The 223,238-nt window shown below is 64.0% G+C and carries 218 protein-coding genes and 2 pseudogenes (2 of these 220 only partly in view); 112 read left to right on the top strand and 108 right to left on the bottom strand.

Annotated elements, in window-relative coordinates:
- A protein-coding gene (locus BRA471DRAFT_RS18245; RefSeq protein ID WP_007609769.1) for a DUF3971 domain-containing protein crosses the window boundary here: on the bottom strand, positions 1-1,558 show its 5' portion. 2,240 nt of this gene lie to the left of the window's left edge; only the first 1,558 of its 3,798 coding nucleotides appear in the window; the start codon lies at positions 1,556-1,558; its stop codon lies off the left edge, out of view.
- A gap of 204 nt (positions 1,559-1,762) precedes the next feature.
- Here BRA471DRAFT_RS18245 and BRA471DRAFT_RS18240 point away from each other — a divergent pair, with 204 nt between their 5' ends.
- The 3 genes from BRA471DRAFT_RS18240 (at position 1,763) to BRA471DRAFT_RS18230 (ending at position 4,509) form a co-directional block, all read left to right on the top strand.
- Positions 1,763-2,455 carry a peroxiredoxin gene (locus BRA471DRAFT_RS18240; protein ID WP_007609768.1) on the top strand — a complete coding sequence of 231 codons (693 nt, stop codon included), beginning with the start codon at positions 1,763-1,765 and terminating at the stop codon, positions 2,453-2,455.
- Between the two features lie 110 nt (positions 2,456-2,565).
- On the top strand, positions 2,566-3,924 hold the full coding sequence (locus BRA471DRAFT_RS18235) for a M23 family metallopeptidase (RefSeq protein ID WP_007609767.1): 1,359 nt from the start codon (positions 2,566-2,568) through the stop codon (positions 3,922-3,924).
- Positions 3,925-4,023: 99 nt separating this feature from the next.
- Entirely contained in the window at positions 4,024-4,509 is a 486-nt protein-coding gene (locus BRA471DRAFT_RS18230; RefSeq protein ID WP_007609766.1) for a low affinity iron permease family protein, read from the top strand.
- Positions 4,510-4,613: 104 nt separating this feature from the next.
- Here BRA471DRAFT_RS18230 and BRA471DRAFT_RS18225 read toward each other — a convergent pair whose 3' ends face one another.
- The 7 genes from BRA471DRAFT_RS18225 to BRA471DRAFT_RS40085 form a co-directional block, all read right to left on the bottom strand.
- Positions 4,614-5,849: an ABC transporter substrate-binding protein gene (locus BRA471DRAFT_RS18225; RefSeq protein ID WP_007609763.1), complete on the bottom strand. Its 1,236-nt coding sequence runs from the start codon at positions 5,847-5,849 to the stop codon at positions 4,614-4,616.
- Positions 5,850-5,957: 108 nt separating this feature from the next.
- Positions 5,958-6,869, bottom strand: coding sequence for a DMT family transporter (locus BRA471DRAFT_RS18220; RefSeq protein WP_007609762.1), 912 nt, complete (start codon positions 6,867-6,869; stop codon positions 5,958-5,960).
- Positions 6,870-7,007: 138 nt separating this feature from the next.
- Positions 7,008-7,889 carry an NAD(P)-dependent oxidoreductase gene (locus tag BRA471DRAFT_RS18215; RefSeq protein ID WP_007609761.1) on the bottom strand — a complete coding sequence of 294 codons (882 nt, stop codon included), beginning with the start codon at positions 7,887-7,889 and terminating at the stop codon, positions 7,008-7,010.
- A protein-coding gene (gene prfB, locus BRA471DRAFT_RS18210) for a peptide chain release factor 2 (protein ID WP_007609760.1) occupies positions 7,889-9,020 on the bottom strand; the annotation gives its coding sequence in 2 pieces (ribosomal slippage) (positions 7,889-8,950 and positions 8,952-9,020; 1,131 coding nt in all). The genes BRA471DRAFT_RS18215 and prfB overlap by 1 nt, the downstream gene beginning before the upstream one ends.
- A gap of 111 nt (positions 9,021-9,131) precedes the next feature.
- Positions 9,132-11,633, bottom strand: a complete 2,502-nt coding sequence (locus BRA471DRAFT_RS18205; RefSeq protein ID WP_007609759.1) for a penicillin-binding protein 1A — start codon at positions 11,631-11,633, stop codon at positions 9,132-9,134.
- Positions 11,634-11,906: 273 nt separating this feature from the next.
- Positions 11,907-13,199 carry an N-acetylmuramoyl-L-alanine amidase gene (locus BRA471DRAFT_RS18200; RefSeq protein ID WP_007609758.1) on the bottom strand — a complete coding sequence of 431 codons (1,293 nt, stop codon included), beginning with the start codon at positions 13,197-13,199 and terminating at the stop codon, positions 11,907-11,909.
- 615 nt (positions 13,200-13,814) lie between these two features.
- Entirely contained in the window at positions 13,815-14,750 is a 936-nt protein-coding gene (locus tag BRA471DRAFT_RS40085; protein WP_283848209.1) for a hypothetical protein, read from the bottom strand.
- On the opposite strand from BRA471DRAFT_RS40085, the gene BRA471DRAFT_RS18195 reads away from it, so the two are divergent.
- The gene (locus tag BRA471DRAFT_RS18195; RefSeq protein WP_283848208.1) at positions 14,736-16,982 is read left to right on the top strand and encodes a ribonuclease E/G; all 2,247 of its coding nucleotides are present in this window, start codon (positions 14,736-14,738) and stop codon (positions 16,980-16,982) included. The two genes, BRA471DRAFT_RS40085 and BRA471DRAFT_RS18195, sit on opposite strands and share 15 nt — an antisense overlap.
- Positions 16,983-17,046: 64 nt before the next feature.
- Positions 17,047-18,279 carry an FAD-binding oxidoreductase gene (locus BRA471DRAFT_RS18190; protein ID WP_007609747.1) on the top strand — a complete coding sequence of 411 codons (1,233 nt, stop codon included), beginning with the start codon at positions 17,047-17,049 and terminating at the stop codon, positions 18,277-18,279.
- 63 nt (positions 18,280-18,342) lie between these two features.
- Here the strand turns inward: BRA471DRAFT_RS18190 and BRA471DRAFT_RS18185 are convergent, their stop codons facing one another.
- Entirely contained in the window at positions 18,343-19,179 is an 837-nt protein-coding gene (locus BRA471DRAFT_RS18185; RefSeq protein ID WP_007609746.1) for a helix-turn-helix transcriptional regulator, read from the bottom strand.
- Positions 19,180-19,268: 89 nt separating this feature from the next.
- On the opposite strand from BRA471DRAFT_RS18185, the gene BRA471DRAFT_RS18180 reads away from it, so the two are divergent.
- Positions 19,269-20,147 (top strand): SDR family oxidoreductase, encoded by an 879-nt coding sequence (locus BRA471DRAFT_RS18180; protein ID WP_007609745.1) that lies wholly within the window; start codon positions 19,269-19,271, stop codon positions 20,145-20,147.
- A 35-nt stretch (positions 20,148-20,182) separates the two neighbouring features.
- Here BRA471DRAFT_RS18180 and dctA read toward each other — a convergent pair whose 3' ends face one another.
- From dctA to BRA471DRAFT_RS18165, 3 genes are all read right to left on the bottom strand, one after another.
- Positions 20,183-21,517 (bottom strand): C4-dicarboxylate transporter DctA, encoded by a 1,335-nt coding sequence (dctA, locus tag BRA471DRAFT_RS18175; RefSeq protein ID WP_007609744.1) that lies wholly within the window; start codon positions 21,515-21,517, stop codon positions 20,183-20,185.
- A gap of 83 nt (positions 21,518-21,600) precedes the next feature.
- Positions 21,601-22,155 (bottom strand): biotin transporter BioY, encoded by a 555-nt coding sequence (locus BRA471DRAFT_RS18170; RefSeq protein WP_007609743.1) that lies wholly within the window; start codon positions 22,153-22,155, stop codon positions 21,601-21,603.
- A gap of 87 nt (positions 22,156-22,242) precedes the next feature.
- Positions 22,243-23,430 carry a pyridoxal phosphate-dependent aminotransferase gene (locus BRA471DRAFT_RS18165; RefSeq protein ID WP_007609742.1) on the bottom strand — a complete coding sequence of 396 codons (1,188 nt, stop codon included), beginning with the start codon at positions 23,428-23,430 and terminating at the stop codon, positions 22,243-22,245.
- Between the two features lie 220 nt (positions 23,431-23,650).
- Here BRA471DRAFT_RS18165 and BRA471DRAFT_RS18160 point away from each other — a divergent pair, with 220 nt between their 5' ends.
- From BRA471DRAFT_RS18160 to aat, 10 genes are all read left to right on the top strand, one after another.
- The gene (locus tag BRA471DRAFT_RS18160) at positions 23,651-25,051 is read left to right on the top strand and encodes a M48 family metalloprotease (protein ID WP_007609741.1); all 1,401 of its coding nucleotides are present in this window, start codon (positions 23,651-23,653) and stop codon (positions 25,049-25,051) included.
- Positions 25,052-25,177: 126 nt separating this feature from the next.
- Positions 25,178-25,945, top strand: coding sequence for a DsbA family protein (locus BRA471DRAFT_RS18155; RefSeq protein ID WP_007609740.1), 768 nt, complete (start codon positions 25,178-25,180; stop codon positions 25,943-25,945).
- 209 nt (positions 25,946-26,154) lie between these two features.
- Complete coding sequence (locus BRA471DRAFT_RS18150) at positions 26,155-27,003, top strand: DUF1236 domain-containing protein (RefSeq protein ID WP_007609739.1); 849 nt, start codon at positions 26,155-26,157, stop codon at positions 27,001-27,003.
- 260 nt (positions 27,004-27,263) lie between these two features.
- Positions 27,264-27,731 carry a type II 3-dehydroquinate dehydratase gene (gene aroQ, locus BRA471DRAFT_RS18145; RefSeq protein WP_007609738.1) on the top strand — a complete coding sequence of 156 codons (468 nt, stop codon included), beginning with the start codon at positions 27,264-27,266 and terminating at the stop codon, positions 27,729-27,731.
- Positions 27,732-27,768: 37 nt separating this feature from the next.
- Complete coding sequence (gene accB, locus BRA471DRAFT_RS18140) at positions 27,769-28,257, top strand: acetyl-CoA carboxylase biotin carboxyl carrier protein (protein ID WP_007609736.1); 489 nt, start codon at positions 27,769-27,771, stop codon at positions 28,255-28,257.
- A 60-nt stretch (positions 28,258-28,317) separates the two neighbouring features.
- Positions 28,318-29,676 (top strand): acetyl-CoA carboxylase biotin carboxylase subunit, encoded by a 1,359-nt coding sequence (accC, locus tag BRA471DRAFT_RS18135; protein ID WP_007609734.1) that lies wholly within the window; start codon positions 28,318-28,320, stop codon positions 29,674-29,676.
- Between the two features lie 105 nt (positions 29,677-29,781).
- Complete coding sequence (locus tag BRA471DRAFT_RS18130) at positions 29,782-31,299, top strand: CHASE3 domain-containing protein (RefSeq protein WP_007609732.1); 1,518 nt, start codon at positions 29,782-29,784, stop codon at positions 31,297-31,299.
- Positions 31,296-31,736 carry a response regulator gene (locus tag BRA471DRAFT_RS18125; RefSeq protein WP_007609730.1) on the top strand — a complete coding sequence of 147 codons (441 nt, stop codon included), beginning with the start codon at positions 31,296-31,298 and terminating at the stop codon, positions 31,734-31,736. The genes BRA471DRAFT_RS18130 and BRA471DRAFT_RS18125 overlap by 4 nt, the downstream gene beginning before the upstream one ends.
- Positions 31,733-32,836, top strand: coding sequence for a sensor histidine kinase (locus tag BRA471DRAFT_RS18120; protein WP_007609729.1), 1,104 nt, complete (start codon positions 31,733-31,735; stop codon positions 32,834-32,836). Before BRA471DRAFT_RS18125 ends, BRA471DRAFT_RS18120 begins: the two co-directional genes overlap by 4 nt.
- A gap of 49 nt (positions 32,837-32,885) precedes the next feature.
- On the top strand, positions 32,886-33,566 hold the full coding sequence (gene aat / locus BRA471DRAFT_RS18115) for a leucyl/phenylalanyl-tRNA--protein transferase (RefSeq protein WP_035974067.1): 681 nt from the start codon (positions 32,886-32,888) through the stop codon (positions 33,564-33,566).
- 35 nt (positions 33,567-33,601) lie between these two features.
- Here aat and BRA471DRAFT_RS18110 read toward each other — a convergent pair whose 3' ends face one another.
- The gene (locus BRA471DRAFT_RS18110) at positions 33,602-34,633 is read right to left on the bottom strand and encodes a DUF2155 domain-containing protein (protein ID WP_007609727.1); all 1,032 of its coding nucleotides are present in this window, start codon (positions 34,631-34,633) and stop codon (positions 33,602-33,604) included.
- Positions 34,634-34,882: 249 nt separating this feature from the next.
- Between BRA471DRAFT_RS18110 and BRA471DRAFT_RS18105 the strand changes: the two are divergent.
- A pseudogene (locus BRA471DRAFT_RS18105) lies at positions 34,883-35,020 on the top strand (alpha/beta hydrolase); the annotation flags it as partial.
- Positions 35,021-35,033: 13 nt separating this feature from the next.
- Positions 35,034-36,050 (top strand): hypothetical protein, encoded by a 1,017-nt coding sequence (locus BRA471DRAFT_RS18100; protein WP_007609725.1) that lies wholly within the window; start codon positions 35,034-35,036, stop codon positions 36,048-36,050.
- A 93-nt stretch (positions 36,051-36,143) separates the two neighbouring features.
- Here the strand turns inward: BRA471DRAFT_RS18100 and BRA471DRAFT_RS38915 are convergent, their stop codons facing one another.
- Both BRA471DRAFT_RS38915 and BRA471DRAFT_RS18095 read right to left on the bottom strand, forming a co-directional pair.
- On the bottom strand, positions 36,144-36,320 hold the full coding sequence (locus BRA471DRAFT_RS38915; RefSeq protein ID WP_007609723.1) for a hypothetical protein: 177 nt from the start codon (positions 36,318-36,320) through the stop codon (positions 36,144-36,146).
- A gap of 129 nt (positions 36,321-36,449) precedes the next feature.
- Positions 36,450-37,391 carry a GlxA family transcriptional regulator gene (locus BRA471DRAFT_RS18095; protein WP_007609721.1) on the bottom strand — a complete coding sequence of 314 codons (942 nt, stop codon included), beginning with the start codon at positions 37,389-37,391 and terminating at the stop codon, positions 36,450-36,452.
- Between the two features lie 91 nt (positions 37,392-37,482).
- Between BRA471DRAFT_RS18095 and BRA471DRAFT_RS18090 the strand changes: the two genes are divergently transcribed.
- Positions 37,483-38,169 carry a DJ-1/PfpI family protein gene (locus tag BRA471DRAFT_RS18090; protein ID WP_007609716.1) on the top strand — a complete coding sequence of 229 codons (687 nt, stop codon included), beginning with the start codon at positions 37,483-37,485 and terminating at the stop codon, positions 38,167-38,169.
- Positions 38,170-38,666: 497 nt separating this feature from the next.
- On the opposite strand, the gene BRA471DRAFT_RS18085 is transcribed toward BRA471DRAFT_RS18090, so the two are convergent.
- Positions 38,667-39,074, bottom strand: a complete 408-nt coding sequence (locus BRA471DRAFT_RS18085; protein WP_007609711.1) for an NADH:ubiquinone oxidoreductase subunit NDUFA12 — start codon at positions 39,072-39,074, stop codon at positions 38,667-38,669.
- Between the two features lie 246 nt (positions 39,075-39,320).
- On the opposite strand from BRA471DRAFT_RS18085, the gene BRA471DRAFT_RS18080 reads away from it, so the two are divergent.
- The 3 genes from BRA471DRAFT_RS18080 to BRA471DRAFT_RS18070 all read left to right on the top strand — a co-directional run bounded on the left by BRA471DRAFT_RS18080 (position 39,321) and on the right by BRA471DRAFT_RS18070 (position 42,865).
- A complete protein-coding gene (locus tag BRA471DRAFT_RS18080) occupies positions 39,321-39,953 on the top strand; it encodes a BA14K family protein (RefSeq protein ID WP_007609709.1) in 633 nt (210 codons plus the stop codon).
- 240 nt (positions 39,954-40,193) lie between these two features.
- Complete coding sequence (locus BRA471DRAFT_RS18075; RefSeq protein ID WP_007609707.1) at positions 40,194-40,616, top strand: response regulator; 423 nt, start codon at positions 40,194-40,196, stop codon at positions 40,614-40,616.
- A complete protein-coding gene (locus tag BRA471DRAFT_RS18070; RefSeq protein ID WP_007609701.1) occupies positions 40,613-42,865 on the top strand; it encodes a CHASE3 domain-containing protein in 2,253 nt (750 codons plus the stop codon). Before BRA471DRAFT_RS18075 ends, BRA471DRAFT_RS18070 begins: the two co-directional genes overlap by 4 nt.
- 108 nt (positions 42,866-42,973) lie before the next feature.
- Here BRA471DRAFT_RS18070 and BRA471DRAFT_RS36925 read toward each other — a convergent pair whose 3' ends face one another.
- The 3 genes from BRA471DRAFT_RS36925 to BRA471DRAFT_RS18060 form a co-directional block, all read right to left on the bottom strand.
- Positions 42,974-43,270: a putative quinol monooxygenase gene (locus BRA471DRAFT_RS36925; protein ID WP_007609699.1), complete on the bottom strand. Its 297-nt coding sequence runs from the start codon at positions 43,268-43,270 to the stop codon at positions 42,974-42,976.
- A 67-nt stretch (positions 43,271-43,337) separates the two neighbouring features.
- Entirely contained in the window at positions 43,338-44,006 is a 669-nt protein-coding gene (locus tag BRA471DRAFT_RS18065) for a type 1 glutamine amidotransferase domain-containing protein (RefSeq protein ID WP_007609697.1), read from the bottom strand.
- 160 nt (positions 44,007-44,166) lie between these two features.
- Positions 44,167-44,925 carry an alpha/beta hydrolase gene (locus tag BRA471DRAFT_RS18060; protein WP_007609695.1) on the bottom strand — a complete coding sequence of 253 codons (759 nt, stop codon included), beginning with the start codon at positions 44,923-44,925 and terminating at the stop codon, positions 44,167-44,169.
- Between the two features lie 238 nt (positions 44,926-45,163).
- Here BRA471DRAFT_RS18060 and BRA471DRAFT_RS18055 point away from each other — a divergent pair, with 238 nt between their 5' ends.
- Entirely contained in the window at positions 45,164-48,043 is a 2,880-nt protein-coding gene (locus BRA471DRAFT_RS18055; protein WP_007609690.1) for a winged helix-turn-helix domain-containing protein, read from the top strand.
- 36 nt (positions 48,044-48,079) lie between these two features.
- On the opposite strand, the gene BRA471DRAFT_RS18050 is transcribed toward BRA471DRAFT_RS18055, so the two are convergent.
- Entirely contained in the window at positions 48,080-48,976 is an 897-nt protein-coding gene (locus BRA471DRAFT_RS18050) for a DMT family transporter (RefSeq protein ID WP_007609688.1), read from the bottom strand.
- A gap of 502 nt (positions 48,977-49,478) precedes the next feature.
- On the opposite strand from BRA471DRAFT_RS18050, the gene BRA471DRAFT_RS36920 reads away from it, so the two are divergent.
- The 6 genes from BRA471DRAFT_RS36920 (at position 49,479) to BRA471DRAFT_RS18025 (ending at position 58,470) form a co-directional block, all read left to right on the top strand.
- Positions 49,479-49,697 carry a hypothetical protein gene (locus BRA471DRAFT_RS36920; protein WP_007609686.1) on the top strand — a complete coding sequence of 73 codons (219 nt, stop codon included), beginning with the start codon at positions 49,479-49,481 and terminating at the stop codon, positions 49,695-49,697.
- A 39-nt stretch (positions 49,698-49,736) separates the two neighbouring features.
- Positions 49,737-53,501: a vitamin B12-dependent ribonucleotide reductase gene (locus BRA471DRAFT_RS18045; protein WP_007609684.1), complete on the top strand. Its 3,765-nt coding sequence runs from the start codon at positions 49,737-49,739 to the stop codon at positions 53,499-53,501.
- 247 nt (positions 53,502-53,748) lie between these two features.
- On the top strand, positions 53,749-54,936 hold the full coding sequence (locus BRA471DRAFT_RS18040) for an SAVED domain-containing protein (protein WP_007609683.1): 1,188 nt from the start codon (positions 53,749-53,751) through the stop codon (positions 54,934-54,936).
- 12 nt (positions 54,937-54,948) lie between these two features.
- Positions 54,949-56,151, top strand: a complete 1,203-nt coding sequence (locus BRA471DRAFT_RS18035; protein ID WP_007609681.1) for a nucleotidyltransferase — start codon at positions 54,949-54,951, stop codon at positions 56,149-56,151.
- A complete protein-coding gene (locus BRA471DRAFT_RS35800; protein WP_007609680.1) occupies positions 56,144-57,946 on the top strand; it encodes a ThiF family adenylyltransferase in 1,803 nt (600 codons plus the stop codon). The genes BRA471DRAFT_RS18035 and BRA471DRAFT_RS35800 overlap by 8 nt, the downstream gene beginning before the upstream one ends.
- Positions 57,946-58,470, top strand: coding sequence for a Mov34/MPN/PAD-1 family protein (locus BRA471DRAFT_RS18025; RefSeq protein WP_007609677.1), 525 nt, complete (start codon positions 57,946-57,948; stop codon positions 58,468-58,470). Before BRA471DRAFT_RS35800 ends, BRA471DRAFT_RS18025 begins: the two co-directional genes overlap by 1 nt.
- Before the next feature lie 15 nt (positions 58,471-58,485).
- Here BRA471DRAFT_RS18025 and BRA471DRAFT_RS18020 read toward each other — a convergent pair whose 3' ends face one another.
- The 4 genes from BRA471DRAFT_RS18020 to BRA471DRAFT_RS18005 are packed head-to-tail and all read right to left on the bottom strand — an operon-like array spanning position 58,486 to position 68,376.
- On the bottom strand, positions 58,486-61,248 hold the full coding sequence (locus BRA471DRAFT_RS18020) for a helicase-related protein (protein WP_007609676.1): 2,763 nt from the start codon (positions 61,246-61,248) through the stop codon (positions 58,486-58,488).
- A 3-nt stretch (positions 61,249-61,251) separates the two neighbouring features.
- The gene (locus BRA471DRAFT_RS18015) at positions 61,252-64,227 is read right to left on the bottom strand and encodes an anti-phage-associated DUF1156 domain-containing protein (protein ID WP_007609675.1); all 2,976 of its coding nucleotides are present in this window, start codon (positions 64,225-64,227) and stop codon (positions 61,252-61,254) included.
- A gap of 9 nt (positions 64,228-64,236) precedes the next feature.
- A complete protein-coding gene (locus BRA471DRAFT_RS18010) occupies positions 64,237-64,887 on the bottom strand; it encodes a DUF3780 domain-containing protein (RefSeq protein ID WP_007609672.1) in 651 nt (216 codons plus the stop codon).
- Between the two features lie 36 nt (positions 64,888-64,923).
- On the bottom strand, positions 64,924-68,376 hold the full coding sequence (locus tag BRA471DRAFT_RS18005; RefSeq protein ID WP_231170937.1) for a DUF499 domain-containing protein: 3,453 nt from the start codon (positions 68,374-68,376) through the stop codon (positions 64,924-64,926).
- A 300-nt stretch (positions 68,377-68,676) separates the two neighbouring features.
- Between BRA471DRAFT_RS18005 and BRA471DRAFT_RS17995 the strand changes: the two genes are divergently transcribed.
- The 9 genes from BRA471DRAFT_RS17995 to BRA471DRAFT_RS17960 all read left to right on the top strand — a co-directional run bounded on the left by BRA471DRAFT_RS17995 (position 68,677) and on the right by BRA471DRAFT_RS17960 (position 77,971).
- A complete protein-coding gene (locus BRA471DRAFT_RS17995) occupies positions 68,677-69,498 on the top strand; it encodes a metallophosphoesterase (protein ID WP_035974064.1) in 822 nt (273 codons plus the stop codon).
- A 79-nt stretch (positions 69,499-69,577) separates the two neighbouring features.
- Positions 69,578-70,171: a hypothetical protein gene (locus BRA471DRAFT_RS17990; RefSeq protein WP_007609662.1), complete on the top strand. Its 594-nt coding sequence runs from the start codon at positions 69,578-69,580 to the stop codon at positions 70,169-70,171.
- Positions 70,168-70,947 carry a hypothetical protein gene (locus BRA471DRAFT_RS17985; RefSeq protein WP_007609661.1) on the top strand — a complete coding sequence of 260 codons (780 nt, stop codon included), beginning with the start codon at positions 70,168-70,170 and terminating at the stop codon, positions 70,945-70,947. The genes BRA471DRAFT_RS17990 and BRA471DRAFT_RS17985 overlap by 4 nt, the downstream gene beginning before the upstream one ends.
- The gene (locus tag BRA471DRAFT_RS17980) at positions 70,935-71,201 is read left to right on the top strand and encodes a hypothetical protein (protein WP_007609660.1); all 267 of its coding nucleotides are present in this window, start codon (positions 70,935-70,937) and stop codon (positions 71,199-71,201) included. The genes BRA471DRAFT_RS17985 and BRA471DRAFT_RS17980 overlap by 13 nt, the downstream gene beginning before the upstream one ends.
- A 620-nt stretch (positions 71,202-71,821) precedes the next feature.
- The gene (locus BRA471DRAFT_RS17975) at positions 71,822-72,550 is read left to right on the top strand and encodes a hypothetical protein (RefSeq protein WP_007609655.1); all 729 of its coding nucleotides are present in this window, start codon (positions 71,822-71,824) and stop codon (positions 72,548-72,550) included.
- 6 nt (positions 72,551-72,556) lie between these two features.
- Positions 72,557-72,787 (top strand): hypothetical protein, encoded by a 231-nt coding sequence (locus BRA471DRAFT_RS38355; protein WP_007609653.1) that lies wholly within the window; start codon positions 72,557-72,559, stop codon positions 72,785-72,787.
- 5 nt (positions 72,788-72,792) lie between these two features.
- A complete protein-coding gene (locus BRA471DRAFT_RS17970) occupies positions 72,793-75,048 on the top strand; it encodes a hypothetical protein (protein WP_007609652.1) in 2,256 nt (751 codons plus the stop codon).
- The gene (locus BRA471DRAFT_RS17965) at positions 75,045-76,118 is read left to right on the top strand and encodes a TniB family NTP-binding protein (RefSeq protein WP_007609650.1); all 1,074 of its coding nucleotides are present in this window, start codon (positions 75,045-75,047) and stop codon (positions 76,116-76,118) included. Before BRA471DRAFT_RS17970 ends, BRA471DRAFT_RS17965 begins: the two co-directional genes overlap by 4 nt.
- Positions 76,115-77,971 (top strand): TniQ family protein, encoded by a 1,857-nt coding sequence (locus BRA471DRAFT_RS17960; RefSeq protein ID WP_007609640.1) that lies wholly within the window; start codon positions 76,115-76,117, stop codon positions 77,969-77,971. The genes BRA471DRAFT_RS17965 and BRA471DRAFT_RS17960 overlap by 4 nt, the downstream gene beginning before the upstream one ends.
- Before the next feature lie 7 nt (positions 77,972-77,978).
- On the opposite strand, the gene BRA471DRAFT_RS17955 is transcribed toward BRA471DRAFT_RS17960, so the two are convergent.
- Both BRA471DRAFT_RS17955 and BRA471DRAFT_RS17950 read right to left on the bottom strand, forming a co-directional pair.
- Positions 77,979-79,145 carry a hypothetical protein gene (locus BRA471DRAFT_RS17955; RefSeq protein ID WP_157234078.1) on the bottom strand — a complete coding sequence of 389 codons (1,167 nt, stop codon included), beginning with the start codon at positions 79,143-79,145 and terminating at the stop codon, positions 77,979-77,981.
- Between the two features lie 49 nt (positions 79,146-79,194).
- A complete protein-coding gene (locus BRA471DRAFT_RS17950; RefSeq protein WP_157234077.1) occupies positions 79,195-79,716 on the bottom strand; it encodes a hypothetical protein in 522 nt (173 codons plus the stop codon).
- A gap of 413 nt (positions 79,717-80,129) precedes the next feature.
- Between BRA471DRAFT_RS17950 and BRA471DRAFT_RS17945 the strand changes: the two genes are divergently transcribed.
- The 7 genes from BRA471DRAFT_RS17945 (at position 80,130) to BRA471DRAFT_RS17915 (ending at position 88,453) form a co-directional block, all read left to right on the top strand.
- Complete coding sequence (locus BRA471DRAFT_RS17945) at positions 80,130-80,945, top strand: neutral zinc metallopeptidase (protein ID WP_371258326.1); 816 nt, start codon at positions 80,130-80,132, stop codon at positions 80,943-80,945.
- A 22-nt stretch (positions 80,946-80,967) separates the two neighbouring features.
- The gene (locus BRA471DRAFT_RS17940) at positions 80,968-81,675 is read left to right on the top strand and encodes a tetratricopeptide repeat protein (protein ID WP_007609636.1); all 708 of its coding nucleotides are present in this window, start codon (positions 80,968-80,970) and stop codon (positions 81,673-81,675) included.
- 78 nt (positions 81,676-81,753) lie between these two features.
- Complete coding sequence (locus tag BRA471DRAFT_RS35795) at positions 81,754-82,608, top strand: HNH endonuclease (RefSeq protein ID WP_050992632.1); 855 nt, start codon at positions 81,754-81,756, stop codon at positions 82,606-82,608.
- Between the two features lie 239 nt (positions 82,609-82,847).
- Positions 82,848-84,431 (top strand): hypothetical protein, encoded by a 1,584-nt coding sequence (locus BRA471DRAFT_RS35790; RefSeq protein WP_050992631.1) that lies wholly within the window; start codon positions 82,848-82,850, stop codon positions 84,429-84,431.
- A 24-nt stretch (positions 84,432-84,455) separates the two neighbouring features.
- The gene (locus BRA471DRAFT_RS17925; protein WP_007609630.1) at positions 84,456-85,478 is read left to right on the top strand and encodes a tetratricopeptide repeat protein; all 1,023 of its coding nucleotides are present in this window, start codon (positions 84,456-84,458) and stop codon (positions 85,476-85,478) included.
- A 586-nt stretch (positions 85,479-86,064) separates the two neighbouring features.
- A complete protein-coding gene (locus tag BRA471DRAFT_RS35785; RefSeq protein WP_050992628.1) occupies positions 86,065-87,639 on the top strand; it encodes a CHAT domain-containing protein in 1,575 nt (524 codons plus the stop codon).
- 298 nt (positions 87,640-87,937) lie between these two features.
- Complete coding sequence (locus BRA471DRAFT_RS17915; protein ID WP_007609618.1) at positions 87,938-88,453, top strand: ParB N-terminal domain-containing protein; 516 nt, start codon at positions 87,938-87,940, stop codon at positions 88,451-88,453.
- Between the two features lie 119 nt (positions 88,454-88,572).
- Here BRA471DRAFT_RS17915 and BRA471DRAFT_RS17910 read toward each other — a convergent pair whose 3' ends face one another.
- Together BRA471DRAFT_RS17910 and BRA471DRAFT_RS17905 are read right to left on the bottom strand one after the other, a co-directional pair.
- A complete protein-coding gene (locus tag BRA471DRAFT_RS17910) occupies positions 88,573-88,869 on the bottom strand; it encodes an HdeA/HdeB family chaperone (RefSeq protein ID WP_231170936.1) in 297 nt (98 codons plus the stop codon).
- Between the two features lie 124 nt (positions 88,870-88,993).
- Positions 88,994-89,353 carry a c-type cytochrome gene (locus BRA471DRAFT_RS17905; RefSeq protein ID WP_007609616.1) on the bottom strand — a complete coding sequence of 120 codons (360 nt, stop codon included), beginning with the start codon at positions 89,351-89,353 and terminating at the stop codon, positions 88,994-88,996.
- 271 nt (positions 89,354-89,624) lie between these two features.
- Between BRA471DRAFT_RS17905 and BRA471DRAFT_RS17900 the strand changes: the two genes are divergently transcribed.
- Positions 89,625-90,698, top strand: a complete 1,074-nt coding sequence (locus tag BRA471DRAFT_RS17900) for a hypothetical protein (RefSeq protein ID WP_007609615.1) — start codon at positions 89,625-89,627, stop codon at positions 90,696-90,698.
- A 54-nt stretch (positions 90,699-90,752) separates the two neighbouring features.
- Here BRA471DRAFT_RS17900 and BRA471DRAFT_RS39775 read toward each other — a convergent pair whose 3' ends face one another.
- From BRA471DRAFT_RS39775 to BRA471DRAFT_RS17870, 6 genes are all read right to left on the bottom strand, one after another.
- The gene (locus BRA471DRAFT_RS39775; protein ID WP_007609614.1) at positions 90,753-90,971 is read right to left on the bottom strand and encodes a hypothetical protein; all 219 of its coding nucleotides are present in this window, start codon (positions 90,969-90,971) and stop codon (positions 90,753-90,755) included.
- The gene (locus BRA471DRAFT_RS17890; RefSeq protein WP_035974060.1) at positions 90,965-91,183 is read right to left on the bottom strand and encodes a hypothetical protein; all 219 of its coding nucleotides are present in this window, start codon (positions 91,181-91,183) and stop codon (positions 90,965-90,967) included. The genes BRA471DRAFT_RS39775 and BRA471DRAFT_RS17890 overlap by 7 nt, the downstream gene beginning before the upstream one ends.
- A gap of 312 nt (positions 91,184-91,495) precedes the next feature.
- On the bottom strand, positions 91,496-92,503 hold the full coding sequence (locus BRA471DRAFT_RS17885; protein ID WP_007609612.1) for an acyl-CoA desaturase: 1,008 nt from the start codon (positions 92,501-92,503) through the stop codon (positions 91,496-91,498).
- Positions 92,504-92,739: 236 nt separating this feature from the next.
- Complete coding sequence (locus tag BRA471DRAFT_RS17880) at positions 92,740-93,015, bottom strand: hypothetical protein (RefSeq protein WP_035974058.1); 276 nt, start codon at positions 93,013-93,015, stop codon at positions 92,740-92,742.
- Between the two features lie 250 nt (positions 93,016-93,265).
- Positions 93,266-93,928, bottom strand: a complete 663-nt coding sequence (locus BRA471DRAFT_RS17875) for a hypothetical protein (protein ID WP_007609610.1) — start codon at positions 93,926-93,928, stop codon at positions 93,266-93,268.
- A gap of 303 nt (positions 93,929-94,231) precedes the next feature.
- Positions 94,232-94,768 carry a helix-turn-helix domain-containing protein gene (locus tag BRA471DRAFT_RS17870; protein WP_007609609.1) on the bottom strand — a complete coding sequence of 179 codons (537 nt, stop codon included), beginning with the start codon at positions 94,766-94,768 and terminating at the stop codon, positions 94,232-94,234.
- A 200-nt stretch (positions 94,769-94,968) separates the two neighbouring features.
- Between BRA471DRAFT_RS17870 and BRA471DRAFT_RS17865 the strand changes: the two genes are divergently transcribed.
- On the top strand, positions 94,969-95,319 hold the full coding sequence (locus tag BRA471DRAFT_RS17865) for a zinc ribbon domain-containing protein YjdM (RefSeq protein WP_007609608.1): 351 nt from the start codon (positions 94,969-94,971) through the stop codon (positions 95,317-95,319).
- Between the two features lie 158 nt (positions 95,320-95,477).
- Entirely contained in the window at positions 95,478-95,663 is a 186-nt protein-coding gene (locus BRA471DRAFT_RS17860) for a hypothetical protein (RefSeq protein ID WP_007609607.1), read from the top strand.
- A gap of 22 nt (positions 95,664-95,685) precedes the next feature.
- Here BRA471DRAFT_RS17860 and BRA471DRAFT_RS17855 read toward each other — a convergent pair whose 3' ends face one another.
- The 5 genes from BRA471DRAFT_RS17855 to BRA471DRAFT_RS17840 all read right to left on the bottom strand — a co-directional run bounded on the left by BRA471DRAFT_RS17855 (position 95,686) and on the right by BRA471DRAFT_RS17840 (position 97,914).
- Positions 95,686-96,606, bottom strand: coding sequence for a DMT family transporter (locus BRA471DRAFT_RS17855; protein WP_007609606.1), 921 nt, complete (start codon positions 96,604-96,606; stop codon positions 95,686-95,688).
- Positions 96,607-96,662: 56 nt separating this feature from the next.
- Positions 96,663-96,809 (bottom strand): hypothetical protein, encoded by a 147-nt coding sequence (locus BRA471DRAFT_RS38910; protein WP_007591703.1) that lies wholly within the window; start codon positions 96,807-96,809, stop codon positions 96,663-96,665.
- Between the two features lie 244 nt (positions 96,810-97,053).
- Positions 97,054-97,308, bottom strand: a complete 255-nt coding sequence (locus BRA471DRAFT_RS17850; protein WP_007609605.1) for a hypothetical protein — start codon at positions 97,306-97,308, stop codon at positions 97,054-97,056.
- A gap of 171 nt (positions 97,309-97,479) precedes the next feature.
- Entirely contained in the window at positions 97,480-97,683 is a 204-nt protein-coding gene (locus BRA471DRAFT_RS17845; protein WP_007609604.1) for a hypothetical protein, read from the bottom strand.
- A 60-nt stretch (positions 97,684-97,743) separates the two neighbouring features.
- Entirely contained in the window at positions 97,744-97,914 is a 171-nt protein-coding gene (locus tag BRA471DRAFT_RS17840; protein WP_007609602.1) for a Flp family type IVb pilin, read from the bottom strand.
- 329 nt (positions 97,915-98,243) lie between these two features.
- On the opposite strand from BRA471DRAFT_RS17840, the gene BRA471DRAFT_RS17835 reads away from it, so the two are divergent.
- Complete coding sequence (locus BRA471DRAFT_RS17835; protein WP_007609600.1) at positions 98,244-99,554, top strand: hypothetical protein; 1,311 nt, start codon at positions 98,244-98,246, stop codon at positions 99,552-99,554.
- A 3-nt stretch (positions 99,555-99,557) separates the two neighbouring features.
- Here BRA471DRAFT_RS17835 and pdxY read toward each other — a convergent pair whose 3' ends face one another.
- From pdxY to BRA471DRAFT_RS17820, 3 genes are all read right to left on the bottom strand, one after another.
- Positions 99,558-100,370 (bottom strand): pyridoxal kinase, encoded by an 813-nt coding sequence (pdxY, locus tag BRA471DRAFT_RS17830; RefSeq protein ID WP_007609599.1) that lies wholly within the window; start codon positions 100,368-100,370, stop codon positions 99,558-99,560.
- 48 nt (positions 100,371-100,418) lie between these two features.
- On the bottom strand, positions 100,419-101,060 hold the full coding sequence (locus BRA471DRAFT_RS17825; protein WP_007609597.1) for an FMN-binding negative transcriptional regulator: 642 nt from the start codon (positions 101,058-101,060) through the stop codon (positions 100,419-100,421).
- A 101-nt stretch (positions 101,061-101,161) separates the two neighbouring features.
- Complete coding sequence (locus BRA471DRAFT_RS17820) at positions 101,162-101,794, bottom strand: TetR family transcriptional regulator (protein WP_007609596.1); 633 nt, start codon at positions 101,792-101,794, stop codon at positions 101,162-101,164.
- A gap of 97 nt (positions 101,795-101,891) precedes the next feature.
- Here BRA471DRAFT_RS17820 and BRA471DRAFT_RS17815 point away from each other — a divergent pair, with 97 nt between their 5' ends.
- Entirely contained in the window at positions 101,892-102,557 is a 666-nt protein-coding gene (locus BRA471DRAFT_RS17815; RefSeq protein ID WP_007609595.1) for an O-methyltransferase, read from the top strand.
- Positions 102,558-102,736: 179 nt separating this feature from the next.
- Positions 102,737-103,081 (top strand): multidrug efflux SMR transporter, encoded by a 345-nt coding sequence (locus BRA471DRAFT_RS17810; protein WP_007609593.1) that lies wholly within the window; start codon positions 102,737-102,739, stop codon positions 103,079-103,081.
- Positions 103,082-103,133: 52 nt separating this feature from the next.
- Here the strand turns inward: BRA471DRAFT_RS17810 and BRA471DRAFT_RS17805 are convergent, their stop codons facing one another.
- Both BRA471DRAFT_RS17805 and BRA471DRAFT_RS17800 read right to left on the bottom strand, forming a co-directional pair.
- Positions 103,134-103,463: a hypothetical protein gene (locus tag BRA471DRAFT_RS17805; RefSeq protein WP_035974056.1), complete on the bottom strand. Its 330-nt coding sequence runs from the start codon at positions 103,461-103,463 to the stop codon at positions 103,134-103,136.
- A gap of 85 nt (positions 103,464-103,548) precedes the next feature.
- Positions 103,549-103,755: a hypothetical protein gene (locus BRA471DRAFT_RS17800; RefSeq protein WP_007609590.1), complete on the bottom strand. Its 207-nt coding sequence runs from the start codon at positions 103,753-103,755 to the stop codon at positions 103,549-103,551.
- A gap of 111 nt (positions 103,756-103,866) precedes the next feature.
- Between BRA471DRAFT_RS17800 and BRA471DRAFT_RS17795 the strand changes: the two genes are divergently transcribed.
- Positions 103,867-104,142, top strand: a complete 276-nt coding sequence (locus BRA471DRAFT_RS17795; protein ID WP_007609588.1) for a DUF3551 domain-containing protein — start codon at positions 103,867-103,869, stop codon at positions 104,140-104,142.
- A gap of 19 nt (positions 104,143-104,161) precedes the next feature.
- Here the strand turns inward: BRA471DRAFT_RS17795 and BRA471DRAFT_RS17790 are convergent, their stop codons facing one another.
- The 3 genes from BRA471DRAFT_RS17790 to BRA471DRAFT_RS17780 all read right to left on the bottom strand — a co-directional run bounded on the left by BRA471DRAFT_RS17790 (position 104,162) and on the right by BRA471DRAFT_RS17780 (position 107,693).
- Positions 104,162-104,389, bottom strand: a complete 228-nt coding sequence (locus tag BRA471DRAFT_RS17790; protein ID WP_231170934.1) for a hypothetical protein — start codon at positions 104,387-104,389, stop codon at positions 104,162-104,164.
- A gap of 225 nt (positions 104,390-104,614) precedes the next feature.
- Entirely contained in the window at positions 104,615-105,616 is a 1,002-nt protein-coding gene (locus BRA471DRAFT_RS17785) for an SH3 domain-containing protein (RefSeq protein ID WP_007609586.1), read from the bottom strand.
- Positions 105,617-105,770: 154 nt separating this feature from the next.
- The gene (locus tag BRA471DRAFT_RS17780) at positions 105,771-107,693 is read right to left on the bottom strand and encodes an FAD-binding monooxygenase (protein ID WP_007609585.1); all 1,923 of its coding nucleotides are present in this window, start codon (positions 107,691-107,693) and stop codon (positions 105,771-105,773) included.
- 103 nt (positions 107,694-107,796) lie between these two features.
- Between BRA471DRAFT_RS17780 and BRA471DRAFT_RS17775 the strand changes: the two genes are divergently transcribed.
- Both BRA471DRAFT_RS17775 and BRA471DRAFT_RS17770 read left to right on the top strand, forming a co-directional pair.
- Positions 107,797-108,261, top strand: coding sequence for a MarR family winged helix-turn-helix transcriptional regulator (locus BRA471DRAFT_RS17775; protein WP_007609583.1), 465 nt, complete (start codon positions 107,797-107,799; stop codon positions 108,259-108,261).
- Positions 108,262-108,441: 180 nt separating this feature from the next.
- Positions 108,442-108,867, top strand: a complete 426-nt coding sequence (locus BRA471DRAFT_RS17770; RefSeq protein WP_007609582.1) for a hypothetical protein — start codon at positions 108,442-108,444, stop codon at positions 108,865-108,867.
- 7 nt (positions 108,868-108,874) lie between these two features.
- Here BRA471DRAFT_RS17770 and BRA471DRAFT_RS17765 read toward each other — a convergent pair whose 3' ends face one another.
- Positions 108,875-109,492, bottom strand: a complete 618-nt coding sequence (locus BRA471DRAFT_RS17765) for a L,D-transpeptidase (protein WP_050992626.1) — start codon at positions 109,490-109,492, stop codon at positions 108,875-108,877.
- Positions 109,493-109,847: 355 nt separating this feature from the next.
- Here BRA471DRAFT_RS17765 and BRA471DRAFT_RS17760 point away from each other — a divergent pair, with 355 nt between their 5' ends.
- The 4 genes from BRA471DRAFT_RS17760 (at position 109,848) to BRA471DRAFT_RS17745 (ending at position 112,306) form a co-directional block, all read left to right on the top strand.
- Positions 109,848-110,855 carry a hypothetical protein gene (locus BRA471DRAFT_RS17760; protein WP_007609565.1) on the top strand — a complete coding sequence of 336 codons (1,008 nt, stop codon included), beginning with the start codon at positions 109,848-109,850 and terminating at the stop codon, positions 110,853-110,855.
- 377 nt (positions 110,856-111,232) lie between these two features.
- A complete protein-coding gene (locus tag BRA471DRAFT_RS17755; RefSeq protein ID WP_007591727.1) occupies positions 111,233-111,463 on the top strand; it encodes a hypothetical protein in 231 nt (76 codons plus the stop codon).
- 92 nt (positions 111,464-111,555) lie between these two features.
- The gene (locus BRA471DRAFT_RS17750) at positions 111,556-111,945 is read left to right on the top strand and encodes a hypothetical protein (protein ID WP_035974054.1); all 390 of its coding nucleotides are present in this window, start codon (positions 111,556-111,558) and stop codon (positions 111,943-111,945) included.
- Positions 111,946-112,054: 109 nt separating this feature from the next.
- Positions 112,055-112,306 carry a hypothetical protein gene (locus BRA471DRAFT_RS17745; RefSeq protein ID WP_007609563.1) on the top strand — a complete coding sequence of 84 codons (252 nt, stop codon included), beginning with the start codon at positions 112,055-112,057 and terminating at the stop codon, positions 112,304-112,306.
- Positions 112,307-112,319: 13 nt separating this feature from the next.
- Here the strand turns inward: BRA471DRAFT_RS17745 and BRA471DRAFT_RS17740 are convergent, their stop codons facing one another.
- The 5 genes from BRA471DRAFT_RS17740 to BRA471DRAFT_RS17720 all read right to left on the bottom strand — a co-directional run bounded on the left by BRA471DRAFT_RS17740 (position 112,320) and on the right by BRA471DRAFT_RS17720 (position 115,786).
- Positions 112,320-112,505 (bottom strand): hypothetical protein, encoded by a 186-nt coding sequence (locus BRA471DRAFT_RS17740; protein WP_007609561.1) that lies wholly within the window; start codon positions 112,503-112,505, stop codon positions 112,320-112,322.
- Between the two features lie 176 nt (positions 112,506-112,681).
- A complete protein-coding gene (gene minE, locus BRA471DRAFT_RS17735; protein ID WP_007609560.1) occupies positions 112,682-112,963 on the bottom strand; it encodes a cell division topological specificity factor MinE in 282 nt (93 codons plus the stop codon).
- Positions 112,960-113,775, bottom strand: coding sequence for a septum site-determining protein MinD (gene minD, locus BRA471DRAFT_RS17730; protein WP_007591740.1), 816 nt, complete (start codon positions 113,773-113,775; stop codon positions 112,960-112,962). Before minD ends, minE begins: the two co-directional genes overlap by 4 nt.
- 19 nt (positions 113,776-113,794) lie before the next feature.
- Positions 113,795-114,493 (bottom strand): septum site-determining protein MinC, encoded by a 699-nt coding sequence (minC, locus tag BRA471DRAFT_RS17725; protein WP_007609557.1) that lies wholly within the window; start codon positions 114,491-114,493, stop codon positions 113,795-113,797.
- Between the two features lie 276 nt (positions 114,494-114,769).
- On the bottom strand, positions 114,770-115,786 hold the full coding sequence (locus tag BRA471DRAFT_RS17720) for an ABC transporter substrate-binding protein (RefSeq protein WP_007609555.1): 1,017 nt from the start codon (positions 115,784-115,786) through the stop codon (positions 114,770-114,772).
- Between the two features lie 101 nt (positions 115,787-115,887).
- Between BRA471DRAFT_RS17720 and BRA471DRAFT_RS17715 the strand changes: the two genes are divergently transcribed.
- From BRA471DRAFT_RS17715 to BRA471DRAFT_RS17690, 6 genes are all read left to right on the top strand, one after another.
- Positions 115,888-116,535, top strand: coding sequence for a TetR/AcrR family transcriptional regulator (locus tag BRA471DRAFT_RS17715; protein WP_007609554.1), 648 nt, complete (start codon positions 115,888-115,890; stop codon positions 116,533-116,535).
- An 84-nt stretch (positions 116,536-116,619) separates the two neighbouring features.
- Positions 116,620-117,390, top strand: a complete 771-nt coding sequence (locus BRA471DRAFT_RS17710; RefSeq protein ID WP_007609553.1) for an ABC transporter permease — start codon at positions 116,620-116,622, stop codon at positions 117,388-117,390.
- Positions 117,391-117,420: 30 nt separating this feature from the next.
- A complete protein-coding gene (locus BRA471DRAFT_RS17705) occupies positions 117,421-118,458 on the top strand; it encodes an NAD(P)-dependent oxidoreductase (RefSeq protein ID WP_007609552.1) in 1,038 nt (345 codons plus the stop codon).
- Positions 118,445-119,266 carry a GNAT family N-acetyltransferase gene (locus BRA471DRAFT_RS17700; protein ID WP_007609551.1) on the top strand — a complete coding sequence of 274 codons (822 nt, stop codon included), beginning with the start codon at positions 118,445-118,447 and terminating at the stop codon, positions 119,264-119,266. Before BRA471DRAFT_RS17705 ends, BRA471DRAFT_RS17700 begins: the two co-directional genes overlap by 14 nt.
- 6 nt (positions 119,267-119,272) lie before the next feature.
- Positions 119,273-120,328 (top strand): dihydrodipicolinate synthase family protein, encoded by a 1,056-nt coding sequence (locus BRA471DRAFT_RS17695; RefSeq protein ID WP_007609549.1) that lies wholly within the window; start codon positions 119,273-119,275, stop codon positions 120,326-120,328.
- A complete protein-coding gene (locus BRA471DRAFT_RS17690; protein ID WP_035974051.1) occupies positions 120,316-121,098 on the top strand; it encodes an ABC transporter ATP-binding protein in 783 nt (260 codons plus the stop codon). The genes BRA471DRAFT_RS17695 and BRA471DRAFT_RS17690 overlap by 13 nt, the downstream gene beginning before the upstream one ends.
- Before the next feature lie 140 nt (positions 121,099-121,238).
- Here BRA471DRAFT_RS17690 and BRA471DRAFT_RS17685 read toward each other — a convergent pair whose 3' ends face one another.
- The 3 genes from BRA471DRAFT_RS17685 to BRA471DRAFT_RS17675 all read right to left on the bottom strand — a co-directional run bounded on the left by BRA471DRAFT_RS17685 (position 121,239) and on the right by BRA471DRAFT_RS17675 (position 123,779).
- Positions 121,239-122,330, bottom strand: coding sequence for a TRAP transporter substrate-binding protein (locus tag BRA471DRAFT_RS17685; protein ID WP_007609547.1), 1,092 nt, complete (start codon positions 122,328-122,330; stop codon positions 121,239-121,241).
- A gap of 145 nt (positions 122,331-122,475) precedes the next feature.
- Complete coding sequence (locus tag BRA471DRAFT_RS17680; RefSeq protein ID WP_007609546.1) at positions 122,476-122,733, bottom strand: hypothetical protein; 258 nt, start codon at positions 122,731-122,733, stop codon at positions 122,476-122,478.
- Between the two features lie 95 nt (positions 122,734-122,828).
- Complete coding sequence (locus BRA471DRAFT_RS17675) at positions 122,829-123,779, bottom strand: DUF2778 domain-containing protein (protein WP_007609545.1); 951 nt, start codon at positions 123,777-123,779, stop codon at positions 122,829-122,831.
- Between the two features lie 212 nt (positions 123,780-123,991).
- On the opposite strand from BRA471DRAFT_RS17675, the gene BRA471DRAFT_RS17670 reads away from it, so the two are divergent.
- Both BRA471DRAFT_RS17670 and BRA471DRAFT_RS17665 read left to right on the top strand, forming a co-directional pair.
- On the top strand, positions 123,992-124,432 hold the full coding sequence (locus tag BRA471DRAFT_RS17670) for a DUF1810 domain-containing protein (protein ID WP_007609543.1): 441 nt from the start codon (positions 123,992-123,994) through the stop codon (positions 124,430-124,432).
- Between the two features lie 87 nt (positions 124,433-124,519).
- On the top strand, positions 124,520-126,601 hold the full coding sequence (locus BRA471DRAFT_RS17665; protein ID WP_007609541.1) for a methyl-accepting chemotaxis protein: 2,082 nt from the start codon (positions 124,520-124,522) through the stop codon (positions 126,599-126,601).
- A 103-nt stretch (positions 126,602-126,704) separates the two neighbouring features.
- Here BRA471DRAFT_RS17665 and BRA471DRAFT_RS17660 read toward each other — a convergent pair whose 3' ends face one another.
- Positions 126,705-127,295, bottom strand: coding sequence for an NADPH-dependent FMN reductase (locus BRA471DRAFT_RS17660; protein ID WP_007609540.1), 591 nt, complete (start codon positions 127,293-127,295; stop codon positions 126,705-126,707).
- Positions 127,296-127,345: 50 nt separating this feature from the next.
- Positions 127,346-128,293, bottom strand: a complete 948-nt coding sequence (locus BRA471DRAFT_RS17655) for an AraC family transcriptional regulator (RefSeq protein WP_007609538.1) — start codon at positions 128,291-128,293, stop codon at positions 127,346-127,348.
- Between the two features lie 302 nt (positions 128,294-128,595).
- On the opposite strand from BRA471DRAFT_RS17655, the gene BRA471DRAFT_RS17650 reads away from it, so the two are divergent.
- Genes BRA471DRAFT_RS17650 through BRA471DRAFT_RS17640 form a run of 3 tightly spaced genes read left to right on the top strand, consistent with a single transcriptional unit; the run spans position 128,596 to position 131,183 of the window.
- Positions 128,596-129,702 (top strand): DUF2336 domain-containing protein, encoded by a 1,107-nt coding sequence (locus tag BRA471DRAFT_RS17650; RefSeq protein ID WP_007609536.1) that lies wholly within the window; start codon positions 128,596-128,598, stop codon positions 129,700-129,702.
- On the top strand, positions 129,699-130,013 hold the full coding sequence (locus BRA471DRAFT_RS17645; RefSeq protein WP_007609534.1) for a PilZ domain-containing protein: 315 nt from the start codon (positions 129,699-129,701) through the stop codon (positions 130,011-130,013). The genes BRA471DRAFT_RS17650 and BRA471DRAFT_RS17645 overlap by 4 nt, the downstream gene beginning before the upstream one ends.
- Positions 130,014-130,064: 51 nt before the next feature.
- Positions 130,065-131,183 carry an HD-GYP domain-containing protein gene (locus BRA471DRAFT_RS17640; protein ID WP_007609531.1) on the top strand — a complete coding sequence of 373 codons (1,119 nt, stop codon included), beginning with the start codon at positions 130,065-130,067 and terminating at the stop codon, positions 131,181-131,183.
- 362 nt (positions 131,184-131,545) lie between these two features.
- On the opposite strand, the gene BRA471DRAFT_RS17630 is transcribed toward BRA471DRAFT_RS17640, so the two are convergent.
- Positions 131,546-132,223, bottom strand: a complete 678-nt coding sequence (locus tag BRA471DRAFT_RS17630) for a nitroreductase (protein ID WP_027517616.1) — start codon at positions 132,221-132,223, stop codon at positions 131,546-131,548.
- Positions 132,224-132,366: 143 nt separating this feature from the next.
- Here BRA471DRAFT_RS17630 and BRA471DRAFT_RS17625 point away from each other — a divergent pair, with 143 nt between their 5' ends.
- Positions 132,367-133,329, top strand: coding sequence for an alpha/beta hydrolase (locus BRA471DRAFT_RS17625; protein ID WP_035974970.1), 963 nt, complete (start codon positions 132,367-132,369; stop codon positions 133,327-133,329).
- A 4-nt stretch (positions 133,330-133,333) separates the two neighbouring features.
- Here the strand turns inward: BRA471DRAFT_RS17625 and BRA471DRAFT_RS17620 are convergent, their stop codons facing one another.
- Positions 133,334-133,801, bottom strand: a complete 468-nt coding sequence (locus tag BRA471DRAFT_RS17620; protein WP_007609526.1) for a cupin domain-containing protein — start codon at positions 133,799-133,801, stop codon at positions 133,334-133,336.
- A 206-nt stretch (positions 133,802-134,007) separates the two neighbouring features.
- Here BRA471DRAFT_RS17620 and BRA471DRAFT_RS17615 point away from each other — a divergent pair, with 206 nt between their 5' ends.
- Both BRA471DRAFT_RS17615 and BRA471DRAFT_RS17610 read left to right on the top strand, forming a co-directional pair.
- A complete protein-coding gene (locus BRA471DRAFT_RS17615; protein ID WP_007609525.1) occupies positions 134,008-134,256 on the top strand; it encodes a hypothetical protein in 249 nt (82 codons plus the stop codon).
- 223 nt (positions 134,257-134,479) lie between these two features.
- On the top strand, positions 134,480-135,571 hold the full coding sequence (locus BRA471DRAFT_RS17610) for a type II asparaginase (RefSeq protein ID WP_007609524.1): 1,092 nt from the start codon (positions 134,480-134,482) through the stop codon (positions 135,569-135,571).
- A 131-nt stretch (positions 135,572-135,702) separates the two neighbouring features.
- Here BRA471DRAFT_RS17610 and BRA471DRAFT_RS17605 read toward each other — a convergent pair whose 3' ends face one another.
- The 3 genes from BRA471DRAFT_RS17605 to BRA471DRAFT_RS17595 all read right to left on the bottom strand — a co-directional run bounded on the left by BRA471DRAFT_RS17605 (position 135,703) and on the right by BRA471DRAFT_RS17595 (position 140,002).
- Positions 135,703-136,578, bottom strand: coding sequence for an MBL fold metallo-hydrolase (locus tag BRA471DRAFT_RS17605; protein WP_007609523.1), 876 nt, complete (start codon positions 136,576-136,578; stop codon positions 135,703-135,705).
- A 71-nt stretch (positions 136,579-136,649) separates the two neighbouring features.
- Positions 136,650-138,272, bottom strand: a complete 1,623-nt coding sequence (locus BRA471DRAFT_RS17600) for an ABC-F family ATP-binding cassette domain-containing protein (protein WP_007609520.1) — start codon at positions 138,270-138,272, stop codon at positions 136,650-136,652.
- Positions 138,273-138,394: 122 nt separating this feature from the next.
- Entirely contained in the window at positions 138,395-140,002 is a 1,608-nt protein-coding gene (locus BRA471DRAFT_RS17595) for a multicopper oxidase family protein (protein ID WP_007609519.1), read from the bottom strand.
- A 234-nt stretch (positions 140,003-140,236) separates the two neighbouring features.
- On the opposite strand from BRA471DRAFT_RS17595, the gene BRA471DRAFT_RS17590 reads away from it, so the two are divergent.
- The 3 genes from BRA471DRAFT_RS17590 to BRA471DRAFT_RS17580 are packed head-to-tail and all read left to right on the top strand — an operon-like array spanning position 140,237 to position 144,155.
- Entirely contained in the window at positions 140,237-143,008 is a 2,772-nt protein-coding gene (locus BRA471DRAFT_RS17590; RefSeq protein ID WP_007609517.1) for a xanthine dehydrogenase family protein molybdopterin-binding subunit, read from the top strand.
- Positions 143,005-143,529 carry a (2Fe-2S)-binding protein gene (locus BRA471DRAFT_RS17585; RefSeq protein ID WP_007609515.1) on the top strand — a complete coding sequence of 175 codons (525 nt, stop codon included), beginning with the start codon at positions 143,005-143,007 and terminating at the stop codon, positions 143,527-143,529. The genes BRA471DRAFT_RS17590 and BRA471DRAFT_RS17585 overlap by 4 nt, the downstream gene beginning before the upstream one ends.
- A gap of 8 nt (positions 143,530-143,537) precedes the next feature.
- Entirely contained in the window at positions 143,538-144,155 is a 618-nt protein-coding gene (locus tag BRA471DRAFT_RS17580) for a hypothetical protein (RefSeq protein ID WP_007609510.1), read from the top strand.
- Between the two features lie 138 nt (positions 144,156-144,293).
- Here BRA471DRAFT_RS17580 and mhpD read toward each other — a convergent pair whose 3' ends face one another.
- From mhpD to BRA471DRAFT_RS17555, 5 genes are read right to left on the bottom strand one after another with little or no spacing between them, the layout of a single operon-like run.
- Complete coding sequence (gene mhpD, locus BRA471DRAFT_RS17575; protein WP_007609508.1) at positions 144,294-145,076, bottom strand: 2-keto-4-pentenoate hydratase; 783 nt, start codon at positions 145,074-145,076, stop codon at positions 144,294-144,296.
- Between the two features lie 11 nt (positions 145,077-145,087).
- Complete coding sequence (locus tag BRA471DRAFT_RS17570; protein ID WP_007609506.1) at positions 145,088-145,969, bottom strand: alpha/beta fold hydrolase; 882 nt, start codon at positions 145,967-145,969, stop codon at positions 145,088-145,090.
- A gap of 24 nt (positions 145,970-145,993) precedes the next feature.
- Positions 145,994-147,805, bottom strand: a complete 1,812-nt coding sequence (locus BRA471DRAFT_RS17565) for an FAD-dependent monooxygenase (RefSeq protein WP_007609505.1) — start codon at positions 147,803-147,805, stop codon at positions 145,994-145,996.
- A gap of 45 nt (positions 147,806-147,850) precedes the next feature.
- Positions 147,851-148,801 carry a 3-carboxyethylcatechol 2,3-dioxygenase gene (locus BRA471DRAFT_RS17560; protein WP_007609504.1) on the bottom strand — a complete coding sequence of 317 codons (951 nt, stop codon included), beginning with the start codon at positions 148,799-148,801 and terminating at the stop codon, positions 147,851-147,853.
- Positions 148,802-148,848: 47 nt separating this feature from the next.
- A complete protein-coding gene (locus BRA471DRAFT_RS17555; protein ID WP_007609503.1) occupies positions 148,849-150,066 on the bottom strand; it encodes an ABC transporter substrate-binding protein in 1,218 nt (405 codons plus the stop codon).
- A 114-nt stretch (positions 150,067-150,180) separates the two neighbouring features.
- Here BRA471DRAFT_RS17555 and BRA471DRAFT_RS17550 point away from each other — a divergent pair, with 114 nt between their 5' ends.
- Positions 150,181-150,966, top strand: a complete 786-nt coding sequence (locus tag BRA471DRAFT_RS17550; protein WP_007609502.1) for an IclR family transcriptional regulator C-terminal domain-containing protein — start codon at positions 150,181-150,183, stop codon at positions 150,964-150,966.
- Positions 150,967-151,142: 176 nt separating this feature from the next.
- Here BRA471DRAFT_RS17550 and BRA471DRAFT_RS17545 read toward each other — a convergent pair.
- Together BRA471DRAFT_RS17545 and BRA471DRAFT_RS17540 are read right to left on the bottom strand one after the other, a co-directional pair.
- Positions 151,143-151,334: pseudogene (locus BRA471DRAFT_RS17545) on the bottom strand (GrlR family regulatory protein); the annotation flags it as partial.
- Between the two features lie 160 nt (positions 151,335-151,494).
- Complete coding sequence (locus BRA471DRAFT_RS17540) at positions 151,495-152,268, bottom strand: hypothetical protein (RefSeq protein WP_007609501.1); 774 nt, start codon at positions 152,266-152,268, stop codon at positions 151,495-151,497.
- 284 nt (positions 152,269-152,552) lie between these two features.
- Here BRA471DRAFT_RS17540 and BRA471DRAFT_RS17535 point away from each other — a divergent pair, with 284 nt between their 5' ends.
- Positions 152,553-153,485, top strand: coding sequence for a hypothetical protein (locus tag BRA471DRAFT_RS17535; RefSeq protein ID WP_007609500.1), 933 nt, complete (start codon positions 152,553-152,555; stop codon positions 153,483-153,485).
- A 23-nt stretch (positions 153,486-153,508) separates the two neighbouring features.
- On the opposite strand, the gene BRA471DRAFT_RS17530 is transcribed toward BRA471DRAFT_RS17535, so the two are convergent.
- The 3 genes from BRA471DRAFT_RS17530 to BRA471DRAFT_RS17525 all read right to left on the bottom strand — a co-directional run bounded on the left by BRA471DRAFT_RS17530 (position 153,509) and on the right by BRA471DRAFT_RS17525 (position 155,170).
- Entirely contained in the window at positions 153,509-154,213 is a 705-nt protein-coding gene (locus BRA471DRAFT_RS17530; protein ID WP_007609499.1) for a GrlR family regulatory protein, read from the bottom strand.
- A 282-nt stretch (positions 154,214-154,495) separates the two neighbouring features.
- A complete protein-coding gene (locus BRA471DRAFT_RS37495) occupies positions 154,496-154,645 on the bottom strand; it encodes a hypothetical protein (protein WP_007609497.1) in 150 nt (49 codons plus the stop codon).
- A gap of 57 nt (positions 154,646-154,702) precedes the next feature.
- On the bottom strand, positions 154,703-155,170 hold the full coding sequence (locus tag BRA471DRAFT_RS17525) for a hypothetical protein (RefSeq protein WP_007609482.1): 468 nt from the start codon (positions 155,168-155,170) through the stop codon (positions 154,703-154,705).
- 44 nt (positions 155,171-155,214) lie between these two features.
- Here BRA471DRAFT_RS17525 and BRA471DRAFT_RS39990 point away from each other — a divergent pair, with 44 nt between their 5' ends.
- Positions 155,215-155,343, top strand: coding sequence for a hypothetical protein (locus BRA471DRAFT_RS39990; RefSeq protein ID WP_007609481.1), 129 nt, complete (start codon positions 155,215-155,217; stop codon positions 155,341-155,343).
- An 82-nt stretch (positions 155,344-155,425) separates the two neighbouring features.
- Here the strand turns inward: BRA471DRAFT_RS39990 and BRA471DRAFT_RS17520 are convergent, their stop codons facing one another.
- From BRA471DRAFT_RS17520 to BRA471DRAFT_RS17505, 4 genes are all read right to left on the bottom strand, one after another.
- Positions 155,426-156,247 (bottom strand): tetratricopeptide repeat protein, encoded by an 822-nt coding sequence (locus tag BRA471DRAFT_RS17520; RefSeq protein ID WP_007609480.1) that lies wholly within the window; start codon positions 156,245-156,247, stop codon positions 155,426-155,428.
- Between the two features lie 32 nt (positions 156,248-156,279).
- A complete protein-coding gene (locus tag BRA471DRAFT_RS17515) occupies positions 156,280-156,963 on the bottom strand; it encodes a substrate-binding domain-containing protein (RefSeq protein ID WP_007609479.1) in 684 nt (227 codons plus the stop codon).
- Positions 156,964-156,981: 18 nt separating this feature from the next.
- Positions 156,982-157,683, bottom strand: a complete 702-nt coding sequence (locus BRA471DRAFT_RS17510) for a GrlR family regulatory protein (RefSeq protein WP_007609478.1) — start codon at positions 157,681-157,683, stop codon at positions 156,982-156,984.
- 195 nt (positions 157,684-157,878) lie between these two features.
- A complete protein-coding gene (locus BRA471DRAFT_RS17505; RefSeq protein ID WP_007609477.1) occupies positions 157,879-158,913 on the bottom strand; it encodes a glutamine synthetase beta-grasp domain-containing protein in 1,035 nt (344 codons plus the stop codon).
- A gap of 431 nt (positions 158,914-159,344) precedes the next feature.
- Here BRA471DRAFT_RS17505 and BRA471DRAFT_RS40370 point away from each other — a divergent pair, with 431 nt between their 5' ends.
- Positions 159,345-159,674: a DUF2735 domain-containing protein gene (locus BRA471DRAFT_RS40370; RefSeq protein ID WP_371258285.1), complete on the top strand. Its 330-nt coding sequence runs from the start codon at positions 159,345-159,347 to the stop codon at positions 159,672-159,674.
- Between the two features lie 114 nt (positions 159,675-159,788).
- Here the strand turns inward: BRA471DRAFT_RS40370 and BRA471DRAFT_RS17495 are convergent, their stop codons facing one another.
- Positions 159,789-160,100, bottom strand: a complete 312-nt coding sequence (locus BRA471DRAFT_RS17495; RefSeq protein ID WP_007609472.1) for an MliC family protein — start codon at positions 160,098-160,100, stop codon at positions 159,789-159,791.
- A 71-nt stretch (positions 160,101-160,171) separates the two neighbouring features.
- Between BRA471DRAFT_RS17495 and BRA471DRAFT_RS17490 the strand changes: the two genes are divergently transcribed.
- Complete coding sequence (locus BRA471DRAFT_RS17490) at positions 160,172-160,960, top strand: tyrosine-protein phosphatase (RefSeq protein ID WP_007609471.1); 789 nt, start codon at positions 160,172-160,174, stop codon at positions 160,958-160,960.
- Here the strand turns inward: BRA471DRAFT_RS17490 and BRA471DRAFT_RS17485 are convergent.
- A complete protein-coding gene (locus tag BRA471DRAFT_RS17485; RefSeq protein ID WP_007609470.1) occupies positions 160,950-161,693 on the bottom strand; it encodes an SGNH/GDSL hydrolase family protein in 744 nt (247 codons plus the stop codon). The two genes, BRA471DRAFT_RS17490 and BRA471DRAFT_RS17485, sit on opposite strands and share 11 nt — an antisense overlap.
- 117 nt (positions 161,694-161,810) lie before the next feature.
- Here BRA471DRAFT_RS17485 and BRA471DRAFT_RS17480 point away from each other — a divergent pair, with 117 nt between their 5' ends.
- On the top strand, positions 161,811-162,491 hold the full coding sequence (locus tag BRA471DRAFT_RS17480) for an SDR family oxidoreductase (RefSeq protein WP_007609464.1): 681 nt from the start codon (positions 161,811-161,813) through the stop codon (positions 162,489-162,491).
- Here the strand turns inward: BRA471DRAFT_RS17480 and BRA471DRAFT_RS17475 are convergent, their stop codons facing one another.
- A complete protein-coding gene (locus BRA471DRAFT_RS17475; RefSeq protein WP_007609463.1) occupies positions 162,492-162,839 on the bottom strand; it encodes a GrlR family regulatory protein in 348 nt (115 codons plus the stop codon). It abuts the gene before it with no gap.
- Positions 162,840-162,975: 136 nt separating this feature from the next.
- Here BRA471DRAFT_RS17475 and BRA471DRAFT_RS17470 point away from each other — a divergent pair, with 136 nt between their 5' ends.
- Together BRA471DRAFT_RS17470 and BRA471DRAFT_RS17465 are read left to right on the top strand one after the other, a co-directional pair.
- Positions 162,976-163,662, top strand: coding sequence for a DUF2161 domain-containing phosphodiesterase (locus tag BRA471DRAFT_RS17470; RefSeq protein ID WP_007609462.1), 687 nt, complete (start codon positions 162,976-162,978; stop codon positions 163,660-163,662).
- Positions 163,663-163,757: 95 nt separating this feature from the next.
- Positions 163,758-164,063, top strand: a complete 306-nt coding sequence (locus BRA471DRAFT_RS17465) for a hypothetical protein (protein ID WP_007591844.1) — start codon at positions 163,758-163,760, stop codon at positions 164,061-164,063.
- A 79-nt stretch (positions 164,064-164,142) separates the two neighbouring features.
- Here BRA471DRAFT_RS17465 and BRA471DRAFT_RS17460 read toward each other — a convergent pair whose 3' ends face one another.
- From BRA471DRAFT_RS17460 to BRA471DRAFT_RS17430, 7 genes are all read right to left on the bottom strand, one after another.
- Positions 164,143-164,772 (bottom strand): GNAT family N-acetyltransferase, encoded by a 630-nt coding sequence (locus tag BRA471DRAFT_RS17460; RefSeq protein ID WP_007609461.1) that lies wholly within the window; start codon positions 164,770-164,772, stop codon positions 164,143-164,145.
- 150 nt (positions 164,773-164,922) lie between these two features.
- A complete protein-coding gene (locus BRA471DRAFT_RS17455) occupies positions 164,923-165,324 on the bottom strand; it encodes a PaaI family thioesterase (protein WP_007609457.1) in 402 nt (133 codons plus the stop codon).
- Positions 165,325-165,495: 171 nt separating this feature from the next.
- Positions 165,496-166,698, bottom strand: coding sequence for a kynureninase (kynU, locus tag BRA471DRAFT_RS17450; protein ID WP_007609455.1), 1,203 nt, complete (start codon positions 166,696-166,698; stop codon positions 165,496-165,498).
- An 8-nt stretch (positions 166,699-166,706) separates the two neighbouring features.
- On the bottom strand, positions 166,707-167,546 hold the full coding sequence (kynA, locus tag BRA471DRAFT_RS17445; RefSeq protein ID WP_007609454.1) for a tryptophan 2,3-dioxygenase: 840 nt from the start codon (positions 167,544-167,546) through the stop codon (positions 166,707-166,709).
- Between the two features lie 32 nt (positions 167,547-167,578).
- Complete coding sequence (locus BRA471DRAFT_RS17440) at positions 167,579-168,388, bottom strand: alpha/beta hydrolase (RefSeq protein ID WP_007609453.1); 810 nt, start codon at positions 168,386-168,388, stop codon at positions 167,579-167,581.
- A gap of 252 nt (positions 168,389-168,640) precedes the next feature.
- Positions 168,641-169,918: an ArgE/DapE family deacylase gene (locus tag BRA471DRAFT_RS17435; protein WP_007609452.1), complete on the bottom strand. Its 1,278-nt coding sequence runs from the start codon at positions 169,916-169,918 to the stop codon at positions 168,641-168,643.
- 54 nt (positions 169,919-169,972) lie between these two features.
- Positions 169,973-170,698: a pyridoxamine 5'-phosphate oxidase family protein gene (locus BRA471DRAFT_RS17430; protein WP_007609451.1), complete on the bottom strand. Its 726-nt coding sequence runs from the start codon at positions 170,696-170,698 to the stop codon at positions 169,973-169,975.
- 73 nt (positions 170,699-170,771) lie between these two features.
- On the opposite strand from BRA471DRAFT_RS17430, the gene BRA471DRAFT_RS17425 reads away from it, so the two are divergent.
- A complete protein-coding gene (locus tag BRA471DRAFT_RS17425) occupies positions 170,772-172,259 on the top strand; it encodes a PLP-dependent aminotransferase family protein (protein ID WP_007609448.1) in 1,488 nt (495 codons plus the stop codon).
- 51 nt (positions 172,260-172,310) lie between these two features.
- Positions 172,311-172,559, top strand: a complete 249-nt coding sequence (locus BRA471DRAFT_RS17420) for a DUF6719 family protein (protein WP_007609447.1) — start codon at positions 172,311-172,313, stop codon at positions 172,557-172,559.
- A 3-nt stretch (positions 172,560-172,562) separates the two neighbouring features.
- Here the strand turns inward: BRA471DRAFT_RS17420 and BRA471DRAFT_RS17415 are convergent, their stop codons facing one another.
- Together BRA471DRAFT_RS17415 and BRA471DRAFT_RS38905 are read right to left on the bottom strand one after the other, a co-directional pair.
- A complete protein-coding gene (locus BRA471DRAFT_RS17415; protein ID WP_007609442.1) occupies positions 172,563-172,925 on the bottom strand; it encodes a hypothetical protein in 363 nt (120 codons plus the stop codon).
- Between the two features lie 35 nt (positions 172,926-172,960).
- Positions 172,961-173,125, bottom strand: a complete 165-nt coding sequence (locus tag BRA471DRAFT_RS38905; protein ID WP_007609440.1) for a hypothetical protein — start codon at positions 173,123-173,125, stop codon at positions 172,961-172,963.
- 418 nt (positions 173,126-173,543) lie between these two features.
- Here BRA471DRAFT_RS38905 and BRA471DRAFT_RS17410 point away from each other — a divergent pair, with 418 nt between their 5' ends.
- The gene (locus tag BRA471DRAFT_RS17410; protein ID WP_007609438.1) at positions 173,544-173,753 is read left to right on the top strand and encodes a hypothetical protein; all 210 of its coding nucleotides are present in this window, start codon (positions 173,544-173,546) and stop codon (positions 173,751-173,753) included.
- 33 nt (positions 173,754-173,786) lie between these two features.
- Here the strand turns inward: BRA471DRAFT_RS17410 and BRA471DRAFT_RS17405 are convergent, their stop codons facing one another.
- Complete coding sequence (locus BRA471DRAFT_RS17405; protein WP_007609437.1) at positions 173,787-174,335, bottom strand: CreA family protein; 549 nt, start codon at positions 174,333-174,335, stop codon at positions 173,787-173,789.
- 208 nt (positions 174,336-174,543) lie between these two features.
- On the opposite strand from BRA471DRAFT_RS17405, the gene BRA471DRAFT_RS17400 reads away from it, so the two are divergent.
- The 4 genes from BRA471DRAFT_RS17400 to BRA471DRAFT_RS17385 all read left to right on the top strand — a co-directional run bounded on the left by BRA471DRAFT_RS17400 (position 174,544) and on the right by BRA471DRAFT_RS17385 (position 178,609).
- Positions 174,544-176,187, top strand: a complete 1,644-nt coding sequence (locus BRA471DRAFT_RS17400; RefSeq protein ID WP_007609435.1) for a L,D-transpeptidase family protein — start codon at positions 174,544-174,546, stop codon at positions 176,185-176,187.
- Positions 176,188-176,279: 92 nt separating this feature from the next.
- Complete coding sequence (locus BRA471DRAFT_RS17395) at positions 176,280-176,849, top strand: glutathione peroxidase (protein ID WP_007609429.1); 570 nt, start codon at positions 176,280-176,282, stop codon at positions 176,847-176,849.
- Between the two features lie 165 nt (positions 176,850-177,014).
- On the top strand, positions 177,015-178,040 hold the full coding sequence (locus tag BRA471DRAFT_RS17390) for a polysaccharide deacetylase family protein (RefSeq protein WP_007609428.1): 1,026 nt from the start codon (positions 177,015-177,017) through the stop codon (positions 178,038-178,040).
- Positions 178,041-178,048: 8 nt separating this feature from the next.
- Complete coding sequence (locus tag BRA471DRAFT_RS17385; RefSeq protein ID WP_007609427.1) at positions 178,049-178,609, top strand: hypothetical protein; 561 nt, start codon at positions 178,049-178,051, stop codon at positions 178,607-178,609.
- Between the two features lie 4 nt (positions 178,610-178,613).
- On the opposite strand, the gene BRA471DRAFT_RS17380 is transcribed toward BRA471DRAFT_RS17385, so the two are convergent.
- Together BRA471DRAFT_RS17380 and BRA471DRAFT_RS17375 are read right to left on the bottom strand one after the other, a co-directional pair.
- The gene (locus BRA471DRAFT_RS17380) at positions 178,614-179,066 is read right to left on the bottom strand and encodes a DoxX family protein (protein WP_007609426.1); all 453 of its coding nucleotides are present in this window, start codon (positions 179,064-179,066) and stop codon (positions 178,614-178,616) included.
- A 312-nt stretch (positions 179,067-179,378) separates the two neighbouring features.
- Positions 179,379-181,688 (bottom strand): NADP-dependent malic enzyme, encoded by a 2,310-nt coding sequence (locus BRA471DRAFT_RS17375; RefSeq protein ID WP_007609425.1) that lies wholly within the window; start codon positions 181,686-181,688, stop codon positions 179,379-179,381.
- Positions 181,689-181,933: 245 nt separating this feature from the next.
- Between BRA471DRAFT_RS17375 and BRA471DRAFT_RS40365 the strand changes: the two genes are divergently transcribed.
- Positions 181,934-182,290, top strand: a complete 357-nt coding sequence (locus BRA471DRAFT_RS40365; protein WP_007609423.1) for a hypothetical protein — start codon at positions 181,934-181,936, stop codon at positions 182,288-182,290.
- Positions 182,291-182,319: 29 nt separating this feature from the next.
- A complete protein-coding gene (locus BRA471DRAFT_RS17370) occupies positions 182,320-183,897 on the top strand; it encodes a hypothetical protein (protein WP_007609421.1) in 1,578 nt (525 codons plus the stop codon).
- A 139-nt stretch (positions 183,898-184,036) separates the two neighbouring features.
- Here the strand turns inward: BRA471DRAFT_RS17370 and aspS are convergent, their stop codons facing one another.
- On the bottom strand, positions 184,037-185,809 hold the full coding sequence (gene aspS, locus BRA471DRAFT_RS17365; RefSeq protein ID WP_007609416.1) for an aspartate--tRNA ligase: 1,773 nt from the start codon (positions 185,807-185,809) through the stop codon (positions 184,037-184,039).
- Between the two features lie 195 nt (positions 185,810-186,004).
- On the opposite strand from aspS, the gene BRA471DRAFT_RS17360 reads away from it, so the two are divergent.
- The 6 genes from BRA471DRAFT_RS17360 (at position 186,005) to rnd (ending at position 193,431) form a co-directional block, all read left to right on the top strand.
- On the top strand, positions 186,005-187,480 hold the full coding sequence (locus tag BRA471DRAFT_RS17360) for a YdiU family protein (RefSeq protein ID WP_007609413.1): 1,476 nt from the start codon (positions 186,005-186,007) through the stop codon (positions 187,478-187,480).
- A gap of 375 nt (positions 187,481-187,855) precedes the next feature.
- The gene (locus tag BRA471DRAFT_RS17355) at positions 187,856-188,707 is read left to right on the top strand and encodes a phosphodiesterase (RefSeq protein ID WP_007609412.1); all 852 of its coding nucleotides are present in this window, start codon (positions 187,856-187,858) and stop codon (positions 188,705-188,707) included.
- A gap of 1 nt (position 188,708) precedes the next feature.
- On the top strand, positions 188,709-189,659 hold the full coding sequence (locus tag BRA471DRAFT_RS17350; protein WP_035974046.1) for a carbohydrate ABC transporter permease: 951 nt from the start codon (positions 188,709-188,711) through the stop codon (positions 189,657-189,659).
- Positions 189,656-190,525, top strand: a complete 870-nt coding sequence (locus BRA471DRAFT_RS17345; RefSeq protein ID WP_007609409.1) for a carbohydrate ABC transporter permease — start codon at positions 189,656-189,658, stop codon at positions 190,523-190,525. The genes BRA471DRAFT_RS17350 and BRA471DRAFT_RS17345 overlap by 4 nt, the downstream gene beginning before the upstream one ends.
- An 11-nt stretch (positions 190,526-190,536) precedes the next feature.
- A complete protein-coding gene (locus tag BRA471DRAFT_RS17340; protein ID WP_007609407.1) occupies positions 190,537-191,868 on the top strand; it encodes an ABC transporter substrate-binding protein in 1,332 nt (443 codons plus the stop codon).
- A gap of 411 nt (positions 191,869-192,279) precedes the next feature.
- Positions 192,280-193,431, top strand: coding sequence for a ribonuclease D (gene rnd / locus BRA471DRAFT_RS17335; protein WP_007609405.1), 1,152 nt, complete (start codon positions 192,280-192,282; stop codon positions 193,429-193,431).
- 134 nt (positions 193,432-193,565) lie between these two features.
- Here rnd and BRA471DRAFT_RS17330 read toward each other — a convergent pair whose 3' ends face one another.
- From BRA471DRAFT_RS17330 to BRA471DRAFT_RS17315, 5 genes are all read right to left on the bottom strand, one after another.
- The gene (locus BRA471DRAFT_RS17330) at positions 193,566-194,948 is read right to left on the bottom strand and encodes an aspartate aminotransferase family protein (protein ID WP_007609403.1); all 1,383 of its coding nucleotides are present in this window, start codon (positions 194,946-194,948) and stop codon (positions 193,566-193,568) included.
- A 158-nt stretch (positions 194,949-195,106) separates the two neighbouring features.
- A complete protein-coding gene (locus BRA471DRAFT_RS38900) occupies positions 195,107-195,277 on the bottom strand; it encodes a hypothetical protein (RefSeq protein ID WP_007609402.1) in 171 nt (56 codons plus the stop codon).
- Between the two features lie 30 nt (positions 195,278-195,307).
- Positions 195,308-195,871 (bottom strand): isochorismatase family protein, encoded by a 564-nt coding sequence (locus BRA471DRAFT_RS17325; protein ID WP_007609401.1) that lies wholly within the window; start codon positions 195,869-195,871, stop codon positions 195,308-195,310.
- Between the two features lie 25 nt (positions 195,872-195,896).
- On the bottom strand, positions 195,897-196,517 hold the full coding sequence (locus BRA471DRAFT_RS17320) for a GNAT family N-acetyltransferase (protein WP_007591919.1): 621 nt from the start codon (positions 196,515-196,517) through the stop codon (positions 195,897-195,899).
- Complete coding sequence (locus tag BRA471DRAFT_RS17315; RefSeq protein ID WP_007609400.1) at positions 196,504-197,121, bottom strand: hypothetical protein; 618 nt, start codon at positions 197,119-197,121, stop codon at positions 196,504-196,506. Before BRA471DRAFT_RS17315 ends, BRA471DRAFT_RS17320 begins: the two co-directional genes overlap by 14 nt.
- 71 nt (positions 197,122-197,192) lie before the next feature.
- Between BRA471DRAFT_RS17315 and BRA471DRAFT_RS17310 the strand changes: the two genes are divergently transcribed.
- The gene (locus BRA471DRAFT_RS17310; protein WP_007609399.1) at positions 197,193-198,233 is read left to right on the top strand and encodes a LysR family transcriptional regulator; all 1,041 of its coding nucleotides are present in this window, start codon (positions 197,193-197,195) and stop codon (positions 198,231-198,233) included.
- Between the two features lie 79 nt (positions 198,234-198,312).
- On the opposite strand, the gene BRA471DRAFT_RS17305 is transcribed toward BRA471DRAFT_RS17310, so the two are convergent.
- Positions 198,313-199,461, bottom strand: a complete 1,149-nt coding sequence (locus tag BRA471DRAFT_RS17305) for an autotransporter outer membrane beta-barrel domain-containing protein (protein WP_007609398.1) — start codon at positions 199,459-199,461, stop codon at positions 198,313-198,315.
- A 378-nt stretch (positions 199,462-199,839) separates the two neighbouring features.
- Between BRA471DRAFT_RS17305 and BRA471DRAFT_RS17300 the strand changes: the two genes are divergently transcribed.
- Positions 199,840-200,046, top strand: coding sequence for a cold-shock protein (locus BRA471DRAFT_RS17300; protein ID WP_007591938.1), 207 nt, complete (start codon positions 199,840-199,842; stop codon positions 200,044-200,046).
- 96 nt (positions 200,047-200,142) lie between these two features.
- On the opposite strand, the gene purN is transcribed toward BRA471DRAFT_RS17300, so the two are convergent.
- Both purN and purM read right to left on the bottom strand, forming a co-directional pair.
- Positions 200,143-200,796, bottom strand: a complete 654-nt coding sequence (gene purN / locus BRA471DRAFT_RS17295) for a phosphoribosylglycinamide formyltransferase (RefSeq protein ID WP_007609395.1) — start codon at positions 200,794-200,796, stop codon at positions 200,143-200,145.
- Between the two features lie 14 nt (positions 200,797-200,810).
- A complete protein-coding gene (gene purM, locus BRA471DRAFT_RS17290) occupies positions 200,811-201,884 on the bottom strand; it encodes a phosphoribosylformylglycinamidine cyclo-ligase (RefSeq protein WP_007609393.1) in 1,074 nt (357 codons plus the stop codon).
- 155 nt (positions 201,885-202,039) lie between these two features.
- Between purM and BRA471DRAFT_RS17285 the strand changes: the two genes are divergently transcribed.
- From BRA471DRAFT_RS17285 to ppx, 4 genes are all read left to right on the top strand, one after another.
- A complete protein-coding gene (locus BRA471DRAFT_RS17285; protein WP_026233129.1) occupies positions 202,040-202,582 on the top strand; it encodes a CDP-alcohol phosphatidyltransferase family protein in 543 nt (180 codons plus the stop codon).
- A gap of 93 nt (positions 202,583-202,675) precedes the next feature.
- The gene (locus tag BRA471DRAFT_RS17280; RefSeq protein ID WP_007609388.1) at positions 202,676-203,353 is read left to right on the top strand and encodes a DnaA ATPase domain-containing protein; all 678 of its coding nucleotides are present in this window, start codon (positions 202,676-202,678) and stop codon (positions 203,351-203,353) included.
- A gap of 128 nt (positions 203,354-203,481) precedes the next feature.
- Positions 203,482-205,674: an RNA degradosome polyphosphate kinase gene (locus tag BRA471DRAFT_RS17275; RefSeq protein WP_007609387.1), complete on the top strand. Its 2,193-nt coding sequence runs from the start codon at positions 203,482-203,484 to the stop codon at positions 205,672-205,674.
- Positions 205,675-205,689: 15 nt separating this feature from the next.
- Positions 205,690-207,192 carry an exopolyphosphatase gene (gene ppx, locus BRA471DRAFT_RS17270; RefSeq protein WP_007609385.1) on the top strand — a complete coding sequence of 501 codons (1,503 nt, stop codon included), beginning with the start codon at positions 205,690-205,692 and terminating at the stop codon, positions 207,190-207,192.
- An 85-nt stretch (positions 207,193-207,277) separates the two neighbouring features.
- Here the strand turns inward: ppx and BRA471DRAFT_RS17265 are convergent, their stop codons facing one another.
- The 3 genes from BRA471DRAFT_RS17265 to BRA471DRAFT_RS17255 are packed head-to-tail and all read right to left on the bottom strand — an operon-like array spanning position 207,278 to position 209,663.
- A complete protein-coding gene (locus BRA471DRAFT_RS17265) occupies positions 207,278-208,714 on the bottom strand; it encodes a sensor histidine kinase (RefSeq protein ID WP_007609383.1) in 1,437 nt (478 codons plus the stop codon).
- Positions 208,711-209,376 (bottom strand): response regulator transcription factor, encoded by a 666-nt coding sequence (locus BRA471DRAFT_RS17260; RefSeq protein ID WP_007609381.1) that lies wholly within the window; start codon positions 209,374-209,376, stop codon positions 208,711-208,713. The genes BRA471DRAFT_RS17265 and BRA471DRAFT_RS17260 overlap by 4 nt, the downstream gene beginning before the upstream one ends.
- Positions 209,376-209,663: a PepSY domain-containing protein gene (locus BRA471DRAFT_RS17255; protein ID WP_007609379.1), complete on the bottom strand. Its 288-nt coding sequence runs from the start codon at positions 209,661-209,663 to the stop codon at positions 209,376-209,378. The genes BRA471DRAFT_RS17260 and BRA471DRAFT_RS17255 overlap by 1 nt, the downstream gene beginning before the upstream one ends.
- A 275-nt stretch (positions 209,664-209,938) precedes the next feature.
- On the opposite strand from BRA471DRAFT_RS17255, the gene BRA471DRAFT_RS17250 reads away from it, so the two are divergent.
- The 5 genes from BRA471DRAFT_RS17250 to BRA471DRAFT_RS17230 all read left to right on the top strand — a co-directional run bounded on the left by BRA471DRAFT_RS17250 (position 209,939) and on the right by BRA471DRAFT_RS17230 (position 215,534).
- Positions 209,939-210,214 (top strand): PepSY domain-containing protein, encoded by a 276-nt coding sequence (locus tag BRA471DRAFT_RS17250; protein ID WP_007609377.1) that lies wholly within the window; start codon positions 209,939-209,941, stop codon positions 210,212-210,214.
- An 11-nt stretch (positions 210,215-210,225) separates the two neighbouring features.
- Positions 210,226-210,789 (top strand): cytochrome b/b6 domain-containing protein, encoded by a 564-nt coding sequence (locus tag BRA471DRAFT_RS17245; RefSeq protein WP_007609372.1) that lies wholly within the window; start codon positions 210,226-210,228, stop codon positions 210,787-210,789.
- 330 nt (positions 210,790-211,119) lie between these two features.
- The gene (locus BRA471DRAFT_RS17240; RefSeq protein WP_231171156.1) at positions 211,120-212,154 is read left to right on the top strand and encodes an efflux RND transporter periplasmic adaptor subunit; all 1,035 of its coding nucleotides are present in this window, start codon (positions 211,120-211,122) and stop codon (positions 212,152-212,154) included.
- Positions 212,155-215,223, top strand: coding sequence for an efflux RND transporter permease subunit (locus BRA471DRAFT_RS17235; protein ID WP_007609369.1), 3,069 nt, complete (start codon positions 212,155-212,157; stop codon positions 215,221-215,223).
- The gene (locus BRA471DRAFT_RS17230) at positions 215,223-215,534 is read left to right on the top strand and encodes a DUF3240 family protein (RefSeq protein WP_007609368.1); all 312 of its coding nucleotides are present in this window, start codon (positions 215,223-215,225) and stop codon (positions 215,532-215,534) included. Before BRA471DRAFT_RS17235 ends, BRA471DRAFT_RS17230 begins: the two co-directional genes overlap by 1 nt.
- Before the next feature lie 6 nt (positions 215,535-215,540).
- On the opposite strand, the gene BRA471DRAFT_RS17225 is transcribed toward BRA471DRAFT_RS17230, so the two are convergent.
- Both BRA471DRAFT_RS17225 and ndk read right to left on the bottom strand, forming a co-directional pair.
- A complete protein-coding gene (locus tag BRA471DRAFT_RS17225; RefSeq protein WP_007609366.1) occupies positions 215,541-216,401 on the bottom strand; it encodes a TerC family protein in 861 nt (286 codons plus the stop codon).
- Between the two features lie 44 nt (positions 216,402-216,445).
- Positions 216,446-216,868, bottom strand: coding sequence for a nucleoside-diphosphate kinase (gene ndk / locus BRA471DRAFT_RS17220; protein ID WP_007591953.1), 423 nt, complete (start codon positions 216,866-216,868; stop codon positions 216,446-216,448).
- A 310-nt stretch (positions 216,869-217,178) separates the two neighbouring features.
- Here ndk and BRA471DRAFT_RS17215 point away from each other — a divergent pair, with 310 nt between their 5' ends.
- The 3 genes from BRA471DRAFT_RS17215 to BRA471DRAFT_RS17210 all read left to right on the top strand — a co-directional run bounded on the left by BRA471DRAFT_RS17215 (position 217,179) and on the right by BRA471DRAFT_RS17210 (position 219,781).
- Positions 217,179-217,424: a hypothetical protein gene (locus BRA471DRAFT_RS17215; protein ID WP_007609363.1), complete on the top strand. Its 246-nt coding sequence runs from the start codon at positions 217,179-217,181 to the stop codon at positions 217,422-217,424.
- Positions 217,425-217,673: 249 nt separating this feature from the next.
- Entirely contained in the window at positions 217,674-217,847 is a 174-nt protein-coding gene (locus BRA471DRAFT_RS38895) for a hypothetical protein (protein ID WP_007609361.1), read from the top strand.
- Positions 217,848-217,918: 71 nt separating this feature from the next.
- Complete coding sequence (locus BRA471DRAFT_RS17210) at positions 217,919-219,781, top strand: ABC-F family ATP-binding cassette domain-containing protein (protein WP_007609359.1); 1,863 nt, start codon at positions 217,919-217,921, stop codon at positions 219,779-219,781.
- 154 nt (positions 219,782-219,935) lie between these two features.
- Here the strand turns inward: BRA471DRAFT_RS17210 and BRA471DRAFT_RS17205 are convergent, their stop codons facing one another.
- Both BRA471DRAFT_RS17205 and BRA471DRAFT_RS17200 read right to left on the bottom strand, forming a co-directional pair.
- Positions 219,936-221,390, bottom strand: coding sequence for an HlyD family type I secretion periplasmic adaptor subunit (locus tag BRA471DRAFT_RS17205; RefSeq protein ID WP_007609357.1), 1,455 nt, complete (start codon positions 221,388-221,390; stop codon positions 219,936-219,938).
- Positions 221,377-223,238, bottom strand: the 3' portion of a protein-coding gene (locus tag BRA471DRAFT_RS17200; protein WP_007609356.1) for a type I secretion system permease/ATPase. Its footprint extends 271 nt past the window's final position; 1,862 of the gene's 2,133 nt are visible here — the last part of the coding sequence; its start codon lies off the right edge, out of view; it ends in the stop codon at positions 221,377-221,379. The genes BRA471DRAFT_RS17205 and BRA471DRAFT_RS17200 overlap by 14 nt, the downstream gene beginning before the upstream one ends.

Genomic DNA, 223,238 nt, shown 5'->3' with positions numbered 1-223,238 from the left:
AGCGGAAGCCGATCGCAATACGGTTGAAGACCAGCGGCGGCTCGTTGTCGATGCCGCCGAGCAGGATCGAACCGCCGCTGAAACCGAGCTGCCAGTCGTTGACGGTGCCGTTGGGCGGCTCGACGTGAGCCAGAAGCGTCAGACGGTTCGCGCCCGAGAGGACCTTGAACGGAGCGACCAGCACCCGCCGATTGGCGTCCCACTCGACATTGATCTCGGCCGAGTCGATCGCCATCGGATAGTCGGGCGTATCGGTATCGATGATGTTGCCGGCACCGACCGCGATCTTGCCGCGAAAAAAGGTCGGCACGCCGTCGCGGCCGAGTTCGCCCTTGAGCTCGCCGGTCAGCGGCAGGTCGGCGGTGTAGGTGAGGTCCTTGACCCGCAGCGCCAGCAGGATGTTGGCGGTCGAGACCTTGTCGGCGCGGATATCGACCGAGCGCACGCCGTTCTCGGTGGGGCCGATCGTGGCACGCAGCGACCACGGACGCGCGCCCTCCTCGCCGAGGCTGAGCGCGACGCCGCCACGGCTCGGACGGCGCAGGCTGAGCGTGATGTTCTCAAACGTCCATTTGCTGCCGCGCTGCTGGTCATCGACGATCAGATTGCCGTTCTTCAGGCCGATCTCGTTGAGGTTCTGGCCGTCGAGGCCGGTCATGCTCAGACTGTCGAGCCAGTCGAGGCCCTGAAGAATGCCGGTCGGGGCCGTGGCCTGGGTCGCGGCTTGCGATGCATCGGGAGTCGCAGGCTCGGTGGCGAATGGCGGCGGTGGTACACCGTTGCGCGGGAAAGTGGGCGGCAGCCCCGCGTCCTTCTTGGAGGCGACACCGGTTGCAAGCGGCTTGGCGGTGTCACCAGCCGACACCGTGACCGTGCCGTCAGGCGCGATCCGGATCGCGAGCTCGGCATCGACGAGGTTGAGGCTCTCGGCGCGCAGATGCCCCATCAGCAGGCCTGCACCCGACAGCTTCACCTCGGCCTTCGGTGCGGTGGCGACAATGACGTGATCGTGGTCGCGCACGACGATATCGCGGATGCGCACGGCGATCCGGATCCGCCCGGCCCGCTCGATCTGCGTGCCGCCGACCTCCACGGTGTTGCCGTGACCGATATTGTCCTCGATCGCGGCCGCGAGCCACGGCGTCGCAATGTCGAGATTGATGGGCCCGGCGCCGAGCCGCCACCACAGCGAGCCGAAACAGCCGACGAAGATGACGATCAGGGCACCGATGACCACGGCCACGCGCTTCAGCCAGCGACCGCCGCCCAACCAGCGGCGCAACGGACCAAACCCGTCAGCGAAGCGATGGAAGCCCGAATTGGAACGCGACAACAGCCGGCGCGCACGATAGCCCGCCGCCGCTTCCTGATCCGGATCCCAATCGGCGTCGTCCCATTGCTGTTGCTCTGGTTGGCTGCCGCGCCGATCCGAATCCCGATTGTAATCCTGGGGCGACGTATTCCTTGCCATTGCCTCTCGATACAGGCGCCCGTCGTGGGATTGAGCGCCGCCGGGGCCGCAGCCGTCGACGGGAAGCGAAGCTTCCCGCGCCGGCATTGCCGCCATACCTCGAATATTCCTTCTGTTCGTCATGTCGCCCCGGGAGCGCGTTCAACGAGCAGTGGGGTGGTGCGTGGAATTCCTTGTAACCAGACTCCGGCGTCGTCAGACTCGCCCTGCCGAGGGCACGATTCCGGCATAGCGGAAAAGGGCTGCAATACCGCTTTGGTTGACCCGCCGAAAGCGACGAAAGGAAGGCGTATGTCCAAGAAATCCCGAAAGAAATCGTCCAAAACGCCCTCCGGCAGTCCGACGGCTAAAAAGACGCCCGTGAAAACGCGGGCAGCGACTCAAACCAAGCCCGCGAAAACACAGCGGACACCGGCGAGCAAATCAACTGGGACCATAGCAAAGACAGCATCGCATAAGGCCGCATCGAAACGGTTAAATTCTTCCAAATCGGCATCCGCGCCCGAAACGGCGGCGAAGGCCGGCTTGGCCGAGGGGAAGAAGGCTCCCGCCTTCCGCCTGCCCCGCGACGGTGGCGGTGTCGTCGCGCTGTCGGATTATACCGGCCAGAAGCTGGTCCTGTTCTTCTACCCCCGCGCCGACACGCCGGGCTGCACCAGGGAGGCCATCGACTTTACGCGGCTGACCGGCGCCTTCGCCTCGGCCGGCACCGCCGTGCTCGGTATCTCCGCCGATCCGGTCAAGGCTCAGGATAAATTCCGGGACAAGCACGGTCTCGGCGTGCCCCTCATCTCGGACGAGACGCACGCGATGCTGGAGGCCTACGGCGCCTGGGGCGAAAAGTCCATGTATGGCAAGAGCTTCCTGGGAGTTCTTCGTACCACGATGCTGCTTGGCGCCGACGGCAGGATCGCCCGGATCTGGCGCAATGTCCGGGTCGACGGCCACGCCGACGAGGTGCTGGAAGCCGCAAGGAGCCTTTAACCAATCATTTAAATTCAAGCGGTTCCGTTTCCGGAAAATTAACCATGACTGGCCCAGATTGCCGCGGCAATTAGGCCGTACGGACTCATCCGACCGGCGCGGGAGTGCCGATGTTGAAAAGTTCTGCCCAATTCTCGCAGTACCCCCAACATCACCCCCACGACCACGGTCGAGCCTTTCATCGCCGTGCTGCCGCGGTGGCAACCGCGCTCCCCCTTCCGGACACCGACGACGCCTACACCATCGTGCATCACGGCAAGCAGGTTCGCCTGGGGCCTGTGGTGTTCTGGATCGTGGTCGGCACGGTCGTGCTGCTGGGGCTCTGGTCGGCCGCAACCGCCACCTATTTCGCCTTCCGCGACGACGTCCTCACCCGGCTGATCGCCCGGCAGGCCGAGATGCAATACGCCTATGAGGACCGCATCGCCGAGCTGCGCGCCAAGGTCGACCGCACCACCAGTCGGCAGCTGCTCGACCAGGAGCAGTTCGACCAGAAGCTCGACCAGATCATGAAGCGCCAGACGGCGCTGGAGTCCCGGGCCACGGCGCTCGGGTCCATGCCGGACGTGACCGGATCGATTCCCCGTTCCAGCCCGCAGCGTGGCGATGCCAGCCAGACGACGCAGGGCACACCAAAGCCCTCGCCGATCAGCGACACCGTGATCTTCGTGGCGCCCCCGGATCGCGAAGCGCGGCTCGAATCGCGCGCGCCGACCCTCGCAGCTCCGCCCGTCAATCAATTCGCCAAGAACCAGGGATTCGACAACGTCGTCGTTCGGCTCACGACCTCGCTCGACCAGGTCGAGCGCCGCCAGATGGCGGCACTCAACGCCGTCGAGGAAGGCATGGATTCGCGCATGCGCCGGATGCGCGGCGTCGTCAGCGATCTCGGCCTGAACCTCGCAAGTCTCGAAGCCGCCGTGCCGCGCACGGCGATGGGCGGGCCTTTCGTACCCGTAAAACTCACCGCCAGTTCGGGGCCGTTCGAGAAGCAGCTCTATCGCATCAACAGCACCCGCGCCGAGATGGACCGGCTCAATCGCACGCTCGCACTCGTGCCCTATCGCAAGCCCGTCATCGGCGAGGTCGAGTTCACCTCCGGCTTCGGCGTGCGCAGCGATCCATTCCTTGGCCGGCCCGCGATGCACACCGGGCTCGACTTCCGCGCCGCAAGCGGCGATCCCGTTCGCGTCACCGCCAACGGCAAGGTCGTCTCGGCCGGCTGGTCGGGCGGCTACGGCCGCATGATCGAGGTCGATCACGGCAATGGTCTTGCGACCCGCTATGGCCATCTCTCCGAGATCAACGTCAGGGTCGGCGAGATCGTGAAGATCGGCCAGGTCGTCGGTCTCGTCGGGTCGACAGGCCGTTCCACCGGCCCGCATCTGCACTATGAAACCCGCATCGACGGAGAAGCGGTCGATCCGCAGAAGTTTTTGCGCGCCGGCGTGCGGCTCAGCGCGGGCTAGGCTCGTTGAGAGCGCCCTCGCTTAGTCCGGGTTTACACGGCGGAACTTCGGAGTTCCCTTCGCGTTAGGTCGTTAGGTCCTCAATGGCGCGATCTTCTGATGCAAAAGACCCACGCGAAATCTCGTCCGGCCAAGGGCAAAGCGGACCAGCCACGTGACAGCGCGGCTCAACTCTTCAGCGATATTGCCAACCGAACATCTCAAGCTGCCGGGCGCGCGCTGACATTCATGATTGCCGCGGGCATCGTCCTGGTTTGGGCGGTCACCGGTCCCGTCTTCCATTACTCCGACACATGGCAGTTGGTGATCAACACTGGCACCACAATCGTAACGTTCCTGATGGTCTTCCTGATTCAGAATTCCCAGAATCGCGACAGCGCGGCCATTCAGGTGAAGCTCGACGAACTGATCCGGGTGAGCGCGGTGCAAAATTCCTTCGTGGGAATTGAGCATTTGACCGACGACGAGCTCGACGAGATCCGTACCAAATGTGAGCTTCGCGCCAAGGCCGAAAAGGTCGGAGAAGAGACGGTCAAGAATACCGGCAAGAAGGCGAAACGCGCCGCCGATCTGGTCACCGAATAAGCTGGGGAAACACCGGAAAACGACGAGGCGCAGCTTCGTTCGGAATCGCACTGCTTCGGCAGGCTCTACTCGCCAGCGCCTCCCTTGTGATCAGCCAGCCTTGACTACTGGCCGCGCTCGTGGCCGACCTCACCGGTGATGACGTCGCCGAACAGCTCCCAGGCCTGCCCGTTGAAGCGCATCAGCTGCATCTGCTCGATCGGGAAGTAATCGTCGGCCGAGGTGTTGACCATGATGCCCGGCAGCATCAGGTCGGTGTGGAAATCCTTCAGGTTCGTGGCCTGCTTCATCACGTTGTCACGTGTAAGGTTGTCGCCGCACTGCTTCAGCACCTGCGCCATCGCCTCCGCCTGGACGTAGCCGTAGACATTGTTGGAATTGGCCTTGTCGCCGTCAGGGTAATATTTGTCCATGAACTCGCGCCATTTGATCACCGCAGGATCCTTGTCCCAGGTCGGATCGGTCGGGTCCTTCAGATAGACGGTCGAGATGATGTCCTTGGAATAGTCGAGCCCGGCCGGCTTGAGCACCGAGGCGACCGAGGTCGCCGTGTTGGCGAGGAAGAATTTTGGCTTCCAGCCGAGCTCGCCGACTTTCCGGATCGCCTGTGCCGAGCCTTTCGGCGCGGCCCATGAGAAGAAGATGTCGGCGCCGGAATCGTGAAGCGCAACGATCTGCGAGTCGATCGAGGGATCGCTGACCTCATAGGATTTGTCGGCGATGATCATGCCGGCCTTGTCGCCGAGCCCGTCCTTAAGGCCCTTGAACTGGTCCTTGCCGGCGTCGTCGTTCTGCCAGAAAACCGCGATCTTGCTGTTCGGAAACTTGTCACGGATATATTTCGCGTAGATCCGCCCCTCGCTCTGGTAGTTCGGCTGGAAACCCATGGTCCATGGGAAATTCTTGGGGTCGCCGAACTTGGTGCCGCCGGAGGCGACGAAGAGCTGCGGCACCTTCTTGGCGTTCATGTATTTCATGATCGCGGAGTTCGAGGGGGTGCCGAGCGGCTGGAAGATCAGCAACACCTCGTCGCTCTCCACCAGCTTGCGCGCCTGCTCGATCGCCTTCGGCGGCGAATAGGCGTCGTCATAGCTGATGAAATTGATCTTGCGCCCGTTGATCCCGCCCTGGTCGTTGATCATCTTGAAGAACGCGGCCTCGGTCTTGCCGATCACGCCATAGGACGATGCCGGCCCGCTATAGGGCATGATATTGCCGAGCTTGATTTCGGTATCGGTGGCGCCGGGATCGTATTTTTTCTGCGCCAGGGCCGGTGTCGTGACAAGCACGCCGGCAGCAAGAATGGCGAGGGCAGCAAGGTTATTGCGACGACCCGGCATCGTTCTCTCCCCTGTGTTTTATAGTCTTGTTTTGCCGCGAGTGTCGCAAGCGGACCTGCCGCTGGCAAGCGCCGCGATTTTCCGTGAGGTGAAACGGCGGCTCTGGAGTCAAACGACCCGCCGCAGCAGGTTCAGAGCGCGCCCATCGATCACCAGCAAAGCGCTGCCGATCACGATCGCGCCCGCGATCTCGCGCATGGAGATCGGCTCGCCCAGCACCAGCCATCCCAGAAGAACGGCGGTGACGGGAATGAGCAGCGTCACCAGCATCACATTGGTCGCCCCCGAGCGCCGCAGGATCTGGAAGAAGACGATATAGGCGAGCGCCGTCGACAGGCCGGCAAGGCCAAGCACCGCGAGCCAAATCGTCACACCCGGCATCGGCAGACGCCACGGCTGCTCCATCGCGCCGGCGACGATCGCCATCATCACCGTCGAAGCCATCAGTTGAAACGCGGCCGTCCCCAGCGGGGCTGCGTCCTTCAACAGCCGCCGCGCCGCTAGCGCCGCAAAGCCATAGCTGAGGGCGCCCCCGAGGCAGAGCAGGATGCCAAGCCCCTGCCCTGCCCGTGTTTCAAGGCCCCATCCGCGCAGGATGATCACGCCGGCAAGCCCCAGTGCCACGCCGGCGACGCGCCGCAGCTGCAAGGCCTCTTCGCCCGCCGCCGCCATCACGATCACCGTGAACAGCGGCGTGGTGGCATTCAGGATCGACGCCAGCCCGCTTGGAATGAAAGTCTGGCCGATCACGATCAGCGAGAACGGGATGACGTTGTTGAGGAGCCCAATCGCGATGAACGGCTTCCAGCCGGCGATGCCCTTGGGAAAGCCAATGCCCTGGATACGGAGCAGCGGCAGTAGAATGGCCGCGCCAAGTGCAACGCGCAGAAGCACCAGTGTGAGCGGCGGCAATTCCCGCAGCGCCGCGCCGTTGAAAAAGAACGAGCCGCCCCAGAGGACCGAGAGCACAGCGAGCAGCGACCAGTCTCGCGCGTCGATCCGGTTGTGATTCGGGGGCATGGCGTCTCATGTCGCTAGGCGAGACAGCCGCCTAGGACGATGCAGCGAACAGCGCCACCCGATTTCCGATGACGCGCCGGTTTACAAGACCGACGTGCGAACGAGGCAAACGAGGCTGCCCCATGTCGACGTGATCCGCTAGGACGGCTTCTTCGGCCGCGACACCAACTCGATCATCTTACCTTCGTCGTCGTCAGGCATCGCGGCCTTGGCCTGCGCGTAGGCCTCCACCGCGGCGCGCGCGACCAGCGGCTTGTCGGCCAGCAGGCTCTCGGCGAGCTTTACCGCGTAGGCGGCATCCTTGTGCCGCAGCGCCGCCGTGAACGTCGCGCCGGAAAAATCGCGGGCGACCATGCGCTTGGAGTGGCGTTGCACCTGCGGGCTCGCGGCAACGCCAGCCTGGATCGAGTCCAGCACGAGGTTCATGTCGAGCCCGGCCTGCTCGGCAATGGCAAGCCCCTCGGCGAGGCCGGCGATCTGGATCGCGCCCATCAGATTGTTGATCAGCTTGTAGACCGTGCCGGCGCCGACCGCGCCGAAATGGCGGATGGTCGAGCCGATCGGTGTCAGATAGGGCCGCGCGCGTTCGAGATCGGCGGCATCGGCACCAACGAGCAGCGTCAGCTTTCCGCTGGCGGCAGCATCCGGCAATCCCGTCACGGGGCAATCGATATAGATCAGCCCGCGCGCGTTCATTTCGCGGCCCATCTCGCGCGCATGATCATAGGAGACGGTGGAGCATTCGATCGCGATGGTGCCGGCCTTCGCCGTCTTGGCCGCGCCCTTAGGCCCGAGCCAGACCGCACGCGAGGCCTCGTCATCGGCGACCATGGTCACAACGGCGTCGGCGTCGATCGCCGCGTCCTCAGGCGAGGTCGCCCACTGCGCGCCGCGCGCGATCAGGTCTTCCGCCTTGGCCTTGCTGCGATTCCAAAGCGTCACCGTGAAGCCGGCATCGAGATAGCGCCCGGCCATGCCATGGCCCATCCGCCCAAGCCCGATGAAGGCGATGCGGGGCATCAGTCGACGTCCTCGATGTCGGCGCCGGGAGTGCCGAAGGCGCGCTGCGCCAGGGTCGCGGCCATGAAGTCGTCGAGATCACCGCCGAGCACGCCTGATGTGTCGGAGGTCTGCACACCCGTGCGCAGATCCTTCACCATCTGGTAGGGCTGCAGCACGTAGGAGCGGATCTGGTGGCCCCAGCCGATGTCGGTCTTGGCGGCCTGGTCGGCGGCGGCTTTCTCTTCGCGCCGCTTCAGCTCGATCTGGTAAAGCCGCGCGCGCAGCATGTCCCAGGCCTGCGCCTTGTTCTTGTGCTGCGAGCGGCCGGCCTGGCAGACCACGGCGACGCCGGTCGGGATATGCGTCAGCCGTACCGCGGACTCGGTCTTGTTGACGTGCTGGCCGCCGGCGCCACCGGAGCGCATGGTATCGACGCGGACGTCGGATTCCTTGATGTCGATCTTGATGGTGTCGTCAATGACGGGAAACACGGCAACCGACGAGAACGAGGTGTGCCGCCGCGCGTTGGAATCGAACGGCGAGATCCGCACCAGGCGGTGCACGCCCGCCTCGGTCTTGAGCCAGCCATAGGCATTGTGACCGGAGACCTGGATGGTCGCGGACTTGATGCCGGCCTCTTCGCCCTCGGACTCTTCCAGCATCTCGACCTTGAAGCCGTGGGTTTCGGCCCAGCGCGAGTACATGCGGAGCAGCATCTGCGCCCAGTCCTGGCTCTCGGTGCCACCGGCGCCGGCATGCACTTCGAGATAGGAATCGAAACTATCGGCCTCGCCAGACAGCAGCGCCTCGAGCTCGCGCCGGGCGACTTCCTTCTTGAGGGTCTTCAGCGCGGCTTCGGCTTCCTTGACGACGCCCTCATCGCCCTCGGCTTCGCCGAGCTCGATCATGCCGATGTCGTCTTCGAGCTCCTGCTCGACCTTGCCGATGCCGGAGAGCGCATCCTCGAGCGAGGTGCGCTCCTGCATCAATTTCTGGGCTTTCTGGGGATCGTTCCAGAGGTTGGGATCTTCTGCGAGCTTGTTCAGCTCAGCGAGGCGCGCCGTCGATTTCTCGACGTCAAAGATGCCTCCTCAGCAGCCCGACAGACTGCTTGATCTCTTCTACCAACCGTTCGATTTCGGCGCGCATGGGATTCTCTGGTCTCGCGGAATTGTTCCGCGTCTCATGACAACGGGATGTAGCGGCGGCAGCTGCAAAGCGCAACCGCCGCGGCGACGAACGTCTGTCTTGTCCTAAGCCCTAGTACAGCCCGCCGGTGCCCGGCCGCATGAAGAAACCGGAATCCGGCTGCTGCTGCTGTGACGCCGGCATCCGGCCGTCGGCATCGGCAACGCCGATGACCGAATAATTATCCGGCGGCGCCGTGCCCGGCTTGAAGGCTTCCAGGATGGTTCCGCCGGTCTCGCCCGGACCGGCGCGCATGCCGGTCTTGGCGACGACCCGCACCAGCTTGATGCCGGCCGGCACCTTGAACGGGACCGCGGGCTTGTCGGCGAGCGCGAGCTGGAGGAAGTCGCGCGCGATGGGAGCTGCGAGATGGCCGCCGGTCGCGGCGTTACCCTTGCCGAGCGGACGCGGCTTGTCGTAGCCCATATAGATGGCGACGGCGACGTCGGGCGAGAAGCCGACGAACCAGGCGTCCTTGGCCTCATTGGTGGTGCCGGTCTTGCCGGCGATCGGCTTGCCGACCTGCTTGACCACGGTGGCAGTACCGGCCTGGACCACACCTTCCATCAGCTCGGTGATCTGATAGGCGGTCATGGAATCCAGCACCTGCTCGCGGCGGTCGATCAGCTGCGGCTCGTTCTGGTTCTTCCAGCCGCCCGGCGCGTCGCAGCCACGGCATTCGCGCTGGTCGTGCTTGAAGATGGTGTGGCCGTAGCGATCCTGGATGCGGTCGATCAGGGTCGGCTTCACCCGGCGACCGCCATTGGCGAGCATCGAATAGGCCGTGACCATGCGCATCGCCGTGGTCTCGCCGGCGCCGAGCGCGTAGGAGAGATAGTTCGGCAGTTCGTCATAGACGCCGAAGCGGCGGGCATATTCGCCGATCAGGGGCATGCCGATGTCCTGGGCGAGGCGCACCGTTACCGTGTTGAGCGACTGCCGCAGCGCGTTGCGCAGCGTCACCGGGCCCTGGAATTTGCCCGAGGAGAAGTTTTCAGGCCGCCACACGCCGGCGCCCTGGCCCTGGTCGATTTCGATGGGGGCGTCGAGCACGACAGTCGAGGGCGTATAGCCGTTGTCGAGCGCGGCCGAATAGACGATCGGCTTGAACGACGAACCGGGCTGTCGATAGGCCTGCGTGGCGCGGTTGAACTGGCTCTGGTCGAACGAGAAGCCGCCGACCATTGCCAGCACGCGACCGGTCCAGGGGTCCATCACCACCATCGCGCCGGACACTTCGGGGATCTGGCGCAGCCGGTACTGGCCTTCGACAGGCTGGGCGTCCTTGTAGAGCGGATCGGCGTAGATCACGTCGCCGGGCTGGAGCACTTGCGACACCGCGCTCGCCGCCCTGCCCTTCGTGGCGCCGGAGGCCGACTTTGCCCATTTGATGCCGTCGAGCGTGATGAGGCCGGTCTCGCGCTGCTTGCTCACCGCGCCGCCGAGCTCGCGGCTCGGCTGGAAGCCGATGCGCGCCGACTGGTCGCTGGTCTCCAGCACCACGGCCATGCGCCACGGCGAGATATCGGACAGAGACTTGATCTCGGCGAGCTTCACGCCCCAATCGCCCGAAATGTCGAGCTTGCTGATGGCGCCCCGATAGCCCTGCTGCTCGTCATAGTTCACGAGACCGGCGACCATGGTCTTGCGCGCCATGACTTGGATCTTCGGATCGAGCGTGGTGCGGACCGAGAGGCCGCCCTCGTACAGCTTCTTCTCGCCATAGCGCTCGAAGATGTCGCGGCGCACTTCCTCGGCGAAATATTCGCCGGCGAATGTGTGGGCGCCGTTGGAACGGCTGGTAACGACCAGCGGCTCCTTGCGCGCCTTGTCGGCGTCGGCCTGCTTGACCCAGCCGTTCTCGAGCAGACGGTCGATCACGTAGTTGCGGCGCTCGATGGCGCGGTCGCGGTTGCGGACCGGATGCAGCGTCGCGGGCATCTTCGGCAGCGCCGCGAGATAGGACGCTTCCGCCACCGTCAGCTCGTTCACCGACTTGTCGAAATAAACCAGCGACGCGGCTGCGATGCCGTAGGCGCCGAGGCCCAGATAGATTTCATTCAGATACAGCTCGAGGATCTTGTCCTTCGAGTAGGTCTTCTCGATCCGCATGGCCAGCAAGGCTTCCTTGATCTTGCGGGCGAAGGAGACCTCGTTGGTCAGAAGGAAGTTCTTGGCGACCTGCTGGGTGATCGTGGAAGCGCCCTGCGGACGACGGTTGGAGCCGTAGTTCTGGATGTAGACCACGCCGGCGCGCGCCATGCCGGTGTAGTCGATGCCGCCATGCTCGTAGAAATTCTTGTCCTCGGCGGCGAGGAAGGCATTGATCACGAGTTTCGGCACCGCCTGGATCGGCAGGTAAAGCCGCCGCTCCTTGGCGTATTCGCCGAGCAGCGAGCCGTCGGTCGCGTGCACGCGGGTCATCACCGGCGGCTCGTAATCCTGAAGCTGAGAGTAGTCCGGCAAGTCCTTGGAGAAATGCCAGATCAGGCCTGCGACGGCACCGACCCCGACAAGGAACAACACCGTTCCCGCGGCGAACAGGAAGCCCATGAACCGCACCAGCAAGCGCATTATCTGTTTATCCGTTCAAACTCTGGATCAGCCCAAAGATCAGCCCAAGACCGGCTTAAGATCAGCCCTCGGCACCCGAAACAGGCACCAAACCATCGCGAATTCACCGGCCTTACTCAATACTATCAGTGCCGGACTCAAGACGCTTGCCGAGCGGGATTCTCGCCGATTCCGGAACCCCCTGCGGCGTTTTTATAAAGCGCCCGCTGTGGCCAAACTAGGGCTTTTGCGGCGGGACGGAAAATCACTCTCAATTCGAGGACCCCCCGGTCGTCAATTTGACGATCCGGCCGTGGCCATCCGCTTGGCCAAAAACCCGTCGATCGCCTGGGCCATCGAGCCCACGGCGCGCGACCGCCATCCCTCGGAGACCAGATGCTCGAGATCGCCCTTGTTGGAGACATAGCCGATCTCGACCAGGACCGACGGCACGTCGGGCGCCTTCAGCACCCGGAAGCCGGCCGACTTCAGGGGATGCTTGTGCATCCGCACCGTCGACTTCATTTCGCCCATCAACAGGCGGGCAAAACGACTTGAAAAGGTGCGGGTTTCCCGCTGGGTGAGATCGATCAGGATGTCGGCGACATCGGTCGGCTCCTCCGCGAGGTTGAAGCCGGCGATGGCGTCCGCCCGGTTTTCCGCATCCGCCAGCCGCTGCGCCTCGGCGTCGGAGGCCTTGTCGGACAGCGTGTAGATGGTCGCGCCCTGCGCATCGCCCTCGGCGCGCGGCAGCGCGTCGGCATGGATAGAGACGAACAACGCCGCCTTGAGGCTGCGGGCGACTTTGACCCGGTCGTTGAGCGGGATGAAGGTGTCGTCGTCCCGTGTCATCACCACGCGATATTTGCCGGTCTTTTCCAGCCGTTCGCGCAACGCAAGACCAAAGGCCAGCACCAGATTCTTCTCGCTCTCGCCGCTCGACTGCGTGCCATTGTCGATGCCGCCATGGCCGGGATCGATGACGACCACCGCGCGGCTATCGGCCTTCTGCCCGGCTTCAGGATGTGCAGATGTGGGAACCGTCACGGGCGGCGGATCGGCAATTGCCGGCCGCAGCTCAGGACGGTTTTCCGGAGCCAGCGACGGCACGAAGGCGGTGCGCTCGACCTCCTCCATTTCGAGCACCAGCCGCGCGGGCTGACCGTTGGCAGCCTCCACCACGTAGGAATTGGCGATCTTGGCCGGGCCCGTCAGGTCGAACACGATTCGGGAGCCGCCGGGCATCACCAGCCCATAGCGGAAGGCCTTGACCAGTCCGCGTCCGCCGGACCCGGTGCCGGCGGGAAGTTGAAAATTGACCTGGGGAACGTCGACCACCACCCGATACGGGTCGGCCAGGGTGACGGCGCGGAAGCTAACGGTCTGATCGATGTCGAGGACAAAGCGCGTTTGCTTGCCGTCACCGGCCAGCCGGGCGGCCGAGGCCGTTGGGAAATTCGCTGATGCAACAGCGGGTTGAGACTGACTTTCCGCGGCCTTCAGGCGCGAGGAATCAGCACACGGCAATGCCGCCGCGCAGAGCAGCACGCATCCCAGCAAGATCCTTTGATTTGCGCGGCTCGCCACCGATTCCGTGCCTCCGAGCAGCCTCTTTAACGCAATAGAACCACAGGGTTAAACGATCCTTAATGACAGACACGCGAAACTCGCTGACTGTGACCGCCGTGCGACGCTCCTTGCACGGATGGCCCAATCCACGTATGTACGGAATGCTGACGGCCGATATTTCCGGTTGTGTCGCATTCAGCCTCCCGGTGCAGCGCCGGAACTCTCAAGGTTTGGGATTCCAGCGTTTTTCCGTTCCCCTCTAGGTCCAGCGCGGTGCGCGGCAGCGAGGTGGAGCGGGGGCAAGCCCCGGCGGCGGAACGGTCCCCGGTTACCACCATGTTTCCGGGACGGTTCTGAGAGCGGCGCAACCCGTTACCCGGTCCCTTAATCCCAAGGGAGCGGTTCGTAATACCCAAGGCGAGCGCGCTCGCGCCATGCCTGGCCAACAGCAACTGATTGAGGGGCGGCCCCGCCGCCCAATGTTTCATACGGGCCGACGCTTGATGCGCCAGACTGTGCCGACCAATTCTGAAGGACCATTCGCGACGCTGCGGAGTGAAAATTCCGCGCGCCACTTTGGTCCTCCGGCTTCCGGTTCGGCAAGGCGCGAGAGACGGCGTTTCGGCCTTCCCCTCACCCCCGAATCAGGTGGACCGTCGCGTCACCCGGCAGCGCTGATGGCGCCCACGGTGAATCGCGCCCGCCGCCGCCAAGAGTTAAGACATGCCCAACAAGATGTTGATCGATGCCACCCACCCGGAAGAGACCCGGGTCGTCGTGGTCCGCGGCAATCGCGTCGAAGAGTTTGATTTCGAGACCGCGCAACGCAAGCAACTGCGCGGGAATATCTACCTCGCCAAGGTCACAAGGGTCGAACCCTCGCTCCAGGCCGCTTTCGTCGAATATGGCGGCAACCGCCACGGCTTCCTCGCCTTCAGCGAAATCCATCCCGACTATTACCAGATCCCGGTTGCCGACCGGCAGGCGCTGATCGAAGCCGAAGAGCAGGCCCATCGCGAGGCCGAGGAAGAGAGCGAGAACCGTTCCCAGGGCCGCCGCCGCTCCCGCCACCGCAATTCCCGCCGCCGCAGCCATGGCGAGCGCGTCCGCAGCGACGTCGTCGAAGGCACGGATCCCGCGGCCCGACAGGTCCAGGGCGAGGCCCTGCCCGAGGGCGCTTCGCACGAGGGCGAGCACCTGCACGCCGGCGCAGAGCATCACGGCGAGCACGAAGGCCACGATCATCACGATCACGGCCACGAAGCACATGACCACCAAGGACATGATCACGACGATCATCATGCCCATGGTGACGATCATCACTCCCATGATCATCACGACGACGAACATCATGGCGAGCACGATCATCACGACCATGAACATGCCGACGAGACACCGGCGCCTGTCGCAGCGATCGGCGCCGAGCCCGCGGTCGCCACCGAGGCCGTCGCCGAGCCGGAGGAGTTTGCCTCCGACGCACACGCCCACGATCTTGCCGAGGCCGTGACATCGGCCGTCGAACCTGCCGACGCCGTGTACGCCCCCGGCGAGAGTGTGCAGGCTCCGCATCACGACTCCGATGCGACGGCCGAGGATGATGACGAAGACGAGGACGACGAGGAAGCCGAAGAGGACGTCGTTGAATCCGTCGGTGGCGACGATGTGCTGGAGGAAGTGCCGGAGCGCACCTTCCGTCCCCGCCGCCAATACAAGATCCAGGAAGTCATCAAGCGCCGCCAGGTGATGCTGGTGCAGGTCGTCAAGGAAGAGCGCGGCAACAAGGGCGCGGCGCTGACGACCTACCTCTCGCTCGCCGGCCGCTACGCCGTCTTGATGCCGAACACCGCTCGCGGCGGCGGCATCAGTCGCAAGATCACGAGCGCGCAGGACCGTTCGCGCCTGAAGGAAGTCGTGCAGGATCTCGACGTGCCCGAGGGCATGGGGATCATTCTGCGCACCGCGGGTGCCGCCCGCACCAAGCCCGAGATCAAGCGCGATTTCGAGTACCTGATCCGGATGTGGGAGACGGTGCGCGACATGACGCTGAAGTCGCAGGCCCCGACCCTGGTCTACGAGGAAGGCTCGCTGATCAAGCGCTCGCTGCGCGACCTCTACAACAAGGAGATCGACGAGATCTCAGTTGCCGGTGAATCCGGCTACCGCGAAGCGCGCGACTTCATGAAGATGCTGATGCCCGCCAATGTGAGCGCGGTGAAGCAGTATCGCGACGGCCAGCCGCTGTTCTCGCGCATGGGCGTGGAAAGCCAGCTGGATGCGATGTTCTCGCCGACCGTGCAGTTGCGGTCCGGCGGCTACATCGTGATCAACCAGACCGAAGCGCTGGTCTCGATCGACGTCAACTCCGGACGTTCGACGCGCGAGCATCATATCGAGGACACCGCGCTCAAGACCAATCTCGAGGCCTCCGAGGAGGTCGCGCGTCAGCTTCGATTGCGCGACCTCGCCGGCCTGATCGTCATCGACTTCATCGACATGGACGAGAAGCGCAACAACCGCGCGGTCGAACGCAAGCTGTCCGATTGCCTCCGGCAGGACCGCGCGCGGATCCAGGTCGGACGCATCTCGCATTTCGGCCTGCTCGAGATGTCACGCCAGCGCATCCGCGCCAGCGTGCTGGAGTCCTCGACCGATCCCTGCACGCATTGCGGCGGCACCGGCCATGTGCGCTCGGTGTCCTCGGTTGCGCTCCAATTGCTGCGCGGCCTCGAAGAGATCCTGATGAAGGGCGCGACCCACAACCTCGTGGTCCGCACCCGCACCGACGTCGCGCTCTATGTGCTGAACCACAAGCGCGGCCATCTGCGCGACCTCGAGAACGGTTTCAAGGTCACGTTGTCGGTTATCGCCGACCCGAGCGTCAATGGGCCTCAGGCCTATCTCATCGACCGCGGCGAGCAGGTGCATACGCTGGAAGCCGCCAAGGCTCTGCTGGCGGCGCAGGCGGCCGCGAGCCCGCCGCCCCTGGTCGAAGAGGCCTATGACGACGAGGAGTTCGATCCGGAGACCGAATCCGAGGTTGAGACCGAGGAGACTGAAGGTCTCGTCGAGGAGCAGGCCGCAGGCGACGCCGCTACCGAGCAAGACAGCCAGCGCCGCAAGCGTCGCCGTCGTCGCCGCGGTCGCGGTGGCCCGCGCGACGAGGAGACGCGCGAGGATGGCGCTCCCGCCCTTGCCGAGACGGCCATGGCGGCCGGTGAAGGCGAAGAGGATGCCGAGGCCGAGCCGGAAGGCGAGGAAGGCGAGGAACAGGCAGCCCGTGGCGAGCAGCAGGGCAGCGCCGATCGCCGTCGCCGGCGTGGTCGCCGTGGTGGCCGCCGCCGTCGCGGTCCTGGCGAGGAAGGTCTCGCCGGCTCCATCGGCGACGAGCTCGCGGCCAGTGCGCCGTCGGAAGCGACCGATGCAGTCGCCGATTTCGATGGTTTTAGCGGCGAGGCTGCGCCCTCGATCGCGCAGGCCGAGCACACGTCAGAACCTCAGGTCACCCAGCCTGAGCCGCGCGCCGAAGCACGGATTGAGGCAGTGGCCAGGCCTGAGCCGGCTCCTGCTGCCGCGGACGAAGAGCACGCCGACGACAAGGCCGCACGACGCCGTTCGACGGTTCGCGAAAAGGTGAGCTTTCTGTCGAGCAGCCAGAGTGAACCGGCACCGGTTATACAGGCGGCCGAGCCGGTTGCCCCGCCCACACCCGCTCCGGAGCCCGCGCCCGCAGCGGCAAGCGAAACCTCGGCCGCACCGCGTCGCGCCGGCTGGTGGTCGCGCCGCTTCGGCGGCGGCGAATAGAGCAACGAGATAGTTGAAACCGCCCGGCCAAGCCGGGCGGTTTTGATTTGGCGAGGTCAGTTCAATGCAAAGCGTGATCGTCCTCGGCGGCGGCATGATCGGCGTTAGCGCGGCTCTGCACCTGCAGCAGCGCGGCTGGTCCGTCACGCTGATCGACCGCAGGGAGCCCGGCCGCGAGACCAGCTACGGCAATGCCGGGATGATCCAGGCGGAAGCGGTGCGCCCTTATCCGATGCCGCGCGACCTCGCCACGCTCCTGAAGATCGCGGCCGGCCGCACCAACGACGTGCGTTACAGCCTGTCGTCGCTTCATCTCCATATCGAGCCCCTGCTCCGCTATTGGTGGCATTCGGCGCCGAAGCGGCATCGCGAGGCGATCGACGCCTGGGCGCGGCTGATCGCCTACGCGACGGCGGAGCACGACATCCTCATTCGCGAAGCCCACGCCGACAATCTCATCCGCCGCGCGGGATACCGACACCTGCATCGCGACACAGCGTCGTTCGATCTCGCCGTCAAGGCGGCGGAAGAAGACCAGCGCGAATTCGGCGTGAGGTTTCGCGCGCTCTCGGGCGCCGAGCTCGCCAAGGCCGAACCTGTCCTGCGCGACGATTTGCCCGGCGCGATCCATTGGCTCGACACCTGGACCGTGTCCGATCCCGGCGCGCTGGTCACGGCCTATGCCGATCTGTTCGAGCGCCTCGGCGGCGCCATCGTGCTCGGTGATGCCCAAAGCCTGCAGCAGACCGCCACCGGCTGGTCGGTCAAGACAGACCATGGGCGCGTCGACGCCGCGCACGCCGTCGTGACGCTCGGACCGTGGTCGCCCGATCTCCTGCTCAAATTCGGCTATCGCATCCCGCTGGTGCGCAAGCGTGGCTACCACATGCATTACAGCGGCGGCGCCTCGCTTGATCTGCCGCTGGTCGACAAGGCCGGCGGCTACGCCATGGGTCCGATGGCCAAAGGCATTCGCATCACCACCGGCGCGGAGCTGACCGGACCGGATGCGCTCGCGACGCCCGTGCAGCTCGCCAGCGCCGAAGCCTCCGCGCGCGAGCTGATCGACCTCGGCAAGCGGGTCGAGCCCGACCCATGGTTCGGCACCCGCCCCTGCACACCCGACATGCTGCCGGTGCTCGGCCCTGCCCCACGCCATCCCGGCCTCTGGATGAACTTCGGCCACGGCCACCAGGGCTTTACGCTGGGGCCCGCGACCGGACGCCTGCTCGCCGAGATAATGAGCGGCGAAACGCCCGCGATCGATCCGACGCCATACCGGCCGGAGCGGTTCTAGCTTCGGCTTTGGCAGCGAGCGCTCCGCCAGATGCGCCTTAGACGCGCGAGCGCGCAAATTCCGTCAGTCAGCGCGCTCGGCGAGAAGTGTCCCGATGCGTTCGGCGTCTTCGGGAGTCGCGGGGTTGTAGACGATCATGCTGAGATCGGAGCGTCCCTCGACATTGAAGCTCGAATATTCGAACGACATCGTGCCGTGAACAGGGTGCCGCAGCCGCTTGGTGCCGTCGCCGTGGTGACGTACGTCATTGTCGCACCAGAGCGCGGCGAATTCCGAGCTGGTCCGGCACAGCTCGTCGACAAAATCGGCGACATGCGAGACCGCGCCGGCCCGCGCGGCGTCCGCCCGGAACGCCGCGACCACGAAGCGCGCCACGCTGTCCCAATCGTATTGCGCGGCGCGCACGCGCGGATCGCAGAAGATGAAGCGCAGAATGTTGCGCTGTCCCGGTGGGATCGCGCCGTAGTCGGTCAGCACGGCGCTTGCGGCACGATTCCAGGCGACGACGTCCCAGGTCACGGTCCGCACCAGCGCCGGGCTGAACGCGAACGCATCGAGCACGCGCTGCAGCCGCGGCGAGACGCCTTCGCTCGCCTGGTAGCGCACCTCGGGTGGGCGGCCGAGTCCGATCAGGAACAAATGCTCACGCTCGACATCGGTCAGCATCAGCGCTCGCGCGATGCGGTCGAGCACATCGGGCGACGGTGCGCCGCCGCGGCCCTGCTCGAGCCAAGTGTACCAGGTCGGGCTGATATTGGCGCGCTGCGCCACCTCCTCGCGGCGGAGTCCCGGCGTACGCCTGCGGCTACCCGCGAAGCCGAACGCGGCGGCGTCGAGCCGGGTGCGGCGGTCCTTGAGGTAGGCCCCGAGCAGGTTTTCGGCTGAAGCGGTCTCGCTCATCCTGTTAGCTATTATACCCCGATAATGTCACTACTTTACCCGGATAATCCTAGCGCGGATGGTCGTCTCCACCAACCCTGGAGATACTGATGCGTGTTTTCGTCACTGGCGCCACCGGCTTCGTCGGCTCCGCCGTCGTCCGCGATCTGATCGCCGCCGGCCACCGGGTCACGGGCCTCGCCCGCTCCGACGCGGGAGCCGCCGCGCTCGCCGCGATGGGCGCCGATGTCCACCGCGGGTCGCTAGAGGACCACGCGTCCTTGCGCAGCGGCGCCGCTGCAACGGATGGCGTCCTGCACCTCGGCTTCAACCACGATTTCTCGAAATTCGCCGACAATTGCGAGCTCGACCGCCGCGCGATCCTGGCGATCGGCGAGGAACTCAAGGGCTCCGGTCGCCCTCTCATCGTCACCTCCGGCGTCGCGCTGCTTGCGCCCGGCCGCCTCGCCACCGAGGATGATGTGTCGGCGCAGCGCTTTCCGCGCGTGTCGGAAGCGACCGCGCTGTCGCTGGCCGGCCTCCGCGCCGCCGTTGTGCGTCTTCCGCCCTCCACGCATGGCGAGGGCGACCACGGCTTCGTCCCGATTCTGATCAACCTCGCGCGCCAGAAAGGCGTATCGGCCTATGTCGGCGATGGCAGCAACCGCTGGCCCGCCGCGCACCGCTTCGACGCCGCGCGCGTCTACCGGCTGGCGCTGGAGCAAGGCGCAACCGCGAAGCACTATCACGCGATCGCCGAGGAAGGTGTGCCGTTCAAGGCGATTGCGGAAGTGATCGGCCGGCGGCTCGGCGTGCCCGTGGTGTCCCAATCGCCCGAGGAAGCGACCGCGCATTTCGGCTGGTTCGCACAGTTCGCGGCCGCCGACGTTCCGACCTCGAGCGCGAAGACGCGTGCTGCTCTCGGCTGGTCGCCGCAAGAAAAAGGGCTGATCGAGGATCTCGACCAGCCCTGCTATTTCAAGATCTGACGGCGCGGCTGGCGCCGTCGGTGACAGCTTGCAGATCAGTCCGTCGTGAGCGCCGTTTCCATGTCGGTCGGATCGATCTGCTTGGCGAGGTTGGCGTTGAGCTTGTCGCGATCGAGTTCGCCCTCCCACCAGGCGACGATCACGCAGGCAACGCCGTTGCCGCATAGGTTGGTCAGCGCGCGGCACTCGCTCATGAACTTGTCGATGCCGAGCACGATCGCCATGCCCGGCACGAGGCGCGGATCGACCACGGCGAGCGTCGCCGCCAGCGTGATGAAGCCCGCGCCCGTGATGCCGGAGGCGCCCTTCGAGGTCAACATCGCCACCACCAGGATGGTGAGCTGCTGGCCGAAGGAGAGATCGAAGCCCAGCGCCTGCGCAATGAACAGCGTCGCCAGTGTCATGTAGATGTTGGTGCCGTCGAGATTGAACGAATAGCCCGTGGGCACCACGAGGCCGACCACCGATTTGGAGCAGCCGAGGCGCTCGAGCTTTTCCATCAAGGACGGCAACGCGCTTTCCGAGGACGAGGTGCCGAGCACGATCAGCAGCTCATCCTTGATGTAGGCGAGGAACTTGAAGATGGAGAAGCCGGCGACGCGCGCGATGATTCCGAGCACGACGAACACGAACAGCGCCGCGGTCAGGTAGAATGTCGCGATCAGGCCGATCAGGTTGAGGATCGCCCCGGTGCCGAACTTGCCGATGGTGTAGGCCATCGCGCCGAAGGCGCCGATCGGGGCTGCGCGCATCACGATGGAGATGACGCCGAACACCGCATGCGCGGCGTCGTCGATGAAGCTGCGGATGGTGTGGCCGCGCTCGCCGAGCCCCATGATGGCGAAGCCGAACAGCACCGAGAACAGCAGCACCTGCAGGATCTCGCCTTGCGCGAAGGCGCCGACGACGGTGTCCGGAATGATGTGCAGCACGAAGTCGACCGACTTCTGGCCTTCGGCCTGCTTGGCGTAGTTGGCGACGGCCTGCGCGTTGGCGGCGGCGCCGCCGAAGCCCGCACCCGGCTTCACCAGATTGCCGATGATAAGTCCGATCACCAGCGCGAAGGTCGAGACGATCTCGAAATAGACCAGCGCCTTGACGCCGATGCGGCCGACCTTCTTGGCGTCCTGGATGTGGGCAATGCCCGAAACCACCGTGCAGAAGATGATCGGCGCGATCACCATCTTGATCAGCTTGATGAAGCCGTCGCCGAGTGCCTTGATCCACTCGTTGGTGGCGACTGACGGCCAGAGCCAGCCGACGATGGCGCCGAGCACGATCGCGATCAGCACCTGGATATAAAGTACCTTGTACCACGGCTTGGCGGCGGGCGGCGCGACCGGCGCCCCCACCATCGTTGTCGTCGTCATTGTTTCACTCCCCCTCAAAACGCCAGGCCAGCCAAGATCAACTTGGCCGGCCCTGTCAATCGGAACTGCTCGATGTTGCGCCTTTACCCGCGATCGATCACCCGGCGTATCGCCGGCATCAACGTCGCGCCCAGCGCGTTCTTGACCAGCGACGCCGCAACGAACGGCATCAGGCCGACCTGCCACGCCTTTGCGGCGCCAAGGCCGAGGCCGAAGGCCAGCCAGCCAAAGCCCGCGGCCAGAATGAGGATGTGGCCGACGGCCATGGCCGCAAACAGCAGCATGACGCTGCGATCCCAGCCGCGCTCGGCGAGCCAGCCGGTGACGAAGGCGGCGCCGATGAAGCCGAACAGATAGCCCGCGGTCGGGCCAACCAGCGGTGCGATTCCACCAACAGGACCGGCGAACACCGGCAGGCCCATCGCGCCCTCGGCGAGGTAGGCGATCATGGTTGCGCTGCCAAGCCGCCAGCCATAGGCGGCGCCAATCATCAGCACGACGAGAGTCTGCAATGTCATGGGCACGTAAGGCAGCGGCAGGTTCACCTTGGCTGACAGCGCCATCAAGGCGGTGCCGAGCGCAATCAGCACGACAGCGCGCAAGGCGCCGACGGTTTCACCCGGCCGGACTGGCCACATCAATGCGGCGAGAGGAGAATGCGTGGCGGTAGACGGGACGGAACGGTCAGACAAATTGCACTCCAGAAGGCTGTCGAAAACTGGCGGCTATTTAAGCCAGTGAGCGATCCGGTCAACTGCTTCCCGCATTTCAGCAGCCGAACGCGCATAAGAGAGCCGTATGAATGAACGACCATGGATCGGATCGAAGTCGAGGCCCGGCGTGACCGCGACCTGGGCCTGTTCGAGCATCTGCTTCGCGAACTCGAAACTGTCGGAGGTGAAATCCGAGACGTCCGCATAGAGATAGAATGCGCCGTCGGCCGGCAGAAACCTGGTCAGGCCGGCCTTGGGCAATCCCTCGATCAGGATGCGCCGGTTTTCCTGATAGCCGTGCTTGATCTCCTCCATCTCGGCCGCGCCGTCGAAGGCCGCTTCGGCCGCGATCTGCGACAGCGACGGCACCGAGATCGACAGGTTCTGCTGCAGCCGCTCGATCGGCCGCACCAGAATCTCGGGCACGACCATCCAGCCGACGCGCCAGCCCGTCATGCAGAAATACTTCGAGAACGAGTTGATCACGAGCGCGTGCTCCGACAGCGCCGCAGCCGTCACCGCGGGAAACGCGTAGTCGAGCCCGTGATAGATCTCGTCCGAGATGAAACGGATACCTGCGTCTTCCGCCGCAGCGATCAGGCCGGCGAGCGCCTGGCGGGACATCATCGTCCCGGTCGGATTGGCGGGGCTGCCGACCAGCACGCCCTTCAGCGGCGCCTTGCGATGCGCGGCCAGCAGCGCCTCGCCGGTCAGCGCATGGCGCGTCTCGTTCGTGGTCTCGATCAGGACCGGCTCGCAGCCCAGCGCGGTGAGGATATGACGGTACGGCGGATAGCCGGGCACTGTCACGGCAACGCGGTCGCCCGGCTCGAACATCGCGAGGAAGGCCAGAATGAACCCGCCGGAGGAGCCGGTGGTCACCACGACCCGCTCGGAGCTGACGTCACAGCCATAGGCATCGCGATAATGCCGCGCGATGCGCGCGCGCAAGGAGGGGATGCCGAGCGCTGAGGTATAATCGATCCGCCCTGCCTCGAGCGCCGCATGGGCGGCCGCAATCGCGGTCTTCGGCGCGCCGGCGGCGGGCTGGCCAACCTCCATGTGGATGACATGGCCCCCGGCGGCCTCGATTCGGGCCGCCGCGGCCATGACGTCCATCACCATGAACGGGGGAACATCGCTGCGGCGGGAGGGCGCGAGCCACTGCCCCAACCGGTTCCTCAAGGTCGCATCCTGCATCGATTTCTGCTATTTCGCTGGCGGGCCGATCCGTCCGACCCGGAGAAACGGGGTGCTTGCGCCCCAGACTGGCCGCATTGTACGGCTCATAAGGGGTACGGCTCAAAGGGGCATATCGCGTATCCGGTCCGCCGCCAATCGCCAAAACCAATCACCAAACTGCTTCACCAAGAATGCTTGAACAAGCCTGCCGACAAGACCGTTTGACCCAGACCGTTTGATGTTGTTCCAGATCGCATTGCGCAAGAAGGCCACCGCCCTCACCTCCCTCGTCGCGGCGGCTGCGATCGCGCTGACGCCGTTCTCCGCCGCGAACGCGCAGGCCAAGGGGCCGCCGATCTTGCGCGACACCGAGACCGAGCAGCTGCTGCGCGAATACACGCGCCCGATCCTGCGCGTCGCCGGTCTGGAGAAGCAGAACATCCAGATGGTGATCATCAACGAGAGCTCGTTCAATGCCTTCGTCGCCGACGGCCGCCGCATCTTCGTCAATTACGGCGCGATCCTCCAGTCGGAGACGCCGAACCAGATCATCGGCGTGCTCGCGCACGAGACCGGACATCTGGCTGGCGGCCATCTGTCCAAGCTGCGCGAGCAGCTCGCCAATGCCCAGACCCAGATGATCATCGCCATGCTGCTCGGCGCCGGCGCGATTGCCGCAGGCAGCGCCCGTGGCGGCAATTCCGGCAACAACGGTCTCGCCAATGCCGGCGCGGCCGCGATGGCCGGTCCCCAGGAGATGATCCGCCGGTCGCTGTTGTCCTATCAGCGCCAGCAGGAAGAGAATGCCGACCGCGCCGGCGTGAAATTCCTGACCGCGACCCAGCAGTCGCCGAAGGGCATGTACGAGACCTTCAAGCGCTTCACCAGCGAGAGCCTGTTCGCGGCACGCGGCGCCGATCCCTATCTCCAGTCGCACCCGATGCCCGCCGAGCGCGTCGCTTCACTGCAGGAGTTCGCCAGCGCCAGCCCTTATTGGGACAAGAAGGACGATCCCGCGCTCCAGCTCCGCCACGACATGGTGCGCGCCAAGATCTCCGCCTTCATGGAACGGCCAGAGACGGTGTACCGCCGCTACCCCCTGACCAACGACAGCCTGCCGGCGCGCTACGCCCGCGCCATCAGCACCTATCTGCATGGCGATTTGCGCAGCGCGCTCACCCAGATCGACGCGCTGATCCAGATCCAACCCAACAATGCGTATTTTTACGAGGTACGCGGGCAGGCCCTGCTGGAGGGCGGCAAGCCGGCCGAGGCAATCCCTGCCCTGCGCAAGGCTGTCGCACTTTCGAACAACGCGCCCCTCATCGAGATGTTACTTGGGCAGGCTCTGGTTGGGTCCGATAATAAGGCCTACACGGATGACGCCGTTCGGATTCTCCGGGCCGCCGTGGCACGGGAACCGGAGGCTGTGCTCGGCTACATGCAGCTCGCGATGGCGTATGGCCGGAAGGGCGACTATGCCGAGGCGGATCTGGCGTCGGCACAGGCCGCTTACCTGCGCGGCGACAACAAGACCGCCCGCGAGCTTGCGACGCGCGCGAAAACCCGTTTCGCCGTCGGCACGCCCGGATGGGTCAAGGCCGACGACATCGTGGCGTCGAAACCGCCGCGCAACTGACAAGACCAAGACGACCTTACACCACGACGCCTTACGAAACGACGCCTTACGAAACGACGTCACGACACCGAGCTTAAGTCCGCCGGGACGTTTTCCGAAACCTGCTTTGGATAAGAGGATTTGCCTATGCCTTCGCTGCGCCTGCTTGCTCCCGCGCTGTTTGCGCTCGCCATGTTCGGCGCAGCCGCGCCCGCGTCGGCCGACAGCTTCTCCGATGCCCAGCGCACGGACATCGAGGCGATCGTCAGGAACTATCTCGTCACCCATCCAGAGGTGCTCGAGGAAGCGATGGCCGAGCTCACCAAGCGCCAGGCTGCGGCCGAGACCCAGAAGCACGAGGCCAGCGTCGCGCAGAATTCCGACGCGATCTTCAACTCGCCGCGCCAGGTCGTGCTCGGCAACAAGGACGGCGACGTCACCTTCGTCGAGTTCTTCGACTACAATTGCGGCTACTGCAAGCGCGCGATGGACGACATGCTCACCCTCATGAAGGCCGATCCGAAGCTGAAGGTGGTGCTGAAGGAGTTTCCGGTGCTGAGCCAGGGCTCGGTCGAAGCAGCCCAGGTCGCGGTCGCGGTGCGGATGCAGGATCCCTCCGGCAAGAAGTACCTCGACTTCCACCAGAAGCTGCTCGGCGGTCGTGGCGCGGCCGACAAGGCGCGCGCGCTTCAGGCGGCCAAGGAAGCCGGCCTCGACGTCGCGAAGATCGAAAAGGACATCGGCAGCGCCGAGGTACGCAGCACCATCGAGGAGAACTTCAAGCTCGCCGAAGCAATGGGCATGAACGGCACGCCGAGCTACGTGATCGGCAAGCAGATCGTTGTCGGCGCCGTCGGCGTCGATAGCCTGAAGGAAAAGATCGCTGTGGCCCGCTGCGGCAAGGCGACTTGCTAACAAGGCGATCCGCTGATTAGGTCTACAACTCACGCATGCAAAAGGCCGGCTGAAAAGCCGGTCTTTTCATTGCGCCGAAATCTGGCGCGCGCGTTCATCTGGCGTTCAACAAACAAAAGCCTCGGAACCACCAAAGTTCCGGAACTACTCAAATCTCCTTTCGTTGTCGGCGCGGGCAATGACGCAAATGAACACGTGAGGAGAATTCCATGTCTAACCGCTTTATGATCTCGGTTGCTACACTCGCGCTCGTCGCGGGCACCGGTCTGGCGAACGCACAGGGCACCATGAACCGCGACAGCGGTGGCGGCGCCGGTGGTGCGCAGATGCAGCATTCGCAGCCTTCCGGCGGCGCCGCCGAACGCGGCGGCTCGATGGGTAAGGAATCCGCCCATGAGAAGGGCACCGTCGGTCAGGCTGGCGGCTCCAGCAGCATGAAGTCCGGCGGAGCAGCCGAGGAGAAGTCGTCGGGCGGGATGGACAAGTCCGGCGCGATGAACAAGAACGCGACCGACGAGAAGGCCGGCGCGGCGAAGGGTGAGCACGCCCAGGGCGCGCAGGATAAGTCCGCTCAAGACAAGTCCATGCATGACAAGTCAGCGCAGGACAAGGCAGCGCAGGACAAGTCGAAGAGCACGATGGACAAGTCCCAGACGGACAAGTCCAAGAGCACGGAGACTGACACCAAGAGCGGCAACATGAACGCCCAGACCAAGGGCGCAGACAGCCAGACCAAGGGTGCGGACAACAAGGCCGCCGATACCAAGTCTCAGACCACGACCGGCACGGCCTCCGCGACCGCTTCTGCACCGCCGCCCGAGAAGCGGACCGAGATCACATCCGCGATCAAGTCGACCAAGATCGAGGAAACGACCAACGTCAACTTCAACATCTCGGTCGGCACGACAATCCCGGCCAGCGTTCATTTCCATCCGCTTCCCCCGCGGATCGTCGAGATTTATCCGGAATGGCGCGGCTATGATGTGATCTTGGTGCACGGGCGGTATGTCATCGTTCGTCCGCAGACGCGCGAGATCGTGTACATTATCGAAGGCTAAGTCGCTTCGCTGAAGCTCCAAATGAGCCCTTGCCGAGAGATCGGCAGGGGCTTTTGGGTTACCGGGCGGCGTCTTCCCGCACACGCCGGCCGGCAGCCATGCTTCGGACTGGTTAACAAGCGATTTCCGTAGCTTGCGCACAGGTTTTTGCACCTGGGATGAGCTATCTGAAGCCACCTGGGAGGTCCTTCAAGGCTTCCCCTCACGCGCTTTGTTACCTATAACCCCCGCCACGCCGAAGCACCTCTTGCGGGATTGGAATGGCCGAACCAGCAACCGACACGATCCTTGTCCTGAACGGGCCGAACCTCAACATGTTGGGGACGCGCGAGCCCGAGAAGTACGGGCATGCGTCGCTGCCCGACGTCGAGGCGCTGTGCCGGGAAACGGCGGCCACGTTCGGCCTCAAGGCCGACTGCCGGCAGTCCAACCGCGAAGGCGAATTGATCGACTTCATCCACGAGGCACATGCCCGCAAGATGAAGGGCATCATCATCAATGCCGGCGGCTATTCGCACACGTCGATCGCGCTGCACGACGCGCTGCTCGCGGTGCAGATCCCGACGGTCGAAGTGCACGTCACCAACATTCACGCCCGCGAGAATTTCCGGCATCACTCCTACACCGCGCGCGCGGCCTTCGCCTCGCTCTGCGGTTTCGGCATCGAGGGCTACCGCCTCGCCATCCAGGGCCTTGCCGCCAAGCTCGGCATCAAGCCCAAAGCCTGACGCTCCCCCTTCACACAGAACATTCGGATCAAACAACATGGCGCGCCAGCCAGACGACAAAGCAGCCGCAAAGTTTTCCAGCGAGGACTCCGCCCTCGTCCGTGAGCTTGCCTTGCTGCTCGATGAGACCAGCCTCACCGAGATCGAGATCGAGCGTGCCGGCCTGCGCCTGCGCGTCGCCCGCAACATCAGCGTCGCCGCGACCATGCCGATGCAAATGGCGGCCGCCCCCGCCGCCCTCCCCGCGGCCGCAGCCGCCTCCGCGCCTGCCGCTGCCGACCTGTCGAAGCATCCCGGCGCCGTGACCTCGCCGATGGTCGGCACCGCCTATTGGGCGCCAGAGCCCGGCGCCAAGCCGTTCATCGAGGTCGGCAGCAAGGTCTCGGTCGGCCAGACGCTGCTGATCATCGAAGCCATGAAGACCATGAACCAGATCCCCTCGCCGCGCGCCGGCACGGTGACGCAGATCGTGATCGAGGACGGCCAGCCGGTCGAGTACGGCGAGCCGCTCGTGATCATTGAGTGACGATCGAGGGTGGTCTCATCGCCCTCGCCGCTTTCCGCGCGTCAGTCCAATAAGGACACCATGTTCGACAAGATCCTCATAGCCAATCGCGGCGAGATCGCCCTTCGCATCCTCAGGGCCTGCAAGGAACTCGGGATCGCGACCGTCGCCGTGCACTCCACCGCCGACGCCGATGCCATGCATGTGCGCCTGTCGGACGAGAGCGTGTGCATCGGGCCGCCGGCGTCCAAGGACAGCTATCTCAACGTCCCCGCGCTGCTCGCGGCCTGCGAGATCACCGGCGCCGATGCCGTGCATCCCGGCTACGGCTTCCTGTCGGAGAACGCGCGCTTTGCCGAAATCCTCGCCGAGCATAATCTGCATTTCATCGGCCCGAAGGCCGAGCACATCCGCCTGATGGGCGACAAGATCGAGGCCAAAAGGACGGCCAAGAAGCTCGGCATTCCCGTGGTGCCCGGCTCCGACGGAGGGGTCGGCCCCAACGACGACGCAATGGCGATCGCCAGGAAGATCGGCTTCCCCGTGCTGGTCAAGGCCGCGGCGGGCGGCGGCGGCCGCGGCATGAAGGTGGCCGAGAGCGAGGCCGATCTTCAGGTCGCGCTGTCAACGGCCGCCAACGAGGCCAAATCCGCCTTCGGCGATGCCTCCGTCTACCTCGAAAAATATCTGCAGAAGCCGCGCCACATCGAGATCCAGATCCTCGGCGACGGCCGCGGCGGCGCGATTCATCTTGGCGAACGCGACTGCTCGCTGCAGCGGCGCCACCAGAAAGTCTGGGAGGAAGGCCCCTCGCCCGTGCTGACTGCGGCGGCCCGCGCCAAGATCGGCGAGACCTGCGCCAAGGCGATGCGCGAGATGAAATATCTCGGCGTCGGCACGATCGAGTTCCTGTTCGAGGACGGCGAGTTCTACTTCATCGAGATGAACACGCGCATCCAGGTCGAGCATCCCGTCACTGAGAGCATCACCGACATCGACCTCGTGCTGGAGCAGATCCGCATCGCCGCCGGCGGCGACCTGCCGGCGCGGCAGGAAGAGGTCCAGGTCATCGGCCACGCAATCGAGTGCCGCATCAACGCCGAGAATCCGCAGACCTTCCGTCCTTCGCCCGGCCGCATCACTCAATATCACCCTCCCGGGGGGCTCGGTGTGCGGATCGATTCCGCCGTGTATCAGGGCTACACGATCCCGCCTTATTACGACTCGCTGGTCGGCAAGCTGATCGTGCACGGCAAGACCCGCGGCGAGTGCCTGATGCGGCTGCGCCGGGCGCTGGACGAGATGGTGGTCGAGGGCATCGAGACCACCCTGCCGCTGTTCCGCGCTCTGGTGCGCGAAGACGACATCATCAACGGCGACTACCACATCCACTGGCTGGAACAATATCTCGCCGGCAAGGCGGAACCCGCCCCGAAGTAGCCGTCCCTCCGCATGGAACCCTTTGGCCCTAATCGCGTTTAGGACGTGGGGACAGTTCCGAGGGGGCGTTTTGAAGTCCGGCAAGCCTGATCGAGCGAGACCGTCGTGACCGCTGACGCGCAGCGACGGCGTACGTTTTGGCAGATCCTGCTGTTCGCAGCGGGACTGCTGGTGCTGACCGTGATCAGCGCCGGCTCCGTCTACCTCGTCAACAAGGCGAGAGACGACAGCAAATGGGTGGTTCACACCATCGAGGCGGAGAACCAGATCAACGCCCTCCTGCTGGAAATCCGCCGAGCCGAGAGCACCGCCCGGGGCTACCTCCTGACACAGGGCGAGGATTTCAAGGTCGACCATGACAAGGCCGTGGCGGCCGTCGTCCCGGCTCTCGACAAGCTCACGCGCCTGACCGGCGACAATCCGGCGCAACGCGAGAACATCGAGAAGCTGAGCGCGGCGATCGAGACCCGTCTCGGCCAGTTCGCGCAGGAGATGGATTTCCTCCGGCGGGGTGAGCCGGAGAACGCCGCAGCGCTGGTCCGCGAGGTTGTCTCCACGGACGCGACAGCCGCAATCGCCAAAGTCGCGACCGAGATGATCCAGGAAGAAGAACGGCTGTTCCGGCTCCGAACGGTCAATTCGGACCGCAGCCAGACCCTGGCCGCGTCGATGACCGGCATCGGCTCGGGCCTCGTCGTGCTGCTGGCGCTGATCTCGATCTGGCTGGTGCGGCGCTCGGCCCGCGCCCGTGACGATGCCGAGGCCCGCCTGCGCGATGCCAATGTCAATCTGGAGGCCGTGGTCGACGAACGCACGGCCGATCTGCGCGAAGCCAATAACGAGATCCAGCGCTTTGCCTATATCGTCAGCCACGATCTGCGCTCGCCACTCGTCAACATCATGGGCTTCACCAGCGAACTCGAAGAGCTCGGCGGCGACATTTTCCGCCGTATAGGCGGCCTTACCCACGTCCCGGCCGACGGGCCGCCGCTGCCGGACGGCGAGATCGCGCTCGAAGGTGCCGACAAGCAGCTCTCAGCGGATTTTTCCGAAGCGCTGGGCTTCATCAAGTCGTCGATCGCCAAGATGGACCGCCTGATCTCGGCGATCCTCAATCTCACCCGCGAGGGCCGGCGCGAGTTCCAGCCCGAAAAGATCGACACCGCCGAGCTGATCGAAGCGATCGTATCGACGCTGGCGCATCAGGCCGCCGAGGCGCAGGCGGAGATCCATGTCGCCCCCCTGCCCAATCTCGTCAGCGACCGCCTGGCGCTGGAGCAGATCTTCTCCAATCTGATCGACAACGCCATCAAATATCTCAAGCCCGGCGTCCCCGGCGAGATCAGAATCCGCGGGCGCACCAAGCTCGGCTACGCTATCTTCGAGATCAGCGATAACGGCCGCGGCATCGACCCCAAGGACCACCAGCGGATATTCGACCTGTTTCGCCGCGCCGGAACCCAGGACAAGCCCGGTCAGGGCATCGGTCTTGCGCATGTGCGTGCACTTGTGCGTCGCCTCGGCGGCACCATGTCGGTATCATCGGAACTGAATACGGGCAGTACCTTCACCATCACGCTGCCCATCACCTGGAACGCCAGCAACCGGAACGCGGATCAATGACTCAACCCGTCAGCATCATCATGATCGAGGACGACGAAGGACACGCGCGGCTGATCGAGCGGAACATCCGAAGGTCCGGCGTCAACAACGAGATCATCTCCTTTGCCAACGGCACGGACGCGATGAAACACCTGTTCGGACCCGACGGCAGCGGTCTCGTGCAGAAGGGCAATGCCCTCCTGATCCTGCTCGATCTCAACCTGCCCGACATGACCGGGATCGACATTCTGAAGCAGATCAAGGAGAACAAATATTTGAAGGCCTCGCCCGTGGTGGTGTTGACCACCACCGACGATTCCCAGGAAATCAAGCGCTGCTACGAGCTCGGCTGCAACGTCTACATCACCAAGCCCGTGAACTACGAGAATTTCGCCAATGCCATCCGGCAGCTCGGCTTGTTCTTCTCGGTCATCCAGGTTCCGCCCGCCGCCCCATGAACCAGCGCATGCCCACACTGCTCTACATCGACGACGACGGGGCGCTGGCGCGCCTGGTCGATCGCGGCCTGACACGGCGCGGCTACAAGGTCGTCCACGCCGTGAGCGGCGAGGAAGGCCTCGAGCACATCCGCCGCGCGGGCACGACCGGCGGCATCGACGTGGTCGCGCTCGACCAGTACATGCCCGGCCTCGACGGGCTGGAGACGCTGGAGCAGATCATGGCGATCCCGGGCGCGCCGCCGGTGGTGTTCGTCACGGCGTCGCAGGATTCCAGCATTGCGGTGACGGCGCTGAAGGCTGGCGCGGCCGATTATCTCGTCAAGGACGTCAAGGGCGACTTCATCCCCCTGCTTCACGTCGCGGCCGAGGGCGCGCTGCGCCAGGCCGAATTGCAGAAGGCGCGCGAGGAAGCCGAAGCCGAGATCCATGCCTCGCGCGATCGCTACGCTGCGCTTGCAGCCGAACGCGAGCTGCTGCTGCGCGAAGTCAACCACCGCGTCGGCAACTCGCTCCAGATCATCGCTTCCCTGCTGCACCTGCAGGCCAGCTCCGCCGCGCAGGACGAGGTCAAGGCTGCGTTGACCAATGCGATGGGCCGCGTCGCCGCGGTCGCGCAGGTGCACCGCCGCCTCTACACCTCGCAGGACCTGAAGAGCGTGGTCCTGAACCAGTATCTGGACTCGCTGCTCGAGGATCTCAGGCGCTCGGCCGAGGGCAACCGGATGTCGCGCCTGACGCTGAAGGCCGAACCGATCGAGATCGATCCAGACCGTGCGGTCGCCGTCGGCATCATCGTCAACGAACTGGTGATGAACGCGGTGAAATACGCCTATCCCGACGGCGCCGGCCCGATCCATGTCGAGCTGACCTCGCATGGCGACGATCTCCTGCTGTCGATCAGCGACGACGGCGTCGGCGACAACGTCAAGGCCGATCCGCGCTCCACCGGCATGGGCCAGCGCATCGTCGCAGCCATGGCCACCAAGCTCGACGCTTCGGTCGAGCGCGATCCCACCCATTCCGGAACCCGAATCATGTTGAGGTTCCGCCGTGTACCGGCAGCCGATAACAAGCCGGCTGCTGCCGCAGCGAACTGACCGCACCGCCCATCGCAACCGCATTGCGATCCTGCTAATGTGGCGAGCCATGACTTCGCGCGACTCTGCCCCGTCTGAAATCACGCCGGCCGTTCTGCTGCGCGCCTATGCCTGCGGCATCTTTCCGATGGCCGAAAGCGCCGATGATCCGACCCTGTTCTGGGTCGAGCCGGAGTTGCGCGGCGTCATCCCACTCGACGGATTTCGCGTGGCCTCGCGGCTGGCGCGCACCGTGCGCTCGGATTCATTCCGCGTCACCGTCAATACCGCCTTCAAATCCACGATCGCCGGCTGCGCCGCGCCGCAGGCCGGGCGCGAGGACACCTGGATCAACAAGCGCATCCGCGACCTCTATGGCGGGCTGTACGAGCTCGGCCATTGCCACAGCGTCGAGGCCTGGCAGGGCGAGGACCTCGTCGGCGGCCTTTACGGCGTCAGCCTGGGCCGGGCCTTTTTCGGCGAGAGCATGTTCCACACCGCGCGTGATGCCTCCAAGGTCGCGCTGGTGCATCTGGTCGCGCGGCTCATCCATGGCGGCTTCGAGCTGCTCGACACCCAATACGTCACCGAGCACCTGAAAAGTTTTGGCGCGGCCGAGATTTCGCGGCGGCGCTACACGGCGCTGCTCGACAAGGCGCTCGCGGGCGAACCCGGGGATTTCCTGAGGCTCTCCGCCGGCGAAGCGATCCCGGGCGCACGCGCCCTCGAGATCATCGCCGCGCGGCGATAGTCAGGGATATTACCGGCCGAACCCGGGGGAGTGGCCTAGCGGCCAAACCCGGGGATACCGAACAGACCCGGTCGCTGCTCGGGCGGCGGAGGTGCCGGCTGCTGCTGCTGGATCGGCGGCAAGGGCTGCGGCGGACGCTGCTGCACCTGCTTGGGCGCGGCCTTCTTCTGCGCTGGCGGCGGCGGTGGCGTCGCCGGCTTGGTGCCGGGATCCGGTGCCGCGGTCGCGATCGTTTGCTGCGGCTCTTTGCAGTCGGTGAGCCAGATATCGTAGATCGGGTGCTCGACGCCGTGCAGGCCCGGACTTGCCGCGTACATCCAGCCGGAGAAGATGCGCTTCACCTCACCCTGCAAGGTGATCTCGTCCACCTCGACGAAGGCGTCGGTGTTGGCGGCCTCGGTCGCGGGCCGCGTGTAGCAGGCGTCGGTCTTGACGCGCAGCGCCCCGAACTGCACGGTCTCGCCGATCTCCTCGTCGAAATTGATGATGCGACCGGTGATCTTGTCGAGGCCGGAGAAGGTCGCCTTCTTGTTCACGATCTTCTGGGCCGGCGGCTCGGTGACGACCTCGTCGCCGGGCTGAAGGCTCGCCGGCGTCTGCGGGACTGCGCCGCCCGGCCCGCCCTTCTGCTGTGGCTGGCGCTGACCGGGCGCGCCCGGGGCCCCTTGCGGATTGGACGGAGCGACCGCGACGGGCGGCGGCTGGTTTGGCGGAGCGGCGCTCGAACCGGGCGGCGGCGCCAGAGGCTGGCTCTCGACCGGCCCCGGCATCACATTGCCCTGCCGGCCCGGCGGGGGCGCCATCGGGCGCGACGGCAGCACACGGCCTTGCGGCGGCAGCTCCGGCACTTCTTCATCGTCGTCGGGGATCTGCGGCTGGGGCTGGCCACGCGGAATGTTGCCGGGCGGCCGCAGCGGCGGCGGATCGGAGAAGATCGTGCCGATCTGCGCCTGCGCCGGCGTTGCAGCCGTCAGTGCGGTGGCGGCCAGAAGCGCCGCAAGGCCTGTCAGGGTAAATGTTCGAAACATCTCGCGCGGCTTCAACAGCGAATCGGGCTTGCTGGACATTCTACAGGGGATACCGCCGCTCGCAGGCCATCCGGTTAACACGGCGAATACGGCGGGGGAAGGGCGGCATCCCTGCCCTTCCCGCCCCGGTCTGGCCAGATCGGCCCCCGGATGGGATAGTCGAGCACCTTTCCCGGCGGCTGAGGCGGCGCCGACCCAAAACGAACTCCAACCATAACTAAAAGACCCAGAGGTCGCTCCCCCATGCCCGTCGTGCTCGATCCCGATGCCGCCGCCGTCTGCAAGGCCGTCCAGCAGGCCGGCGCGCCCGTGGTTACCAAGCATGATCCCGGCCAGTTCCACGGCTTCTTCACGATCGGAAAATTGCTGCGAGAGGCCAATGTCGCCGTGAGCGAGATCGGCGCGTGGCTGAAAGGACTGGGCTGAAACGCCAATCCCGATGCCGCCGGTTCTTCAAAGCATATTCGCCCTCCCCCTGCGCGGGCTGACATGGCTTGGCGGCCAGGGCACCCGCGCGGTGGCCGCCGTCGTGTTCATCGCGCTCGCGGTGCCGCCGCTCGGGGCGTTGCTGCGCCCCTACGTCACCGAGGCGATCTTCGTTCTGCTCTGCATCTCCTTCATGCGGGTCGACCTCGCCGCGCTCTCAGGCCATCTGCGTCGGCCGGCGCTGGTCGCGACCGCGACCGTCTGGACCATGATCGGCGTGCCTGTGATCGTCGGGCTGGTCGTCCACGCCAGCGGGCTCACGGCGCACGCGCCCGACCTTGCCCTGGCATTGATGCTGCAGAGCATAGCGTCTCCGATGATGGCCGCGCCGGCGCTCGCCGCGCTGATGGGCCTCGATGCCACGCTGGTGCTGGTCACGCTGGTGAGCGCGACCGCGCTGGTGCCGTTCACGGCGTCGCTGTTCGCGAGCCTGTTCCTCGATGGCATGCTCAGCATTTCGCCGCCGGCGCTGGGGCTGAAGCTGCTCGGCATCCTCGCCGCATCGCTGCTGGCCGCGACCGTGCTCCGACAAGTCTGCGGCGCGGCCGCGATCCAGCGCCACAGACAGCCGATCGACGGCTTCAACATCGTCATTCTGCTGGTCTTCGCGACCGCGATCATGGGCGACGTCGCGAGCGATCTCGTCGCCCGGCCAGTCTCCACCCTCGGCTTCGCAGCGCTCGCCTTCGCGATCTATTTCACCCTGCTCGCCGTCACCACGCTGCTGTTCCGCCGCATCGGCTATGAGCGCGCGCTGGCGCTCGGGCTGATGGTGTCACAGCGCAATCTGGGACTGATGCTCGCCGCGACCGCCGGCGCGCTGCCGCCCACCACCTGGCTCTATTTCGCGATGACGCAGTTTCCCATTCACCTGGCGCCTTACATGCTGATGCCGATCGCGCGGCGCTTGACGGCGCGCGCGCAGGCCTCGGGCGCCGCGGCAACCGGCGGCAAGGCCGCATCGGGCTGAACCAATCCGCAAGTCTTGACACGCAAGTCTTGCCAACACGCAAGTCTTGTTCGCTCTGCCAACGCGAGACCGCTGGTGACCGAGCGAATGTCGTCACGCGGCGCGCCAATGTCCCTTGTGAATATCGAACTTCACAGCGCCTTCGTCACGCATCTTCAACAGGAGCGACTGGCAGTCGTCCTGATTCTTGATGTTCACGCGCTTCATGACCTCGAAAATTTTCAGAGGTTTTTCGCGAAGGGCAATCAGAATCTTTTCTCGATCAGTCATTGGGGTTCCTTGCATCGGTATCGGCGACGGCACGTGTTGCACACATCGTCTACAACGGGTGAAGCAAGGCCGCGCACTATGCAAGTCTGTTCACCCGCTAAATCGGCCTCTCCAATTGATCAATTCTCCCTACCCGGCCCTTGCCGCGCGCCGCAGCGCCTGCGGCGGCTGGCCGAAGGCGCGGATGAAGGCGCGCCGCATCCGCTCGGGATCGCCGAAGCCGGTCGTCTCCGCAACGAGCTCGATCGCCTCGCGCGAGGACTGCACGCGCTCGCGCGCAACCTCGATGCGCAAGCGCTCGATGGCCTTCGAGGGCGTCGTGCCGGTCTCGGCGGCAAAGGCGCGGGCAAAATGCCGCGCGCTCATGCCGGCGCGATCGGCGAGATTTTCCACCGTCAAGCGGGCGTCGAGGTTTTCGCGCGCCCAGGACAACAGCGCGCCGAAGCGGCCGTTCGGCGTCTTCAATTCCAGAAGTGACGAGAACTGCGACTGGCCGCCGCTGCGGCGATGATACAGCACGAGCTGCCGCGCCGTGTCCTGCGCGATCTGCTCGCCGTGATCCTCCGTCACCATCGCGAGCGCAAGGTCGATGCCCGCCGTGATGCCTGCCGACGTCCACACATTGCCATCGCGGGTGAAAATCTGGTCCGGCTCGAACTTCACCTTGGGATAGCGCGCGACGAAATCCCGCGTGCGTCCCCAATGCGTGGTGGCGCGACGCCCGTCGAGCAGACCCGCTTCGGCCAGCACATAGGCGCCCGAGCAGACGCTCGCGACCCGCACGCCCCGCCGCGCCAGCCGCTGCACGAAGGCGCGCGTGACCTCGCAACGCGCGGCGTCCGTCACGCCCGCGCCACCCGCCACGACCAGCGTCGTGATCGCATTCGCCGACTTGAAGTCGCGCGCCATCATCTCCACGCCGGACGAGCTGCGCACGGGCCCCGCGTTCACCGCCAGCACGCGGATCCCGGTCGTCGTCTTGCCCGTGCAGCGCGCCGCGATCTCGAACACGGAGATCGGGCCGGCCGCATCGAGCAACTGGAAGTCCGGGAAGATCAGGATGCCGATCATGGTCATGTCCGAAAGCGAGGGAAATACGCCATTTTGGACAGAATGGCATCATGACAGGCTGCGTCCGTCAAGCTCATAATTGGAGGCTCTCATGTCGTCCCCGCTCCAGATCGGTCTCTTGGTGTTTCCGCGCGTCACCCAGCTCGACTTTACGGGTCCCTTGCAGGTGTTCTCCTCCGTACCCGGCGCAAAGCTGCATTTGATCTGGAAACGGATCGAGCCGGTTCCGAGCGATTCCGTGCTGACGCTGACGCCGACGACGACCTTCGCCGACTGCCCGCAGCTCGACGTGATCTGCGTGCCCGGCGGCGGCGGCACCAACGACCTGCTCAATGACGAGGAGGTGCTCGGTTTCCTGCGCCGCCAGGCCGAGGGCGCCAAATACGTCACCTCGGTCTGCACGGGATCGCTGGCGCTCGGCGCCGCCGGCCTCTTGAAGGGCTACCGCGCCGCCACGCATTGGAGCGCGATGGAGATGCTCGCTCAGTTCGGCGCGACGCCGACCAAGACGCGCGTCTGCGTCGACCGCAACCGCATCACCGGCGGCGGCGTCACCGCCGGAATCGATTTCGCGCTGACCCTGGTGTCGATCATGGTCGATCGCACCACCGCGGAGGTGATCCAGCTTCAGCTCGAATACAATCCGGCCCCGCCATTCAATGCAGGCTCGCCCGATGCCGCGCCGGCGGAAGTGCTGGCGTTGCTCAGGGAGCGCGGCGCAGCGAACCAGGCTCGCCGCCTCGAAGCAGTGAAGCGCGCAGCCGAGCGGATGACCTAGTCTCCACTCTCGTGTCCCGGACGCGCTGCGGCGCGCAGCGATGCTGCGCAGAGCCGAGACCCAGGAAGCCACACGGGTGCTGATGCATGGGCCCCGGCTCTGCAGCGCATCACTCCGTGCTGCGCAGCGTCCGGGGCACGCGACATCCCGTTGTCCCTCTACGAAAGAAAAAGGCCGCCCGGTTTCCCGAGCGGCCTTTCCTGTCTTACGGCGGCTGCACATTTCATCGGGCGATTTCGGAGCTTCCAGACCGGGGGCCTATCTCCCGATCGAGTCCTGGTCGGCGACCGCTGCATTTCGGGACAGTCGCGAACTGTTGCCCGAACCGAACGCGATGGTCTCCCATCTCCGTAAGATGCGACCATTGAGCCGCATCCCCCGCGTGGCCGCAACCAGCGCGCAGGACTCATCCCCGCTGTTCCCGTTGTCCACAGTAGGGCGAGGCGGATGCGGGTGCATCCACTCCCACGACAAGGATTGAGACGGGGATCGGAAGCCTAGCCGGGGGTCCAGGGCTGATAGTCGCCAGTCGCCTTCGGCCGCTTGCCGCTGGCGAGCGTCGAGCCTGAGGGACGGTAGGCGTTCGCCGTGCCCGTGAGATTGGGCTGGTGCGGCTTTTCCCACTCGCGCGGCTGGTAGTTGTCCTGCGTCGGCGGCACGTCGACGGTGTGGTGCATCCAGCCGTGCCAGGACGGCGGGATACGGCTGGCCTCGGCATAGCCGTTATAGACCACCCAGCGGCGCTCGAAGCCGAGCGTCGGGTCGATCACCCCGCCACGGGTGCGATAATAGAGGTTGCCCTGCTCGTCCTGGCCGACCAGCTCGCCATAGCGCTTGGTCCAGAGTTGGGTGCCAAACGTCTGGCCATTCCACCAGGTGAAGAACTTCAGGAAGAATTGTTTCATGCGGCAAGGGCCCTGCTTCGTCGGGTCGTGATGCCATCCGGACGGCGAAATGTCCAGTTCGGCGCGGGCGGCGGTGCCCTGCTGCAGATGCGGTCTCCCGGCACGGAACGCTGCCGCAAATCGGACGCGATCCGTTCATGCCGGATACAGCGTGGCCATGAAAGCTTGTCCTCGCACGCAAACCGCCGTGATCCCAGGAACTACGGCCCTTTCATGGGGTTTGCTTCCGGGAAAAGGAGTTTGATCATGAAAAGTCTGAGAGTGTTGAGCGCGGCTGCGGCCGTGGCACTGGTTCTCCCGTTGGCGACGCCGAGCTTCGCGCAAGGTCCCGGACATGGCGGTGGCGGGGGTGGTGGGCATTTCGGCGGAGGTGGCGGTGCCCACTTCGGCGGCGGCGGTGCTCACATCGGTGGCGGCGGTGGCGCTCACTTCGGTGGCGGCGGCGCTCACTTTGGCGGTGGCGGCGCACGCATGGGCGGCGGCGGTAACTTCGCAGCAGGTGCAGTCGCGCGTCCCAGCGGCGGAGCATCCTTCAACGGCGGCGGCGGACGAAGCTTCGCAGCAGCCGGGGGTCACCACTGGAATGGCGGCGGCGGTCATTGGCACGGCGGCGGCTGGCGCCATCACGGTGGCGGCTTCTGGCCCGGTGTCGCGGCGGGTGCTGCGATCGGCGGCCTCGGCTCATACGCCTATTACGGCGGCGGCTACTATGACGACCCATACTACTACGGCGACAGCTATTACGATGAGCCGTCAGTGGCCGTGGTCCCCGATACCGGCGGCGACTCCACGGCGTACTGCGCGCAGCGCTTCAAGTCCTACGATCCGGCGTCCGGCACCTATCTCGGCTATGACGGCCAGCGTCATCCCTGCCCGTAGTACGACCTGCAACACTTGAAGAAGAAGGCGTCGCAGCGATGCGGCGCCTTTTTCATTCAGGCACCTCACCCTGTTTCGCTCGCCTCGTATTCGTCATCGGCGATGCCGCGCGCAACCGATGCGAGTGGACCTCTATTCACCGCACCGTGCATATCTACCCTTATCCAATCCCAAATTGACCCGACGCGCGATTCACCTGTATCAACTTGGCTGTGGGGACTTCGATGACTGGGAAGTGTCATGCCGCGCATTCTCGTGGTTGATGACGATCCGATGGTCGGCGCGACCATCGAGGTCCTCCTCCAACGTCAGGGCTTCGACGTCACGTTGACTGACGGCGGAGAAACGGGTTTGGCTGCGCTCGAAACACAGAATTTCGACGTGATGCTGGTCGACATCTTCATGCCGCACATGCGCGGCTTCGAATCCATTCGCATCTTTCACGAGCGCGCGCCGGCGGTTCCGCTGATCGCGATGTCCGGCTACGCCTTCGCGTCGTCCGCCTCGCCCTCCCCCGACTTCCTCCGGATGGCGCTGGAACTCGGCGCCACCCGCTGCCTGCGCAAGCCGTTCACGCCGGACGCGCTGCTGACCACGATCCGGGAATGCATCGCCGCGCCGGGCGATGGCTCGCAGCCGAAGGACAAGAAAGAAGCCCCTTGATCCCAACGCAGCGCGTCATTCTCGGTGCTGGACTTGCCATCCTCCTGATCATCACCGCAGCCTCGATCGGCCTCGACGTCAAGTCACGGTCCGACGCGGCCTGGGTCAATCATACCGTCCAGGTGCTCAAGAAGATCTCCGACCTGCGCGTGCTGATACGCAGTGCCGAGAGCGCCGCTCGCGGCTACGAGATCTATCGCAACCCGAGCTTCAGCGAAGAATTCCAGGCGGTGCACGCCCGGATCGCACCGGCACTCGCCGACCTCAAGCGCAGCGTGCGTGACACTCCCGAACATGTCGCGCTGCTCGAGGGCACCGAGCCGCTGGCGCTGCGCCGGATCGAGATCGCCGCCGAAGTGATGCGCCTGCGCGCCGGAAACGATCAGGCCGGCATTGCCGCGGTCCAGGGCAAGGGCGAGGGCCGTGGCCTGATGGACACGGTGATGGGCAATTTCGATCATTTGAGCGCAGAGGAAGAACGATTGCTCGCGGCGCGCTCCCAGGATTCGCGCCGCACCGGCATCGTGCTGCTCGGGATCGACGTCGCCGGCGCGCTGGTGATCCTGCTGCTGGTCGTGATGATGATGCGCGAGAGCCGGCGCAGCGAGGGCGCACTCAAGAGCACGCTGTTGGAGACCACGGCCGCCAATCAGCAGCTCGAGGCCGCGGTGGCCGAGCGCACCGAGCATCTGGTCAACGCGCATGACGAGCTGCGCCTGTCGGTCAACGTGCTCCAGAGCACCTTTCACAGCATGGCGGAGGCGGTGTTGGTCATCGATGCCGAGGGCAACGTCCTTCTGTCCAATCCGGCCGCGGAGCGCATGCTGCTGCACCGGACCGGCATGAACCTGCGCAATCTGCGCGCGATGTCCAGCGTGCTTCACGGCGACGGCGTCACCCCGCTCAAGCCCGACGAGCTGCCGTCGGCACGCGTGCTGCGCGGCGAGCCGTTCGAGAACATGGAGATGATCGTCCGCCCGCACAGCGGCAATCCTTCCCGCCATCTCATGATCAGCGGCCGGCCGATGCTGGACGGGCAAGGCAACGTCTCCGGCGCGGTGCTGGTCTATCACGACGCGACCACCTCGCGCGAGACCGAGCGGCAATTGTACCAGTCGCAGAAGCTGGATGCGATCGGCAAGCTCACCGGCGGCGTCGCGCACGACTTCAACAACATGCTGACCGTGATCTCCGGCAATACCGAGACGCTGGTGGCAAGCCTGAAGCAGCAGCCCGACCTCCAGCGCGTGGCGCGCCTGATCGACGAGGCCGCCGAACGCTGCGCCGAGCTGATCCAGCATCTGCTCGCCTTCGCGCGCAGGCAACCGCTCCAGCCGCGCAACGTCGAGATCAACGCCGCGGTCGCGGACATCGCGAAACTCCTGCGCCCCACCCTCGGCGAGCAGATCGAGATCGAGACCGTGCTCGAACAGGGGCAGATGACCGCGCACATCGATCCGTCCCGCCTCACCAATGCCCTGCTCAACATGGCCATCAACGCCCGCGACGCCATGCCGAACGGCGGCAAGCTGCTGCTCGAGGCCCACCGCGTCGTGCTCGACCAGGCCTATGCGCAAAACAATCCCGACGTGCGGCCCGGCCCTTACGTGATGCTCGCCGTCAGCGACACCGGCACCGGTATGCCGGCCGAGGTGCAGCAGCAGGCGTTCGAGCCGTTCTTCACCACCAAGGAGGTCGGCAAGGGAAGCGGCCTCGGCCTCTCCATGGTCTACGGCTTCGTCAAGCAGTCCGGCGGCCACATCAAGATCTACAGTGAGGAAGGCCACGGCACCACGATCAAGCTCTATCTGCCCCCGGGCGAAGGCATGGCCGAAGTGGCTCCCACCACGACGCCGCCGGCGGAAGGCGGGGCCGAGACCATTTTCGTGGTCGAGGATGATCCGCTGGTGCGCAACTTCGTCACCGTGCAGCTCCAGAGCCTCGGCTACCAGACCGTCGCCGCGCCCGACAGCAAGGCCGCGCTGGAGCTGATCCGGGCCGGCCAGCCGTTCGATCTGCTGTTCACCGACGTCGTCATCCCCGGCGGCATGAGCGGGCGCGAGCTCGCCGACAAGGTGGCGACGATCCGCCCCGGCCTTAAGGTGCTCTACACCTCCGGCTATACCGACAACGCCATCGTCCACCACGGCAAGCTCGATGACGGCGTCATGCTCCTGACAAAACCCTACCGCCGCAACCAGCTCGCCGAGATGATCAGGAAGGCGCTGGGAGGCGGGGTGGCCGGTTAGTGTTTCTGGCTCGCGCGCCTTGGTCGAAGTCCCACCTGGAAACGTCGGTGTGGTAAACGCGCACGGCCATTACGAATGGCGATTGGGCCATTCGCGGCGTGATCCCCATCATCCAACATCCACGGCTTTCGCGATGACTGCCGTACGTTCCGCCAGTTCGGGAACCTTGGCCAAATAGGCCTGATAGTGCTGCGAGGTTCGGTGCGCTTCGACCGCCGCGGCGTCCCGGTAAAGCTCATCAAGGACGTAACGATGATCGTCCGAACTGTCGCGCCAGACGTCCCAGCGCAGATTGCCAGGTTCGGCCCTGCAATGCGGCGCCAGACCAACAAGCAGTTCTCTAAGCTCAACGCTCTTGCCCGGGTGAGCAACTAAAATGGCAGTAATCTTCGACGGCATTGTCATCGACTAGGCCTTTTCAGGGTGACTGCGGCGTTCAGGTCAGCCAGGCGATGGCTCGGCTGCCTGTTCTTTATTTTCTGAGTGCCGCCAGCAACTCCTTGGCCATGGGCCCGGCCGAGGCGGGATTCTGGCCAGTGATGAGGCGTCCGTCAACGACGACGTGAGGCTGCCAGTTTGCTGCGGACGTATACTCGGCACCCTCTGCCCGCAAGGCATCTTCAAGTTCGTAAGGAACGTCTTCGCGCGCGTAGTCGTACTCTTCCTTCTTCGAGAACGATGTGAGCTTCTTGCCCTGCACGAACGGCTTGCCATCGCCCAGGTCTACCCCGAGCAGCGCGCACGGACCGTGACAAACGGCAGTTACAAACTTCCCAGTGCTCCAGGCGCGCACGACTGCATTCTGAACAACGGGGTTACGCTGAATGTCGACCATCGGTCCAAGACCGCCTGGCACGAAGATGGCTTCGTAATCGGCAGCATCCACCTCAGCTAGTTTACGACTGCGATTCAAGCGGCGAAAGGCCTTGCTCTCGAGAAAAGCCTTCTGCGCAGGATCCTTCTCGTCGTAGGCATCATATGGCGTCCATCCGCCCCTTAGAGAGGCGAACTCAACGGCAATGCCTGCCTTGTCCAGCACATCGAACGGATGCGCGACCTCGGCGAAAAAGAAGCCCGTCTTACGATTTTTCGGACCGATCGCGGCTGCGTTGCTGACGATAACCAGGACGTGCTGAGTCATGATATTCTCCTTGAGTCTTGCGAAGGCACTAAGCCCAAATGTCGTCCTATTGCCGCCAACCCGGCGCTGGGCAGCTGGGGCTCCCGCACCGTAGAGCGGGCCGCTGAAGAAAGGACAACAAGCCTATTCAAACCGGCCCTTGTTTAGAGTGACGGTGATATCAATCTGCTTCTCCGGCCGCGCTTTCGACGAAGGCTGCAACTTCCCGCGGGTGGGAGAGCATCGCGGCATGGCTGCTCGACAGCTCGGTAATTTTTGCTTTTGTTCGCGAAGACATAAAGCGCTGTGTGCTAGGCGGAATCATGTGATCTTGCGTTGTCAGCATGTAGTGTACGGGTTTGTCTTTCCATGCTGCGCCAACGATCTTGTGTTCGACAGCTTTGAGTCCCCACGGAACTTGTGCTGCGGCCATGAAGGCGGTGATGGACGGATCGACATCCTGCGCAAACGCACTCGGAAACTTCGCCGGATCAACCAGAATAAATCCGCCGCTCGGCGGCAACAATGGTGCTCCAGCCTCGCCCGGAGTAGGACGCGTCGCGAGCTCGTAGACGGATTCTCCGACGTCTGGCGCGAAAGCGGCAATATAGACGAGCTTGCGAACCTTAGGATCGCTTCCGGCCTCGGTGATGACGGCGCCGCCATACGAGTGGCCTACCAAAATGACCGGCTTTCCCGCCTTGCGTATGACCTCCCGCGTTGTCTCGACATCACCGTCGAGCGTTGCAGTCGAGTTCTGGACGACCAAAACCTCATAACCGTCGCGGGTGAGAATGTCGTAGACAGCCTTCCAGCCCGAGCCGTCAACGAAGGCGCCGTGTACGAGAACGATCGAGACGGGCTTGCTTGCGGGCGTCTGCGCGAACGAAGGAAGGGTGGCCGCCATGGAGAGGAGTGCTCCCAGGATCAGGTGTTTCATTGCGATACCTTTCGGACGGACGAAACTTCGATCCGGCGACTATAGTCCGGTGAGCGGTGCGGGTCGGTTAAATCAGGTAAATCTGTCGTTCGCGGCAGGGCCCGAGCGAAGCTGAAGGAACGCTTCCGATCCTGCGACAAAATGCTGGCTGCGATCGTGCTTTTTCAAAATCGCGGTGTTCAGCAGCCTTGCGACGCATGATATTCCAGCGGATTGTCGCGTCGTTTGGCAGTGAAGAATGCGGGCTACCACGGAGACATTGCAGACAGGCCGGCGTCGAGAGGAACTCACGTTTTCCTTTGGGCCATTCCAACTCGTTCCGCGCCGCCAGCTTCTTCTTTTCGATGGCCACCCGGTCAAAATGGGCGGCCGCGCCTTTGAGCTGTTACAGCTGCTGGTGCAGCGTCGCGGCGAACTCGTCAGCAAGAATGAGCTGATGGAGGCCGCTTGGCCCGGCACCTTCCTCCACGACAGCAATCTCAAGGTCAATATGTGGAGCTTGAGGCGCTCGCTGGGCGACACGCAGGTTGAACCCGTCTACATCGCAACGGTGGCGCGGCGGGGTTACAAGTTCATTGCGGATGTGCAAGCCAGCATCGGCGAGATCGGGGACGAACTTGCGCATGCGGAGCCGGCCAGCTTGTCGAGGCCGCCCGTGGTGCGAGGCATCGTTGGTCGCGAAGCCGAAATCGCCGATACTGCCCAGGCGTTGATCGGAAATAGGCATGTCACGCTGACAGGCGCGGGCGGCATCGGCAAGACGACGGTCGCCATTGCAGCAGCACAGGTCTTCGCACCCCACTGCCGTGATGGCGTGTGCTTCGTCGATCTCGCGACAATTGCTGATCCCATGCTCTTTGGCGCTGCGCTGGTAACGGCCTTGGGGGTCAGGGGCAATCCGGACAACAACATGACTGCCGTCCTCGATTATCTGAGGTCGCGCCAAATGCTGGTGGTTCTGGACAATTGCGAACATGTGTTGCCTGCCGCCATCATGTTTGCCGGCCGGTTCATGACCGACACATCGTCTTCCAGGCTGCTGGCCACCAGCCGCGAGCCGCTCGGCACCCCCGCTGAGCATCTGATGCGGCTCGGTTCGCTTGGCTCGCCCAGGCCCGGCTCCGCCCTTACAATCGATCAGGCCATCAAATTCCCCGGGGTGCAGCTGTTTGTCCGCGCCGCCGCAGAGTGGTCGGACTATCAGTTCGTCGATGACGACTGCGAAGCGGTCGCCCGGATATGCCACGCGCTCGACGGCCTTCCTCTGGCCATTGAATTGGCGGCAGCCCAGCTCGGCAGGTTCACGCCTCGCCAACTGGTGACGCTTCTCGATCAAAACCTGGGTTTTCGCGCCCCCGGTATCGACGGCGCGACGCCGCGTCATGAAACCCTGATGGCGACGATCGACTGGAGCTTCAAGCTCCTGTCACAGAGGGAAGCCAGACTGTTCGGCTTGCTGTCGGTGTTCAGTGGCGCGTTCGACGCCGAGGATGCCGTTTTTGTCGCGGAGGCTGCGGGGCTCACGCCGGTCGACGTCGTCACCGGCCTCGGCGGCCTGGTGACCAAATCGCTGTTGAACGCGCAAGTGCAAGGAGCCAGCCTTCGCTATCGGCTGCTGGACAGCACACGGCATTATGCAGCGGAGCGCCGGCTGGCTGATGCTGCTTCCCGCCATGCTCTGCACCGTCACGCGCAGCGGGTGCTCGCTCTGTTCGAACAGTCCGAGGAGGAGTGGAACTGGCGCGAACCCGCCGATTGGACGCACCGCTACCTTGCTCGCATCGCGGACTTGAGGGCAGCTTTGTCATGGGCGTTTGGCGAGGAAGGGGACCCTGCCCTCGCGATCAGGCTGGCGGTGGCCGGCATCACCTTGTGGTCGGAGACGTCGATTCTTTCGGAGGCGCAGGCACGGTTGGAGACCGCGCTCAGCTTGGCCAAGTCCATTGCTTGTGACGATCTGCTCCGTGCAAAGCTCGCCTGTGCGCTGGGATGGAGTCTGTTCTACGCGCGCAAGCTCTCGAACGAGAATGCGCTTGCATGGCTCGATGCTATTGTCTTCGCAAGGCGTGCCGGGGATGTCGAGTATCAGCAACGTGCATTGGTGGGGTTTGCTTTTTACCTGCTGCAGATCGGTCAAATCCCGCGTGCGATTACCCATCTTGAAGAAGCAACGGCGCTGGCCGATCGGGACCGTGATCTGACGGCGACGTCCGAAGCCGATCGCGCTTGGGCATGGGCTCACGCCTTCGCCGGCGAATTGGGCAAGAGCCGCCTGGTTCTCGATCGCCTCGCGGCGACCTATTCGCTGGCCGAAAGCCGTTCGCGGAAGGATGCGAACGAGGTTTATCGTTTCATCACCGTTCGTTTCAATCTGCCTTTCGTGGCCTGGATGCAGGGGCAAGCCGAATATGCGGCGAAGCTGGCCAACGATGCCGTCGAAGCTGCGGATCGCGGCGGTCACTGGGTGTCGCAGTCGAATGCGCTAGGCCTCGCCGCGCTTCCGATCTCACTTGAAAACGGGAATTTGGCGGCGCTCGAGCACTACACGGAGCGGCTGCGTCGCAATCTGGATCGGGAGCGCATCTCGCGCTGGATTCCGGTCGAACGCTATTTCTCGGCCTGCCTGCGCGATTTGCGCGGAGATCTTGCGGCAGTGGAGGACATCCGTGCGGCGATCGAGGAGCTGATCGATTGTCGCTTCCTGATGCGGATCGGCAGCTATCTCGCCGTCCTCAGCCGCGCTTATCTGCGACAAGGGCGGATCGCAGAGGCGCGAAAGGCGATCACAAGGGCTATTCACCATCAGGAAGATCAGGGAGAGCGCTGGTGTCGTTCGGAGCTTCAGCGGGTCGAGGCGTCCGTACTCCTTTCCGAAGGTGAGCCGCGTCTTGCCGAAAGCCTGTTACAGCAGGCACTGGCTGAGGCGCGCGCGATAGGGGCGAAGACCTTTGAGCTGCGCGTAGCCACCGATCTTGCAGCGCGCTGGATTGCGGCCGGGCGCCGGCCGAAGGCCGTCCGATTGCTCACTCCGATCTACGAGCAGTTCAGTGAAGGGTTCGAAACTCACGATCTGCTCGCCGCCGCGTGCCTGTTGGAGCGCGCACGAGCGTCCGCTTAGGACATTAGGCGGCCAGCCCCTTCATGACTACACGTGCTACCGCGTCGCCAGCACCACCGCCGCCAGCGTGAAGATCAGCGCGGCGATCTGCCCCGCTCCCAGCGGCTCGTGCAGCGCGATCGCGGACGCCACGACGCCGATGACCGGCACCGCCATGGTGCCGATCGCGGCGACGGAGGCCGGCAGGCGCGCAAGGGCAGCGAACCAGCTGACATAGGCGATGCAGAACTGCACCACGGTGGAATAGACCAGCAGCCACCAGCCGACCGGCGTCACCCGCTCCAGATGCGTGGTCTCGACGGCGAGGCCGATGATCGTGATGGGCAGGCAGCCGATCCCGATCTGCCAGGCCGCGGCCGTGATCGGCGGCAGGCGGATCGGGTACTTCTTCGAAAACACCGTGCCGAGCGCGAAGCCGAGCGCGCCGCACAGCGCCATGACGATGCCCGGCAGCTTGTCCGCGGTCGCGGCAAAGCCGTTGCCGCCCATGATCGAGGCGAGGCCAGCAAAGGCCATCACCAGCGCGATGGTGCGCAACAAGGTCGGCCGCTCGCCGAGCACCGGCCAGGCGATCAGCGAGGCCCAGACCGGCATGGTGTAGGCGATCAGCGCCGCTTCGCTGGCCGGCAGCCACAGCAGCGCCAGGCCCATCAGCACCATCCAGCCGGTGACGTTGAGGAGCGCGGCGGTCACGAGCCGCGGCCAGATCTCGCGCGGGACCCTGAGGCTGTCAGCGCGGATCAGCGCCAGCGCGGCCAGCAGCACCGCACCGAGCACGCCGGTCACCCCGCGCAAGGTCAGCGGCGGCAGCTCGGAGAGCAGGAATTTCGTCACCGGCCAGTTGAAGCCCCAGCCCACCGAGGTGATGGCGAGGAACATCAGGCCGGCCGGGGCGATGCGCGGTCGCAGCACCGGGCGAGTCGAATCAAGCATGTGGGTAGTCCGGCAAAATCTGACCGAGCTTGGCGCGGATTCGCGCCTCCCACCACCACCCCGGCGGGCATGCCTGCCCTTACCTACCGTAGCCCTACGTGAGTCCCCCGGAGGCAAGCCCGCGATCCAAAAATATACCTGCCCTGTGAACAGCGGGGTGAAGCCTCAGCGGGACCACAAGATGCAAATTTTTTCGGTTGGGAATCCCTGAGGACTCACTGATACTTGGCTCAACAACAGGCGCGGGCCTGCCCCCTGTTATCCCCCACAATCCACCATATTTAGTATTTGATTCAGGAACTCGCACTAGTTCTTGACGGGCGCAATGGAGAGTCCTAGTTTTCGATCCGTTCGGCGCGAGTGTGTTTGCGTCCCGCCGGCACTCCCCCAAAGGGTCTGCAAAACAGCACTCCGCCAAGCCAGACAAAGGCAGCGGGATATGGGCTTGTCTGCCCGGCGAGCGGACTTTTCGGGCGCCTGAACGGGCTGGAAACAGGCCCGGATGGCAATGGTTGAAGACGTGACGTTGTGGGGCGTTGAACGCATGTCGGGCTCATCCCTTTGGGGCGGATGGGTCTGGACGTGCCGGCGGGTGATCGGTGCGCGCATCGAACAATCGCGTCGGGAGAAAATGGGCCGGGTCTACCGGCTGAACTGCGATGCCAAGGGGCCCGACCGCCCTCAAGCACCGCGAAATGAAATGATGACCCGGCACGCCTGAACGGAGGCGGTCCGGTCAAAGATAGGACGGGGCAAGACCATGCGGATTGAGCGGCGCCACACCACTTCGGGACAGTCACCTTACGCCGGCATCGAGTTCCGGCTGACCACGTCGGAGATCAGGAATCCCGACGGCTCGGTCGTGTTCAAGCTCGACAATGTCGAGGTCCCGACCGCGTGGTCGCAGGTCGCCTCCGACGTCCTGGCCCAGAAGTACTTCCGCAAGGCCGGCGTTGCCGCGCGCCTGAAGAAGGTCGAGGAAGAATCCGTCCCCTCCTTCCTGTGGCGCTCCGTGCCCGACACCGAGGCGCTCGCCCTCCTGCCCGAGAAAGAGCGCTATGTCAGCGAGCTCTCGGCCAAGCAGGTGTTCGACCGTCTCGCCGGCTGCTGGACCTATTGGGGCTGGAAGGGCAAGTACTTCTCCTCCGACGAGGACGCCCAGACCTTCTACGACGAGCTCCGCTACATGCTGACCATGCAGATGGTCGCGCCGAACTCGCCGCAATGGTTCAACACCGGTCTGCACTGGGCCTACGGCATCGACGGCCCCGGCCAGGGCCATTATTACGTCGACCCCTTCACCGGCAAGCTGACCCGCTCGAAATCCTCCTACGAGCATCCGCAGCCGCACGCCTGCTTCATCCAGGGCGTCGGTGACGACCTCGTCAACGAGGGCGGCATCATGGACCTCTGGGTCCGCGAAGCCCGCCTGTTCAAATACGGCTCCGGCACCGGCTCCAACTTCTCGCGCCTGCGCGGCGAAGGCGAACGCCTCTCCGGCGGCGGCCGCTCGTCCGGCCTGATGAGCTTCCTCAAGATCGGCGACCGCGCCGCGGGCGCGATCAAGTCGGGCGGCACCACGCGCCGCGCCGCCAAGATGGTCGTCGTCGACGTCGATCACCCCGACATCGAGACCTATATCGACTGGAAGGTGAAGGAGGAGCAGAAGGTCGCGGCTCTCGTCACGGGATCCAAGATCAACCAGAAGCACCTCAAGGCGGTGCTCAAGGCCTGCGTCAATTGCGAGGGCTCGGGCGACGATTGCTTCGACCCGGAAAAGAACCCTGCGCTCCGCCGCGAAATCAAGCTGGCCCGTCGCTCGCTGGTGCCTGACAACTACATCAAGCGCGTCATCCAATTTGCAAAACAGGGCTACAAGGACATCCAGTTCGACGTCTACGACACCGACTGGGATTCGGAAGCCTACCTCACGGTTTCGGGGCAGAACTCCAACAACTCCGTCTCGCTCAAGGACGACTTCCTGCGCGCGGTCGAGACCGACGGCGACTGGAATCTGGTGGGACGCACCACCAAGAAGATCACCAAGACCCTGAAGGCGCGCGACCTCTGGGAAAAAATCGGTTACGCCGCCTGGGCGTCGGCCGACCCGGGCCTGCACTTCAACACCACCATGAACGACTGGCACACCTGCAAGGCGTCCGGCGACATCCGCGCCTCCAATCCGTGCTCGGAATACATGTTCCTGGACGACACGGCGTGCAACCTCGCCTCCGCCAATCTGCTGACGTTCTACGACATCCCCTCCAAGCGTTTCGACGTCGAGGGTTACGAGCATCTCTGCCGGCTCTGGACCATCGTGCTCGAAATCTCGGTGATGATGGCGCAGTTCCCGTCGAAGTCGATCGCCGAGCTCTCCTACGAGTTCCGCACGCTCGGCCTCGGCTACGCCAATATCGGCGGCCTCCTGATGACCATGGGTCTGTCTTATGACTCGAAGGAAGGCCGCGCCATCGCCGGCGCGCTGACCGCGATCATGACGGGCATCACCTACAAGACCTCGGCCGAGATGGCGGCCGAGCTCGGCACCTTCCCCGGCTACAAGAAGAACGCCGCGCACATGCTGCGCGTGATCCGCAACCACCGCCGCGCCGCCCACGGCCAGTCCAACGGCTACGAGGCGCTCAGCGTCAACCCCGTGCCGATGGACCTGGTGTCGTGCCCGCAAGGAGACCTCGTGACGCATGCGCAAGCGGCATGGGATGCGGCGCTCGAGCTCGGCGAGAAGCACGGCTATCGCAACGCCCAGACCACGGTGATCGCGCCGACCGGCACGATCGGCCTCGTCATGGATTGCGACACCACCGGCATCGAGCCTGACTTCGCGCTGGTGAAATTCAAGAAGCTCGCCGGCGGCGGCTACTTCAAGATCATCAACCGCGCGGTCCCCGCAGCCCTTCGGGCGCTCGGCTATCGCGAGAGCGAGATCGCGGAGATCGAGGCCTACGCCGTCGGCCACGGCTCGCTCTCCAACGCGCCCGGCATCAACGCCTCGACGCTGAAGGCCAAGGGCTTCACGGATGAAGCCATCGCCAAGGTCGAGAAGGCGCTGCCGACCGCCTTCGACATCAAGTTCGCCTTCAACAAATGGACCTTCGGCGAAGACTTCATCCGCGACCAGCTCGGCATCGGCGCCGAGGCGATCGCGGCCCCCGGCTTCGACCTGCTCCAGGCCGTGGGCTTCACCAAGCGCGAGATCGAGGCGGCCAACGTCCACATCTGCGGCGCGATGACGGTGGAAGGTGCCCCGCACCTCAAGGCCGAGCACTATCCGGTGTTCGACTGCGCCAACCCTTGCGGCAAGGTCGGCAAGCGCTATCTCTCGGTCGAGAGCCACATCCGCATGATGTCGGCCGCTCAGCCCTTCATCTCGGGCGCGATCTCCAAGACCATCAACATGCCGAACGACGCCACCGTGGAGGACTGCAAGTCCGCCTACATGCTGTCGTGGAAGCTGGCGCTCAAGGCCAACGCGCTCTACCGCGACGGCTCCAAGCTCAGCCAGCCGCTCAACTCGCAGCTCATCGCCGACGACGAGGACGAGGACGATGCGATCGAGCATCTCTACGACAAGCCGATGGCGGCGCGCACCGCCCAGGTCTCGGAAAAGATCGTCGAGAAGCTGGTCGAGCGCATCATCGTGATGCGCGAGCGCGAGAAGATGCCGGATCGCCGCAAGGGTTACACCCAGAAGGCGGTCGTCGGCGGACATAAGGTCTATTTGCGCACCGGCGAGTATGACGACGGCCGCATCGGCGAGATCTTCATCGACATGCACAAGGAAGGCGCGGCCCTTCGCTCCTTCATCAACAACTTCGCCATCGCGGTGTCGCTGGGTCTCCAGTACGGCGTGCCGCTCGACGAATATGTCGACGCCTTCACCTTCACCCGCTTCGAGCCGGCGGGCCCCGTGCAGGGCAACGACAGCATCAAATACGCGACCTCGATCCTCGACTACGTCTTCCGCGAGCTGGCGGTGAGCTATCTCAGCCGCTTCGACCTCGCCCATGTCGATCCCAGCGAGACCGGGTTCGACGTGCTCGGCAAGGGCGTCGAGGAAGGCAAGGAGCCGGGCGATCACAGCCACGGCGCGTCCAAGCTGGTGTCGCGCGGCCTCACCCGCTCCCGCACCGACAACCTCGTGGTGATGCGCGGCGGCTCGACCGCAGTCGCGCAAGGCAACGACAGCGCGCCATCAGGCGGCAGCAAGGTCACCTCGCTCGCCTCCCACGGCGCAGGCCGTGCCGGCGACGTCCTGGAAGGCGCGGTCGCGCTGAAGCAGGAAGTGGCCCACGACCTCTCGCCCACCGAGAAGCTCGAGGCCCTGCAATGGAGCAAGGCCGGCAGCGCGCAAGTCGCGGTGCCCAGCAAGGCCGAGCGCCGCGCGGAAGCGAAAGCCAAGGGCTACGAAGGCGAGATGTGCAGCGAGTGCGGCAACTTCACGCTGGTGCGGAATGGCACGTGTATGAAGTGCGATACGTGCGGCTCGACGACGGGGTGTTCGTGAGGGGCGATAGTTCGCAATGATTGTTGTTGAGCCGGAGTCCGAGCAGGGCATCTACCAAGGGCGGCCCGAAGGGCCGCTGCGGCCACGGGGAAAACGTGTCCCCTGAATAAGTGTCCCTAGGCGGGTAGCTGCCCGTTCTGCCCGGCGCCGATGGCGCCGGCGACATCAGATAAGACTTCGCGGCGAGCTTCGTCTTCGCCGCGAAGTGGCGCGACGAACGAATCATGAATCCTTGAAAAAAGTACGTATGAGTTTGGTTGCAGACATCCCGGAGACTGAGGCCGCGCCCGCAGCGAGGCCGAAGCGCAAGCAGATTCCCACCAAGATCCAGAACATCTTGTGGGGTCGCGCCGCTGGCCGCTGTCAGTACAGGGGCTGCAACCATTCCCTCGTCGGCGACCAGATCTCCGGCGCCGCGAATGCGAACAAGGCCTACATCGGGCACATCGTCGCCGATTCGGCCGACGGGCCTCGCGGAGATCCGGTTCGGTCTCCCAAACTGGCGCATGACGTCGACAACCTCATGCTGGTCTGCGACACCCACCACCGCGTATTCGACCGCGAAATGGTCGCAGAGCACCCGGAGGAAGTGCTCGTCGCGATGAAGCGGCGCCACGAAGAGCGCATCCGGATCGTCACCGGCATCGACGAAGACTTCGGCAGCCACGTCATCCGCTACGCCGCCAAGATCGGTGCCAACGAGTCGCCCGTCGAGAAGGGTGCGGTCAAGTGGTCCCTGCTCCCCGACCGCTATCCGCTCGACGACGGTTGGATCGACCTCGACCTCGTCACGCTCGAACTCCGTGACGAGGATCCGGCCTACTGGCCGACCCACGTCAAGAACCTGCAGACCGTATTCAACGAGAAGGTCCGCGGCAGGATGGAGCGCCAGGAAATCAAGCGTCTCGCCGTGTTCGGGCTCGCGCCGATCCCGCTGCTGTTCGAGCTCGGCCGCCTAATCTCCGACATCGCCACCGCCGAGGTCCGCCAGTTGTTACGGGATCCAAAGGGCTGGAAGTGGGACAGGTCGACGGCACCGATGCAATGCGTGTTGGCTCGTCCGGGGCGGATCGGGGGTCCCGTCGCTCTCAAGTTGGAGATCAGCGCTCCCATCGCCGACGAACGGGTCACGAAAGTTCTCGGTGCCGACGTCTCCGTCTGGTCGATCGCCGCCGCCGACCCGCACAACGACATCGTGCGGCGCCCCGATGACGTCGCGGCGTTCGCCAAGCTGTTCCGGCGGACACTCGATGACATCAAGCTCGCCCACGGCGAGGACGCCACGGTGCACGTGTTTCCCGCCGTGCCGGTCTCGATCGCCATAGAGGCAGGTCGGTCATGGCAGCCGAAGGCCCACCCCTCACTCTCGATCTACGACCAGAACCAGAAGTTGGGCGGGTTTGCTCTCACCCATCGCCTCGAACACGCCCGCTGATTGGAGCTCAAAATGAACGTCCAGACGCGTTTCCCCACCACCGACGAAGCCGCAAAAACTCTCGAAGCCCTCGCTGAGGAGCTTGAGATTCCGCAATATCGATACGAACAAGCCGAGACAAGTTACCGCTCCCTCGGTGATTGGCTCAACCGGTCTGTGTCGAGCATCCGCCAGTTCGATCCGCAGGTGCATGTCCAGGGATCGTTCGGGCTCGGGACGGCGATTCCGCCGATCAGCGATGACGAGCACTACGACGTGGACGCCGTCTGCGAATTTCGTAACCTGACCAAGGGCCAGATCAGCCAGGCGGAGCTGAAGCGTCGGCTTGGCCAGGAAATCCGGTCTTATGCCGCCAGCCAGAGCATGAAGAATCCGGTCGAGGAACGCCGCCGCTGTTGGACGCTGGTGTACGCGGATGGCGCGCAGTTCCACATGGACGTCACGCCGGGCATTCCGAATGCCGCCGACCAGCGGTCACGCTTGGAGAGAATTGGTCTCGATGCGGCTTTCGCCGGCACCGCGATCGCCATCACAGACGTCGATCATCCCACCTATAGGATGATCTCGCAGGACTGGCCGCGGTCTAACCCGAGGGGATATCTGGACTGGTTCCGTTCCTGCATGGCAAAGGGGCGCGAACAGGGCCGGAGTGTCGCTTTGGACAGCACCGAGCCCATGCCCGACTACAAGTTACGGACACCCCTGCAGCGCGCGGTAATGATTCTCAAGCGCCACCGTGACATCGCTTTCGCCGACCGTTTCGACGAGCGGCCGATCTCCGTAATCCTGACTACTCTGGCCGCCCACGCCTATGGCGGCGAGCGGAAGATCGCGGACGCACTATTCTCCATTCTCCGCGGGATGGACCGCTACATCGTGCAGCGGGGTGGTGGTGAGGTCCTGATCGCCAATCCGAGCGACCGGTCGGAGAACTTCGCCGACAAATGGAGCAAGTGCCCGGAGCGCAAGGCCGCCTTTTACCAGTGGCTCGCTCAGGCTCGGAAGGACTTCGAGTACGTAGCCGTGTTGTCCAACGAGCAGTTGATCGCCGAGCATCTGGCGAAGGGTGTCGGTCTCGGCATGGCCGATCGCGCGAAGAAGCGTGCCACACGTGGTCCCGGGGCGCCCACGATCCTGACCGGTGGACTGGTTCGCAACGAGGCGCAGGCCCGGAGCTCCGCCGTCCAGCTGCACGGGGATCGGCGGAATGCCTGAGGGCCTCAAAGCTCTCCCCGACCGGTTCAACTCGGCCCTCAATGAGGTCGAGGCCCGGTGGTGGGCGTGCGGCGAGCGAGCCGAGAGGCTGTCGGCAGCGCAGTTGTCGACGTATCGCGGCCACGGTGCTGTAGCCGGTTGGCGACATCATATCGAATTTCCTGATCGAGTACGTCGGCTCGACGTGTTGGTTACCGCTGGCTTTCCTTTCGTGCCCGCCCGCGTCGCACTCGTCGATCGGCCCGGCTTTCTGACCTGGCCTCACGTCGAGAGGGACGGTCTGTTGTGCGTGCTGCCGAGCCACGCGACGGTTAGCGTAGATGACCCCTTCGGAGCTGTCGTGGGGTTGCTCAACATGGCGCGCGAGATGATTGGCAGGTTTGGCGAGGTCGGTGCTGTGGAGGCCGAGTTCAGAGCGGAATTCCTGTCCTACTGGTCGAACTCCGCGGAAAACTTGGATCCGCCCCTACTGTCCGTGCTCGACCCCGCGCCGCCGTCGAGGGTGATCAAGGTCTGGGAGGGCCGCAAGCGGATCGTCATCGGCGACCAGGCTGGTCAGCTCGATGCTTGGCTGGCAAATCTCGACCCGGCCATGTCCTCCTTTGAGCGCCGCCTGCATGATGGCATCTTCGTTTGGCTCGACGAAGTGCCGCTTCCCTCCGAGTATCCTCGGACCGCAAAGGATATCTATGCGCTCGTCGCCGAGCATGGCCTCTCGGACGATCTCGACAGGCTGGCGTGCGCGGGGCGCGACCGGATCTTCGTCGCCCTCGGTGCAGCAACTGAAAACGGACCAGCGATCGTTGCCTCCGTGGTCAAGCGGCCGCGGATATCCCGGAATAGCGATCCGATTACTCGGGGCTTCCGACCTTCCCGGATGCCGGCGCAAATTCTCAACGCGCGCCTGTTCGGGGCGGCCCTGGTTGGCAAGGCTCTCGTCGATCGCGCCGATGGGTCATGGATCCACGGACGCGGCCATGACGAGCGTTTCGCCAAGCTGCGGAACGCGACGGTTGCCGTCTTAGGCTGCGGCTCCGTCGGGGCGCCCGTCGCCGTCAACCTAGCCCGCGCCGGCGTCGGAAAGCTGATCCTGGTCGATCAGCAGAAGATCGAGGCGGCAAACATCGGGCGGCACCCGCTCGGCGTCAGATCAATCAATGGGCGCAAGGCCGTCGAACTCGCGCAACGCATCCGGACCGACCTTCCTCACATGCAAGTTGAGGCGCATTTTGCAGCTGTGCAGCGGCTGCTGCTGGAGAACGACGGGCTGCTCGGCGGCGTCGACCTGATAGTTTCGGCTTTGGGTGATTGGCCCAGCGAGTCGATGCTCGACGAATGGCACGTCGTTGGTGGCATGAAGTTCCCGGTCGTCTACGGCTGGACCGAGCCGCACGCGGTCGCCGGACATGCGGTTATCGTGTCTTCGGCCACGACGGGCCGGCTCCGCGACGGGGTGAATTCGACTGGTGAACCCTATTTGATGGCGGCGGAATGGGACCAGGAACCCCGCATGTATGAGCCGGCTTGCGGCGCTGCGTTCACGCCGTATGGCCCCGTAGAGCTCGGCTCCGTGATCACTCTCATTGGAAAAGCGGCGTTGGATTGCCTCCTTGGTGGGATCGGCGATGCCCGCGGTACTCACCGCATCTGGCTTGGAGACGGTGAGCAGCTCGCGGCTGCAGGCGGGCGTTGGAGCCCTGCAATTCAGCAGATTGCTCCGCATGCGCTTGAGGGCAACACGGTCGTGAAGCGCAAATGGGGGCAGCCTCTCGAAGCAGCGGTCCGCGCAGCGTGATGGAGTTCGAGATCGGTGCTTCCGGGCAGTCGCTGCGGCTGGATGCTTCCGTGATCCGACATTTCGACCGTAACCGCCAAATGCGACCATGGCACCGGGAAGCCGGTGGACTCCTGTTCGCACGCTTCGATCTTCCGCTCATCGACGTCGTCGAGGCTACGGGCCCCCGCCGGGGCGACCGGAGGGGCCGATACTCCTATTCGCCCGATATCCAGGCCGAGCGACTGGAAATCGAGGAGAGATTCCGACGTGACCTGCATTTTGTTGGCTGCTGGCATACCCACCCCGAACACCGCGCGTCGCCGTCGCAGGTCGACATCAGGAACACGGCCGAGTGCGTGCGACGCTCCAATCATGGTCTCGGGGGGTTTGTCATGATCATCGTCGGTCGAGTTTCGATCCGCGACGGCCTGTTCGTGTCCGTGTGTGACGGCGAAGCAGTTCACCGGTTGGCTGCGTCAAAAGTTGCCGGCCCTTATCCGCCCGCTGGCGCGCCCCTCGTCTGTCCTGCACGACTGAGGTGAATGACCACTTTTTTGCTACCGCCATCCCTGACGCATGTGCGCTTCGATGTCGTGAGCCGAGAGCACCTTTTCCGTGAACTCCCAGTCGAGGCCGGCGTCGTCGGCCACGTCGTTCCAGTAGCGCTTCTCCATCGGAGAGCTGATCGTCTCGACCCGTTGCGGGAAATAGCGGACGGCTTCACGGTCCTTGAGAACGGCCTCCACCCAGGCGTCTTCGAATGAATCGGGCAATTGGCCCAGCACGGCGAAGATATCGCCCAACCGTTCCGACAGAACGGAATACACGTCGTCCTCGACCGTGCCGGCGTAGCGCATGTTCACGACATGGATGACGTCCCGCAACTGGCCGATGCGCTGGATGCGCCCCTTTCGCTGCTCGATGCGGGACGGATTCCATGGCATGTCGACGTTCATCTGGCTCCCGAGCCGCTGCAGATTGAGCCCCTCGCAAGCGGCGTCGGTGGCGACCAGCAGCCGAATATCGTCGTTCTTGACCTTCTCCTTGATGAGCTCGCGCTCCGCGTAGATGCGCTGCCCCGCCTGGTAGACGAACGAGTTGCCGTGGCCGGCATAGAGGCCGATCGGCTCCTTCGGGAACTCGGCTGCTAAGGAGGTCGCCACCCATTCTGCCGTGTCGAAATACTGACTGAAGATGATGGAACCATGCGTCTCCAACCAACGCATGTTCCGGAGGTAGTGTAGGATTACGGACAGCTTGGGGTCCTGCTCCGCCCCGTGCTTGACGATCTCAAGATTTCTCTGAACTTCCTCCAGAACCGCCCTTTCCGCCGACGTCAGGGGGATCTTGGCGCGGTCCTCCTTGAAGAGGTCGTCGGTGGTGTCGCCATCCAAGGAAGACGGTTCGCCCGATCGCAGAAGCGCGGCCGCGGTGTTCAAGCCCGCCTGCACGGACGACCCGATGCGCCTCAACAAAATCGTCTTCATGAAACCGGCCCGCGGCCGCGCGCTGGCGTAGAGCTCACAAAACTCCAACGCCTTCGTATAGGCCTGCTCGAAGGCAAAGCCCATCGAGAGCCCCTGCCCGGAGAAAAGCTCGCTGGGAAGCTCGTCCTTGTGGGACGGATGGACCTCGACAGCGATCGCCTTGAGCAACCCGCGCTGTTCCAGCATCCGGCGCGAGCGCCGGACGACCCGACGAAATATCGGATTGGCGCGTTCGACCAGGCTCTGGAAGCTGCGACCAATTGTGCTCCGCAGGCTGGGCGGCAACACCTCAAAGCGCGGTCCCCTGACCTCGCCGGGCGCCAGCCGACGGGCAGTCCGGATCTCGCGGAATACGCCCCCCTCCCCCGCAGGTGGCAGCGGATTTTTCAGAAGCTCCCATTGGGCGTCGGGCTCGGTCGGCCATGGCCGGCGCCCAGTGAGGTACTCAATGGATTCCGGCTTAGCCCAAGGGGAAGGGCTGAGACCAAGCACATGGGCCGCGCCCTGCGCGATCATGCTGACCAGATCCCACAGCTCGACTGCCTGAAGTTGAATGGGAGTGGCGGTGCCGACGATGACATTGTCCGCTGCAGCCGCCATGTGGCGCATGAAAGTCATGAGGGCATTGTAGCTCTCCGCATCCAGGCTTTCGCCTCGACGATTGGCTCTGGCCTTATGTCCTTCGTCCAGGATCAGCACGCCGAACGATTTTTTGGACAGTATTCCGCGCTCACCTTCCTCGTCGCCGTTGATGATCAGACCAGTCGAGACGATGCCGATGCGCATTGGACAGCGGTCCACTTGATCGCGATCGCCCTTGATCGTCAGCGGGAATCCCTTCGGATCAATCCATTGTTTGTCGCTGGACGACCATACGGCGGACGGGACGCCGAGCATGTCCATGATCTCGTCCTGCCACTGCCAGGTCAGCGTCGCCGGCGCCAAGATCAGGACAGGCTTGCTCGACAAGATGGAGAGGACGATGGCCGCCGCAGCCATGGACAGCGTTTTGCCGAGCCCCACGTCGTCTGCGATGATGAAGCGGGCCTTACCGTAGATCTTCCAATCGTCGACGCAGGTCTGTACGAACCGCTTCTGCCAAGCGCGGAGTATCTGGCCGCCTTTGTAGACCGGTCGGTCGGCCAAGATGGCGGCCGGCGGCACCAGACCGGTCTCGGCCTCGCGGGCCTCCTCGATGGAACGATATTCGGAACGCTTCGCGATCGCCCCGACATGTTTGATCACGGCATCGGGAAGATCGATTGCATTAGGGTGGTTCCAGAAATACTCGAACTCGTCTCGAACCCATTCGGTCGCTTCCGGATCCTCGTCCTCCCAGAGAATTTCGTAGGAGTCCCGGAGCCCCGACACGCTGTCGTTCATGCTGCCGACGAAGGCGGTCGTGGTGCCGTCGGCGAAGTAGACGACGCCGGCCTTCCCATGCACGAAGACCGACCCACCCCGCGGCAGGATCCGGACCTTCAGCCGTCCGGAAGCCAAAAGATCGTGGAGCTTTTCGTAACGATCTCGCTTCAGATGAGCATCGACAGAGTCCTCGGTGCCCTGCCACAGCGAGACCAAGGTCTTGGCGACGGCGTCGTTGCCTTCCTTGGCGGCCTTGGCCACCTTCGCCGCTGCCACGTCGGCCGGGTCAAGTTCGCCGTTGCAGACGACCCTGATCTCATCGAGCGCGGCCAGTTCCTCGCCGACCACGTCAAGGAGGGAGGACCTGAAATAACCGGCGATGCGGTCGTACCGCTTCGCCCGCTTGAGGCGCTCCGAAAGGACCTCATGTAGCGGCGTGCGACGGGAAGAGAATCGCTGCACCGCCATCGGTCAGAGCCTGTCGACGCGAAGAGCTTCTGCGACCAGATTGGCTGCCGCGCTCTCGTCTGGCCGGGTCCGAACGGTCTTGGCCGAGAGATAGCTGGCCATGTCGGCGAGGGTGAGCCGCGCCGTCCAATAGTCTTGGCCAAACTCGGTCTTCAGGAAGGAAAGGCCGATCTTGGGGTCGTCCTTCTGCATCGTCTTGAACACGGCGAAAAGAACCCGGCGCAGAGGGGTTTCTCCGAACCCTCCGGGCTCCATGTGCTTGCCCTCAAGTCGGCCGGCGCCGGCGAGAGAAGCTTTGTTTGCTTGGGTAGCTCCCATCAATTGCTGATAGGACGATAGCGCGAACGTCTTCGCGAAGTTCTCGAAATCTGCGAACTTGCTGATGCCCTTGTGCTCCATGTCGAGCATCCGGACGTAGAAACGAGACGCCGAGTCCAGGTCTCGCCAAAGCGAAGGCTGGAAACCTTCCGGCACCAACATGTTGTTCGCCACCGAGGCGGCGTACTCGATGAGATCCCTGATGACGGTCTTCTCGCCCTTGGCGAGCTTCCGGAACACATCCGATCCGACATCCTGCTTGTCGATCGTCTCATAGGAGGTGATGACCCGCAGCGCCGCGGCGTAGGCGGCCAGTTGGAGGTCGCCGTCGGTATAGAGACGTTCGGCACGCCATTCTTCATCGATGGCATTGAGCGACCGAAGCTGGGCCTTCACCTCGTCTTCGATCTCACCCTCGATGTCCATCCGGCGGCCATTGTGCTTTTCCAGTCGCTTTCTCACCACCAGAAGAATCGTGCCTTGGACGTAATTACCCTTCTTAGTGGAGCTCTCGGTCTCCGTGATCACGTTCCAGGCGGCCGTGACGCGGAGGCCGGCGGCCCACATGATCGCGGCGAGATCCGCCCATACCCCAGCATCCTGGTGGGTGAACATGACCACCTGGATCCCGTTGTCGGGCATGTGCGCCGCCATCGCCTTGTAGGCGCCGACCATGTCGGTTCTGAACTTCTCGTCGACCCCTTTGATCGCGAGTTCGCGGCGCGAGTCCCAGATAAAATCTGGGAAGACTTTCCGGCCAAGCTTCCTCGCCCAGGCGATGAAGAACTCCGTGATTTCATGGTAGTTCACCGCGTCCGCGTAAGGCGGATCGGTGACGTAGATGTCACTTTCGGTATCGATCGCGCTCGCTTCGCGGGTCGATACCCGCCCGGTCCCTGGAAGACCAATCGACGGAAACGCCTTCTTCATGCTGGGCAGGAGGCCCACCGAAGCCCTGCAACCGAAATTATAGAACGTATTTAGGGCCTGGTTATAGAAGACGTGGTTTACGACGTCCGAGAAGCCGCCGGCGGCGTTCTCCGGCTTCTTGCGCGTCAACCATTGGGTCAATCTGGACATGTAGTTGAGAGTGCGACAAAAGCCGATCAAGAGAGAGCCCTTGACGAAAGGATCCTTGATCGCTGCAATCTCCTCGAGAGCCAGCGCTCCGAAAAGCAAATGCCGCGGCAGGAACAGGTGATGCCAGTGCGTCCATCCGCGCGTGCGGATCGGTTCGTCCGTCTTCTCGCCGGGGGCGATGACTTGGTCGGGCACAAGCCCGCGCTTCTGCCAATCGGCCAGCGACTCCTGCACGATTCGGGTCACCTTGGCTTCCGACGCCAGGTCTCGCTTCGTGGGGGCAGCGTAGAAGGTTGAAGCCGCGTCCAGGTCGTCGTCACCTTCGGCCTCGGTCGCGCCATCGCGCATCCACTGAATGCAGTAGAGTCGTTCTCCGAAGACGTCGTCCTTGCGCGGAACAACGTCCTCGCGATTCCACTTGCGCAGAAGGTTCACGTTCTCGCCGGCGTCCCCCTTGCGGTCGCCTCGGATAACGGAAAGCGCGACCCCTTCCCGATCGGGGTTAGCGGGGTGAACGACCCGCTCGTCGATCAGCGTTCCGGCCTTCTCGGCGGCCTCGAGCTGCTTGTCGGTGGCGCCGGTGACGATCTCGATGTCGTATGTCTTCTTTTCAGGCCGCGGCACCAACTTCGCGATGGTCCGCAGGTTCTTCGAAATAACCCAAGACGGCGCCAGCGGCACGCGATACTTAGTCTTCGGGCAGGTCACTTCGACGCAATAAAGGTACGCCTTCGCCCGGCGACCGCTCGCGTCAGTTTCGACCCCGAGCTCGTCAAGCTTAGCTTCGATAGCCTCGACGACTTTCTGCTGGGCGTCGGCCAACAAGAGACGTGCGGCCTCGCCTCCGCCGATGATGTTGAACGCTCCCCAGTTCAACATGCAAGCGATCGGATTGAGATCGGTCGCGACCGCATCGCAGCCGATCCGCGCGGCTTCGAAAGGAATGGACCCGCCGCCCGCAAACAAATCGGCGACGCGCGGCGAATGACCGAAACGCATGACCCCGAGCTGCTGGACCAACTCCGGCAGGCTGTTGGAGGTGGTCCCGAGATGGGCGTTGACCTCCTCCCAGATGCCCCCGTGGAGATCTTCCTCGCATTCGTCGGGGCGAAGACTCAGCGCGAGGCGTTGGCTGAACGGCAACCCGGAAAACCACTCACGGATGAGAGACTGGCGATCTTCCTTCGAAAGATCGCCCCTCCACGAAGGCTTTGAACCTTCGGCGACCAGTTCGGCGTACCGCGGCCAGGTCGGGTCGATGTTCGCTGGCTTGATTGCCTTCATGCGCTTGGCGATGCTGCGATCATCCATCCCCATGAGAAGCAGGAACACACGGAGATCCTGAAGCGGCTTGTCGGTCGCCGGCAAGAGGCAGCCAAGAATGGACGCCCGCACCAGCAGCAGCGGCTTCCTGCCCTTCCAATAGGAGCCGAGCGACGTCAGAATCTGGCCGTGGATCGCCTTGCGTTCCTTGTGGACCTCGGCCGACACTCTGTTCACCGGAAACTGTCGCTCGATGAACGCCGGCGCCTGCGCCAAGCTCTTCGATACGACATCGGCAGCTTTCGTGTGCATGTTCATAGGCATCCCTTACGCGAACGCTTCCCGACTGCGCAGGCCGATGGCCCGCAACGCATCGAACTCCATCCGAGCCCGGCTCGACGTCGGCTTCTCCTTGTGGCCCTCGTTCTTCCGCGCCGGGAGTCGGCCCCGTCCCATCACGACGCCCAAATTGAAGGAGTCCTTGTTGGTGCCGAAGCAAAGCGCGCTGCGGAGCGCGTCGCGCCATCCGAGCCCGACCTGATGGGCCAGGCCGGTAGATGCCGCGGTCATGGTGTAGAGCCACCAGCGCTCCTCCGGCTTCAGACCGAGCCAATTGCGGACGGCGACGGCCACACGCTCTTCCGTGATGTCGGGATGTTCGACCGCCCACGCCAGCACGAGAAGCTCCTTCCCGAGAAGCCTCTGCACGCCGTTGTTGGCAACCGACCACCGGCCGGCCTTCTTCCGCTCGGACTTTAGCCGCCGGTTGAACTCTGTTCGCAGCTCGTCCGAAATCATATCCCACTTGGATTTCGCGATTTCAGCGCGAAGCACGACCTCAGGTTCGAGCACCGCGACAGTGGCGGGCGGCCGTTCACCGAAGACCTCGAAGATCATCACGCTACCGTTCACGGTTCGCGGGATCTGGACGAGGTAGCAGTGCTCCAGATAGTGGTCTTCGCAATCGAAGCCCGACATGGAAATCTCCTTATACGCTTGACGCTTCGCCTGGTCCTAGACGTCGGGCCCTTGCGACCAATTCGCCTTCTCGAAGTCGATGGCGAACTTGTCGGCGAAGTTTTTGAAGTCACGCCCGGTCCCGAAACGGATCGAGTTGATCTGCAAGGTCACGGTCGGATCGAGCGTGCCCGCCTTGCCGGCAAGGGTCCTCACCAAGGTCTCGATGGTCTCCGAATCCAGCGCGATGGTGTCGCCGAAGGTGGCGGCCAAGAAGTCGTGTTCGGAGCCCCCCATCACCTCGATCCTGCCGCCTTTGACCAGGGAGCCGGTCGCCGCCTTGATGGCTTCGATGATTTCGTAGGCCTGGGGCGTGGACTTGGACTCGACCACGTAGTTGACGAACACGGGGAGACCGTCCTGCAACTCCGGCTTCGCCGGAACCGGTTCGCCTCCCCCGCCGCCACGACGGGGCCGCTGCACCACGATGGAGATCTCCTGACCATACCGGCCATCGACGTTGCCGATGACGCGGACCATCTCGGTCCCAGGGGGCACCTTCGTCTCGGTCGTGATTTCAGCACCCTCGCGGGCCGGACTTCCATCGAACGTCGCGAGCACCACGGCCGACCGAGGCATCACGGAGACCGACAGCTTCATCCCCGACGAGGAAGAGTTGAGCGTCGGCTTGACGTCGATCGGCGCATACCACGGGTATGCAGGACCTGTCGCCGCCTTCCCGGTAGAATCGACCGCCATGAACCAGACCGTCGCGGCCGCCGTCTCATACTGCCGGCCGGAAACCTTCTCCGATCGAGCAGGATCCGGCACGCCGGTCTCAGAGACGTAGATCGTATCGGCATCTTCGGACGACAGGCTCAGAATGTACGTGCCGCGGACGTGCGCGTCGCCAGCGGGCTCCACGCGCGCCGTAACCGACGTGACCCGCTCGAAGGTCTTGTAGACGAGCCCGCCGTGCTCTCGCCAGAGCTTGCGGGCGACACTCGTCTTGATCAGGTGGTCGAGCCCGCCGGGAGGCAGCCAGTACCAGCTGGTCCGGGCGCCGGCCTTGCGTTTGAGGTCGGCGACCGGGACCGCGTCGGCGTCGAACAGATCGTCTTCCGCGTAAGATCGAAGCGTGTCGAACTTCTTATCGATCTCAGCGGAGGAGATGAACTTCCCCCGCTCGGCGAGCACGGTCATGATCTGCTGCTCGCCGTCGTAGTTGTTGTCCTTGAACTCCATCTTTAGGTCCGCGGCGCGGTGCCCCTTGCCGACAGGGAAGACCACGGTCTTAAAGGAGTCCCGGACGGCCGATGTGAACTGGTTGGCCGCCCGCGAAACGATGGTCTCGACCTCCCTGAACTGAGTGGAATCCTTGCCGGTCCGTTGAAGAACGGCCTTCTCCACGATCGAGATGGCTTTCATCTGTCGGGCGGCGGCGCGCAACGTGCCAACCGCATTGTGGTCCACCGACAGCACCAGAATCTGGTTCGGCCTCTCGCAGTGATTTGTCCACCAGTCGACGAACGCCGGCGGAAGGTCGTGGGAGGGCCGCTCGAGAATGACGAGACGGATCTTGTCATCCGGCGTGGTGATCTCATCCAAGGACGGCAGGATCGCCATATCGGAGTCGTAGAGCTGCCCCGTCTTGGCGGCGAAGACCACCTTCATCTTTTCGCGAAGTTCGGCGTCTACCACCTCCTCGGCGAGGCTGCGGGCCGTGTCCGTGATCTCGGCGGTCACGTTCGCGGTCTGGCCGAAGTAGATGCGTTCATCAGTGCCGCGGAACAAATACCAGCACTGGCCGGCCAACTCGCCGATCGCCTTCTTGATCTCCGAGACCTTGAGCAGCGGGTCGACGAGATTTTCGACGATTTCGTTCTCGCGGAGCCCCCTGAGCGGCTCCTTGGCCAGCGACAGCGACGACATCAGGATCAGCTTGGCGACGGCCTGGGTCGTCGATGCGGGCGGCTCGATATTCGCGTCAATGCGCTCCGCGAGGGCGTTGCCCTGGTCGGCGACGTCCTTGGCGATGGCGTTGGAGAAATGCGGGTTGATCTTCCGGACCTCTTCGAGCGTCCCGATGTCGTTGAGGTCGAGGTGCTGCAGGCCGATGAGGAAGGTGTTCTCGCTCGACTCCATCGCGTTCCGTGCGGCCAGGCGAAGGATGCGGATCAGCGCACGGGTCTGCTGATATCCGGGATTCTCCTTGAAGCGAGCGACGATGTCCCGGATCGACGGATGGAACGGATAGGTCTCCCGCACGCGAGAGATGAAGGTCTCCGGCACCGAGGCGATGGAATCGATCTTCTTGGCCGAGTTCAGGACATCGACGTAAGACTGCGCGAGGTCTTCTACGACATCGTTCGAGGGCAGCTGGTCGAACAGCTTCTTCCGGATGATCTGGAAAACCTCGCCGGAATTCTGCTGGACGGGCGTGATGGCCGTAGCGAACTTGTCGTACTGCTTGGTGAGGTCGTCGATCAGGGTCCTGAGCTTGCCGGACCCCTGGGCATAGATGTCGTCCTTCAGGTTCGTGACCACGACGCACGCCTTGGGGAGCTTGGGGAGGGCGTTGAAGAGCCGCTCCAAGCCGCCGATGGTGAGGTCGGCGAGCGTGGATTCACCTACGGTGCGGCCGGCGGCCATCTGCAGGTAGCTGGGGAGCTCGTCCAGGAGGATCAGCACCGGCTCGTCACCGATCGTGGCGATCCAGTCGTCGATGCCCGGCGCGTCTGCGCCGTTCTGCCAGAAACGGGACATCTTGTCGGCGCGGCCAAGCTGCTCGGCAATGTGACCCCACAAGAAGTGGCGCGGATTCTGGTGTCCGTTGAAGACGACGACTTTGGCGGACCCGAACTTGGCCGTCTCGGCCAACTTTGGGTCGATGCGCTGACGGAGTGCTTCGTCGCGGGCGAGAAGACCCATAGTGATCAGGCTGTGCGTCTTGCCGCCGCCCATCGACTGAGAGAGGTAAAACGCGCCGGTGTCGGACTTGCCGCTCAGGCGCGCGAAGCCGGTCTGCAGCAGGCGCTTGAGACCTTCGGTAAAATGGTTTCGGCGGAAGAACTCGCCAGCGTCCAACTTCTTGGGATCATTCAGATCCTCGAGATTGGCGATCTGGTCGACGAGGTCGTCGCGCTTAACGAGCGCGCTCACCTTGCATGCTTGACGTACGTTCAGAACCGACATGTTACTCGCCCCCGAGCCCCTTACTTTTTCGTCGCGCGATACCGATCGAGCCACTCCTTGGCGGCCGTTTCCAGGACCTGGGACGCGTTTTTGTCCAGCTCCGCGGCCGCTACCTTGATGGCTCGGATCACGTCGGGGTCCATGGACGACAGAAACTGCTTTTTGGTGCCGTCCACCGGCTTTCGCCCCGGCTTTCCGGCTGCCTTTTTGTCCGCCATCACCCTGCCCGTGCGTTGTGCGCTCCCGCAAACCGTCCCATGGGTTGCTGGTCGCAGCAAGAGTCGGAGACCGGCTGCCTGCCTTTTTCCCCGTCAATCGGCGGCTTTTTATCGATCTCAAAACGGAACATCCCTCTGAAATACCGGCAATTTCGCCGGACCGGAAGCCGTAATATATAGACCTATATGGAATAGACTGAATTGGTCTATTGACTCGACTGGTTAATGTTCCTACTTTGTTCCTTTCTAACCGTCGTGTAGTCGAGGTCGGTGATGTTGGGCGGCGTTGGCAATTGGAGGGTCGAGTTCAGGGAGCGCCACCGCGACCTTCTCCGGCGGTCCGCCGACGTCGAGGGCGCGGCCCATGGCTCGCCCTGTGGCACCGAGGAGTAGCGCCGTGCGTCTCTGGCCTATCTCCGATGTCCATCTTGAATCCACGCGCGGCTGGGACCTACCACCCCCAGCCGAGCGTCCGCACTTCGACGCCATGGTCGTCGCCGGCGACTTGATTCCTAGGATGGAGCGCGGGGTCGCCTGGCTGCTGGCGCGGGTGCCGGACCGGCCTGTCATCTACTTGGCCGGCAACCACGAAGCCTATGGCACCGACATCGACCGCACGATCGAGAAGGCCAAAGCGGCGGCCGCCGGCACGAACGTGCACGTGCTGGAAAACGAGACCGTCCAGATCGGCGACGTGACCTTCGCGTGCTGCACGCTCTGGACCGACTTCGGAATTAATGGCGACGCGCATCGCGCGATGATGGTCGCCGGCGAGCGCATGAACGACTTCAAGAAGATCCGGATGTCGGCATACCAGCGGCGCTTCCTGCCGCACCACGCCCTCACCCGGCACTTCAAATCGGTGGCTTTCCTGAAGGACGTGATGCGCCAGCCCCGCGACGGCAAACTGGTGATCGTCACTCACCATGCGCCGATCCCCGAGATGACCGATGAGCCCGGTGGATCGGGCAACGATCCCACGCTCGACCCCGCCTACCGCAGCGACCTCCGGCGACTGATGGTCGCGGCGCCGGACGACGGGCGCGGCGCACTGCTTCCCGCAGACCTCTGGCTCCATGGCCACACGCACGAGTCCTTCGACGCTGTCGTGGGCGAGACCCGTGTGGTGAGCAACGCCAAGGGCTACGGCCCGTGGCCCGGCGAGCAGCGCAGCTGGGAAAACCAGAGCTTCAACGAGCGCCTCATCATCGAGATCTGAAAGGGACGGCCATGGACACCGACAGCCAGAAGCACACCGAGAGCCTGCCCGTTCCTCCCACGACCTCGGATGCTTCATCATGTTCCGCCCCCGCCCCCACAGCGGCCACCCCCACCTCTTCTCGTCCGCCAAGACCGCGGCCCCGATCCCTGCGCGACACCCTGCGCTCCGCGAGGCTCTCGTCCAGGCGTCGCTCGATCCGGCGGTCCGCTCGATCCTTTACGTTGCGTCGGCGCCTGCTGGGGCCGCGCAAGTAGCAGAAATAGACGCCGTCGTCGTGCAGCACGATGGCGGCCGCTTCCATCTCGACGTGGTGCCGGCGCGCCGCGTCCGTGACCTCGACCACGAAGGGCTGGTCCAGATCGCGCTGCGCGAACTCGGCTTGCAGCAGCTGGTCGTGACGGCGGCGGACCTGAAGGCGGAGCCCCGCTACTCCAATTGCCGGCTCGTCTGGTCGCAGAAGAACCTACCCGTTCCCGTCCCGCTCAGGATGCGCATCCTGAAAGCCCTCGCCGACGAGGGACCGATTGAGCTCGGTCGGCTGCTCGAGACGATCCGCAGCGACCGCGATCCGTCGACGGCCGTGATGTCGCTCGCCTGCAGCGACCTCCTCGAAATCGACCTCGCGTCCGGACCGCTCGGTCCATCCACCATGATGAGATCCCGCACATGAAAAAGCCCACAGGCCGCCGGCCCTCCGGCACCGTCATCCGTATGACTCCGAAACGACGTGACGACGGCGCAACGCGGTCGGGCGCGGTCCTGATCGACCGCGTCTACGACCGCAGACTTGGCCGGTTCGAGGACGAGGAGGACGATTCTCAGATCGAGGGGAACTTCTACCTTGACGGCGAAGAAGCGGATCCACCCGGAGGCGACCGCCCTGACGCGATCACCGCAGTGGTCGGAGCGGTCTTCGAGGCAGCCACGACGCCCGACCTGCGGCGCCGCCTCCGCCATAGCCAGGCGATCTGCGCCATCCTCCACGTGCCGACCACCGCTTGGGTCATGCCAGTCTCGCTGTACTTCCGGAGCACCTTCGGTGAGCGCTGGCTGCAGCAGACCAGGCATGGTCCCAATCCCGGCGAACGAGGGTTCTCGACCAGCTCCGCCTCCGTCTCGCTCGCCTTATCGGGCGGCCAATCGGTCGTGGGCATCGCCGCCGACCTCGGCCTGCTTCCGCGATCAATGATCGGCGCCGCAGACATGACGATCCGGCTCGCGGTCCCGAACGGCGCCGTGCTGAAGACCGCGATCGGCCGGTTCGCGAAGCGGAAGGTCGCGAACGTCGACGATTTCATCGCCGCCGATCTCGACCTTCCCGACCTGGTCGCGGCGTTCCGACCCGGCGCTGGCCCCGCTCGAATCCTGCAGCGGCTCACCGCGGCGGCCGCGGCGTTGCGGGTTCTTGACGACCTAAACCAGGAGGCGACGCCATGCTCGTCGTGACGATCGAGATCTTCCCAGGTGGCTTCGAGACCTCGCGTCGGACCATCGCGACTCTGCGTATCGCCAACGAAAGCTATCTCGACGACATCTCGAACTACCGTGTCGTCGCCATGCAGTCCGCCAACCCGGTGACCGGCCAGCCGCCCGGCATCGCCGAGTTCCGGGTGATGGGGCACGACCGTCGGCAGGCCGTCTGGGCACTCCTGCAGCGCGCCTGCGAGGACGCCATCACGGCCGATTGGGTCGATCTCTAGGGCGGCTTGGAGAATTATGTGGCTGGAGCGTCCGGAACGCGGAACCGAGGAGTGCCAAACCCTCTGGGAGCAATCCTTGGGATCGAGCGTGCGTCGACGGCGGTTTCTCACGGTCTTGTGAGCGCAGCTGGACGCAAGGACTCATTCGTAGCGGAATTAGCACGGCGTCGTCTCGCCGAGCCACGCCGCCAGGGCTCCCGCAAGGATTCGAAGCACGGCGCATCCACAGACTATTGCGAGAGCGGAGTCCTTGGTCCCCGAAGTCGCAAGATTCTTTGCGCTGGACCGAGACGATCGCGCGGAGTCACGCTGAGCGAAACCGACACCAAAGGAGGTAAGCGCCAACTACGCTCTCACCCGCTCCACAACGAAAAGGCAGCCCGGTCTGAACCCGAGCTGCCCTGTCGTGGAGGAGCCGAGGAGGAAACTTCGAAGGGCGAGCCCCAAGAAGAAACCGCCGACCAGACGCCACCAACGGAACACCGGAGAGCTGATCAGCTCTGTCCGGAATTGGCAAGCGCGCCTCGTCGGCGGTCCTCCTCAAATTTCCGTAACGCCCCACCCGACGCCAGAACATCCGTTCGGGCGAACGGCGGAACTTTGCCCGGAGGAACCCCGCGATGTCGAGCTTGATGACCCTGGAAGACTATCTGATGCCCGACCCCAACCTGCGGCCACCGCGGCCGTGCCCCGCTTTCATTCCCGATCCCCTGCCGAGCCTCGCCAGTCGCGAAATGTCGCTGCACTCGGCCATCAGCGTCCATGGCTACCTGCCGATCGACGGACGCAAGGTCTGGTACGAGTCGATCCTGGAGCGGTGTTGCGCTCTGCTCGCCAGGCTGCGGCCCGACGTGACCGAGATAGTCGAGCAGCTGCCGCCGGTGACCTACGTCGACGATGAAGGTGTTCGTCGCACTCACATCTTCGATTACAGATTCACCACGACCGGCATCGGTCGCGTGCTGATGGCGGTGAAGCCGAGCGCTCTCGTCGTCAAAAGCGGCATCGACCGCGTCGTCGAACTCGTCCGCGAGCAAATCCCGCCGTCGGTCGCAGATGGCGTCGGTCTGTTCACCGAGCAGAAGCTCGCCGCCGTCGACCTCTTCAACGCCGAAGTGGTCAACCTGGCGACCCGCGATCCGTGGCCAGAAGACGACGCGGTCCTCGAGAAGGTCCTCCGCAAGCTCAAGGGCGAGACCACGATCGGCGACCTCGCGGAAAAAACCAAGCTCGGTGGCTACGGCTTCGACGCGGTGGTCCGCGCAATCGATGCCCGCAAGCTCCGCCTGGTCGAGTACGCGAAGCTCGACTTCGACGCGGTCGTCGCCCGCCCGGCCAAGAAGGGGTGATGCATCATGGCCCGTCGCGCTCGCCCATTTCAGTTGAGGCCGCCGCGCCCTTACCAAGCGGTGCCATGGCATGTGGACAAGGACGCCCATGTGTCCATTGCCGGCGTCCTGTGCAGGTATATCCGCAGCGATAAGGACGGCTATATTTTCCAATCGATCGCCGCTCCGACCCTCCATTTCGCCCTGACCCTCAAAGAGCACGAGGCGTTGGCTGCCCGGCTGGCCAAAAAGGACTGATTCCTTTGGCCCGCCGCGCTCACGCATTCCTGCCCAAAAGACCGCGCCGCCGTGAGGCGGTGCGGTGGCATACGGACGAGTCGGACAAGGCCTCGATCGCCGGCGTCGTGTGCAAATGCGTCCGAAATGACAAGGATGGATACGTCTTTCAATCGATCGCCGACCCGACGGTCCATTTCGCTTTCACGACCGAAGAATACGACGCGCTTCTCAACCGGCAGGACTTCGACTTCGAGCCCGCCGGGCTGAGCTTGGAAAAGGCCGAGGCGAAGCTCAAGGCGGGCGTGTCCTCGATCAATGAGCTCGCAGCGCGGGAGCAGCTCATCCTCACCCTGCGCGACATCGCCATCGATAAATTTCACGAGATGAAGAAGCAAGGCCTGACTTCGAGCACGCGCTCGGAAATGGAGAAGGCCATCCCCGACATCCAGTCCTACGTCGATAAGGAAGCCCGCAAGCTCGCTAAAGACGGCAATTACATAGGCATCACGATCCCGGGCGCCCGGCAGTTCGAGCGTTGGATTCTGAAGCGCAGGAAATTCGGGCAGCTTGGACTCGCCTCCCGCAGACACCGGTGCGGCAACCGCACGCAACGGTACAACGGCGAGGAATACGCCCTGGTGATGAAGCACGTCTACCGCTTCCTCACTCCGGAACGGCCGACCCACGAGCTGCTGTACGGCGATCTCAAGGCGGAGATCGTCGATGTCAACAAGGAACGCCGAGAGAAGGGCCTCAAGCTCCTACGCCTCCCGGACGAAGACTATTTTCGCGCGCGGATCAAGGAGCTCGCTCCCTTCGACGTCGAAGCGGGGCGCCACACCGTCGAAGAAGCCCAGCGCAGCTTCCATCCCTCTCAGGGCGGCATTCCCGGCCTCTTCCGTCCCTTTCAGCGCATCGAGGTCGATCATTGGGAAGTGCATCTGCACACGCTGCTCAAGGACGCGCAATTATGGAACGCGATCAGCCCGGAATTGCAGGCCGAGGCCGATCGCACCCGTTGCCACCTGTCCGTTGCGATCTGCTGCGTGACCAAGGTCATTCCCGGCGTCGTGCTGTCGCTCGGCCCCGACTCCACCAGCATCCTCTCCATGCTCCGCATGTGCATGGCCGACAAGACGCCGCTTGCGCAATCCATCGGGTGCGAGACGCCGTACGAATACCGCGGTAACCTGTTCGAGCTCGCCGGCGACGAAGGCACCGCGATACTCAACGCCCGCACGAAGGGGGTCTGCGATTTCTTCGGCATCGAGTATCAGTGCCCGCAGATCGACACGCCGCAGCAGCGCGCCACGATAGAACGTCTGTTTCAAACTATCGAAATCCGCTCCCTGCTGCGCTTTTCGGGGCGGGCCTTCGGCGATCCCAAGGTTCGCGGAAAGTACGAAGCCGCGGCGCGCGCATGCGTGACCGTGAACGAACTCGCGGCCTTGCTGCTGCGCTTCATCGTCGACGAATACCACAACACCCCTCACGCCGGGCTCGACGGCGAAACGCCACGCTACTGCTGGAAACGCCTCACCAAGACCGTGGCGCCGAGGAGCGTGCCCGGAAAGGCCACCCTCCGGATCGGATTCGGCCAGCCCTACACCGTCATTCTGCAGCCTGCCGGCATCGAGATCTTCGGCAACTGGTACACCTCGCGCGATGTCCAGAGGATTTATCGCGAATTTCCGCAACGCGAATACGTCGTCATCGTCGACGGCGAAGATCTCGGTGGCGTGTCTCTACGAGTCGAAGCTGGCATGGTCGATGCAAAGCCTGGATTGCTGCCCGTGATAGGCCCGGACTGCATGAACGGTGTCAGCGCCACCGTTTGGGACATGGCTTTGCAGTCGTTGCGCCGAGAAACCAAGCACATCGAGGAGATTACCCAGCCAATTCGCAACCGCGCCATCGCTTTCGCGCGGATGGCAGATGAGGAAAGTCGCAAGCGGCTCGGTATTCGCTACCGCCTCAAGACGCCTGAGGAACTCGAGGCGTTGCGCAAATCGATCGGTCCCGCGGTCCGGTTCGCCGCCGATCAGAACCCGCAGCCAGCGGGCCCAGTCGACATGTTCGGCGACGTCCTTCCCGTCGGCACCAAGGCGTCGCCACGCGGCCGAGGTGCCTTGCCGCCTCCGGCTGAAGCACCGCTCAGGCCTGCACGCAAGGCCGGCAAGGTGAAGCCGACCCGCGTGAAGCCGCCGAAGGCGCAGCCTGCGCCCTCTCTTCGCCCGCGAAAACCCCCGCGCGCATGGAAACCCAAGGAGCGAAAATGACGATCTACGACGAAAACCCCGATCCCGCCGCCTACCTCCGCGAGATGCTCGACCCCGCCGAGCGCAAGCGCGTCAACAAGATCGAGCAGGTCAAGACCGCCTACATGACGTCCGATCGCGACGACGATCTCGCGCGGCTGTTGAAGCGGCTGACGACCAACGCCGTCATCCGGCGCGATCCGACCAAGCCGCACGGCGCCGGCAACCGCGTCGAAGGCAAGGGTATCTGCATCGTGGCTCCCTCCGGTGCGGGCAAGTCCACGCTGCTCGAAGAGGCTTTTCGCAGCCATCCCGCCTTCCCGAACTTCCGGATGCCCGACAAGTGGTGCCCGCTGGTCGGCATCACGGCGCCGTCGCCTTCGACGCTCGGCCAGGTCGGCATCCGCCTGCTCGAAGTCATGGGCTTCCCGCTCGATCGCGACCTGAAGGAGAACCAGGCGTGGTCCAGGCTCAGGACGCAGATGAAGATCAACAACGTACTGTTCATCTGGCTCGACGACCTCAACAACGTGCTGACCATGTCGAGCGAGGAAGAGATCCAGAAGGTGCGCGACACCCTCAAGGATCTCATGAACAACCCCGACTGGCCGGTGCAGCTGATCGTGTCCGGCATCCCGGATTTGTTGCCGTTCTTCCGCGCCGACAAGCAACTCCGCCGGCGCTTCCGCTACCTCTTCCTCGGCAAGCTCGCGCCGGCCGAGCACGCCGCGTTCCTGCAGTCCTCGATCGAGCACTATTGCGAGCTCGCCGAAATCAAGCTCGACGTGCTTCCCGAAGAGGATCTCGTCGGCAGGCTGCTCCATGCGGGCGCCCTCGAGATGGGGGTGTGCCTCGAGATCGCGGTCGACGCCGTCACCGAGTCCCTGGAGCGCAATTCGCGCAAGCTCCAGCGGATCGATTTCGCCAACATCTTCGCCGACCGCCACACGCTGTCGGACGACCAGAATCCCTTCCTCGCCCCCGGCTGGCATCTGATCGACACCACCCGCCTCTACGCCAAGGACGAGGAGAAGATCGACGACACCATCACGCCGCTCGGCGCCAAGAAGAAGAAGGGACGCGGGAAGTGAGGCGGCTCCGTCATACGCTTCCGCTCGGCGCCGGCGAGACGCCGGCGTCCTTTGCCTCCAGGCTCGCCGCCCTAAACGGGCTGTCCGGCCGCCAGTTCTGCCTGGACATGGGTACGACCTTCCAGAAGGTCGTCGACGGCGAGCCGCAGGCGCTCGGCATCGTGGCCGCGAAGAGCGGCGCGGCCCCCGCCGCCCTGACGGAGAATGCCTTCGTCAAGACGGCCGAACGACGCTACATGCACCACAACGAGGAGCTCACGCGCGACAACCTGCGCCGCGCCACCGTCGTCGTTTGCCCGAAGTGCCTGGCGGAGGACGTCGCCGCCGGCCCGAGGTCGCGCCCGCAGATTGCAGCCTATCAGCGGGCCCGCTGGCAGATCGCGGCCATGAAGACCTGCGCGATCCACCTCGCGCCGCTGGCGGTCGTCGACAAGGACATGACCCCCAGCACCCTGCACGACTGGTCGCAACACGTCGGAAAGATCCTGCCCGACCTCCCGAGCCTGGTCGCCGAGGCCGATACCCGCCCGCTCACCGCCTTTGAGACCTATATCTTCAACCGCACGAACGGCGTGGCGGCCGGCGCCGGGCTGATCGACACCTTCCCGCTGCATGTCGCCATCACGGCCTGCGAGCTGTTCGGGGCCGTCGCCGCGTTCGGGCGCATGCCGAACCTGAAGACCCTCACCGAGGCGGAATGGCGCCAGGCCGGCGCCGCCGGTTTCGACATCATCGCCAACGGCAAGCCAGGCGTCGAAGCCTTCCTCGCAGGGCTGCAGGCTTCCTATCCCTACACGCGCGCCGGCACCGAGGGGCCGCAGGCCATCTTCGGCCGCATCTACCAGGTCCTTGAATTCGGCCGCGAGGACCGCGCCTACGACCCGCTGCGCGACCTGGTCGGCAACTTCATCCTGGGAAATTTCCCAGTGGGGGCCGGTGACCTGGTCTTCGGCAAGCCCATCGAGACCCGCCGGCTGCATTCGATCCGGACCCTGTCCATGGAGACCGGCCTCCACCCCAAGCGCCTCCGCAAGCTGCTCTCGTCGGCAGAAATGCTGCCCTCGAACGCCGATGAGCTCGCGGACGGAAACTGCCTCTTCGACGCCGAGAAGGCCGTTTCCCTGGCCCAGTCCGCGGCCGCGGCGACCCTCTCCGTCCGCGATGCCGGCACCTACCTCAACGCCCCGCGCGTCCAGCGGGACATGCTCTACCGGTCCGGCATCATCGTCCCCCGCTTCAAGGCCACCGACCACGGTGCCGCCGACCAGTTCGCGCCCGAGGACCTGGACGCCTTCATGGCCCGCCTGCTCGACGGCGCCGTGCCCGTCGTGGTCGCCGGGCCCACCCAGGCGAACGTCCCTACCGCCGCCAGGCTGGCCTGCTGCGGCTCGGTCGACGTCGTCCGGGCCGTCCTCGACCGCCGCCTGACCCGGAAGGCCCGGCTCGCCAGTGAGCGCGGCTACATGGCCCTTCTTGTCGACGTGGAGGAGGTCCGGGCCCTGGTCCGCGGCGCCGACCTCGGCGGCCTCACCAGCCAGGCGCTGGCAGACAGGCTGCGCGTCGCCGACAAGGTCACCCGCAAGCTGATCGCCGGCGGCCACCTGCGCACCGCCACCGCCATCAATCCCGTCAACCGCTGCCCGGTCGCAATCGTGCCGACCGAGGACGTCGAACGGTTCGAGGCCGAGTTCATCACCCTGTTCGCCCTCGCCCGCCAGCAGGGCCGCCATCACATGGCGGTTAAGAAGGAGCTTCTGGCCGCCGGCGTGAAGCCCGCCCTGGATCCCGAGAAGGTTGGGGCGTCGTTCTACCGTCGGCGAGCCCTCGCCAGCGCCTTCCCTCGATGGGTTTGACCGGAAGCTAGGAAGGAAGCCATCCTGCGCTCGCGGTTGGGTCCTGCGTCGGTCGAATTCCTGAGTTGTGATACTCCAAGATGATGGGTCTCACGAATTCCCAAACGCCATCCAAGGCGTCCACTATGAACCGACGGAAGTCTGCCGCCCTTTGTCGGTCACCTTCGGGAAGTTTTGCGTCCAGCAGACCCAAATTAGCGACACGGTCCGGATACGGCGGATGATGAGATCTTGGCGGAGGATCGTCCTGACCGGTTTCCAGAACTGCCCTTACACGTCGAATTAGGTCGAGGCTCCCAAGGATGAGCACGCCGCCAGCCCCCGACACCGCGTAAAAATTCTGCTCATCCTCCCTGATGCCGATCGCCATCGAACAGCCACGGCCGAAAAGATCGGCGGCGTCTTCATCCTGAAACGCGTCCGTCGCGGAATCCTCGGTCGTCGTGACTCGACCATGCCTCAGGGAGTGGTGGCCGTATTCGTGGCCGATCGCGAAGAGCTCTATGGCGCGCAGAAGAATCCCTCGGATTGTACTCTGCGCCTCATTCAGTGGGATAACAGGGGTTTGCGGCTGAACGCCGGTAGCGGCGAAGGACGCCAAAGCCTCGCTCCAATCGAGCACGAGATCGCGGTTTCGCCCCAAGATACCGCGAAGGGCGGCAATATCTCGCCTGACTTGAACTACGTTCCCGTCGTCTTGGCAGTAAGGAATGGTGCGCGCGAGCAGCCTGGCGATGCCGTTACAGAACGACAAAAAGTGTACGCTCACCTCGACTATGCTCGCTTCGGTTTCGAGAACAGGTCGCTGGCCGATCCCGAGCCCGAGCATCGCATCTGAGCCGTAGACCACCCCCGCGTGGGTCGGCAGCCCGTGCTCTACGCACACCTCCTCGATCTCACGAATGACGCGTTCAATAGTCATTCGTACATTGACGTCATCGAATTCCGATCCGGCGGAAGTTGCCATGAGGGTCTGTCTGTAGGTCTCGAGAATATGCTCCTCATCTTCTCGATGTGGACCCGCCCCCCTAATCAGCCTAAGCAGGGTGTCCTTGTTCTCATCCATCCACTTGATTTGCTCATCCGTGGTCATTGGCTTGTAGCCTATGACCCTCGATGCAGCTTGACGTTGGCGACGGTAGTCTTCTGCGGCTTCTTTATCGTCTGAGGTCAAGGGATGAGCTCCGGTCTCTGAGGGTCGCTTTCACCGCCACTTTCGTATGTCAGTCGACCACTGTGGGCTCGGTGTAGTACGGATGGTCCTCCTCCAATGCTCCGGCAGGCGGCATCGGCAGAAATGCGTTCAGGTCGCGGCTGTCGTCTTTCCATGCGTCCGGTCTGACATCCTTCAAAGGTACGTGGTTGAAACTGGTGTTTACATTTTCCGCGTACACGAGGGGCATCCAGCCATTGTCAGCCAGGCCGAGCATGTGGACGTACCAGCCGGCGTATGGGTAGTCCCACCCCTTGCCCTTCTCGGCCAAGTTGGCAAAGCGCTCGACGAACTTATCGGCGAGGGACCTCGCGTCGTCCTGTCCCGCGTCGTTCCACCCGAAGTAACCGTTCTGCTGGGCGGTAGAGTAGCGCGCCGGATTTGCGGCCGTGAACTCGCGCAGCATGGCGCCGTGATTGCGATAAAATGCTTCCACCGGCCCGATAAAGCAGCGCCAGTGTCCGCCGCTTGCCGAGATGTACGGCATCACGCGAAGGCGCTGATATCCGCGCTTGTGTAGTTCTCCGATCATCGAAAGGACGCGGATCGCGCGTCTAATCGTGGCGTCTGAGTGTCGGGGCATGTTTGTTCGCTTCTGAGGATCGGACAGCAACAATCATTTCGTCAATCTCAAGAGGCGTCAATCGTCTCCGGTCAGCGCAAAACTCCTATCTTAGGCGAGCGCAACATCTGTTGACGGGAAGAACGCTTAGCTTCCCGTCGGGTCGAAAAACAGGCTGGTTCAACAGAAAAACATCGCCGCGAGCTTGACGGCGATTCCGTTCTCAGAATCGAATGTCTGGTTCGCATCGGCAACGTTCGCAGAGACAGGTCGTGGAAGACAGCGCGCCAAATCCGTTCCAGCCCATCATCGACGCGGCTGTTTCCGGCTTTTCCAAAGTTGCTGCCGCGCTCGTGCTCGGCGCCGTTGTCTATGTCGTTGTCATTTTGGCCTTCAGAATCGCTGGGCGCGGGGGTCAATTCAGCGATTTCATTGGTCGCGCCGCGATGGGGGCTTCTGCGTTGTTCGTCTTGTATGTCGGCTTTGTCGGCATTGGACCGGTCAAAACTGGGATCGCTCAAAGCGCGGCGGCGGAGACATCGTCCCAGTCCGCGGCCACATCCGAAACGAGTGCCCCTGCCGACGGAATGTCCAGCTTGATTTCGGGCATCCTCGGCGAAATCGACGACCGCTGGAGTGAAATCTTCCAGGCCAGCGGCCAAGCCTATTTGCAGCCCCGCATCGTGCTGTTCCGGAACGCCACCGATGGCGGCCGATGCGGAATCGTGCAGGCTGCCGAAGGGGCATTTTATTGCGCACCGGACCGGCGGATATTTTTGCCAACGGCTGTCTTCCGTGAGATCGAGACGCGGCTAGAGGGCTGCCACGGCGACGCATGCAAAGCTGCTGCGGGATACATTGTCGCTCGCGAAGTGGGGCACCACGTCCAGAATTTGCTTGGCATCCTGCCGAAGGTGATGCAGCTGCAGCAGCAGACCGGCAGCAAAGCGGAAGCCAACGCGCTGCAGGTCAAGGTGGAGCTGCAGGCAGACTGTTTGTCTGGCGTCTGGTTCAACCGCGAAGAGAAGCAGCGGCCCGGCTTCATCGGGGTTGGTCATATCGATGCGGCAATGGCGATTGCGTCCAGCGACGGACGGGGGCAAGCGGGATCCGCCGAGCAGCGCAGGCAATGGTTCACAACCGGCTATCAGCAGGGAACGCTTCAGGCCTGCAATACCTTTGCAGCGGGAGCGTTGTGACGTGCATCCTTCGGGAATCTCTATGGTGTTCGCCCTCCGCCCCCTCGGAATGACCTCCGAGAGAATCGTTCCGCGACTTACGTTTTTTGTCGGCTTGATGATGTCTCTAGTGGCGACACCGGCATTTTCCCAGTCGGCATCCGAACTCAATGACCGTGGCAACAAGTCGTATTCGCGTGGCGCTTATGATCAGGCGGCCACCTACTACAGTGCTGCGATAACTCAAAAATCCGATGATGCGTCTCTGTTCCACAATCGCGGACTGGCCGAGTTTAAGCTTTCCCAGTACATGAACGCCCGGGCGGACTTCAGCAGAGCTATATCGATGCGTCCGACGGTTGCGGCGTTTTTCAACAGCCGTGGTGGCCTATTCTTGGCCACTAGAGACTACACATTGGCCGTCAAAGATTTCACTGAAGCGAACCGACTTGAGCCTGGAAATCCCATGTTCGTTGAAAATTGGCGCCGGGCGGAGGCCGCGCTGTCAGCCAGCAAGATCGCGTCAGCACCCGTTGTTCGGCAACCTCAGGAGCAGGGCGCGGCGCCAGCACGCTCTGCCTCGCCCTGTGTTGATCTTTCTAAGCGGCTCGCCAACCTGAGCCAGGAGGACTACCTCGCGATCCGGGCGATCGAGCGTGCCAACGCTGCGGCGGGCAACCGCATGAGCGGGATCGCTCAGTTTGCCGACATGATTGCCCGCGGCCAGGTGATCTGTGGCGCTCAGCCATGACGTGGCCCTTCCCTGAGCGTGGAATTCGCGGAAGCTTGGAATGGACCTTAAGATAAAGGCGGACTGCCGGTTCCACCCATGAACGACACTTCCGCTCAGCATTTTGTAGGCTACCACAGCGCGGACCTTCAGGGGCGCCCGATGTGGCGCGGACCCGATGGCTGGTTCGACACGACAAAGCCGAAGCTCCCTCAGAGGGGCGATATCCTGTGGTGCTTCGAGGGAGAGGGGCGCCCCGCCCAATTCCGGCTGGTGAAACGGGCCGTGGTGTCGCACTCGAAGAAGGGACGCGACGGCTCCAAGGTGCACTTCGACACGTCCTTGCTAGTGGACGCCCTTGTCAACGACCTTCCTTGGTTCGCCGAACTTCGGCGGTCACAGTTCTTCAGCCAAGGCGTCATCCAAATCCGGAATGAGGAGACGATCGGCGGACTCGAACAGCTCGCCGCTACCCGCGGTCTCCGGCCCGACCTGGCCGGCCGCTTGGCGGCGAGGAGTCAGGCAGACGACCTCGCCGAAATCGAGAACGATGCGACTATTTCGGAGACCGAACGCGCTGCCCTGACATTGGCCCGCCTCGGCCAGGGCGCGTTCCGAGAGAAGCTAGACGAACTCTGGGGCCACGCCTGCGCCGTCACCGGCTGCTCGATCAGGGAGCTGCTCCGCGCCTCGCACATCAAGCCGTGGTGCAAGTCTGATCACGGTGAACGCCGCGATCCCGACAACGGCCTCCTGCTGGTTGCGAACATCGACATTCTCTTCGACAAAGGGTTCATCAGCTTCGACGACAACGGCCGCATGCTGATCTCGTCAAAATTGACGGCTGCCCAGAGGCGAATGCTCGGTCTGCCCGGACCCCTGAAGAGAAGGCCCACCTTGAGCCAGCGTCGCTACCTCGCGTACCACCGTGAAGTGTTCGGTTTTCCTTCTTAGGCCGTCTTCCCATCCGCTCGGGCCGATGGCGACATTTTGTTGACAGGCTGACGCCTTAGCTTCCCTACCGTGAAGAAAAGCCGTTGCCTCAACAGGAAAACCGCGCCTCTTGCTTGACGCGGAGTCCTTCCTGCGAGTCGAATGCCACACATCGGATCGACGACATCGCGCAGTGCAGGACGGCCGTGGCCGGAGAGAGCAACAATTCGAATGACGCCACCTCCCTGTTGAAGGAAGGAATGCGCCTGCTCGAGTCCGGCGAGTTCGGCGCCGCGGTCGCGGCGTTCTCTCGGGTTATCGAAGCGGAGCCAGGTCGGGCCGTCGCTTACCGCCTCCGTGGCTCCGCCCTTCTTCGGAAACGGGCTTACGAGCCCGCCATCGCGGATTTGGACCAGGCGATCAACCTTGCTCCGAAAGATGCCGTTGCTCATTACCTTCGAGGGCGAGCACGCCAGTTATCGAAGGATCCGGCGGGAGCGGTAGCCGACTTCGACCAAGCCATCAAATTGAAGCCGGATTACCTGAAGGCTTTCCAGGCGCGCGAGGCGGCGCTCGGCAATGAGACGAACAACGGCTATGCGCTGCCTCTGATTTCAAGTTTCGACACCACTATCGTCAATCTGGGCAGCGAATTTCTCAACATGCTCGTCGGCGGATCAGCCATCTTGCTGGCATCACAGTCGCTTTCTGACCATCCAGTTGCATCCGGTCTATTCGCTGTCCTGCTTTTCATGTTGGGATGCGCCGCCTTTATCAGCCTGAGAACAATTCGGAAGCGGGAAGTCCGTTACCAACCGACACTCGGCATCGTGTGGCAACGAGCTGCTATAGGCAGTTTCGTCGCGTTACTTCCCTATCTGCTGTCCGCGGCCCTCACATTCGCAACCGCATCATCCGGCGACGACGACCTCCCTGATGACGCCAACAAGGATGATGGGGTTCAGAGTCAGCCGGTTTCTGCGCCCAGTATGCGTCCCGTTGCGTCGCCTCAATTTAAGACCGCATGGACGGTTGAGGCTGCCACCGACAAGCTGACGGACATTCGGTATCTAACCGCGACGGCCTGGGCGGCTGCCGCCAACACGAAATACAGACTGACGCTCATCTGCGGTGGCGACGACATTTCACTGCGAATTGCTTCCTATGACAAGGAGGATGGATCCGGCAAGGAGATGCGATGGTTGGACGGCAGACCATATGGCCTTTCCGGAATGGTTCTAACGGCGGTCAATCTCAGAATCGACAAACGTCCGGCCGAGATATTTCGTCTTTTCCCGGACGGCTACTCAAACGTGGGACGGGTGCAGAGCGATGCAAACCTGATCCGAGGCATCGTTCTTAGCAGCAGCATTGTAGTCGCCGGCTTATTTCCCCAGGAACAGATCGAAGTACCGACCTTATTCCATGGAGAGTTTCTGGACTGCGCCAAGCAAATTCTAGACGTCAAGCGAACGACCGAGGCTGTCGGAGCGGCCGAGGCGCTGGCCGGCCAGAAGGCAGAAGCCGAGAAGAGCATGCGATATTGGATGCAGGTCGCGCAGAAGGATGAAGCAGAGGCGATGGGGGCGACGCAGAAAGCCCAACAGGTGGAGACGCCTTCGCAGGTGCAGGCGCGCATGATGCGGAACGGATTCTCGGGATCGCTCATCGAGGCGAACATGAAGCAGTCCGAGGAGAGGGTGCGGAGTGCTTTCGCCTTGGCTGAGTTGCTACAGAGCAATGCGCGGGCAGCTGCCGAAAAATCAGAAGAGTACGCTAGGGAATTGCGACGTCTTCGGGAACTAGAGCAAGCGCCTCCCTCACGTGTCACCTCTCCCCGTTAGCAGCAGAACTGCGAGCCTAGCCCCATGTCAACATTTGAGGAAGCATTGGACGTCTACAATAATCTTCGTGATTATTCGGCGTCTTTTCCGATGTTTCTGGCCTTGGCCGAAGCGGGGCACCTGCAATCCGAGTTTTATGTAGCTTCCTCGCTGTTCAACGGCTTGGGGGTCCGGCGCAACGTTGAAGAAGGATTGCGGTGGTATAGACGCGCAGCCGCACGTGGAGAGGTCGGCTCCCAGTACAATCTAGCCTCCATTTACCGACACGGTTTTGGCGGCGTGCCCGTGGATCACGGGATGTCTTTTCGCTGGTTTTCCCTCGCCGCACGCGCCGGTTATCTCGACGCACAGTTCGTATTGGGAACCATCTATGCGGAGGGACTAGGGGTCGCCCAAAATCTGGTCGAAGGATTTAAGTGGCAGCTTCTTGCTGCAGAGCGAGGACACACTCAAGCTCAATACAACGTGGGATGCCTCTACTTGGATGGGCGAGGCACTGAACAGGACTACGTCAAAGCGGCCTTCTGGTATCGTGCTGCCGCGCGTGCCCTGCATCTTGATGCCGTGAACAACTTGGCAGTCCTTATCCAGAATGGGCAAGGCGTGGGTCCTGACCTAGTGAAGGCGGCAGCGCTGTTTCATTCGGCAGCCGAGCAGGGCCATCCTGGCGCTCAATACAACCTTGGCCTTTGCTACGCGCATGGACGGGGAGTCGAACAAGATTTCAGCAAGTCTGCCAGGTGGTACCGGTTGGCGGCGGCTCAAGGCAAACGGGATGCCCAGTTTAACCTCGCCCACCAGCTTTACTCCGGGCAAGGCGTCCAGCGCGATGCTGCCGCGGCATTCGCGCTGCTCGAGCCACTTGCGCGGGACGGACATAATTTGGCGCAGAACGCCCTCGGTGTGATGTATCTGCGTGGCGACGGAGCGCCCCAGGACCTTCATCTGGCGCTGCGCTTGTTTAGGCTTTCGGCAGCTGCAGGAAATACGACGGCCACGGACAACATAAAGCTTGCGGAGAATATTCTTGCCTTGCAAACGCGTTGATCACTCGGCTGCGGAGGCCGGCTCTTTCGGCCTGGCCATGAGTGGGGACCCCCGATGCTCGGAGTCGGCGGCATTTGCGACATTCTGGCAAGATCGCCGGCCCTAATGTCAGACACTTGGAAACGGTCAAGGGGACACGATATGCCCGGCGCCGCAGCCGCCCTTTTGCGTTGCAGTGCAAAGGCTTTTACACGTTGAAACCCAGAGTGAATATTTTATCGATCAGGTTGTGGGACGGATCGCTGTGAGCCGGGATCCCAAAAGGAAATCGCGGTAAGACTTGCGGCAACGGTCGCAGCAACATGAAGCTGTTTATAAGCTTGTCCCAACAGGCAAATCGGCAGATTACTCAGGATTCTGCGAGAGTGGATCAGCCTCTCCAACGTTGATGGGCAAATCTTAGTACAAGTTGTGATCGTCAGGTAAATTTCGTTCATTGCCTTCATTGGCCGGAGTTGGCAGCAATCAAATGGCATCAAATCTTGGGTTGGATCAGCTTTATTGGATGACTTCTCACATTTACAGTGATCGCAGCTCGATACGATCCAGAGAAGCTACATTTGCGCATTTCGTAGAAGTCTGCGGAATGTTGACGACATACGATCGAAAAAAGAAGCAGGAGAATTTCGACTTCGTTGATGCGCTTTGCAAATCACTAGGTTGGTATTTCCCTCTTCTGGCCAAGTTAAAAATACGAAGCGTTGAGGCGCTTGTTTTTCGTAAGTTCCCTGGTGTTTGTCCCTACTGCCGTAAAGCGCCTCACGAGGACCTGATCTGCAAGCAAGTCAAGGGGACCGCCGCTACTGTAAATCATGACGATGTAATTGTGCACTTCGATCGAGCCTGGCCCGATAGACCTAAAGATCTTGATGGGTGGCAATTGATGTTCAACAAGATCTACCCGCGACAGGTCGGAGATGGCGGGCGGAGCAGTCTCGGGCTTTTGGAGGAACTCGGCGAGTTAGCTGAAGCAATCCGAGTTTTCGATGTGCACCCTCGTTACTTTTTGGGAGAGGCTGCCGATATATTTTCGTACATCATGGGCCTCGCCAATGAACACAGTATTCGTGAGGCGCAAGAAGGACGATCGTTTTCTTTCGGGACCGAATATGTAGCACGCTATCCGGGCTTGTGTACGCAGTGTGGTTCTCGCGTTTGCACTTGCCCTGCAATTCCTCAGGCTACAGTCGGCCGATTGGCCAAGGAATTGACAATCCGAAAAGAGGAGACGCTCTTCGTTACGAACACCGACCAATTTACTTCCGAGGGAGAAGCTGCTGCGCACCTCGCGCTTGAAAGCGTCGGCGGTTATTTGGGTCTTAGTAATAAGCTGCCGTTTGACCGTGGTGGCGCCAATCATGCCTTGGTAATGATCTGTTTAAAAATTGCTGCGGCGATCGAACAGGCAAAGCCCGAGGTGGCGGGCAACTTGCGGGCTGAAGCGCTCAGAATTCAAAGCTCCGAAAAGCCTGCAGGAGTTCGCGCTCCTCCGCTCGACGTTAAAGAGCTCCTCAACGAGATTCAATTGGTTTGGAAGGAGCTCGATGAGCAATTCCGCAATGACATCAAATCTTCTCCAGGTATCGTAGGAGATCTGGTCGGGGCACTGGATGCTAGCACTGTGCGCGTTCTTTTTGTGAGTTGCGATCCGGAAGGGACCGGCGTTCGCCTTAATCTTGATGCAGAGCAGCGAGCCATCAAGGAAGCACTGAAATTATCGCCGCACGGTGGAAAGATCACGCTGGAGCTACTTCCTAGCGCCACAACTGATGATTTGCGCCGAAGCCTTCTAGAAAATCGCTATGACATCGTACATTTTTCGGGGCACGCTAACAGAAAAGTGCTCGTTTTTGCGGATAGCGCAAACAATGCTGTGGAAGTTCCTATTTCTGCCATTGCTGAACTAATCAAGCGACATCCTTCTATACGATGTGTAATTCTAAACGGATGCGAGACTGTGAAGGGCATGAATGCTTCGATTGCTGATTGGACAATAGGCATGGATAAGAAGATTTCTGAACCTGCTGCGCTTCAGTTTTCGAAGGGTTTCTATGACGCTGTCGGCGCTGGGAAGACGATTCAAGATGCGTTCGATGAAGGTGTCTCAGCTATGACGCTGGCGTCCCATAAAGCTGACTATGTGCGTATCTTAACTTCATGAACCCTCAACCGCGGGAGGGGTCGATTTGGTCTCGAGTTCAATACGCTGTTACGAGCTAAGCCGCAGCTCGTAGGATGGGTAGAGCGAAGCGATACCCATCATCAGTGGTTCGGCGAAGCGATGGGTTTCGCAGCGGCTCACCCCATCCTACGGGCTAAATTGATTGGGTAGCAGCTTCCGGCATCGACGCCTATCAGTACCAGCCACCGAAATTACCTTTGCGGTCGAGCCGTTCCCTCCTAAACTCCGACCACCGCCGGCATCGGTTCCGACGGCCCGGTAGAAGCGGAGTCAGATTATGCCCAAACCGGAAAGCTTCCCGATCGAGAAGATCTTCGTTCCCACGAAGCAGAAGAAAGCCATCAAGCCCGGGATCGTCGGGGAGATCGCTGAAAGTATGCTGGACATCGGACAACAGGAACCCATTTCCGTCCGGCTCGACGGAGACCGCCTCGTTCTGGTCGAGGGACTGCATCGGCTCGAAGCCTGCAAGGCGCTGGGCGAGACAACCATTATCGGTGTCATCGTCCCGGCGGAGGTCGCTCAACACAGGCCGCTGCTGTCCGAAGGACCCGCAGTCGAGGCCGAGCGCATCAAGATGGCGCGATTGAAACAGCTGCGCCTCGAGAAGGAAGCCGCAGAGGCATCGATCGCTGGCTCGAAGAGCGTCAACGCAACGGAAGTGCCGCGCAGCCGTCCGGCGAAAGGCGCCCGCGACAATCCGAAGGCATTACCAGGCCGGACCGCGGGATCGACACCGAAAACATTGTCGGACTGGATCACGCAGCAAAAGGGCCACGGCGGCCGCTATTGATGGCCGGCGATGACGGTGACAGTGCACTTCACCTGTCGATGTAGATTCAATGCGCGTCGCCGCAATGCGCGATATGGTCAGGCCGACACGACCGCAAACGCCCGCGCCCTCCTCGGCCGCTACTTCGTATTGGCCTCGACGGCCTCCAGCAGCGGCATCTCGCGATGCGACTCGCAGAAGCGCGAGAGCTTGTTGCCGTTCTTGTTCAGCGCTTGCGTGTCCACGACGGGATTGTTGCGGCGGCCGGCGTAGAACCCGGCGAGCCAGACGTTCACGGTCTGCATGTGGGTAATACGCTGGGTGATGTACTGGTCGCAGCTGATCTTGGAAACATCGACCAGCACCTGGGCCTTGGCCGGCACGATCAGCAGCAGGGCCGCGAAGGCACCAAGGACGGTCGCTCTTGTCTGAACCATGTTTTCCTTCCGATGAATGTTTGCACGGTGGAGGTGGTCGGGCGCTGCCTGCTTGATCCAGATCAAGGGGCGGCCCGTTGCCTCCCCCGCAGCCCATCCCCGCATCTCATCCTGGGAGCTGCGGCTAACCGTTCCTCAGGCTCAGGATGTAGCTCACCAGCGCATCAGCCTGATCGGGCGCGATGATCAGATTCGGCATGTTCTGGTGGCTGGTCTTCAAGAACACCTTCAGCGAAAGCGCGGTGGTGCCGTTGCGGTTCGCGATGGCTTCGAAGCTCGGGGCGGTATCGAACAATCCGGCCATGCGGGGCTCGACCGCGTGGCACGTCTGGCACCACGCTTGCGCAAGACGATGCCCCTCCGATGCCGTGCGCACGGCTGCCCTTGATGCTCCGCCGGCGCTGTGGACGATCATGACGAGAAACAGCCCCGACAACGCGATCAGGATGGCGAGGCCGACATAACTGCGAATGCTCCGCGACATAGCCGTACCTCGCCATTGCTTGGCAACTTCGCGAGCGTAGGCTGGCGCGAGCAGACGGAATTGATCCCGATCAAGAATTGCGAGCTACGGCTGACAAGGCGCTCATCCGGGCCAGGAGCACTTCGGTGTCGGGCCTCGATCCGACCTACCCCCAAGCCCGCCTTAATTTCTCCTTCGCACGCGCGTTGTGTTGGACGGCGGCGAGACTTATCGTTCCAACGATCGAACTGCCGCACTCCCATTGACGCCCGACTGGAGCGAGAGCGCATCGGTGCCCGAGACGAACGACCCCAAACCTGACGACCACAAGCCTGATGTCCCCAAGCCGGACGCGGAGCGCGCCGATGGCGGGCTGGCGCGGGCCTACGACCGGATCAAGAGCGCAGAGCAAGACCTTGCGCGGCTGGACCGGCTGGTTTCCGGAATGGAACGCGGCAGCGAAGGCCCGCGGGCCTCGCGAGCAGGCGCCGGTGCGGAGGCTGTCGAGACTCCCAAGGACAAGATTCCCGAGGACAAGACTCCCAAGAGCACGGCGCTGGCGCCGGCTAGCACGGTTCGCACCCAAGGCCTGAAGGGAGATCGGCCCATGCTGCGCGCTCTGGTCGCTCTCGTGCTGGCGATCAGCGTTCTCGGTGTCGCCTTCGCTTCGCAATATCGCGACGAGGCCAGGTCGATGACCAAATCGATCATGGCGCGATGGGCTCCGCCGGCCGCGACTGAGCCTCCGCAAGCGTCCGCGGTTGAAAGTCCGCCGCAAGCGCCGGCCGTGCAGCTGGCGGCCGCGGATGAGCCCGGCACGGTGCCCGAGCCGCCGGCCGGCAAGGACACCGAGAGCAATGCAGGGTTTGACGCTTCAAGACCCGACGCTTCAAGACCCGACGCTTCAAGACCCGACGCTTCAAGACCCGACGCTTCAAGAACTGGCGCCACAACGCCTGACCCGTCGTCGTCTGATCTCGCGCAATCGCTCAAGACCATCACCAGCGAGCTTGCGAACATCAACGGAAAGCTCGAGCAACTGAAAAGCCGCAACGAGCAGACGCTGCGCGAGCAGGCCGACACCATTCAGCAACTCAAGGCGGCGCAGGAGAAGGATGCGGCGGCCAATGCGCGCCTCGCCGCACAGGTCCAGGCGCTGCAAAAGGAGCTGACGACGTCATCCGCATCGTCATCCGCACCTGCACCCGCGAAACCCGCCGCGCGGAGCGCGATCAACAACGATGCCGCCGCGCCTGCACGGCCGCATGTGCAAGCGGCCGCACCGCGGCGACCGCGGCCATCGCGCGGGCCCTGGATGCCGCCGCCCTATATGGTCGATCCCTACTATGGCGATCCGGATTGGTGATCCCGCAGGGCAATTCGAGCACTTCTGCGCCGGCACACAAGCGGCGGGCCGGCATCAATCCCGCGGCGAGATCTGAAGCTCCATCAACGCCATGCGCTCCAGCACAGCGGGGTCTCGCTCGCCCTCCTTCGCCGTGCGAAGGATTGTCTCCGCGATCGACCTGACATGCGCAGAGCTGACCGGGGCCGGCAGTGACGCAACCGCCGTGTCCAGCGCAGTCTTCATGATGCCGATGGTTTCAGGCGTAAAAGATGCATTGGAAAAGTCTAACATGCTGGATCCGATCCGGAGGTCATCACGAGCGTCGCTTGGTTCGAATGGCTGCTGATCTGCGCAATCCGGTCGACCAGGGCCGTCAGATGTTGCGGTAATGGGTCGTGCTCGCCGCCAAGCTTGCTCCGCAGGCGGTCTGCTATTTCATGAGAGATCGCCAAGCTGGAGCCGCGGTCGATCTCAATGGCATTGCGAACATCAGGGCTGTTCATGAAGGTTTCCGGTTGATACGCACGGAGGACGCATCGCGCCGAGCCGCTCTCACAACGCGACTGCGGTCTTTATTCAGGCGAGGATCGGAGCTTCGATCTCGCTGCGCTCGGGGATCACAGGCTCAACGGCCCCATCGGGCCAGAGTTCCCTCCGAACACAACTTATGTTTGGATTTCACGGAAGCGGCAGTTTCTGCGGCTTGCGGCGGTTAAGGACCGTAGCCCGGATGGAGCGAAGCGAAATCCGGGATCTCGCGCCAAGCCACGCTGGTCCCGGATTGCGCTACGCTCCATCCGGGCTACAGGCCTCCATCAGACCATCGCTTCGTTATCTGCCACAGGACGCTTTCCGTCCTCTGAATCTCCGGAGCGAGCAGTCCGGCTTCCCGCCGCGAAAATGTCGTGCACCAGCCCGAGCTTGCCGAGCGCCAGAATGATCAGGCCGTTGATGTCGATCTCGTACCAGGCGTGCGAAATGTAGGCGTCGCGCGGAAACCGGTGATGGTTGTTGTGCAGGCCTTCACCGAAGGTGAGGATCGTGGTCACGAACTCGTTGGTGGTGCCGTCGTCGAGATCGAAGCGGCGGTAGCCGTAGCGGCCGTCGCTGTGGCAGACCGAGTTGACCAGCGATGTCGCCATGGTCATGAGGTAGCTGCGGAACAGGCCGGAGAACAGGATGCAGCCGGTCATCGTGTGCACGCCGCCGAAGGCGTAGCCGATCGCGCCCGGAATGATCACGGCCGAGAGCGCGTACCAGTACCAGCGTGTCCTGGTGAAGAACATGGCGATCGGATCGGCCAGGATATCCTTCGCGTAGTATCCGGCATCGGTGGTGGCCTGGTCCCACACCCAGCCGCCTTGCGCATGCATCATCCCCTTGGCGAAGGTGACATAGGGGTTGCCGTCGCCGTCATAGTAAGGGCTGTGGACATCGCCGGGCTTGTCGGAGTGAAGGTGATGCCGGCGATGATTGCTCACCCATTTCAGGATCGAGCCCTGCACCGCCATGGTGGCGACGGCCGCGAACAGCGTGCGCATCACCGGACCGCAGCGGAAGCTGCGGTGCACGAAGTAGCGATGCATGAAGCCGATCCCGACCGTCGACAGCGCGAACGTGCCGGCGAAGACCGAAACCTCCACCCAGCCGATGCCTTGCCAGAAGGCCCAGACCAGCGCCGCGATCGACCCTCCGATCATGATCACGAAGGAGATGTAGGAATCGCGAAACTTGGCCTCGACCACCGGCCCTTCGACCAGCACGCCCGGCGGCATCTTCCGCTCCGCAGCTTCCGCCAACACCACGCTTTCAATGACGGTCATTGCAGCCGATCCATTCACACAAAGTTAGCCCTGTTGCGGTGCACAGTACAACCTCGGGTTATTCCATCAAGGATACGAGCTGCCGTGGGAGTACGGAGCGGCGGCTGCGGCTTGCGTCGGACAAGAACGTAGCCCGGATGAGCGCAAGCGAAATCCGGGATTCGTGCCACGCGGGCGGTCACGCGATGCGGACGGTCCGGCCCCGGATTACGCTTCGCTCCATCCGGGCTACGGGATCACCACCAATACGGCCAGCGCCAGCCCTCGTAGCGGACATACGACGACACCAAAGGCGGGCCGTAGGGATCGACCCGGTCGTCTTCCGGACGATAACGATAGCGCGGAACGATATTGTAATCCCACGGCGTCGGCCTGAGCACGGGGACATCGACCCTCAGCCGTTGTTCATCCACCACGCGCGCCTTCCGCGCCCGGGCTTCGGCATCCGATATCCCGACGTTCCACAGCACCAGCGCCGTTCCGAGCGCACACGCGACAGTCATGATCTTCATGCGTTGGTCTCCTTCCCGCCAGAGTGCAAAAGGACGCCAAGCAAGGCAAGCGAATTTGCGATCAGGCTTTGCCGGAATGACCGACGCCGGCCGCCCCGCCGTCATTGCGAGCGAAGCGAAGCAATCCAGACTCTCGGCGGAGGGACTCTGGATTGCTTCTCGGAGCCTGTCATCGGGCCGCGCTTCGCGCGGACCCGTTGGCTCGCAATGACGAAGAAGTGACGGCACGACGCGCTTCTGACCCGGCCCCCTACTCCCGCGCGCGCCGCACCGCCTCCGTCAGCTTCATCCTCTGCTTGTCCCACCGGCTCTGCTCCGCCTCGGCGCGTTGATCGAGCGCGGCGCGCTCCGCTTCGATCGCCTCCGACCGCGATTCGTGCTCCCGCCTCGCCTCGTCAAGCGCCGCCTGCGCGCTCGCGACCGCCTTGTCGCGACGCGCACGCTCTTTGGCGCGGGCCGCCTCTTCCTTGCGGCGCTCGGCTTCCCGCCGCCGCTCTTCCTTCTCGAACGCCGCGGCGGCCTTGCGCGCTTGTTGATCGTCGAGCTTGCGCGATGGTTGCTTTGCCGCCTTCGCCGGACGCTTTGTCGGCTTGGACTTGGCCTTGGACTTGGCTCTGGATTTTTTTGGCTTGCCCTCGTCGTCAGCGAGATCGGTCGGCAAACCGGAATGCTCGGTGAACGGGCCGTCCGATCCGACCGGACGCCTGAGCACCACACCCGGCTTCTCCATCGTCGCCGCGACGATGTCGGGATCGTCGGTCTCCTTCGCCGCGCCCTGGTGAAACAGATTGGACCTGGCGCCCCAGGCATCCAGCGCCGCCTTCATCGAGGGCGCGGCGATCGCCTGGTCGTAGAAGCCGAGCGAGGTCTGATAGGTCTTCAGTTTTCTTTTTGGTTTTGCTTTTTTCGGCATGTCGCTCCGCAGCTGGCGAGCCACCAGCTTCCAGCGGCGCCATCATGCCATACTGCCCCTGTTTTGCCCGACGAGTCAAATGAATTTCGGTATCGCCGAAGTCGATGCAAGCCCCCGTAGCCCGGATGGAGCGAAGCGTAATCCGGGACGGTGCCCGCCGCAGGATTCCCGGATTGCGCTTCGCTCCATCCGGGCTACGGTCCATTGTCACCGCTTTTTCGGATTTCCAACACACTGAAATCCCTCGGGATTTCTACTGTGCATGGGGTTGTTTTCGACGTTTTTGTTTTGGCGGGTCGCCACCTACGCCGCGTCGACGTCCTCAGGCGTCGGCCCCGCGACGAGCCCGTCGAGACCGACCATCAGGAGATCGGCGATGTGCATGAGCTGATACAGCGGAATGTCCGCCTCGCCCTGCTCGGCCAGCGACACGAAGGCCGGCGTGGCGCCGATGAGCTCGGCGAGCTGGCCTTGCGTGTAGCCGCGCTTTTCGCGTGCAGCCTTGAGGCGCGCACCGATCCCGAGCCGGTGCCGGGACTGCTCGTCCGCGGTCATCATGACGACCTGCTCGTCCGCACTCGCATAGCCGTCCACGAACGCGCCGCCGATCAGCCTGCCCTTGCGCCACGCGACCCGGCAGTGCTTGCGCAGCCCGCTGCTGAAGACCAGCGTGAACTGCTCGGCGACCCAGAGCGAGGCGTTGAGGCCGAGCCGCGCGCCGGTGCCGGAGACATCGCGGATCGTGCAGGGCGCGCTGATGATCTTGCCGGTGCCGTTGTCGAATTCGACGATGCCGGTGCGTAACGTGCGATGCCTGACTGCGGCACGATGCTCGCTCATGACCAGAACACTCCCTTCCGCGGCGACGTCGAACCGACGCAGCGCAAATCCCGGACCTCGATACCGCAGACTTTTTCCCGAACTCCTAAATTTCCAAGGGTTCCACCAGGACTGAAAGCCATGGTAAAGGATTTGCTCCCAATCCATCTTTTTCCGGCGGAAAGCGTGCGGCGCGCCCGTGACGGGCGACGAGGCAAACGATGACCGACGCGATGAAATGTCCGACCTGCAACTCCGAGCACGCCTATCAGGATCGCGGCCTCTGGGTCTGCCCGGAATGCGGCCATGAATGGAGCGGCACGGCGGAGGCCGCCGCCGACGCCGCGCAGCAGGCCGGCGTGCGCGATGCCAACGGCAATGCGCTCGCTGATGGCGACAGCGTCATCGTGATGAAGGATCTCAAGGTCAAGGGCTCCTCCTCCGTCGTCAAGGGCGGCACCAAGGTCCGCAACATCCGCCTGCAGGACGCCACCGACGGCCACAACATCGCCTGCAAGATCGACGGCATCGGCGCGATGAATTTGAAATCGGAGTTCGTGAGGAAGGCGTAAGCCGAGGCCAAGCCGCATGTCCCACTGTTCAAAAGTGGACATACGCTGCTGCGCCAGAGCGGTACCCATCAGTCAACATCCGAACGAACGATTTTTGGGAGGCCGCTCTGCGAGGACCGCCAACAGGGGACGCGACCTGGTCAAACCCGACCGATGACATGTTCGACAATCTGAGCGATCAGGCCGTCTTGCGATTGTACGAAAACATCCGGCATCAGGTTGCCGCCGACAAGGCGCTCGGAGGCAGGTATCGACTGCTCGGAAAATCCGCCAGCCAACGCGCCGAGCGGCTCGGGCGGGAGCTGACCGGCCGCGGCGTCAAGTTCACCGCCATCGAATGGTAAGCGCCGTTTCGAGGCTTGCGATCTATCGCTGCCGCTGCGCCAGATAGAAACCGCACAGCACCGTCACCAATCCCGCCGTCTGCAAGAGTGTCGGCGGCTCGCCCAGCAGGAGCCAGCCGGTGAGCACCGTCAGCGCCGGCACGCAGGCGGGGACGACGGCTGCGCGGGCGACGCCGAGGCGCTGGACAGAGACGGCGAACAGATAAAGCGCAGCCGGGCCCGCAAGCACGCCCTGCGCCAGCGCCTGGATGGCGTTCTCACCGATGCCGATCGCCGCGATCCGCGCCAGTCCGCCGGTCATGAGGTAGATCGGCAGCAGCAGCAGCGACAGCACGTTGATGACGAGCGCGGCCGACACGGCGGAAACACGCCAGTGGCGCACCAGCGCGCCGAAACCTGCGAACATCAATCCGGTCAGCACGAAGGTCAGATCGCCGAGCACGCCGTCGACGCCGATATGGCCGATCGATTCCGCACCGATCACGCCGAGCCCGCCGACGATGACCAAGGCGCCGGCGATGCGCGACGCGGAGACATGCTCTTTCAGGAACAAGGCCGCGAGCAGCAGGCCGCCGAGCGTCGCGCAGGAGGGCTGAATCACGCTGCCATGACCGAGCGGCACGAACAGAAATCCAGTGTAGGAGATCAGCGACATCACCGGGCCGCCGAGCACCATCAGCGCAAGGCCCCTGCCCCAGCCGATGCCGCAGAGGTCGGAGATTCCGCCGCGTATCACCAGCGGCAGGAACGCGACGCCGGACCAGACATAGCGATGCACCAGCAAATCGACCGGCGTGAAGCCGACCTTGAGCCCGTGCCGCGTGCCGGCAAAGCCGAGCGCCCAGAACAGCGCCGCGGCGAGGCCACAGAGCACGCCGACAAGCGCCGACGCCGCATCGTTCTTTTGAGTGAGAGCGTCGGCGCCGCTCGTCCGCTGATCCATCAGCAAGGCTTATGTCAGCGCGCGACGAGGCTCAACCCACGCGTTTGCAGATCTGGCTAGAAAAATCCAGGGCTGAGATCGAGCCCATAGGTCAGGCTGAGCACGAACACGAACAGCGCGGCAGCTGCGAACAAGGCGAGATGCCTGAGAATGAACGCGCGCGGCGAGACGCTTGCAACAACGGCTTTCTGTGCAATGGGCATGACTACTCCATTATGAAAATGATTCTTGGCTGCTCAATAAGCGGCGCCCGCATCAAGCGCCGCGATCTGCAAAGCAACTATTAAAGAGATCACACTCGCTTTGAACGGCCGTACACAACCGGCACGTGATCATGACTCGCTGCGAAAAAAAACCGCGCTCCCGAAGGGGAGCGCGGTCTTGGCAGGCTCGCAGAAAGCGAGCCTGCATGACGTTGACTTGACGTTGGCGTGTAGCGTCCCCAGATCAGCGGGCGCTGCCCGTCGTGACATCAGCCGTCTTCACCTTGCGCGGCGACAGAACGCGGACCTGGTGGACCGAAGCGATCGTGGTGGGCGCCGAGGCCTGCTGCTCGACATGCGCGGCACCGAGCACGCGTACCTGCATCGGGGAAACCGGAAAGCCGTTGGCCTCATAAGTCGGCAGCTCGGCGGCGAAAGCCGCGGTGCTGCCCGCGATCGTCAGGATGGCCGCGGCGATCGACAGAGTCTTCTTGTTCATGGGTGATGCTCCTGATGGAAGGTTCGGAGCACATCTAAGCGCATTTTGCTGCATTGCGACATGCGCTGCTGCATTGCAACAACGCGCCCGGCGCATGGCAATATGTTTAATGCGCACAAGGCTTTGGCCGAATCACCGCCGGCTGCGACATGACACTTTTATGAGTGGCGATCAGCCGCCGAGCACATGGCCCCAGCCGTCGAAGACGTAGGCCCTCCAGATCACGGTTCCGCCCTCGCCCGGCCGGCTGGCACGCCTGAAATCGTCGGCCTGCTCAGCGGTCCAGGTGATGATCGTATCGGAGAGTTGGTCGTGCAGAATGGCGGGCTCGTCGGGGTCGAAGGCATCCATAGGACGAAGCGCGGAATGCGTCATGGGCGCCTAACGCTCCAGCCGGCCCAAGGTTGCGAAGCGCCGGGCGCCGCACCACACAGCTCATTTCAGCGCTGTCGCCAGCGATTGCAGCTTTGCGACGAGGTTGGTGCCGAGGGCGTAGATGATCTCGATGATCGCGAGCGCGATGCCGGCTGCGATCAGGCCGTATTCGATCGCGGTGGCACCGGATTCATCAGCGGCGAATTCAGCCCATTTGCATTTCAGTTTCATGCGCGTGTCCTTCCCAACTCTGCCGAAAATCGCCGGCGCGGGAGACTTGCACGACCACAATCCAAGATTGAGTAAACTCAACCGCCTCAAGTTGACGACAATGAAGGCTGCATTTGCAGGCTCTTTCAGCTGCGGCACCCTTGGAACCGAATGGAACCCGCGTTGCCCCAGCGCAACACCCGCTCGAAAAGCCCGCTTTCGCCGAATTGCGCCATTGCGCCGCCACACCGTCCTCCGAACAATCGACGCCTAGCGTGCCTTTTTGTGCAAGACTGGTCAGACTGTTCGGAGAAGACGAGGTTCAACAGAACCGTTTGGAGGCAGGGATCATGAATGATCGGCGGTCTCTTCTGGTGGCGGTCTCCTGCCCTTCGGCGGTTCTCGCCGGCTGGCTGGCGCTCTCTTTGTCCGCCTATGCCCCTGCCCTCATCGAGAACAGCGGCGCCAATGCTTCCGCCGTCTCGCGCGCGAAGGATCTCAGCCGACTTGACCTCGCCGACATCCCGCACGCTGCGGCCATCGAGGACGGCGTCGCCCTGACCGCGGATATCGCGGCCGCCGTGGCTGCGACGCCAGGATTGGTCACCGCCGAAGCGGCAGCGCCCGAGGCGCCAGCTCCGGCCATCCAGCTCGCCTCGGCCGACCCGGTGCTGATCTTGCCGACCGAAGCGCCGCTCGCACCGCAGATTTCGCCTGACCCGATACCAGTCGCCAGTGAGGTTGCTCCGGCTCCGGCGTCGGAGCCCGTGATAAAGCTCGCATCCGCCGATCCCACCGAGACCGTGACGACGGACGCACTGTCGCCGGAGACGATCGCGACCGGCCCCGTGCCCGCGGCGAGCAAGGCCTCGCCGTCTGCGGACACGACCGCGGTCCTCGACGAATGCTACGTAATGGAAGCCTGCATCGACCGTTATCTCTGGGCGCTCTACCAGCGCACGCCCAAGGAAGACTCGATCAAGGTCGAGGATCGCCGCGCCGTCACCGTCAAGCGCAAGGGCAAGATGGTGACCGTGATGCGCAGCTTCACGAAACTGGTCGACGAGGACTTTGGCTGGAAGGATCCGAAGGCGGCCGACCGCGCCGGCATGTCGATGATGGACTACGTCATCGGCGGCATGGACAAGAGTTTCAAGAAAAAGCTGTTTCGCACGCTGCTCGCGGCCGAGGCCGCCGGACTTTCGCCTGGTATCACCAGCGCGTTCCGCGACGACTATCGCCAGTCGATCGCGAGCGGCCTGAAGGCCGCCTCCGACCGCTCCTATCACGGCGGCAGCACGCGCGGCGGCTACGGGCACGGTATGGCGGCCGACATCGTCAGCACCAAGGGCGACAACCGTGCGCAGCGCTGGGTCTCGACCGAGGTGCTGTGGAAGTGGGTCGATGCCAATGGCAAGGCGCTCGGCATCGGCCGACCCTATCTCGGCCGCGATCCCCCGCATGTCGGCCCGGTCGACGGTACGGAATACGTCTCGCGCCGAGGCACGTCGGACCGCAAGGAAGCGAGCGTCAAGCCGAGGAAGGCGCGGGCCGTGGCAAGCGCGAAGCTGCCAAAGGCGAAGGCACAGGCGACGCGCGAGCAGAAGGTCCCCGCGAAGCCGCAGAAATCAGCGCAATCGGCCGCGAAACGCGCGACCTGAGTACTACCGTCCCGGCGTCGGCAGCGGCACGAGCCGCATCTCCGCGGTACCTGCTTCCTGCGTGCGCACCAGCACCGCATAGATGGTTTCGACTGCGAGCCGCACCGCCGCCACGGTCGCTGTGCCCCTGGCCAGATGCGCCGCGATCAGGCCGGTGAGAAGATCGCCGGTGCCTGAGGGGCGGATCGGCAGGCGCGGCGTCGCAAAGCGCGACAACTGACCGTCGGCGCACAGAATCGTTTCCACCTGCCCTTCCGCCGTATCAGTGAGCGTGCAACCGGTGGCGACCACGTCGATGCGGCCGGTCCCGGCCAGCACCGCGCACGCCGCGCGCAGACCCTGCGCATCCGAGATGTCGAAGCCTGCGAGCAGCCCGAGCTCGAACTGGTTCGGCGTGGTCAGATTGGCGGCCGGCAGCAGCCGGTGCCGCACCACGTCCAGGATGCCGTCAGCGACATAGACCCGGCCGTCATCGCCGATCACGGGATCGCAGAGGTAGACCAGCTTTGAATTGCGGGTCAGCGCCCGCTCGACGAAATCGGCAATGACAGCTGCATTGCCGGACGAACCGAGATAGCCGGTGACCAGGACCGCGGCCTCGTCGACGAGATCGCGCTCCTCGACGCCTCTCAGCAGATCTGCAACGAGCTCGGTCTCCAGCACCCGCCCGCGCACGCTCGGATAACGCGGATGGTTCGACAGCAGCGTTGTCGGCACCGCCGCGACATTCACCCCTTCCGCCTGCATGGCATAGGCGGCGGCGCTGTTGCCGACGTGACCGTGGACCACCTGACTCTGAATGGAGATGACGAGCATGACGAGGTTCGTAGGAGTAAACGTCGAGCGAGACAAGGGTCGCGCGGGTCACGAAAACTCGTATCCAAGCCCGGGCCGCAGCGCCTGCATCTTCCGCGCCAGCCGCCTATGCCCGGTCTCCTCCGACCGCGCCAGCCGGTCCACGACCGCGACATGATCTACATCGCTCTTGTGCTGGTTGAGCTTGGCCTGCCCCTCGACGGTATCCACCACGAGATCGATGACGCGGATCGCGGCCAGCATGCTCTCGCGCTTGTCCGGCTCCATCTGCGCCAGGTCCCAGGGCGCCTTCGGCAGCCGCGCTTCCGAGACCGCGAGTAGTGCATCGCCGTGCCCGCGGTTCTCGTCGAGCCCGCGCAGATGCGCTACGCCCGACATGTGCACGGCCTCGTAAAGCCAGGTCGAGACGTTGTCGCGCGAAGAATACCAGTCGTTGGAGATGTAGGCGTCGTCGCCGGCAACGATCAGCAGGAAGCGCCGCGCGCCATCCGCTAGCGGGACAAGCGGATTCCTGGCGGTGAGATGGATCTGGACGATCGCACGCCCCTCGCGTTGCTCCAGCACGAACGGCACGTGCGAGGCGCGCGGCCCGCGCTCATCCGCCGCCACGATCATGCCGAAGCCGCGCTGGGCTGCGAATTCCAGCGCACGCTGCTCCTCGATCTGGAACTGGGAACGAAGGACATGCATGGCGCGGCACTCAAGCTCGACGAAGACGATGCGAGGCTAACCCATCATCGGGCGAAACCCGAAACGATATTGGGCCGCAAACGCAGATGTCAGGAATGATCTCAGCGACGCGCCAGCTCGCCGAGATAGGCGCAGAACATGTCAGCCATTCCGTCGGAATAGCGCGCGATCTCGGCCTCGCTGCGCGGTGTTTCCGAGAACCGCTTGCCGACCTCGCTCAGCGTCGTCTTGATCAACTCGCCGGCAAGCTCCCGCGTCGCATCCGGCGCCTTGGGCAGCGCCTCCCGCATGAAGGCTGCGACGATGCCCTCACCGGCTGACCGTGCGTCCTGCGCCTCGGGCGCGTCGCGATAAAGTGGTGCGGCGTCATCGAGCGCGCCACGGATCGCAGCCTCCTCGCACTCGGAACGAATGAAGGCGCGGACCAGCGCGCGCAGCCGCACCAGTGGCGGTTTCGCCCGGTGCGCCAGGATGCCGCGCAGAAGCTCGCTCGTGCGCCGCCACTCGTCGCTCTGGAGGCGGAACAGGATCGCCGCCTTGTTCGGAAAATATTGATAGAGCGACCCGACGCTCACCCCGGCCCGCTCGGCCACCCGCGCCGTCGTGAAACGCTGCGCCCCCTCCTTGGCCAGGACCTGAACAGCCGCGTCCAGAATGGCCGCCACCAGCTCGTTCGAACGGGCCTGCTGCGGCTGTTTTCGTGAGGAAACTGAACGGCTTCGGCGATCGGCCATGGCGCCCTCGGGCAATGCGAATAGTGAATGCGACGAATTAGTCGTATTTCAACTCTCACGCAAGCACTCGCCTCACGGCGACCACTGGAGACTACACATGACCACCTCGACCATCATATCACTTGCACCACTGCTCGATCGTCTGTTCGACCAGGACGAAGCGGCGCGCGGCGCGATGCGAGCCGCGTTCGCCGATGTGACCGACGCCGACCGCACACGGATGATGCGGAGCAAGACCGCTTACCGCGACCTCTACGGGCGGCTGAAGGACGCGCCGCTCGCGGTCTCCCGCGAGACTGGTCACCTGCTTTACATGCTCGCACGCAGCTCCCGCGCCAAAGCGATCGTCGAGTTCGGCACCTCGTTCGGCATCTCGACGCTGCACCTTGCCGCGGGCTTGCGCGACAATGGCGGCGGTCGCCTCATCACCACCGAATTCGAACCGTCCAAGGCGGCGCGGGCGCGCGAGAACCTCGCGGCCGGCGGGCTGCTGGACCTCGTCGAAATCCGCGAAGGCGACGCGCTGAAGATGCTTCAAGTCGACCTGCCCGACACGATCGATCTCGTGCTGCTCGACGGTGCCAAGGCGCTCTACCCCGATATCCTGGATCTGGTCGAAGGCCATCTCCGACCGGGCGCGATCATCGTCGCCGACAACGCCGACGACAGCCCCGACTATCTGGCTCGCATGCGCAGGCCCGGAAGCGGCTACATGTCCACGGCCTTTGCCGAGGACGTCGAACTCTCCGTGCGGATCAACTAACGCCCCATCGAACCGGCGCGACACCAATGAGCCGCCGCGCGAACCATCGCGCGGCGGTTTCGTGCTGCGCTCCGCCGTGTCGCAGGCTCGTCACTGACACGTGATAGCTGGACCCGGGCAAACGTCATATTCCCCGTACCGCGCGGTATCTTTCTTTGCACAACACGCCCGAGCCCGTGATGACTTCCGCCTTCAATGCCCACGCAGCGCTTGCCCTCGCGATCGTCCTGGAGGTCACGGCGTCCGCCTTCCTCCAGCAATCCGTGCAGTTCACGCGGCTGTGGCCGACACTGGCGATGGTGCTGTTCTATGTCGCCTCGTTCTATGCGCTGTCGGTCGCGATCCGGGTCATCCCATTGAGCATCGCCTATGCGATCTGGGGCGGGGTCGGCATCATCCTGACGGCAACCGTCTCTTTCGTGCTGTTTCGCCAGATGCTCGACGCTGCGGCCTTCGTCGGCATCGCGCTGATCGTGTCCGGAGTCGTGGTCATCAACCTGTTCTCGCAGACGACGGTGCATTGATGCCGGCAAGGCCTTCGGCTTCGCGACGCCCTCTCGGGCCGCTGGCTCACGCCTACTGGCTTTGCGACGGCTTGGGAGCACGCGGCCCGGATCGCTTCGGCCCAGGCTTGGCCGCAGCTCGCGGTGGCGCCGTATCGACCGATTCCAGATAGGCGGCAAGCGCCTTGGCTGTGTCCGAACTGGTTGCGTAATGGTCCTTCAGGAACCAGGACAGCGTCAGGTTAAAGCGCCCTTTGGCAAGGCCGCGCGGGCTGCGATGGCAGGTCGCGCACCCATCGGCGAAGAGCTTTTGCGGCGACTTGCCGGCATCGAGATTTTGCGCGACGGCAAATGTCGCCGTCAGGACGGCCGCGGCTGCAAGAGTCGTCGTTGCAAGAGTCATCGTTGGAAGAGTCATAAGGGGCGCGATCACACCGCGCCCCGGTCGAAATAGCGAAATCAATGTCGTCCCCTGCCCCGTCTTGCGGTCAGGCCGCCAATAGTTGATCGAAGTCGGGCGGCGCATAGGCCTTGCCGTCCTGGTCGGTGATGACGACCTTCCACCCCTCGCTTGCCCAAACCTTTGCCTTCGCCACGATGAGCAAACGGCTCTCGCGGGCAAAACTGCACTTCTCATTGTCGCGTTCTGCGATCATCTTGTAGGCCAATGCACATCCCCTACCGTTGCCCTGCACCCGCTCTCGTCGTGGCAGCGGGCTTTGGCGGCAATTCGCCGGGAGCGTGGCAATTTGATGCCATCCAAGGCAGCATTGTGCCTGGTTCCGGCCGAACGATGGAGGTTGATCGTGCGCCGCATCATGAGCGCGATTTTGCTTGTCGTGGGCTGGTTTGGTGCGGACCTGCTCGGCGTGATGCCGCTGGCCGCGCAGACCTACGACCCGCGTCCCGTCTGCATCGAGATCTACACGATCGACGGCCGCAGCATCGATTGCAGTTTTGCGACGATGGCGCAGTGCGCCGCCACTGCCTCCGGGCAGTCCGCCCAGTGCTACGCCAATCCCTATGCCAGGCAGAGCCGGCAGCTGAGCCTGGTTCCGTCGCCGCCGCGACGAAGCCGATAGCATCAGGTCTGCGCTCCGATCAGTGGACACGAATGATATGGGGACGGCCGAGATCGATCAGTCCTTGCACTGCCGAGAGGCGGTCATCGAGGGCTGCAATGGTCAGCAACAAATTGTTGCGGCGTTCGTCGAGAAGGCCCATCTCGGCGCCGGAGAGTTTGGTGCTCGATCGCTCCTTTTGAATCATCTCGAGAGATTCGCGCAATCCGGCAATCAGGCCGGACAGCTGCTTGGCTTCCTTGGTCATCGACCGCTTCGCGACATTGTGGCGGCGCGTCTCCGCCTGGTTCTGTCTCATCGTCGTCATCCTCCCGTGCCCCGCTGCCCCGAGTGGAATGCTTACAGCTTTGAGTAGACATATTACGATCGATGAAATCTGCCCGCGAAGAACTTCCTTAAATTATACGCGCCGGGAACCCGCTCCGGCCCAAGCAGAAAGCCCGGCGTGAAGGCCGGGCTTTCGTTGGCAACTCTAGTGCTTTTGGTGCCCGCCACCCGGGCCGCCTGCTGGCGCACCGCCGCCGTGCGGCGCGGCGTTGATGTGAGGTGCGCCGCCACCACCGCCATGAGGCATCGCAGGCGCAGCCGCGCGCGGCGCCGGCATTTGGGCGTGAGCGTTCATCGGCGAGCCGTGGCTCACATTGGGTTGGGCCACATGCGGCATCGCGGGCCGGCTCGCGGGTGCCGCTGATATACGCGGCGCCTCATGCGGGCGCGCCATCGGCTGCGCACGCACAGCCGCGCGGTGTTGTGCGGCCTGCTCGTGCATGATGCGGGCTTGTGCATCGCGCGGATTGCGGCCCTGAAGATTGGTCCGCTCATGCGCGATGCGCTCGCTTCGTCCCGCACGGCTCCGATCCGTCGTCACTGCCGTCTGGTGCCTGGCCATCGCGGCGTCGTGTCGTGAAGTTATGGCATCACGGCCGGAGACCGCGGCCGTGCCCTTGACACTTTCCTTCATATTTTCCCTGACATTCGCACCGTTGCGCCCGAGTGCGACCGCCGCATCGCGGGTTGCCGCGCGACCGATGCGAGCCGCGCGCGGATCGATCGTCATCCGCATCGCGTCGCGCTGATGCGAAGTCCAGTAGCTATTCCAGTGGGCATGCCGCCGATACCAGGGCCGCCCCTGATAATAGCTCGACCAGTACGAGGTCAGCACGAAGGGGACGATTGGCACGTCGATCTCGTCGACATAGTCGGGGAGATAGACGTAGTGATGGCGGTAGAGATTTTCGAGATATTGCGACGACACCCAGCCACGGTCGTCGGAGAAGCTCACGTCGCACCAGGCGTTGCCGCGCAGGCAACCATGGATATCGACGCGAGCGCCCTCGGGGATGCGATCGACCAGCGGAAAGCCCGGACCCGGCCCGGCGCGCAGGCCGGTCGAGACGGTGACCATGCCCGGTGCGGCCATTGCGGCCGTCGGGGCGAGCAGCAATGCGGCTAACAGCACGCTTCGGAATTTCATGGCGTAGTCCTCCTCTTTGGAGTCGGAACGCGCAGACAGAACGGGCGTTCCGCGTAAGAAGGCCTCATCCGTCAAAAGATCGAGACGGATGCCGCGCGCGGTTCAATATTCATTCGCCGTTCATCGACACAGCGCGCAAGAGCACTGCCAGCCGTCAGTTCACTTGCAGCATGAAGCCGTCGAAGTATGCAGCAAGCGCAGCAAAATCATCGAGCGGCAGCACGGTCGCGACGTACTGATCCGGCCGCACCACGACCATGCAGCCGGCCTTGCGATCGATACCGCGCATGGTGAAAACGTCCTGACCATTCTTGAGGTCCGGACAGAACATCTTCTCGTAATCGATCAGGCCGTACCGGCCCTTGCGCGGAAGCAGCAGCGCGGGCATCGCCTCGACGACGAGTTCGGGATGATCCTGCTGGAAGACCGCCCGCAGATCGATCACGCTGTCGATGTCGGCGGTCGCGGGCGTGAAACGCCTGACGGGCGACTCCCGCGCCTCGGAGAGAAAACGGCACAAGGCGCGAATGGCCGAGCCGGCTGCTGCCGGATTCTCAGCGCCGGAGAAAGCGTAGATGCGGAAGCGGCCATCCGCCGGCGCAGCATGACCGAGATGCACCGGCTTGGCATCCGCAAGCCGGATCACCGGCGCGGAATGAAAGCGCGTGCCGATGACCAAGCCTGTCGCGAGCTGCTGGTGGGACGTCGCTCCGGTCAGAACCGACGGGCGGTAATGCGTCGCCGTGCCCGCGGTGTAGCGACCGTGCCTCACGAAATAGTCCTGCGTCCTGGCGGCATCGGCGCCGCCGACCTTGGCGGCGGATGCAAGAATCCCCGCCCATTCGCGATCGAAATCGATCAGCTCTTTCGCAACTGCCTGGCGCTCGGCCGAATAGGAATGCAGCAGGCTCGGCGCAGACTGCTTCCGCAAAACGGCAGCGAGCTTCCAGCCGAGATTGAAGGCGTCCTGCATCGAGACGTTCATGCCCTGCCCCGCCTTCGGGCTGTGGGTGTGGCAGGCATCGCCAGCGATGAAGATCCGCGGCAGACGCGTAGCGATCTCGGTCTCCGGCACGTCGTCGAACTTGTCGGTCAGTCGCTGGCCGATCTCGTAGACCGACCACCACGCGATCTCCTTCACATCGAGCGTATACGGCTTCAGGATCCGCTGCGCCTTCGCGATCACGTCATCGGCGGTGATGTTGCGATTGGCGACGCGCTCGCCGATGTCGAGCTTGGCGAGCTCGACATAGAGGCGGACCATGTAGCCGCCCTCGCGCGGAATGATCAGCAGGCTGCCGTCCTTTGCCGACTGGATCAGGGCCTTGAAGCGGATGTCGGGAAAATCGGTCACCGCCAGCACGTCCATCACGCCCCAGGCATGATTGGCGGAATCGCCGAGTAGCTCGCGGCTGATCGATTTGCGCACCATGCTGCGGGCGCCGTCGCAGCCGACGACATAACGCGCCTTGATCGTCTCGACCTTGCCCTCGTTCCCGGCATCGACCCGTTCGAGCCGGGCCGTCACGGCATGGTTGGCGGGACCCGCGGCCGGATCGACCTGAAGGTCGAGCAGGCGCCGGCTGTAATGGGGCTCGAGCCTGGCCGGTGCTTTGCGCATGACGTCGAGAAAGCCGTCATGGACGCGCGCCTGGTTGAGGATGACATGCGGGAATTCCGACAAACCGTCCTCGACATCCTGCACCCGGCCGCTGCGGACGATATGTTCCGGCACCCGCTCGTCCGGCTTCCAGAACGTCGTCTCGTTCACCCAACAAGCTTCCTTCAGGACGCGCTCGCTGAATCCGAAGGCGTGGAACATCTCCATGGTGCGGCAGGCGATGCCGTCGGCCTGCCCGACCAGCAAGCGGTCCGGCTTCTGCTCGACGATGCAGGTCTTGATGTCGGCAAACTGCGCAAGCTGGGCCGCGAGCGTCAGGCCCGCAGGGCCACAGCCGACGATGAGGACATCAACCTCTTCGGGCACGCCCCCCGTTGCGCCCGAAGCCTGAATGCGCGCGGCGGGATCGGCGATCTCAGGGTCGCCCGGCTGAAATCCATTGAGATGGAATTGCATGAGCACCTCTCCCGGAAACGTTCTGTTTGGATATTGCTCAGTATGCTGACTATCAGTATGCTTGTCAACGATCCCGGCCGTCCTGCGCCAACGGAGAAATTCGGTGAAAGACAACAACGACATGCCCGGACATCTTGCGCGCCGATTCCAGCAGATCGCGGTCGCGGTGTTTTTGGCCGAGGTTGGGGATGCCGGCTTCGACCTCACGCCGGTGCAATACGCCGCGCTCGCGACCATCAAGGCCAATCCGGGCCTAGACCAGGTGACGCTCGCAGGATTGATCGCCTACGACCGCACCACCATCACCGGCGTAATCGACCGTCTCGTGCAGAAGGGGCTCGCGGAGCGCCGCGCCTCGCGCCGCGACCGTCGTGCCCGCGAGCTCGAGATCACCGACAAAGGCCGCCGCACGTTGCGCAAGATCACGCCCGCCGTCGAATCCGCGCAACGCATCATGCTGCGCGGCCTCAGCGCAAAAGAAGGTGAGGATCTGATGCGCCTCCTGCACAAGGCCATCGCCGCCGGCAACGAGCTCAGCCGCGCCCCGCTGCGCGAGGTGCAGGCATAGAGCGTTTTCGAGCGAAGTGGACGCCGGTTCGCGTCAAGAAGACGCGCCAAGACAAAAAGCCCCCGTAATTCTACCAGTAATTGTCGCAGATCCGCGAAACCAGGAACTAACCTTCGGCTGTTACGGTCGGCGGCATTCGGCGTTTAACGCGCGATTAACTTTGCCGGTCTGGAGTTTCGGATGTTCAGGTTCCTCATTGCGGCGGCGATCGCGCTCTCGACCGCTCCGGCGCTCGCGAACGGCCATGGCGGCGGCGATGCCCCTCCTCCGCCGAAGCCCGCGACCTCACCGGCGAAGGTGATCCTGACCAAGCAGGGTCCGACGCTCGTCGACCTCAACGGCATGACGCTCTATTATTACGAGCGCGATACCACCGGCAAGACGTCGAACTGCAACGGCAAATGCGTCGAGAGCTGGGTTCCGCTATCCGCAACGGCCGATGCCAAGGCGATCGGCGACTTCACCGTGATCAACCGCAACGACGGCAGCAAGATGTGGGCATATCGCTATCGTCCGCTCTACACCTCGCCGGCCGACAAGGCGCCGGGCGAGGCCAACGGCAATGCCACGACGCTGCAATGGCGCGTTGCCCGTCCCGAGAACTAGGGCGACCTCACCCGCGCCAGCTGGGTCGCGCCTCGACTTGCGCGTTTTGTCCGGGCGGCAGCACCACGACCGTTGAATTGAGCTTCACCCGGTCATAGAGATCGATCACGTCCTCGTTGCGCATCCGGATGCATCCCGACGAGATCGCTTGCCCAATATATTCCGGCTGGTTGGTGCCGTGGATACGGTAGAGCGTGTCCTTGTTGCCGGCATAGAGATAGATGCCCCGCGCTCCCAGCGGATTGGCGGGGCCGCCGGGCACGCGCGCCGGATAGGGTCCGAGCCGCGCCTGGATATCCGCCGTCGGAACCCAGTCCGGCCATTCTGCAAGACGACCGACCCGCGCGACTCCGGAGAACGCCATGGCTTCCTCGCCGACCGCGACGCCGTAGCGGATCGCCTTGCCGTCGGGCAGCACGAAATAGAGATAGCGCGCATCGGTATCGACCAGGATCGTGCCCGGCTGCTCCTTGCGCGGATAATCGACGATGTGACGAAGATATTGCTCGGGCACGTTCGCCTGCGCGTACGGCGTATGCGCGAGCAACTGCCGGTCGCGCGGCGTCATGCTTGCGTCCGTCGATGGCGAAAGCGTCGTCTGCATGCAGCCGCCCAACGGAAGCATGGCAAGGACGAATAGAACGAATAAGGATCTTGGCACCGCCGGCCCCGATAGCGATAGCAGCACCCCCAGCGACCCCAGATGCTGCCAAAATCGTGCTGAAAACAAGGCATGGCGGAACAATTGCGCGTGTTTTCTGAGGCGGGTTCCATCACCACAAACGGCGCAAGAGCGTCGCACAGTCTCCATCCCCTCGCCTTGCTTTGGTCAAACCCGGCTGGACTCGTGCGTCATGTGCTTGGGCCTCGGGGAATTGGATGGGCTCACCTCACGGATCTGCTCGCGCGAATGCGGACGGCCAACACTTCAACTACTCAACACTTGGGCTTCAAAACACCCAGGCTTCAAAGGAGTTGCGATGCTCGCGACGCTGAACTCTCGGCAAATCGTCGATGAGATCGTGAAGGACACGGTCACGAACAACGACCCGCACGACGCCGTGCAGATTTCGCCTGACATCGTGCTGGCCTCGCGCCCTCTCAGCGTCGCGCCCGCGCTCGCGCCTGAGATCACGGCCCGTCGGGAAGCCAAGATAGATCCGGCGTTCGCGCTGAAGCCCAGAATGGATCCGGAGCCGAAGTTCAGTCCCGTCGCGGAGCCGCAGGCGGCAGCGCCCTCGGTCGACACCGCCGTGCGCGTCGCGGCCGATGATGGCCTCAGCCGTCAGAAGCGCTCCTCGGCTGGCAAATGGCTGCGTGGCGCGTTCGTCACGATGCTGTTTGCGGGCGGAAGCGCGGCCGCCACTGTCGCGTGGGAACAACATGGCGACACCGCAAGACAGATGCTCGCCGAATGGACGCCGGCATTGGCGTCGCTGCTGCCTTCGACCTCGCGGACGGCACCGGTCGCCGCCGCGCAGGCCGCGCCCCCTGCGGACCAGGCCGCAACGGACCAGGCTGCAACAGATCAAGCGGTCGATCAAGCTGCGGCTCCGCCTGCCACTCAGGTTGCAGCAGCGGTGCCCACGGCAACACAATCCGATCCTGTACAATCGGTGCAGTCGATGACGCGCGATCTCGCCGCGATGGCGCAACAGATCGAGCAGCTCAAGGCCAACATCGCCGAGTTGAAGGCAAGCCAGGAGCAGATGGCACGCGAGATGACGAAGCCGCCCGCGCCGAAGCCGGTGGCCGATGCGAAGCCGCGCGTCGATCCGCGCGCGCAAATGTCCGCGCTACCGCCGCGGCCCGCGGCCCCGCCGGTTCGCAAACCGAAGCCGGTCGTGTCGCACACCTACATGCCAGCTTATTCGCCCCCGCCGCCGCAGGCCGCGGCGGTCCCACCGCCAGCAGCCCCCGTGACGACGACCCAAGCCGTTGCCGACGACGACGGACCTGTCGTGCGCCCGCCAATGCCGCTGCGCTGAACGATCGCCACGCGATGACACGAAGCGTCGCGCCAGCGATGCTGTCCGAGTCGATGTGATGCGTTGACTCCGGATGACTACGGGGAGCGATGCTTCGATCGTTTTCGATCAAGAGAAAAGGCCGTCGGGATCTATGCCGGCGGCCTTCTCTTGCAGCTGCCGGTTCCCGGAGCCCGGTTCTGCTGCAATTCCATGCCTCATGATCATGCCGACATATTTAATAAAATCTTAACACGCTTGAATGTTGCACATCATTTCTGCGCCATAAGCACAGAGATTGCGCGCGCCGTTCATTCGATAAACATCGACTCAGTGGTACCATCGGTCATGTGTTGAATGTCGACCCTAAGCTCCATTCGTCATACCGGGGAATTCGGATGCCTTACTATTCCTTCGATCTCGTGGTTGGTGAAGAGTTCAAGAACCAGGGCGGTATCATCCTCGAAGACATCGAGGTCGCCTCCGATCGCGCCGTTCAATTGGCCACCGAGCTGTCGCAGGTGAAGCCCGAGCTGCAAAGCAAGGGTTGCGCTGTGCGCGTCACCGACCGCGATCACAAAGAGGTCTACCGCACGCCGCTCGATCCCGTGCCGGCCTGGCGGCGCTAACTCGACGGCCGGCTACGCGGCCGCACGCTATCCCCATTGCGGAGCGGCGCGCCAGCCGCTAGCCTTCCCGAAAATTCGGGGAGGTACCAAGGATGCGCACTGGTTTTCTGATGACGGCCCTGTTGCTGCTGGCGGCGCCGGCCCAGGCGGCCGACCATCCACGTTCGACCTATGTGACGTTGGTCTTGCAGGCCTTCGCCGCCAAGGTCGAATGTCCGGGCACCGATATCGTCTACCAGGATCTGGTGCAGAAGGCGGAGCAGATGCAGCTGCCCGAAGGCACCACCGAGAAGGTCCGCAAGGCGATCGCCTGGATGCACACCGGCGGCAAGATGGGCGAGAAGCAGGACGACGATCTGATGGCCGAGGTCGCAGTGGCCACCCAGGCGACCGACCTCAACCAACGCCGCCTCGGCATGCCCAGCTGGTGCGAGGCCCAGAAGACCAACCTCGCCGGCCTGATCCGCAGCAAGGGCGGCTAGCATGATCGCGCGGCGTTAAGCACGTCGCGCCGGAACTTTCGCTTCGGCCAATAATCGTCACAATTCTCGCCAGCATGCGGCTCTCTTCGAACTCGAACAGGGGAGCCCCATGCGGATCAACCATGTCCTCCTTGCCGTGGCGTTTGCCGTCGCCACCATGCTGACTGCGCCTGTGCTGGCGAAGAATTCCGACGCCCAGAAGGGCGAGGACAAATCGACCTCGTCGTCATCGTGCAGCGCCTATCAGCAGGCGCCGGACGGCTCGTGGGAGCCGCTCCCCTGCAAGGAGACGGGCGAGCGCTCCCAGCCGCAGACGCAGCATCGCACGTCGCCGCAGGGCACCGACCGAGGGGAGCGTTGAACGCGCGGGAGTGTCAGCTCTGGTGCGGACCGCGGATGATCTTCATCGCGTCGGCGATGTGACGCCACTCTTTGGCGTCATCGGCCTCGCCGCGGCCCTCGCAAGCCCTGGCCTGTTCGGCGGCCTTCGCGATCGCAGCAAAACCATGCTGTTCCAGCATCTGGCGCGCGACGGTGTGGACCTGGACCTCGGTCATCATGGGCGTTCTCCCGTTTGACGAAACCGCGGTGCATCGCGCCGCCGCGGGTCTTTCACAACGATTGAGCCCCGGACCTCGTTCCGCAGCGTTCACGTCGACGCGCAAAAGGCGGCCCGCTATGCCCAGCGGACCGCCTTTTCACCCACCCCAAATTTGAAGCGTCGCGGCCGAGGTCCCTACCCGGCCGCCGCGCGCCTGCGCTCGAAATCGTTGGGCACCTCGATGTCGACCTCGAGGGTCGAGACCTCGTCGCCGCGATCGAGTCGGACGATGACCTTGGTCGGGTCCAGCGTGACATGCCTGGAGACCACCGCGAGAATTTCCTCACGCAGCACACCGAGCAGATCGGGCTGGCCGCGCAGTCCGCGTTCATGAGCAAGCAGGATCTGCAACCGTTCGCGCGCGACGGGTGCAGAGGCCTTGTTGCCGCGGAGAAGCCGAAGCAGACCCATGCTCATGCGGCCCTCCGTCGCAGCAGGCGGTCCATGAAGCCCTTGCGCTCGGTCGGCACCTGCATCGGCACGGTGTCGCCGCACAGCCGCCGCGCCGCGTCGATATAGGCCCGCGCCGGGGCACCTTCGGCGTTCGACAGCGTCACGGGCGTGCCGACGTTGGAGGCGCGCAGCACGTCCTGGCTCTCCGGGATGATGCCGAGCAAGGGCGTTGCAAGAATTTCGAGGATGTCCTCGATGGTCAGCATCTCGCCGCGGGCTGCGCGCGAGGGATCGTAGCGGGTGATGAGAATGTGCTTCTCGACCCGCTCGCCCTTCTCGGCCCGCACCGTCTTGGAATCGAGCATGCCGATGATGCGATCGGAATCGCGCACCGAGGAGACTTCGGGATTGGTGACGATCACGGCTTCGTCGGCAAAGCGCATCGCCATGGAGGCGCCGCGCTCGATGCCGGCCGGGCTGTCGCAGATCACCCAGTCGAAACGGCTGCGCAGATCGTCGATGACCTTGCCCACGCCCTCTTCCGTCAGCGCGTCCTTGTCGCGGGTTTGCGAGGCCGGCAGCAGCCAGAGGTTCTCCAGCCGCTTGTCCTTGATCAGCGCCTGCGGCAGCTTTGCGACGCCCTGCACCACGTTGATGAGGTCGAACACCACGCGGCGTTCGGCGCCCATCACGAGGTCGAGGTTGCGCAAGCCGACGTCGAAATCGACGACCACGACCTTTTCGCCGCGTTGCGCGAGCGCAGCCCCCAGTGCGGCGGTCGTCGTCGTCTTGCCGACGCCCCCCTTGCCTGACGTCACGACCAGTACCTTGGCCATCTCTGAAATCTCCTTCTGGTCAGTTCAGCGCAGTAATTCGCATGGTGTTGCCCTGCAGCCAGGCTTGGGCCGGCTTGCCGCGCAGGGCCGCGTCGATATCGTCGGCGGTCTGGTAAAAGCCATCGATTGCAAGCAGTTCGGCCTCGATCTTCTGACAATAGATGCGTGCGCTCGTGTGCCCGTTCACGCCCGCCATGGCGCGGCCGCGCAGCGCGCCGTAGATGTGAATGGAGCCGCCGGCGACGACCTCGGCGCCGGAGCCGACCGAGCCCAAGATGGTGACGTCGCCTTCGGGGAAGATCACGGTCTGGCCCGACCGCACCGGGCTTTCGAGCAGCAAGGAGGTCGGCTTGGTCTCGACCTTCGCCTCGGGCTTCTTCGGAGCGCTCGGTTCGATGACGCAGCTCCGCCCGCCCGAAAGTAGCGGCGGCATCATGGGGGTCAGCCGGCCCTCCTCCACGCCTTCGATCCCGAGCACGCGGATGTTGCGGTCCTGAAGGCTGGTGAGCAGATGGCCGATGCCGGATTGGCTGAGATCGACCGAGGACAGGTCGATCACCACGGGGCGGCCGGCAAAGAAGCCCGGCGAGCGCGCGATGGTGGTGTCGATCTCCTGCAGCCAGTCCTGGATGGGAACCGTCGGCACGAACACGAAGGCCACATAGGAGCGCCCGCGCAGGCGAACCATTTGGCGTTGAGGTTTTACTGCAGCCTCCATAGCGGCCGACTCGTTCCCTGTTATTGAATGGTTAACGATGCCGCCGATATGGTTAATGGCCGGTTAATTTCTCCGTGGGGTTACGTGGGGTGGAAGCGTGCCAGGGGCGTTGAGCAGGCGCTCTCGCCCCGCAAAACGGTCATCGCCCGCGAAGGCGGGCGATCCAGTACTCCGAGACGGTTGTGGGTCAGCCGATAGGCTGCGGCGTACTGGATGCCCCGGTCAAGCCGGGGCATGACAGCGGAATGTGGGGCCGGCGCGGCGACCAGCAGCCCCCTACTTCTTCACCTTGCTCGCGTCCATCTTGATGGCGGGATCCAGCATCCTGGTCGTGAACGCCGTCGTGACGTCGAACGGCTTCTCCATGCCGAGATAGGTCTGGACCAGCTCGTAGTCCTTCTTCATCCGCTCGCCGTCGATCCAGCCGAGCGCCTTCGTCGTCGTGAATTCGTCCGTCATCAGGAATTTGATGCGCTCCCACTGGCGCTCCTGGTTCTCCTTGTCGAGACCGGAGACCTGATCGAGCAGCGCCTTCAGGCAGGGCGCGGCGTCGGCGACGCAAGTCGCGAAGGCCTTTTGCGTGACCCGCACGAACTCCTCGACCAGCTTCGGGTTCTTCTGCAGATAGGCACCGTTAACGATCAACGAATTGCCGTAAGGATTGAGCCCAATGTCTTTCCAATTGACGTAGCCGAGATCGGCTCCGAACTCGATGACCTTCAAATCGTGCTCATTGTAGAAGTCGCTGATGATGTCGACGGTATGGCTCTTCAGCGCGGCGATCTTCGCCGTCGGCCCGACATTGACGAAGCCGACCGAGTCGGGCGCAAGCCCTGCAGCCTTGGCGAAGGCCGGCCACATCACACGCGAGGCGTCCCCGGGCGGATTGCCGATCTTGTGGCCGGCAAAATCCTTCACCCCGTTCACGCCGTAGCTCTTCAGCCAGTAGAAGGTCTGTCCGGTGTTGGCGTAGACGCTCATCACGGCAACGGCGTCAGCCCCCTTGCTCTTCGCGACCAGCATGGTGGCGAGATCGGCGACGCCGAAGGGCGAGCCGCCGGAGCCGACCTTGGCGGCGGAGACGCCGGAGCCCTTGCCGACCTCGATGGTCAGATCGATGCCCGCCTTCTCGTACCAGCCTTGCGCCTTGGCGTAATAATAGGGCGAGTGATCGGCCGTCGGTGCCCAGTTCAGGATCAGATTGACCGCCTCGCCCGCGGTCGCGGGCACGACTGGTGATCCGAGCATCAGGGCCACAGCCAGGGCCGAGCCCGCCGCCTGCAAACGCTTCATTGCATCTCTCCTCATTGCCCGCGACCCGGCTTGTCGCTCTCCCCCTGTGAGGATACCAATGCAACAAGGCCGCCCTCCACTTGTCAACTGTTTGGTTGGAAATGCCCGCAAAACGTTCAGGCGACACCGTGCCGCAGCGGCGCGACCCGGTCGCCACCCGCAAGAAGCTGCTCACCGCGGCGCGCGAGGAGTTCGCCCGGCACGGCTTTGCCGGTGCCCGCGTCGACGAGATCGCGGAGCGCGCCGGCGTCAACAAGCAGCTCGTCTACCATTACTTCGGCGACAAGGATGCGCTCTATCTTGCTGTCCTCGAATGGGTTTACGCCGATATTCGCGAACAGGAGCGCCAGCTCAATCTCGAAGGCCTGCCGCCGGAAAAGGCGATCCGGAAACTGATCGAGGCCTCGTTCGATTACCTCGCGGCGAACCCCGATTTCATCGTGCTTCTGAACGACGAGAACCGCGGCGGTGCCCGCCACGTCCGCGGCTCGACGCGGCTGGAGGCGATGCATTCGCCGCTGGTGAAGAGCGTGTCCCACATCCTTCACGAGGGTGTCCGCGCCGGCATGTTCCGCAAGGGGATCGACCCGATCCAGCTCTATATCTCCATCGCGGGCCTCAGCTATTTCTATCTCTCGAACACGCCGACGCTGTCGGCGATCTTCGGCAAGGACCTGTCGAGCCGGGCCGCGCGCCGCGCCCGCCGTCGGCACGTCGCCGATCTCGTGCTGCATTCGCTCCGGCCGTAATCAACCAACTGGTTGAAACTTCGTTCGAGGCCGGTTAGGCTTGGCGACCAGCGGCAAGGTGGCCGCTGCAACAGGGAGCAACCGGTGACAGGAGACGGCGCCCGCAATACGCGCAGCTTTGCGATCGTCCTGATCGTGCACCTCGCAGTGCTCGTGCTCTGGCAGGTCCTGGTCGATGCCTTCCACGTGCCGAAGTTCATCCTGCCCTCGCCGCTCGCGACAATCCAGACGCTGGGAACCGCGAGCTACGCCTGGGGCGCCAATACGCTGGTGACGGCGATCGAGATCCTCGGCGGCTTTGCGCTCGGCGCCTTCGTCGGCGTCGCGTTGGCCGTCATCTTCAGCTGGGCACCGTTGATCAGCCTCGTGCTGCTGCCGCTGTTCGTCACGCTGAACATGATCCCGAAGGTCGCGCTCGGCCCGCTCCTCATCGTCTGGTTCTCCTACGGCATCGTGCCGAACATCCTGATCGCCTTCAGCATCTGCTTCTTCCCGATCCTGCTCACCACCGCGCGGGGCTTGCGCGAGGTCGAGCCGGATCTGCTCGACCTCGTCAAATCGCTGCGCGGCTCGCGCTGGACGCTGTTCCGCAAGATCCAGCTGCCGGGATCGCTGCCTTACATCTTCTCCGGCATGAAGGTCGGCGCCATCCTCGCGGTCGCCGGCGCCATCGTCGGCGAGTTCATCGCCTCCGAGCGCGGGCTCGGCTACCTCATGATCCAGGTGCAGTCGTCGCTCGACACGCCCGCGATGGTGATGGCAGTCGTGCTGCTGACGCTGCTCGGCGTCGCGCTTTACGGCTTCGTGCTCGTCCTCGAACGCATGTTCGTGGTCGGTGACGCAACACCGACTTGAACGGCAAAGCCAAGACCAAGGACCACAACCATGCTGCTCACCCGCCAGACGCTGCCGAAGACCATCCCTGATATCGCTGCGCTCGACGATCTCCTGTGCCGGCCGACGCAGGCATTGATCGACGACCTCGCCAAGGTCGAGGGCGACATCATGATCCTCGGCGTCGCCGGCAAGATGGGGCCCACGCTGGCGGGGCTTGCCAAAGCCGCAGCGCCCGATCGCCGCGTCATCGGCGTCGCCCGCTTCAGCGACGCCGGCGTCAAGGACTGGCTGCACGCGCGCGGCGTCGAGACCATCAATTGCGACCTGATGGACGAGACCGCGATGCAGGCGCTGCCGAAGGCGCCCAACATCGTCTTCATGGCCGGCCGCAAATTCGGCGCGGAGGGCGATCTGTCGCTGACCTGGGCGATGAATGCGCATGTGCCGGCGCTGGTCGCACAGGCCTTCCCGTCGTCGCGGATCGTGGCGTTCTCGACCGGCTGCATCTATCCTTTTGTCCCCGTCGACGGCAAAGGCTCGCGCGAGGACATGGCGCCAAACCCGCCCGGCGAGTACGCCCAGTCGTGTGTCGGCCGCGAGCGCATGTTCGAGTATTTTTCGCGCAAGTTCGGAACGCCCGGGCGGCTGTTCCGCCTCAACTACGCGATCGACATGCGCTATGGCGTGCTCCACGACATCGCATCGAAGGTGCTCACGGGCACGCCGATCGACGTCAGCATCGGCCATGTCAATTTCATCTGGCAGGGCGATGCCTCGTCCCAGGCGCTGCGCTGTCTCGCGCATTGCACGGCGCCGACTTCGCCGATCAATGTCAGCGGCCACGAGATCTTGGCGGTGCGCGACCTCGCAGCGAGATTCGGCGCGAGGTTCGGCCGTGCGCCGGTGCTGACGGGAAACGAAGAGCCGACGGCGTGGCTGACCGACACGTCCAAGGCCGTCGAGCTGTTCGGCCTGCCGGTCGTCGACACCGAGCAGCTGATCGCCTGGACCGCGGATTGGGTGTCCCGCGCCATGCCGAGCCTCGGCAAGCCCACCAAATACGAGGTGCGCGATGGACGCTACTGACGCTCCGGCCATCATCAAGCTCGGCGTCGACGATGCGATCGCCGGGCTCATGCTGTCGACGGAAGCACACTGGAACCAGACCGAGGAGGACTGGCGCATCTTCCTGCGCGATGGAATCGTGTTCGGCATTCGCGACGGCAGACGGCTGGTGGCAACCGCGGCCCTGCTGCCCTACTCCAGCAAAAACGCCTGGATCAGCATGGTGCTGGTATCAGGCACCCATCGCCGCCGCGGCCTTGCAACGCGCCTCGTCGATGCCTGCCTGGAAACCGCCCGCAGGAACGGCCTGACGAGCTGGCTCGACGCAACACCCGACGGTGCTGCCGTCTATGGGCCGCTCGGGTTCACGCCGACCCTGCAATTGCGCCGCCTCAGGCTGGTGAAATCACCTTCCGCGTCCGGGCAGGCCCCTTCATCCGCGACGCTCGACGCGCTCTGCGCGCGTGACCGGCGCGCCACGGGCCTCGATCGAACCGCCCTGCTCTCCAACTTCGCGCAGCGTCCCGGCTCACGCATCGTCTCCGCGAACGGCGCCATCGCGCTGGTGCGCGACGGACGCACCGCCCGCCACATCGGCCCGCTGTTGGCCGACGACGCGGCAGCCGCGCTGACCCTGGTCGATGCCATCGCGCGATCGGAGACCGGGCCGCTGCTGCTCGACGCCGTCGCGTCGCAGGCCGCGTTCCCTGACGGATTGACCGCATCGGGCTGGAGCATCGAACGGCCCTTTCAGCGCATGCGGTTCGGCCCCGCCAAAGCCACGGGTGAGGACATGCCATTCGCCGTCGCCGGCCCTGAATTCGGATAGGACATCATGCACCACAGTCAGATCAACAGCGAGATCCGCAAGCTGATCGCCGACGGCACCGTGCTGCCGGCACATCCCCTCGCGCTCACCGCCGAACGCCAGCTCGACAAAAAGCATCAGCGCGCGCTGACGCGCTATTACATCGACGCCGGCTCCGGCGGCCTCGCGGTCGGCGTGCACACCACGCAGTTTGCGATCCGAGACGTCGGCCTCTATCGTCCCGTGCTCGAGCTCGCCGCCGAGACGGCGGCGAACTGGACCAAGCGTCCGCTGGCGCTGGTCGCGGGCCTCGCCGGTCCGACCAGGCAGGCGGTCACGGAAGCCCGCACCGCGCGCGACATCGGCTATCACGCGGGGCTCCTCAGCCTCGCCGCGATGAAGGGCGCGTCCGAAGACGAGATCATCGCGCATTGCGCAGCGGTCGCAGCCGAGATTCCGCTGGTCGGCTTCTATCTTCAACCGGCCGTCGGCGGCGTCGTCCTGTCGAGCCGGTTCTGGCAACGCTTTGCCTCGATCGACAATGTCATCGCGATCAAGATCGCGCCGTTCAACCGCTACCGCACTCTTGATGTTCTGCGCGGCGTCGCGGCCGCCGGCGCGCTCGACCGCGTTGCGCTCTATACCGGCAATGACGACCACATCCTGCTCGATTTGATGCTGCCGTTCGACCTCCGCGACAACGGAATCACCACGCGCACTTATTTCAAGGGCGGCCTGCTCGGCCATTGGTCGGTGTGGACGGCGAGCGCGATCAACCAATTCGAGCGCTGCAAGGCGGCGCGGCACAAGGACAGTGTGCCGGCCGATTTGCTCGCGCTCGATGCCCGCGTCACCGATTGCAACAGCGCATTCTTCGACGTCGCCAACGATTTTCACGGCTGCATCGCCGGCTGCCATGAGGTGCTGCGACGGCAGGGCCTGATGCAGGGCCTGTGGTGCCTCGATCCGAACGAGGGCCTCAGCCCCGGCCAGAAGGACGAGATCGAGCGCGTGTACCGCGAGCATTCCGACCTCAGCGACGACGCGTTCGTGGCCGCAAACTTGGATAAATGGCTGGCATGAGCTCAAACCCCTTCATCAGCCTGCAAGGCGTCCGCAAGGTCTATCGCAGCGGCGGTGCCGAAGTCCTGGCGGTGTCCGACGTCACGATGGACGTGCAGGAGGGTGAGCTGGTCTCGCTGGTCGGGCCTTCCGGCTGCGGCAAGACCACGGTGATCAAGATTCTGGCCGGGCTGCATGGCGCCGACGGCGGCACCGTGAAGATCGGCAATGCCAAAAGCCCGTTCGATCCGACCCGCGACATCGGCATGGTGTTCCAGCAGGCGCTGCTGCTGAAATGGCGGACGATCCTGGACAACGTGCTGCTGCCGGCGGAGATCGTCGGGCTGCCGATGAAGGCCGCGCGCGAGCGGGCGCGCGATCTGCTCAATCTGGTGGGGCTTGCCGGCTACGAGCAGAAATATCCGCGAGAGCTCTCCGGCGGCATGCAGCAGCGCACCGCGATCGCGCGCGCCTTCATTCACGACCCGAAACTGATCCTGATGGACGAGCCGTTCGGTGCGCTCGACGCCTTGACGCGCGAGCAGATGAATCTGGAGATGCTGCGGATCTGGCGCGAAAGCGGCAAGACCATCATCTTCATCACGCACTCGATTCAGGAGGCCGTGTTCCTGTCCTCGCACTGCGCCGTGCTGACAGCGGGTCCGGCGAAGATGGCCGATTATTTCCCGATCGACCTGCCCTTCCCGCGGGCTCTACCGCTCAAGACGACGGATGCGTTCGGCGCCTATGCACGGCGGATCTATGCGAAGTTAGGCCTCAGCACGGCGTAAGGTTTCATGAATCGGTAGCCCGGATGGAGCGCAGCGCAATCCGGGGCGGTGCCGTTGACGTGCGAGCCCCCGGATTACGCTTGCGCTCCATCCGGGCTACGAAAGCCGGGCGCGGCGTGAGCACCGCGCCCCTGTTGCGATCAGGTCTTGTTGCGCATCTTGCCGAGCAGGTAATTGTCGTAAAAATTCTCCGCGATCTGCGTGTAGAACAGCAGCTCCCTCATATAGGCGTCGTGGCTTTCCTTGGTGCGCTTGAACAGGTCGTTCTTGGTAGCGAGCTCGTTCAGGTGCTCCTGAGTCGCGCTGTAACAGGCCTCCAGCACCGGCTGCGGAAACGCCTTCAGCTCCGCGCCATTGGCGATCAGCCGCTTCAGCGCCGCCGGATTCACGCTGTCGTATTTCTCGAGCATCCAGGCGCCCGCGGCCGACGCGGCCTGATTGACGATCGCCTGGTACTGCTTCGGCAGCGACGCCCACTTCTCGTCGTTGACGATCATGTGCAGCATCGCGCCGCCCTCCCACCAGCCCGGGAAGTAGTAGTATTTGGCGACCTTCTGGAAGCCGAGCTTTTCGTCGTCATAGGGGCCGACGAATTCGACCGCGTCGATCGTGCCCTTCTCAAGCGCCGGATAGATGTCGCCGCCCGCGATCTGCTGTGGGACCACGCCGAGCCGCGCCAGCACATGACCGCCCATGCCGGCGATGCGGAATTTCAGGCCCTTGAGATCGTCGACGGTCTTGATCTCCTTGCGGAACCAGCCGCCCATCTGGGTGCCGGAATTGCCGCAGAGGATGGCATGCGCCTTGAACGGCTTCAGCGCCTCGTTGGTGAGGTCGGCGCCGCCGCCGAAATGCCACCAGGACTCCTGATGGCGATGGTTCATGCCGAACGGCGCGCCCGTCGCATAGGCCAGCGCCGGCTCCTTGCCGATGTAGAAATAGAGCGGAGTCTGCGCCATGTCGACAGAGGCTGTGCTGACGGCATCGAGCGCCTGCAGGCCGGGGACGAGCTCGCCGGCCGCAAAGGTCTGGATCTGGAATTTGTTGTCGGTGGCCTCGGCAACATATTTCGCGAAAGTCTGAGCGGTGCCGTAGATGGTGTCGAGCGATTTCGGGAAGCTCGACGTCAGGCGCCATTTGATCTCCGGCGCGCTCTGCGCGATCGCAGGTGCAGCAACCAGCGTCGTCGCGCCGGCAACCGCGCCGCCCTTGAGGAATGTACGGCGTTTCATGATGGGTCTCTCCCTGAATTATGTTTCAATGTATCGGCTTGAAGGCGACCTCGCTGTCCCTATAGCGGAGTCCAAGCCGTGAGCGGTAGCCCGGATGGAGCGCAGCGCAATCCGGGAATCCCCCCAAATATCTACCGCGTCACGCTCAGAGCAGCTTGGCGCTCACGAACAGCGCGCGCACGGCGTTGGTCGCCTGCACCACGAGCATGGCGTTCTCGGCGGCGCCTTCGAGCGCGGCAACCGCGTCTTCATGCAGCGAGCGGAATTCCATCCACTCGACCGATTTGAAGTTGGTGAGGAATTGATAGGCCTGGCCGACGGTCGCGATCGCCAGCGTGTCGCCGTTCAGCTTGATCTTGAACGTCGTGCGCAGCGGGGTCTCGGAACTTTGCGGATCACTCACTTTGCGGATCACTCATGGGCTGCTTCTGGACGATGACGGCTTAACGAAGGGAAAACGGCAGCCCCGCCGTGGCAGGCAAATATCAGGAGCAGATATCAGGACTCGGTGCTCGCGCGCTGCGAGGCGGTCGCCGATGGGGTCAGCCGCGGCACCACGACCAGACGGTTGAACTCACCGTTGTCGTAGGCCTTCATGAACCGATCATAGTCCTTGATCGACACGCAGCCGTTGGAGTCGCCACGAGGCCCGAGCATGTAATTGTGAGTGAGCAGGCCGACGCGGCCGAGCGCGCTGGTGCCCTCGGTGGGCGTCAAGCGCAGTGCGCGGACGCCGTGAAACAGTTTTTCGCGCGGCTTCAGGTCGTAGGTCGCGGGCGGGGTCGCGCCAACCATCCGCTGGTCGACGTGCTCCGGGTCATCCATCAGCGCGCCCATGCCGGAATGCGCTTCCAGCGCGAGGCCGCTCGGCAGGTAAAGCGCCTTGGCCGAGATGTCGTAGACAGCCGTCCGCGAATCGTAACCGAGCGCGGCGAGATCCGGCGCCTTGCCGAACAGGCCGCTGTCGGGCGTGAGCGAGGCCAGCCTGATCTTGTCGGTGAATTTTTCGAAGAAGTTGCGGTTGTCGACCCGCGGATTGGTCTCGGCATAAGCCTGGCTTGAGGCGATCTGGGCGGAGATGTCGGCCTGGGGCGGACGCGAGCGCGGCATCGGGATGGCGTCAGCGCGCTGCGATTGTCTCGTCTCCTCGGACATGTGCCGGTCGTCGTCGGTCAGGCTGGATCGCCAGTCGTCGCCCTGGAGCTTCTGGGCGAGCATCGCCTTGGCGTCCCGCAATTTGAGCTGGACCGCATTTAACGCGGAGCGCTCCAGCGTCCGCAGGCCGAGCTCGCGGGCGGGCGGGTTGCTCGACGCCGAAGCGAAACGATCATCGAATGAAGGCGCATTGGCCGGCGGCAGCGCGGCGCTGACCAGCGAGGCCGAACCGCCGATATCCGCGACCCAGGCGGCAGCGCCCAGTGCCAGCGCGACGGCGGCCAGAGACAGCAATATCGTCTCGGCTCGCCCAATACGGCGGCGCGACAATAGCCTCTCGGCTTGTGCCCGGTCGGAAACCATCAGCTCCCCAAAATCGACCCCCGGGGGGACCCACCCCCACCCAGAGATTCTATACCAGCTACCACATTGGGAGCCAAAAGTTAGGCATAATCGGGGCCGGCAGGGGTCTGGCAAGGCTCCGGCAGGCCATTCCAAGGTATCTTATGACCGATCCTTTCGATCTCAAACGCTTTGTCCGGGCCCAAGACCCGGTCTATCGGGACATCCAGGGGGAGCTGACCCAGGGCCGAAAACAGAGCCATTGGATGTGGTTCGTTTTCCCGCAGGTCGCCGGCCTTGGCTTCAGCGCCATGTCGCAGCGCTACGCCATCGCCTCCCGGGCCGAGGCCAAGGCCTATCTCGCCCACCCCCTCCTCGGTCCGCGCCTGATCGAATGCACGAAGCTCGTGCTTGCCGTCGAAGGCCGGTCCATCAACGCCATCCTCGGCGCGCCCGATGACGCCAAATTCCGCTCGTCGATGACGCTGTTCGACGCGGTGTCCGATGAGCCCGTTTTCGACGAGGCGCTCGCCCGGTATCTTTCGGGCGGGCGTGATCAGGCAACGCTCGATATCCTCGCGGCCCTTGACCGACAGCCCAAGTGACCGCGGCCGCCAGCGTAAACCCGGGATTAACATCGCCTGCCTATTGTCCGTGCAAATAATTTCCCGCGCCAGTTGCCGGACAGAATCATGAAAATCGGTACGCTCCTGACCACCGCCATCGTCTCGCTCTCGACCGTGGGCGGCGGCCTCGCCGTCTACGTCGCCGTGACGAAATACCACACGATGGAGCGGATCACCGAAGCCCAGGGGCGGCTGGCGATCGTTCGCGCCGTCAGCGACATCCCGCGCTACCTCAATCCCGAGCGCGGCTTTTCCACCAACATCCTCTATGGCCCTCCCGCCGTCGACCCGGCGCTGCTTGCCGAGCAGGGCAAGCTGCGCAAGCAGACCGATGCCGCCCGTGACAGGATGAACGCGCTGCGCAAGGACCTGCCCGGCCCGTTCGACGACGGCAACACCACCGGCGGCAACATCGACGCCATCAATTCGAAATTCACGTCGCTGCGCGAGGCCATCGACAAGGCGATGTCGGGCCCGCCGGAGGCGCGCAAGGACGCGGCCAAGAAGATCGTCGCCGACAACGCCGTGCTCAACGCCGGCGTGACCGCGCTGCTCAACGAGCAGGTTCGCCGCATGGCGATCCTCAACGGCGACGCCTACCGGCAGGCCAGCTACGCCAACATCGCGATGACGCTGCGCGACGTCGGCGGCTTCAATTCGAGCCTGCACAAGAATCTCGTCGGGGGCAAGAAGCCGGCGACCGACACCGAGAAGGCCGAGATCAGCCGCTCGCAGGGCCGCAACGATCAGATCGTGATGTCGCTGCTGGAGTTGCGCGGCAATCCCGCAACGCCGGCGAACGTCGCCGCCGCACTGGAGAAATTCAACGCGATCTACATCGAGGAGTTCGGCCGCGAGCTCAAGCTGGTGAAGGAGGGTGCGGTCAGCGGCAAGTACGAACACGACATGGACACCTATTACACCGCCACGCAGCGCGGCCTCAGCACCATCATCGAGGTCCGCGACGCCTTTTACGACAACGCCGAGCAGATTCTCGCCGGTGCCTCGGCCGCCGCCCACACCAGCTTCACCGTCGCACTCGCGGGCCTCCTCGCCGTGCTGATCGCCAGCGCCGGCCTCATCGTCACGGTCCGCCGCCGCGTCTGCGCCCCGATCGTCAACCTGACGACGCGGATGTCGCGGCTTGCCGACGGCGAGGTCGCGGAAGAGATTCCCGGCGCCGAGCGTTCCGACGAAATCGGCGCGATGGCCGCGGCTGTCCGGGTCTTCAAGGACAACATGATCCGGGCCGACAGCCTCGCGGCGGAGAAGCAGGCCGAGAACGACGGCAAGATGCGCCGCGCACAGGCGCTCGACGGGATCACCCGTGCGTTCGAAGCCAAGGTCACCGAGCTCGTCGGCGGACTATCGAAAGCCTCCTCCACCATGGAAAGCACGGCGCAGTCGATGACCTCGACGGCGGCCCAAACCAATAGCCAGGCCGCGGTTGTCGCCGCCGCCTCACAGCAGACGTCGAGCAACGTGCAGACCGTCGCGAGCGCCACCGAAGAGCTGACCTCTTCGATCTCGGAGATCGGCCGTCAAGTGGCCCAGTCCACCGAGATCGCAGCCCGCGCCGTCGACAACGCCCGCCGCACCGGCGACACCGCCCGTGCGTTGGCCGAGGGCGCGCAGAAGATCGGTGACGTCGTCACGCTGATCCAGAGCATCGCCGAGCAGACCAATTTGCTGGCGCTGAACGCGACCATCGAGGCCGCCCGCGCCGGTGACGCCGGCCGCGGCTTCGCGGTGGTTGCTGCCGAGGTCAAGTCGCTGGCGGGCCAGACCGCCAAGGCCACCACCGAGATTTCCGAACAGATTTCGGCGATCCAGGCCGCGAGCGACGAGACCGTGACCGCGATCCGCAACGTCGCCGACGTCATCGGCGAGATCGACCAGATCGGCACCGCGATCGCGGCCGCGATCGAGGAACAGGGCTCGGCGACCAAGGAGATCGCCCGCAGCGTCCAGGAGGCCGCGCGCGGCACCCAGGAGGTCAACACCAACATTTCAGGCGTGCAGCGCGCCGCCGACCACACCGGTACGGCCGCGCGGGAGGTGCTGGGCGCAGCCGAACAGCTCTCGTCGCAGTCACGCGATCTCGCCGGGCAGTTCGATCGCTTCCTCGGTGAGGTCAGGTCGGCCTAGCACTCCACATTCGTAGCCTGGATGGAGCGAAGCGTAATCCGGGAATCGTGCCGCAAACCGGCGGCCCCGGATTGCGCTGCGCTCCATCCGGGCTACGGGACCGTCAATAAGGCGGCGCCTTGCGCGCCCGCTGCGCCTTGGCCGCCTCGATCCACCAGGCGAGATCGTCGGCGAAGCGCGGGAACGAGCGTTCCAGCGCCTTGCCGCCCTCGCCGATCGGCTCGCCCGCCTCAGACAGCGTCTGTGCGATCGGGCCGACGCCGATGGTGCTCGACACCACCACCATGCCCATCTCCGACAGCGTGCCATGCCAGGCAGTCGAGGCACGCGCGCCGGACAGGCGGCCGGCCGAGTAGCTCACGATCGCGGCGGGACGCCAGAACCACTCCTCGAGGAAGTGGTCGGTGAGATTCTTCAGGCCCGGCTGGATGCCCCAATTGTATTCGCCGGTGACGAACACGAAACCGTCCGCGCCGCGGATCTCTCCGGCCAGCTTCTCCAGCGCCTCGGGTGCGGAGCCCTTGGGATATTCCTTGTACATGCGATCGAGCATCGGCAGGCCGATCGCCTTGGCGTCGATCAACACGACGTCGTCGCCGCGGGCGCGCAGGCGATCGATGACGAAATTCGCGAGGCGGATGCCCATGCGGTCGGAACGGTAGGAACCGTAGAGGACGAGGATGCGATTGCTCATGGCCGGTAGTATAGCACGGATCATCAGACCGGCCGCAACGTTTTGACGCCCTAGTTGCGCCGTCCGCATTCAAGCGTTTGCGACGGTGTCTCGCCGAACTGGTCACGATAGCTTCTGGAGAAGTCGCCGAGATGCCAGAAGCCGAACGCCAGCGCGACGGCCTTGACGCTGTCGGCACCGGCGAGCAGCCGCTGACGCACCAGCCACAGCCGCCGCAGACGTAGGTAGCGGTGCAGGCTCATGCCGCGATAGCGGCGGACGACGTCGTGCATGGTGCGAACGGACAAGCCGAGCGTGCGCGCGATCTCGTCGCTGTAGATGGGCTGCGAGAGGTCGTCGGAAAGCAGCGCGCGGATGTCCTGAAAGACCTTGAATTTCCGCTCGTCATTGGGGCGCAGGGTCCATCGCGCAGGAACGATGCTTTCGAAAATTGCGTCCACGGCGCCGAGCAGGGTCTCCCTCATGGCGGCAGCCTTCAGCGGCACCTCGGGCGCATCGACCGGCTCCGAAGCGGCTGCCAGCACCTCCCGAACCACACCGCGGAGCCGGTTCAAGCCCGCGGCGGTCGTTTCGAAGATGTTGAAGCAGAGGGCTGCTTGTGGCCAGCCGCGATCCGTCACTTCCGGCCTGAACACCACCGAGGCGATTTGCCGCTGCACCTCCTCGATAGTGGTGTAAGCCGCGCCGCCGCTGCCGATGACGATGACCGGTCGTGTGCGCTGCGAGCCGTTGAATCGAACCGGCACGTCCAAATCGTCCATCGTGAATCCGATCGCGGTACAATTCTCGACGAGCTGTGCGTCGACGACCCGCGGAAATGCCCGCGTCAGATTCACGTCGCAGCCGGGCAGCGACAGAATGGTCTGCTCGGCCGAAATCCTCCGTACGAAAGGCGTGAACTCGAAGTTCAGGCCTCGTATGGCACTTCGAAATTCATCGACGTCGGTGAAACGAAATACCTTCGGCGCCAGCGTCGGCGCATCATCAGTTCTGTTCATGGCAAATGTGAAACTTCGCGTCGCAACACACGCGCGTCCGGCGACGATGCCGGCCCCACTTCCCCGTTCCGGTGTCCCTTAAGTCTGAAAGAATCACTTCGAACTATGTTGACCAGTTGGCGAGCGTCGAAGTCCAAGGACAAGCCGGCGCATCAAATCTCGCCAATTTTCGATAGCGTTTTCCGTGTACCTAGCGGTGCACATATACCTAAACGAGCAAAATCCAAATTTCAAATTAACGTCTGTCGAGCGGAATAGGCGCAGTTCGATAGCCCAAATTAATTTTAGGTCAGGCCCCTGCCATGATGGCAAATTCGCCTGCTGATATTCTTGCTGAATTGGAAGAGACGGTCGCAACGTGCCCGGCGGAGCGTTGCGCACGCATTCTCTCCGGCATGGTGCAGTTGCTCATTGGCAGCCGCGACCAGTGCCGGGAATTGCTCAGCAACGTGGTCGACGGTGTTCTGCTGCGATTGACGGAACGGGTCGAGACCAGCGCACTGGTTCAGCTCAGCACGGCGCTCGCCGAGCTTGACATCGCGCCTCCCGAAACATTGTGGCGTCTCGCCTCGCACGATAATCCGGACGTGGCATGTCCTGTGTTGCTCAAGTCGCGGGCACTTTCCGCAGCAGATCTCGAGGCAGTCATTGACTCCCGTGGCGAGTGGCATCGACACGCAATCGCCGCCCGCAGCGACATCGCGCCGACCGTGACCGAAGCGTTGATCAAGCACGGCGGCCCGATCTGCCTTGCCCTGATCAAGAACCCGGGAACGAAATTCTCCGACGCAGCCTATGCAGCGCTGATTGCCAGGGCCGACCAAGACGGCGAGATCGCGAAGGCGCTGGTGCTCCGGCCCGGCACGCCCGATCTGGTCGTGCGCAAGCTGCTCTCCGTCCCACCAGCCCGGAAGGCACCTGCGACGCCCAACCCATCTTCCGCGTCCCCCGCGCCGGAAGCGGAGCCGGCTCCGCCAAAGCGGCCTTGCCGGGCCGAGTATGCAAGCGCGAGGCCGGAGATCGTCATCCTCAACCGCATCGGCAAGCTCAACGATTCCACGGTGAACCGTTTTGCGATCCGCGGCGAGACGGCCAACCTCTTCACGGCGCTGTCGGTGCTTTCAGGGGCGCCGCTCGACATCATCGAGCATGTCGTGAGCGACGACGATTGCGAGGGGCTGGTCATGGCGTGCCGGGCCTCGCGGCTGAACTGGCAGACCACCCTTACCATCCTGAGCAACCGCAGCGGGAAAAGGCTCTCCTATGCCGGGCGCGAGCGCGCGCAACGGATCTTCGAGACGCTGCTTCTGTCCACCAGCCAATGGACAGTGCGATGGGGGGAAATAGCGGCAAGCGCCAACACGAGCGATCCGGCAAATCGCGGCGCGAAGATGGGGGTTAGCCGATGAAGTTCGACGGTCGCAAAGCGCAGCGCGTGAAAATGGATCACAAGCAGCCGGTCAATCTGATGGGCTCGGACGGCACGTGGCGGCGCAGCTGCGTTCTGCTCGACATATCGCAAAGCGGCGCGAAGATCGAAGTCGAGGGCACGCTCGACGTTCTGCGGGCCAAGGAATTCTTCCTGCTGCTGTCGTCGACGGGGCTCGCCTACCGGCGCTGCGAATTGGTCTGGATCGACGGCACCACCGCCGGCGTGCACTTCGTCACCGCAAACGGCAAGAGGAAACCGGCAGCCGCCGCTGCCGCTCAGAGCAAATAGGTCCAAGGATTCATCAGCCCCTAATTAACTCCAGCATGATTCAGGTCAACCGTGCAGAACGCGCGAACTATACCCCGCCCCGTCAAAGGCGACCGCGGCATCCGAGAGAAGGAAGCGGCACGCCCGTTCGTGCATGTGCTGGCTGATTCCTCAGACAAATTATCGAGCGTCTGTTCGATTCTCGAGCAACGGTTTGCCGTCGCAGGCGAACGGCTCGACGCGGAAGCCAAGCTGTCCCAGGTGCCGTTCGCGATCGTCATCCGTGCGGAATTGCGTGACGTCCACACCATTGCGGCCATCAAGAAACGAGCCGTAAAGCTCGCGAAGGCAACGAAGCGCATCTTCCTGGTCGAGCACGCCTCTCACATGAGTATCTCGCAGGCTTACGCGCTCGGGGCCACGCTCGTCCTTCCCGGGACGATCGACAAGATCAAGCTGCTGGCAGCGCTGGTTGATCCCGAAGAGGCGTCTGCATCCTCAGGTCACGCGGCGCAGTCGGACAATGCAGTCGAGACCGCGGCGACCGCCATCGCGTCGATGTTCACCTCGGTGACATCGGGCCAGCCGGTCGACGTCAACGGCGCCAGAGAAGCCGGCCGCCAGATCGCCGATCGCATCAGCCAGCATGGCCTGTCGGAATGGCTCACGACGGTGCGGCGCCATCACGAGGGGACCTATCAGCATTGCCTCCTCGTCACCGGCGTCGCCATCGATTTCGGCCTGAGCCTCGGCGTCGGCAGGTCAGATCTGGAGCGGCTATACACGGCGGCCATGTTCCACGACATCGGCAAGGCCCGGATCCCGCTTGCCATCCTCGACAAGCCCGGCCGTCTCGATCCGGAGGAACGTGCCATGATCGAGACTCACCCGGCAGCGGGCTACGATTTTCTGAAAGACCACGACGATATCTCGCCGGAGATCCTCGATGCCGTGCGGCATCATCACGAATATCTCGACGGCAGCGGCTACCCGGATGCGCTCGGGGCCGAGAGCATTGGCGACATCGTGCGGATTCTCACGATCTCGGACATCTTCGCGGCCCTGATCGAATATCGGCACTACAAGCCGACGCTGCCACGCGGCGAGGCCTATGACATCCTATGCGGGATGAACGGAAAGTTGGAGAAGGCGCTGCTGACCGCGTTCAGGCAGGTCGCTCTCACGAGATGAGCGCAGCAATCCGTCTCGACCCCAGCCTAGTGCGCGGCGCGATGTCTGGTGCGGCGCGGAACGGTCCGGCAGGCGAGCCCTTCGGCCAGCAGCTTCATGTCCTCGTGCCGGCCGCTGCGGATCATCCGGCCGAACTCTTCGGGTGTGAAAGGTAGACTTGGATCATCATCGATCGGTCGCCGCACTCGCGGGCCGAAGAACCGTCGAACCAGGCTAGCCAGCCGCCGCATATCAATTCCCTCGCGCCAGCATCAAACCTTTCAGTCCGCACATTGTTCCTCCTGCACGATCGAGATTGCAAGAGGCCGCCGAGCGGTCCGCACCAAAAAAATTCGGCGAGAGAATAATCTCCTCTGCCTGCACTACTCGGCGAATCCGACGTAGCGCACGAAATCGTCGTTACCCTCGCGATCGGAGCGAACGGCGTTCGCGGCAAAGTTGTCGTCGGGATAGCCCATCGCGACGCAGGTCATGATCACCTCGTCCTCCGGAATGTTCGCAACCTCGCGCACGATGTCGGAGCGCATGATGCCCTGCCCGTTGATCACCGAGCCGAGCCCGCGGTCCCAGGCCGCGAGCACGATGCCGTAGCAGAGCGCACCCAGATCGAAATGGCAGACCGCGCCGGGATCGAGCACGCGGTCATAGGTCAAGACCAGCGAGACCGGCGCGTCGAACTGGCGGAAGCCGCGCAGCACCCAGTCCTGCCGCATCGGTTTGTCGTCGCGCGCGATCCCCATCGCGCCGAATAGTTTCTTCGCCACGTCGACCTGCCGCGTCCGGTGCACGCCCTGGTACTCGCCGTGGCTGACGATGTCGCGCTTGACCTTGGCGCCGGCAACCATTTCCTCCATGTTGCGTCGGCGCAGCTGTTCCAGCGGACCGCCTGTGAGCACGTGGACATGCCAGGGCTGAGTGTTCATCGACGACGGCGCACGTTTGGCGCTGTCGATGATCGCCTCGATCACCGCGCGCGGCACCGGCTCGTTCCTGAAGCCGCGCACGCTGCGGCGCGACTGGACCAGCGTTTCGAATTCCACCTTAAGACCTCCCTGCCCGTTCATCCCATGGCATTGCATTCCCCGACATTCCACATGCGAGCGGTTGCCGATGGGGCGCGTAATATTTATGCTAACCCGCAAGCAAGACCAAGAACCCTGTGAGGATCCCCATGAAAGCCAACATGGCCGCGCCGCTCGACCCCGTCATCGCCCAGATCATTCCGCTGCTGCCGATGCGCGATGCCACGACCATGACGCCACAGAGCGCACGCGATTCCTTGCGCGCACTGGCTGCCTCGCGCGCGGCCATACCGCCGCCACCGGTCGACATCGTCGCGGATATCAAGGTGAAAGGCGGCGCCGGCCCGCTCGATGCACGTGTCTACCGGGTCGGCACCACGCCGGCGCCGACCGTGGTGTTCTTCCATGGCGGCGGCTGGGTCGCGGGCGACCTCGAGACCCACGACCGGCAAGCACGCAACCTTGCGATCGAGACCGGCGCGGTCGTCGTCTCCGTCGACTATCGGCGCCCGCCCGAAACACGCTTTCCCGGCGCGTTCGAGGACGCCTTTGCCGCAGTCAGCGACGTGTTTGGCCGCGTCGCGGAATTTGGCGGCGATGCAAAACGCTTCGGCGTTGCCGGCGACAGCGCCGGCGGCAATCTCGCAGCCACCACCGCGATCGCCTGCCGCGACGCCGGAATCAAGCTCGCCGCGCAACTCCTGGTCTACCCCGTGACCGACGTCCTCGGGAGTTATGCGGACGCGCGCGAGAACGCACGCTTCCCCTCGCGCGCCGAGAATGCCGAAGGCTACTTTCTGTCACGCGCGGTAATGGAGTGGTTTTGCGGCCATTATCTCGCCGATCCCTCGCACGCGACCGACTGGCGCGTTTCACCGCTGCGCGCGACTTCGCTTGCCGGCGTCGCGCCCGCGATCGTCACCACCGCCTGGTTCGATCCCCTCCGCGACGAGGGCACAGCCTATGCACGCGCGCTGGAAGCCGCCGGTGTGCCGGTGAAGCATCATGAAGGTCCCGGCCTGATCCACGGCTATTTCGGCCTCGGCGACGCCTCCGAGGTGGCGCGGGCTGAAGCGCAGCACGCACGCGCGGACTTCAAGGCGCTTCTCGCGCGGGGCGTATGATCGGCTAGGCGCTCCCCGCCCGTTGCGCGTCGGTGTGCCCCCAAGTCTGGTCCCAATCCTGACCGGCGGCATCGACGACCCGGCCGTCGGCTTCGAAGAACTTGTTCGGCACCTGGAAGATCGCCAGGATCAGGGCGCCCTCCGGGCACCAGGCCGCATGCCGGCTGCCCGCCTCGCGCCAGATGAATTCGCCGGCCTTGCAGGCAATCCCCTTGGCCGGCCCCTCGTTGTCGACGAGAGCGCCCTCGATGACATAACTCTGCTCGACGCCGACATGCTCGTGATCGGGCAGCACCGACCCAGGTGCAAAGCGCATCAAGGCCGTCATCAGACCGCTGTTGCGATCGAACAGCAGCGTTTTGGCCTCGCAGCCGGGAAAGCGCGTCTTCTGCCATTCCATCTCTTGCGGTCGAACCAGGTGAGAATGCCGGTCAGAAGCGGCATCCGGCAAGTTCACGATCAGGGTCTCCATCACGATGCTCCCTCCGGCTAAACTCGCCCGAAGCTAGCAGCATCGGCCGTCCCGGTCAGCGAGCAGTGCAGCAGGCGCCGCTGGCCCTGTCGCACCCGCGTCCGAAAAATCGCCAGGAAGACCGGCCGGCAGGCGCTCATCCAGCTTGATTGCGCCACGATTCCCGGCTCCAATCCGCGCGCCATTTCTGGTTTAGGGAGACAATTATGATGAAGCGGATTTTCCTGGCTGCGATCGTTGCCACGTTTGCAGCGGGTTCGGCCTTCGCGGACGACACCTGCGAAAGCAAGGCCGTCGGCAAGGACGGCAAGGCCTTGGCTGGTGCCGCCAAGACCTCGTTCATGAAGAAGTGCAAGGCCGACGCCTGCGCGCCCAAGGCCGTCAGCGCCGAGGGCAAGCCGCTCGCCGGCGCCGCCAAGAACAGCTTCATGAAGAAGTGCGAGATGGGCGCGTAAGGCGCCGCGAATTCGCTGCTGCTTTAGCGAGCAATCGCGAGACGAACTGCCACATGGCCGGGCTTGTCCCGGCCATTCGCGTTTGTGCTGACATATGCCGGCGTCCAGACCAAATCATCCGAAAGCAGTGTCGCCCTGGACAGGAGCTCTCGACTGACCGATCATGCGGTGCTGAGCGAAGCGGGGCGCATCGACAAGACTTTCTGGGAAAGGGAACGTCAAGATGTGGCAACCTCGAGTGCGTCATCACTTCATCGCGGCAATGAGCATGCTCTTCGCGCTGCTCATCGGACTTGAAGCCGCGAACGCGCGGGGCCCGGGACTGCCCAACGTCATGGTGCTCGCAACTGGCGGCACCATCGCCGGCAGCGGGGCGAGCAGCACCACTGTGGTCGGCTACACCGCCGCCACGGTGGGCATCGAGACGCTCCTGAATGCGGTCCCCGAACTGAAAACCGTGGCTAACGTCAAGGGCGAGCAGGTTTTCCAGATCGCCAGCGAGAACATGAACAATGACTACTGGCTCAAGCTCGCCAAGCGCGTCAACACGCTGCTCGCGCAGGACGACGTCGATGGCATCGTGATCACGCACGGGACCGATACGATCGAGGAAACCAGCTATTTCCTGGACCTCGTCGTCAAGAGCAAGAAACCTGTCGTCGTCGTCGGCGCGATGCGGCCGTCGACGGCGATCAGCGCGGATGGGCCGATCAACCTCTTCAATGCGGTGATCCTCGCGGGTAGTGACGAGGCCGTCGGCAAGGGCGTGCTCGTTGCTCTCAACGATCAGATCAACGCGGCTCGCGACGTCACCAAGAACAACACCTCGACGGCGGACACCTTCCGCACGCCGGAACTCGGCTTTCTCGGCTACATGCAGGGCAACAAGCCATACTTCTATCGTCAATCGACGCGCCGGCACACCGCGGACTCCGAATTCGACGTCTCCAGCCTCGATGTCCTGCCGCAAGTCGACATCGTCTACGGCTACGCCAACATGAACCGGGTTGCGATCGACGCATTTGTCGCCGCCGGCGCCAAGGGGATCGTGCATGCCGGCGTCGGTGACGGCAGTCTGGCCCGGCCGGCGGTCGAGCCGGCGCTCGACGAGGCCCGCAAGAAGGGCGTCGTGATCGTGCGCAGCAGCCGTGTCGGAAACGGCATCGTCGCGCGCAACGGCGAGGCCAAGGACGACGAGCACGACTTCGTCGTCTCGGATACGCTCAATCCTCAAAAGGCGCGCATTCTGCTGATGCTGGCACTGACCAAGACGACCGACACCAAGGAAATCCAGCGGATGTTCTACACTTACTAGAGCGTCTGACGCGCGGTCGCTCCACGAACTCGTCATGCCCGGGCTTGTCCCGGCATCCACGTTCTTGTTTCCGAGTAGCAAAGGTCGTGGATGGCCGGGACAAGCCCGGCCATGACGGAGAGGCGGTCGCCCTACTCCCGCTTGAAACGGTAATCAAAGGCGGCGCCGAGCGGCTTGATCAGCCCGACCGTCGGCGCCGGAAAATGGACAGGCAGGATCAGCGTGTCGGTGTCGGCGACGGAAGCAAAGAACTTTCGCCGCGACACCGCCGACTGCTTCGCATCCCAATCCGGCTTGGCCGACCAGTCCGGCTCGCGGCACTGGATCTGGTGATGCATGAGGTCGCCGGCGACCACCGCGCGGCGCCCCCTTGAGAAGATGTTCACGCAGCAATGGCAGGGCGAATGCCCCGGCGTCGGCGTCAGCGTGACGGTGTCGTCAAGCGCGTAGTCGTCATCGACCAACAGCGCCTGTCCCGCCTCGACGATCGGCAGGCAGTTGTCGCGAAACACGGTGCCGGGCGGGTTGCTGCCCTTGGCATGCTCGGCCTCCCAGGCCGCATATTCACCCTTGTGGAAGACGTATTTCGCATTCGGAAAATTCGGCACCCAACGGCCGTCGCGCAAGGTCGTATTCCAGCCGGTGTGGTCGATGTGAAGATGCGTGCAGAAGACGTAGTCGATCTGCTCGAAAGAGATGCCGAGCGCGAACAGCTCGTTGCGCCAGCGCTCCTTGCCCGGAAAATCGAACGGCGGCGGATGGCCCTTGTCCTCGCCGGTGCAGGTGTCGACCAGAATGGTGTAGCGCGGCGTGCGCACCACGAAGGTCTGATAGGTGATCACCATCATGCCGCGCGCGGCATCGAACACCTCAGGCTCCATCGTCGGCAGATGGCGCTTGAACACGCCCTCGTCATAGGCGGGAAAAAAATCCTGCGGCCGCCGCCACGGCCCCTCCCGCTCGATCACCGCGTCGATGATGATGTCGCCGATGCGCATTTGCTTCATGGTTGTTTCGCTCCCTTTTTTGAGGAAGCGTAGCGGGCGGCAGCAACGCGTCAAGGCGGCGTAGCGGAATTCTAGCTCCGCAACCCCGGCGCTTCCTGCCCTGTGCGCGCGACATATTCGGTGTAGCCGCCGCCAAACTGGTGGATACCCTCGGGCGTCAGCTCCAGCACGCGGTTCGACAACACGCTGAGAAAATGCCGGTCATGCGAGACGAACAGCATGGTGCCCTCGAAATCCGACAGCGCCGCGATCAGCATCTCCTTGGTGGCGAGGTCGAGATGGTTGGTCGGCTCGTCCAGCACCAGAAAGTTCGGGGGATCGAACAGCATCTTCGCCATCACCAGGCGCGCCTTCTCGCCGCCCGAGAGCACGCGGCAGCGCTTCTCGACGTCGTCGCCGGAGAAGCCGAAGCAGCCGGCGAGCGCGCGCAGGGAGCCCTGCCCCGCGGTCGGAAACGCGTATTCGAGCGACTCGAACACCGTCTGCTCGCCGTCGAGCAGGTCCATCGCATGCTGCGCGAAATAGCCCATCTTGACGCTGCCGCCGACCGCCACGGTGCCCTCGTCCGGCTCGCTCGCACCGGCGACGAGCTTAAGCAGTGTCGATTTGCCGGCGCCGTTGACGCCCATCACGCACCAGCGCTCCCTGCGACGGATCATGAAATCGAGCCCGTCATAGATCCGCTTGCTGCCGTAGCCTTTGAACACCTGCTTGAGCGCAACGACGTCCTCGCCCGAGCGCGGCGCGGCCGGAAAGTCGAACGCCACCGTCTGGCGGCGGCGCGGCGGCTCGACCCGCTCGATCTTGTCGAGCTTCTTCACCCGGCTCTGAACTTGAGCCGCATGAGAGGCGCGCGCCTTGAACCGCTCGATGAACTTGATTTCCTTGGCGAGCATGGCCTGCTGGCGCTCGAACTGCGCCTGTTGCTGCTTCTCGCTCAGCGCCCGCTGCTGCTCGTAGAACTCGTAATTGCCGGCGTAGGTGGTGAGCGAGCCGGAATCGATCTCCACCACTTTCGAGATCACGCGGTTGATGAACTCGCGATCGTGCGAGGTCATCAGCAGCGTGCCTTCGTAGTCGTGCAAGAACTTCTCGAGCCAGATCAGGCTTTCGAGATCGAGATGGTTGCTGGGCTCGTCGAGCAGCATGACGTCGGGACGCATCAAGAGGATGCGGGCGAGCGCCACGCGCATCTTCCAGCCGCCGGAGAGCTTGCCGACGTCGCCGTCCATCATCTCCTGGCTGAAGCCGAGGCCGGACAGCGCCTCGCGCGCACGGCCGTCGAGCGCGTAGCCGTCGAGTTCTTCGAACGCGTGCTGCACCTCGCCGTAGCGCGCGATGATCTCGTCCATCTGGTCGGCCTTGTCAGGATCGGCCATCGCGGTCTCGAGCTCGCGCAGCTCGGCCGCGACCGCACTCACCGGTCCCGCCCCGTCCATGACCTCGGCCACGGCGCTGCGGCCGGCCATCTCGCCGACATCCTGGTTGAAATAGCCGATCGTGATGCCGCGGTCGGTCGAGACCTGCCCCTCGTCGGGCAGTTCCTCGCCGGCGATCATCCGGAATAGCGTGGTCTTTCCGGCGCCGTTCGGGCCGACGAGGCCGATCTTCTCGCCCTTGTTGAGGGCGGCGGACGCTTCGATGAACAGGATCTGGTGGCCGGCTTGCTTGCTGACGTTGTCGAGGCGGATCATGGGGTCTTTTTGGGGGATTGTTGCGTTGCAGCGTCAATAGGCCATGCGGGCCGCCAGGGGAAGCCCGGCCGCGCCCGGATCAGCCCTGTCCGCCGCCAAATTCGCGCAATTCGACCCGCAGCTTAGGCTTTGTAGACCTCCACGGTCTGCATCATGCCCATCTCCTCATGGTTCATCATGTGGCAATGGAGCATGTAAACACCGGTGAAATCGATGAAGCGCGAGCGGAACACGACCACGCCGCCCTTGCGCTCCACGATCACGGAATCCCGCCATTCCGGCACCGCCAGCGCCTTGCCATTGGCCGAGATCACCTGGAATGGGTTGGTATGGATGTGGAACACGTGGTCGTCATGCTCATGCGTGTTGACGATGGTCCACTCCTCGACCGCGCCCAACTTGACCCGCTGATCGATGCGGGCGGGGTCGAACTTCTTGCCGTCGACGAAGAACGCGAATTCCTGCCAATGGCCGGCGGCATCGGCCTCGGGCGCGGTCGCCGACAGCACCACCTTGCGGCGGTTGGTGATCTCGGAATCCTTGATGGTCGCGAGCGGCGCCGGCGGCAGGGCGCGCGGCAGCTTCATGTCCATCGGCGCGCCTGAGACCACCACGCGCGCCAGCGGTCCCACGGGCGAAGGGTGGCCCTGGTCGTAGGGCGCCGCGTTGAAGGCGTAGGTGCCGGGGCTGCCTGCCTTCACCAGAATGTCTGCGCGCTGGCCGGGCGCGATCAGGACCTGCTTCAGCGGCTGCATGGCGCCGAGCTGGATGCCGTCATAGGCGATCGCATGCAGATCGTGCTTCTCGAGATCGAGCAGCATGTCGTCCTGATAGGCGGCATTGAGGATGCGCCAGCGCTGCACCTCGCCGGGCCGCATCTCGATCATGGGCCGGCGCTGGCCATTGATGGCGAGAAAGCGCGTCGCGGTCTCGGGAAACAGCGTCTCGAAATTTTCGACCATGCCGTTGGAATCGTAGACCACCTGGGTCAGCACCATGAGGCGTTCGCGGGCTGTGGCGATCTCGGGGACGTCGGCGAAATCACCCTCGATGACGACGGCGCCGACCATGCCGGAAGACATCTGGATGTCGGCGCTGCCGTGGTGATGCGGGTGATACCAGTAGGTGCCCTTGGTGTGATCGGCCGGCAGGGTGATTTCGATGTTGTAGCTGCGGCCCGGCGCCATCGAGCGCATGACGTTGTCGGAAATTCCGCTCGGGCTGGTATGCGCGCCGTGGAAGTGGAAATTGGTGTTGTTGAACTGGTGCGGATGGCTGATGTCGGCCGGCAATCCATCGCGGTTCGGCGGCAAATCGTTGATCATCTTGATGCGCAGGGTTTCGCCGGGCTTCATGCGCAGGGTCGGGCCGGGGCTGCCGCCCTCATAGGATCTGACATAGAGCCTGACGCCGCCGATCTGGCGATAGGCGTAGCCGACCCGCAACGTCGTGCTCAGCACGCCATTGACGGACCGCCGCACCTCCGGCTCGACCAGCGCTTGGTCCATGGCAGGAACGGGCGTTTCGGCGATCATCCCCATGCTCGGCGACATGTCCGCGCTGTGGGACGTGCCCGCATGGTCGTGCACGGCGTGCTGGGCGTTCGCCGCACCTGCGAACAGCGACAACGCGCCCGCTTTGAGACCGCGATCCAGCAATTGACGGCGCGACAATGTCTTCGTGCCCATCGCGCCGGTTGCTGAAGACGCACCGTTCGGATCTTGCTGCATTTGAATTGCGCCCCCTGTTGCCGGACCGTCTTCCGTTCGATTCGACTTTAAAGCAAGCACGAACCACAATTCGAAGCGCAAGCGCACCACATTCATTGGTTGTAAAGGTTCTCGCTCCTTCTATCGTGGCATGATGCATCGTGACGGATTCGCGCTGGCGCTCGCCTATGCCCTCCGGACATCGCATGCTGGCCGCATCCCGATGTTCTCGAAATGCTGTACAAGGATATGATCATGGGGCCTTCGCGACGCGAGTTCGTGAAGTGGCTGTCTGCGGGAGGCATCTCGGTCAGCCTGTCACATCTGGCATCAGCAGCGGGCGTTCCCTTCGCAGCCCACGAGACGCTACCCGGACGCGGCAAGTTCAATCCCGCGACAAATGGCGCCGGCCGTGTCGACGGCATCGCCAAGGTCACCGGCGCAAAGCTCTACGCTTCCGACTTCCGCGCGAACGATCTGGCGGGTTGGCCGCAGACCACCTCGCACGCGATCCTGGTGCGCGCCAACGACGCCACGCATGTCTATACCGGGCTGGACCTCGCCCGCCTCGGCGGCGCGCTCAAGCCGTCGATGGTGGTGACTGCCGCCGATCTCGACCGGATCGGGACGCAGGTGCCGGAATTCTATGCGGGCGACCTGTTCTGTCAGATTGGCAAGACGCCGCTCTATCTGGGCCAGCCGGTCGCGCTTTTGATCTTCGAGAAGTTCGACGCCTTCGACCAGGCGCGTCTTGTGTTGCGCGATGGCACGTTCGTCCAATTCGGCGAGGAGACCGGGCCAGTCGTCGTCCCGGATTACGGGGCCTTCCGCTTCACCCGCGTGGCAGGTCCCTCGCCTGACAAACCGGATGTCTATTCGCCGCTCCAGGCCGGCTGGGTCTCGCCCAAGAAGGTGCAGAGCGCGGCGCTGCCGGTGTGGTCGCCGCTCGCGAAGGAGATGCCGGCGGATTACGCCAAGGCGGCGAAATATGGCGAGCAGATCCGTGCCGAGCTTGCAGCGGATGACACATCCATGCTGGTGCTCGACCGCGAGTTCGAGACGCAATCGGTCGACCCGATGTTCCTGGAGCCCGAATGCGGGCTCGCCTGGTACGACGGCAAGGGCGGCAATCTCGAACTGCTGCTTGGCGTACAGTCGCCCTACGAGGCGGCGGAGTCGATCGCGCATCTCTTGGCCAAGGCCCGGGCGCCCTACAAGCCAACGCACATCAACGCGCAGTTCGCCCATGTCGGCGGCGGCTTTGGTGGCCGCGATCACACGCCTTTCATTCTCTATGTGGCGCTCGCGGCGATCTGCTTTCCCGGCAAGCCGGTGCGGCTGGCGCATGACCGCTACCAGCAGTTTCAGGCCGGCATCAAGCGCCATTCGATCAAGATGCGCTCGCGCATCGGCATCGATCGCGCGACCGGCAAGATCAAGGCGTTCGCCGCCGATCACGTGCTCGACGGCGGCGGGCTCGCCCATTTCTCGGCCAGCGTCGCCGTCGTCGCGGCCACCGGCGCGATCGGCATCTACGACATTCCGAAGGTCGACGTCAGGACCGTCGCGGTGCACTCGCGCGGCGTGAGCGCAGGCTCGATGCGCGGCTATGGCATCCTGCAAGCCATGACGGCGCTGGAAGTCCTGATCGACGAAGCCGCGTCCGAGCTCAAGCGCGATCCGATCGAATTCCGGCGGCGCAATGCGCTGCCGCAGAACGGCCGGACCATGACCGGCAATCCCTACATCGTCTCGGTGCGGACGCCCGAAATCCTCGACAAGCTCGAGAAGCACCCGATCTGGCAGCAGCGGGCGCAGTTCAAGCAGACCTCGTCGGATCGGCTGGTCGGCACCGGCGTTGCCTGCGTGACGAAGGACTATGGCTCCGGCGCGGACGGCTCGCTCGGCCGTGTCGAGCTTGCCCCCGACGGCAGGATCGTGATCTTTTGCGATCATGTCGAGATGGGCAACGGCATCGGGACGGCGCTGGCCAACCGCGTCGCCGGCCATCTTGGCGCCATCGCCGACGAGGTCTCGGTCGCCCGCGTCGACAGCTATGACGTGCTCGGGCTGGTCACGTCGGGCGATCCCTCCACAATGGACCAGAAGACCCAGGATGCCGCGGAGAAAAATCCGCGCTGGGTGCCCGCGATCAGCTCGCCGACAAGCTCCTCGATCGGCGCGCATGTCGGCACCCATTCCGCCGCGGAGGCCGCGCGCGTCATTTTCCGCTTCGGCCTGTGGCCCGCGGCGCTTGAGCTGTGGCGCATCGCAAAGACCGATCCGCGCGCGGGACAATGGGCCGCCGCAAGCTGGCAGAAAGGCCAGCTCACCATGCCCGGCCTCGAACCGCTCGGCCTCCCTGCGCTCGCGGCAACGGCTCATTCGCGCGGCTTCGTCACCGGTGCGGTTGCGCACAGCTTCTCGCGCTGGGCGTGGTCGCGGGCACGCTTCCCGCTGTCCGGCGAGCAGTACCGCGCCGATATCGACGCACTGGCGATCCGCAAAGGCAACGGCAAGTTCGAGCGGATCAACCGCACCAGCGTCAAGTTTCCGCCGACCGACAACAACCGGATCGGCACCGCCTACACCTCGATGTGCGGCACGGTCGTCCGCGTCGAGATCGAGCGCGCAACCGGCGCGCTTCGCATCGCCAAGGCCTATAGCGTTTTCGAATGCGGCACCGCGCTGGTGCCGGAAGTCGTGATGGGCCAGGCCCAGGGCGGCTTCGCCATGGGCGTCGGCTACGCGTTGCTCGAAACCCTGCCCCCGTTCGAGGGCGGGCCGGGCAACGGCGAATGGAATCTCGGGCGCTATCTGGTCGCACGCGGCTCCGACCTGCCGCTCCGCGATCTCGAGATCGAGATGCTGAAGCCGCTGGTATCGGACGAAGCGCCGAAGGGCATGGCGGAGGTCGTGATGATCCCGATCGTGCCGGCGCTGATCAACGCCATCCACGACGCCACCGGCCATCGCTTCCGTGCGCTGCCGGTCACCGCAAGCCTATTGAAGGGAGTGCTCGCGTGACGACCCTCAGCCTCACCATCAACGGCCAGAAGCACGGTCCGATGGACGTCCGCGACGATCTCTCGATGAATGATTTTCTGCGCGAGATGCTGGGCATGACGGGCACCAAGTTCGGCTGCGGCGCCGCGCAATGCCTGAGCTGCGCCGTCATCGTCGACGCGCCGGACGGCACCAGCACCACCAGCCCGACCTGCGTCGCGCCCGCCGTGAATTTCGACGGCAAGTCGATCCGCACCGTCGAGGGCCACGCCAGGGACGGCGAGCTCTCGACCCTGCAAAAGGCCTTCATCGCGCATTTCGCCTTTCAGTGCGGCTATTGCACCGCCGGCTTCCTCAATGAGGGCCAGGTCTTGCTGGAGCGCCTGTCACGGACACCGGTCGAGCGCGAGGCGCTGGAGCAGACCATCGCGGATGCGCTCGACGGTCATCTCTGTCGTTGCACCGGCTACATCAAATATCACGAGGCGGTGCGCGACGTGATCCTCGCCGACTCGAAGCGCTACCTCATGGCCACCAAGTGACACGCATCATGATCTCCGACGTGAGGTTCAAGGTGATTGCCGTGGTCGCCGCCCTCGCCGGCAGTCTCGGTGCGGGCTACGGGGCGTCGGAGACGGCAAGCCATGCCCTCGCCTCGCCCGAGAGCTTTGCCTCGATCGGCGACGCAGAGAAGCGTTCGGCCGCAATCTTCACCGAGTTCGGCAAGGTGCTGACGCATCCGCGCTGCACCAATTGTCATCCGGCCGGCGACAGGCCGCACCAGGGCGACAATGCCCGCCTGCATCAGCCGCCGGTCACGCGCGGCGCTGACGGCCATGGGCTCGAGGCGATGCGCTGCAACAGCTGCCACCAGAAGGCCAATTTCGAGCCCGGCCGCATGCCCGGCCATCCCGAATGGCATCTCGCCCCGCGCGAGATGGCTTGGGAGGGCAAGACCGTCGGCGAGATCTGCGAGCAGATCAGGGATCCCGCGCGCAACGGCGGGCGCAAGGTGGAAGACCTGATCGACCATATCGGCAAGGACACCCTCGTCGGCTGGGCCTGGAAGCCCGGCTTCGGCCGCTCGCCCGTGCCGGGCACGCAAGCGCAGGCCGGCGCGCTGGTGGAGGCGTGGGTGAAGACCGGAGCGGCTTGCCCGGCGCCGTGACGACATCGAAGCGTCCGTCCCGCGACGGAGTCCAATCGAACTTGTGCGCCGAGCGGCATCACTTCGATAGCGCTGCTTGATCGTTTCCGACGGCACCGCTGCCACCCGAGGAGTTCACGACGCATACGGCTCGTGTGGCTAGGCGAATCGCGCCGAAACGGTCCCGAGCCCGGCGATGTTGGCCTCGAATGCGTCGCCCGGATTCACGGGCACCATCGGCCCCAGCGCTCCGGAGAGAACGACGTCGCCGGCGCGCAGTGGCCGCTTGCGACGGGCCAATTCGCCGGCGAGCCAGGCCATCGCGTTGAGCGGGTTGCCGAGGCAGGCGGCCCCCGTCCCCTTGGAGACCACTTCGTCCTTCCTCGTCATCTGCATCTGGAGGGCGCGGAGGTCCAAGCCATCCAGCCGCCGGACGGGTCCTCCCAGAACGAAGAGCCCCGACGAGGCGTTGTCGGCGACGGTATCGACGATTCCGATATCCCACTTGGTGATACGGCTGCCGACGATCTCGAGCGCGGGCATCGCATAGGCCACTGCCCGCACGACGTCGGCCACGGTCGGCGTTTCGACCTCGACGTCGCGGTCGAGAAGGAAGGCTACTTCCGCCTCGATCTTCGGCTGCAGGACGCGCCCCGCGGCGACGGGCTCGTCTTCTCCCACGATCATGTCGGCGAAGAGGACGCCGAAGTCCGGGCGATCGACGCCGAGCTGCTTCTGGACCGCGCGCGAGGTCAGCCCGATCTTGCTTCCGACCACGCGCCGGCCCTCCTTCTCCCAGTGGGCGGTGTTCTCCTGCTGGATGGCGTAGGCCGCATCGACATCGAGTTCCGCGAGTTGCGTCCGGATGGGCGCGATCGGGGTGCCGGCGTAGGCTGCGCGGATCCGGGCGGCGAGCTCGCCATACTTGGTTTGCTGGTTCATCTAAACGATCCTTACTTGCCGGTCCGGAGGAATTCGATGTGGAGGCGATTGAACTGCTCCGCGTCCTCGAACTGAGGCCAGTGGCCGCAGCGGTTCATGACGACGAATTTCGAGCCCGGAATCATGTCCGCGATCTGCTTGCCTTCCTCGGGCGTGGCGGTCGGATCATGCGAGGTCCACACGACCATGGTCGGAGCCTTGATCGACCGGTACTGGTCGGCGGTGATCATGTTGGGCCGACGAATTTCCATGTCCTGCAGACACATGATCCGCTTCATCGTGTCGGCGAATCCCGGCTGCGCGTAGATCGCACGACGGGTCTCGATCAGGTCGTCCGAGACCATGCTCTTGTCGCACATCAGGAATTCGAGGCGCGTCTTGATCCGCTCCCATGAGGGATCGGAAGCAGCCTCGTTCGACAGCTTCTTCAGTCGTTCCATCACCTGCGGGTGCGCGGTCCAACCGCCGGCGGTGTTGAGGACCAGTTTCTCCACCACGGCGGGACGATGTACGGCGAGATAGGTCGCGACCCATCCACCCAGCGATTCACCGCTGATCATCGCCTTGTCCCTACCGAGGGTCTTGAGGACGGCGAGCACGTGGCCGGCGTAGTCCTTGACCTGGTAGTCGATCGCGGGCTTGTCGGTCCAACCGTGTCCCAGCATGTCAATGGCAACGAACCAGAAGCTATCGGCATGAGGGCCAAAATTCCTCGAATATGCCTCTGCATGGCCCCCGACGCCGTGCAGCGCCAGGACGAGCGGCTTGGACGGGTCGCCCGACTCGATGCAGCGGGTCCGGATTCCGCCGGCGTCGATGTAGTGCTGCTTGAAGGACACGCCCCGCAGGTCGGCCCAGACGCTGGAGAAGTTCGCTGGTCTTGTATCGCTCATGACTCGATCTCGTTGGTTTGTGTGTCAGGCGAAGAGCGGGGTGCCGCTGGGCTTTGATGGCGGCTGCGGCTTCTCGCGCGGGATCGCCGAAAGGTCCGAAACATCGAGGACTCTCCGTATCGCAGCGCTCAGCCGGTCCACGGCTTCTCCGGGGTCCGAAGTCCCCTCCATGTCGCGCCAGGCGACCACACCATCGGGGCGAACAAGAAGAACTCCAGCTTCCTCGATCTCGCGAATGCGCTGCCACTCGCAATAGAGGTCCTGCGCTTCGGGCGAGCCCGTCACGACGACCCGGAGAAACGGGAGGTCAAGGCGCAGTGCCGCTTCCTTCCATGCGACGCCGGCGAGGCCCGTCACGACGGTAAAGAGGCCCTTACCCGTCACGTCGAGGGTCGACACCCGCAAGCCGTCGCGATCGACGAGCCACGCATGCGGGATCTTGGCACCCGGGCGCGACGTTGGCTGATTGTAGAGGCCGCGATCTCGCCGCCATTGCTCTGGCTCGCCGCCGACGTCGGGAATCACGGCCGAGGATTGGTACCGCTGGTTCATCTCGGTACCCTGGGCATTGAATTCCGTCTGCTTGAGATCAAGCGCGGCCTGCGCCGCCTTCCGGGCCGCGACGCCATCCGGGCCCGGATCGCGAAAACGCGCGATGCCGGCGGCGACCGGATTCTCGGCGCCCGGCACGCGGAAGCATGCGTTCAGCGGGGCATAGTCGAGCCGGGACTGGTTGGCGCGCAGCACGATCTGCTTTCCAACCGGCGCCCGCTCCTGCGAGTAGCTTTCCAGAAGCTTCGGACCGGCCCAACCCTTCACGGCGTACGCAAGCTTCCAACCGAGGTTGTGACTGTCCTGTACGCATGTGTTGTTGCCGAGCCCGCTCGACGGCGGATGCCGGTGGACCGCGTCGCCGCCGCAGAGCACCCTACCCTTCGAATACTGGGTCACGTAGGCCTGGTTGACGTACCAGATCGAGGTTCTCACGATGTCGATGTCGACCGAAGGGTCGCCGATCAGCACCTTGATCTTCGGAATGATCGCTTCCGGCGCAAGGTCCGGCTCGCCCTTGCTGATATCGAAGCCCCAACCGGCGATCCACTGCGTCCACGGATGCACCGCCCGCAGCAGCCCCATGCCAATCTCCCCGAAGCTCGCGTCCGGAGTGACGATCCAGTTCAGGATGCTCGGCCGATGTTTGCTGTACCTGGACAGATCTGCGTTGAAGATGGTGTAGACAGTGCCGGCGCGCGCCATCTGGCCTTCGATCGGAAGCCCGAGATGGTCGACCACCATGGATCGAGCGCCGTCGGCGCCGACCATGTAGCGTGCGCGAATGGTGTACTCACGCCCATCCAGGCGATCTCGCAGCGTCGCCGTTACGCCGTCCGCATCCTGCTCATGACGGACATACTCGGTGTTGAATGCGAAGGTCGCACCCTTCTCGGCCGCCTTCTGGAACAGGATGGGCTCGAGCAGCGGTTGGATGATATCGACCATTCCGCACGGACTGGCACGCAGGTAGTCGCCGCGGCGATCGTCGCCAGTTCCCCACGTCCGCATCCGGATCAACTCGGAGCCGGCCAGGCTAGTCGTGAAGGTCGTGTCGCCCATCAGTTCCCAGGGGCTCGCGTACCGCGCCACGTCGTCCGCAATCCCGAGATCGCGGAAGACCTCGTTGGCCCGCTGGTTGGTGATGTGGGCTCGCGGACTGTCGGCCATCCAGTTGCCGCGTGAGACGATGTGACTGCGAACGCCGCAGTTCGCGAGCGCCAGAGCGGTCGTCGAGCCCGTTGGCCCGGCGCCGATGATGAGCACGTCTGTTTCGTATGCCATTTGCCTGCTCCGCGATGCTTCCGCATTCGCGCGGTGTTTTCGTGATCAGTGAGCGCTTTCAGCCTGTTTGGCCGCCATCATCGCCATGCCGGCAATCCAGCCCGGAATGGCCTCGTAGAATTCCTGCTCCATCTTGAAGCGGCCGCCGGTCGAGAAGGCGCCGAAGGCGGCGACCCATGCGAGCACCTCGTTGGCACCGCGTCCCGCAACTTCGCGGACCTTGTCGGTGTCGAGCGCGTCGGCACGCCAGATCTGGCCGCTGCGCAGGATCTCCATGAACTGCGCATCCCAATCCGGATTGAGCGGCTGGCACGGCCCCTCTCCCGCTTCTGCGAGAACGCCCGCCTCGAGCACCCGCTTCTCGCGGGCTTCCTTGGCTTCCGCGGTCGGATTTCGCCCATTGATCAGCCGCTCCCGGATCTCCGGCGGCGCGTCCTTGATCGATGGCAGCGGCGGATCGTGCGAGAGGCCCCCCGACGCGGCAAACAAGACTCGCTTGCCGGAACGCGCAGCGAACCGCCCTACCGATTCACCGATTTGCCGGGCACGGCGGTAGGTCGGAACGGGCGGCGCAGCGGCGTTGACGAAGATCGGCAGGATCGGGATCGACTTGAAGTCACCGAGCATCGCCTCCCACAGCTGGACGAAGCCGTGATCGACCGGCATGCGATACGAAACCGCCACGTCGAAATCCTCGGCTCGCACATGGTCGATGAGCTCGAGCGCCGTCTTCTCCGGAACATCCAGCGGTCCCGTCCCGCCTCCCCAGTCGCCCAGGGAGACTGCGCCGGCACCGACACAGAACGAGGGCATCAGGTCGTAGAAGAAGCCGTTGAAGTGATCGGGAGCGAACTGGATGATGTAGTCGGGTGCGAACTCCTTCACGAAGGTCCCGAGCCGTCCAAACGCGGTTCGGACGCGTTGCTCGGTTTCGTTGCTGGCCGGTCCCTTGTACATCAGAGGCGTGTGAGAAGCGCAGACGATGGCGACTGACATGTTCGGATTCCTTGCGCCGAGTTGGATGGTCGATCGATGGCTGGCGGCTACTTCTTCACCAGCGGGCACGGACTTTCGGATAGCGGGCGGTTGACGGACTCCCCGGGCAGCGTCTGAATGACGTTGTAGAGATCCCAGGCACCCTTGTTTTCACCGGGCTTCTTGACCCGGAGCAGGTACATGTCGTGGATCATCTTGCGGTCGGCACGGATGTAGCCGTCGGCCGCGAAGAAGTCGTGCACGTGTTCCTTCTCCATCTGCTTCATGACCGTCGGGGCGTCGTCGGTACCCGTGGCCTTGACGGCCTTCAGGTAGTGCGCGACCGAGGAGTAGACGCCCGCGTGGAATCCGGTCGGCATGATCTTGGCTTTGGCGAAGAAGCGTTCGGCCCAGGCGCGCGTTTCGGGCGTCCGGTCCCAGTAGAACGGCGACACTTCGTAGGCATCGTGCGCGATCTTCTGACCTACCGCGTAGACGTCCGTCAGCACCGATTGAAGCGGAACGATCTTGGCCGTTGAGCTCAGACCGAATTCGTCCGCCTGCTTCAGCGCGGTCACCGTATCGCCGCTCGACGCCGCGATCGCGATCACGTTGGCGCCGGCATTGGACGCGGTGAGTAGGAACGAAGCGAAGTCGGACGTGTTCGGCGGGAACACCGAGTTGCCGACCACCTGCCCGCCATTGAGCTTGACTTGCTCAGACGTATCGCGCGTCAGGGCATTGCCGTACGCCTGATCGACTGTGAGGAAGTACCATTTCGTTCCGCCGGCCTCGACCACGGACTTGGCGGCGCCTTTCGCGAGATTGTAGGTGTCAACCGTCCACTGGACCGTTAGCGGCGAGCAGGCCTTGCCGTTGAAGTCCGAGGAGGTCGAACCGGACAACAGCATGATTTTGCTCTTCTGCGCCGCCATGTTCTGCACGGCGAAGCCGATCGGGGATCCCTGCATGTCGGCGATCGCGTCCACGCCTTCGACGTCGAACCAGCGTCCGGCGATCTGCGATCCGACGTCCGGCTTGCCCTGGTGGTCGGCCGAGATCACCTCGACGTTGAGGCCGGCGCCGAAGTCCTCGGCGGCCATTTCAGCCGCGATCACCGAACCCTTGCCGTTCGCCATGGCCGTGGGGCCGGCGATGTCAGTCAGGACACCGACCTTGACCTTGCCACCGCTGAGATTCGGGGGGCCGCCGGCGGTCTGCGCCGCGACCGGCGCCGCGAGAGCCAAGCACACGGCCGCAGACAAATAAAAGCTTGAACGAACCATCGTTTCCTCCCGTCGCCGCCCTTTTGGGCGTGCCGGGATGGATTGCCGCCGATTGAACTAGGATTCCATCTGAGTCTATGAAATGTTCGCAGTGCGAACACGTCTGGAGGGATCATGCACCGCAGCGTAAGGGCACTTTCCCGTGGCTTGGCGCTGATCAACGAGCTCAATGCAAGCGGCCCATCCAACGTCGTACAACTCGCAAAGCGGACAGGACTCAACCGTACCACCTGCTATCGTCTGCTCGATACGCTGCGCGAAGATGGCTACGTGACCTTTGACGAGACGAATGCCTTGTTCGGCTTGACGTCCCAAGTACGCACCTTGAGCGAAGGCGTGTCTTCACGGGATCTATCGAGCCAGGCGGCACTGCCCGCGATGTTCGGCCTACTGGATGGCGTCTCCTGGCCAAGCGACTTCGGAGTGTTCGAACTCGGGTCGGTACTTATTCGGGAAAGCACACATCCCTTCAGTCCGTTCTCCGTTCATCGGTCCATGGTCGGACGGAGGAGATCCTTGGTGCGCAGCGCGCTTGGGAAAGCCATCTTGGCTGCCTCCGCGCCTGCTCTGCGACGAGAAATGCTGGACCTCACCGCATCACTCGTCGAGGAGGACGCGGCTTTGGCGAAGGACCGTCGCTTCATCGAGGACATTCTCTCACAGACGAAAAAGGACGGTTACGCCTCGTCCGTCGGTGGATCGGAGGCGGGCATCAGCGCGATCGCGCTGGCCATTCCGGGGGGCGGCCCCGTCCTCGGCAGCCTGAATCTGATTTTCTTCTCGTCGTCGATGACGCCGGAGGTGGCCGCCAAAAAGTATCTGCCCAACATGCGGGCGGCGGTGAAGGAAATCGAGCGGCGGTGGTCCGCGGCAAACAAGGCGCGCGGAAGAGTCTCTTGACGCGGCCCCCGACGTGTTGCGCGCGAATGAAAAGGTGAGCCCTTGTCCCAAACGCCACTTCGAGGAGTGGCGAAGGATCTGCGGCCCGCGAGCGTCAAAACCACAGGAACCAATGTTCATGGCCGTGTTTCGCGCGTGAAAAGCAGATACTTGCAAGCTTATGTGTACCCGCACCTTCACGCCCGCCGCATCAGCTTGAGCGAGGCCGCCAGCCGCAGGCTGCGCTTGCCGGCAAGCGCGATGCCTTCGAGTTCGCCGCTGTCTTCCGTGCAGGTGCCGGAGAAGCCGATCCCGACCTCGTAGCCGCCGAACGAGGGGTTCTCGCCTTTCGGCGACGTTTGCACCGGGTTCAGCATCTCAACTTTCCACGGCAATCCGCCGAGGAGTATATTGCGGTGACAGTGCACTTTGGTTCAGTCAGCACTTCGAGCGCACGAGTGTGGCTGGGATCATTGAGTGCACTGTCACCGCAAAGCAGGAACTTTCCGTCACGGATGCGCCACTCTTCCTAGCCGCACTCGCCCGAGCCTATGCCAGCCTGCCAACAGCCCCGCTTGCGGGGAAGTCCTTTTGGTAGGCCACGAACGTATCGGACGGGAACAACCAGGACGTATCGTCGTAGTTGACCCACGCCCCGCTACTGTAACGACCGCGCCCGTTCCACGCGACTTGAGCCTTGCGATTGGCGTAGTTCCGGTCCCCCTTCGGAAGCACGTTGCCGTTGGAAACGAACTTGCCGCCGGTGTCGTACGAGCCCTGGATCGCCACGATCTCGTGCACCAGCTGCCACAGCACCCACACCCGAACCATTCCGTCCGCTGGCGGACTGATCTGGACCGTTTCTGTGTACGAGCTTTCGTCGCTAGTCGTCACGGATTTCGAGAACGTCGCTGACACCTCGGCGCTCAGTGCGCCGTACGAGATGCCCAGCGATGCGGTAATCGACTGTGAGACTGTCGAGGATACCCCCTGAGTCTTCGTGACACTGATCGTCAGGGTGTTGCCCACTGGAATCCGATGGTACGACTTCCCAACGGGGCGCCAGAACTGCCGCAAGACCAGCTGGTAGACCGGCGGCCCCTTGCCGTCCCAGTAGTTCTCGATGATCGCCGTGGTGTTTGATAGATTCTCGTTCGGCTCGTCGCAGACATAGGCGCTCTTGCTCGAATTGTCGGAATTGGCCCACATGACCAAGGGCCGGTCCACGCTTTGAAGCTGGACATAGGCTGACCTGTCCGGCGGCTGACTGTTCGCGTTCGCGAGTTCGGGGACGAGCGGGAAATCTGTGTTCGTATCAGGCATTTTGAAGGACTCCGTAATGGCACGCCTCATGAAAGACAATTTTAAGTAGTATTTTGTATTATCGGAAACAACACACGCACTCATTGAAGATCGCTGCCGGCCTATCGCTGCATACTGCGACGCCGCACGGGCTCGGCCGCGCCTCAGCTAAACTTCCTTGGGGCGGCCGGTGCCCGAGCAATCGCCAGAAACCTAGCGGCTTCTACTCAGGATTGAATGGAAAACATTGCGCCTATCGCTTCGCCCCTTTTATATTTTCCTCACGTCAGGATCAGGGGGCGGCTTTGGAGCAGGACGAACTTGAGCGCTTGGTTGGCGGCCGGTTGCGATTGACGCTTGATGAGATCGTGCAGCATTCTCGCCTGCCTGAGGCGCGGCACGCTTATCTGGCAAGCTTCGTGAAGGTGTACGAGGGCGAACCATTTCTGGTTCGGCTTCTCCTGGAGGCGGGGCGGTTCTTTGTCTTCCACTGTGCGGCAGTCCTCGAAGCCGCCCATGACCCTTCCCGACGCGAGACCTGGTTCACCGTCAGCGCCCTCAAACAGCAACTTGCCTTGTTCGGATACGCGAGCGACCGGCAGGTGGATCATTTGATCGCGCGGTTGCGGGAGGTCGGGTTTCTCGAATTGCGCAGAGCCCCCGACGACGGCCGGGTCCGATTGCTGGCAACCACGGACAGGCTGCGCGCGCATCACATCGAATGGCTGGTGGCTCACTATGTGCCCCTTGCCACGCTGTATCCCGGTCACGATTACGGCCCGATATTTTCGCGCGATCGGGACTTTTACGTCCTCAACTGCAGCAAATCTCCGCCCTTCAATCCTGCAGCGGCTCGCCTCATGATGACGCTGCCGGACACGATGCTGTTCTTCAGCCATGCCGCCGGGCCGCTCATCCAGAATGCGGTGCTCAAGGCTGCAATGGATGCCGGCGACCCGAGCGCGGTCGTGCCCTATATCGAGGCCACCAGCCGTTTCGGCGTCTCCCGAACCCATGTCCGCAACTTGATGATCTCCGCTGAATCAGCCGGGCTCGTCAGGATCATCGGACGCGGGGGACGCAACATCGAGATTCTTCCGCGTTTCTGGGCAAGCTATGACCGTGGCCTCGCAGTGGGGATGTACCTCACCGATGCGGTCAATCTGGTCACGACGCGTGAGTGGCTCGAGAGATCCAGCCAAATCATGCGACCCTCTGCATTGGAGAACCAGGACTAGCACGCGACGAGATGATCGGTAGCCTACGCCCTTCGCATCAGCTTGAGCGATGCTGCCAGCCGCAAGCTACGCTTGCCAGCGAGCGCAATGCCTTCGAGCTCGCCGCTGTCTTCTGTGCAGGTGCCGGAGAAGCCGATCCCGACCTCGTAGCCGCCGAACACGGGGTTTTCGCCTTTCGCTGGCGTGTGCTCCTGGTTGAGCATCTCGCCCTTCCAGCGGCCGTCAGCTGAGGAATAGGAGCCGAGGTAGTAGAAGAAAGCATCGCCGCCGAGGATGCGGCCGTCCATCAGCAGCATGACGCCGGAGAGTCCGGCATCGACGCCGTCGAGCGCGCGCAGATGAATTGCATAGAGCCCGTTCACGACCCCGCCCGGTCCGATCGTCCCCTGCGGCGGCAGCCCATCGTCATCGAGCCGCGTGAGATTGGCCCAGAAACCGGCGCCCGGCATCGTGTCCGCGCTGCCCGCGAGGCGGATCTGGTTGCCGACGAGCCGCCCGCGCGCGCCGATCGAGGCGACGTCAGCCCCCATCAGCGGCTTGTAGTTGGGATCGTCGTTGTGCCGTTCGGTGATGACTTCGGCGATGATCTCGCCGTCGCGCTCGACATAGCTTCCGAGATGCGCGAAGGCCGAATTGCCGCCCAGCAGCTTGCCGTCATGCATGCACATGATGCTGCGGCCGAAGGCATCGTTGACGCCGTATTCAACCTTGTAGAGCCCGTCCAGCAACGCAATTGACCCAGAATATCAGAAGGAAAGCACGTGCTACCTAGCACCGCCATCGCATCAAGGCCATCGGGCTTTTTCGCGCAGGGCCATTCGCGAAGCCAAACCTGCCATGATGCCATCATGCGCCTGTTTTGCCCGACGGCGCAAGCGATTTCGGCAATTCCGGAGAGATGAAGATTTGGACGCCATTTGCAGTGCTGTGATTTCAAACACTTGGCTACTGTGCATGGGGTTGTTTTTGAGCTTTTTGTTTTGGCCGGGTCGCGAACGGCTTCTCACGCGCTAGTGACGCTTGAAATACTGCACCTCGCGCTCATGTTTCTCGGCCGCCGCTCGGCTCTTGAACGTGCCGAGGTTGCGGCGCTTGCCGGTCTTGGGATTCACCTTGCGCGAATAGAGCCGATATTCGCCGGATGCGAGTTTGCGGATCATGGTGGCGCCTCCTGTCAGGTTTCGCACTTAAACCCGTTCCCCGCGAGGTCCGTTCCTTCAAGGCCTTGTGGTTGGCGCGAACTGCTGATTGGCGAAGGGCTTCTCATCCGAGGGAACCTTGATGACGACGAAGCTGCGCTTCAGCGACCGGTGGCAGGCGTTGCAGCCTTCGGTCAGCTCGCCCAGCCCTTTTGCGAATTTGCGGCTGTCCTTCGCATCGATGGCGTCGGACATCGATTGCAGCGACGGCTCCAGCGTCGTGACATTGCCGACGGGAATGCCGGAGTAGAATACGGCCGCTTCGACCAGGTTCGCCTTGAGCTGGCGCAGCTCGTAGGCGGCAAGCTCCCAGTTCTGCGCCTTGCCGGCCATCCAGAGCTTGTGGTGGCGGGTCTGCGCGGCGCTCATGATGTCACCGAGACGGGGCACGTACTGGTCCGCCGATGGCGATTTGAGATCCTGCGCGGCCACGGCGCTTGCCGCTCCCAAGCCGGCCAGCGCCAGCATCCAACCTCGAACCCTCATCGCAAATCTCCATGTCGTTGGAGACGGAGTGTAGGCCGGTACGGATGCCGGGGGCCTTGCGCTCGATCAAGGCTCACGTCCGCTGTGGAATGCCTGCGGTCGCGCAGTATGCGCCTTCCCTGGAGACGACCTATCGCGACGCCCGCAACAATTTCGCCTACTACTACAAGTGAGCTACGGCAGCTCCGGAAAAGTGCGTAGCGGTGTTCGAAACAATTATGCTCACAAATAACTCCAAAGCGCGTTCGTCGCGCTTTAGAAGCACAGCGTGGTGACGAGCTTGCCTTGCTTGTCCTTGATCGCATAGGGACAGCGCAGCCGCTCCAGCGCCTGCTTGGCATCCGCATCGCCGAGCGCTGCGGCGCGCTCGTAATAGGATTTCGCGGCGTCCTTGTCCTTTGGCCCGCCGCGGCCCTCCTGCGCGAAGGCGCCCATCCGCTCCAGCGCGCCGGGATGGTTTTGCGCCGCCGCCTTCTCGAACAGCGCGCGCGCCGCGGCGTCGTCCTTCGCCCCGCCCGTGCCTTCGGAGAGCATCACGCCGAGCTGGTACTGCGCCTCCGCATTGGTCTCGGCGGCCTTGCCGAGCAATGCGCGCGCCTGCGCGGGATCGGCCGGCGCGGCACCCCCGGTGCCGCCGAGCGCGGCGAGATTGCTGATGCCGCGGGGATTGCCGGCCTGCGCCGCCTTCTCGAACAATTTGCGCGCCTGCGCTTCATCCCTGGCGACGCCGGAGCCGGTGCCGTAGGCCACACCGAGCTCGACCATTGCCGCACTCGATCCCTTGTCGGCGGCCTTGCGCCAGGCAGCCATCGCTTCCGCCGTCTGCCGATTGGCCGCATAGGCGCGGCCGAGCGCGAACATCGCGCGCCGCGACGACGGCGCGGCCTGCTTGCAGAACTTGATGGCGGTCGCAACGTCGGAGGCCGCAATCTCCGTCACGCCCCTCATGTCGGCCGGCTTGTCGGGATCGCTGGGATCGGCCGCAACCCGATCGCACAGAACGAGATCGGCCGATTGCGCATGCGCCGACAACGGCACCGCAAGCGTGAGAAGGATGGCAACGAGGAAAGTCCGCATGGACGCCAAGTTGCGTCGTCGCTCCGGAAAATTCAAGGCTCGAGTCCCGATTGACGCAGCACGGGGACGACCTCGGGTGATGCCAGATAGCGCAGCAGCTGGTCCGCAGCGTCGGCGTGCTCCGCGTTTGCCATCCGGCCGGCGGCGAACACGGACGGCGTTTGCAGATCGTGCGGAATCGGGCCGACCACCTCGATGCCTTCGACCTGCTTCAGTTCGCTGATCTGCTGCACGGCGAGGTCAGCCTCGCCGCTCACGAGCCGCTCTGCGGTAAAGCCCTGCTCGACGATGGTGGCTTTGGCGTTGATCTCTGCCGCGATCCCCATCTGCGCGATCAACCGGGCGAAATAGACCCCGCTCGCGCCCAGCCGCGAATAGGCCACGGACCGCACCGCCAGCAGCGTGTTGCGCAGCGCGGATGCGGTGGCGATGTCGGGATGTGCTTGCCCTGACCGCACCGCGATGCCGACGAAGGAGCGCGCCAGATCGGCTGCGTTCCCTGCGACGACGCGACCCTCGCCGATCATCTCGTCGAGCCCTTCGCGGGTGAGGATCACGAGATCGGCGGGCTCGCCGTCGCGCAACCGTTTGAGCAGCGCCAGCGTCGGCGCGAAATCGGCGTCGATGTGGACGCCGCTCGCGGTCTCGTACGCGGAGGACAGGCTGCGCATCGCGCCCATCAGGCCGAGCGTCGAAAGCATGCGAATTGTTTGCATCAGCGATTCCCGTGGCGATCAGGCGCGGTGCATCAGCTTGAGGGCGGCGGTCAGGCGAAGGCTACGCTTGCCGGCGAGCGCCGTTGCCTCCAGCACCGCCTCCTCGGCGTCATAAGTGCCGGAGAAGCCGATGCCGACCTCGTGGCCGCCGAAGATCGGATCGTCCTTGGCCGGCGTGTGCTCCTGGTTGAGGATCTGGCCCTTCCAGCGCCCGTTGGCGGCGGTGTAGCTGCCGAGATAGTAGAACGATGCATCGCCGCCGAGGATGCGGCCCTTGTTGAGCAGCATCACGCCGGTGAGACCGCCGTCGACGCCATCGAGCATGCTCAGATGCACCGAGTAGAGCCCGTCGGCGATGCCGGCCTCGCCGACACCGCCGGCGATCGGCATCTCGTCCTCGGTGATCGGCGTCATCAACGACTGAAAGGGTACGCCGGGCAGCTCCTTGAGCTCGCCCTTGAAGCGATAGAGATCGCCGTCGGCCCAGCCCTTGGCCAGCAGGGTCGCATCGTCCGTGCCCGCCATGGCGCGATAGTTCGGATCGGGGTTGTGGCGGACCGTGTTGATCACGATATCGACGCCGCTTTCGGTCTTCGCGTAGGTGCCGATATGGGCGAAGGCCGAGTTGCCACCGAGCATCTTGCCGTTACCGGCATGCATCACGCTTCGGCCGACCCCGTCGCCGAGCTGAAATCTCACCTTGTAGAAGCCTTCAAACACCAGCCGTCCCCGGCCCTGCGCGCATCCGGACGCACTCTATCCCGCTTTCGGCGGCGATGGACAAGTTTCGCGCGATCGGGGTCCGTGGGATCACAGCAACGACTGTCATCAGAATACAAAAATCCGCCGAAGCCTTTCGGCTTCGGCGGATCGAAGTCCAACCCGGGCCAGCCCCCAGCCCGGGCCGGGAGGATCTTAGGCGGCGGCCTTCTTGTCGGCCGGCACGGACTCGATCGTCTTCAGGATCTGCGATGCGATCTGGTATGGGTCGCCCTGCGAGTTCGGACGACGGTCTTCCAGATAGCCCTTGTAACCGTTGTTGACGAAGGAGTGCGGCACGCGGATCGAAGCACCGCGGTCGGCAATGCCGTAGCTGAACTTGTTCCAAGGCGCGGTCTCGTGCTTGCCGGTCAGACGCTTGTCGTTGTCCGGGCCGTAGACGGCGATGTGGTCCATCAGGTTCTTGTCGAAGGCCGCCATCAGCGCCTCGAAGTACTCCTTGCCGCCGACCGTACGCATGTACTCGGTCGAGAAATTGGCGTGCATGCCGGAGCCGTTCCAGTCGGTGTCGCCCAGCGGCTTGCAGTGGAACTCGATGTCGATGCCGTACTTCTCGGTCAGGCGCAGCATCAGGTAACGGGCCATCCACATTTCGTCAGCGGCCTTCTTGGAGCCTTTGCCGAAGATCTGGAATTCCCACTGGCCCTTCGCGACTTCCGCGTTGATGCCTTCATGGTTGATGCCGGCGGCCAGGCAGAGGTCGAGATGCTCTTCGACGATCTTGCGGGCGACGTCGCCGACGTTCGAGAAGCCGACGCCGGTGTAGTACGGACCCTGGGGCGCCGGATAGCCGGAGGCCGGGAAGCCGAGCGGACGGCCGTCCTTGTAGAAGAAGTATTCCTGCTCGAAGCCGAACCAGGCGCCGGCATCGTCGAGGATGGTGGCGCGCTTGTTAGTCGAGTGCGGGGTCTTGCCGTCGGGCATCATGACTTCGCACATCACGAGCACGCCGTTGGTGCGGGCGCCATCCGGGAACACCGCGACCGGCTTCAGCACGCAATCGGAGCTGTGGCCTTCAGCCTGCTGGGTGGAGGAGCCATCGAAGCCCCAGAGCGGAAGCTGCTCGAGCGTCGGGAACGACGCGAATTCCTTGATCTGAGTTTTGCCGCGCAAGTTCGGAGTCGGCGTATATCCGTCGAGCCAGATGTACTCGAGCTTATACTTGGTCATTGAGCCTCTCTGTAGATGATGCGAAAGGTGGGGGCCGCAGGCCCCCGCACGATTGTTTACCCGGCCAACATCGGCCGACCCTTTCCAAGCATTTAACGTGCCAAAAGGCCGCAGAGCGGGAGGTTTTCCACAGAGCGGGAGGTTTTCCACCGCGGCCGGCCTCCTGTCCCGCCCGGCGGATCGTCGACCGCGCCGTGCGTCATAGCGGCGCACCTTTGCGTGAAGCTGCACCGCAAAAATCCTGCGGAAAACGCCCGATTCTGGAGCAGGCAGGCCCGGGCCTGAGGTTGCCGACTAAACGCGCATCAACGTCCGGCAATATTCGCCAAGTCTGTGCCCCGTCGCCCGCAACCTTCGCAATGGCCCACGCGTTAGCCACCCGACCGCTGCCTTGGAGGAAGCAGAATGCACCGTGCCTACAAAATAGGCCAATGCTGATTTCCTTTTCAGCACTTTGCATTTCGGAATGCACCGCCGATATGGGGATTCCAGTAACCACAAGCCAACGAGTCGGGCGCACCATGGAGGCCAGCGCTGCGATCTCGGGAGATACCGCAATGATGAACAATGGACTGAGTCACGGATCTGCACAGATCTACCAATTCCCTGTCGGGGGCCGCTCCGCTCTCGGGGGGCGCCGCAACGGTGAGACCCGCCTTCCCGCCAACCACGCCTCGCTCCCCGCGAACGAGACGATTTGCAGCGGCAGCTGGTACCATCAGGAAGCCGTCGATGAAGCCAAGCCGAAATGGGATCGCTGATGCCTGCGTTCGGTTCGATACCGCCGCGCCCTCTCAGGCGTCCGGCGTCAGTTTGAAAAAGGGTCGAAACAACGAAGTTTCGGCCCTTTTTGATTTTTGTGGAAATGCCGCCGTTCAGATCCCCGCGCAGGCCGTGACCGGCCGCTTCAGATGCTTGACCGTGGTGCTGCCGGTCTTGCCGATCACAAGCGTGATGCCCGCCCCCGAATAGCGAGCGCCGGAGACCGTCAGCCGCTTCGCAAGCGTGACAGGCTCCCCGTCGATCTGGAGGAAGGCGCGCTTGTCGGCGTCATAAAACCCAACGATGAACTGCGTACCATCGGCGCAGTGGTAGGTCCGGAACGTCTGCGCATCGGCCTGCCGCGCTCCGATCATTCCGCCCGCCAGCATGGCGGCCGTCAAAAGAATGGCCTTGTGCCGGCCCATGATCGCCCCCTGTAATAGATTTCAAGGACGCCCGTTGTGCGTCCAATGGAACCATAACCCAAACTGATCTCATGCAAGACAAGTCCCTGCAAGACTCCTCCGGACAAGACTCCTCGGTACAGGGCTCCCCTGCCCGCCATCTCGCCCTGCAAGGCGCCAGCAATTTTCGCGACCTCGGCGGCTATCCGACCGCAGATGGCCGGACCACGCGCTGGCGGCACATCTTCCGCTCCAACCATCTCGGCCAGCTCACGGCTGCCGATGTCGAGATCGTCCGCGCGCTGGGTGTGCGCAGCGCCTTCGATTTTCGCGGCGTCGAGGAGCGCGCGGCGGGCGTCTGCGTGGTCAACGAGATCGCCGTGCATTCGCTGCCGATCGAGCCGACGGTCGTGGCCGCGCTGCGCGCCGAGCTCGCCGGGGGCAGGCTGACCGCGCCGGTCGCGCTCGAACTCATGCGCGACTCCTATCGCAACTATGTCCGCCACAACACGGCCAGTTTCCGCAATCTGTTCGGGCATCTCCTGGAGGACCGCGCGCCGCTCGTCATTCACTGCACCGCCGGCAAGGACCGCACCGGCTTTGCCAGCGCGCTGATCCTTCATGCGCTCGGCGTGCCGGATGACGTCATTGCCGAGGACTATCTGCTGACCAACCAGCACTACAAGCGCGACGCGACGGCGGCCACCGATCTGCCCGAGGACGTACGCAATGCCATCGGTAGCGTAGAGGCGTCGTACCTTGCCGCAGCTTTCGAAGCTGTCGGCGCCGAATATGGCGATCTCGAAACCTATTTGCGGGACGGGCTCGAGCTCGGCGCGGCCGAGCGGACGGCGCTCAAGGAACGCTATCTCACGTCGTAATCAGGCACGGGCATCTCTGTGTTGCACCCGTCGCCGTTAGGATCGCCGAACGCAGAGCCCGCGCGACTTGCATGGTGCTCCAGTCGCTCTGGTGCAGTTTCAACTCGTCGTCCGGCGCGAGCAGTTGCTCGAGCGAGGCGTTGTTGTGCTCGTTCCAGTGCCGCATCAGGGCCCAGCGCTGGAACAAATTGACTTTGGCCTCTTGCGCGGCGGCCCGGATCGCCGAGACCATCTTCTCCGAGAGCTTGGCATTGTCGCCGAGCATGGCCGTGACGAATTGCGGGTTGATGAGAATGACATCTGTGGCCGGATGATCGCGCAGGCGGGCCAATCCCTCGGCGATCTTAGCCAACACCTCATCGAAGTCGAATTCGTTGCTGCGAAACACGGCGTTGGTTCCGACCTGCCAGAGCACCAGCGAAGGATTGTCGGCAAAGATGTCATCGTTGAACCGAGCCACTTCTTGCGGCGCCTCTTCGCCGCCCTTGCCGCGGTTGAGCACATCTATCCGGATGTCCCGATGGGGATCGTCATCCTTGTAGTGCTTTCTCAAATACAGCTCGAGCCGCGCTGGATACGCAACCACGTTGCCAAGTCCGGCCGTCGAGGACGACCCCATCGCCACGATGCGCACGGGCCCCCTTCCGCCCAATGCTTTCCTGAAGTTCGGCAGCGGATCCTGCAAGTCAACGATCGCAGCAGGAAACTCAAGGGTCGGCAAATTGTCGCCCATGAAACAGCCTCCTCCACTATCTGAAGTTGCATCTATAGCCCAATTTGGAACCGGCCGCCATTGCAAGTCCAATGCGGGCCGCGCAATAGTCCGGCCCATTGATGGACGGAGAGTCTCGTGCAGGGAAAAGTCATTGTGGTGACCGGCGCACTCGGCGCACTTGGAAAAGTCGTCGCCGAGGTCGCGCAGTCGCGCGGCGCGCGCATGGCCGGCATCGACCATGCGCCATCGCAAATCTCCGCGACGCCTGAGCGCATCGAGATCGGCGGCGTCGATTTGTCCGACGCAGCACAAGCAAAGACGGCGGTCGAGGCGGCGGCAAGACACTTTGGCAAGCTCGATGCGCTGATCAACATCGCCGGCGGCTTCGCCTTCGAGACCGTGGGCGACGGCGACATCAAGACATGGCAGCGCATGCATGCGCTCAACCTGCTGACGGCGCTCAACGCCTCGCACGCGGCGCTTCCGCATCTGGCCGCGTCCAAGGCCGGCCGCATCGTCAATATCGGCGCCATGGGCGCGCTTCAGGCCGGCTCCGGCATGGGCCCCTATGCGGCGTCGAAAGCCGGCGTCCATCGCCTCACCGAGGCGTTGGCAAGCGAGTGGAAAGGCAAGGTGACCGTGAACGCGGTGCTGCCCTCGATCATCGACACCAGGGCCAACCGCGCCGACATGCCAAAAGCCGACTTTGCCAAATGGGTGACACCGCAGGAGCTCGCCGAAGTCATCCTGTTCCTCGCCAGCGATGCCGCGAGCGGCGTCACCGGCGCGCTGATCCCGGTCGGCGGGCGAGTGTAATCAATCCGGCACCAGGAGCCGGAGATTGCCTTTGAAACGGATGCTCCGTTTGCCGGCGAGCGCGATGCCCTCGCCGTACGCGGTCTCGTCATTATAGGTACCGCTGAAGCCGATGGTCACGACCTTGCGGCCCCACACCGGGCGCTCGTCGAACGAAGGGGAATGTTCCTCGTTGGTCAGCTCGCCCTTCCACTTGCCGTCGGCCGAGGTGTAGCTGCCGTAGGCGAAGAAGAACGAATCCCCTCCCCGCATGCTGCCGTCGCGCATCACCATGACACCCTGGTTGCCGCCCTGGACGGCATCCAACATTTCGATGCGGATATGATAGAGCCCATTCCTGATGGTCATCTTCGTGAACCGCCCGATTATCCCACCCTCAGGATAGCCGGATCATCTGTTCCCGATCAAATGGCGCAGAGCTCTAAGTCCATTCCGGGGCTAAACTGCCGCAGACTGATTCTCGGACGCGACTCGAAAGCTTCCTTTGGAAACCACGCTCTACCTGCCTGTCAAACGCTTCCTCGAAGAGCTCGGCTTCACGGTCAAGGGCGAGATCGGCGGCTGCGATCTCGTGGGCCTCAGCGCCGGAGATCCGCCGGTAGTCGTGATCGGCGAGCTCAAGCTGACCTTCAATCTCGAGCTGATCCTTCAGGCGGTCGATCGTGCACCGGCCGGCGACGAGGTCTGGATTGCCGCAAAGATGTCAGTGCGCGGCAAGGGTCGTGAGACCGACGCGCGCTATCGCAATCTCTGTCGCCGCCTCGGCTTCGGCATGCTCGGGGTGACCGACCGCGGTCAGGTCGAAGTACTGGTGAAGCCGCCGACGGCAGCGCCACGCCGCGAGCCGAAGGTCCGTTCGCGCCTCGTCGCAGAGCATCAGCGCCGCCAGGGCGATCCGGTGCTGGGCGGCAGCACGCGCGCGCCGATCATGACGGCCTATCGGCAGCAGGCGCTGGCCTGCGCCTCGGAGCTTGCAGCAGGCCCGCGGAAGGTGAGCGAATTGCGCCAACGCTGTCCCGATGCCGGCAAGATCATGCTTAACAATGTGTATGGCTGGTTCGAACGCACCGAGCGGGGAATCTACGGGCTGACGGAAGCGGGCCACGCGGCGCTGAAACGCTGGCCACAACAGCGGATTGCGGACGTTGCCGGTGTCGCGTCACCACCCTGACACCCAACCGGTGCATAGCTGAGATGCCACATCTTTTTCATATTGCAATGCAACATAGACGGCACTAGGTATCCCGGCATCGAAACGAGGCCGTTATGAACGCAGACTGGAATACCAAATATGGCACGCGGCGCGTGCGCCACGATCCGCCGACCCTGGACGAGGCGATCTTCGCCGCCGTCGGCATCACCGATGATCAGGAGCAGCAGGCCGAGATCGCCGCAGCCCTGATGGGCATGCCGCTCGATGTCGTCCAGGCCGAGGTCAAGAAACAGGTTCGCACCAACAGCCGCATCACCTCGACCCGCGTGATCGCCGGCGAACAGGGCGCGCAGCGCTCGGTGGTGGTCGAACGCCGCGTCGTGCGCCGCTTCGGCAACGACAAGCGGACCGGCACCTGACAGCCTAGTTCCCTACATCCAATACAAAAGCGGACCGGTTCTGCCGGTCCGCTTTTTGATTCCAGACGACTTTTTCAGGTCAGGCGGCACGATTGCCATAGATGCTGGAGATGATCTTCCAGCAGGTCGAGTTGAAGCTGATCAGAGCGCGGCCGGCCGCGAATGGCGAGGCCGCGAGATCAGCGAGCTCGTCCTCAGGTGCCTTGGCGAGATCGATCGTACCGGTCGATTCGCCATGACGGAATTGCAGATGCGCCCCGAACTTCCTGGCGAGCGCCCGCATCGCGTGATTCTCGGCGCCGGTGGTAATGCGCAGGCGCTTGTAGCCTTTCCAGCGCGCTTCCGCGATCAGGCGGCTGAACAGCACGGTGCCGACGTTCTGGCGCCGCGCCGAGGCTTCCACGCTGAAGGCGACCTCGGGCAGCGAATCGCCCTCGGGCGGATGCAGCTCGGCCGCACCGCGGACCACGCCGTCGACGATATAGGCGACGATCACGGTGCCGTCCTCGGCACAGCGGGCGGCGTAACGCTCGATAAAACTGTCGTCGAGAAAACCGTTGAAGCGGTCGTGCCGGCTTTCGGCATCGAGCCTCAGCAGATGATCGCGCAAGAGCGGCAATTCTTCCTGCTGGCTCAAGGTGCGCACGTAGCCCTGAACGGACTTCGGGCGGCTGGTTACTTCAAGTCCAAAATCTGCTGCGAGTGACAAGTCAAAACTCCTCTTGGTATCCCTCGAGGAGGCGTTCGAATCCCTAGGCCTCCAATATTGTGCATCGCAACAAACTTTTCAAGACGGGAACCTGCCCAAGTTTCGGGCATTGGAGGCGACTAATTCGTTAATAAAATCAAGCCCCCGTATTCATACGAGGACCAGCTGGGTTTGCGTCACCACGGCGATCAGCTTGCCGTCCTCGGTCTCCAGCCGGGTGGTCCAGACCTGGGTGCGCCGGCCTCTGTGGATTGGGGTAGCGGTCGCGATCACCGTGGTTCCCTCCTTGGCCCCGCCGATGAAGTTGGTCTTGCTCTCGAGCGTGGTCGTGCCCTTGGCGTCCTCCGGCAGATTGATCACGGTGGCCGCCGCGCCGACGGAATCGGCCAGCGCCATCACCGCGCCTCCGTGAATCGTGTGATGAAGCGTGCAGAGATCGGGCCTGACCATCATCCGCGCCACCACGCGATCCTTCCCGGCTTCGACGAACTCGACGCCCTTGAGTTCGGCAAACGGCATCTTCATGGCTTTAAGTTTCTCGAGCGGCGTCATCGGATCTCCTCCCAAATCATTCTGCTCACAGGGTGAATTGCTCCGCGCGGCAAAGCAATGACGTCCGAGGTCGTCATTGCAAGCGCAGCGAAGCAATCCAGAATCTCTCCGCGGATACATTTCTGGATTGCTTCGCTGCGCTCGCAATGACGGGGAGACAGCCTTCGTATCTCACGTCACCGCATTCACCACCTGATACTCCGGCCGCCGCCAAATCTCGCCCGCGATCACCTCTTCGATGATCTCGGCCGCCCGCATCACCTCGGCCTCGCCGATATACAGCGGCGTGATGCCAAACCTCATGATGTCAGGCGCGCGGAAATCCCCGACGACGCCACGGGCGATGAGGGCCTGCATTGCGGCGTAGCCGCCGCCGAAGGCGAAGGAGACCTGAGAGCCGCGGCGCTCATGCGTGCGCGGGGTGACGAGCTTCAAGGACGGACAGCGGCGTTCGACCTCGGCAATCAGGAGATCGCCAAGCGCCAGCGAGCGGGCTCGGACCTCGGCGATATCGACGTGGTCCCAGATGTCCAGCGAGGCCTCCAGCGCCGCCATTGCCAACACCGGCGGTGTTCCGACGCGCATGCGCTCGACGCCCCCGGCGGCCGCATAGGCAAGCTCGAACGCGAACGGCTTTGCGTGCCCCATCCACCCCGACAAAGCGGCGCGCACGCTGTCGGCGTGGCGTGGCGCGACGTAGAGAAAGGCCGGCGCGCCGGGGCCGGCGTTGATGTATTTGTAGGTGCATCCGGCCGCGAAATCAGCGCCGGTGCCTGCAAGGTCAACCGGCAGCGCGCCGGCCGAATGCGCGAGGTCCCAGACCGTGACGATGCCGAGCGCATGCGCTCTTGCCGTCAGCTTCGCCATGTCGTGGCGTCGTCCGGTGCGGTAATCGACCTCGGTGATGTAGAGCACCGCGATCTCCTCCGACAACGAAGCCTCGATCTCCTCCGGCACCACCAGGCGCAATTGATGCCCACGGCCAAGGGTCGCGATCAGGCCTTCGGCCATGTAGAGATCGGTCGGAAAGTTGCCGGTGTCCGACAGGACGATCTTGCGCGATGCGTTCATGTCGAGCGCGGCGGCGAGCGCCTGATAGACCTTGAGCGACAGCGTATCTCCGACCATGACGGAGCCGGCTTCCGCACCGATCAGTCGCGCGATGCGATCGCCGACATGGCGCGGCTGGGCATACCAACCCGCCGTATTCCAGGCGCGGATCAATTCATCGCCCCACTCCGCGGTGATGACGCGGCTGACGCGCTCGGCAACGCCAAGCGGCAACGCGCCGAGCGAATTGCCGTCGAGATAGATCACGCCGTCCGGCATATGGAATAGCGCTTTGGTGTCGTCGTAGACGCGAAGCTTGGTCATGAAATTCTCTACAGGATCGTGCGCACGCGCCAGAGTTCAGGAAACAGCTCGACCTCCAGCATGCGCTTGAGGTAGCTGACGCCGCCGGTGCCGCCGGTGCCGCGCTTGAAGCCGATGACGCGCTCGACCGTCGTCACATGGTTGAAGCGCCAGCGCCGGAAATAATCCTCGAAATCGACCAGCTTCTCGGCGAGCTCATAGAGCATCCAGTGCGTTTCCGGCGCTTCGTAGACGATACGCCAAGCCTGCAGCACACCTTCACTGAAGCTATGAGTCTCGCGAACATCGCGCGCCAGCACGGCCGCAGGCATCTTGAGCCCGTTGCGGTCGGCGAGCCGCAACACCTCGTCATAGAGGCTCGGCGTTGCGAGCTCGGCTTCGAGCAGCTGCGTGGTTTCCAGATCGTGCGCGTGCGGTTTGAGCATGGCATGGTTGCGATTGCCGAGCAGGAATTCGATGAGCCGGTATTGCCGCGACTGGAAGCCCGAGGACTGGCCAAGCTGCGAGCGGAAGCGCGTATACTCGCTGGGCGTCATGGTGCGCAGCACGTCCCAGGCGCCGTTGAGCTGCTCGAAGATGCGCGACATCCGTGCCAACATCTTCATCGCAGGCTGCACCTCATCCTTTGCGATCGAACGGCGTGCGGCGCTGAGCTCGTGGATGGCGAGCCGCATCCACAGCTCGGTGGTCTGATGCTGGATGATGAACAGCATCTCGTCATGCGCTTCCGACAGCGGATGCTGCGCGCCGAGGATCGCGTCCAGCGCCAGATAGTTGCCATAGGACATCCGCCGGGCGAAATCGGTCTCGGCGCCTTCGCTTGCGGGATCGTATTGGCTGGACGTCATGGCAGGCCCTTTCGATCGATTTTGAGGCCTCGTCAGTCGAGGCCGATCAGGCGCGCGGTAATTGGCGACGAAGGGTCCTTGAGGGCGTCGATCACGGTAAAATGGTTCAGCCCGGGATCGACGACAAGACGCGTCGGCACGTCGAATCCAGTCCAGACATTGGCCATCAGATCGGACTGGCGGATGAATTCGGGCCGCTCGTTGCCCCCGACCCAGGCGGTCACCGGCGAAGCCCCGCGCGGCAGATGCAGCGCCGCGCTTTCCAGCGTCGCCTCCTCCATCGTCATGCGCAGGGTGTCGTTCATCCTGGTCTTGAGCAGTGGACGCAGATCATGCAGGCCGCTGATCGAAAGCGTGCCGGCGACGCGGTTGTAGACGGCGGGCTCCAGCCGGCTGTCGTCGCACAGCATGCGCGTGACGAGATGACCGCCCGCGGAATGGCCGGCGAGCCGGATCGGACCCGCGACGAGCGAGGCCGCCTTGGCGGTCGCTGTGGTGATTTCCGCCGTAATGTCGGAGATGCGCGCGGCCGGCGTCAGCGTGTAGCTTGGCAGTGCCACGGTCCAGCCATGATGACGCGCGCCTTCGGCGAGATCGGTCCATGCCGATTTGTCGAAGCGCATCCAATAGCCGCCGTGGACGAACACGACGAGGCCCTTGCTGTCGCCGTCGGGCAGGACGAGGTCGAGGCGCTGGCGCTCGCCGGTGCCATAGGCGATGTCAGCGCGAAACTCCTTCAGCACGGCGCGATAAGCCGCCGCCCGCTCCGCCCACAGCGCCGGTATCTTGTCCGAGCCCGGGATATGGGCCGAATTGGCGTAAGCGTCATCCCAATCGCGCATCCTGCTTCCTCGACGGACTCAAGGCCTTCTGGACCTGGCGCCAGTCTGCCACCAGCGCGGGCGGCATCCTAGTCTTTAGTTTAAGCTTAAAGGATTTTGGAACGCCGGTGGATTGGGCAGCCCCCGTCATTGCGAGCGCAGCGACTTGTCCGCCGAAGCTTCAGCGAAGGCGGAAGCAATCCAGTCTGCCTCCGCGGTGGCAGTCTGGATTGCTTCGTCGCAAGGGCTCCTCGCAATGACGGCGGAAGGCCCCTACCCCTTCTCCACCCCGCACCAATCCGCGATGAACAGCGCCATCGCCTTGGTCGTCTTCTTCAGCGATTGCAGATCGACATATTCATTGAAGCCGTGCATCTCGCCGCCACTCGCGCCGAAACACAGGCTCGGGATGCCGTGATTGAGGCCGTAAAAGCGGGTGTCGGTGAGCGCGGTGAAGACGAGATCTTCGACTGCGCCGCCATAGACGGTGTTGAAGGCCTTGCCGAACGCCGCCTCAGGCGCGGCGGCGTCGGTCAGCTCATAGCCTTCCGACAAAAAGCCCGACCATTCGACCTCCGGGGGATTATTGGCGAGGAAGCGGTGGTTGCGCGCGGCAGCCGCAACGCAGGCCATGATCTCCTTCTGGTGATCGGCGATCGACCAGCCCGGCAACACGGCAATCCGGCAATCGACGTCGCACCAGGCCGGCACGCTGGAGGCCCAGTCGCCGCCCTTGATGATGCCGGGGTTGAAGTTGATGGGATGGTTCAGCGTCTTGAAGTGACGATCGGCTTTCGCGCGCTCGTTCCACTCGATCTCGAGTTTTTGCAGCGCCTGGATCAAATGATAGGCCGCCATGATTGCGTTCGCGCCGGAGCCGGCGAAGGCGACATGGGTCGGATGGCCCTTCACGCGTAGGCGGAACCAGATCACGCCCACCTGCGAGCGCACCATCTTGCCGCCGGTCGGCTCGGGGATGAAGCAGGCATCGGCACGATAGCCGCGTTGAAGCGTCGAGAGTGCGCCGACGCCGGTGCTCTCCTCCTCGATCACCGACTGGAAGTGGATCCGCGCCGTCGGCTTGAGGCCCGCGGCCTTGATCGCATCGAGCGCGGAGAGCGCTGCGATGGTGCCCGACTTCATGTCGCAGGCACCGCGACCGAACATCTTGCCGTCCTTGATGACGGGCGAGAATGGTGGCGTGTCCCACAGTTCGAGCGGCCCTGCGGGCACCACGTCGCAATGGCCCTGCAGGATCAGCGATTTGCCCGCCTCAGTTTTGGGCCGGTACGTGCCGACCACAGTGCGCGCCTTCGAAAAATCGTGCTCGATGGGTCCGAAGCCGCGCAGATCCTTGAGGTCGTCGACATTGATGTGCCAGTCGTCGACCTCGTAGCCGCGCGCGCGCAGGAGGTCGCCGATCATGTCCTGGCATGGCCCCTCCGCACCGCGGGTCGAGGGGATCGCGACGAAATCGCGGGTGGTCGCGAGCTGGGTTTCGAAGCCGGCATCGACGGCGTCAAGAATCCTCTGCTGCGTTTCGGCATTCATCAGGCAACTCCAATCGGGCATTGAGATCATCGATGGAGCGCAAGCTAACCGATTTCAGCCGTTCGGGTACTCTGCAAAATAAGCATCCCGCAATGCATCTTCGAGCAGCCGGCCTTCCGAATAGCCATTCAGTGTCGCCGGCCGGCGCACGCCGTCGAGCAGCCGCGGGCAAGGCTCCGGCGCGCCGAGCACGGTGCGTACCGGGATGCGCTCGGCATAGATCGGCAGCGCATAGTCCTCGTCGTCGTCGGCGACGCCCTTGGCGCGGATTTTCGCGGAGGCCTCCTCGATCTCCATCGCGATAAAGGAGGTGGCCTTGATCTCCTGCGTGTTGCTCGCCCGCAGGCTTGCGGTGCGATCGGGGAAGAAGCGGTCGACCATCGCGATGACCGCGCGCTCTTTCTCCTCGGGATCGGTGACGAGATAGGCGGTGCCGAATGCCATCACGGCGCGGTAGTCGGCCGAGTGATTGAATCCACAGCGCGCCAGCACCAGACTGTCGAGATGGGCGACTGTCAGGCACACACGCTCGCCCCGGGTCTGGTTGCGCAGCATGCGGCTGGCGCTCGAGCCGTGCCAATACAGCTTGGTCCCTTCGCGCCAGAAAAAGGTCGGCGTGCAATAGGGCTGGCCGTCGATCGCGTAGGAGACGTGGCAGAGCATCGAGGAATCCAGGATGCGATGAACGGTGTCGTGATCGTAGAAGCCGCGGTCGTGACGGCGCTTCACCTGGTTGCGCGCGGATGTCGGATAGGAATTTGGGTTCTCGGTCTGGCTCACGGCCGCTCCTGTCGGATTGCAACAATCCAGAGCAGTTGTAGCCGCGGATTTGGTCTGCGATAGTGCCAATTCCATGCGAAAAATTCCGACCAATTCCACCCCCTCGCCCGCCAAGGCCGAGCTGCCGCTCGATCTCGCAGGCCCGCACATCACGGCTGGCGCCTCGTCGGCGCATCGGCTGTATCAGGCACTATGCGAGATGATCGTCGGCGGTCTGGTGAAACCCGGCGAGCCGCTGCCGCCGTCGCGCACGCTGGCCAAACAAACCGGCTTTCGGCGCAATGCCGTCGTCACCGCCTATGAGCGGCTGATCGCCGACGGCTTTGCCGACGCCACCGTCGGCTCCGGCACGTTTGTCGCCGCGCGCATTCCCGCACGCGCGGCCGAGCTGAAGCGGCCGAAGATCAGCGTCGAAACGCCGGGGCAAGGCGCGTTTTCGCTCGGCTGCACCCATATCGACGCGCGCGCCGTGCAGCGTTTCCGGGCCTTTGTCGGCCGCCGCATGCGCGCCTTCGGCGCGGAGCATCTGCACTATGGCGACCCCCGCGGCAGCCGCGAGCTGCGCGCGGCGATCGCCGATCATCTGTTGTCGGCGCGGGGCCTGCGCTGCGATCCCGATCAGATCATGCTGACGTCGGGCACGCTGCACGCGCTGCGCATCGTGCTGAGCGCGATCCTGAAGCCCAACGACCAGGTCTGGTGCGAGGACCCAGGTTATCCCGCCGCGCGCAAGACTATCGCGCATTGCGGCTATCGTGCCGTGTCCGTGCCCGTCGACGCGTACGGCATGCGGATCGCCAGAGGCCGCGCGGCGGCGCCGTCCGCGCGCGCAGCCTATGTGACGCCATCGCACCAGTTTCCGCTGGGCGTGCAGATGTCGATGCCGCGGCGGCTCGAGCTGCTGGACTGGGCCAGGCAGGCCGGCGCCTTCGTGCTGGAAGACGATTACGACAGCGAATTCCGTTATGACGGCGCGCCGCTGATGTCGCTGGCCGGCATCGATCACCTCCAGCGCGTGATCTACATGGGCACGTTCGCCAAGACGTTGTTTCCGGGTCTGCGCATCGGCTATTGCGCCCTGCCCGAGCGCTTGATTGCGGATGTCACCGCGGCGCGGGCCGCGCTCGACCGCTTTCCCGGCACGCTGATGGAGGGCGCGGTGGCCGACATGCTCAATTCCGGCGCCTTCGCGGCGAACCTGAAGCGCGTGCGCAAGCTTTACCGCGAGGCGCGCGACGCGCTGGCCGGGACGCTCGAAGCCGCATCCGACGGCGTGCTGTCGGTGCCGGTCCCATCGCAGGGTCTGCATCTTGTCGCCCGGTTCGATCCCTCGGTCGATCCGCTCGTGGCGGCAGAAGCCAAGCAGGCCGCCCGCGCCGAAGGCTGGCTGTTGGCCGACACCTATTCACGCTCACGTCCACTGCCCGGCTTCGTGCTGGGATTTTCCGGCCACGCGGTTCCGAAGCTCGTGGCATCCGCCGAGCGGCTCGCGCGGGAATCGCGAGCGGCCTTGCGAGCGAGGCGCAAGCGGCCCGGCGGGCATGACGAACGTTCACTATGAGAATCGGCTACCGCTCCCTACATTGCGGCATCGATGCCGGGAGCTCACACCATGCTGCTACGCCGCGCGACTTGCCTCTCGCTCCTGATCTTCATCGCACTCGCCGCGACGGCGCGCGCAGGCACGGTTGGGCGCGAGCAGGATATCGTCGATCTCAAGCTCGGCCAGCGCGTGCAAGTGGACGACGGAACCTGTCCCGCCGGACAGGTCAAGGAAGTGCGCGGCGCCAAGATGACCGACAAGGGCATCGCACGGACCAGCACCTGCGTTTCGCGGTTTGGTCCGAAATCAAAGCGATGAGCGCTACTTCGCCGGATCGAACATGCATTGCAGGGTCGGCTTGGCGATCTTGGTGAAGGTGGGGCCGATTTCGGTCTGCTTTGCGGCCGGCACCCAGTCAGTCTCGATCGTCGGCACCCCGGTCTCGCTGATGCCGCGCAGCAGGGCCTCGCGGAGATCGCGATCCTCGACGACGGCGGCGGCATGATCGTGCAGGCAGCCGCAGACCTCTTCCGGATGCTCCCACCGTCCGAGCATGCGCGGCGCGCATTGCCTCACGAACTCGGTACGGGGATCGGGTAATCTGGAGGGAGAGCGCACCTGCGCCTGAACGGCACTGATCGTCAGAAGGGATATGAACGCCGCAGCAAAAGTACGAACAATCATGATGGCCTTTATGGGCTGATTTTTCTTGTTGGCGATCAGAAGCGCGCGGCAACCACGATCGGCTGCTGCGCCGGGGCCATGATCGGCGAGCCGCTATACTGGAAAGTGCCGATGCCCGGGACATTGCCGTCTGGCGAGCCTCCGAACGAGGAGCCGGCAAGCACGAAACCGAAAGCAAGGATGAGGCTGAGCGTGCGCATGGACTTCTCTCCGAATTCGGTGGCCGGCGTGCGCCGTCGTCGTTGTGATGTTGATAACCATGGGCGGTTTCGCGCGTGATGCGCCAAAGCCGGAAAATGGTTTCATCTCCGTGAGAATTGTTTCGTCCCGCTCGCGGCGACGACACATTCGACGGAAAATCTCAATCTTTTCAGATGGGTCGTGCGGCAGCCCAATGTGGCCTGACAGGCTCCGGACGAGCTCGGATGCGCGCCGGAACGCTGGCGTCGCCATGATCCCGCCTCACACCCTTCACATGCGTTTTACGTTTTTCTGCTGAAGAGAAGCCGAACGAAGGCTGGGTCCTGTCGAACCGGGGGCGCTTCGACTGCGACCCAAGCTATCGAGACCGAGGACGCCCGGGGATCGCCGAGCGCGTTCATGTGAGGAACGGCCACCATGACGGCGCAAGTTCGCGCAACGACGCGCGATGCGGACCGACGAACGGACCGCCGGGAGCAACAGCCTGTTCGCAGCAGCGCCAATTCGCCTGGCGAAATGGCGCTGCAATCGAGCCGTGGGTTTGAGGCCACGCCGCAGTCATTCGTGCGGCTGACCGGCTCGCATCTTGCAAAACCGCGCGCCAACCGCGCTGACATCACCGAGTGAACGCAAGCGCGTCACTGAGTGAACGCAAGAGCGTCACTGGGTGAAGAACTCTCCGCACTTCTGGACGTTCGCGTCCGCCGGTCCCCACGGCATGACCGGCACGGTCGAGGTCGAGTTCTTCGGCGAACCCTCGATCAGCCTGTCCGAATAGACCATGTAAACCAGCACGTTGCGCTTGGCGTCACAGCCGCGCACGATCTGCATCTTCTTGAAGAACAGCGAGCGGCGCTGGCGGAACATGTCGTCGCCCTGCTCCATCTTGTTCTTGAATTTGATCGGGCCGACCTGACGGCAGGCGAGCGAAATGTCCGAGACCTCCTCGGCAAGGCCCAGCCAGCCCTTGAAGCCGCCCTTCTCCGGCACCGTGAAATGACAGGCCACGCCCTCGACTTCAGGATCGTCGAGGCCGTAGGTCGCAAGCTTGTCGTTTGGGCTCATCCATTTGAACACGGTCGAGCGGCGGAAGATCAGATCCGGCTCGTCCGCGGCGAAGGCGGACGCTGCCGGCACGGTCAGCGCCAGGAGGAATAAAGCGAGGCCTTTCAAGCGGATGCTGGAAAGACTGGGGAAACGAGATGACATGAAGTTCTCCGGTAACAAGTCCAGGCAATGTAGGCATCGGGTGACCGATCAGGAAGACGACCGGCGAGCCGACACGGCCGCCGTTTACCGCTCCGTGAGGCTTTTTTGCTACGGTTTGGACAAAAGTAGCTGATCGCAGAACCGCCGTGCTGGTGAACGCGTATCCCCTCTGAGAGACTAACATTTGATTTGGATTATGGATTCGATGATGAACAGCGTGAACGGGTCTGGTTTTTCTGCCAAGCCGGCGCGATTTTGGCAGGTCGCCATTTTGACGGCGGCGGGTGCGATCGGCACGGCTAGCCAGGCGGACGCAGCATTTTATTACTGGACGGATTATTCGGACGGGTCCTACGGGCGCCAGGAGCGCCACCCCGACGTCCCGCGCCAGAAGCCGCAGAAGCGCGCCACGGCCGGTAAGAAAGACCTTGTCGCCGAAAAAGAAGCCGGCACGAAACCGCAAGGTCCTCTCGTCATCGTCGTCTCGATCGACCGGCAGAAGGTCACGGTCTACGACACCAACGGCGTGTTCGCGGAATCCCCGGTGTCGACGGGCATGAAGGGCCATTCGACGCCGATGGGTGTGTTCAGCGTCATCCAGAAGCACAAATTCCACCACTCCAACATCTATAGCGGCGCGCCGATGCCGTACATGCAGCGGATCACGTGGTCGGGCGTCGCCATGCATGCGGGCGTGCTGCCGGGCTATCCGGCCTCGCACGGCTGCATCCGCATGCCGATGGCGTTCGCGGTGAAGATGTGGAACTGGACCAGGATGGGCGCGCGCGTGATCGTTTCGCCCGGTCAGATGTCGCCGCAGAACTTCTCACATCCGCTGCTTGCCTCGGTGCGCGTTCCGCCGCAACCCGCGGCCAGCCTCGAGCCGCAGACCAATGCCGGCGACAAGGCTGACAAGGGCACGGCCAATACCGCGGCCACCGAAGCAAAGCCGGTTGAAACGAAAACCGCCAGCGCCGACGGCGTGTTCGAGCTGCGCTCGTCGGTCGGCCACACCGTGATGTCGGACGTGACCACCGGATACGCTCCGGCCCGCGAGGACGCCGCAGCATCGGCCGACCAGACCGAGACAACGGCAAAGCCGGAGACCAAGACCGCCGAGGCGACGGACGCGGCCAAGCCCCAGGCCGGAGACGCCGTCCAGCCCGCGGACACTGAAGCGAAGCCTGTCGAGGCCGCGGAGACGCCGAAGTCGGAAACTGCCAAGCCTGAAACGGCCAAGTCTGAAACGGCCAAGTCCGAAACCGCGAAGTCCGAACCCGCGAAGACGTCCGATGCGCCGGTCATGGCACCAGCGCAGGCGGCCACGCCCGACGTGAAGAAGGACGAGACCCGCGTTGCCGATCCGGCACCCGTGGCAAAACCTGAAGCGCCCAAGCGGGCGGGCCAGATCGCGGTCTTCATCAGCCGCAAGGATTCCAAGCTCTACGTGCGGCAGAACTTTGCGCCGCTGTTCGAGGTGCCTGTCACGATCGCCGCGAGCGATCGGCCGCTCGGTACGCATGTCTTCACCGCCGAGATCGACAAGGCCGATTCCAATGCGCTGCATTGGTCTGTTGTGTCCTTGCCAGTATCCGTCCGCTCTGCCGCGCGCGAAGATAACGGCCGCATGACAAGCCGCCGGCGTGGCGCGGCCGTGATTCCCGTCGCTGCCAAGCCTGTGGTCACGCCGGACAGCCCGGCCGAGGCCCTCGACCGCGTCTCGATCGCGGCCGACACGATCGCGAAGATCAACGAAATGCTGACATCAGGCGGCTCGATCATCGTCTCTGACCAGGGCATCAACCAGGGCGAGACTGGCGAAGGCACCGATTTCATCGTCCGCCTGTACTAACGCGCTTCATCGCGGCAGATAACGCGGTGTTGACGAGGCCGCTCGCACCGGCGGAGTAAGATGCCTCCCAGATCATTTCGGGGGACGCCGTCATGATGAACCGCAGAACCATGCTCATCGCCGCCTTTGCAGGCACGCTGGCGCCGGCGACGCGTGCACGGGCGGATGGCGGCATCAGCCGAATCTCTGCCTTTGCCTTCTCTTTCCCGGCCTTGTCAGGCGACGACATCCGCCTTGCGGCCTTCACCGGCAAACCGCTGCTGGTGGTCAACACCGCTTCGCTGTGCGGTTACACGCCGCAATATGCCGGCCTGCAAGACATCTGGAGCGAGTTTCGCGAACGCGGCCTCACTGTCATTGGCGTGCCCTCCAACGACTTCGGCGGACAGGAGCCCGGCGGCACCAGCGAGATCTCGGAAACCGCCCACCACCAATACGGCGTTACCTTCCCGATGGCGGCCAAGGCCGTCGTGGTCGGTGCGAAGGCGCATCCGTTCTACAAATGGGCGGCAGAGGCGCGTCCGCGAGAAGTTCCGCGCTGGAACTTCCACAAATATCTGATCGGCCGAGACGGCTATATCGCCGATGTCTTTGCCTCCACGGTCGAGCCTGCCGATACGCGGATCAAGACGGCGATCGCCAAGGCGCTGGCCGACACTTGACGCCACGCGTTCCCAACCCGGTTGGGCACAATTGGGCTGGGGCGCCAAACAGCCGTTGCAATGGCGAGGGCCCACCATCTAGGCTAGGATCGTTAGGGGCAGGATGGTTTTGCCGGAGGCGAAAAGCCGCGGCGGAACAACGGGATCAATCTCGAGGACAACACCATGCGTGTGGCGGCAGGACTGATTTTAGCAAGCGCGATGTCTCTGGCGATGACGGGCGCGGCATGGTCGCAGACCCCGGCTGCAAAGCCCGCTGTTGCGACGCAGGCCGCACCGACGGCAACACCGGCTGCGGCTGCGCCCGCTGCGGCTCCGGCACCCGCTCCTGCAGCAGCCGCCGCGCCGGCGGGCTTCGTCAATCCTCCCCCGCCTAAACAGGCGCCGCAGCCCGCCCGCGCGGCCTGCAATACCCCCGGCGCACTCGGCGTCGCCCGCACGGTCGAGATCGACACCACGGGTGGTCCCGGCTTCGGCTTCGAGCATTTCAAGGAGCTCGACTTCCTGCGCGACAAGGAGGTGGTGCTGACTTTCGACGACGGCCCCTGGCCCAAGAACACGCCCGCGGTGCTGAAGGCGCTCGCCGACGAGTGCACCACCGGCATCTTCTTCTCCATCGGCAAGCACGCGACCTACGAGCCGGAGATCCTCAAGCAGGTCTACGCGGCCGGCCATACCGTGGGCACCCACACCTGGTCGCACGCCAACCTCAACAACAAGAAGCTCACGGAAGCGCAGCGCAAGGAGGAGATCGAGAAGGGCCTCTCCGCGGTGAAATGGGCGCTCGGCGGCATTTCGCCCTCGCCTTTCTTCCGCTTCCCGGCGCTCCAGCATCCGCCGGAGATGGTCACCTATCTCGGCAACCGCAACACGGCGATCTTCTCCTGCGACATCGACTCCTTCGACTTCAAGGCTTCGAAGCCCGAGAAGGTGATCGAGACCGTCATGAAGAAGCTCGAGAGCAAGGGCAAGGGCATCATCCTGATGCACGACTTCCAGAAGCACACTGCGGAAGCCCTGCCCGAATTGCTCAAGCGCCTGAAGGCCGGCGGTTACAAGGTGGTGGCGATGCGCGCCAAGTTCCCGGCCTCGACGCTGCCGGAATACGACCAGGAGCTGCTCAAGGACGTCAAGCTGCCGACGGTGAGCAACCGGCCGGTCAACAGCGTCGTGACGACGGTTTCCGAATAGCCGCGCCATTGTCCTTTCGGATCGAAGGCTACGTCATCGTTTCTGCCGACGGCATGCTCGCCGACGCCGATCATGTCATGCCTGACAGCCTAAAGTTCGAAGGCGACAAGCTGTTTTTCGAGCAGGCGCTCGATCGCGCCGCGCTGATCGTGCACGGCCGTCACTCGCACGAGCAGCAGCCGAATTCACCCAAGCGCAAGCGCCTGGTCCTGACCCGCAAGATCAAGGCTCTGACCGTCGATCCCGAAATGCCGAACGCGACCTTGTGGAATCCGGCTCACGCCAGCTTCGAGGACGCCTGCGCGTTCGCCGATGTCGCCTCCGGCACCGTCGCAATCATCGGCGGGCCCGTCGTGTTCGACATGTTCATGCACCGCTACGACACGTTCTGGCTGTCGGAAGCCCCGCACCTGCGGCTGCCCGGCGGCGAAGGCTGTTTTGTCGAAGTACCGGAGCGCACGCCTCAGGAGGTGCTGGCCTCACACGGAATGAAGCCCGGCGCGCCGTATCTGCTCGACGCCGCGCATGACGTGACGGTGACGCCGTGGCGCAGGACGCAGGTGGTTTAAACCCTTACACGTCCCCGTAGGCCGCCTCGGCCGGACGCGTGGCGCGGCCATAGCCCATGATCATGAACAGCGCGCCGATGATCGACAGGTTCTTGAGCGCGTCGACCAGCATCTTGCCGTTGTCGGGCGGCACCTGATTCCAGAAGTCGTAGAACAGGAAGGTCGCGACCGCGAGATAGATGATCATCAGCATCGCGAAGAAGCGCGCGCCGAAATTTAGAGCGATCATCACCCCCGCGATGATCTCGAGCCCGCCGACCGCGATCGCCAGCAGTTGCGGCGTGGTCATGGCCGTCGCCGTCTCGATCTGCTTGGCGTAAGGCGCGATCATGTCGGGCACCACGACCTTGGCGGCGATGAAATCAACGGTCGCCTGCATGGCAAACAGTCTTGCCGCACCCGTGTAGATGAACAGCACGGCGAACAGGATCCGCCCGAAAGTCACGAACGCTGGCATGATCGGCCTCTTTGCTCAGGCTTTTTGAAACCGGATTTTGCGAAAGCACTCAGGGATTATGGAGAGTCGTTCGCCGATTTACAAACGGGGAAATCGCGAAGTGAAAGTAATTCAAAACTAGCACCAGGAGCCTCTTCCCCTCTCCCCTTGCGGGAGAGGGTGGCTCGCCGCGAAGCGGCGAGACGGGTGAGGGGTTTCTATCGGCAGGGACAACTCTCGAGATTCGTCGCGCGGAGAGAACCCCTCATCCGGCGCTTCGCGCCACCTTCTCCCGCAAGGGGAGAAGGGATTGCACCTCTCGCGCGGCCGCCCCTACGTAAACAGCGTCGGCTGCTGCCGCGACGCGCGCTCCTGCGCTTCCACCACAGCGACCGCGGTCATGTTGAGGATGCCTCGCGCCGTCACCGACGGGGTGAGGATGTGGGCCGGGCGCGCCGGGCCGATCAGGATCGGACCGACGGGCAGCGCGTCCGCCAGCGACTTGATCATCTGGTAGGCGACGTTGGCGGTGTCGAGGCTTGGCATGATCATGATGTTGGCCTCGCCCTCGAGGTTGGAGTGCGGCAGCACCATTTTGCGCGCAGCGGCCGAGAGCGCGGTGTCGCCCTGCATCTCGCCGTCGGCCTCGAGCTCCGGATGCTTCTCCTTCAGGAGCTGGGTCGCCCGGCGCATCTTGCGCGAGGATTCCGTGTCGTAGCTGCCGAAATCCGAATGCGAGACGAAGGCGATCTTCGGCTTGATGTTGAAGCGTTGGACGTGGACCGCCGCGAGCGAGGCGATCTCGGCGAGCTCTTCGGCGCTCGGATTGGGCCGCACCTGGGTGTCGGCGATGAAGAAGGCGCCCTTGCTCGTGATCAGCAGCGCCAGCGCCGCATAGTCGCTGATCCCCGGCGTGAAGCCGACGATCTCGCGGACATGGCGCAGATGGCTCATGTAGCGGCCCTCGACGCCGCAGAGCATGGCGTCCGCCTCGCCGCGCACCACCGCGAGCGCCGCGATGACGGTGTTGTTGGTGCGCACCACCGTGCGCGCCGCGTCCGGCGTGACGCCGCGGCGGCCGGCGACCTCGACATAGGATTGCACGTAGGAGCGGTAGCGCGGATCGTCCTCGGGATTGACGAGGTCGAAGTCCTTGCCGGCCTTGATCGACAGGCCGAAGCGCTTGATGCGCGCCTCGACCACCGACGGACGTCCGACCAGGATCGGCGTCGCCAGCTTTTCTTCCAGCACCACCTGGGTCGCGCGCAGCACGCGCTCGTCCTCGCCTTCGGCGTAAATCACCCGCACCGGCTGGGTCTTGGCCTTCGCGAACATCGGCTTCATGACGAGGCCGGAGCGGAACGCGAAGCGCTCGAGCAGCGCGGTGTACTCGTCGAAATTGGTGATGGGCCGGGTCGCAACGCCCGATTCCATCGCGGCCTTCGCCACCGCCGGCGCGATGCGCAGGATCAACCTCGGATCAAAAGGACTCGGGATCAGCGAGCCCGGGCCAAACCCTTGCGTCTCGCCGGTATCGAAGCCTTGCGCGACCGCATCGGACGGCGCCTCGCGCGCGAGCTGCGCGATGGCCTCGACGGCGGCGTGCTTCATCTCCTCGTTGATGGCGCTGGCGCCGACATCGAGCGCGCCGCGGAAGATGAAGGGAAAGCACAGGACGTTGTTGACCTGGTTCGGAAAATCGGAGCGGCCGGTGCAGATCATGGCGTCGGGACGCACCTTGCGCGCCTCCTCCGGCATGATCTCCGGCGTCGGATTCGCGAGCGCCATGATGAGCGGCTTGTCGCCCATCGCCTTGGCCATCTCGGGCTTGAGCACGCCCGGTGCGGAGAGGCCGATGAAGATGTCGGCGCCGCCGATGACGTCGGCGAGGGTGCGCTTGTCGGTCTTCTGCGCATAGACCGCCTTCCAACGGTCCATCGTGGTGTTGCGACCTTCGTGAACGAGGCCGTCGATGTCGCAGACCCAGATGTTCTTGCGCTGCGCGCCCATCGACACCAGCAGGTTCAGTGTCGCGAGCGCTGCGGCCCCTGCTCCCGATGCCACGATCTTGACGTCCGACAGGTTCTTGCCGTTCAGGCGCAGGCCATTGGTGATCGCGGCGGCGACGATGATCGCGGTGCCATGCTGGTCGTCATGGAAGACCGGGATCTTCATGCGCTCCTTGAGCTGCGCCTCGATCTCAAAGCATTCCGGTCCGCGGATGTCCTCGAGATTGATGCCGCCGAAGGTCGGCTCGAGCGCGGCCACCGTCTCGACCACGCGCTCGATGGTATCGGCCGCGATCTCGATGTCGAACACGTCGATACCGGCAAATTTCTTGAACAGGACCGCCTTGCCCTCCATCACCGGCTTCGAGGCCAGCGGACCGATATTGCCGAGGCCGAGCACGGCGGTGCCGTTCGAAACCACGGCGACCAGATTGGAGCGGATCGTCAGCGTCGCCGCTTCCGCCGGATTCTTGGCGATCTCCATGCAGGCGGCGGCGACGCCGGGAGAATAGGCCAGCGCGAGGTCACGCTGGTTGGCGAGCGGCTTGCTCGCCTGAATCTCGAGCTTTCCGGGGCGCGGCAGACGGTGATAGGCGAGCGCCGCCTGGTGGAGATCATCGGAATAAGACGACATGCGGTGTCTCGCCTCGCGTTACCGGCCTCAAACTACGTTGTCCTGACCGGCCCGCCTTCCGGTGGTATTTCCGGGTCATGGAAACGGGATGAAGCACGCCGGGCGCCCCGGTGGCAACATCCGATTGCGGCCCCATCAACAGGGCGCGCCGTCAAATATCTGATAGCGTTCACTTTCCCTGGACCGCGCATTGCTTTGCGAATATGGCAGGTTGCGTGCTGCAACGCGAGCAACTGGAGCCGGGAATGAAGAGAATCCTGATCGGCCTGATCGTGGTGGCCGCGGTGGCCGCCGGCGGATGGTTCGGCTTCAATCTCTACGTCCAGCATCGCACCACCTCCGAGGTGGAGGCCGCGTTCGAGCAAATCCGCAAGCAAGGCGGCAAGGCTAGTTACGGCAAGATCGCCTTCGATCTGCCCACGCGCACCCTCACGATCGAGGACATCGCGGTTACGCCCGGCAAGGAGCCGCAGGCGCAGATCAGGATCGCCGCGATCAAGGGCACGGGCGTTCGCCGGATCGACGAGACGAGGTTTTCGGCCGACGAATCGATATCACCGGGCTCGAGGTTGCGCTGGACCAGATCGGCGCTGCCAAGCTGAAGGTCGCGTACAAGATCCCGCAACTGGTCATGCGCGACTATGCCGGTCCTGTTCACGCGGGTCAGGTGCCGGCGGACGGCTCGCTGGTCGACGTGTACCGCTACGTGCTCGGCCAATATGCGAGTGTCGCTGCATCGTCGCTCACGGCCCCGACCCTCACGATCAGCTTCGATTCCGGCACCGCCGGCAGCGGCGAGGTCACCTATTCCGGACTGGCGATCCAGAACCTGAAGCACGGCAAGATCGACGCGATGAAGTCGGACCGCGCCGTGATCTCGGTCGACGTGAAGCAGCCCGGCAAACCGGACAAGCTGACTGGCGAATTGTCGAACATCATCGTCAACGATTTCGACGCGAGCGCGATCCTCGCCGCGCTCGATCCGCAGACGGCCAACGACGACAGCTACCGCCGGGTCTACCGGCAGGTCTCGACAGGCCCCTATGCGCTCAAATCGGCACAGGGACTGCGAGTGGATATCGACGGCTTCACCATGGAAGACATCGCCGTCCAGCCCTCGAAATTCCGGCTGGCCGAGATATTTGCTGCGCTGCCACGGGATCAATCGGCCCCGCCGACGCCGGCAGAGGCACGCGAGCTGCTGGAGAAGCTCGCCGGAGTCTATGAGGGTCTTCGCATCGGTAAGGCCGAAATCGGCAAGATGTCGGTCGGCACGCCGCAAGGAACGGCCACGGTTAATGCCATCCGATATCGCGACGGCGAGTTCGCGGTCGAAGGTGTCGACACGCCGTCTCCGCAGGGACAGTTCAAGATGGAGCGCTTCGCGCTGAAATCCTTCAGCACGGCGAATTTGATGCGCTGGGCAGCAAGCCTCACCACTCCCGGGCGGGCGCCCTCGCCGGATCAGATGCTCGGGCTGTTCGGCGTGCTCGCAGGCGCGGAGATCAAGGGCGTGACGGCGCCGTTCAAGACCACCAAGAAGCTGGTCATGATCCACACACTGAGCCTGGACTGGGGACAGATGGTCGGCTCGATCCCGAGCAAGGCGCATGTGGTTGCCAAATTTGTGACGCCGGTCGATCCATCCGACCCAAAACAGATTCCATTGATTGCCAGCGGGATCGACAAGCTCGCGATCGACCTCGATCTCGGCGCTGCCTGGACCGAACAGTCCAACAGCTTCGCTCTGACGCCTGCGACCCTCGACATCGGAGGGATCGCAAGAGCGCAACTGCGTATCGCGCTCGGCAACGTATCACGCGAGGTGTTTTCGGCCGATCCAGCCCAGCTCATTGGCCAAGCGGCCCGGATCGAGGCGGGCACGCTCGAATTCTCATTGCGCGATAGCGGCGTCGTCGATCTCGTCGCGGCGCAGTTCGCGCGCATGCAGAATGTCAGCCGCGATACCGCACGCCAGGCGATCGTCGAGAGCATCAAGGCTAAACGGGAGCAAGTTGCTTCCGTCAATCCGGATGCGAACGCGGCCGTGGACGCGATCGCCCGCTTCGTCGAGACGCCGGGCCAGACGCTTTCCATTAAGCTGTCCCCACGCGCCAAGGCACCACTGATGCAATTGATGCAGCTCTTGCAAACCGACCCACAGAGCGCGCTTGCGCAGTTCAGGATCGAGGCGTCGACGGGGCTGTAGTTTGATCTCGTGTCCCGGACGCGTCGCGGCATGCAATGACGCGACGCAGAGCCGGGATCCAGAAGCTTGCTGATCGCTGAGACTGGGCCCCGGCTCAGCAGCGCATCACTACGTGCTGCGCTGCGTCCGGGGCACCCGCTCACTTCTGCGGCAAATTCACCTTCACATGCAGCTCGCGGAGCTGCTTGGGGGTGGCGTCCGACGGCGCGCCCATCAGGAGGTCCATGGCCTGCTGGTTCATCGGGAACAGCGAGATCTCGCGCAGATTGTTGGTGCCGCACAACAGCATGACGATGCGGTCAACGCCGGCGGCCATGCCGCCATGCGGCGGCGCGCCGTACTGGAAGGCGCGGTACATGCCGCCGAAGCGATCGACGACTTCCTGCTCGCCATAGCCGGCGATCTCGAACGCCTTCACCATCGCTTCCGGCACGTGGTTGCGGATGCCGCCCGAGGCGATCTCGTAGCCGTTGCAGGTGATGTCGTACTGGAACGCCTTGATGGTCAGCGGGTCCTGGCCCTTCAAGGCATCGAGGCCACCCTGCGGCATCGAGAACGGGTTGTGCGAGAAGTCGACCTTCTTGTCCTCTTCGTTGTACTCGTACATCGGGAAGTCGACGATCCAGGCCAGCTCAAACCGCTCCTTGTCGGTGAGGTTCAACTCCTCGCCGACCTTGTTGCGGGCCAAGCCTGAGAACTTCCAGAACTTGTCGGGATCGCCGGCGACGAAGAAGGCGGCATCGCCTTCCTTCACGCCGATCTGCGCGCGGATCGCGGCGGTGCGCTCAGCACCGATGTTGTTGGCGAGCGGACCGGCACCTTCGCCGCCCTCGCGCCACATGATGTAGCCAAGGCCCGGCTGTCCCTCGCCCTGCGCCCAGGAATTCATGCGGTCGCAGAAGGCGCGAGAACCGCCGCCCGGCGCCGGGATCGCCCACACCTGGTTCTTGGGGTCCTCCAACATGCGCGCGAACACCTTGAAGCCGGAGCCGCGGAAGTGTTCGGAGACGTCCTGCATCTCGATCGGATTGCGCAGGTCCGGCTTGTCGGAGCCGTACTTGCGCAAGGCTTCCGCGAACGGAATCCGGCGCCAGCCCTTGGTCACCGGCTTGCCCTTGGCGAACTCCTCGAACACGCCGGTGATGACAGGCTCCATAGCCGAGAAGACGTCCTCTTGAGTCACAAAACTCATTTCGACGTCGAGCTGGTAGAATTCGCCCGGCAGACGATCCGCGCGCGGGTCCTCGTCGCGGAAGCAGGGCGCGATCTGGAAGTAGCGATCGAAGCCCGACATCATCAAGAGCTGCTTGTACTGCTGCGGCGCCTGCGGCAGCGCGTAGAACTTGCCGGGATGGATGCGCGACGGCACCAGGAAGTCGCGCGCGCCCTCCGGCGAGGACGCGGTCAGGATCGGCGTGTTGAACTCGAAGAAGCCCTGCCCCTCCATGCGCCGGCGCATCGACTTGATGATTTCGACGCGCGTCATGATGTTCTGGTGCAGCTTCTCGCGGCGCAGGTCGAGGAAGCGGTACTTCAGGCGGATGTCCTCGGGATATTCCTGGTCGCCGAACACCGGCAGTGGCAAATCACCGGCCGGGCCCAGCACTTCGATGTCGCTGACATAGATCTCGATCTTGCCGGTCGGCAAATCGTCATTGTCGGTGCCTTCGGGGCGGCGGCGGACCTTGCCGTCCATCTTGACCACGAATTCCGAACGCAGCTTCTCGGCCTGCGAGAACGCCGGCGAGTCCGGATCGACCACGCACTGGGTCAGGCCGTAATGGTCGCGCAGGTCGATGAACAGCACGCCGCCATGGTCGCGAACGCGATGGACCCAGCCTGAAAGGCGGACCGTCTCGCCGATGTTGCTCTCGCGGAGCGCGCCGCATGTATGTGACCGGTAGCGATGCATGGTCGTCCCAAATTCAATGTCGGAGGATCGAATCGATAGGGCGAATGGCCCTATGCGAAAGTTGCGGCAGGGTTTACCCGACGAGGCGGAGGGCGGCAACCAAGGGAACGGCCCGTTTTCGGCTGGAAGTGCCCATTTTTGCCCAATCCGGGCTCAAGCCTTTGCCATCAGGCGTTCCACGCCTATCTTGAGGCCATGACAGTCCATTTCCCGTTCCAGAACTCCTATTCGGCGCTGCCGGACAGCTTTTTCGCCCGGGTCGCACCGACGCCGGTGGCGGCGCCCCGGCTGATCAAGCTGAACCGGCCGCTGGCGGTCCAGCTCGGGCTCGATCCTGACGTGCTGGAGACCCCTGAGGGGGCCGAAATTCTGGCCGGCAAAACGGTTCCCGCCGGCGCCGATCCCATCGCCATGGCCTACGCCGGCCATCAGTTCGGACAGTTCGTGCCCCAGCTGGGCGACGGACGGGCGGTGCTACTCGGCGAAGTCATCGACAAGGACGGCATCCGCCGCGACATTCAGCTCAAGGGCTCGGGACCCACGCCGTTCTCCCGCCGCGGCGACGGCCGTGCCGCGCTCGGGCCGGTGCTGCGTGAATATATCGTGAGCGAGGCGATGTTCGCGCTGGGCATCCCGACGACGCGCTCACTCGCTGCCGTCGTCACCGGCGAGCACGTCATCCGCGAAACCGCGCTGCCCGGCGCGGTGCTGACCCGCGTCGCCTCGAGCCACATCCGCGTCGGCACCTTCCAGTTCTTCGCGGTCCGCCGCGACACCGATGCGATCCGGAGGCTCGCCGACCATGTGATCGCCCGCCACTATCCGGAGCTGCTCGGCGCCGAGCGGCCCTATCACGCGCTGCTGTCCGGCGTCGTCGCGCGCCAGGCCGATCTCGTCGCACGCTGGCTGCTGGTCGGCTTCATCCACGGCGTGATGAACACAGACAACTCATCGATATCAGGCGAGACCATCGATTACGGTCCGTGCGCGTTCATGGATTCCTATAATCCGGCGCAGGTGTTTTCCTCGATCGACGAGATGGGCCGCTACGCCTATGCCAACCAGCCGCGCATCGCGCTGTGGAATCTGACGCGGCTGGCCGAATGCCTGCTGCCGCTGTTCTCCGACGATCAGGAAAAGGCGGTCGCGGAAGCCCAGGACATTCTCGGCGCCTTCTCCGAGACGTTCAGCGACGCCTATCAGGCGGGCCTGCGCAAGAAGGTCGGCCTGTTCACGGAACGCGATGGCGACGATGCGCTGATCCAGGACCTGCTCGACGCCATGGCCAAGAACCAGGCCGACTTCACCCTCACCTTCCGCAAGCTTGGTGACGCCGCTGGTGATCCGGCTGCCGACGATGCACGCTCCCAGTTCATGGACCCCGGGGGGATCGATGAATGGGCCAGGCGCTGGCGCGAGCGCACGGCGCTTGAGCCGCAAACCGCAGCCGAACGGCAAGCCACCATGCACGCCGTCAACCCGATGTTCATCCCGCGCAACCACCGCGTCGAGGCCGTGATCCAGGCGGCGGTCAACGATGACGACTACGCGCCGTTCGAGGAGCTGGTGAAGGTGCTGGCAAAGCCGTTCGAGAACCAGCCGGATTACGCCGCCTACGCCGATCCCCCGCTGCCAGAGCAGCGAGTGCTGCAGACGTTCTGCGGGACGTAGCTACGAACTTGGTGCGTAGGGTGGATTAGCCGAAGGCGTAATCCACCCCCTCTCTCTCAACAAGCGGAAAGTGAAGAGGTGGATTACGCTTCGCTAATCCACCCTACGACTGACGCGGCCGCGATCATCAAGCCCGCTCACCGAACTCGCCTGTCATGTTGAGATTGCCACTCGTTAGAGCAGCAATAGCACAACTTGAAGTTGGCTCACAGTTGTGGATTACGCCTTCGGCTAATCGACCCTACCGAGCCGAGCTTGTGGACGCCTCGCGCCTCGGGAACCGCTGTCATCAAACTGAAACACTCGCGCTCTAACGGCCTGTCAGGGCTGTCTTGCCGGAGGCGCCCATCCTCCAACGGTCCTGACAAGCGCGCCATGCCCTTCAAATTCATCCACATCACCGACACGCATCTCGCGAACCCCGGGCTGAAGCTGTATGGCCTCGACCCGCGCGCCCGACTGGACGCTGCGATTGCCGACATCAACAAGCATCACGTAGATGCGGCCTTCGCGGTCGTGACCGGCGACCTCACCCATTGGGGCGAGGCTGAATCTTACGCCAATTTCGCCGACGCAATGGCGGCGTTGAAAATCCCCTACATCGCCATGGTCGGCAATCACGACCGCCGTGTCGCCTGTCTGGACGGCTTGAGGTCCGCCCCGCGCGATCCGAACGGTTTCGTGCAGGGCACGCGCACCACCGAGCACGGTCTGTTCGTGTTTCTGGACACGCTGGACGAAACCAGCCACGCCGGAGAGATGTGTGCCAAGCGTCTCGATTGGCTCGTGAGCACGCTGGCCGCTGCGCCAGCCGACATGCCGTTCGTCGTTTTCATGCACCATCCGCCGTTCCCGGTCGGCGTGCACGCGATGGACGAGATCGCGCTGGCGCAGAGCGCCGAGTTCGCCGAAGTGATCGCGCCCTACCGCTCGCGCATCCGCCACCTCTTCTTCGGCCACGTGCACCGGCCGATCTTCGGCAGCTACGGCAAGATCCCGTTCTCGACGCTTCGCGGCACCAACCACCAGGTCTGGTTCGAGCTCGACGCTGCCGCAGCCGAGCATCTCGCCAGCCATGAGCCGCCGGCCTACGGCGTGGTGCTGATCGACGGCGAGAACCTGGTCGTGCACAGCCACGACTTCCTCGACAGCAGTCTGCGCTTTCCCTTCGAACCACCGGCGGGAGTGGACGGCCGCGACTATGCGCTCAATTTCCCGGCGCGATGAGATGAGCTTCGCAGAACCCGCGGCTCTCCCGGTCGCGGCCTCGGCGGCGCCGCGCCTGCGTGTCCTGAAGCGGTTCTCTCACCGCTTCAAGACCTCGCTGCCGGCCTATCTCCTGCTGCTGCCCTCGCTCGTCTTCCTCGCGCTGTTCACCTATGGTGCGATGGGCCGCGTGCTCGTCGACGCGCTGTACCAGCGCGCCACGCCCAGGGCGCCGGTCCGTTTCGTCGGTCTCGACAACATCGCAGCGGTGCTTGCGGATCCCGCCTTCACCGGCGCGGTCGTCAACAATCTCGTCTATGCCGTCGGCACCGCGGTCCCGAGCATCGCCCTCGCATTGCTGTTCGCGCTGGCGCTGGCGCGCACCAACGCCGTCACCAGTGCGCTGCGCGCCGCGCTGTTTTTGCCGGTGCTGATTCCGATGGTCGCGGCCTCCGCGCTATTCCTGTTCATCTTCCTGCCCAATGTCGGGCTGCTCGACTATTACATCGGCAGCCTGCTTCCGGTGCTGCCGAACTGGCTCGGCGATTCCGACATCGCGCTTTACGCGATCATGGTCATCACGATCTGGAAGAACGCCGGCTACTACATGCTGTTCTTCCTGGCCGGCCTCCAGGCGGTGCCGGAAGATGTCATGGAAGCCGCCCATCTCGACGGCGCCGGGCCGTACCAGCGGCTGCGCCACATCATCTTGCCGGAGCTCAAGCCCACCTTCCTGTTCGTCACGGTCATCGCCACACTCAACGCGGTCACGCAGGTCGACCACGTCTTCGTCATGACCAAGGGCGGCCCATCCAACGCGACCAATCTCGTGCTGTTCTACATCTACCAACAGGCGGTCGAGCACTACGACATCGGCAAGGCTTCGGCAGCGACACTGCTGACGCTTGCGGCGCTGATGGGCCTCACCGCGCTCTCCTTCCGGACGATGGCAAACCGCGAGGGCGGGTCATGAGGCTGTTCGACCGTCTGTTCAGGGACGCCCCGCTCGCCACCCGCCGGGAGATCACGCCAAAGCTCGGCTTTGCGCTGACCGTGCTGCTCGCGGTGGTCTGGCTGATCCCGTTCCTGTGGATGGGTGTGGCGACGCTGCGCCCGGCATCCGACGGCATCAACCTCATGGCCGAGCTGATGCCGAGCCTGAAGCCGACGCTCGACAACGTCAGGGACGCCTGGGACATCGGCGATTTCCCGCGCTACACCCTCAACACCATCATCATCTGCACCGGCATTCTCCTGGTGCAGGTCTTCACGATCACACTGGCGGGCTTTGCCTTTGCGCGGCTCGACTTCGCCGGAAAATCGCTGATCTTCTATCTGTTCCTGATGCAGCTGATGCTGGTGCCGGTGCTGCTGATCGTGCCAAATTTGAGCCTGGTGGCGCAGCTCGGCCTCTACGACACGCTCACCGGCGTGATGATGCCGTTCTTCGCTTCCGCCTTCGGCACCTTCCTGATGCGGCAAGCGTTCGAGGCGATACCGACCGAGCTGGAAGACGCTGCCCTGATCGACGGCGCCAGCCTGCTCCAGCGCATCCGCCACATCTACGTGCCGCTGTCGATGCCGAGCTTCTCGGCCTTTGCCATCATCTCCGTGACCAGCCATTGGAACGACTTCCTGTGGCCGCTGATGGTGATCAATTCGCCGGACAAGCGGCCGCTCACGGTCGGGCTCTCCGTGTTCACCGCGACCGCGGAAGGCACGCAGGCCTGGGGCACCATTGCCGCGGGCACGCTGATGGTGATCGCGCCGCTGCTCGTCACCTTCCTGATCTTCCAGAAACGCTTCATCAGCTCTTTCGTCACCTCAGGCATCAAATAGGAGATTTCTCGATGCTGTTTTCCCGCAGGCTCATGCTTGGTTTTGCCATTGCAGGCACTTTGGCAAGCGCCCTCACCTTCCCGGCGCTGGCCGAAGGCCCGACCGAGATCGACCTGTTCTTCCCCGTCCCCGTCGACGGCAAGCTCGCCCGCGACATGGGCACCCTGATCAAGGAATTCAACGAGGGACATCCGAACATCAAGGCGACCGCCGTCTACACCGGTTCCTATGACGACACGCTGATCAAGACGCGCGCCTCGATCAAGGCCGGCAAGCCGCCGGCTGCGGTGATCATGTCGGCGAACTTTCTGCTCGATATGCAGATCGAGAACGAGCTCACAAACCTCGATCCCCTGATCGCCGCCGACGGCACCACCAAGGAGCAGTTTCTGGGCCAGTTCTTTCCGGCGCTGCAGGGCAACGCGGTGATCAACCGCTCGGTCTATGGCGTGCCATTCCATAATTCGACGCCGCTGCTCTACATCAATGCCGACAAGGCGAAGGAAGCGGGCCTCGATCCGAGCAAGCCGCCGCAGACCTGGGCCGAATTGACCGACTGGGCCAAGAAGCTCACCAAGCGCGAGGGTGACAAGGTGACCCAATGGGGTATCGCGATCCCCTGCGCCTACGACTATTGCGGCTGGATGATGGAAACCCTCACCATGACCAATGGCGGGCGCTACTACAACGAGGAGTTCGGCGGCGAGGTCTATTACGACACGCCCTCGATGCTGGGCGCGCTGACCTGGTGGAACGACCTCGTCACCAAGCACAAGGTTCACCCGCCCGGCGCGACGCCCGGCCCTGCCGTCAGCACCTCCTTCATCTCCGGCAACGCCGCAATGATGATGCTCTCGACGGGCTCGCTGACCTATGTGCGTGACAACGCCAAGTTCGCCTACAAGGTCGCCTTCATCCCGCGCAACGTCCGCAACGCCGTGCCGATCGGCGGCGCCTCGCTGATCGTTCCCGCGGGACAGGAAGCCGACAAGCAGAAGGCCGCCTGGACCCTGATCAAGTGGATGACCTCGCCCGAGAAGAGCGGCTGGTGGAGCCGCGCCACCGGCTATTTCGCGCCCAACATGGCCGCCTACAAGACGCCTGACATGGTCGAATTCCTGAACAAGAACCCGGACGCCAAGACCGCCGTCGAGCAGCTCGACGTCGCCAAGCCCTGGTTCGCGACCTACAAGACCGTGCCGGTGCGCAAGACGCTGGAGGACGAGGTGATGCTGGTTCTCAACGGCAAGAAGCAGCCGAAGGAAGCCCTCGTCGCCGCCCAGAAGGCCGCCGACGAGACGCTCAAGCCGTACAACGCGGAGACGTCGCTGAAGCTGCCGTAAGGCCTGCTGCAACGTCAAACGAACGTCGGCGCCCCGTCCTGCGGGGCGCCGATTTCGTTTTGGACGGTCGCCCCCGTTAACCCCGCGTCCACCATCCGGCCCGGCCCGCCGCCGGTAACCACGAGAATTAACAGACCCTCAATTCGCCCCAGACAAGTTTAGCAATGTTTCTGAGGGGTTTTGCCGTGGATCTATTGGTTTTCGAGTTCCTGGGGCTGGCGCTGGTCGCCATGTGCGTGGTCGTGGTGGCACTGCCTTGCGCGCGCAAACCCTCCCGGCGGGTCCGCTACGAATAGGATTTTCGTCGGAAAATGCGATTCCGGCCCAAATGCAAGGCTCGAATTCGCTTCGAGCCCCTTGACATCACAGCGCTTTCGGCAGAACGGCTGATGGACTTGTCATGGGCCGTTCATGGATTTGATTACCACCACCGCTGACCTTGCGGCTGCCTGCAGCCGGTTGGCCAAGCACCCCGTCATTACCGTCGATACCGAGTTCCTGCGCGAGACCACCTATTACCCGCTGCTGTGCGTGGTGCAGATGGCCAGCGCCGAGGAAGCGATCGTCATCGACACCCTGGCCGCGGGCATCGACCTCAAGCCGTTCTTCGAGCTGATGGCCAATGAGGCTGTACTGAAGGTCTTCCACGCCGCCCGCCAGGACATCGAGATCATCTGGCACCAGGCCAACATCATTCCGCACCCGGTGTTCGACACCCAGGTCGCGGCCATGGTGCTCGGCTACGGCGACAGCATCGCCTACGACGCGCTGGTCGAGAAGGTCACCGGACACCGCCCGGACAAAACCCACCGCTTCACCGATTGGTCGCGCCGGCCGCTGACCAAGGAGCAGATGCATTACGCCGTGTCCGACGTCACGCATCTGCGCGACGTGTTCGCAGCGCTCGATGCCGACCTCAAGAAGCGCCGGCGCAGCGAATGGGTCTCGATCGAGATGGAGGTCCTGACCTCGCCCAAGACCTACGACTTCCACCCCGAGCGCGCCTGGGAACGGCTCAAGACGCGGGTGCGCAAGCCCAAGGACCTCGCGGTCCTGATGGAGGTCGCCGCCTGGCGCGAGCAGGAGGCGCAGAGCCGCGATGTGCCGCGCGGCCGCGTGCTGCGCGACGAGGCCGTCAGCGACATCGCAACCCACGCGCCGAATACGATCGAGAAGCTCGCAAACCTGCGCTCGGTGCCGAAGGGTTTTGAGAAATCCAAATGGGGCGCCGACATCGTCGCCGCCGTCGAGCGCGGGCTGGCGCGCGATCACGCCACGCTGCCGAAGCTGGAAAAGCCGCGCAACAACAACAATGGCGCCGCGATCGTCGAGCTGTTGAAGGTGCTGCTGCGCATGACCGCGGAGCGCCATGCGGTCGCCAGCAAGGTGATTGCGACCGTCGACGATCTCGAGGAGATCGCGGCCGACGACGAGGCCGACGTGCCGGCGCTACGCGGCTGGCGCCGCGAGCTGTTCGGCGAGGCCGCCCTGAAACTGAAGCGCGGCGAGCTGGCGCTGGCGGTCGAGAAAGGCCGCGTGATCGGGGTTCAGCGGGCGGAATAGGCCCGATGCCTGGCTCTCGCCACATCGTCGTTGCGAGCGCAGCGAAGCAATCCAGAATCTTTCCTCGGAGTCAGTCTGGATTGCTTCGTCGCTTCGCTCCTCGCAATGACGAGGTGAAAGCTGAAAGCTTCCCCCTACGCCGGCGTCAGCTTCGCCACTTCCGGCTTCATGTCGTCCAACACACCTGAAATCGCCGCGACCAGTTCGTCGATCTGGGCCTTGGTGACGATCAGCGGCGGGCAGATGGCGATGGCGTCGAGCATGTTGCGCGAGATCACGCCGCGTTCCTGCAGCATGCGGCTGGCCATGCCGCCGACGGCGCCCGGCGTTGCCGCCGCGGTTTTGCGCGCCTTGTCCAGCACAAGTTCGATCGCAGCGATCATGCCGACACCGCGGACCTCGCCGACCAGCGGATGGCTGGTGAGTTCACGCAGCTTGCCTTGCATGTAGCCACCGAGCTCGGCGGCGTGCGCAACCAGGCCCCGCTCCTCGATGATTTTCAGATTCTCCAGCGCAATCGCCGATCCGACCGGATGGCCACCCGCGGTGAAGCCGTGGCCGAGCACGCCGATCTTGTTGCTCTCATCGGCGATCGGCTCGAACATGCGAGCGTTCATCATGATGGCCGACAGCGGAAAATAGCTCGAGGTGATCTGCTTTGAGACCACGATCGCGTCGGGCTTGATGCCGTAGGTTTCGCAGCCGAACATCTTGCCGGTGCGGCCGAAGCCGCAGATGACCTCGTCGGCGACCAACAGGATGTCGTACTTGTTCAAAACCTTCTGGATCTTGTCCCAATAGGTCGCCGGCGGCACGATGACGCCGCCTGCGCCCATCACCGGCTCACCGAAGAACGCCGCGATCGTGTCCGGGCCTTCCTTCTGGATCAGCGCATCGAGCTCCTCGGCTCGCCGCGTTGCGAAGGCTTCCTCGCTCTCCCCGGGCGCGCCGTCCTTGTAGAAATGCGGTGAGCCCGTGTGCAGGATGTTCGGGAGCGGCAAGTCGAAAGAGCGGTGGTTGTTCGGCAGGCCGGTGAGGCTGGCGGACGCGATGGTGACGCCGTGATAGGCGCGCATCCGGCTGATCACCTTCTTGCGCTGTGGCTGGCCGAGCGCGTTGGAGCGATAGGCAATCAACTTCAGAACGGTGTCGTTGGCCTCCGAGCCGGAATTGGTGAAGAACACCTTGCTCATCGTAACAGGCGCGAGCGCGACCAGCTTCTCGGCAAGATCGATCGAGGGCCCGTGCGATTTGGCGGAGAACGTGTGATAGAACGGCAGCGCCTGCATCTGCTTGTGCGCAGCCTCGACCAGCCGCTTCTCGTTGAAGCCGAGCCCGACGCTCCACAGGCCTGCCATCGCCTCGAAATAGCGCTTGCCCGAGGCGTCGAACACGTAAGGGCCCTCGCCGCGTTCGATCACCAGGGGACCGGCCTGCTGATGGGCGCGCGCGTTGGTGTAAGGATGGAGCTGGTAGGCCACATCCCGGGCCTCTTGCGAATTGGGCAGCATGGACATTTGCAGGCATCCTTGAAAGCGTCACGTCGCCGGCGCGGCCAGCGTCATCACTCGATGATCCAGCTCCTTGGCTATTGCCACCGCGCAAAACTTGCAACGTCAATTCGTCGGCAGCAAGCGCTCAGCAGCGTTGCACAAAGCCGCACATCGGGCAGCTGTCACGCCGCGCCGTCGTCATTCCCGTCGCTGTCGGCGGCGGCGGCTTCCCGCACCTCCACCAGCGCCATCGAGAGCAGATACACCGTCGTGGGCAGACCAAGACGGCGCGCCGCCTCGGCGGCACGCGACAGGTCGCTTGCCAGCTCCTCGAGCTGATCTCCCCGTGACAATGTCCCACTCCATCCGTCGATTGCGGCCGCCTACACCGCAACGGCGCCGCTGGTTCTGATCAGTTCGGCGCTGGACTGGATTGTAGCAAAATTCCCGATCACATTCACTACCGCATGCTTGTAGGCGGCGGCATCGCCAGTTCCCGGCTGCCGGCAGGCGACGGCGTCGGCCACCACCTGGTAGCGATGACTGCGGTGAAACCCGTCGATAGCGGTGGCCAGGACAGTTTCGTCCAGGGAAAAGCCCGCGAGCACGCAACGGACATTGCGGATATTGGACATGTAGTCCACAAAACGCGCCGAACTATAGGCCGACGGCAGCGGGTGCTCGAACGTCATCTCTCCCGGCCGCGGCTTCGCCTCCGCGATCCAATCGGTCAGCTTGGATGCCGGATTGAACCAGGCCGCCTGCGCGATGCGCTTCAGATGCATCACCGGCCAGAGATTGTCGCGCCAGAACGTCAGCAGTTCCACGCAGCGCGCGGTCGCGGCATCGCCGTCGAGGATGACGTGGCGACGTCCGGGGGTCAGGTATTCGACCTGGAGATCCGCGCAGACCAGGATCGGCGGATCGTCGGTGATGGAAACCAGCATGGTTTTGCGCGCAGCTGCACCAGTTTCAACGGCCAGCGAGCGCGACGTCCCGCAGCGGCGACGTCACGGCCCGTCCTGCCGAGGCGTCGAGCACGCCCGGCCGGTCCCAATCGCCCTCGGGGCGGATGATCACGTACGGATCGCTGTCCAGCGTAATGGCATCCGGGCCCGGTTCGATCTCCAGCAGCATTTCCGTGTAGGAGAAGTCGGAAAAGGTGATCTTGCGATTGTGACCAAGCGGCTTGGCGCCGAAATGGGCCCAGAAATCGACCAGGCGGTCCTGCGCCTGGCCGTAAATCTTGCGAAAGCCCTTGCGCTTCACATAGTCGACGCTCGCTTGTACCAGCTTGAACGAGACACGCGAGCGCCGATATTGGTGCCGCACCGCAAGCCGTTCCACCTTGGCGAAATCGCCGAAGAACCGCACCCGCAGACAGCCCGCAGGCTCGTTGCCGACATAGCCGATGAAATGCGCGGCGACCATGTCGTTGCCGTCGAACTCCTCATCGAACGGGCAATCCTGCTCGGCGAGATAGACGGCTGAGCGGATCGAGGTGACCAGCATGAGATCGCTGAGATCGCGCGCGAGGCGAATGGTGATGGCGCGGGAATCGGGCTTCGCGAGCGGAATCCTAGTACCGTGCATCTGCAAAACTCCTTGCTTGAATGATCGCGCCCGGCATGCGCATCGGCTGCCGATGCCAGGGCCGCTCGTAGCACCACAGGTCGGGTTGGAAGCTTGGAACAGGCTCGAAGCCTGTCGCCTTCATGATGTCGCGGCCGGCCACGGTTGACGGCTGCGCATAGCAATCCGCGTTGCGAAACCTTAGCTGTCTCAGATGAGCCGCGGCCTTGCCGAGACCGGCGACGCCGCGCCCCGTCGCAGCGATCGCCCAGATGTAGATGGCGGAAACGTCCTCCTTCGCGGACGCGAGATGGCGCGTCTCCGGCGCGGTGAGGCAGATCTCGTCGAGCAGCAGCGCATCATGCCCGCGATCGTTGAGAAACAGGAAAGCCATGCCCCCGACGAGGTTGCCCTTCCGGCTGAAAGTCAGGATGCTCTCGGGATCGTAGGCGAAATATTTTGCAAGCTCAGTCGCCCCGATCCGAACGCCCGGCACCAGCCGGTGCGCCAGCTGCGAAAGCGCGGCGATTTCGGAAAATTGGGCGCGACGTACGTCGACATCCGGACTGAGCGGCAGCGCGTCGAAATCATGCCTTGCGGCAAACGAGCCCCTTTCCATACCCATGTCACCCCTCTATCGTTTGCGGCTTTCGTGCCCCGCTATGACCAAGAGCTTAGCGGCTGGGGATCAGGCGTATGCAACAGTTATTGCACCGGGGTGCTGCGGTGATGCAGCACCGTGAAGAAGCCCTGGATATGTCCTGGGACGATTTGAAACTGTTTTTAGCTTGCGCAAAATATAAAAGTTTCCGCAACGCCGCCGAGGAGCTCGGGCTCACCTCCACCACCCTGATGCGCAGGATCGACCGGCTCGAAGAGAGCATCGACTGCAAGCTGTTCCTGCGCGACCAGAGCGGGCTCACGCTCAGCGACGAAGGCAGCGCGATGATCGCCGACGTCGCGCACATGGAGCGTCATGCCTTCAACGTGTTCCGGCGTGCTTCGCGATCGTCGAACGATATGTCAGGCACCGTGCGCGTCGCGGTGACGGAAGGCCCCGGCAATTTCTGGATCCTGCCGCGACTGATCGACTTCCAGAAGACCTATCGCAAGATCACCGTCGACCTGCGCTGCGCGATGGAACAGGCCGACGTCGCGCGGCTCGAATCCGATATCGCGATCCAGCTCGAGCCGCCGACCAATCCCGATCTGATCGTCGCCAAGCTCGGCCGGCTGCACATCTATCCCTTCGTGTCCAAGGAGTACGAAAACCTCTACGGCGTGCCGGCGAGCCTGGCCGAGCTGAAGAACCACCGCATCATCAAGCAGAGCGCCCCGCAGGTCGACGACGGCGCTTATGCCCGCGTGCTCGGACTTGAGTCGCTCGAGGGCATCGTCGGGATCAAGACCAATTCCTCGGTCGGCGTGCTCTATGCGGTGGAGCGCGGCGCCGGCATCGGATTCCTGCCGACGGTTTCGATCGCGCTCGGCGCCCCGCTTGTTGCCGTCGATCTCGGCGTCAGCCACCACGCCGATCTCTGGCTCACCTATCACAAGGAATTCCGCGCCTCCGAGCGCCACAAGATCGTGGTCGATTGGCTGAAGAAAATCTTCGACCCCAAGATCCATCCCTGTTTCCGCGACGAATTCATCCACCCGAACGCGCTGGCGCCGATGATGACGGCCGCGCGCGAGGGTTTTGGATTGACGGGATATGTCGCGGCAATGCCGACTTAAAGCTCGAGCATGATCATTTCGTAAAACCGCGTCGCAGTTCTCCGGATCCTCCTCTGGGCCGACGCGGGCAGGCTTCGCCTCACCACCGATGTTCGAAGCCGACCGTGCCCTGGTGCGACGTCAGCTCGTTGCGGAACTTGCCGTCGTAATTGACGTAGAGCCGCGCCGTGTTGGTCAGGCTGAGCGAGGCCGAGGCGCCGGCATCCATGCCGTAGCGGCTCTCGCCGATGCCGGGCACGACGATGCTCTGGGTCCCGAGGCTGACCTGCACCGATCCCAGGTTCTGATGGAAATTGTCGACGAACTTGCCATAGGCGGACAGGTCCAGGATCTTCTGGTCGAAGATGAAGTAGCGCCCGATCTCGGCTCCGATCATGACCCGCCCGCGCGAGAGCGCCGTCGAGCCGACATTGAGTGGATCGAGGCCGCCAACCTCCTGGAACGCGACGCTGGTGGCGCGGACATATTCCAGTGCGCCCTTCGGTACGACGCGCATTTGGTCCTTGGTCCAGTAATAACTGATCTCGGTCAGGGCGCCGTCGACTGCGGCGCGATAACCCGCGGTCGCAAGTCCCAGACCCGTATCCCGGCTCGAGCGGACCTTGCCGAAGCCGTGCACCAGGGCGAAAGCCCAGGTCCATGGGCCCTTGTCGACGGAGCCGCTGAAGCCGAGTTGCGTCAGGTCCAGCGTCGCAGACTGAAGTGCGAGCGGCACGTCGATGTCGGTGTGGCTCTGGTCGACGGAGAAGCCGAGATTGACACCCGGCGCGAGCCGCGCGCCGAAGCCTGCGACACCGCCAAACGTCTTGCGCTTGTCGCCGACAAAGTCTCCTTGCGCATCTGTCCGGACCGAGATGCCGTAGCCCTCGAACCAGGTGCGGTAGCGCGGATCTTCTGCGCCCGCCGATGCGCCGCCGCCGCCGGGATTGGTCCGAAACGCCCGGTTGATGCCGCCAGATGCCTGGTTGCCGAGCCGCTCCAGGAAATTCGAGCCGAGATTGAGCGCGCTGTTGCCGGCCGACTGGTCGTAATTGGTCGCTGTCGGCATCGGAATCGGCGTCGGTGACGGCGTGGGAGTCGGGGTCGGCGTGGGCGTCGGACTTTGCGCAAAGCCTGATGTCGTCGAGAGTACCACAATGAGCGCAAACGCCACGGCAGCCGCGATCCAACGGACGCGGTTCAGCCTGATCGCCTGCCGTGTCTCTGAGGGCTGCGAAATGCAGCACATGGCGACAAATCCCGAAGCAAAGGGCGGCGCCCAAAAATGCAACAGGAGCGGCGCACGCGTGCCGCGATTTGTGCCGAACTGTTACTGAGGGTCAACCGGCTGGCGCGTCCAGGCAAAGGCATTGCTTCCGATTGTGGTTCCGCGGCCACAGGTCGCAAATTGCGGTCGGGTACTCCGGTCGGGCTCTTGAAATTCGCGCGCGGCTTGCTAACGGGCGATTTTCATGTTGCAATATCCGACACAATCGGAATTGGCCGCTCGACTGTGCGTTTCGCGACATTGAGACTCAAGACTCGAACAGACTACCGGAAGCCCGTTTGTGGCGTGGCACGCGAAAAGCGGCCGCGTCGTTTTTGTATCTAGCGGAGGAGACTGAGGATGCCGCAAAAGGGCACCGTCAAATGGTTCAACCCGACCAAGGGCTATGGGTTCATCAAGCCGAACGGCAGTGACAAGGACGTCTTCGTCCACATCTCCGCCGTCGAGCGCGCCGGACTCTCGACCCTCAATGAAAATCAGGTGGTTGAATACGACCTCGTGGAGAACCGCGGCAAGGCATCCGCGGAGAACCTCAAGGTTTCCTGATTTCTCTCGCGGTCTGCGCAAGAGATCATGACGTTGCCCCCGGCTATGCCGGGGGTTTTTGTTTGGGATGAGAAGTATTCCGAGTGCGACGGCGCTTCACCGCACCAACGGCGCAACCAGAAAATTCTCCGACGGCTCGCTGCCCGCGGTTTTGCACACATCGCCCTTGATCCGGACCTTGCCGGTCGCGAGCAGGCTCAGTGCTGCGGGATAGATGCGGTGCTCGACTTCGAGGATACGCTCCGACAGCGTGTCCGCCGTGTCGTGGTCGCTGACGGGAACCGCGCCCTGCATCACGATAGGGCCGGCATCGGTCTCGGGGATCACGAAGTGCACCGTCGCGCCGGACAGCTTGACGCCGGCGCGCAAAGCCTGGCCGTGCGGGTCGAGACCGGGGAAGGACGGCAGCAGCGAGGGATGGATGTTGAGCATCCGCCCGTACCAGGCCTTGGTGAATTCGGCCGTGAACAGGCGCATGAAGCCGCCGAGGCAAATCAGCTCGATGCCGTGCCGATCGAGCGCTGCTTGCAGCACCTTCTCGAAGCCGGCGCGGTCCTTGCCGAACGGCTTGCTTTCGATCACCAGCGTCTTCACGCCACTCGCTTTGGCCCTTTCCAGCCCAAGCGCATCGGCCTTGTTCGAGATGACGAGCGAAATCTCCGCCGGAAAATCCGGCGCGGCCGCGCCCTTGATCAGCGCAGCCATGTTGGAGCCACGGCCGGAAATCAGGATGGCGACGCGGCGTTTCATCACAGCGCCGGTCACTACAGCGCCATATCGAGATGGCCGTTATAGACGACGCGGTGCTCGCCCTCGGCCGGGATCACGGTGCCGAGCTGTGCCACGGTCTCGCCGGCAGCGGCGAAGACCTCGACGACCTCTTCGACCTTGTCCGGCTCGACGATCGCGATCATGCCGATCCCGCAATTGAAGGTCCGCAGCATTTCGAGCTCGGCGATGCCCGCCTGCGCGGCCAGCCATTTGAATACCGGCAGCACTGGCAGGCGCGCCAGATCGATACCGACGCCGAGATGCTTCGGCAGCACGCGCGGAATGTTGTCGGTGAAGCCGCCTCCGGTGATGTGGGCAAGCCCCTTCACCGCGCCGGTCTCGCGGATCGCGCGCAGGCAGGATTTGACGTAGAGACGCGTCGGCGTCAGCAACGCGCCGCCGAGCGTCATGACGGGCGCAAACGGCGCCTGCGCCCCGAAGCCGAGGCCGGATTGTTCCACGATCTTGCGCACCAGCGAGAAACCGTTGGAGTGCACACCCGACGAGGCGAGCCCGATCACGGCATCGCCGGCAGCAATGTCCTTGCGCGGCAAGAGCGTGCCCCGCTCCGCGGCGCCGACGGCAAAGCCGCCGAGGTCGTAGTCGCCGTCCTTGTAGAGGCCGGGCATCTCGGCCGTCTCGCCACCGATCAGGGCGCAGCCGGATTCGCGGCAGCCTTCGGCGACACCGGCCACGATCGACGCGGTCGCCTCCGGATCGAGCTTGCCGCAGGCAAAATAGTCGAGGAAGAACAGCGGCTCGGCGCCCTGCACCACGAGGTCGTTGACGCTCATGGCGACGAGGTCGATGCCGATCCCGCCATGCAGGCCGGTCTCGATCGCGATCTTGACCTTGGTGCCGACGCCATCGGTCGCGGCCACCAGGATGGGATCCTTGAAACCGGCCGCCTTGAGATCGAACAGGCCGCCGAATCCGCCGATTTCGGCGTCGGCGCCGGGACGTGCGGTGGCGCGCACCATCGGCTTGATCAGGTCGACCAAGCGGTTGCCCGCATCGATATCGACGCCTGAATCGGCGTAAGTGAGGCCGTTTTTGCGGTCGGTCATGCCCGATTTCCAGTGGGTTTCCGGCTGGTTACGTCGAATTCCGGGGACGCGCAATGGCTCGCATGGCGCGCCGCCGTATACTATGTAGAGATATCAACCGGTTCAGCCTCCAAAGGGCCGAATTCGAGGTCAGGCCGGGTGCCGGGAAGCGCCGTGTGAGTATACCGAACATCATTACTTTGGGCCGCATCATGCTGGTCCCGATCATCGTCTGGGCCATCGTGTCGAGCCAAATGGAGGTGGCGTTCGCCGTCTTCCTGATCGCCGGTATCAGCGACGCGGTCGACGGCTTCCTTGCCAAGCGCTTCAACATGACGAGCGAGCTCGGCGCCTTGCTCGACCCGCTCGCCGACAAGGCGCTGCTGGTCTCGATCTACATGGCGCTGGGCATCTGGGGCGCGATTCCGCGCTGGATCGTCATCCTGGTGGTCTCGCGCGACATCATGATCGTCGCTGCCGTGATCATATCGTGGCTGTTCGATCGGCCTGTGGAGATGAAGCCCTCGAAGGTATCCAAGCTCAACACCGTGGCCCAGGTGGCGTTCGCGGCGCTGGTGCTGGCCGCCCTCGCCTTCGGCTTCAAACCCGGTCCGTATGATATAATCCTGATGGGCCTCGTCACGGTCTTCACGCTCTCCTCCGTGTCGCTCTATCTTGTCGAATGGTTGCGGCACATGAGCACGATCGAGGCCAAGTGAGTTGGGAAGAGGCCCCGTAAAAGGCCAACTCCCGCTCGATTAAGTCGCATCTCGTCAAACGAAGCCGGCACGCCGGCACGGAGCAAAGCAAGCGTGCCAGGCCGCGTTCATCCCCGACAATTGGCGTTTTCGCTTCCGCATGCGGAGAGCCTGAGCCGGGACAATTTCCTCGAAGGCCCCGTCAACGCCGCCGGTCTTGCCCTCATCGACGCCTGGCCGGAATGGCCGAACCGGATCATGTGGCTGGCCGGCCCGGAAGGAAGCGGCAAGAGCCATCTCGCCGCGATCTGGGCAGAGGCTTCAGGCGCCCGCTCGACCACGGCCAATGGGCTGACCGCCGAAGCCGTCCCGGCTGCGCTCGTCACCGGCGCGCTGGTGGTCGAGGATCCCAAGGCCGGGGAATTCGACGAGCGCGCCCTGTTCCATCTGATGAATCTGGCCCGCGAGGACGGCGCCTACGTCCTCTTCACCGGACGCGAGGCGCCCGCTTCTCTCGAGATCGAACTCGCCGACCTGCGCTCGCGGCTCCGCGCCGTCCCCGTTGTCTCGCTGCTGCCGCCTGACGACCAGCTCTTCCGCGGCCTGATCGTCAAGTTCTGCGCCGACCGCCAGCTCGCGGTGGACGAGAGCGTGGTCAGCTACCTCGCCACTCGCCTGGAGCGGTCCTCGGCCGCCGCACGACGGGCTGTGGACCTGCTGGACAGCGAGGCCCTGCGCCTCGGCCGCCCCGTCACCCGGGCCCTGGCGGCCGAGCTGCTCCGGGATGTCTGACTAAGGCGGCTTGACGCGGCCGGGCGGCGGAACATCAATGTCATCGAAACGTCATCGCTCTAACACATGCTCCCGCGGGTTTTGCGGCTAAGTCGCAAATTGGGGCGAACTGGATGGATCGACTTCTGATGGACTCTGCGCAAGCTGTTGAAGTTAAAGAGAAAGCCCCGGAAGCCGAAGGCCCGCCGGCGATCGCGTCGAACCCCGAGCGGTTCATCAATCGCGAGCTCTCCTGGCTGCACTTCAACCGCCGCGTCCTGGAGGAATCGGTCAATCCCAGCCACCCCATGCTGGAGCGGGTACGATTCCTGTCGATTTCAGCGAATAACCTCGACGAGTTCTTCATGGTCCGCGTCGCAGGCATCAAAGCCCAGGTGCGCGAGGGCATTGCCGAGCGCAGCCCCGACGGTCTGACACCATCCGAGCAGCTCGCGCTCATCAACCGGACCGTCTCGCAGCTTGCCTCCGACCAGCAGGCGATCTGGCGCGACCTGCGCGGCACGCTCGCCGACGAGGGCATTGTGCTGGTCGAGGGCAAGGAGGTCACCAAGGCGGAACGAACCTGGGTCGAGGACTACTTCCTCAGCAACGTGTTCCCGCTGCTGACGCCGCTCGCGATCGACCCGGCCCACCCCTTCCCGTTCATTCCGAGCCTCGGCTTCACCATCGCGCTCCAGCTCACGCGCGCCGCCGACGGCAAGCAGATGAACGCGCTGATCCGCATGCCCGGCAAGATCGACCGCTTCATCCGCCTGCCGGCTGACGGCAAGGTGGTCCGGCTGATCTCGCTGGAGCAGGCCACCGCGCTGTTCATCAACCGCCTGTTCCCCGGCTACAATCTGCATGGCCAGGGCGCCTTCCGTGTCATCCGCGACTCCGAACTCGAAATCGAGGAAGAGGCCGAGGATCTCGTCCGCTTGTTCGAGACCGCGCTGAAGCGCCGCCGCCGCGGCTCGGTGATCCGGCTCGAGATCGATGCCAAGATGCCGGAGCAGCTGCGCAGCTTCGTGCAGCACGCGCTATCGACCGCCGACGACGAGGTGTTCCTGGTCGATGGCGTGCTCGCCATGAACGAGCTCTCGCAGCTCACCCGCCTCGACCGGCCCGACCTTGAATTCACCCCTTACGTGCCCCGCCATCCCGAGCGCGTGCGCGAGCAAGGCGGCGACATCTTCGCTGCGATCCGGCAGAAGGATCTCGTCGTTCATCACCCCTACGAATCCTTCGACGTCGTGGTGCAGTTTCTCCAGCAGGCGACGCGCGACCCCGACGTCGTCGCCATCAAGCAGACGCTCTACCGCACCTCGAGCAACTCGCCGATCGTGCGCGCGCTCGTGGAAGCCGCCGAAGCCGGCAAATCCGTCACCGCGCTGATCGAGCTGAAGGCGCGCTTCGACGAAGAGGCCAACATTCGCTGGGCGCGCGACCTCGAGCGCGCCGGCGTGCAGGTCGTCTATGGCTTCCTTGAACTGAAGACCCACGCGAAATTGTCGATGGTGGTGCGCCGTGAAGGCGGCAGCCTCACGACCTACGTCCACACCGGCACCGGCAATTATCATCCGGTGACAGCGCGCATCTACACCGACCTCTCCTACTTCACCTCGGACCCGACCATCGGCCGCGACGCTGCCCGCGTGTTCAACTTCATCACCGGCTATGCCGCGCCGAGCGATCTGGAAAAGATGGCGGTCTCGCCGCTGACCTTGCGCAAGCGCATCATCGAGCACATCCAGGGCGAGACCGCGCATGCGCGGCACGGCCGGCCCGGTGCGGTCTGGATGAAGATGAACGCGCTGGTCGACCCCGACATCATCGACGCGCTCTACGAGGCCTCACAGGCCGGCGTGCAGGTCGAACTCGTGGTGCGCGGTATCTGCTGCCTGCGGCCCGGCATTCCCGGGCTGTCGGAGAACATTCGCGTCAAGTCGATCATCGGACGCTTCCTGGAGCACGGCCGAATCTACTGCTTCGGCATGGGTCAGGGCCTGCCGAGCGCGAAAGCGGCTGTGTATATCTCCTCGGCCGACATGATGCCGCGCAACCTCGACCGCCGCGTCGAGGTGCTGTGTCCGCTGCAAAATCCCACGGTGCATCAGCAGGTTCTCGAACAGATCATGGTCGCGAATCTCAAGGACAATGAACAGAGCTGGCAATTGTTGCCGGACGGGTCTTCAACGCGTATGAAGACCGCGAAGGGCGAGGAGCCTTTCAACGTCCACAACTACTTCATGACAAATCCGAGTCTGTCTGGCCGTGGTAAGTCGCTCAAGGAATCCTCGCCGCGCCGCCTCACGCGCCGTAATGAACGTCATCAATCCTGATCCGGGATCGTCGACGTGAAGCGGCCGCGCAAGCGCGGCTCGAGCGTCGCGGTCATCGACATCGGCTCCAACTCGGTCCGGCTCGTCGTCTACGAGGGACTGACGCGGAGCCTGATTCCGATCTTCAACGAGAAGACGCTGTGCGGCCTCGGGCGCGAGGTGCAGAGCACGGGACTGCTTGCGCCGGACGCCGTCGACAAGGCGCTGACCTCGCTCAAGCGCTTCCGTGCGTTGTGCCGGGTGATGCAGGTCGGACGGGTGTTTGCGATTGCGACCGCGGCCTGCCGCGACGCCTCCAACGGCCCCGACTTCATCGCCAAAGCCGAGCGCATCTGCGCGGTGAAGATCGAGATCCTGTCGGGCCCGCGCGAGGCGCGGCTGTCGGCGCTTGGCGTGATCTCCGGCATCCATCATCCCGACGGCATCGTCGGTGACCTCGGCGGCGGCTCGCTCGAACTGATCGACGTGCGCAAAAACACTGTGCGTAGCGGCGTGACGCTGCCGCTCGGCGGGCTCGCGCTGCAGGACCTCGCGCATAAATCCCTGAAACGCGCCGACCGCATTGTGCGCGAAGCGCTCGACGGGGTGCCGCAGCTCAAGGCAGGGAGCGGCCGCAGCTTCTACGCTGTCGGCGGCACCTGGCGCGCGCTTGCGCGCATCCACATCATCCAGAGCGGCTATCCGCTCCAGGTGATGCACGGCTATTCGATTTCGGCTGCCGAGGCACTCGATTTCTCACGTCGTCTCCGCCGGCTTGCGGCCGCCGGCATGCTCGCCGACATCGAGATCGTCGCCGATGCCCGGCGTCCGCTCCTCACCTATGCGGCGCTGGTGCTCGAGCACATCATCCGGGTGGCGAAGCCGAAGACCATCGTGTTCTCGACCTTCGGCGTGCGCGAGGGCCTGTTGCACGAGAAGCTGCCGGACTCCGAACGCAACAAGGACGGACTGATCTGCGCGGCCGAGGAGCTAAACCAGCTGCTGTCGCGTTCGGCAAGGCACGCGCGCGAGCTGATCGCCTGGACCGACCGCCTCGCGCGCGTGGTGAAGCTGCGCGAGACCGAGGAGGACCGCCGCCTTCGCCATGCCGCGTGCCTGCTGTCCGACATCGGCTGGCGCGTGCATCCCGACCATCGCGGCGAGCAGACGCTGAGCCTCGTCGTCAACGGCAATTTCGGCGCGATCACCCACACCGAGCGCGCCTTCGTCGGCCTGTCCGTGTTCTATCGCTATGCGGGGCTCAGCGAGGAGAACCAGCCGCCGGTCGCCATGCAGGAGCTGCTGACGCCGGCGCAGCTCGAACGCGCCCGCCTGCTGGGCGCGGCCTTCCGCGTCGCGCATCTGATCTCGGCGGCTCGTCCGGGCGTCTTGCCCGCGACGCACTTCCGCAGCGTGGGCCGCAAGCTGTTGCTGGTGTTCGAGCACCGCCTCGGCGATCTCGTCGCGGATCGCGTCGGCAGCCGCTTCCGCGCACTCGCCCGCCTGATCAACCGCGCCGGCTCGATCGTGCGGCGGTGACAAACAGAAGCGGCGCGCAAGGCAACGCTGCCTTTGCCAACGGGCGCTCAATGAACAGGCTGGTAAAGCCACGAAGCGGAACATTCTATCGGAGCGGCTGTTCCCAGCCACAGCGCCCCTCCTGTGCGGGCGATCCGGGTTTTTGACCAGGAGCAGCCATTCGATCGCGGCTGCCCTCCGGCGTGACGATGGCTTTCAGTCCGCCGAGCTCGGAGTCGGTGAGAACAAGCTGCCAACGATAGGCACTGAGCACGTCCTGAACGATGGCGAGGCCAAGGCCGGTACCCTCGCCGCGCTCGTCCAGCCTTGCACCGCGTTCGAGCACGCGGCCGCGTTCGGCGGACGCGATGCCCGGGCCGTCGTCCTCGACCGTGATCGCCGGATTCGCGGTGGCATCCGCGCCGATGCGCACTTGGCTCTTGGCGTGACGGGCGGCATTCTCCAGGAGATTGCCCAGCACCTCGGCCAGATCAGTGCGATCGAGCGGCACGCTCGGCTCGCCCGTTATGCAGGTCCTGAATTCAAGCCGCTGCGCAGTGGGCGTGCGCGCCAGCGTCAGCATCAGGGACTCGACAAGCGGTCTGAGTGGCGTGGAAACATGGCCGCGCTGTCGTGCCGTCCCCCGCGCCCGGGCACGCGCCAGCTCGCGGTCGACGTGACGGCTCATCGCGTCGCCGACGGATTCGATTGCCTGGGCGACGTCCTGCTCACCTCGCCGACGCAAAAGCGCGACATCGGCCGCGAGTGCGGCAAGCGGCGTCTTCAATCCGTGCGCCAGGTCAGCGGCGCGGCTGCGCGAACGCTCGATCTCGCGCTCCTGGGCATCGATCAGGCTGTTGACCTCTTCCACCAGAGGCTTCACTTCGGCAGGGACGTCGACGGGGAGATGCTTGCGCTGGCCGGAGCGGACGTCCGCGACACCGCGGCGAAGCGCGTCGAGCGGGCGTAAGCCTAGTCCGACTTGGATCGAGGTGGCCACCGCCAGCACCAGGCTCAGCAGGCCGAGCGCCAGCACCAGATCCCTGGCGAATTGCGCGGCGGCGGCCGACGCGCGGGCGAGATCGCCGGCCACCGCGACGCGCACCGGCGCACGGCGGTCGCTCACGGTAAGCAGCACGCGGCGTTCACTGACCAGGAGCCGCGCGTTCGCGGGGCCAAGGATGACGTGACGGTGCAATTCGCCAGGCGACGGCTCATCCTGCGGCAAGTCCAGCGCCGTGTCCCACAGCGAACGTGAACGCAGCACCTGGCCGTCGTCGTCTGATACCTGCCAGTACAAACCCGAAAGCGGGTCTGCAAACCGCGGGTCGGCCGGCGGGCGGCCCACCATCAGCTTGCCCTGCGCATCGACGTCGATACCTGCGAGGAGTTGCTTGAGATAGACGTCGAGGTCGTCGCCGATGGTGCGCGTGACGTGGCGCTCGAACAACAGTGTCAGCCCGGCGCCGGCAATCGTCAGCGCGATCAGGATAGCTACGAATCCGCCAGCGATCAGTCGCAGCCGCAGCGAGCCCCGGCTCACGGCGTCCTCTCCGGTACCAGATAGCCGAAGCCGCGCCTGGTCTCGATCAGATCGGCACCGAGCTTCTTGCGCACGCGGCCGACCAGCACCTCGAGCGCGTTCGACTCATGGTCTTCGCCGTGGCCATAGACGTTTTCGTCGAGCTCATGCTGCGATACCACGCGGCCTCGGTGGTGCAAGAGAAAGGCGATCAGGCGGTATTCCAACGGCGACAACGCGACGGGCACGCCGCGCAGCGTCACCTTCATCTGGCGCTCGTCGAGTTCGACCTCGCCGGCGACAATCTTTGGCGAGGCATGCCCGGCCGTGCGCCGCACGATCGAGCGCAGCCGCGCCAGCAATTCCTCCATGCGGAACGGCTTGGGCAGGTAGTCGTCGGCGCCTGCGTCGATACCGTCGACGCGCTCGGCCCAGCTGCCACGCGCCGTCAGGATCAGCACCGGCATGGACCGTCCGTTCGCGCGCCACCGCTTGAGGACGGCGAGGCCGTCCATGCCGGGCAAGCCGAGATCGAGGACGACGGCGCCGTAGTCCTCGGTGTCACCGCGAAACCAGGCTTCCTCGCCGTTGCGGACGGTTTCGACCACATAGCCGCCCGCGCGCAAGGCCGTCTCCACATCGGCCGCGATCCGTCGGTCATCCTCCACGAGCAGCAGGCGCATCACTTCTCCTTGATGCGTTCAATCTCGCCGCTGCGCGCGTCCACATACGCTTCGTAGAGGTGGCCCTTGTCGCCGACGATGCGGAGCTCATAGATCCAGCGGCCGCGCTGACGCTCTATTTCGACGCCGGCGACCTCGCCCGGCAGCTTGCCTCGGACGGATGCGAGGATATCGGCGAGTGACTTGATCTCGCCCGCCTCGACTGCACGGCGAACCGCGTCGGGCGCGCCATTATCGTGGTCGCCTGCAGCCGCGGGCCCTGACGCGAGCACGACGCCCGCCAGCATTGGCACTGCGAGGAATCGCATAAGACCAGCTGATTGCATGGACAAAGAATGCCCCAATCGACCTGACGAAACGCTGACGTGGATCAATAGGGGTCCGGCCGGGCAGCGGACCCCGGTTACCGCCGGCTTCCGGGCCTGGAGCGTTCCCGCTCATTGGTCGCTTGGCTGACAATTCACTGACACCACCCAACAGGTGGCCGTCAGGGCTCCTCTGCCAATTTCCGCTCGACGCCTCGCCGCATGACGCGGCCGGGCGCCACAAGCCGGAGAGAACCATGCGCAAGATCACCATGTTCACCGCCATCGCCGCCTTGCTCGCAGCCGCCGCGACCGCTCACGCCGGCAGCCTCGGGCGTCCCTGCACTGCAGCGCCACAGACAAGCTGGCTGTCGCTCGAACAGTTGCAGGCCAAGGTCGAAGCCCAAGGTTACAAAGTTCAGAAGGCCAAGCTCAAGAATGCCTGTGGTGAACTCTACACCATCGACAAGTCCGGCAGCCGGGTCGAGTTGTTTGTCGATCCGACCAGCGGCCAGATCGTCGGTCAGCTGTAAGGGTCAGCACCATGAGCGCCATTCACAACGCGACCCAGGCCGGCGGCGAGAAGCCGCCGGCCAAGGTCAAGGTCTGGGACCCCTTCGTGCGCATTTTCCATTGGTCGCTGGCCGGGCTGTTTCTGCTCGCTTATGCGACCGGTGACGAGATCGAAAATGTCCATATCGCCGCCGGCTATATTATTGCCGGGTTGCTCGCGCTACGGATCGTGTGGGGCTTCGTGGGGCCGCGCCATGCGCGCTTTCGCGACTTCGTGCGTTCCCCGCGTGCAGTGCTCGCCTACATGCGCGACGTGGCGCTGCTGAGGGCGCCACGCTATCTCGGCCACAATCCCGCCGGTGGCACGATGGTGGTGGCGCTGATCGTCACGCTGCTCGGCACCTGCCTCACCGGTTACATGATGACGACCGGCAGCTTTTGGGGAGCAAAATGGGTGGAGGAGGTGCATGAGGCGTTCGCCAACCTCACGATCGGTCTCGTCGTCGTCCACGTGTTTGGCGTCCTGCTGGCGAGCTTCGAGCACCGCGAGAGCCTGGTGAAAGCGATGATCACCGGGAGGAAGCGTCCAGCATGAGCGAGATTGGTTCGCCTTACTGCCGCCTCTCCGAGAGGTGGGACGGCAGCTTGGCTTCCATTGGCGACGACCGAATTGACTGAGGTCGGCCGAAACGCTCCACCAAGAGCGAGCAGCCTCCCACAATGGCTGGCGCGCTTGAGGCAAATCAACTCACCAGCGCGCTGGTGGAGTAATCGAGACCTGCAGCCGATTGGCGCTTCTCTCGCCCGTGGGTGTGGGATCTTCCTCATGCGAGTCAGACGCGGAACTCTGCTTCTCACCTCTTCTGGGGGCGCATTCGTTCGTACGCTCTTCGCGGTTGCACTGAGCTTGTTACCTTCCGTGTCGATGGCGCGGGACGATGTGAAGCTGAGCGATGCGCAGGCGCGGAATCTAGGTGTGCGCGTGACCCATCCGATCGCGAGCCGGACCGACCTGACGCTGCCCTATCCTGTCCAAATCGTGATCCCGACGCCGCAATTGTGGGTGGTCAGCGCACCGGTGTCCGGCATGGTCGCCAATCTCCGGGCCGGGCGCGGCGACCGCATCTCGGCCGGCCAGCCGCTGGTCACCCTGGAAAGTCCAAGTTTCGTCTCTCAACAGCGCGACTACCTGCACGCGATCGCACAGGAGCTTCTCGCCGCCCAGCAGCTCAAGCGTAACGTCGATCTGTTCGAAGGCAAGGCTGTCCCGCAACGCGTGTTGGAAACCAGCCAGGCCGAGGCGCGTCAGGCTACTCTCGTCGTCGCCGAGCGGCGGCAGATGCTGCATCTGAGCGGGATGTCCGATGAGGTAATTTCGCGGCTGGCCCAGGAAGCGGCTATCAGCGGGACGCTCACGGTCAATGCGCCGCAGCCTGCATCGGTGGTCGATGTCATGGTATCGCCAGGACAACGGGTCGAACAATCCACGCCGCTCATCAAGCTCGCGCGGCTCTCGCCGCTATGGGCCGAAATCGCGGTTCCTGCCGCTAATATCCGAGCGATCCGCACCGGTGCAAGTGTCGAGTTTGAGAATTATTCAACGCCCGGCAAGGTCATACTGGTCTCCGAGACCATCGACCCTGGCACCCAAACCATTCTGGTTCGCGCGGAAGTGCCCAACGACGGAGAGCTGCATCCTGGTCAGACGACCGCAGCCCGCATCGGCTTTCTCTCCGCCGGTGAAAGCGCCTGGGAGATTCCCTATAGCGGGCTGGTGCGGCGGGGCGAACAAACGTCGGTCTTTGTCGCGTTCGACGGCGGTTTTCGGCTGGTCTCGGTCAAGCTGGTTGCGGAAGATCAGGACCATGTCGTCGTGTCGGGCCCCGTGACAGAGCAGGACGAGATCGCAATCGGGGGCATCTCGGCGCTTCGCGGCATTCTCTCGGGACTGGGACAGTAGATGCTCCGGCGACTGATCGCGTTCGCGCTTTCCCAGCGATTGTTCGTTATGCTGGGGGTGGTGCTGTTGGTCGCCGCCGGCGTCGTCCTCCTGCCCGGCCTGCCGATCGACGCGTTTCCCGACGTCTCCCCGGTCCAGGTGAAGATCATCATGAAGGCGGCGGGCCTCACCCCCGAAGAGGTCGAGCAGCGCATCACGGTCCCTATCGAGCTTGAACTGCTTGGATTGCCTAAGAAGAGAGTCCTTCGTTCAACCACAAAGTATGCATTGGCTGATATCACCGTCGATTTCGAAGACGGCACTGACATCTACTGGGCGCGCAACCAGGTGTCGGAACGACTATCGAGCATCTCGCGTGATTTCCCTGACGGGGTGAGCGGCGGTCTTGCGCCGATCACGAGTCCCCTGGGCGAAATGTTCATGTTCACGATCGATAGTCCCGAACTCTCGCTCGCCGAACGCCGGGGCCTGCTCGATTGGGTGATCCGTCCCGCCCTGCGTACTGTCGCCGGTGTTGCCGACGTCAATGCGCTCGGCGGTTATGTGCGCGCCTTCGAGATCGTGCCGCGCAGCGATGCACTTGCCGCCCGCGGCATATCGTATGACCTGTTCCGTCGGGCGATCGAAGCCAACAGTCGCAACGATGGCGCCGGACGGGTGAACCAGGGCGAGGACAGCACCTTGGTTCGGGTTGAAGGCAGCATCCGGTCGACAGAGGATATCAAGGCCATAGTCGTTGACGCGCGCGAGGGAGTGCCGATCCTGGTCAAGGACGTCGCGAACGTCCGGGTCGGGACGCTGACCCGCTATGGCGCAGTTACGTCGGACGGGCACGGCGAAACCGTCGAGGGGCTGGTCCTCGGCTTGCGCGGCGCCAATGCGGGGCAGCTCGTCCGAGACGTACGTGCCCGACTTGCCGAGCTGCAGCCCTCGCTGCCGAAGAGCGTTTCGATCAACGTGTTTTATGACCGCAGCCGCTTGGTCAACCGCGCGGTGGGCACGGTGATTCGGGCGCTCGGCGAGGCCACCGTCCTCGTCATCGTTCTTCTGCTGCTTTTCCTCGGCAACTGGCGCGCCTCGCTGGTGATCGCTCTCAGCCTGCCGCTGGCCATTCTCATGGCGCTCATCGTCATGCGCGTCGTGGGAATGTCGGCCAACCTGATGAGCCTGGGTGGACTTGCGATCGCGATCGGCATGTTGATCGACGCGCTGGTTGTCGTTGTCGAGAACATCGTCGGCAACCTCGGCAAGCACGAACCGAGCAAGGCGACTCCGCTGATCCACCTGGTGTACCGGTCGGTTTGCGAAGTCCTGGAACCCGTCGCCTCGGGCGTCCTCATCATCATGATCGTGTTCGTACCACTGCTGACCCTGCAGGGATTGGAAGGGAAGCTATTCATCCCAGTCGCACTGGCAATCATTTTCGCGCTCGCCAGCTCATTGCTGCTGGCGCTGACCGTGATCCCGGTCGCAACCTCCTATCTGCTGAAGTCCGCGTCACATCGCGATCCCCTGCTGATTCGTGCGGCACAGCGGATCTACGCACCGGCGCTGGACTGGGCCTTGGACAACGAGCGCAAGGTGATTGCTGCAGCGCTGATCGGCCTGCTCGCTGCGGGCTTCGGTTATTCAAAGCTCGGCAAGACCTTCATGCCGACGATGGACGAAGGCGACATCATCGTCAGTGTAGAGACGCTTCCTTCCGTCAACCTCGACGAGTCATTGGCTATAAATGCAAGGCTCCAGACCGCACTTCTGGCCGTACCGGATATTGCCGGTATCGTCGCACGGACCGGGTCGGACGAGCTCGGCCTCGATCCCATGGGCCCCAACCAGACCGACACGTTCCTCGTGCTCAAGCCGGCCGCCGAGAGACAGACCGACAGTCGCGAGACCCTGCTGCAGAAGCTTCGTGAGGTTCTGAACGGCTTTCCCGGTATCTCGCTCAGCTTCACCCAACCGATCGACATGCGCGTGCAGGAGATGATCAGCGGCGTGCGCGGCGACGTCGCAGTGAAGATCTTCGGCCCCGACATCGGCAGACTGAACGAAATCGCGGCAAAGCTGTCGGGCATCCTGTCCGGCATAGACGGTGCCGAGGACGTCTACACCACGCTCAACGAAGGCGCTGAATATTACACGGTGGCCGTCAATCGAATGGAGACCGGTCGCCTCGGCCTGACGGTGGACTCCATAGCGAACTCACTCCGCACGCAAATCGAGGGCCGAACGATCGGGACCGCGCTTGAGGGGGGACGCCGCACGCCGATCCTCATCCGCGGGAGCAAGTCGACCAGGGAGACGCCGACGCTGTTGGCGAGCCTGCCAATGACGCTCGCTTCCGGACAGCATGTGGCGCTGTCGCAGGTCGCCCGAATCCAACGAGTGGACGGCCCCGTGAAAATCGACCGCGAAGACGGCTCGCGGATGAGCGTGGTCCGCGCCAACGTCCGGGGCCGCGACATGGTGGGCTTCGTCGAAGCGGCGCGCCAGAAAGCCGCCGAACTCCCGCTCCCGGAAGGCTACCGGCTGACCTGGGGCGGGCAATTCGAGAACCAGCAACGTGCCGCCGCACGTCTGTCCGTCGTGGTGCCGGTTGCGATCGGTCTGATCTTCCTGCTGCTCTTCACCACATTCGGCGCCATACGACAGGCCTTGCTGGTCCTCGTCAACATTCCCTTTGCCCTGATCGGGGGCGTCTTCGCACTGGTTCTGACGGGCGAATATCTTTCAGTGCCAGCCTCCGTCGGCTTCATCGCGCTGCTCGGCATCGCCGTTCTTAATGGCGTTGTCTTGGTCTCTCATTTCAATCAGCTGCGGGCCCGCGGCCTGAGCGAGGATCGTATCGTCGTCGAAGGCGCCATGCGCAGGCTTCGGCCAGTGCTGATGACCGCGAGCATTACGGCGTTCGGCTTGATCCCGCTGCTGTTTGCCTCCGGTCCAGGATCCGAAGTCCAGCGACCGCTCGCCGTTGTCGTGATCGGAGGGCTCCTGTCGTCCACCCTGCTCACTCTGATTCTCTTGCCGATCCTGTATCGCCGCTATGGCGGGACGCCGAAGGTGACCTGATGATCGACCAACCGGTCTGCCTCACGCTGGTCTTGTCTCGCCAACTCTGCGACGAGGTGTTCGACTATCTTACCGAGCAGACCGATCTTGTTTCGGGGTTCACCGCATTGCACGGGGCTGGTCACGGCGCCGAAGTCCGATTGCACACGGCGGCCGAACGCGTGAAGGGCAACGCCGATCAGGCCATCGTGCAGATCATCATGGCGAGGAGCGATGCTGGCCGCTTGCTCGACCGACTGCGAGTTCCGTTCGCCGGAGCCAAGATCGTCTACTGGACGACGCCCGTGACGGAGTTCGGCGCGATCGACTGAAGCAGCCTATTCCGCCGAGGCCTTGGCGTGGCGTTCGGACGACTCCAGCGCGGCCGCGCTCATGCTCCGCCGGCGCCAGATGTAGCCGACGGCCAGCACGACGACGACGCCGAGAGCTGCGCAGAGATATTCGCCGCCTCCGCCGCCATGCGCGAATTGCGGTGGGATGCGCAAGGCGCCGAGCATGTTGTCCAGCGAGGCGCCGAACGGACCGTCGAACAGCGTGTGCAGCCTCGGCGCGATGCCGGGATCGGTCGCGATCACTTCGCCCGCGATCCAGCCGAGCAGCGCCGCGCCGGCCCACACCAGCACCGGCAGCCTTGCGAGCAGCGCCATGATCAGCGCCGCGCCGGCGACGATCAAGGGCACGCTGATGGCAAGACCGAGCACCAGCAAGGGCGCGCTGCCATTGGCGGCCGCGGCCACCGCAATGACGTTGTCCAGGCTCATGACGATGTCGGCGACGACGACGATCTGCACGGCCTGCCACAGATGCGAGGCCGACTCGACGCCGTCCTCGTCCTCCTGTTCCGGCACCAGCAGCTTTGCCGCAATCACGATCAGCGCAAGACCGCCGACCAGCTTGAGGTACGGCAGCTCCATCAGGCTCGCGACGATGCCCGTGAAGATGATCCGCAGCAGCACCGCGGCGCCGGCACCCAGGATCATGCCCCACAGCCGATGCCGCGGCTTGAGGCCGCGGCAGGCGAGCGCAATCACCAGCGCATTGTCGCCGGACAAGAGGATGTTGATCCAGATGATCTTGCCGACCGCGACCCAGAAAGTCGGTTCGGCCATCTCAACGCGGAACTGGGTGAAGAATGCCCCGATCGTAGCGGGATCGAAGATCTGCCAGAGCCAGTTCACACTACGTCCTTTCGCCGCGTCTCGTTACCTGATCGGCTGACGGATCAGCCGACGATCTCGTTACCCGAGAAGAACTGCGCGATCTCGATCGCAGCGGTTTCCGGCGCATCCGAACCGTGCGCGGAGTTCTCGCCGATCGACTTTGCGTAGAGCTTGCGGATGGTCCCGTCAGCCGCCTTGGACGGATCGGTCGCGCCCATCACGTCGCGATACTTGGAGACGGCACCCTCGCCTTCTAGCACCTGGACCACCACGGGGCCGGACGTCATGAAGTCCACGAGCTCACCGAAGAAGGGGCGCGCCTTGTGGACCGCATAGAAGGTCTCGGCCTGTTCCTTGGTCATGCGGATGCGCTTCTGCGCGACGATACGCAGGCCCGCCTTCTCGATCACGGCGTTAACCGCACCGGTGAGGTTACGCGCGGTGGCGTCGGGCTTGATGATCGAGAAGGTGCGTTCGATGGCCATGATGTTGTCCTTGAAGAGAAAACGGTGGTTCGGAGTTGCCGGGCTTATATCGGCGCCTTCGCAATACGGCAAGCGACCGCCAAAACCGACTCGGGGACGCTTCGCCGCAGCCCAGGGGCCGGAATTCCAAGATGGATTACAACGATTTCACCCAAATGAACCCAATCTGAAGGCCTCGTCAGGGTTTGGTTCAGCCTCGTTCGGATAACCTCAGGTCCATCGAAACCAAAGCCTCTGCCCGAGGCGGACCGTTTCGGCGGCCTTTCCATCGACGCGATAGCCCCGCGCCGACAGATTTGAGGAGATCACCATGTTGAGGAAACTTTCGCTCGCCGCCATCGCCGCGGTTGCGCTTGGTGCCGCGCTGGCACCGACCTCCGCGTCCGCTCATTGGCATGGCGGCTGGGGTCATGGCGGCGGCGGTGGCTGGCATCATGGCTGGGGTGGCCCGCGCTTCTATGCCCCCGTCTCCTACGGCTACGGCGGCTGCTATGTGCGCCGGCTGGTCCCGACCCCCTGGGGACCCCGCTGGCGGATGATCAACCGCTGCTACTGAGCCCGACAGCACCTTTCCAAGGATACCTGACCCCAAGGATACCTGACCCCAAGGGTACCTGAGCCCCCCAAGGTACCTTCCAAGCGAAGCCCCGGCGTCCCCAGCGCCGGGGCTTTGTATTCGCAGGGGATATTGCGTGGCTTCACACAATTTTTGCTAGAATGCCTCGCAATCGCCGCGAGTGGCGAAACCATTTGGGGACCAAGGACTTGGTACCGTGTCGCTTCTTTGAGAACACGGAACCCTGCGATGGTTAGTCTTTTCGCCGATGACAGCGAGCAAATCGACCGGCGCACCAGCCGCTCGATCCGCGATGCGGTGGGCGAACGGCTCCAGCAGAGCCTGCGGCCCGAAGCCAGGCTGCCGACGCACCTCGAGCAACTCCTCAATGAGCTGAAGCAGCGCGAGCGCGATTCGCACTGAGTTGACGAGCACCGGCTTGCAGACACGGAAAAACGGGTTGCGTTTGATCGCCGGTGCGGTGACAAGGCCGCATGCTCTCCATCAGCGACCTCTCCATCCGCCTCGCCGGACGCCTTCTGATTGACCAGAGTTCCGTGCAGATCACGCCCGGATCCCGCGTGGGCATGGTCGGTCGCAATGGCACCGGCAAATCGACCCTGTTCAAGGTGATCCGCGGCGAGCTCGCGGCCGAGCACGGCACGGTGACCCTGCCGCCCCGTTGGCGCGTCGGCAGCCTCGCGCAGGAAGCGCCGAACGGCCCCGAGAGCCTGATCTCGGTCGTGCTCAAGGCCGACCTCGAACGCGACGCGCTGCTCACCGAGGCCGGGAGCGCGACCGATCCACACCGGATCGCCGAGATCCAGACCCGGCTGGTCGACATCGACGCCCATTCGGCGCCGAGCCGCGCCGCCGCGATCCTCTCCGGCCTCGGCTTCTCGGCCACCGACCAGCTCCGCCCCTGCGCCGAATTCTCCGGCGGCTGGCGCATGCGTGTCGCGCTCGCCGCGACGCTGTTCGCCGCTCCCGACCTGTTGCTGCTCGACGAGCCCACCAACTATCTCGACCTCGAAGGCACGCTGTGGCTGGAGGATCACCTCGCGCATTATCCGCGCACCGTGATCGTGATCAGCCATGACCGCGACCTGCTGGAAAGCTCCGTCGACCAGATCCTGCATCTGGAGCGCGGCAAGCTCACGCTTTACAAGGGCAGCTACTCCTCCTTCGAGGAGCAGCGCGCCATGCGCGAGATGCTCGATGCCAAAGCGGTCAAGCGCCAGGAAGCCGAACGCGCCCGCCTGCAGGCCTTCGTCGACCGCTTTAAGGCCAAGGCCTCGAAAGCCCGCCAGGCGCAGTCCCGTGTGAAAATGCTGGAGCGGCTGAAGCCGATCACGGCGCTGGTCACCCAGGATGTGCGCGAGATCAGCTTTCCCGCGCCCGAGAAGATCCTGTCGCCGCCGATCATCGCCGCCGACAACGTCGTGGTCGGCTACGATCCGAACGCGCCCGTGCTGAACCGCGTCACCTTGCGCGTCGACAATGACGACCGCATCGCGCTGCTTGGTTCCAACGGCAACGGCAAGTCGACCCTTGTGAAACTGCTCGCCGGCCGCCTCGCGCCGTTCTCGGGCAAGGTGACCCGCGCCGACAAGCTCTCGATTGCCTATTTCGCGCAGCACCAGCTCGACGAACTGAACGAGGATGCCTCGACCTACGACCACGTCCGCAAGCTGATGGGCGAGGCGCCCGAAGCGAAAGTACGCGCCCGCGCCGGCGCCATCGGCTTTTCCGGCAAGGCGGCCGACACCAAGGTCGGAAAATTGTCCGGCGGCGAGAAGGCGCGGCTCCTGCTGGGACTGGCGACTTTCTTCGGCCCCAACATGATCATCCTGGACGAGCCGACCAACCATCTCGACATCGACAGCCGCGCCGCGCTTGCGGAAGCCATCAACGAATTCCCCGGCGCCGTCATCATGGTTTCGCATGATCGCTATCTGATCGAGTCCTGCGCCGATCAACTCTGGATCGTCGCCGACCGCACCGTGACCAATTACGACGGCGATCTCGACGAATATCGCCGCCTGGTGCTGTCCGCGCGCAATGGCGAGCCCGCCCCGCGCGAGCGCAGCGCGGCGAGCGAGAAGCCGCAGCGTCCGAGATCGGACAATCGCGGCTCGCTGAAAAAACGCATCGCGGAAGCCGAAACCGAGATCGCCCGCGTCAGCGAGATCATCACCAAGATCGACACTGCGCTCGCCCTGCCCGACATCTTCACCCGCGATCCCAAGCAGGCCGCGCAACTATCGAAAGCCCGCGCCAATGCGGCCGACGCGCTGGCGCGCGCCGAGGAGCAGTGGCTCGAGGCAAGCACGCAATTCGACGAGGCGGCGGGTTGACGCCCCTACAAGGGCCGACATTAAAATCCGAAAAACAACCCCATGCACAGTACCGGTATTTTGCTACCCGGTAATTAGTCATTGAACAACCTGTTGTTTGCCGCACCGACTGAGCCAGCCCGCCTGGCGAAGCTTCGTCGGCATTATGCGGGAACTAGCGCTCCCGCATGATCTCGTGCCGGTAGCGCTGCAGCGGCGATAGCAGATAGCTCAGGATGGTACGCGAACCGGTCCTGATCTCGACGGTCACCGCCATCCCCGGGGAGAGATTGACGAGGCGGTCGTCCACCTGCATTTGGCTGCGATCGAGCGAGATGCGGGCGCTGTAGCTCAACTCCTGCCCGCTGGGCTCGCTGCTGTCGCGTTGCGTCCCGGGCGCACGGTCGCTCCCGCGCTCCTGGGGCCGATCGCGGACGATGGCGTCCTGCGAGACGCTCACGACCCGGCCTGCGAGAAGCCCGTAACGGGTGAAATTGAAGGTATCGATCTTGATGGCGGCGCCCTGCCCGGCCTCGACAAATCCGATGTCACGATTGGAGATCATCGCCTCGATCTCGAGCCGCGTATCGGTCGGCACGATCACCAGCAGCGACTGTGCGGGCGTGACCACGCCGCCTACGGTGTGGACCGCGAGCTGCTGCACGACGCCGTCGACCGGGGACGTCAGTTGCTGAAGCCTCGTCCTCTGCTGCGCCTTGATCAGATCGCGTGCGACGCCATTGGCCTTCTGTTCGCTTTTGGCAAGCTCGTCGGAGAGACTTTTCCTGTACTCGGCCAGGGCCTGGATGCGGGTCTCCCGGATCGCTGCGACGGCCGCCTCGGCCTCCTTCAAGCGGCTGCTCTGGACGCGAAGCTCCTCCTGCTGCTCGATCTGGAGCTGGAGGGTCTCATAGTAGGTCAGCTTCGAGCCGATCTCCTTCTCCATCAGCGTCTTGCGGATCTCGACACGCTGCTGGGTGACCGGCAGCAACGCATCAAGCTTGTGAATCGTCGCCGCAATGGTCTGATGTTCGGCCTCTTTCTGCGCTTCCTGACGTGCCAGCGCCGCGAGCTTGGCCCTGTTCTCGCTGAGCTGATTGGCGAGGAGCTGCCGTTGCGTCGCGACCAGCATGGGATCGGCGTCCTCTGGTACGACGAGATCGACGGACATCTCTTCGCCGCCCGTCAATGCGGCGCGGAGGCGCGCAACGTTGAGCCGCTCGGCCATGAGATCGTCGTGCAGACGATCGCGCTCTGCGGCGTTCACGGTCGGATCAAGCTCGATCAGCAGGTCGCCAGATTTGACCGGTTGCCCGTCCTGCACGTGAATGGCGCGCACCACCCCGGTCTCGAACGGCTGGACCACCTTGCTTCGCCCGCTCGACACGACCTTGCCGGTTGCGGAGGCCACGATGTCGATCGTGCCCCAGGCCGACCAGGCCAGCGCCGCGCAGACAAGCAGCATCAGCGCCAGGGCGATGGCGCGGCCGATCGGCGATGGCGGTGTTTCCGTGATTTCCAGCGCCGCCGGCAGGAAGGCGACTTCATCGGCGCGGCGGCCCTTTCCATTCCGGAACGGGATCACGGTCTGCTCCGGCCGAGCGGCCGGCACAGTGCTAGCCGACCTCATAAATGCCTCCCTGGAGACGATGCAGGGCGGCATAGCGGCCGCCGGTCTTGATCAGCGCATCATGCGTGCCGTCCTCGACCAGACGGCCGCGTTCCAGGGTGAAGATGCGATCGGCGCCGCGGACGGTGGAGAGACGGTGCGCGATGATCAGGACAGTGCGGCCCTTCGCGATCTCCTTCATGTTGTCATGGATGATCCGCTCGCTTTCGTAGTCGAGCGCGCTGGTGGCTTCGTCGAAGATCAGGATCCGGGGATCGCCTACCAGCGCGCGGGCAATCGCGATGCGCTGGCGCTGCCCGCCCGAGAGCGTCGAGCCGCGCTCGCCGACCACCGTATCGTAGCCCTCGGGGAGCTCCAGAATGAAATCATGCGCGCCCGCCAGCTTTGCCGCGTCGATGATGCGGGCCATCGGCAGGCTTGGATCGGCCAGCGCGATGTTGTCGCGTACCGAACGGTTGAACAGCATGTTGTCCTGGAGCACGATTCCGATCTGCCGACGGAGCCCGGCCGGGTCGGTCGTCATCAGATCCATTCCGTCGACCAGCACGCGGCCGCTTTGCGGAACGTAGAGCCGCTGCACCAGCTTGGCGAAGGTGCTTTTGCCCGAGCCGGACGATCCGACGATGCCGACGGTTTGTCCGGCTGGAATATCGAATGAGACATCGTGCAGGATCTCCGCCCCATCGGGCCGGTAGCGGAAAGACACGTGCTCGAAGCGGATGTTGCCCCGGATCGGCGGCAGCCCCGCACGGGCGGCGGAGTAAGCCGGCTCCGCGGCGCTGTTGAGGATGTCGCCGAGCCGCGCGATCGACAGTCGCGCCTGATGAAAATCCTGCCAGACCTGCGCGAGCCGCAGCACCGGGGCCGACACCCGCCCCGCGAAGATGTTGAAGGCCACGAGCTCGCCGACGGTCAAGGCGTCACCGATCACGAGTCTGGCGCCGACATAGAGAATGGCGGCGGTGACGACCTTGCTGACGAGCTGCACGAGCTGGCTTGCCGTGTTGCCGAGGCTGGTGACACCGAAGCTTGCGGAAACATAGCCGGCGAGCTGCTCTTCCCAGCGACGCTGCATCTGCGGCTCGACCGCCATTGCCTTCAGCGTTTCGATGCCGCTGACGCTCTCGACCAGGAAGGCCTGGTTCTCGGCGCCACGGCGGAATTTCTCGTCCAGCCTGCGGCGAAACAGCGGCGTCGCCACGGCCGAGATCGCGATGTAGAACGGGAATGATGCCAGCACGATGAAGCTCATCTGCGCCGAATAGGCGAACATCACCGCCAGAAACACCGAGGTGAAGACCAGGTCGATGAGAAGCGTCAGTGACGAGCTGGTGATGAAATTGCGGATGTTCTCGAGCTCACGGACCCGGGCCACGGAATCTCCGACGCGCCTGGCCTGAAACCAGGCCATCGGCAGTGCCAGCAGATGGTGAAACAGACGTGCCCCGAGCTCGACATCGATGCGGTTGGTCGTGTGCGCAAACAGGTAATTGCGCAGGATCCCGAGCACGGTGTCGAACAGGGAGACGACGACGAGGCCGATGACGAGGACGTCGAGCGTGGACAGCGAGCGGTGCACCAGCACCTTGTCGATGACGACCTGGAAGAACAGCGGCGAGACCAGCGCAAAAAGCTGGAGGAAGAACGAAGCCGCCAGCACTTCGCTCAGCAGCCGCCGGTATTTGCCGATCGCGCCGATGAACCAGGTGATATCGAAGTGCCGCCCGAGGTCGGACAGGCCGGCGCGCCGGACCATCAGGATCAAGCCGCCGTCCCAGATCGCGCTCAGCTCGTCGCGATCCATCAGCACCGGCCGCTGCGCCTCCGGGGACTGCACCAGCACCTTGT

Source organism: Bradyrhizobium sp. WSM471 (genome assembly GCF_000244915.1).
Classification (GTDB): domain Bacteria; phylum Pseudomonadota; class Alphaproteobacteria; order Rhizobiales; family Xanthobacteraceae; genus Bradyrhizobium.
The sequence above is the reverse complement of the archived record's forward strand: the minus strand, read 5'-3'. Positions and strand labels throughout refer to the sequence as shown.

Coding starts and splice junctions, on each gene's coding strand:
- BRA471DRAFT_RS18240 (WP_007609768.1), top strand. CDS start 1,763: ATGTCCAAGAAATCCCGAAAGAAATCGTCCAAAACGCCCTCCGGCAGT.
- BRA471DRAFT_RS18235 (WP_007609767.1), top strand. CDS start 2,566: ATGTTGAAAAGTTCTGCCCAATTCTCGCAGTACCCCCAACATCACCCC.
- BRA471DRAFT_RS18230 (WP_007609766.1), top strand. CDS start 4,024: ATGCAAAAGACCCACGCGAAATCTCGTCCGGCCAAGGGCAAAGCGGAC.
- BRA471DRAFT_RS18225 (WP_007609763.1), bottom strand. CDS start 5,849: ATGCCGGGTCGTCGCAATAACCTTGCTGCCCTCGCCATTCTTGCTGCC.
- BRA471DRAFT_RS18220 (WP_007609762.1), bottom strand. CDS start 6,869: ATGCCCCCGAATCACAACCGGATCGACGCGCGAGACTGGTCGCTGCTC.
- BRA471DRAFT_RS18215 (WP_007609761.1), bottom strand. CDS start 7,889: ATGCCCCGCATCGCCTTCATCGGGCTTGGGCGGATGGGCCATGGCATG.
- BRA471DRAFT_RS18205 (WP_007609759.1), bottom strand. CDS start 11,633: ATGCGCTTGCTGGTGCGGTTCATGGGCTTCCTGTTCGCCGCGGGAACG.
- BRA471DRAFT_RS40085 (WP_283848209.1), bottom strand. CDS start 14,750: ATGCGGAGCCTGCACACTCTCGCCGGGGGCGTACACGGCGTCGGCAGG.
- BRA471DRAFT_RS18190 (WP_007609747.1), top strand. CDS start 17,047: ATGCAAAGCGTGATCGTCCTCGGCGGCGGCATGATCGGCGTTAGCGCG.
- BRA471DRAFT_RS18185 (WP_007609746.1), bottom strand. CDS start 19,179: ATGAGCGAGACCGCTTCAGCCGAAAACCTGCTCGGGGCCTACCTCAAG.
- BRA471DRAFT_RS18180 (WP_007609745.1), top strand. CDS start 19,269: ATGCGTGTTTTCGTCACTGGCGCCACCGGCTTCGTCGGCTCCGCCGTC.
- dctA (WP_007609744.1), bottom strand. CDS start 21,517: ATGACGACGACAACGATGGTGGGGGCGCCGGTCGCGCCGCCCGCCGCC.
- BRA471DRAFT_RS18170 (WP_007609743.1), bottom strand. CDS start 22,155: ATGTGGCCAGTCCGGCCGGGTGAAACCGTCGGCGCCTTGCGCGCTGTC.
- BRA471DRAFT_RS18165 (WP_007609742.1), bottom strand. CDS start 23,430: ATGCAGGATGCGACCTTGAGGAACCGGTTGGGGCAGTGGCTCGCGCCC.
- BRA471DRAFT_RS18160 (WP_007609741.1), top strand. CDS start 23,651: ATGTTGTTCCAGATCGCATTGCGCAAGAAGGCCACCGCCCTCACCTCC.
- BRA471DRAFT_RS18155 (WP_007609740.1), top strand. CDS start 25,178: ATGCCTTCGCTGCGCCTGCTTGCTCCCGCGCTGTTTGCGCTCGCCATG.
- BRA471DRAFT_RS18150 (WP_007609739.1), top strand. CDS start 26,155: ATGTCTAACCGCTTTATGATCTCGGTTGCTACACTCGCGCTCGTCGCG.
- aroQ (WP_007609738.1), top strand. CDS start 27,264: ATGGCCGAACCAGCAACCGACACGATCCTTGTCCTGAACGGGCCGAAC.
- accB (WP_007609736.1), top strand. CDS start 27,769: ATGGCGCGCCAGCCAGACGACAAAGCAGCCGCAAAGTTTTCCAGCGAG.
- accC (WP_007609734.1), top strand. CDS start 28,318: ATGTTCGACAAGATCCTCATAGCCAATCGCGGCGAGATCGCCCTTCGC.
- BRA471DRAFT_RS18125 (WP_007609730.1), top strand. CDS start 31,296: ATGACTCAACCCGTCAGCATCATCATGATCGAGGACGACGAAGGACAC.
- BRA471DRAFT_RS18120 (WP_007609729.1), top strand. CDS start 31,733: ATGAACCAGCGCATGCCCACACTGCTCTACATCGACGACGACGGGGCG.
- aat (WP_035974067.1), top strand. CDS start 32,886: ATGACTTCGCGCGACTCTGCCCCGTCTGAAATCACGCCGGCCGTTCTG.
- BRA471DRAFT_RS18110 (WP_007609727.1), bottom strand. CDS start 34,633: ATGTCCAGCAAGCCCGATTCGCTGTTGAAGCCGCGCGAGATGTTTCGA.
- BRA471DRAFT_RS18100 (WP_007609725.1), top strand. CDS start 35,034: ATGCCGCCGGTTCTTCAAAGCATATTCGCCCTCCCCCTGCGCGGGCTG.
- BRA471DRAFT_RS38915 (WP_007609723.1), bottom strand. CDS start 36,320: ATGACTGATCGAGAAAAGATTCTGATTGCCCTTCGCGAAAAACCTCTG.
- BRA471DRAFT_RS18095 (WP_007609721.1), bottom strand. CDS start 37,391: ATGATCGGCATCCTGATCTTCCCGGACTTCCAGTTGCTCGATGCGGCC.
- BRA471DRAFT_RS18090 (WP_007609716.1), top strand. CDS start 37,483: ATGTCGTCCCCGCTCCAGATCGGTCTCTTGGTGTTTCCGCGCGTCACC.
- BRA471DRAFT_RS18085 (WP_007609711.1), bottom strand. CDS start 39,074: ATGAAACAATTCTTCCTGAAGTTCTTCACCTGGTGGAATGGCCAGACG.
- BRA471DRAFT_RS18080 (WP_007609709.1), top strand. CDS start 39,321: ATGAAAAGTCTGAGAGTGTTGAGCGCGGCTGCGGCCGTGGCACTGGTT.
- BRA471DRAFT_RS18075 (WP_007609707.1), top strand. CDS start 40,194: ATGCCGCGCATTCTCGTGGTTGATGACGATCCGATGGTCGGCGCGACC.
- BRA471DRAFT_RS36925 (WP_007609699.1), bottom strand. CDS start 43,270: ATGACAATGCCGTCGAAGATTACTGCCATTTTAGTTGCTCACCCGGGC.
- BRA471DRAFT_RS18065 (WP_007609697.1), bottom strand. CDS start 44,006: ATGACTCAGCACGTCCTGGTTATCGTCAGCAACGCAGCCGCGATCGGT.
- BRA471DRAFT_RS18060 (WP_007609695.1), bottom strand. CDS start 44,925: ATGAAACACCTGATCCTGGGAGCACTCCTCTCCATGGCGGCCACCCTT.
- BRA471DRAFT_RS18055 (WP_007609690.1), top strand. CDS start 45,164: ATGCGGGCTACCACGGAGACATTGCAGACAGGCCGGCGTCGAGAGGAA.
- BRA471DRAFT_RS18050 (WP_007609688.1), bottom strand. CDS start 48,976: ATGCTTGATTCGACTCGCCCGGTGCTGCGACCGCGCATCGCCCCGGCC.
- BRA471DRAFT_RS36920 (WP_007609686.1), top strand. CDS start 49,479: ATGGCAATGGTTGAAGACGTGACGTTGTGGGGCGTTGAACGCATGTCG.
- BRA471DRAFT_RS18045 (WP_007609684.1), top strand. CDS start 49,737: ATGCGGATTGAGCGGCGCCACACCACTTCGGGACAGTCACCTTACGCC.
- BRA471DRAFT_RS18040 (WP_007609683.1), top strand. CDS start 53,749: ATGAGTTTGGTTGCAGACATCCCGGAGACTGAGGCCGCGCCCGCAGCG.
- BRA471DRAFT_RS18035 (WP_007609681.1), top strand. CDS start 54,949: ATGAACGTCCAGACGCGTTTCCCCACCACCGACGAAGCCGCAAAAACT.
- BRA471DRAFT_RS35800 (WP_007609680.1), top strand. CDS start 56,144: ATGCCTGAGGGCCTCAAAGCTCTCCCCGACCGGTTCAACTCGGCCCTC.
- BRA471DRAFT_RS18025 (WP_007609677.1), top strand. CDS start 57,946: ATGGAGTTCGAGATCGGTGCTTCCGGGCAGTCGCTGCGGCTGGATGCT.
- BRA471DRAFT_RS18020 (WP_007609676.1), bottom strand. CDS start 61,248: ATGGCGGTGCAGCGATTCTCTTCCCGTCGCACGCCGCTACATGAGGTC.
- BRA471DRAFT_RS18015 (WP_007609675.1), bottom strand. CDS start 64,227: ATGAACATGCACACGAAAGCTGCCGATGTCGTATCGAAGAGCTTGGCG.
- BRA471DRAFT_RS18010 (WP_007609672.1), bottom strand. CDS start 64,887: ATGTCGGGCTTCGATTGCGAAGACCACTATCTGGAGCACTGCTACCTC.
- BRA471DRAFT_RS17990 (WP_007609662.1), top strand. CDS start 69,578: ATGTTCCGCCCCCGCCCCCACAGCGGCCACCCCCACCTCTTCTCGTCC.
- BRA471DRAFT_RS17985 (WP_007609661.1), top strand. CDS start 70,168: ATGAAAAAGCCCACAGGCCGCCGGCCCTCCGGCACCGTCATCCGTATG.
- BRA471DRAFT_RS17980 (WP_007609660.1), top strand. CDS start 70,935: ATGCTCGTCGTGACGATCGAGATCTTCCCAGGTGGCTTCGAGACCTCG.
- BRA471DRAFT_RS17975 (WP_007609655.1), top strand. CDS start 71,822: ATGTCGAGCTTGATGACCCTGGAAGACTATCTGATGCCCGACCCCAAC.
- BRA471DRAFT_RS38355 (WP_007609653.1), top strand. CDS start 72,557: ATGGCCCGTCGCGCTCGCCCATTTCAGTTGAGGCCGCCGCGCCCTTAC.
- BRA471DRAFT_RS17965 (WP_007609650.1), top strand. CDS start 75,045: ATGACGATCTACGACGAAAACCCCGATCCCGCCGCCTACCTCCGCGAG.
- BRA471DRAFT_RS17950 (WP_157234077.1), bottom strand. CDS start 79,716: ATGATCGGAGAACTACACAAGCGCGGATATCAGCGCCTTCGCGTGATG.
- BRA471DRAFT_RS17940 (WP_007609636.1), top strand. CDS start 80,968: ATGGTGTTCGCCCTCCGCCCCCTCGGAATGACCTCCGAGAGAATCGTT.
- BRA471DRAFT_RS35795 (WP_050992632.1), top strand. CDS start 81,754: ATGAACGACACTTCCGCTCAGCATTTTGTAGGCTACCACAGCGCGGAC.
- BRA471DRAFT_RS35790 (WP_050992631.1), top strand. CDS start 82,848: ATGCGCCTGCTCGAGTCCGGCGAGTTCGGCGCCGCGGTCGCGGCGTTC.
- BRA471DRAFT_RS17925 (WP_007609630.1), top strand. CDS start 84,456: ATGTCAACATTTGAGGAAGCATTGGACGTCTACAATAATCTTCGTGAT.
- BRA471DRAFT_RS35785 (WP_050992628.1), top strand. CDS start 86,065: ATGTTGACGACATACGATCGAAAAAAGAAGCAGGAGAATTTCGACTTC.
- BRA471DRAFT_RS17915 (WP_007609618.1), top strand. CDS start 87,938: ATGCCCAAACCGGAAAGCTTCCCGATCGAGAAGATCTTCGTTCCCACG.
- BRA471DRAFT_RS17910 (WP_231170936.1), bottom strand. CDS start 88,869: ATGGTTCAGACAAGAGCGACCGTCCTTGGTGCCTTCGCGGCCCTGCTG.
- BRA471DRAFT_RS17905 (WP_007609616.1), bottom strand. CDS start 89,353: ATGTCGCGGAGCATTCGCAGTTATGTCGGCCTCGCCATCCTGATCGCG.
- BRA471DRAFT_RS39775 (WP_007609614.1), bottom strand. CDS start 90,971: ATGTTAGACTTTTCCAATGCATCTTTTACGCCTGAAACCATCGGCATC.
- BRA471DRAFT_RS17890 (WP_035974060.1), bottom strand. CDS start 91,183: ATGAACAGCCCTGATGTTCGCAATGCCATTGAGATCGACCGCGGCTCC.
- BRA471DRAFT_RS17885 (WP_007609612.1), bottom strand. CDS start 92,503: ATGACCGTCATTGAAAGCGTGGTGTTGGCGGAAGCTGCGGAGCGGAAG.
- BRA471DRAFT_RS17880 (WP_035974058.1), bottom strand. CDS start 93,015: ATGAAGATCATGACTGTCGCGTGTGCGCTCGGAACGGCGCTGGTGCTG.
- BRA471DRAFT_RS17875 (WP_007609610.1), bottom strand. CDS start 93,928: ATGCCGAAAAAAGCAAAACCAAAAAGAAAACTGAAGACCTATCAGACC.
- BRA471DRAFT_RS17870 (WP_007609609.1), bottom strand. CDS start 94,768: ATGAGCGAGCATCGTGCCGCAGTCAGGCATCGCACGTTACGCACCGGC.
- BRA471DRAFT_RS17865 (WP_007609608.1), top strand. CDS start 94,969: ATGACCGACGCGATGAAATGTCCGACCTGCAACTCCGAGCACGCCTAT.
- BRA471DRAFT_RS17860 (WP_007609607.1), top strand. CDS start 95,478: ATGTTCGACAATCTGAGCGATCAGGCCGTCTTGCGATTGTACGAAAAC.
- BRA471DRAFT_RS17855 (WP_007609606.1), bottom strand. CDS start 96,606: ATGGATCAGCGGACGAGCGGCGCCGACGCTCTCACTCAAAAGAACGAT.
- BRA471DRAFT_RS38910 (WP_007591703.1), bottom strand. CDS start 96,809: ATGCCCATTGCACAGAAAGCCGTTGTTGCAAGCGTCTCGCCGCGCGCG.
- BRA471DRAFT_RS17850 (WP_007609605.1), bottom strand. CDS start 97,308: ATGAACAAGAAGACTCTGTCGATCGCCGCGGCCATCCTGACGATCGCG.
- BRA471DRAFT_RS17845 (WP_007609604.1), bottom strand. CDS start 97,683: ATGACGCATTCCGCGCTTCGTCCTATGGATGCCTTCGACCCCGACGAG.
- BRA471DRAFT_RS17840 (WP_007609602.1), bottom strand. CDS start 97,914: ATGAAACTGAAATGCAAATGGGCTGAATTCGCCGCTGATGAATCCGGT.
- BRA471DRAFT_RS17835 (WP_007609600.1), top strand. CDS start 98,244: ATGAATGATCGGCGGTCTCTTCTGGTGGCGGTCTCCTGCCCTTCGGCG.
- pdxY (WP_007609599.1), bottom strand. CDS start 100,370: ATGCTCGTCATCTCCATTCAGAGTCAGGTGGTCCACGGTCACGTCGGC.
- BRA471DRAFT_RS17825 (WP_007609597.1), bottom strand. CDS start 101,060: ATGCATGTCCTTCGTTCCCAGTTCCAGATCGAGGAGCAGCGTGCGCTG.
- BRA471DRAFT_RS17820 (WP_007609596.1), bottom strand. CDS start 101,794: ATGGCCGATCGCCGAAGCCGTTCAGTTTCCTCACGAAAACAGCCGCAG.
- BRA471DRAFT_RS17815 (WP_007609595.1), top strand. CDS start 101,892: ATGACCACCTCGACCATCATATCACTTGCACCACTGCTCGATCGTCTG.
- BRA471DRAFT_RS17810 (WP_007609593.1), top strand. CDS start 102,737: ATGACTTCCGCCTTCAATGCCCACGCAGCGCTTGCCCTCGCGATCGTC.
- BRA471DRAFT_RS17805 (WP_035974056.1), bottom strand. CDS start 103,463: ATGACTCTTGCAACGACGACTCTTGCAGCCGCGGCCGTCCTGACGGCG.
- BRA471DRAFT_RS17790 (WP_231170934.1), bottom strand. CDS start 104,389: ATGACCAAGGAAGCCAAGCAGCTGTCCGGCCTGATTGCCGGATTGCGC.
- BRA471DRAFT_RS17785 (WP_007609586.1), bottom strand. CDS start 105,616: ATGAAATTCCGAAGCGTGCTGTTAGCCGCATTGCTGCTCGCCCCGACG.
- BRA471DRAFT_RS17780 (WP_007609585.1), bottom strand. CDS start 107,693: ATGCAATTCCATCTCAATGGATTTCAGCCGGGCGACCCTGAGATCGCC.
- BRA471DRAFT_RS17770 (WP_007609582.1), top strand. CDS start 108,442: ATGTTCAGGTTCCTCATTGCGGCGGCGATCGCGCTCTCGACCGCTCCG.
- BRA471DRAFT_RS17765 (WP_050992626.1), bottom strand. CDS start 109,492: ATGCTTCCGTTGGGCGGCTGCATGCAGACGACGCTTTCGCCATCGACG.
- BRA471DRAFT_RS17760 (WP_007609565.1), top strand. CDS start 109,848: ATGCTCGCGACGCTGAACTCTCGGCAAATCGTCGATGAGATCGTGAAG.
- BRA471DRAFT_RS17755 (WP_007591727.1), top strand. CDS start 111,233: ATGCCTTACTATTCCTTCGATCTCGTGGTTGGTGAAGAGTTCAAGAAC.
- BRA471DRAFT_RS17750 (WP_035974054.1), top strand. CDS start 111,556: ATGCGCACTGGTTTTCTGATGACGGCCCTGTTGCTGCTGGCGGCGCCG.
- BRA471DRAFT_RS17745 (WP_007609563.1), top strand. CDS start 112,055: ATGCGGATCAACCATGTCCTCCTTGCCGTGGCGTTTGCCGTCGCCACC.
- BRA471DRAFT_RS17740 (WP_007609561.1), bottom strand. CDS start 112,505: ATGATGACCGAGGTCCAGGTCCACACCGTCGCGCGCCAGATGCTGGAA.
- minE (WP_007609560.1), bottom strand. CDS start 112,963: ATGAGCATGGGTCTGCTTCGGCTTCTCCGCGGCAACAAGGCCTCTGCA.
- minD (WP_007591740.1), bottom strand. CDS start 113,775: ATGGCCAAGGTACTGGTCGTGACGTCAGGCAAGGGGGGCGTCGGCAAG.
- minC (WP_007609557.1), bottom strand. CDS start 114,493: ATGGAGGCTGCAGTAAAACCTCAACGCCAAATGGTTCGCCTGCGCGGG.
- BRA471DRAFT_RS17720 (WP_007609555.1), bottom strand. CDS start 115,786: ATGAAGCGTTTGCAGGCGGCGGGCTCGGCCCTGGCTGTGGCCCTGATG.
- BRA471DRAFT_RS17715 (WP_007609554.1), top strand. CDS start 115,888: ATGCCCGCAAAACGTTCAGGCGACACCGTGCCGCAGCGGCGCGACCCG.
- BRA471DRAFT_RS17705 (WP_007609552.1), top strand. CDS start 117,421: ATGCTGCTCACCCGCCAGACGCTGCCGAAGACCATCCCTGATATCGCT.
- BRA471DRAFT_RS17700 (WP_007609551.1), top strand. CDS start 118,445: ATGGACGCTACTGACGCTCCGGCCATCATCAAGCTCGGCGTCGACGAT.
- BRA471DRAFT_RS17695 (WP_007609549.1), top strand. CDS start 119,273: ATGCACCACAGTCAGATCAACAGCGAGATCCGCAAGCTGATCGCCGAC.
- BRA471DRAFT_RS17690 (WP_035974051.1), top strand. CDS start 120,316: ATGGCTGGCATGAGCTCAAACCCCTTCATCAGCCTGCAAGGCGTCCGC.
- BRA471DRAFT_RS17685 (WP_007609547.1), bottom strand. CDS start 122,330: ATGAAACGCCGTACATTCCTCAAGGGCGGCGCGGTTGCCGGCGCGACG.
- BRA471DRAFT_RS17670 (WP_007609543.1), top strand. CDS start 123,992: ATGACCGATCCTTTCGATCTCAAACGCTTTGTCCGGGCCCAAGACCCG.
- BRA471DRAFT_RS17665 (WP_007609541.1), top strand. CDS start 124,520: ATGAAAATCGGTACGCTCCTGACCACCGCCATCGTCTCGCTCTCGACC.
- BRA471DRAFT_RS17660 (WP_007609540.1), bottom strand. CDS start 127,295: ATGAGCAATCGCATCCTCGTCCTCTACGGTTCCTACCGTTCCGACCGC.
- BRA471DRAFT_RS17655 (WP_007609538.1), bottom strand. CDS start 128,293: ATGAACAGAACTGATGATGCGCCGACGCTGGCGCCGAAGGTATTTCGT.
- BRA471DRAFT_RS17650 (WP_007609536.1), top strand. CDS start 128,596: ATGATGGCAAATTCGCCTGCTGATATTCTTGCTGAATTGGAAGAGACG.
- BRA471DRAFT_RS17645 (WP_007609534.1), top strand. CDS start 129,699: ATGAAGTTCGACGGTCGCAAAGCGCAGCGCGTGAAAATGGATCACAAG.
- BRA471DRAFT_RS17625 (WP_035974970.1), top strand. CDS start 132,367: ATGGCCGCGCCGCTCGACCCCGTCATCGCCCAGATCATTCCGCTGCTG.
- BRA471DRAFT_RS17620 (WP_007609526.1), bottom strand. CDS start 133,801: ATGGAGACCCTGATCGTGAACTTGCCGGATGCCGCTTCTGACCGGCAT.
- BRA471DRAFT_RS17615 (WP_007609525.1), top strand. CDS start 134,008: ATGATGAAGCGGATTTTCCTGGCTGCGATCGTTGCCACGTTTGCAGCG.
- BRA471DRAFT_RS17610 (WP_007609524.1), top strand. CDS start 134,480: ATGTGGCAACCTCGAGTGCGTCATCACTTCATCGCGGCAATGAGCATG.
- BRA471DRAFT_RS17605 (WP_007609523.1), bottom strand. CDS start 136,578: ATGAAGCAAATGCGCATCGGCGACATCATCATCGACGCGGTGATCGAG.
- BRA471DRAFT_RS17600 (WP_007609520.1), bottom strand. CDS start 138,272: ATGATCCGCCTCGACAACGTCAGCAAGCAAGCCGGCCACCAGATCCTG.
- BRA471DRAFT_RS17595 (WP_007609519.1), bottom strand. CDS start 140,002: ATGCAGCAAGATCCGAACGGTGCGTCTTCAGCAACCGGCGCGATGGGC.
- BRA471DRAFT_RS17590 (WP_007609517.1), top strand. CDS start 140,237: ATGGGGCCTTCGCGACGCGAGTTCGTGAAGTGGCTGTCTGCGGGAGGC.
- BRA471DRAFT_RS17580 (WP_007609510.1), top strand. CDS start 143,538: ATGATCTCCGACGTGAGGTTCAAGGTGATTGCCGTGGTCGCCGCCCTC.
- mhpD (WP_007609508.1), bottom strand. CDS start 145,076: ATGAACCAGCAAACCAAGTATGGCGAGCTCGCCGCCCGGATCCGCGCA.
- BRA471DRAFT_RS17570 (WP_007609506.1), bottom strand. CDS start 145,969: ATGAGCGATACAAGACCAGCGAACTTCTCCAGCGTCTGGGCCGACCTG.
- BRA471DRAFT_RS17565 (WP_007609505.1), bottom strand. CDS start 147,805: ATGGCATACGAAACAGACGTGCTCATCATCGGCGCCGGGCCAACGGGC.
- BRA471DRAFT_RS17560 (WP_007609504.1), bottom strand. CDS start 148,801: ATGTCAGTCGCCATCGTCTGCGCTTCTCACACGCCTCTGATGTACAAG.
- BRA471DRAFT_RS17555 (WP_007609503.1), bottom strand. CDS start 150,066: ATGGTTCGTTCAAGCTTTTATTTGTCTGCGGCCGTGTGCTTGGCTCTC.
- BRA471DRAFT_RS17550 (WP_007609502.1), top strand. CDS start 150,181: ATGCACCGCAGCGTAAGGGCACTTTCCCGTGGCTTGGCGCTGATCAAC.
- BRA471DRAFT_RS17540 (WP_007609501.1), bottom strand. CDS start 152,268: ATGCCTGATACGAACACAGATTTCCCGCTCGTCCCCGAACTCGCGAAC.
- BRA471DRAFT_RS37495 (WP_007609497.1), bottom strand. CDS start 154,645: ATGATCCGCAAACTCGCATCCGGCGAATATCGGCTCTATTCGCGCAAG.
- BRA471DRAFT_RS17525 (WP_007609482.1), bottom strand. CDS start 155,170: ATGAGGGTTCGAGGTTGGATGCTGGCGCTGGCCGGCTTGGGAGCGGCA.
- BRA471DRAFT_RS39990 (WP_007609481.1), top strand. CDS start 155,215: ATGCCGGGGGCCTTGCGCTCGATCAAGGCTCACGTCCGCTGTGGAATG.
- BRA471DRAFT_RS17520 (WP_007609480.1), bottom strand. CDS start 156,247: ATGCGGACTTTCCTCGTTGCCATCCTTCTCACGCTTGCGGTGCCGTTG.
- BRA471DRAFT_RS17515 (WP_007609479.1), bottom strand. CDS start 156,963: ATGCAAACAATTCGCATGCTTTCGACGCTCGGCCTGATGGGCGCGATG.
- BRA471DRAFT_RS17505 (WP_007609477.1), bottom strand. CDS start 158,913: ATGACCAAGTATAAGCTCGAGTACATCTGGCTCGACGGATATACGCCG.
- BRA471DRAFT_RS40370 (WP_371258285.1), top strand. CDS start 159,345: ATGCTGATTTCCTTTTCAGCACTTTGCATTTCGGAATGCACCGCCGAT.
- BRA471DRAFT_RS17495 (WP_007609472.1), bottom strand. CDS start 160,100: ATGGGCCGGCACAAGGCCATTCTTTTGACGGCCGCCATGCTGGCGGGC.
- BRA471DRAFT_RS17490 (WP_007609471.1), top strand. CDS start 160,172: ATGCAAGACAAGTCCCTGCAAGACTCCTCCGGACAAGACTCCTCGGTA.
- BRA471DRAFT_RS17485 (WP_007609470.1), bottom strand. CDS start 161,693: ATGGGCGACAATTTGCCGACCCTTGAGTTTCCTGCTGCGATCGTTGAC.
- BRA471DRAFT_RS17475 (WP_007609463.1), bottom strand. CDS start 162,839: ATGACCATCAGGAATGGGCTCTATCATATCCGCATCGAAATGTTGGAT.
- BRA471DRAFT_RS17465 (WP_007591844.1), top strand. CDS start 163,758: ATGAACGCAGACTGGAATACCAAATATGGCACGCGGCGCGTGCGCCAC.
- BRA471DRAFT_RS17455 (WP_007609457.1), bottom strand. CDS start 165,324: ATGACGCCGCTCGAGAAACTTAAAGCCATGAAGATGCCGTTTGCCGAA.
- kynU (WP_007609455.1), bottom strand. CDS start 166,698: ATGACCAAGCTTCGCGTCTACGACGACACCAAAGCGCTATTCCATATG.
- kynA (WP_007609454.1), bottom strand. CDS start 167,546: ATGACGTCCAGCCAATACGATCCCGCAAGCGAAGGCGCCGAGACCGAT.
- BRA471DRAFT_RS17440 (WP_007609453.1), bottom strand. CDS start 168,388: ATGCGCGATTGGGATGACGCTTACGCCAATTCGGCCCATATCCCGGGC.
- BRA471DRAFT_RS17435 (WP_007609452.1), bottom strand. CDS start 169,918: ATGAATGCCGAAACGCAGCAGAGGATTCTTGACGCCGTCGATGCCGGC.
- BRA471DRAFT_RS17425 (WP_007609448.1), top strand. CDS start 170,772: ATGCGAAAAATTCCGACCAATTCCACCCCCTCGCCCGCCAAGGCCGAG.
- BRA471DRAFT_RS17420 (WP_007609447.1), top strand. CDS start 172,311: ATGCTGCTACGCCGCGCGACTTGCCTCTCGCTCCTGATCTTCATCGCA.
- BRA471DRAFT_RS17415 (WP_007609442.1), bottom strand. CDS start 172,925: ATGATTGTTCGTACTTTTGCTGCGGCGTTCATATCCCTTCTGACGATC.
- BRA471DRAFT_RS38905 (WP_007609440.1), bottom strand. CDS start 173,125: ATGCGCACGCTCAGCCTCATCCTTGCTTTCGGTTTCGTGCTTGCCGGC.
- BRA471DRAFT_RS17410 (WP_007609438.1), top strand. CDS start 173,544: ATGACGGCGCAAGTTCGCGCAACGACGCGCGATGCGGACCGACGAACG.
- BRA471DRAFT_RS17405 (WP_007609437.1), bottom strand. CDS start 174,335: ATGTCATCTCGTTTCCCCAGTCTTTCCAGCATCCGCTTGAAAGGCCTC.
- BRA471DRAFT_RS17400 (WP_007609435.1), top strand. CDS start 174,544: ATGAACAGCGTGAACGGGTCTGGTTTTTCTGCCAAGCCGGCGCGATTT.
- BRA471DRAFT_RS17395 (WP_007609429.1), top strand. CDS start 176,280: ATGATGAACCGCAGAACCATGCTCATCGCCGCCTTTGCAGGCACGCTG.
- BRA471DRAFT_RS17390 (WP_007609428.1), top strand. CDS start 177,015: ATGCGTGTGGCGGCAGGACTGATTTTAGCAAGCGCGATGTCTCTGGCG.
- BRA471DRAFT_RS17380 (WP_007609426.1), bottom strand. CDS start 179,066: ATGCCAGCGTTCGTGACTTTCGGGCGGATCCTGTTCGCCGTGCTGTTC.
- BRA471DRAFT_RS17375 (WP_007609425.1), bottom strand. CDS start 181,688: ATGTCGTCTTATTCCGATGATCTCCACCAGGCGGCGCTCGCCTATCAC.
- BRA471DRAFT_RS40365 (WP_007609423.1), top strand. CDS start 181,934: ATGAAGAGAATCCTGATCGGCCTGATCGTGGTGGCCGCGGTGGCCGCC.
- BRA471DRAFT_RS17370 (WP_007609421.1), top strand. CDS start 182,320: ATGCGCGACTATGCCGGTCCTGTTCACGCGGGTCAGGTGCCGGCGGAC.
- aspS (WP_007609416.1), bottom strand. CDS start 185,809: ATGCATCGCTACCGGTCACATACATGCGGCGCGCTCCGCGAGAGCAAC.
- BRA471DRAFT_RS17360 (WP_007609413.1), top strand. CDS start 186,005: ATGACAGTCCATTTCCCGTTCCAGAACTCCTATTCGGCGCTGCCGGAC.
- BRA471DRAFT_RS17355 (WP_007609412.1), top strand. CDS start 187,856: ATGCCCTTCAAATTCATCCACATCACCGACACGCATCTCGCGAACCCC.
- BRA471DRAFT_RS17350 (WP_035974046.1), top strand. CDS start 188,709: ATGAGCTTCGCAGAACCCGCGGCTCTCCCGGTCGCGGCCTCGGCGGCG.
- BRA471DRAFT_RS17345 (WP_007609409.1), top strand. CDS start 189,656: ATGAGGCTGTTCGACCGTCTGTTCAGGGACGCCCCGCTCGCCACCCGC.
- BRA471DRAFT_RS17340 (WP_007609407.1), top strand. CDS start 190,537: ATGCTGTTTTCCCGCAGGCTCATGCTTGGTTTTGCCATTGCAGGCACT.
- rnd (WP_007609405.1), top strand. CDS start 192,280: ATGGATTTGATTACCACCACCGCTGACCTTGCGGCTGCCTGCAGCCGG.
- BRA471DRAFT_RS17330 (WP_007609403.1), bottom strand. CDS start 194,948: ATGTCCATGCTGCCCAATTCGCAAGAGGCCCGGGATGTGGCCTACCAG.
- BRA471DRAFT_RS17325 (WP_007609401.1), bottom strand. CDS start 195,871: ATGCTGGTTTCCATCACCGACGATCCGCCGATCCTGGTCTGCGCGGAT.
- BRA471DRAFT_RS17320 (WP_007591919.1), bottom strand. CDS start 196,517: ATGCACGGTACTAGGATTCCGCTCGCGAAGCCCGATTCCCGCGCCATC.
- BRA471DRAFT_RS17315 (WP_007609400.1), bottom strand. CDS start 197,121: ATGGGTATGGAAAGGGGCTCGTTTGCCGCAAGGCATGATTTCGACGCG.
- BRA471DRAFT_RS17310 (WP_007609399.1), top strand. CDS start 197,193: ATGCAACAGTTATTGCACCGGGGTGCTGCGGTGATGCAGCACCGTGAA.
- BRA471DRAFT_RS17305 (WP_007609398.1), bottom strand. CDS start 199,461: ATGTGCTGCATTTCGCAGCCCTCAGAGACACGGCAGGCGATCAGGCTG.
- BRA471DRAFT_RS17300 (WP_007591938.1), top strand. CDS start 199,840: ATGCCGCAAAAGGGCACCGTCAAATGGTTCAACCCGACCAAGGGCTAT.
- purN (WP_007609395.1), bottom strand. CDS start 200,796: ATGAAACGCCGCGTCGCCATCCTGATTTCCGGCCGTGGCTCCAACATG.
- purM (WP_007609393.1), bottom strand. CDS start 201,884: ATGACCGACCGCAAAAACGGCCTCACTTACGCCGATTCAGGCGTCGAT.
- BRA471DRAFT_RS17275 (WP_007609387.1), top strand. CDS start 203,482: ATGGACTCTGCGCAAGCTGTTGAAGTTAAAGAGAAAGCCCCGGAAGCC.
- BRA471DRAFT_RS17260 (WP_007609381.1), bottom strand. CDS start 209,376: ATGCGCCTGCTGCTCGTGGAGGATGACCGACGGATCGCGGCCGATGTG.
- BRA471DRAFT_RS17255 (WP_007609379.1), bottom strand. CDS start 209,663: ATGCTGGCGGGCGTCGTGCTCGCGTCAGGGCCCGCGGCTGCAGGCGAC.
- BRA471DRAFT_RS17250 (WP_007609377.1), top strand. CDS start 209,939: ATGCGCAAGATCACCATGTTCACCGCCATCGCCGCCTTGCTCGCAGCC.
- BRA471DRAFT_RS17245 (WP_007609372.1), top strand. CDS start 210,226: ATGAGCGCCATTCACAACGCGACCCAGGCCGGCGGCGAGAAGCCGCCG.
- BRA471DRAFT_RS17240 (WP_231171156.1), top strand. CDS start 211,120: ATGGCGCGGGACGATGTGAAGCTGAGCGATGCGCAGGCGCGGAATCTA.
- BRA471DRAFT_RS17235 (WP_007609369.1), top strand. CDS start 212,155: ATGCTCCGGCGACTGATCGCGTTCGCGCTTTCCCAGCGATTGTTCGTT.
- BRA471DRAFT_RS17230 (WP_007609368.1), top strand. CDS start 215,223: ATGATCGACCAACCGGTCTGCCTCACGCTGGTCTTGTCTCGCCAACTC.
- ndk (WP_007591953.1), bottom strand. CDS start 216,868: ATGGCCATCGAACGCACCTTCTCGATCATCAAGCCCGACGCCACCGCG.
- BRA471DRAFT_RS17215 (WP_007609363.1), top strand. CDS start 217,179: ATGTTGAGGAAACTTTCGCTCGCCGCCATCGCCGCGGTTGCGCTTGGT.
- BRA471DRAFT_RS38895 (WP_007609361.1), top strand. CDS start 217,674: ATGGTTAGTCTTTTCGCCGATGACAGCGAGCAAATCGACCGGCGCACC.
- BRA471DRAFT_RS17210 (WP_007609359.1), top strand. CDS start 217,919: ATGCTCTCCATCAGCGACCTCTCCATCCGCCTCGCCGGACGCCTTCTG.
- BRA471DRAFT_RS17205 (WP_007609357.1), bottom strand. CDS start 221,390: ATGAGGTCGGCTAGCACTGTGCCGGCCGCTCGGCCGGAGCAGACCGTG.